Raw genomic sequence first — 230686 nt, forward strand, 5'->3', positions numbered from 1 at the left:
TATTAAAACCATATAATTGTTTAATGTGTGTTTGTCGTTTCTTTACATAATATTTCAGCTCATGATATAATGCTTTTGATTTTAATAAATATGACCAGTGTTCTAATCGTTCATAAAATTTCATATATGTAGTATCATCTCCTTTGTTATATACTATATATGGTAGTTGTGTGTTTATCTAACCACTATATATTGTGTTGATAACGGCATGAAATCCGTCTTTCCTTGACTTTTTGAGTCTCCAAAACGCCCTATTTATGGGCATTTCAGAAATCCTCTACTGTATTATTCTCTCTATCGAAGATAATTCTTTAAGAAATATTCAAAATACTCTCTGATAAACAGTCCTGAATATTGATTGTTTGGCATAAACATAATTGGAATATTATATTTAAACCAAAAGCTGTGTATTGATGCAATGAAAGATTTCCGATTATATTTTGTATCATAATTTCCTGTTGCAATATCTTCATAAGAAGCATTTTCAATTAACAGAACTTTTGTTTTAGGTGCAAGACATAATTCTTTTTCAAATCTATCACGCTCTTTTGTCAGATTACCACTTATCTCTTCAAGACTTGCTTTTCTCTCAATGACACATGAATTTGTAAAATACAAATCACGAAGTATTCCAAGTTTTTCATTAGCTGGGATCATGAATGAATAATCACCATAGCTTAAAGCTTTCTTTTTATATTTAATTTCTTTTCTATCAAAATAATCCGTAATGTGAGAATTGATTTTTTCTCTTGTATCAACAAGAATTACAATAGAAGATATTAGTTCTTCCATTTCCTTATCTGTGTACTTATATTTGTTAAATATCGTCTTCGTCCTCCTCAATATCGTTTTTTATTACAAATTTACTCAACCAAAATTCAAATTTATCAGGTACTTCTTTATAAATTTTCTTACCTGTAACTGGATTTATTTCACCAGTTGGTTCTTTTTTATTCTTTTTTTCAAGGGAAATAATATATAGAATAGTACCTAAATCAAATGGATTTCGGTTATACTGACTTGTCCACATTTTTACTTCTCGTGTTTTACCACTATAGATTTCAAAAAGATGGACATTTACAATAGATTTTTTAATATCAAGTTCAGAAACATAATATAGACGTTTACTTACTTTAGAATCCGAGTCACTGACAATACCAAGAACTTCTCTTTGATTATCAAGTCTTTCCTTTAAAGTTAATTCTCTATAAGGAATTTTAGAAATCAATTCTTTAATAATTTGTTCAGAGTCAAGTTTATTAAATTGTTTGGCTGTCTCATTTCCATGTTTTATAAGTATATCAAATGGAATATTATTCTTTTCAGCTTTATCTTTGGAGATCTGCTTTGCACCATTTAACAAATCATATAATCTTGCAATCTCAAGTAAAGTATTTACATCACCATATTTCTTAAAATAATTGATTCTAATAAGTTTATTTACAATAGTCTTATTAATTGAATTTGAAAATAGTGCAGTTAATACATCAGTAAATGTTTTATACTTCGACTGTCCTAATTCATAAAGAGTATCAACAACCCCTTCACCAAAGCCTTTTACACTTGACAAATTTGGATATATTAATTTATTCTCTTCATTAATTGTCACTTTTCTATTATCTGCACCAAATTCATAATCGCCTAGTTTATATCCCCAAAATTTAATTGCTTCTTTAACAAGAGCGTCTATCTTATCCTTTTTATTCTTTTCCTGATAATGATTGATTGCTACTTCATAAAATGTTTTAGTATGATGTGCTTTAAACCATGCTTGATAGGCAGAATCTCCACCCATTGAATAGGCATGTGGAGAATTAAATGCGTATGATCCAGAAGACTCTATTACATTCCAAACATTATTAAAATTATCTGTCTTGCCGATTTCTGCTTTCCAACCTTCTATTAATCGTTCCTGTAATTCTTTTAACATTTCAGGATGTAATTTATATTTCTTTTTTGAAATATTTTTAATAACTCCATATGTTTCAGCCATTTTCAATTCCAAGAATGACAATACTTTCATAATAGATTCCTGATAAATCATGAAATGTGCAGTATCAAATAATAAATCATCAATCTTTTTTTCGCCTGTAGTATATGGTTCACGATTCAAGAATGTACTAAGTAATGACGCAAAGCCTGGTCGAATTGCTGCAATGAAACTGCTTAACTCTGCTAGATTTTGCGGTTTATACTTCTTCACTCGATTAGTGGTCGCTTCTTTCTCACACTGATTGACACAACATGTAATACCATTTGCATAAATATCCCATGTTTTTTTATCACCATCAATCATATGTCTTAGTTCATCAAATGTCGGAACTTCCATGCCAATGCTATGGAAGAATTTATATGTAAGATAAACACTATCTACAATAAGAAAATCCTCTTTTACATATCCGAATTCATCAAGATAACCACCTTCAATAGCTGCACATACTGTTCTTTTGCCAGTTGATTCAGACACGGCACTTATCAGCCCTACTTCTCTTCGTATATCACCATCAAAAATAAAATGTCCACAAGCATGTACTTTTAAGTTAATAGTAATACCTTGATATTCATTACTTTGTTTGAATAAAGAGATATATTCTTCTGGTATGTAATCTTCAACATGAATATCCTCTTTTTCATCATCATCGGCATATTTCAAAGCTTTGTTATATTCATCAAGATATTTTGAAATCTGATTGGCATCTTCAGGTTTAACATCATTTGCACCTGCGTATAACTGCCATGCTGCTTTTTCTTTTAATTTTTCTATTGCCATCAAAGGATAACAACCATGTTCACCAAGTAATTTCCTTGCTGCTTTAACAAATGGTTCTTGTGTGGCAACATTTAGGTCAATCCTTTATACCCTCGGTTTCCCGATATTTATTAGGGGAGTAGACTATACCATAATCGTTGATATCATCTCGGATTCCCATTGGTAGTCGTTGCAAGCTTCCCATATTCTTTATGAACTTAGGGCTATCTCTCAGGATTATCCAATCCTTATTATTGTTACCATACCACTTTGATTAGAAGTGCCACATTTCGATTTCTCTAATGCTTGGTAAATAAGGCTTTAGAACTTCCCCTGATATTCTGGGTTTTCTATATATATCACTATATATAGCGACTTTATAACAATACATATTTAACATCATTAACTAAAAATTCTTTTTGTTTTAAAAATTCATCTAATTCTCTCGTTGTTATTTTCAACAAAGGATATAATATTTTTTTCATTTCATATTTAAGATAAAATTTTTTATTTGTCAAATCAGCATAAATTTTCTTGCCTTTATAACATTCACATAAATATTCAAATTGATGTTCTTGTAAATATTTATATATTTCTTCATTATATAACGTAAAATGATAATTATTTGCAACATTTGCTTTATCTTTTAGACATCTACTTATTGAAGATTGATTTTTACAACCACACGCCTTACATGTGTCCTTGATTGTATTATAAATTTGCAAATTTTCTACACAAATTATCTTCTTAGAATTTGGATTATTTTCATTTAAATATAAACCTTTTTTCTTAGCTGATAAATTTTTCTTCATCTCATTTGTTCATCTATGACCATAATTAGGATTATTTTTACCAGATACTATTTTGCTTATCTTTTTCTTATATTCATCACTGGGCGTCCAATTTTTAATTCCACTTCCACCCTTTGTTAAATTAAAACCATTCTTGTATGTATCTAATTTTGTTATCCAATATATTTCTTTATCATCTAAGTCTTTTTGATTGCATTGTTCCAATATATAAAATTTAAAATTATCCAATCCATACTTATTATAACTGCGTTGTAAATATTTATTATCATGTTCATTTCTTTTTAGTTCATTAATATGATGCCTCCATCGGTCTTCTATGTTTACACTTTGACCAATGTATTTTTTATTATTTATTATATTTTCTATACAATATATTCCTGTAATTTACAATCTCCTTTCTTTGATGTATATAATATGTATTGTTTTTATTGCTAATCGGGCATCTGACCTGCTAACACACGTTCCTTAGTTAAGAATCTTTCAGGATAAATTGGAATATCAGCATTGAATCTATCAACGGTTGTTAATCCTAAAAGTTTATTTGTAATGAATGAAGCCGCACTACCTCTTGATGTAGTTGTTAAAATACCACCTTCATTTTGGATTGCATCATCTACAATAGCTTTACTTGTCAAGAAATAATCAACAACCCCAGCTTCCATAACTTGTTTTGCTTCATATCTAATTCCATCTGCTTTTTCTTTAGACTTTTCCTTTTCTTTAGCATATGCTTTATTTAAAGTATTTTTGTAGATTTTACATTTTTCTTTATATGTTTTATTCTTATAAACACTGGGAATCTTAAATTTTCTATCAAGAACAATTTCTTCACATTCTGTCACAAAAACATTTGTATTCATAATTGCTCTATATATTTCTTCTCTGTTTAAAACACCTTGTTCTTCAAATCTTTTAATTACTGTTTGAGTGTCAGGATAATCAAGATACCATCCTTCCTCGTCAGGATAATTAATATTCTTATATTTAAGAATCTGATCACGCTTGATTGAATTCTCATCTTTTACATAATGACTATCAAGACCACAAATAATCTGGATATTATGCTCTTTTGCAATTCTTAATATCTTTTTATTCAATTCCTTTTGTTTGTCTGTATTATGATACTGCACTTCTAAAAAGAAATTGTCACCAAAATATTTATGTACTTTTAACCATATATCTTCTGCATTCTCATAATTCCATCCAGCAACACAAGCAGATGTTACAATCACGTTATCTTTAGGAATATTAAATAGTAACTCCAAATCAATACGTGGCTTATAATAATATCCGTCTATATTAGCCATTGATAAAGCAAAATTAATATCTCCACGACCTTCAGCATTTTTAGCTGCAATAATCATATGGCAATTTGCTCTATCTTTCTCTTTCCTATCTTTTACCCAATAAACTTCAGAAGAATGAATATATTTCAGATGTTCACTCTCTGCGACCTTATATACTTGAAACTGATTGCCTTGCGAACCATGTTCACCAGAATATAAACATTTTGCACCAAATTCATGAATTCTTTCTGCATATGCATTAATAGATTCAGCACAATCTGGTGTAGATGTATTACTAAAATCTTTATGACAATGATAGTTTTCAAGATATAGATTCTTTTCATATTCTTCTGGTGAATATGGAAATTTAAATGTAAGAGTAGGAATTATTTTTTTTATTAATTCAATGTCCGAAATATCAAGCCACCTCCTTAATCTCATCACACACTGCTTTTAGAACAAATTTTCTACCCAGAAAGCCACTATCAAGAGTACATACAACCTCTAATTCATCGTTCATCATGCTATGATCTTCCATTTCATCAAATGAACCATCAAAATTCCACTTAATAATCTGTAAATAATCATTTGGTTTTACAACCAAGTGTTTATAATCACTCATTTGTCCAATTTCATATTCATTTATTCCATTGATAAACACCTTTACTGGTTTGAAATTTGTTCCAGATATTCTATCTATCTTCTTTATATTCTCCACAAGCTTACGAGTAATATCAGAAACATCTAATCGAATATCAACATCCACTGAAACATCAGTATTTAATTCTGGAAGAGTTTCTTCTATATATAATGCAAATCTATCTATATCAGATTTTTCAATTGTGATTCCTGCCGCAAGTTCATGACCATCACATTTTGCTAAACCACTCTCATTACATATTTTTCTAAAGTCATCCACTCCTACAGCCCTCATAGAACCAGAGTAATTTTCTCCTGTATCTTTCAATACAAGGATTGGTTTTTGATACTTTTCTAGTAATTTGTTACCCAACAAACCACTGATACCATATGGAGTATCTATATATGTAATAATTATTTTTTTATCTGACTGTGAGTTGCATTGTTCCAATACATCTGGTAACAATCTATCAACTTCAATATTCTGATCTTCCTTACATTTTTTTAATTCCTTTACATAAGCCAATACTTTCTTATTTTCATCTTCCAAAAAAGCTTTCATTGCCACATCATTCTTACCCATACGGTTGCTGGCATTTACAATCGGAGCAATACTAAAAGCAATAGCTGTACTATTAAATTCAAATCCCCCAACTATCTTTTTAACTGCTGGATTATATATTTTCTCCAATCCCTTAGAGACAATATATCTATTCTCCATAACAGTCATATCCATCATATCTCCAACGATTCCACAAGCTGCTAAATCAATAAGTTCATCTGCATAATCTGTAATATATTGTTCATCAAGATATTTGCAAAACTTCCATACAACACCTGCTCCCGGTAATTGTGGATTCTCATAATTCCTTTGTGAAGATACTAAAATTGAAACTTCATCATATGATTCATTCTCTTTAATTGCATGATGATCAAGGATAATTGTGTCTATTCCCATTTCTTTAAGTTTTCTATATTGAGAGACATCTTTATCCAAGCTATCTACAATAATCAATAAATCAATTCCATTGAACTGATCTAAATCTTGTCCTATCAAACCATGCATTTTACCTTCATCTATATAAGTCTTAATGTTTGTAGTAAAATGCCTTAGATATCTTGTCATTTCTGTTCCAGAAGTAATACCGTCTAAATCGGTATCAAACAAAATTCCTATACATTCATTGTTTGTAATTGCAAAGTCTACTCTTTGATATGCTTCATCTATACGAAATAATGAATCTAATGGTAATAAATCTTCTTCTGTTGGATTTAAAAAATGTTCAACATTTTCGATCCCTCTTTGATTAAGAATCGTATCAAATACTTCATCTTCATACATCCCACGACAATCGTTTAATATTTTATAATTCGTCTTCGTCATCCTCATCTCCAATCATTGTTATCTCATTTTGCAAAATATTTTCTAACCATTCTTTCCCTAAATCAGATGGCGAAACTTTATTCTCATATCCTCGACCGAAGTAACTCCAATATCCAAGTTCAACTTCTGTAAACCTGGAATAATTTTTGACCATATCAATATTTCTCATAATATTTTCAAGTCCATATCCTACATCATGTAGGAAGATTATTCGTTTGGGATTTAATTCGAGAAGCATTTTGACTTGTTGAATAGAAATAGATCCGCTTCCAAGAGATACGCAATTTCTTATTCCGTATGAATAGCACTGCATACAACTCTTCTCAGCCTCAAAGATATAGATAGTATTATCTACTAAAAATTCATAATTCTGAGAATATCCAAATAATGTTTGGCTCATGCTACAAGGAACAGCATAAAAATATTTCATTTCACCATCAGGAACATCATAATTGAATCGTTCCTTAACACCCATTAACTGTCCAAATTGATTTCTTATGGGAATAACAATTCCTTGTGATTCTACATCATACTTTATTTTAAAAAATTTTTGTGAAAGAAGCGATATATTATCAGCAAGAAACCTTATATTCCCACAATTAACATAGCAATCTAAGATGGAATCATCATATGTATTGACTTTATTAGTTCTTCGCTTTCTAATCTTTTCATAAAATCCTCCAAAAATTCCTTTGTTATCAAAGAAATCATAATAATCTGTAATCCCTAATGCATGTCTTACTTCATTAAGTACATCTATAAATTCAACTTTTCTTTGCTCAATAATATACGAAAAAATATCTTTTCTTATATTTCTCGCATAATCAATGGTATACAAATACTCGTTGTTTTCGAGATTGATTACTATACTTTTCTTTGATGACTTCTCATCTCGTCCAAAAGATATATATTTAGGACGAATTACTATGTTACAATAGCCAAAATGTTCTAATACATCTTTAAGCTTATCTGGGTGATTTATCAGTTCTTTCTTAATATCTGCTAACATATATCACTCCAAAAGTTATTATTTTATTTCTCCATGTCGGGGTCTACACTGGCAAGTCTCTCTGAAAATGCAATGGTCGCCTGAAAACTTCAAAAGATAAGCAACACCTGTATCACTGGAATTGTTGCCATTTCTTGTTTTCTCAACAAAAACCATACGCCATACGGCATTAGGATCAGGTTTATACTCTTCTTCTATCCATTTATCATTGACCTTTTTTAGTCGAAATGGACGACAATAGAATTTACTCTTTTCATCCAATTCCTCTGCGTATACAGTTCTCATGAGGAATAGATTTTCCAATATTTCTTTAATCTGTTTAGCATTACTCAAACAGCTTGCATCCAAAAATAACTTTCCTTTCATATACTCTGCTAACTGCACAGAAGCAAGCATAATCAGATTGTATTTCTTTGCTAATTTATCTAATTCACGACTGTCTCTTACGAGAGATAAGTCTTGCCTTGCAGATGAAAAATCTCCTTCTTGTATCTTAAATGTGTCATATAATACAGTGTCATATCCATATCTCAATACATTTTCACGAATTTTTTTCTTTACAACTCGCATATCAGCATCATTGATAGAAATAAATTTAACTCTACCCTTATAATTCTCTCTCCAAAATTTCTGTACATCTGTCAATTGCTCTCTACTTTCGGCATTAATATCACCAGATGCCATTTTCTTCTTTGTGAGTTTAAAATATCTATTACGTTTTCCAAGCAACCAAACCATGAATTTAATCTTGAATTTTTTGATATTCTCCTCATTGGAGATAATAAGAATTTTTCGATCATAATGCAGAAGTGCCATAAGAATTGTAATCCACCAAGTAGATTTACCTGCACTTGAAAATCCACCCATCATTGTAAGTGTTCCTTCAAGTAATCCCATAATCTGTCGTGATAAAAACGGGAAACAATTCATCTCTTCACCATTCTTATCATAGCCAGCAATATCAAACGGTACACCATTTTCTTCGCCATCTTTACAAGACTCTATGAATTCATCATCAAAATCAATTTCTTCCTCTTCAAGTATTTTACTGCTATAACCAGTTCCATAACTAGATATACGAGCTTCATACCAATCTGTTACTTCTTCAGCAGTCATCTTTCTAAACAATTTCAAAGGTATTACCTTTTTATCTCCCACAGTTATTTCCTGCAAAAGATTAAAACCATCCTTATACATATTCAACATAATATTTTCTCTATAAAGAATATCTATATATGTATCAAAATTCTGAGTATTAATAATATCAATTTGGTGTTGAATTGTATCCCAACCACCTCTATCCTCAAATTTCTCAATAACTTCTTCATTCATATTTGATAAGATGGTTATCTCATCTAAGGAATAAAACCCTTTCTTTCTCAGATTTTTTAACAATGAAAAATAAAAAAGACCATCTGCTGTAATAAAATCTTTTTGTTCAAATGTTGTATCATCAAGCAGAAGCATATCCTTGAAAAAACAACTGATAACATTACCTTCATACTCAATTCTACCTTTTAATAATTGAGCAGGATATTTTTCTTTTACACCTGTAATAAATTCACTTATGTTAATCACCTACGCTTTCTTCAATTTCAGATAAACTTCTACGTTTATTTCTTCTCTTATAATTCATAATTGGCATATCAACTTCAACTTCTCTCGGTTTTTCAGACTCTTTCATTTTAAAGTCAGTCAAATTATTTTTAAGTATTGCAGCGAAATACCGAATTTTTGCATATTCACTTACAAAATCCTTTTCAAGAACCCTTGTTATATACTCTTTATTCTCTGTTAGATATGCCAAAATATGTTCATAAGAATACACATCTAATAAAAGATTTATCTCTTTGAACAAAGCGGAATTTAAAACTTTATATCCAAATATCTGATTAATACATTCGTATGTATTATCTTTTACTTCCTTTTCGTGCAATACTTTCTGATATTCAGCTTCATTGCAATAGTAGGTGTTTTTGCCACCTACTACCACTTTGAATGCTTCATTTCTATCTACTTTAGTACCACACAGTCTGCATTTAACCAGCATGTGTTACTCCTTTTAGTTCATCATGTCGTAGATTCTCTTTAATCCGTCCTCATCGACATCATTAAGCTTGCCATACTCAGCAATTACATTCTTAACAGATGCCTTTAGTTCTGCATCTTTGCACTCCTTGTACATCTTACGAATAACAGCATCTAAATCATCTGGATATGCAGAAGTTTCTGTTGTCTCTTCGATTGTATCCTCTACGGGTGTGTCGATATCATCAATATCGTCTTCCTCAATAGGATCAGGTTCAGCAACCTTTTCTTCCTTAACTGGTGTTGCCTTCTTAGATGTAGGCTTCTTGGTGGAAACAGAATCGACACGACCATTCTTTAATGCAGTCTCAATTGTATCAATAAATGTCTGTCCCATATTTAACTGGTCAAATGGGATATATTCAGGGATTGATAAATCCTTTAATCTACCACCAGCTTCAACAATTTCATTGCCACGGAAATATAATCTACGCTCTGTTTCTTTTACATAACGTTTTGTGCTATCACCTTCGCCTTTTTCCTCGATCTCTCTATCAATTAATCCAGTTGCAATAATATCAAAACAATCAGCAACTGCACTCTCATAATCCGCAATAAGAGATGAACCCAATCTCTGAAATCCCTCTTCGTCAAGAGATGCTTTATCTTTTACTGTCTTTAATTTTGTGTGACCAATCATCCAAGGCATAATTCCTGCATTATATAAGTCATTAAGAAACTTTTTAACTAACTTTGCACACTCTTTTTCGCCATTTGTATATCCACCATAAGCAGCCTTGATTGATTTAATCTTCTTTCCATTCTCAAGAATAGATAATCTAATTACCTCTGATTCTGCAATACCAAAAAACTCTTCTGCACTATCGAAACATACCATCTCAACATCATGCTCTTTACCCTTTTCTTTGATAAGCCAATCCTTTACTTCAACTAAATCTTTCCATGTATTTGCATGTGTTGTAAAAATATTATCAATCATATTAGTACCGTGCTCCATACCACAAGATACTAACAATCCTTTTTCTGGATTTCCAAATTTGGCATTAATCATATCTGCCCATAAACTTGTCTTACCAAACTTACGAACTCCCATAATAAATCCTGTAATCTTATTGATCTCTGTTGCCGATCTCTGTAATGTTGGTTTGTTCATTAATATAATTCCTCCATATTTCTATTTGTTATTATCGAGAGAGGGCAAAATGCCCTCATCTCTTTTAAAGTTCATCATCGTCATCTTCAAAAAGGTCTTCTGTTCCTTCTGGAAGCTCCTCTTCAAGTGGCTTAATTACCATATCATCTTCTGTATATACCGTGTCCTGTCTGCCCTTAGTGAATCCCTTTGCTGGCTTTAAGAACTGATACTCTCTAATTCTTTCACCATATACACTTCCACCAAGTTCTGCACGAATATCGTCCATAGTAATAAGACCACACTCTAAGTCATCCTTCTGTTCATCAGTAAGCATGTCCTCTGTAATCTCTGTCTTCTGAGCACCATTAAGCATATTAACGACTGCACCATATTCCTTGAACGTATCATCATCGACAATAAATTTATGCTTGATTGACTCTGCTCTCTTCTTAGCCTTTTCATCAGCATCATCTGAAGGAACTGGAATTGTAATTGTAACTGGCACAGCAATATTGCCCTTACGATTATTGTCATATTCCATCATGTATCCATTCACATAATACTTACCCTTCTCTTCTACACTCATATCATCTAAACTCTCTGAGTTAAATAAGATATTAATTGTAGCTGTTGAACTCTCTTCTGCATCGTCTGCTGCGAGATAAATACGATTAGGAACATATGATTCATAAACTCTCTGATTCTTGTCTGAATACTGATACTCACCATTTCCACGAATGAAGAACTTCTTATCAGAACACTTTCCACTATCAATAACTTTCTTAATAAAGTCGATGAAATCCCATTCTGAAATAAATTCATGTCTCCTTTTGTTACTCTTTTCAAGCTCCGCATTTACATCTGCTTCATTCTCAAGACCAATCTCTTTTAACTCTTCATCAGTAAGGTTTGTTCCTTCCTTAACCTTTTCAGCAGCCTTTTCAAGTTTATATCTACGACCTGGCTTTTCAAGATCAAAGATAAACTTCTTGAACTCTGCAACTTCTGCTAACTTTGATGATGTAAGTCTCTCCTTAAATGGAATCTTTAATGATTCACCTTTAATCTTATTGCCATTTTCATCTACACCACTCTTAGAAAATGTGTACACATCACCATGACCATCTGCAAAAGCACCTGATGTAACAGTCATCATGTGTCTGTTGTCTCCGCAAGCTACATTAAACATTAACTGCTTGCGTACCCATCCAGAATCAAACTGCTTTTCCTGATAAGGATGGAACTTTTCACTCTCCTTACCGATACTTAACTTTCCTGTCATTTCAAAATTCATTAAATGAATCCTCCTTATATGTAATAAAATTTAATAAATAACTTATATATAAACGCCCTTCTCAGGACGGAACATGGAAGTAAATCTATATGAAAATTTATCCATAAACAGTGATTTTTGAGCGTACAAACCCAAGGGTATGCTGTTTTCCACCCATATTTATATTCTCTATTCAGTTGTTCATATTTGGAAATTTTGAACTGAATCGTTCAAGAATTATTTACTAGATTTTATATTTGCAATTTTATATAATATCTTATTTAGATGTATAAATTTACTCTTCCGAAAAATTTTTATAATATAATATATAATCGCAAATAGCATTGATAAATATCCAAGTATAGTTAGAATAAAATAACCCATTTTAACATCACCTGTGAAATAATCTTCATCGTATTCGGTATTTTTCATATCATCAATAACAAATAAGGAAGCTACTATTAACCCAAATATGAGCCACGATAAAAATAATAATCCTGCATATAAAAACATCATATTTATTTCTCACCTCCAACTATATATTCTCTGTTTTAATCACAATACACATAATTGCAGCTATTGGATTCAATATTTTCTAAGTCAATAATCATTTCGCCATCTTCATGACATCTATCAATTTCAATATTAGAAATTTTAATAGAAGTGTCTGTCATTTCTATAATATTTCCTATGTAGTGGTCATGATGATTTGTAACTTTATTGAATAACGTAAATGCAATATCTTCACCAACTCTAAAGCTTTTCTTATTATCTGTTACTAATGTTCTTACTGTTTTAATGTTGTATTTCATAATCTATCTCCTTAAGAAATGTCAGATTCCTTCGACTCTATTTCTTCACTGTTACATTGAAAACTGACCTTAAAATACAGATAATCAACCAAATACCAGTTGCAATAGACCATTTAAATGTTAAACCAAAGCACATTGTAATAAGTTTGATTATTCCACATGTAACAATCCAACTAAGTCCATAGCATACAGCTAAAATTGTAATGACAATAACTGCTGTTACTCCACCTTTTGCTAATTTTTCTTTTAAATTACTCATATGTATATTCTCCTTTACGCTTCAAAATTGAACTCATCAGACGAAATTTTGTTGTTAATAATCTTCTGATAAATGTCTACATACATCTCATCTTTATCTCTGTTATAAGCAACTTCTGCATATTTGTTACCCATTGGCTGTCCCCAAATAGTACACTTCTTATAACCCAACTCATGTGCAAACCACACAAGATCTAACTGGTCAATATTGATGTTTTCACTCAATGTCTGAATCACTGCATTCTTTGCAGCTTTTTCAAATTCGTAACTTGTCATTTATAATTACCTCCACTTTAATAATCTTCACAAGAAATCGAAAATTCATCGGCTTTTTTAAATATTATTAGCCGTTTGTAATGGTATATTCACGACTACTGGATGTGAACCTGCATCCACTATCCCATTGGCAAAAGCCTTTGGGAATACCTTCTTCATTATCTGATAACTTCCATTTACGTCTGCATTAATATATTCTCCTTTCTCGCTCTGAAATAACCCTCTATGAATTCGTCTATCTTTATTGTAATTTTTCTCAATTGGCTCTTCACCATCAAGAAAAGATGTACCACTTGTATAACTTTCATTTGTTCTAATGAACTTAATTCCTTCATTCTCGCATTTATATTCAAGTCTTTGTACAATACTTAAATATGGAATAGATACAAATTTCTGATTGACTCTTTTACCCATATCAGTTTCTTGTTTCCATCCTGAGTTATAACCACAAACCAATGTGTCAATATCATTACACTTGCAAAAATCTACTACCATCTTTGTTGATTTCTGAATATAGTCATCTACTTGATTATTTCTTTTAGTTGTAAATCTTTGCATCTCATTTGACCAATCGCTATCATTTCTCAGCTTTAATGCCGATCTTATTTCTGAAATCTTCTTATTATAATACTGATTGATTGACTTCAATGGTTTTCCATTTATTATAATTGGATTTACACCACAGTTTGTTGTGATGGTCATCAAATTATCGACACCTAAGTCAATTGCAGCAATACTCTTTGAATCTATATCCTTTGTTTCAGGAACTTCTATTTGGTAAACTACTTCCATAATATATTCATTACCTTTTGGGACAAATCGAAGCTGTACTAATTTAGAATCATTTGGAATTTTTGTTCTGAAAATATTATTCATGATTTTAAGAGGTGTCCAACTAAAGTAAATATATCCATCAACAATTTTGAATTTGATATTATCTAATCCAAGTTCAAATCGCCCATCTTCTTTAGGAAGATACTTCGGTAACTTCGGTCTGCCAAGATATTTAGATGGATTCTTTGAATAGTCCTTAATAGCTGCGAAGAACGACTTCCAGTTCTTATCTAATTTTCTCAAAGTAGCTTGTCCTACATTGCTTCCAATACATTTATAACAATCAGATTCTTTACATAATTGAAATAATTCATTGTATTGAATCCAACGAGCATCCTCAACTAATCCTTGTTCTTTTTGTTTTGAAGTTTCTATAAATTCCTGCCGAATTATGTAATTTCCATAATTATATAAGTTTTTAGATTTCCAACATAAATCATCTATAATTTTGAACAGTTTATCGTCTTTATTATTTTTCTTACTTTTCTTTATTCGATGTTGTTCTACTCTATTTACTTTCTTCATAAGTTCTCCTTAAATTAACATGGTTCTAAAATATATATATAATTCTCCTTCTTCTATCTGAGGTTTATTACCATATAAATTAACATAGTTCTAAAACAGATTATTTAATCCCCTTCAACTGTGCTTTGAGGTTTATTACCTTGTAAATTAACATGATTCTAAAACCTCAAATATGTATTCGTAATTTACTTGGTATTCTTGAAGTTCTAAGTTCAATGGGCGAAACCCACACCCACTATCCAATTGATTTCACTTTTGGAATACTTGTTATAGGATAAACTGGCTTGAATTAGCCAAATAGATTTGTTAAAATAGAACAAATATAGTTTATCCTATATTTTATTCTCCGTAGAGCAGATTGTTAGGTCGCCAAACTTGTGCAATCTGTTCTACTGTTTTTATATTCTCTACTTTTCAGAAGATTTCTTTAAATCTGTTAATGCATCATCTAAATCCTTAACTGTCTGAATAGCTTCCTTCATACTATTCATACCAGCAATAGCACTTGAAAAAGCCTTAATACTTTCAAATTCCATCTCTGAAATAGTTTTTAAAACATCAACTAATTTCATATCACCAATTCCAGATACCTTTGCTGCATTTTCGATTGTCTCTTCTTCATTTACAAGTAAATCAATAAACTGTCTTACCTTATTATTCTCCATTTCTTCAATCTCCTTTATATGTTCTTTTATTTTTTGTTTCCCTACATGACTTGGATAGCCAGAGTACGAAAGTGCTTGATTTATCCACCATAATGTCTGTTCATCTACATCATCATATTTCTTCATCTCTTCGACTAAATTTCCGATATATCACACCTCATTTCTACAGTCAAATATCTTCCAAGGAAACCGATATTTCTTGTCCATTTTGTTACTATATATAGTAGTTTTAATTTATATAACCACTATATATAGCGTACTATTTTTTGACTTTTCTATATATTGTTATTCTCTTATTCCCAATCGTAAGCAATGTAATATCCTTCATCAGATAAATGTTTGAACCATTCAAATCTACTTCTCATATCAATATTATCAACTTCCTTATTACTCAAAATTTTTTCACAATATTTTGACATGTCGATTGGTTCAATGAGTTTTAATTTATAATCCTTTGAGTCGATCCATTCCTCGTTTGGTAATTTAGGGAACGGAACACCAATCGTCTTTTCAAACAATTCTCTTACCAAACTTACATTATAATAAGAATGAGATGTAGAATCGCAGTCGATATATTTAATTGAGTATTCATCATAATAACAATGTCCAAACGCCTGATATGTTTCACCAGAATCTAATATTTTATAATCTTTAAACCATCTAAATCCTAAGCCCATAAGTTGCCTCCTGTTCTTATGTTCTCTTCCAAAATTTCCACAAGAAACGAATCATTCCTGTTAAGTTATTCTCTATTTAATCACTCACTGCATCATAAATCTTTCCAACTTCATATTGATAATCTTCTACTTTTGTCCTTCTGTAATAATCACAATAACAGTGACCATCAGTATCTATTACATATTCAATACCTTTTGTCTTAATTGAGGTGTCTAAAACACCATGTAGGAAAAATACTCTCATTTTATCTTTTCTGCGAAGTCTACACCAATGAGAATCCGTTGTGTTTTCATAATCTATAACATCAAATTTATCAGTCTCACTCATAGACTCTGTTAAATAGTAATCAAACACATCAGAATCATTCCAGAAAACATCGCATCTAAATCTTACTGCAATAAACCCTACATCTTTCGCCCAATCAATAAAGAAGTCTCTCCACTTTATAAAGTTTGGAACTTTCTTAAATATGACTGCACAAGCGGATACTGTAATTCTAATATCGTTAAGCTGCTGAACCATATCCTTATAATCAATTCCGTTGAAACAAAATCCAAGTATTTCTTCTCTTCTTAATGGTCGCCAATCGTGAATTGAAATATTTACATAATCAACAACATCTTCCATATACGGTATTACTTCCTTTAGATGAGTACCATTTGTTGTCATAGTTACTCTAAGAACCTTTGATTTAATATTGAACTCTTTCAATTTGATAAACACTTTTGATAAATATTCAGGATCTAAAGTTGGTTCGCCACCAGTTATATCAACTGATATAGGATTTTTATCACCTATTCTGGTTATAATATCATCAAGTGATTCAATGAAATTATCTAAAAACTGTTGTTTGTTACATGACATATCTTTGTCTTTATTGTAACAAAACGGACATTTCGCATTACAACCACCTGGAATCACAAGTTTAACTGTTATCACCTTGTTATAATCTTTTCGTTCTATATATTTCACTTCATCACCTCACAGATATTTATTCTCTCAATCCATCTAATACTCTCATCAAAACGTGTCTTGTAAGATTCTTAACATCGCCACTGTAAAATCCACATTCTATATCACAAGCCTTTAGAACTTCATCAAGTGTTTTATTCTTCTCTTCACTCAGTAACCTCTTACAGTTCTCATATTGAATATCATTTGTCTCATGAGCATTTCTAAGATTACTTTCTAAGCAGCGAATAATATCAATCAGTTTATCTTTTGTCATAGATTTTAATGTGCTATCTGAATATATTTTTCTTCCATCGCCTATCGCCATATACTTATTCTCCTACTCTTTTGCAATTCCAATGCCATTCACTTTAAAGCTAGTTACCTTACCATCCTTAATTTCAACGCTTTCTTCTGTGCCACCATGCCAAATAAGACCAACGCCTGTGACATACATACCATCTTCGTCTTCAATCAATTCAACTTCTTGTGCTACTCCAATAGGAAGAAACTTACCATCGCTACATGGTATCTCAATCGGAATATTCTTTACATTTTTATAAGCATTTCTAATTGCTTCTTTGGAATATATCACACCGTTCAAATCAGGCTTATCAACTGGAATTGGAATTTTAAATGTTACTTTTATATTCTCTGTTCTCATATCACACCTCCAACCTATCCAAAAGAAAGAAAAATTTCATTCTTTATATGTTGTCTGTTTCTAACCACCTAACAATTGGCTCAGATGTGCTACCTTTCTCCCACACGAACCACGCATGACACATTGTAGTTGCCCACTTCTTCCCAGTTTTTGGATCTTTCTCTAATCCACTATTCCAAGTCGCCATTCTATTCCTAAACACATATATGTACTTAGGTGGATATTTTTCAAATAATTCTTTTCTTTTTACACCCTCAAGAAATTGAATTTTAAGAAACATTGCCATCTGACCATTATCTGTTAATAAATCCATTCCTTTTTCTACAAATTCTTTTGCAAGTGAATATGGTGGATTGGTTATGATGCCTTCATATTTTTTATCTGTTTCATATGTAAGAAAATCAGCAACAATTGTGTTAGGATATCCTCTATCAACTAAATCAAGTCCTGTAATTTCTCTTTTATTCTTATAAAATTCATTTATTGCATTGGCGATATGACCACCACCTACACACGGCTCTAATATTGTCTGTGCAAAAAAATCATATTTTGAAAGCAGCATTTTTACTGCTTCAGGATTTGTCGCATAGTAGTCATTTTCTACTCTTTCATTCTCTGGATTACCACCAGCTAATTTAGCACCTGCTAATACTTTTTTCTCCATTTTGTGTTACCAGAAAGCTCATATGATTTACAGTAGCTACACTTTACATCCTTTCTGATATTCTATTATTTACTGGGATTCCCATAGCCGAATGGCTTAGATATATTTAACTGTTACATAACATTATTCTCTCTTAAAACAAATCACATCCTGATTGTTTAAAACTTTCTACTTGTTTATTCCATTTTTCTTCATCCATGTTATACATTTTCATAAGACACTTCTTACAGTAAAATTTACTGATATCTCTTCCATGATATTTTAAATTCATACCAATAACATCCTTTGCTTTGATTCGCTTCAATTTACCAGATTGAGACTTGCATCCATTATCACAATATTTGTTAAAATACTGCGCAGCAATTTTCTCATCCAAATTACTATACTTGGCATACTCTTCAATAACCTCTTTTGTTGGTTCGTTTCTAAACACACCACCATTCCAAGCTTGATTGATATATTCATCTACTGTGCAATTCATAACTAACCATTTTGAATTACTTATAAAGTCTTCTCTTAAAATATTCTCCCAACGATTTCTCATTGTTGGATACCAATATTTATCAAGAATCCACGTTGATTTGGTGTAGTAGGGGCATGATACGGCACAGCCAACCCTTGAATATCCTTTTTTATACTTTGAATTTATTTTAATGCTTTTCCATATTGTATATAACCAGACATCCATTTCGTCCCATTTTCTTATTGGTAGTATTCCCTGCCAACATGTATTTCCCCATTCAGCTTCGTTTACCCATTCATCTTGATATCCGCTTCTAGTATTAGATTCTTCGTTTCGCATACCCATCCACATTAAATATGGTTTGTTATGGTCTAAACGCCTAACCATTTCACCTACTTTGAAGATTCTACAACAACCACGAGAAATTCTATTAAATATAATATTTTGTTCTTTAATATATTGGTAAAATCCCTTCTCAGGATTCATAATCTCACAATTAGGAAAAGTCTTAACCATTCTGTATGTATCAGCACAGTCAAGCGATGTATTATTAAATATTGCTTTTGTTTCTGGATATAATTTTCTGACTAGATGACAGGTAAGCATTGAATCCTTACCCATAGAAACAGGAATTATTGAAGTATATGTATTAAACTTCTCTGCTTTTTCTTTGATTAGTTCTAATGAATCAGCTTCAAGCTGCGTTAGATGTTCTTTCTGTAATTCGATTAAATCTTTCCAACTTGCTAAATCTACATCTGCTATATTGTCGTAGGATTTCAATTTGGTGCAATCCAATCTTTCATTGGAAATTTTGAACAAATAATAACATAAATGGTAGTTGCAAATGCCATAAAATCAAAGAAAGGTAAGGATAATCCTAGGTAAAAGGTTATGTACATAACACTCAGGTATATGAGTGAACCCAATTTACAACGAGTATCTTAAATTCTTGCGAGATACAACCAAACAGCCATTTGAAGATCTGAAAGAAGGCTACTTTTGGCTTGATAAATCCATTATTAAAGGATTTGATAAGCAAGGAAATGAACATAAATTCTATCGAGTGAAGATTGAAAATTCGCTTGAAAGATTGGATTCTTGTGTTTTTAACCTTTAATGTTTAAACAAAATGATTAATATCCAATTTTTTTACTTTGTAAATTGCTTTTAAACGAAATAAATATGATGGATTCCTGCTCAGAAAATCTTTCACTTCGTCTTCTGTATTAAAATCATATTTTACATTGTCCCAACTATCAGTATCAGCAGATTCTCCTAACCCATTATATTTATGTCCAATTACAATATAATTCCTATAATCATCCATGTTTTTACCTCCAATTTATTATTCTTCACTTACAATCTCATAAATAATATCATCGTGATATTTACCATTCTTATCTTTAATCGAATCTTTTAAAACATGTTTCGTTCCATTATGTCTCTCGATAAAGCTATCATATCCTCTACAAGCAGGATTGCCACCAACAGCTCTCCATTCAACTCTATGTAATGTTTTAATTAGTTCTTCTAATTTATCGAATACATCCTTACCAACCAGAACATTCCCCCTGTCAAATGAGAACAACCCAAAGTTATACGCTTTAGACGCATACCAATCAACGGAATATCCTAAGTAGCCAATGAGTTTTTCACTTTTGTCAATTATTGCATATTGGAATTGACTCTCATTTGGACATTCTGCAATTTCAGGACTCCAATTGCACATGCAGCCAGTTTCATACATCATATCTGTTGTATAATAATATTTTTGAAATTCTTTCTTGATCTGTTCTTTATATAAAATTGCAGGTATTAACACTTAATCACCTCTTTTCAATAATCCAAGGATATGTTGCTTCTTGTGAAGTTACTTATAATTCATTCTTCTCTCAACTTCCTTATCATTTTCTTCATCATTAAAATATTTATAGGCAAGTGTCATAGGATAATTTGAATCTTTTGCTCTATCCCACATCATAAATTCGCACCAGTTCGGCTCTTTATATTCTTCTTTATTATCATTACACCAACTTGGATTTTCAAATAATCCATCGAAAACGCTTTTCCAAGAATATTTCTTCCTCTGAATATTTCTATCTTTGATAACAGTTGACTTATCATATCCTTTGATTTCTACAAGAATATCTTCACAGCCTACTCTTTTACAAAGTCGTACAAACCATTTCATAAATTCTCTGTAAGTCTGTTCAAATTCTCTGTCTCTTAAAGCTGCGTTTACAACAAGGATATATTCGTCCTGTGTTTGTAACCATCCTCTACTACGACTCTTACATCCGTATCTATCTACTAAATTGTTTGTCACTTCGCCGAATTCATCGCATGAACATGAACTGTTATAACCATTTTTCTGAATGATATATGTATTCATGTCACCTTCAGAACCTGTTACTCTTGGCAGATGATTTAGCACTGTTTCAAGAATATATCTCTTCTCAGGCTGTGTTCTACCCATAGGACGAACTATTATTGTACCGTTGATATAAGTCCAATACGACATTTTTTCTTACCTCCTTGTTTTTATATTCTCTCTTTGTAACCAAATGAAACCTGAAATTACTTGCTGTTGCAAAGTTCAACTTTATAGTCATCCTTTACATCAATAGTTACTTCTCTCTGAAATTTTCCTTCCTTATTATAAAGGGATAAATAATACCTGTTGCCACGTTGCTCTAAAACAACATCCTCATTCTCGAATAGTTCAACTCGTTTCTGTTTCTGTACTGATTTATTCTCTTGTTTATCTAAAAACATTTTTACAACATCTAAAGATACAGGATATATTTCTTCAAGAATACATGAAATGTCGTTATCTAATTTGTCATTAATCGTATGTTTATCAACCGCTCTAATAACATCGTCTTCAAATAATAATCTATTTGCCACTTTAATATTCTCCTTTCCACTCATCCAACTCATAGAAGTCATCTATCTGGTAATCCAACTTTCTAACTTGTTTTCTCAGCTCATAATCTTCTTTCTTACTATCTGTTGTCTGGCACTTCTTCCATAATTCATCACGCTGCTTAGTTAATTCTTTATATTTATCAGACACATCAATCTCTTTTACAACTGAAATTCCAATCTTCTCTCCACAGTGAGGGCAGAACCGAATAGGATAATTGTCAGTCTGTTCCCATTCATCTTCGTATGATGTAATAACTTCTGTATGAGAAGTACAGAAATGAGGAATAGGAATACCTTCATCTTTATATTCTCCACCAATGTCGTTTATATCTTCACCTGTAAATACAATAGCTTTATCATTCTGAATTTCATCACAACAATATGTAAATGGTTTGTACTTGTATGAATGAGTATCATTAAATTTCAATTTGATTAATTCTATCTTCATTTCTTTATTCTCCTAACAAAATTCATTCCACCAATCAAAAATTTTATGGATATACTGATAACCATTATGCAACTCACCTTTATATCTGCGTATTTTCCTATTAGATAACTGTTTCAAATATTTGCTTTTCTTACCACGATACAATCTTTGATAATATGGCTTTGGATTTTTAACATAACCAACACCCTTAATCCATATTTCATCCACATATCTAACAGGCGTTGGATAATAACCACCAACAGTTTCATATAAATATTTGAGATGATTTTGATGTTTTAAATATCTCTCACGTTTATTTATCCTCTTTTTCTTAGAATGATTCTTATAATTTTTTTCGTCTTGTTCATACCAATCACTGCAATGACCAAAAGAATAAACTTTGCCACCAACTTTATCGCACCAAATACAATTTTCAATATCTTCTTTATCAATATATGATTTATATTTTTCAAAGTCTTCACACCCATAAGGGCAATCTCTACATCTCATCAAATTACCTCTTGTATTTTATTCTCCTAATTCCCTACCGCACCAAGGACAATACAAAATATATATTTTCTGATGAACAAATCCATCATCATACTCATCCCATTCAGATGTTTCAATATCCAAATAATGTTCATTTGTTAATGGATCTACACATATTTGACTGTCAGGTGAGTCATGATTACAACGGTTACACATACAGTTACCTCGCTTTATCACATTCATTGAAATCTAAAAGCATCTTATACTTATATTCCCCAAATTTTTCTTTCCAACGCTGCCTTGCTTTATCAGTATCCCAACCAAAAGGCATCATATGATAGTTGATAAGAAAACATATGTCACCAATATCTTCATAAAATATACCTGATAGATTCTCTAAAATTAAATAGGAACCGATTGCATGATGTTCATGGTAATGAGCTATGCCATTCTCATCAAATGTTTGACAATACATTTTTCCAAAATCGTGTAATAATGCAGCTATATTATATTTTGCTGGATAGCATTTACTACTAAATAACTCATATGTATGAAATGAGTGATTATATAAATTCATAGTATGATGAGGGTTTTTCTGATCAAACCCTTCCATCATAGAAAACATTTCTCCAAGAGTTAAACGATTCTCTTTATGAAATACATTTATCTGAATCTCATCAAATTTTTCTTCGTAAAATGGGATCTGAAATCTTCTAATCTGTTTATTCAATACTTCATTAGGAACAGGATGCTCACGATTTTTATTATCAATCTTACACTGTTCAAATGGCTTTGGAATAATTACACAAACCTTATGTACTTCAAGACCATTCACTTTCATCATAATTGCTCTACGAGATTTCATAGTCAGATTAGTTGCATCAGCAATCACATTCTTTTTATTCTCTAAATTCTTGCGAATTCTATCGTGAAAAATCTTAAACACTTCTTCGTTATGTTCTTGATCTTCGTAATTACCAGTTAATTCTTCACGAATTGCATCTGATGATACAATTATTGTATTTGAATTCTCATTGGCAATCTGAGTGGCAATAGTTGATTTGCCACTACCACTCAAACCACACATAATCCATAGTGTAGGTTTATTCATAAATAACTCCTATCCGTTATGCTTTAATAAATACTCACGACTTACATTTTTAAAACTCTGCTGCCCATCAATACTGCGATATACAAATCCCTCTCTCTTAACCTTTGGATTTAATTCACTATATCCATCAGCTTCAAGTTTCATCTCTTCCATAGTCTTAGGTAGCTCATAAGCCGTATCAATAATTGGCACACTTGTTAATCCATGACTCTTACAGAAAGCAGCCATTTCTACAGTTCCAAGTCTTGTACCATCAATAATCAGATTGAATACAAATAACTTATTCTCCGTAAATTTATATGGATTGCCCTGAACCGAGCCAACGCCTTCACCTTGTAACACAACTCTGTTATAGTTATTTTCTGTTGCAAACTGTGTAAGAATTTTTTCAATGTCATATTTATCAGCCAATTCCCAATAAATATTTGACTCATGATAACAAGCCTGTTCTCTATCAGCTTGTCTTACATTTCTACTGCATACAATAAAATCAAATTTGTTCTTGCCCTTCTTTAATCTATCAACTGCAAATGTACAGCTTGTGCCATCGCATTTCTCAGTCTTAATCCACTTTTCGGTACTCTGAAGATAAAATGGTGCATTCTCAATTCTCGTCTCATCTGTTTTGACAATCCAATCTGGGAACTTCTTTGGATTATCTTTCTTGCGACCAAACAATAAAAACATAATCTTACGACCAATGCTATATCTCATAATCCTTCTTACAATTGGGTTAGCGAATAACTTTGGTCTACGCTTTGCCATTGACTTATATTTAGCATTTGGATCAACCTTATTGGTCTTTCTTGCAGTATCCTCTTCAGAAGCATATGTAATCTTCAAAGCTTCTGTAACATCATCACCAATATTTCTATCATGTAATTCTGGGAAAAGTGATAATGGTAAGGCTAATCCCTGGCTAATTACCTTGAACTTGCCAAGTTTCATAGTCTTAACTTTGAATTTCTTATTTGCCAAAAATGCAAACCTCTCATCTGTTTCGGGACACTTGCTATCAATTTCAATATAAACAGCCATATCTCCTACATTAAACTCACCCTTCTTAGCGATACAAACCCATCCTAAAACTCCAATGAGTTCAATATTATCAGCTCCTTCAATCGGTCTAATCCACTCAATCTTTTCTACATGTGCTAATGCTCTTTCTGCCATTTCAGTACCTCTCTTTCTATTTTCTATGTATTTATTCTCTCTTTATCGTTCAAAAATTCGAAGGAAATGCTTCTTTCTAAGATTGTTTATTACTGGCTTTTTTCAAAAAATTTCCATATCATCAACATCTTTATCAGTAAGTTTTTTTAGTTTTTCATAACATTTTTCTGTCATCATAAGTGTATTATTCACTAGCAGTATTTTCGTGTTATCTGGTACAATTTTCATGCCGTATCTTTTCAACCACTTCTTATTAATACGTTTTTTCTTATGGTTTCTTCTTTGAACATCTTTAGTGATATACTCAGTTATGAGGATTTTATAACCTAACCCTTCGATTGTTTGTATATTCATTTATTCTCCCATCTGATTTATAATACTTTTCTACATAACTTCCAAATGGTATTCTTCAACATATTTTCTTCTCTTCCAAAACTTCCACCAAGGAAATTTTACATATTTTATTTCTACAACTCGAAATATCTTATCATCATTTTTATCTCTATCTAACCTTAAAGCAGGTGAACCAAACATTGCTTCGGCTAATTCGTTAATAGAAATATGTTCTCCAAGTTTGTATTCCTGTTTGTGTGGTTGTAGAGGATAATAAGAAATCACGTCATGCTGTTGTAATTCATATGATCTCATACTATTGTTCTCCATTCTTCACTACATCAAATTTAATTGGTAACATAGCTGTAAATCTACTCTTCATCCAAGGTTTTTCTTTTGTTGCAAATTCATCACCAAATTCTTCTGCTAATACAAAATCTCCGACAGTATAGATGATAGAATATCCGGTTAAATCTTTTGGAATCTCCTTATTTACATTACAGGCTTTAAGATGAACCATTTTATCTATGCACTCACCCATTAAATCTTGAAAGAATACAAACGTTCCATCACAATTGCAACGCTGCATTGTAAAATATTCAAAATCTGCATTTGGATTACGCTTGATAATTACATTAAAATAAGGTTTGTCGCCTTTAAGATAAGGAATATCTACTAAAATTGTTCCATCTTTGGCGCAAGTAACAACCGTAAATAACTCTCGTATATCCTGTTCAATCATGGATTCATATTTATTATTCTCCATACCATTGCACTGACCTGATGCAATTCGTTCTTTTACAAATTCTAATGATTTACCCATTGCTATTCTCCTGTTTCTACTCGATCTTCATTCAACAAACCAAATTTTCGTAAATAATACTGTTTGGTTTTATCATCAACTCTACAATAAAAATTATGTCTTCCTGATTTCTGTAGAGATAATGTGTTTATATTAAGTTCTGCGTCCATAATAATCAGCAATTCATTTAATGTAATATCATAACAATGAAATGTCTCGCCTATCAGAAGCTTATAGTATTTTTTCTCTAATTTTGTTATTTTTCTCACCTACTTTCATGACCGCAAGAAACGTGGTTTTACTTAGTTTTATTTTTTAAAACATCATCAATTTGTTTCATTAGAAACTTCTTTGTAGTTGCGTGATAATCAGCGCATCCTGTTTGCATATCAACAGCTTCCCACCATACACAATGATCAGGTTCATGATAACCAAAATTACTAATTTTGTACCCTTTATACTCGTAGATACCTTTTGATATTTTTGTTGCTCCCATGCTTAATCCTCCAAACAACTTTTAAATGAAACCAAAATTTCTTGTTAGTTTTTATCCAAGTAAACTATATTATCTACATTATAATGAAATCCACCTATCTCTCCGTTAAAACTACCTTTGACATACCATACATAAGGACTGATACCTTCATTCATTTTATCTGCAAGTTCATCAGCTTTTCTTTGATGTTCATCGGCTTCATTTTGCATAGATAATTTTTGAGAATCCCATATAAGATTTGGAATTGTATCTACACACTTTCTATACATTTCAGACTCTTTTATATATTCTCTTATCACTTTTGTCATTTTGGGAATATTGTCTTTTAATATCGGCTCATTGCTAAGTTCATATGGATATAGGATTAAAACTCTCTTGTCCATATATTCTGTAGATATTAACTCCTGTACACAAAACTGTGGTTTTACCAAATTGTCACCTCCCAGATATTTATTCTCTTATTTCAAACAACTTTTCTACTGCTTTAACTCGTTTTGTATTGTCAATTGTTCTTTTGACTTCCTGTTGCCAAATACATTCCCATTCTGAAGGAGCTTCATGCTCACTGACTAAGACAATATTCCTTTCACTCATCTTCTCAGCCCAATTCCAAAATCTGTCATAATCAAAGTTCTTACTTGATCCATATTGTTTTGTATTTTTGTATGGAATATCACAGTAAAACAAGCAGTCAATTCTATCAGAATATAACTCTTCATAATCTCCACATTGGAACTGAATATCCTGCAATCGTGGAATCTGTTCTAACAAATTCCTTTTAGCTTCATCGTAGTAATTTCTTTCAGTATCAGCTTTTGTATGAACAATACCTGCATATCCACCATCAAAGAAGCGTCCATTATAACTCGCAAGAAAGCCAACTGCTCCAATATACCAATCAGGATATGTATTTAATTTCTTGTTAAAGCACTCTCTTACATCTGAGTAATGTTCTTTTGTAATAAATTCTGGGAGATTTTGAATCTGATTTAGATTTTTGAACATTTCGATAAGATACTTATGATTATCAGATGCGATTTTTATGTCACACTGAACTTTGTCGATTACATTACAACCACCACAAAATGGCTCTATATATGTTTTGATATTATAATCTCGCAATCTTTCTTGAATAATTGGTAAAATGTTATCAACTATACGAGATTTTGAACCCATATATTTCATAAATTACTTGGAGTAAGGAATTCCTTCTTGTGTACACGAACCTCGTCTCCTTTCATTATTATTGCTTATCAAAAAATATTACCTAACAATTCCATTTTCTTTTCTTTTGAAAACTTCGTCATATTCAAAAAGTTAATCATTTTTTCTGGATTATCTAATGATTTTACATATTTTTTTTGATATTCTTCTGGCATTCGTAATATATATTTAGTACCACCATACTTGTCTACTAGGGTTAAATATAAATTATTCAGTACCTTTTTATCTGTCACCAATTCAATATGGTTAATAAGAAAATCAGTAATTATTGGACGTTGTGGAGCTTTCAAATTACTTACAATTGTCTGTAAAACATCTGGACTCAGTTCCTGATAATGGCATATTTTTGAAAAGTATACTCCGTTACCATCTTTATTTATTTCTTCTGCTATTTTTACAGCATACTTCTGTGAATTCAATAAAGGATTTCTTAATACAAACTGCCAAGGAATTTCGTCATAACATGAAAAATACTTTGTATCAAAAGGGTGTGCAGCCATAGAATAAGTCCAAAACCTCAAATTATTCTCATATGTTTCACCGTTACAATTATAATGTGCATACATTGTGTCAAAAAATTTATCTAATAACCTTTCATCCCATTCGTGAGGAAGAACAATGCTTTCTAACTCATCGGGTATTTTAACACCTGCAAAACGCAATAGTGAAATAACATCTTTTCGATTGTTATAGAAATTTACATAGATTGACCAAAATAAAGGTACATCATATGTATTCTCATCAAATGTCTTTACAAATAACGATTCAATCAATTTGTAAACATTTTCTTCTGAAATCTGATTTGTAATAATCTGTGTTACTTTGTCATTTTCAACAACTACTTTATTTTTCTTCTGTAGTTCATCATTCTTTTCTAATAACTTTTTAATCTCTTTTCTCAACTCTCTATTTTCACTACTTAGTCGTTTAATCTCGTTTGATGTGTCAGACTGGGCGGATTCAATGAGATAATTCTTCAGCTCTTCAAATTTTTCATTAAATTCTGTATCGTTCTGCAAATCTCTCGCTCCTTTCAATGTATTATTCTCTTAATTATTGTGATTTTTGAGCGACTTGCTCTTAGATTTTCCTATGAAACTTCGGTTTACTTTTGTTTATGATTATCTTAAGTATTCTGTTGGAGACGAACCAATTACTAACGATCCTAATCCCCATTGATTACAACATACACAATAACTCATAAATTCTTGTACCATATCATTGGTAATAATATAAAAATCATTCGTCTCTATCGCTTTGTCTAAAATCCAAAAACATACTTCATAAATTGATTTTGTAATATCCCCATATTTAAATTGTTTATCATATCTGAATGTGAGACTTATATTTTTATAAACAGAACCAAAAGCTCCATCATCAACTCTAAACGGAATAGAATAAATCATCTTAATTTCAGATAAAGGTTGTTCTTTTATGTCTGAAATTTTATTCTGAACCATTTCTCTAATACCATTTTTAGGAATAATTACTTGTCCCCACGAAAATTCAACCTTATCTCGACCTTTATTGAACGGATAATTATCTTTTCTTTCAAATTCATGATTAAAACTCAAAAATTTTAATATATCTTGAAACGAATAATATTTTAATTCTTTATCCATTTTATTTTCTCCTTTATTAATTCAAAATCTTACTCAACTTCTTCACAACTTCTTCGCACAATCTATACAAATAAGTTTTCTCAAATTCTATTTTAAAATTGCCAACAGCCTGTCTATATTGCTGACGTAATTTGTTGTCTATCATGTTATTCGCCGTCATATAATTTAACTGTTCCATCTGAATTATAGATAGGTGTAATTCCAAATCGATAATCTGATCTTTTTACAAAATACATAACTTTAGTATTCTTATCATAGAGAACTTCAGTGCGTTCATCATCTTTATAATCACCTTTATAGATTGTTACTAAATCTATATATTTATTTCCAATATCACTATTTTCAGGTTCGATGTCACCTTTAGTACATCCAGTCATTCCAAAACACAATGTTAATCCTAATACAACCGCTAAAATTTTCTTCTTCATATGATTTATTCACCCAACTCTTTCAATGCATTAACAAGTTCTGCAAGTCTTGGATTTTCAGGATGCTCCTTTGCCATCTTTTCATATAAAGCAATATTATTCATCTTTTCAATCTCAGACTTTAGCTCCTTCTCAATAGAAGCTTTCTGCTTTGCAATTTCTTTCTGACGATTTTCCTCATCAATTCTTGCATTGTATGCGTTCATATTAACTACGCCAACAACCTGAGCTGTCACACCTTTACCATATTCTTCGACTGCCTTAATTTCTTTTAAAATTCCAAGAACTCTATTGTCTTTTCCTCTCGCATTTACAATCAGATATAATGGATGATTGGTATCATACTTAACAATTTCATTAATATCTTCATCATATAAAGCAAATCCATAATCCTTCTTGTTGTAATCATCTACCAAATTTACAATCGCCACTTTATTAAATCCTGTCATTTTATTATCCTCACTTTCATCTCTAACAATATCTAATTCACTTCTCTTGAACCAATATAATCCATTGGAACTTGCTGCATTGTACATTCCATCAATCTGAACCGCTATTGATCCACTTGTAGTTTTAATAACTTGTCCATATAAACCAATAATATTTTCTTCTCTGTATTTTCTTTTATCAGTATATGTAACTTTTACTCGTTGATTTTGATATTCTTCATAATCGTATATCTTGCTCATCGCATCACCTCCTGCTAATATATTCTCCAAAGGAAATCTATGATTCATTAGTTTTCTACATTTTTTAACACATGCCATAATTTATTAGTCGTGTCGTTTTCATCGTCATCGACCACCACAAACCCTTTATTTTCAAGGGTTTCAACGACCTCTTTTGCGTCTTTTCCATAATATGCCTTAATTTCAGCTATTTTCTTTAATTTTGCCATTTTTACCTCTTTTCTAACCCAATGAAATTCCGCTTTCATGCGAACTTCATGTTATGTTATTCTCTACTCAACCTTCTTCTCAACCACAACAATTGTGTCATTGTGCCAACCGCCATGAGGAACAAGTAAAATCTCCTGAATCTCAAAGCCGTACTTTTTACCAATGCCACCGCTATTCCAACTGCAAGTGATTACAATACCATCTTTTTTAACAATTCTTCCTATTTGTTCTTTCTGCTTTGACCAATAGGAAGCCTGTGTTGTCTGCATATTTACTGTCTGTCCAAGATTTTTGTAACATTCGCTTACCTGTCGTGGCGAGTATGGTGGATCGTACAACACGGTATCTACTGAGTTATCATCGAATATCTTTAAGAAATCCAGTGCGTCCATATGATAATCAGTATCATACTGTGTGTCTAAATCATTCGTTACTGTTGCCAGCTTATTACTATTTGCAAATGGATCAACAATCTTACCTATTGCATATTTCTCAATCAGTTCCTTGATTGGTTTAATTGAAAATGTGTTACTATTTGGCATCTGCCAGACTCTATTTATTATCATTATGTATTAGGAGTAAACGCTGCGTTTTCGGTATACCAAACCTCTTACTCCTTTATGTATTTTGTTGTAAAATCACTCGAAAATAGGCACGTCTGCCTAATCGGATGAAAAAAATATTTCATTACTTTACTTTTTTGTTTTGGGAACACTTAAACGATTGTTCAAGCTAAGAAAATTTTCTATACCATATTATTCTCTGTTATTATTTATAGATTTTTGGAAGTTTCTTAAATGCTATTACATCTGTTCTGAAACAAACATTATCCTTATAAATCCTTTTATCTTCTAAACGTGTTTCATTATTATACCCATAAACTTTATATGTATTATAGACATCTAATCGCCTATTGTCTTTCCATTGTTTCATCTTTTCATCCCAAAACAAATCCATAACATAAGCCTGATTTGGATCTTTACCATATCTGATTGAACAAATATACCAACCACGCTTTTTAGGATTATTCTTTGGGTACGGTTTCCACATATTGAACATTCTCTCACCTCTTCTATACTATATTGTTCTCTTATCAACACTTGTATTCTTTGAGTAAATCACCATATGACTTATTTGGTGTTATAACAAGATTCATATAATCTACGTTACCACTATTCAATTCTTTCTGAATAGCGTGATAAATATGATACATTACTGTTTCTTTGTCTATTCTATCTTCATCTAACAAAAGATTAATTGTAAAACTATTCTGCTTTATGATTCTCACCCCCCTACATATTATATATGATCAGCATATCTTCCAGTTTTGAAATCTCGTCTTTTAAAGATTCAATTCTGATTCTAACCAATTTGTTAAATCCCTCTACAGCTTCTTCGTATGTATCAGCAAAGAATCTCGCATATATAGTTACACCATTCTTTTTTAAATCTTTGCCATTTGCTTTATATTCATAGAAATGTTTATCTTCTTTGATTTTACCCTTCACAGGTTTGCATTTAAGATTTAATGCTCTTTCATCTTCTTGATAAGCAAAAGCCCAAATATCTTTATTGTAATGAGACTCATCAATATTTTGTAAGTTATCAAAAACACTATTTCTATTACAATAAATATTTGCACAATATATCATTTTCCACACCTCGCTTTGTTTGAGAATTTGGCTGATTAGCCGTGAATAGAATTGCTTCTATATTAGATTATTCTCTACTTTAAACTTCTTTAATTCATCTTGAATCATATTCTGTATATCTTCTTTATCAAAAGATATATTTGCTACTGGAATAACATTTGCATTTGGATTAACTTCACCAATAATAGTTTCATCAAATGCTTTTATAAACATTTCAGCTATTTCCTTTTCATAATTGCCACACAATCCATTACAGGTTATATCTGCAATTACTCTTGAAAAGAAATCTTTGAATTTATCGTCTATAAAATCTCGTTCATATTCTCTTGGTATATCAATCGTTAATTTCACCATTTCACCTCACTTATCTTCTTTCCAATCAACCATAATAAATGATAAAAATCCCAAACATGGCTCTATTAATAAAATTTTCCATAATTTAACTGGTTCAGGAAAAATAAAATTCATTAATAAATTTAATGTCATAAGCCATATTAAAAATCTTATTGTAGATTTATACATGCTATTCTCCTCTTACTTATTCAAAACAATCAGAATGTTACTTAGATATAAAGCATAGAAGACTAAATACCCACCACCTGCCAAGAATAATAATTTGAACACAAAGTTGACAACATTCTTTTTCGTCCATGTTATCCCAACAATAAGGTTAAAAATTCCCATAATTAATAAAATAATGTTTAAAATATTCATATTTCACCTCCAAAATTCCTGAAGAAATGTGCGTTTCTTTCTAATGTAAAATATATACCATATATAGTATATATCGCTTATTTTTAATACTATATATGGTATATTTGTAACAATTACTCACTTAATTCTGCAAGTGCCTTATCCAAATCCTCATCAGACATATTTTCAAGTGCTGCATCCTGTCTCTTAGCCTTGATTTCAAGCAATCTCTGTCTCATCTCAGCATTTTTCTTAGCATCTTCTCTCTTCTTTTTCTCATCCAGCTTCACGCCAACAATATACTTAACAATTTCAATCTTGTTAGAAATCTCCTCGTCTTCCTTTGACTTAGTATTCAGAAGACTCTCTTCCTCAGACTTCTTTACTTCCGCATTGAGTGTCTTAAACACTGAGTCCAGATTTGTGAGAGATAAATCCCACAAATCAATTACATTAATCATCCCTCTGAATGGGAACTGATAGTTTGCTCTTGTTGCATTAATAAATAATTCGTTGTTTGTCATAATAATAATCTCCTTTTCTAATTAAAACTTAATCTTCATTACACGCTCTGTTGCGCCCTTAACCTTAACAACTAAATCTGCTCTCTTTGTCATAGAGAATCCAATTCCTGAAAGCTGATCATCAGTATCTTCTACATGACACTTAGCACCTAAAGCCTCAAATACTCTCTTGTGCTTCATTAAATCATTGTCAAGGAACTCAAGGTAGAATCCATTAGGTTCTTCGCTATTTACACAATCCTTCAAGAAGAAGAATAAATGTCTATGACCAATTCCATCCTGCTCGTCAAAATAGTTTGGACTGTAACTAATTACTGATACAGGAACAAACTGATTTGTATTTACACCCCAAATCTCACGACTTGAAATAGATGAACTTCCAGACAGCTTTTCCTTAATTGAGAAGTTTCCATCCTTATCAAGTGTAACTTCTGCCACCTGAACATTACCAGAAACAGGACTATTGTATTCAAACGCAAAAATCTCACCATTGAATTCAATTTCTGCCTTAAATCCTTTACTTCCTCTTGCTGCATACTGATTAACAAAAAACTTATAAACACCTGGCTTCATATGAGACATATCTGCCCATGTAATATTTTCCACAGAAGGTTTTCCTGCCATCTGCTCCATAGGATGTGTAATATCAATATCTAACTGACCGCCACATCTTGACATACTAGGTTTTCTACAATTTCTGAAATAAATCTCGTTTCCATCAGGTTCTTTGCAATGTGCATCAAGGTCACTGTTGTCATTTTGTCCCTCATTCCACATGATTGAAAATCTGAGTACACCGTCAACATTACCGCCAGCAGCTTTTACATTCTGCTTCATATCAGAGTCAGTAATATTTCCTGAATAAGCCCAAGATAATCCATTGTTCCACTTGAACATTGTCTTAGCGTCTGGATTAACAGGTGCAATCATAGAAACAAAGTTCTTCTCATGTTTATTCTCTACAAAAGCTTCAATCTCTTTTGCGGTTGGAAGTACCTTATCAATGAAATCCTGTGCTGAAATCTCCTCAACCTTAGAAAACTTCTTAGGACTTACAGCAACATCTTTTTCCATCTGACCAAAAATATCATCTGCACCAACCATTCTTCTTGCAGCACTCTTGTTTGAGAACAGTACATTGTTTACAGTAATATCGTTCAGATTAGCAAATCTTCTCTGTAATGAATCCATATATCCAAGTTCTGTAATAGTCTTCTTTGCATCCTCAAGCATCTTCTTTGTAAAAATAGCCTTTGGTCTTTTATAGTTGCTCGGTGCTGTAATCTGCTCATACTTTTTAACTGCTGTGTCAAGATCCATATCCTCACTTACATTAATAAGAAGTGTTCCAATAGAATGATTTCTAATTCTACCGATAGCCATACCTGCTGTTGCCGACTTCTCCCAAGCATATAAATCCTTTTCAGTATCAGAAGTCAGCTTATCGTATTCCTTCTTATACTTCTTGAACTCTGTTAGTACACCTTTCCACTCTTCACCCTTGTAAAGTGTATTTGAATTGATAAGTTCAAGAATTGTATCAAGTGCTTCCATAGTAATCTCATCAAGAGAACGCTTAAATACATTTCTTGTGTCTCTGAACTGTCCTTTAACTTCCTCATTAGAACGACTACTTCTATTTACAAACTTACTTGGAAGTTCTAAGAAGAAATGATCCCACTGATGAGATTTTCCATTGATTTCCTCAAAGTTAAAATCTGTACCAATCTTAGGGAACTTAGTTGTATAAATATCTGTAACTGTATGAGCTTTTACAAAAGCGTCAAGTGCATCGCACACTGGCTGATATGTTGTATCGCCAAGATTCAGTTCCCAAATCGTATGAATCTGGTTATCCTTGATAGTGACAGCAGAACCAATATTCTTAATAAACTGTCTACAACAACTACAATCATGTTCTCTACGCTCTCTGAAAATCTCATTTGTACCAGCAGGGAAGCTATCAAGATATGTATTCCATAATTCATCCTTATCTACATTTACCTCAAATAAATGTGTTGCCTCTTTCTGCATTTCATCGAAGTGCTTCTGTAAAGCCTTCTTAAATTTCATAAATCCATCCATGTTTTGTACCTCTTCTTTCTTATGTTTATTTTTGTTAATTGTTTCTACTGGTCAACAACCCACAACCTAAAGCTTGATGGGCTTGTAGCTCGATACGACTTCATTATTACATTTAAGGGTGCAACAATTTATTCGTAAGCATAAGCTACCTACCAGGACATGAGCTTGCCCCTAAAATTCTTTTTCCCTCTGTTAATATGTTCTTTGCAGCATTAATATCCCTATCATGGGCTGTGCCACATTCTAAACATGTCCATTCTCTAATCCATAATGGCTTCTTGCCTGTAACACATCCGCAACATGAACAAATCTGTGAACTAGGAAACCATCTATCAATTTTTTGAACAGTACGTCCCTTATCTAATGCCTTATATTCCAACATATTCACAAATTCAATCCAACCAACATCAGAAATACTCAATGCTAAATGATGATTTTTCATAAGACCTTTTACATTTAAATCTTCTAAAGCTATAACTTGGTTCTCGTTTGTAAGCTTATAAGAAATTTTATGTAAATAGTCTTTTCGCTGATTAGCGATATGCTGATGCAACTTGGCAATTTTTATTTTCTGACGATTATAATTTTTACTTCCTCGTTTCATTTTGCTTAGTTTTCTTTGCTCTCGTTTGAGTTTTGGTAACTCATTTCGTAAAGACTGTAATACTGGAAATTTCTCACCATCAGAGCAGATTGCTAAATCTTTTAATCCTAAATCAATGCCTACTTCCTTATTTATTGGTTCTAATTTTTTTAATAATTCTTCATCTTTCCATAAAATAGCAATATAAAACTCACCAGTCGGTGTCATAGAAATAGTACATGATTTTGCAATCCCACTTTTATGACGATGATTGATAATTTTCACACGTCCTAATTTCGTAATTTTAATATCATTTTCTGTAACTGGATAACCAGAAGTTTGCATTGTTTTATAACTATTTTTAGGATACTTTTTACTCTTGTATTTCGGATATCCAAAGTTCTTTTCTTTGAAAAACTTAGAAAACGCTGATTGTAAATCCATTTGTGTAAAACATAATGCAGTAGCATCTACTTCTTTCAACCATAAAAACTCTTTCTTATAAAAAGCAGGAGTATTAATTTTGCCTTTTTTATTCTTTTCGTAATATTTAATATTATCATGCAAAGCTTGATTCCAATACCATCTACAGCATCCAAAAGTTTTTATTATGAGTTGTTTTTGTTCATCAGTAGGATAACATCTTATTTTGTATGCTTTAATAATTTCTCACCTCCTAATAGTATTTTCTTTTCCACAATTCTACCCATCGGCTAAAGTTAATGGGATATCTGACTAATTTATTAAGATGTGTTGCCATTACACCACATATGAATTAACAGCCCTAGCAGGACTCGAACCTGCAAATCGTGGGATCAAAACCCACTGCCTTACCGTTTGGCGATAGAGCTAGATAGTGTTTTAAGTGTTATCGCCTCACATTTATTTTAAACAGAAATTGTACCCACAAAGATGAGATAAAAGAATCGCCAGAACCGACTATGTATAAGAATTTCAGATGTTTTCCAATTTCTGTTGTCTACTTTATTATTCTCTTTTTCTCTTTTAATTTATTAATTCGTAAGAATATTCAATACAATAATATTTATTTTTTTCTATAGAAACAGAAGGTTGGCTAATTATTGCTCCAAATTTATTAAATCAAAATGTATATAGACCAAATTATTAGTACGATGAAAAGTAAACACATTTCTCCTAGAAAAATAACTGAACAAATTTTTGAAATATCATCATCCTCATTAAAAACACCTATGACAATTCCTATTTGTACAAATAAAGGAATTGATATTATAATTGCCTTAATTAATCTAATCCAATCCATCCATTCCACCATCCTTTACAATATCAATTGCAACCGAAATACCATTAGCATATCCTTTTGCCTCTTCCCATTGTATCGTAGAACCACAAGAACATCTTTTCTTTTCTTCTGCCAACTTTTCCTCTGTTTTTAACTGTTTAATAACCTTATCCACGTCATAATCTGCCGGTCTTGATTTTAAAAATTTAATAAGATTATTAATACTGACTAATTTATCTTTCTCTCGTCCCTTGTTCCATTCAAGGATACTTATTAATTCATCTGCGTCTATTAATCTCATTTATAAATCACTCCAATCTAATTTCTGCCCACAGTAATGGCAATAGTCAGGCTTGTTACCATAAGGGTCTAATACACTGCCTTTCTGACAACTTGAACACATATAATCTCCACAATCATCAAATTGTAATGGATGTACAAACACTGGTTTCATTGAAATCTGCTTTTCAAGTGCTGATATTGCCATGCTATGGGATGTTAAACATTTACATGTATATACTTCATCATCTGTATATTTTTTAAGAAATTTTACTGCTTCTTTGATTTCCATATTATCCTCCTTAATTCAATACCAATGTTACATCATCTAACAACAAAACCTTTTCATCAGGGCTAAAACGAGCTTTAGTTCCTGCATAGTCTTCACTAAGAAACACAGCATTAAATTCATCTGCTATGCTAGTTGTCTTACCATTTTCACTGTAAAAATTTTCAGTCTTCATATAATAAAATCTTGCATCATTAGTAAAAATATCTCCAATTACTAAATCACTAAATTTTCTAGTATCATTTCTATTATCTTCAATCTTCATTTTTCTCGCTCCTTTCTGCTAGTTTTGCATATTTCCAAGATATAATATCATTTCTTACAGAATTGTTTTTGCTCGCCGACCAGGATGTTCTTCCGTCACAAAACGACCATACGACACCATCTGCAAATTTAGCAAAATATCTATTCATCCATCCTTCATCTTCATCATCTCTAACCAAAATCGGTGTATCAACCTTGACTTTCGACCAGTCAACTTTTGGCTCTTTATATTCTGAGAATAGCCACTTTAAGGCTCTATCAGAACAAAGATAATCAGACTGGTTAAAAAATAAACATTCACGACACTTTGTATTCCCGTCACATCTTTGTAAGTGCCCCTGTGCTAGTGCTAACTTATTAAGGTTTATGACACCTAATTCCATTAATTTATCTTTGTATTTCTCAATATTTAACATATTATAATCCTCCTATTATTTCTCCAATCTATATTCCACAATTCTGTGTTCGTTCTGTCCCATACGACACATTTTCTTATAAGCAGCTTCTTTATCTTGATAAGCACCACCATGAGAATTGAACGTTATTTCACCTGTATTTATATTCTCTATCGCATACAATACTTCCGGTCTATTAACTCTTGCTAACTGTTCTGTTTTAATTTTATGTATGATTTTTGCCGTTTCATTTATTGCCTCAACCAAGTCTTGCATAGTTTTTTTTAAAATTACTATTATCCATTTATAACCACTCCTTTCTGCAACAAATAATTAGTGAACCGCAACCAAGCTAAAGACTTGCTTGCTTCCTAATCAATATCTCTAATGAGACAAGTTTACTTAGGCTATCTCGACAGTTCCTGCCGTTCTCATTCTCAAACCTTCATTGAGAATATTTATTGCTGCATTTATATCTCTTTCATGATGTATACCACAAATAGGGCAAGTCCATTCTCTTATAGATAATGCTTTTTTACCATCTTTGTGTCCACAATTAGAACATATCTGACTTGATGGATACCAAGTATCAATCTTAATAACTTCTCGACCATACCATTCAGCCTTATATTCCAACTGTCTTACAAATTCACTCCATGATACATCTGCTATTGATTTTGCTAATTTGTGATTACTCATCATATTTTTTACACGAAGATCTTCAAGTACAATCGTTTGATTTTCACGAATAATTCTTGTAGATAACTTATGTAAAAAATCTTTTCTCTGATTAGCAATCTTTTCATGTTGTTTTGCAACTTTTATTCTACATTTCTCTCTGTTGTTACTTCCCTTTTTACAACGAGATAAATCCTTTTGCAACTTTCTTAATTTCTTTTCAGACTTTCTAAGATATTTAGGATTTTCTATCATTTCTCCATCAGAAGTAATACAGAATTCTTTAATTCCAAGATCAATACCTATTTCATTATTACTAATAGGTAATTTTCCCTTCTCGTCTTGATTTACTAAAACAGAAACATAATATTTACCTGAAGGATTTTGAGAAACTGTAACAGATTTAATCAACCCTTCAAAATCTCTATGTTTCTTAACTCTAACTAAGCCAATCTTAGGAAGTTTAATATACCTGTCAGATACATAAATATTTCCACCTTGATTATTAGTAGTATAAGAGTGGTTATGATTTTTCTTACTCTTGAATTTTGGAAATCCTGCCTCTGGTCTTTTGAAGAAATTGTTATATGCTGTTTGTAAATTCATCTGTGCATTCGCTAACGCAAGTGAATCTACTTCTTTCAACCACTCAAATTCTTTTTTATATTGAGCAGGTGTATTATTAAGTTTCTTTTTGGTTTCTTTATAATATTCAATCTTATCTGAAAGCATACGATTATAGATGAATCGTACACATCCAAAGCATTTAGTAAAATATTCTTTTTGCTCTTTGTTAGGGTATAATCTATATTTATATGCTACTAATATCTATAATCACTTCCTTTCGTTTATACATTCTCTGTTATTATTCCTTTTATTTTTCGCATTCATCCACTAGGCTGAAGACCTAGTGGATTTCTGCTATAAACTTTTTAAAGTCATTCTTCATATAGGCAAAATTAATCTTTTGACTAGGACTGAAATTTGATTTTCCATTCTGGTAATCCTTAATCCAATTCACAAATTCTTCGTCTTTGTTTTCTCTTACCGCAAATCCCATAAGTCCGATTAATGCATTTTTACAGTTTATGTAGACAGGACTATCTATCCTAACGCAATCGTCAACCATGTCAGAATATAACTCGACATCTTCTGAATCAATTTCTGACGATACAGTTTCTTTACAGAACTCCAAAACTTGTTTATTTGGGTCATTTTTTACGTCTAACGGTGCATTTTCGTCATCAGATTCCAAATTATTTCCTAATGAAACAGCAGTTTCATTGTCTTCTTCTAAACTATTATTCTCCATTTCTGTTTCCATTTTTTCAAAATGTAAATATTTCTTCATTAAACATGTAATATGATTAATTTTACATTCAAGCACTGATTTGTCTTTTGTGTGCTTATTTACATCTAAATCATTCCATGTTGTTCCGTCGACTTCTATTTCTTTCATATTTGATACAAATTCATTTAAAAATTCACCAAATTTAGAATCTTCTAAACCATATTTTGTAAACTTATCAAAAACAACCATCCAAACTGCCATATCTTTCGATACGAATAAGTCTGAAATTTCCTTGTTATCAATCTTGTCCGAATATGGAGCAATGCGTTTAAAGTATTCTTCAATCTTCTTAAATTCATCTATTGACGAATTGTTATTTAAAAAGTCACACATTTTTTTAGGATCTTTTTTCCATTCATCTAAATAAAATACCGCCATAACAGACTCGCTAATAACTCTTTCCCAGATTCCTTTGTGCTTTTCGTTTTCTGTAAGTGCTGTTCCATCTTTAAGAAATATACTTGAGTCTTTAATTCTCTTAATTTCATTTGCAAATTTTCCGATATATGTAAGGGCTTTCTGTGATGGATTCATAGCAACATGACTGTTCATTATACTTACCAATGAAGAAGTTTCTTCTGAAGTACAGTCTTGATATATAGTTGTCATCAATGGGCATTTGTTAAATTGTCTTTTTAATTCATCAGGAAGATCATCATATGTTTTCTTTCTTAGATCAAATTCAACAGTTTCCCAAACTATATCTCCATTTTCATCACGAATAATTTTCCCGTTTTCATCAACTTTCTTCTTATTATAAGTAACGAATGGATTACGAATAAGAGTTGTGATTTTATATCCGCTATATTTAAATCTTCTAAGTGCTTCTGTTCTGTGTCCACCATCGACAACATATGTAATTGTTATTCCTGATTTATCTTCTTCTGCGAGAATTAAATTAGGAATACATATTTTTTGCGAGACTGCACTGTAAATTAAATTATTGACGCTTTCATTTGTCCAGCAGAAATCTCTTTGAACTGCCTGATCTGTTTTAATGGTTTCATTCTGTGCATCATCGATATACTGTCCTATCGTTGTTGGTTCTGTTCTAAATCCGTTCATATTATTTATCTCCTTATAAGTGATCTAATGATTCTTAAATTCTTTTCATCCATAATTGCTTTATGATTATCTTTATACATAGTTTCGTTTATATGCAACATTTCCTGTATTTCCTTTGGTAAGTATCCTTCACTTAAATATGTAAGTATTATTCTTTGAATCCTAGAGAGACGTGATAAGTATTCTTTCATTTCTTTACTATACTCTTCTTTAAAGACTTCTTCTTCTAAACTATAAGAAGAACTTATCCGCTCAAACATACTCAAACACTCTTCTGTTGGTGCATCGAGAGAAAAATCCGGAATAAATACTATATTTCCATTTTCATCTTCTATCATATTACTTCTGCATTTACGATTTTTATCACGAATATATGTTGCATATAATCTTCTGCTTAAAATATTGTAAAAAAACGTATTAAAAGATGCTCCTTTTGCATTATTTTCATCGTACTTCTCAACAGCTTTGTATAATAATAATTGTGCCAAACTAAAAATATCGTCATGGTCTTTTTCACTAATTCCACCCGTTCTGATTATAATTGGATAGCACACCATCTTTAATTTTTTCATATTATTATTACAATAGTCATAAATAATTTCCATTTGTTTCTCATTTAACTTTGTCATCTCATCACTCCTATCCTAGAAATCAAATAATTCTTTTAATACTCTTGGTTCATAAAAACGCTTGTCCATTCCTGCCACACATCTGTTGATCTCATCAGTAGCGGTTTCGGATATTTTCTTGCTAAGAATAATATTCAGAACACTCAATTCGTTCTTTATGCTTCTTCTTATTATTCTCCGTTCTTTTAACATTTTATATACCTTGTATCCTTGTGCAGCATTTAAGTTGCAAAACTCTATGTAATGAAGTAAATCGCAAATTTCCTTGTCGATGTTACTTAACTTTTGATTTAATTCTTCTTTCCTACGTAATGCATCGCTTGCCAATCCATTTAGATCAGAAATTTTGTCTAACCAACATTGGATATTTTCTGAAACCAAAACCTTTTCTGTATCTTTTAGTTCCTTGTCTGTTGCCGGTTTGATTTCCTTTGGCACTTCCTCACTCGTTTTTTCCACATAAAAAACTCCTCTTAACGCCTTCGCCAATGAACATTTTTGTATATTTTCAGCCTGTTTTTTACTAAAAATGTCCGCAAAAGACTCACATGAAGTAGGAACATACTTTCCATTCCTGTCCTTCATGATCCATCGAGTTCCGTCTGTAATGACATAGTTTGCCATCGAAACACCTCTTTCTTATTTAATTTTTTAAAATTTTTTGATAAATTTTGCAGAATTGCTAACGATTGCCAAGTCAAAATCTCACCTTTAACTTGACATTTTTGAATTAATATGTAATATTGGGGTTAGCAACGTACTGCGTTTAACGTATTTACGTTGTGTTTTATGTAATTTAGATAGGGTCTGTATTAGGTACTGCCAATACCTTTTACATCAAGACTCTATCTTTTTTTTGTATAATAAGATAATAGAACGTCCGTTCGATATTGTCAATGGTAAATTTTACCTTTTATTTTACAAGTCCAATAATAAGGACTTGTTCATTTAATTTGACCGAAAAAGTATCGTATTCAATGTTCCAACTGGCTTGTAATTAATCGGATCGACCTGTCTTGTTGTAAAACATCTCAACTGTGCAGCAAAATCATCACAAACCTTTGCAATTGTCTCTGCTTCCTGTAACAATTCTGAACATTCACAGAATTTTTTTTTAGTGAAACCAATATTGCAATCTTCCTGTTCAAGATATTGTCTAGATACAAGAACGATTGCGTCCTTTTTAACAACTTTTTTTGCTTCTTCGAGTGTCATTGCTACATAATCCATAATTATTATTCCTCCAAATCTCCAAAATTAGCATAGTATACTCTTTTTATATTTCTTTTATCTTCTATTGAAGATATGTACCCTAATTTCTTAATTATTCTCTCTTCTGAAACTTGTCTTAAACATTCTCCAAGTACCATACTATTAACTTTCAAGCCTTTTTCTACATCTTTTTCGAAAAGAAGATGTGTCGGTTGATCTAAGTGTTTAATTTTAGATGTTAATGGTGCTACTAATGTCGTTCCACTAAAATAATTTCCAATATCGTTTTGCAAAATAATTGCTGGTCGTTTTCCACCTTGCTCTCCGGCGAATTGTACTTTTCCAAAATCAACAAGCACTATATCGAATCTTTTATAATTGCCTTTCATTTCACATCCTCCTTTCTTATTTGTCTGTTTCTATATTCCACATTATATATCTTTTTATATTATATGTCAACATATATTATTGAAAAATACATTATTTTTTTGTATTATATATGTAAATAATATATAAGGAGATTTAAAATGTACAAACTCAAAGTAAGGGAACTATTAGAACAACAAGATAAAACGCCTTATTGGTTATCCAAACAAACAGGTATAGCCCCTAATAACATATTAAAGATCTGCAATGGGGAAACTGTTAATATTCGACTTGATACTATCAATAAACTTTGTGATGCTTTGAATTGTAAACCAGGAGACTTATTTACATTTGAAAAAGACGATACTAAATAAGTATCGTCTTTTACTACTACCCATATATAAATGATGTTCTTTTTTTGTTTGCTCTAATTCTTTCGTCTTCCAGACAAGCATATCTTTCAGTTATTCTTAAATCCGAATGAGCAAACATTGTCGATATATCTACAAGGGCTTGTGCTTTATCATCCGAATTTTTAATGTACTGATTAGCCATTGTTTTTCTAAGTCCATGTGTTCCAATTTTCTGTGGAATACCAGCTTCCTTCCTTGTTTTTTCCATTATTTCATACCAACTTTTTTCACCTATTTTAGAGCCTTTCTGACTTGTAAAAATATAATCATTTAGTTCCTGTGGTTTAACCATTCTATTACACCATTTCAACCAATCAACGAGTGCTTGAACAGAATCATCATTCCAATATAATTCTATATGTTTATGAGTTCTTTTTGTTTTTTCTGGAACATACTCTACTTTATTTTTAAAATTCCAATTTATATCAAAAATGTCAGACCATTTAAGGTTACAAAAATCTCCACCACGCAGCCCAATATCAATAGCGAATACAAACATTGTTAAATTTCTTCTTGCTATTGTCTCCTTTTTTATTGATGTTGCACTCTCCACCTTATTTTTAAATATATTATACACTCGCATTATTTCTTCACGATCTTTTAAACACCACATTTTTGTTGATCTTCCTATATTATCAACTTTTTTAACCCTGTTTATCGGAAATTGTACAACCTTTGATTCTATATTTCCCATTTTATTAAAATCTACTGCCAACACAATATCAACCTACCTTTCTATCATTATTATTCTCCATTGAATAATACATTTTCCTCATTTCTTTTGCTTTGTTCATTACTTCGTCAAAAGAATCGCAAAATCTTATTTCCACACACTTACAAATCTTTCCACACGAAAGACAATACAAATCTTTGATATGAAATTTTTCACGTTGGGATTTCCTTTGTATTCCTTGTGCTAACTTATTTTCCTGCAAGCAAGACAAACAAATGAATCTCGATTGCCTTTTAGGATTTCCATTTTTATATCTACTCAAATTTTACCACCTACTTTCTTATACTAAAAAAGAAGTGAAACAATCTTCACTTCTTTAATGTTTATTACTGTGTACAAAATTGCTGTTTTATTTATTTTAATTGACGTTATTGCAAAGCAACTCTTTCACTTAACGAAGTCATTCCTGCGAGACATTCTTGTTTTTTGTTTCTTTATGTACTCTTTAATATATCTCATATCATCAACATTGCATTTAATTATTCTCATTTGCTTTCACCTTTTCTATACATTCTGAATCGAACCAATACCAACCAAATTGACTATGTTTATTGTATTTTCCATCAATAATAATTCCAACACTATTTCCTGATATAGCTGCAATTTTCCCTTCTAAGCCAACTAATTCAGGATATTCACTTTCGGAAGATAATTGTCTTTTAGGTAAACAAATGATTTTTATTTTTCCTGGATAAATAAATTGTTCTATTTTTCTTTTCATATTTTCTCCTTTTCATATAATGAAATCGTCAATTCATGGTATTTTTAAATACCTTTACATTACGCTCTCAGCATAGCCAAGTTAATAATTGTTGGGTGTGAACCTGCACCCTCTATTCCTTTGCTAAACGCATCAGGAATTACCTTCTTTAATATTTGATATGCTCCATTTACATCTGCATTTATCTTCTTTCCGCAATCTGCAATGAATAATCCTCTATGAACTCTGCGTTCCTTATTATAATTCTCTTTTACAGGATCTTCATTATCAAGAAATGATGTTCCAGAAGTACATGCTTCCTCATTTTCTATAAATCTAATTCCATTATTCTCACATTTATATGCAAGCATCTGGATAAATAGTTCATAAGGAATATAAGTAAAATTCTGCATACCTTGTTTCTTTTGTTTCCATTCATCGTTGTGTCCTACAATCAATGTGTCAATTTCATATAAGACACACCAATCAACTACATACTTACTTATACAATGCATCTGATATTTAATCATTTCATATCGCTTGTCTGTAAGTTTCTGTAACTTGTTCGACCAATCTTTTCCGTTGACTTTCTTCAACTCTGACTGAATATTTGCTTTCTGTTTATTGTAAAACCGATTAATTGACTTAATAACTCCACCTTTAACAGCTATTGGATTTTCACCAATGTTGTTTACCATAGTTATGAAATTATCAACTCCAATATCAATGGCAGCTACTCTTTCAGAAGTTTCTGAAATGTCTGGCACTTCGATTTCATAGACGATTTCCATTACATACTTTTTACATCTAGGAATGAATCTGCATTGTAATATTCTTTCTTGTGCATTTGTCTTAAACATATTGTTGTATGGTTTAAATGGCTTCCATGCAAAATATACATATCCATCTTTCAATTTCACTTTGTTGCTATCAAGAGATAGTAAGAATCTTCCGTCTTTATCTTTATATTTTGGAATCTTTGGTCTACCTAAATATTTACTAGGATTTTTCTTCCAATCCTTAATTGCCTTGAAAAATGCTTTCCAATTTTTATCAAGTATCCTTAAAGTTCCTTGACCTGTATTATTTCCAATATCTTTGTATGGCTCTGACTCTTTTACAAGTTGAAATAATTGATTATATTTAATCCAGTTTCCATTATTTATAAATTCTTGACGAATAATATAATTCGCATAGTTGTATAAATTCTTTGACTTGAAACACATTTCATCAACAAATTTATAAAAATCAGTTCCATACTTTATATTATGCTGTTCACATCTTGTTATTTTCGTATCATATCATCTCCTTTCCATAGAAATTATATTGATAACGTTCTATAGAGTTATTCTCTCTTCTGACCGCACATTATCAAGAGCTTCGCATCTCCTTCACGGTAACTGTTCAAGGCAGTCAACCCTTTATTCAGTTGTCAATGTTCAACTGTAATAGGAATTTTCGAGTTGACTAACTCTTAAAAGATGATATAATAGAAATTAGTCAAACTCTGTGTTTGGCGGCTATGTAAAGTGGTGAATGTCTTTGGTCGGATGCTCACCACTTTTTTAGTTGTCTTTCTTTTTCTCCATATATTCCAGGATAGCTCGTCTTACTATTGCATTCATTTCACAACATTCTTTCTCAGCTTCCTTTTGAAGAAACTCTTTGATTTCGGGAGTTAGACCGACAACCAATTTTTCTGAAAATCTTTTCGGTCTTGCCATTCACAAATCCTCCTTACATTTTCCATTATACTCAACATTATTCATTTGTCAATACTTTTTTGGTAGTTTTTAATATCAATTAAATATCAAAAACCAAGTAAATCATTCTTTCATTATATCCTTAGTCCTTCGGTAATAAATCTCCTAAAGCATCCTTCCATTCTCCAAACTTCATACTTTACTGTACTTTTATCTTGATATTCAACATAAGCTACATTAGTTTCAAATCCTTCTATATCAATTAAATTTACATATCCAATTTGCAAATAATGTTCATCTTTTGGATCAATGCAAATAAGTACGTCTCCTTCATTCATAAAATCACCTCCAAAGGAAAGTTAAAGTTCATTAGCTTTCTGTAGTTGCAATATCAATTCTAACTCTGCAATTTCCGTTTTTAATTTCTTCATATTCAATAATGCATTAATAGCGTTATCTTCATAATTTGATTGCTCAATATTTTTCATATCAATTCTAAAATATTCTTGTTGATTTCCCAAATCTCGCTTCTTTGCAGCTAATCGCTGTTCCAATACGTCATTCATATTATTCACTCCTTCCACATGAAAACTTGGTTTCTTGTCACTTTAATATTCTCTGTTTTAATAAGTAATGGTGCTATAATTTATACAGCACCATTATCTTCTAAAAATTTTCTATACATATTTTCAATTCTATTCAAATCATCTTTGTGCAAATCACCGATTTTGAATATAAAGCTATCTTTTGTAAGTAGCGTTACTTTTGATACTCTCGCAGTTGAAGCCAATCTCAAACTCGCTTCTTCCCAATAGATAATAGGAGTATCATAAGGATCTTCTTTTCTTACCTTATGCTTTGTTATCTTGACAGATAATACACCAAGTAAATTTTCATCAAGTACCACAACAGGTCTATTCAGTATTCTACTTGGATCTTCTTCTAATGGAAATTCAACAAACCATACTTCTCCTTTGTTCATTATTCAATACCTCTTTCTTTTTTCATTTGCTCAAACATATCATCCCATTCTGATTCAGTTGCCCAATCGCCAACAGAAGATATTGTCGCTTTCCCTTCTTTATTGTAATTTGTATTTTTCATTGCTAACTGATATGATTTCAAGCCATATATTCCCGTATTCATATCAGGATGAAATGGTAAAGCCTGTTCTCTTACGGCTTGTTTAGCAGCCATTATAAAGAAAGTAGTCATGTCCATTCCAAGATTAGACATCAGCTCCTGTAATTGTGCTTTCAGTGCTTCATCAATTCTCATTGTTACATTTGTATTTGCCATATATATCACTCCTTTCTTTAATATTATTATATTCTCCGTTTTTATCACTGTCAATACATTGTTATAACATTGTACATAAAGCTATTATTTTTAATAAAATAATTCTTTAACAATTTTGCAAGTTTCAATATCCTGTGCATACCAATGACCATTTAACTGAATTATTCTGTATTTTAATCCCATTCAATCTATCTCCTTTTCTATAAAAGGTTAATCTGTTTCCTCTATTCTACCTTCCAAATCATAAATAACTTCCTGTAACGTTTGCATTCTTACAATAAGCATATTATTAGCATTAGGTGCGTCATCACCATTATCAATGATACATTTCTCACATCTTTTAATTTCCTTTTCCAATTCACTAATATATTCTCTTATCATACCTTGCACACCAACCAAATCTGGTTGATTTTCGTATTTATATAACTTTTCCAATGGTATCTGCATAGCATCATTTGCCTCAAAATTAGCTTCAACATACGCATACATTTCTCTTGGCTTTGAAGCAAAATCCCCTAAATTCCATTGTATTTTCTTTACTATTTTTTCCATTATATCACCTCAATATTATATTCTCCATCATGTCAGAAACGGAACTGCCTTACGACAATTCCATTCCAAATGAATCTATTATTTCATATACAAAAGGAAGCATTGCTGCTCCCTGTTATTTTAAAATTTCGTTTTCTTTTTCATATAATGTTAATAACATTGTTGCCGTCATTCTTCGCATTTTTTCTGTAGAAGTTAATTTGAATTCGTGTTCCGGATCATTTTTATCCACAAAATTATAATCCTTGTAGATTGTGACTCCTTGTAATTCTTCTGTTACAACTTCAACAATCATATCTCCACCAAATTCTGCAATGTCCTGTTTTAATTCTTCAATTAAGCACGCACAATCGTAACTTACATTGATTCCTTCATCGTTAATGAATCCCATTCTTTATCTCCCTTAATATTTATATTTTCCATTTTCGTCAAAATCATCACATTCAATTTCAATGCGTTCGTCCTCGCCTTCTCTTTCAAAATTTTGATAATAAGCATTTCCTTTTTGTTCAGAAATCAAAAGCCATAACTCTTCGTCAGTTAAGTCTGGTTTACTATCAATAAATTTTTGAATTTTTTCGTAATCCACATCTCCATCTTCATTCTGAAATTCTATGTCCCTTTCTGTTTTATTATATTTTTCGAGAATGGTGTGTTCATACACATCGTAATCATAACTATCAATAATTTCTTCATTCATAAGCAAATTGAATAATTCATAAAAACTATTTGCTTTATATTTACGTTTCCAAATTCCATTAGTTGATTTGCCACTCCAATATATCGTACTCATAATTTTCCTCCTAAATTTCTAATTCAAATTGTTTAATAACTTCATCAAGTGTTTTATAACCTTGCCAATCTTTTCCTCTGGTTATCACATTAACCGTTGTATACTTGCAACCTTTATGTCTTGCATCTAACTCTGTAGTTAATGTTATCCAATTTCCTGTGTTTCTAGTTTTTTCTTCCAACGCTTTCTTTACTTTTTCAAATTTTGTCATATTAATCTACCTTCTTTCTTAATTATTTTTTATCTTTATCACCTTTTTTTATAAAATACTCACCACGAATATATTTACGTTTAGCATAATCATTGCCATACTTGTTTATATCAAGAAATTGCTGATTTATATCAAATTCTGTATCTTCCGGCTGCTCCGGTTCATGTAGCCAAAAATAAATCTCCTCGATATGTCCCATAACGTAGCCTACTCCAATACCTAATATTATTGTTATAATCTCTGCCATTCTTTTATTCCTCCTAAAATTTTTTATTTAATTATACTGCCCAATAAGTCCTATAAAAAGGACTTAATACTCATATTTGAAGCATATTTTAATTTATTTTATTATATCATTAAAGTTATATTAAATCTACTCACAATCCATTTTAACCTCCTCTCTAAATATGACTTTCAACTCAATTTTTTCTCCCAATATTCATTTGCTTCCTTTGAGCCTCTAATATATAGCGCCACTTGTTTGCCTTTCTGAAAACACTTAGGACAAAGTTTCCCATGATAAGGCATCTCATCATCAATGGAATACATTCTGTTTCCACAATCAGTGAAAAAGAATGTTCCATGTCCGTTCTCTTCTGGTAAAACTCTATGTGTTTTTATATTTTAGTAATACGGTTCATATCCAGATTCCATACTTCCCCGCTTACGTTCAATCGCATAACTTTCACCTTCACCAATATATTTACCATCTCTGAAAATATAATTTGCATTTTCTCTAATCCAAGGATATTCTGGATTGTCTTTGTTCTCTTCCAGACATTCCTGCCAGATTTTTTCAAAATCTTTTCTGCACTGACGTTTGCTTTTTCTTTCAGATGCTACCAACTGATTTCCTGGATAATAATATCCACCTTCAGCCGGTTCATATATTGGATATTCCTCATAATGACTTATGTATCTCATAGTAAACACCTACCTTTCACTTGAATTTTCCGATTCATTAGTTTTCTTTAATCCAATTCTTTACATATTCAACAGCCTTATCTTTTTCAAAAGTTCCATGACTATGACCATCTGTATAACACTCTTCTTCAAAAATGCATTCGGCAACGATTGAATCAAGCTCATGTGCATTTTCTCTTGCGGTATTATATTTATTTAACATATCATCATAACTTTCGTAATAAGAAGATATTGCCATTTCTATTTCATCATCACTATAATCATTTAAGTCAACCAAACCTGAGCAAACGACATAATCATTTTCTGAATCATTTGGACATGTATCAATCCAAAGTGCTTGAATAAATTTATATCTTCTTTCTCCTAATGGTTTACACCACTGCAAATCGTCTGTTTTGTACCATTCGTTTGACATATAATCGACCTCCATTCTGTCAAGAAATCCTCATTTCATTCTATTCGGCAGGACATTCAAAACAACAAATGTTAGCCTCTTCATAAGTTAATGTAAATATCATATCCCTTTCTCCGTCTGTATTTTTTAATACAATATAGTCTTCTTTTACATCGATAATTTTGCAGGTTTCCCCATCCATGCATACTAAACCGCTTGTGGTGTACAAATCGTAATATCCAACATCTCCGTTTTCATTATTTTCTGTATTAATCCATCCACATTCAGTACCAAAATTGCTTTCGTATAATGTTTTAATGCTTACAGTTACTTCTTCGCCTGTTATATATCCAATCTTGCAGTTGCAAATTTCGCTATAATCAAAGCAAGTTCCTGTGTATGATTCAAAGAAGTTATCACATAATCTTTTGATTCTTACATTGTAGTGTTCTCCCTTATAATCAAAATCAACACGCATATTTTCTAAAAATTCCTTATTTCCATCTGTTAATATTTTTCTTAAATACATAATAATTCCTCCATTCTTCCAAAGAAACTCTTGTTTACTCTTCTTTTTCTTCAACATCATAAGTACAATCAATTCCGTTGTTATCAAGCCCTGCACTAACTGCTCTTTCTACATCTTCTACTGATGAGTTATCATATATTTCAATAGTTACTGTAATTGTTTTCATATCTTATCACTCCTTTCTTATAATTTTATCTTTTCATAATTGGGAATCATCTGAATAAATTCATCATCAAATTCGCTTAATCCACCACTTGCAAATACATATTTTGCTACATCTGGAACAAATATCATAAGATTATCAGGATATTTTCTTTCATCCTTAATTGCAAAATATCCTCTTTCTTTTACATCATCGTCTTCAAAGTAATAACCAAAAATCATTTCTATTAAATTTTTCATTGATGTTTCTGGTTCGTATTTCTGTTCTCGGATCCATGCAGCCATATAATCGTAATCACACCATTTTTCTTTTGGGTATTTACTATAATCTTTTTCTTCCGTCCATTCACCTGTCCACTGATTTACCATATTAATCACTCCTTTCTCTTCAAGAAACAGTTCTTTCAACTGGGTTTAAATTTCTACAAATACACAATATTGTTTATTATCATTCATATATCTTTTTAAATCCTTTTCTGTTCCATTTCCTGCTTTAAATGCATTTTTAATTCTTTCTTTTGTCCATTTCATAAAATATCCATCTTTAATCGCTTTTTCTCTTGATTCTTTTGTATCTCCACCATATACTTCATTTAATATTTTCTTGCTTATTTCACATATCATTATCAATCACCTCATTTTAATCTTCATAAAAACTACGTTTCGCTTGCATTAATTCACCATATCTCGCTTCTGATAATATCTGCCATCTACCTAAACTATGATCCGATCTCACATTCTTTGTGAATTTTCTAACGTCATCCCAAAATGTTTCCATATTGTGCAATGTATTCAATTTCTTAATTTTTGCATAATCTGCATTTTCCATAACATAACTTTCTAACATATCCCTCAACCTCACTTTCTATGCTATCTGCCTTGCTATGTCTTCAATGTTTCCATCCATTACAATCACAGCATCTTTGTTGTCAGGATGTTTATCCATAAAATCTCTCAATCCTTCAAACTGCTTGTTGTCTGCGTTTTCAATCATCTGCCTTACATCTTTATTGTGCAGCTTAATCAGATAAACCTTTTCATAATACTGTTTGAATAACAGATTTTTCTTTTCACAATACTGCTTAATCAAATCAATCTGTTTCTGTTCTTCTTCTCTGATTGCTTCAACTCTCGCCTTCTCATTGGCTTCTGCCTGTTCTTTTCGCTTACGATTTCCAATCAGATGATTAAATAATGAGTTTGTTTCACACAGATCCTTAATAACTGCATTGTCAATGTCATATGTATCAGGATTATCTTTATCAATCCACCATAAAAAATTATCAATCGTCCTATTGAAATTCTCTTCAAAGATACATCTGTTACCAAGATTTCTGTTGTAGATTTCCTCTCCGTTTCGCTCAATCCGTAATGATGTATATACATTTTCATCCGGTTTATTATTATAGATAGTCCATTCATATCTATCCTGTCTGCCATATACGGTTAATCCATATGCACTGTATAACTGTTTCTTTTCATTCTTTAAATATAAAAGTCCCATTCTGTTCTCCTTTCCAATAAATAAGACAGACACACTTGTTTACATCTGCCTTTATATTCTCCAATTTACCATTCATCTTCGTCCCAATATTCATCGTCATATTCATCATTGCTCCAACCCTGATAAGGATCACTTAATGATGGGGAAACATCTTTATATTCCATTTTTTTTGTGGTTATTTTAATTGGATATTTTAAAGTTGTGTTATCTTCATCGTAACAAGCCATTATAATTCCAAGATAACGGAGTTCACAATCAATTTCTTTTCCTTCGTAATATGCCTGTAAATTTTCAATATCCTTTTCGCATGTGTTACATTTCCATTTCCCTTCTTTAATTTTGTTGATAATCTCCGGTATAATTTCCTTGTTCCATTCAGGAATCAGATTATATACATCATATTCTCCGAAATCTCCATAGCCATCATAACAACTTTCATAGATTGCTTTTCCATATTTCTCCTGAAATGGTTTTGGTACAAGTAAATATGTCTCTGCATATACATTATCTAATAACTGTTTATTTGTATCTGAATAAATCCAACTAAATTGTCCCATATTATCACCTTTTACCTTTCTAAAATTTCACTGTAAATTACAATTTCCTGCTAATCTTCTAATATCCAATTACCAACTTTATTTCCGTTGATATCCATTATGTAACCAGCTTGATATCCGTATTCAAGTTTTTCTTCAATCTCTTTTAAATTTCGTCTTAACTCATATGCACTTCTATCAAGCTCGCCATCTTCATCTCTATAAGCTGCTCCACCTGTTTTAATCTCAATTTTCAACATAACACTCGACCTTCCTTTCAATTCTAAATCTCGTATTTTCTGGATGTATTTCATAAATCAATTTACACCAATTTTCATCCTTAATACATTCACTCAAATACTTGTTATCAGGCGTAAAATAATATGCCTTATGACCTTCCTTTGGTGAATCCTCTGTTGTATCTTTCCATTTTGTAATAATCACCATTTCATACTTTTTATTTCCGTCATATAAAGTACCAGCTAAATGAGCTGTATATAATTTGTATTTACTCATATCAATTACCAATCCTTTCTCTCCATTTCTTAATTCTTACGGGATAATTCACATTCTCTTTGTATGTTTTTAACTGCACTTTTGCATCTGCTCTGTCTTCACAATTACATTCAATATTCCATCCATAACCACAATTTCCTTCGATTGCGTAGCAATCTTTTGTTCTTCTCTTATATGCCATTATCGTAATCCCTCCTCTGTATATTCTGCATAACTAATATGCCATCCTTCGTCTTTATGTCTCTCTAACAACTGCTTTAATTCATCATCCGAATATCCAGCTTTCCAACCTACAATATATCCATTCTTATCTCTTATACATAATTCCACATCTTTTTTCATATCAATATTCCTCCTCATAAAATTTAATTGTTCTTTCCTTTTCAGCTTCATATTTCGCTTTATCAGTAAACAATGTGAGATAAATATCTCCCTCTGTATATGTAAACACTGCCATCTGTTCATCTGAATAAGCATAAGAACTATATCCGTCTACCTGAACTAAATCGAATTTGCATTTCTTTGCAAACTGGTAACTTAAATCGGACATCCAATGTCCACCTAACATGTAATTACCATTTCTATCTTCTGTCTCTTCCATGAAGTTTACATTTGCAATCCGTTTTGTATCTTCATTTAGTGAATATGCGGATAAATCTAAGTCTGCAATTTCATATTCGCTTTCTACTTTCTTCACTCCAAGTTTTCCAATTAATTCAAAATATTCATTTCTCGGAACATATTTCATACTAATCAACCTGCCTTTCTAATCTCTCCAACTTCTTGTTACTGTGTCATATAAAGCTCCGTTTGCATCCTGGTATTCATCGTCTTCTGAATATGTGAATACATAGCATTTATGACCATTAATATTTTTTGTTTTTCTTTCACCATATAAGATTGCATATCTTTCTCTGAAACCTGCACTATCACACATTTCTCTCATTTCTTCATCTCTCTTTGGATTTCCGCAAGCTGCTTGCACACATCCGTATAACCATCCATTCAGATAATCAATATTATAACAATACTGTCTCCATGAATCTGAATCATCAGTGAATACATAGAAGCTCTCTCCATCGTCTCCTCTTGTAATCCGTGGCTTGCCAAAGTTTGCAATAAATGCCTGTAAATTGTCTTTAACAATTTCCATTTCGTTTTTTGTAAAATCATACATAATCATTTCCTCCTTGTAATAAAATAGGCAGCTAGGTATTTATTCTCCTAACTGCCTTTGCGTTTGCGTTATTTTTGTTTAGTTACTAAATTGAATTAATTCAAGATATTTTCTCTGTAGTTTTTCATTTGTAACTGTTCTGCCTGTCCGTGTTTCAAGTATATAATTCTTTTTATTTGATATACTTACATCAAATAACCTGTCCCCATTATTAAAATAATAGGTTTTCCCTTGAGTTCTAACAACTTTTAATCCATATTTCAAATAGTCATTATAATTATCTGCGTCAGCTTTATCTGTAAAATAGATTACTTTATTCTTATCTTTTACTTCATACATTTATATCATCGCTCCTTCCAAAGAAATCTTAGTTTCAATTGTCGTCTCCATCTTCGATTAATTCTTCGCATTCAGGACAACACAAGCATTTCTCTTTTTCGTTAAATGCTAAGTCAACTATCCCAAAATTTGTGTCCCATCTATATCCACAAGCGGGACATTCTGATGTGTTTTCATCTATTATAATTTTGTAACCCATATTTGCCTCCAATCTTCTAAAGAAATGCGAATTTTATTACCAATTCATCACAGTACAACATTCTTCTGTTTTTAATCCGTTTTCTTTACAAAATCCCTCTGCTTCTTCCCACGCAGTAAAAGATATAACGTTTGGTTCTTCATCTTCTGTATCATTCCATGTTACATATACCATTTTTATACCTACCTTTCTAATCTAATGAAACACGCATTTATTTAGTTATATTCTGGTAGTGTTTGCAATTCTTACACTCGCTACATTCACACCTAATTCCCTTATCTGCATTTATTTTGTAAATACATTCAGGTTCTTTATCTAATGGCATTTTATACCTCCATTTCCCTTATTATAAGTGACTCTTGTATCAAAATGATATTCTTTTAATTTTGTTTCATCTAATTTCAATACACCGTAAGCAATCATATCGTTTAATTCATCCATTCTGATAAAACACCCGTTAGAATTGTTTTCAGATACATTAAAATCTGAAGGATACATTCTATCCATAATTATTACCTCCTTATAAAATATCCATTTTATGATATTGTCTCCCTCCTTTTACTTAATAAATGCTAAAATGTTATCTTTTTTCCTGCCATATAACCGGCAAGGTGTCTCATGTGCTTCTGCATTCTTAATGTCGATTAGTTCAACAGTTTCGATCCAATGCGGATACCTTCTATTACCCTGATTATACGACACCTTTAAAGCTAAATATAAGGGTTTACCGGGCTTCCGCTCTCTTGCTTTTCTAATTCCTTCTATAACATTTTTTTCCTTTGCTTCCTGTAAAATTCTACAATGTGAATATGGAATATTTTCCACTGATTTTTCCGCCATCTGATTAATTTTTTTATAATCTTTTAATGTTATTGTTTTCATTTTAAAACCTCCTACCATCTCAATATCTCTTCTTTCCGTTGTATCTGTATAAGTCTTTGAAAATCATTTTCACCCATCAAACAAGCTGCTTTATGTCCCAGTTTTACAATCACAAATAACTTTCCATGTCTATAATAGCGATTAATAACTTTGATTTTATTCATTTTTACCTCCTCTTAACTTTTCTATTGTTTGATTTAACTTTCCAATGCCACAAATATATTTTTTACCTTCCATAAAAATAGCATAGTGATCAGATTCTCTTTTTACTTCCATGTTTTCATTAATGTATATATGCATTGATTCCACCTCCTTATTTTTCCTTAACGCTTATAATTACATCATCTGTTATATTGTTTTTTGTTCCGTTGTCGTGTATTTTTAATATGTATGTTTTACCCTTTTTAAATTTTCCACTATATCCCCATGCGTTCCCATCCTCCGTATAAAAGGTATTTATTCCTTTTATTTTTCCAGCATATATGGCTTTTTCTGTGCGTTCTGTTACATATTTGTAATAATTTCCTTCTGTTTTTATGTCGCTTTGAATTGCGTAAGTTGTGTTTTGAATATTTAAAAATTTTCCAATACATAGAATTAATAAAGCAGTGGCGGCGATCATTCCTGCTGTCGCCGCCCTATTTACTAATTGATGTTTACGCTCTCTAACTGTCATTTTTCTACCTCCTGACTCCTGAATTTTTTTATAAATTATATTTATTAAGTGATAAATTTCCGTTTTTACAATATTCATTCATTAATTTAATCGCATCTAACTCATATAATTGTGTTGTATATATGCAAGTTACTAAAAAGTTTTTTATAGTTTTTGCCGTTATGTCATTGATTAAATTATATTTTTTTAAAATTTTATCCATCTTTTTTTCTGCTTGTATTGCATTCATGTTTTTACCTCCTTTTATAAAATTCATTCAATGCTTCATTTATCCATATAGATTTTACCTGCTGAAATTCTGAACCGTAAATAAAGTCTAAAGCGTCACAAAATGCTTCATATTGTGCCAATTCGGTACTATCAAAAATGCTTTTTTGGAAAGAATTATATTTTGAACAATTCAAATGCAATTCTTTAAAATATTCTTTACATTCATTTAATTTTTTCATTTTTCTACCTCCAATTTTCAAAAAATAAAAAGCAACCTATAAAATTTATAGATTGCTTTATAAAGTGTTATTTAGTTGTTTTATTAATTAAATGAAATACATTTCCCCATTGATCTCTAAAGCGATGGCATCCTGCTTTAACTCTTCCTTAAGTTCTGTACAAAGATCTATCACTTTATCGATTCCGTTTTGTAAGTCGTTCTCGTTACAATATGCGAAAACTGTTGTACTTTTTTCTTTAACTAATCCGGCTGTCGGTGACTTCCAATAGCCGAGTGTGGTCGTTGCTGTTGCTCCACCGAATAGATCAGACATTAGAGACGCTACACGGTCAACGTATGGAGTATTGTCTATTTCTTCATTAATATTGATGGTTGCCGGAACGATAACAGTTACCTTGCTGCTAAGTTTAAATAAATTCTGAAGTTTTGAGTTTTTAATCATTGCTTGATCCTCCTAAATTGTTTTTATTATATAATTTTATTAGTTATTTATGCAAGCGATTTATTAGCATTTTTCAAGGGATATGACTAATTTTTATATTGATATGTTTAATCTTTGCGATCCCTTCCATACAGTCAGGATATACCAGATATAAAAACGTCTCACGTTTGTTACTTTTATAAATCGTTTGCATCTTATAATTAATAAAATTTGTTTAGTGCCATTAATTAGCTGTATTCTTATGGGGTTGTATCTTATACTCTACCCGATGGACAGCTTGCCATGCCTATATTTTGATAACGGAGGTAGTTAGGCATCCTCCAAGCTATTAGGTTATCATTGTGCATAAAAGGCAAGTTGTAATTGAATACCACGGCTTGACCGCTTGCCTGATATATTATTCTCTCTTAGTGCTGTGTTAGCTTGCCGTTTAGATACTTGTATTCAACACTGTTGATTGAGAATAAAACATAATCAATTGAGCTGTTAGAATCTGCCTCTAAAAGAGTGATACTTTTAAGAGTTGGCTCAAATCCATAGTTCTTTTTCATTTCATTTTTAACAAATTTTTTAATATCGTTTTTTGTCATAGTGACGACCTCCTTTTATTGACACCTTGCAGCTTGTTTTTATAGAACAGCCGTTCGTTTTGGTGTGTTTCCCTTTCTTTATCTTATATAAGTATTATACTATACTTATATTGAAATATCAATACTTTTATTGATAAAATAGTATACAAAGATCAATACTTTTACCATTATATTTTTGTGCATATTGACATATTAAAAATAGTATTGTATAATCAATATTAATTTTATATAAGAGGAGTAAAAGCAATATGAGATATAATGGTGATATAATGGAGATCATGAAAAAGATTGAACATATTAAAATTGACGAAAATATAACGAATAAAGATATTTCAGAAAAGACCGGAAAGAGCAAGCAAACTGTAAGCAATTTATTAAATGGGCAATCTAAAAACATAACCTTAGACACCTTAAAAAACTTAAGCGATGCTGTGGGCTATGATCTTATTATTGATTTTAAGAAAAAATAAACAAATGGATCATATAAACATGATTAGATCAGATCATAGATAAAAATAAATTAATAATGACCTGCTGCGATTGTGAGCTAAGTTATGTTAATAAGTTTATAAGCCGGCTTAAAGTTAAGCGGAAAAAATGTTAATAACTATGTTAATAACTATGTTGTGAAAAATGTTAATAATGTTAATAACTTTTGTTGCAAATGCAACGCTTGTATATCGAACTTTATATTGATTCACTACACCCCAGATCGCCATGGATCACCTAAAGACATTTACTTATATTACATAGTATTAAAAACTACATTTCATAGTTTTATCTTTTATAAAATCGGTAAAAATAACATAAGTACCGATTTTTATATTTTTTTACTTAAAAACAAAGGTTTGTATTCTGGTTTTGTTTATTTTTTTGATTATGTCCGGGGGGGTGGGTTTACATTTTAAAAACCGACACAATCCCGGAAAAATCGCTTATCTGTTCCACTCACACATAACTCAAATTTTTCATCGTCATTTTGCACAAAATTTCTACCACCAACTTCGACAACTACTTCGATAATTCCATAGTATTTTTCAAAAACTTCATATAAATACCCATTTTTTCATATTATGCAATTTGCACAAAACCTATCATAAAAATTTTGTATGTTCAGGGAATACGTAAAATTCCTTTAAAAATAAACAATTTATCGAACAACGTTAAATTTATTTCAAAAGCCAAATCAAAAATCAACAACATTTCCTCTTCTGTCTTTTAAAATTACAAATATTTAAAGCTAAAATTAGATTCAAACCATATGTTCCATCGAACCATTATGCAAAACCACTAATAATAATCACGTCCAATTATGCAAAAATTACTCCAATTTCGCATAGAGATTTTTTTAAAAACGCCACATCTATCCACAAAGCAAAAATAACCTATTTTTTCACTTTTTAACCTTAATCAATAAAATACTCACTCGATTCATAAAAATCAAAATTAGGCACCATTTTTTACGTCACAAATATATTCCTACCAAATTATCTTTGTGTATGTTTCACAAATATATTTTATAATTAGATTTATTTTTGTATATTATGTACAATTCCATTCACTTTGCGTAATACAACATCAAAAATAAAAGAAAAAAGAGAATAATTATATAAACAAAATAAATTTAAGGAGGTTCTTTTAAATGGACTATAGTGAAACATTTACTTATGTGGACAAAAATGATAGTATTGGAATAAATGATAAGGAGGTTAATAATTATATGGATATTTACGATTACATGTATTGGGAAGATTATAATGCTCAAATACAAGCACTTGCTGAAAAGGCTTTACCTGAAAAATGGAGTTTTGAAGATAAAGAAGACAACTCAATATTAAAAAATTATTTAAAAGACACGTTTAATAAATTACAAGATGAAGGAAAAGTTATTGAAACAGATACATATTGTGTATTTAATACCGGATTATTTTCACATTATTATGTTCCTATTTATGTTTATGGTGAGCTAAATAAAAATACAACAGAAAATGCTGCTAGATGGTACTTTAAAGGATTTAAAGATGAATACGAATTAGGAAACATGGACATAGAAAGTGATTTTCCTGAAAGAGCAGATTATTTTTCTAATCCTGATAGATTAGTATTCAATTGGCATTACAAAATAAATATTAATTATAAACATATTCTTGATGATTTAAATACATCTCAGCGTTTACCGGATTCAATTAAAAATAGTGACACTCCATTAGAGACATTAAGTGGAGTTATAACCAAAGCAATTCAGAAAGTAACTGCAAATTATAAATTAGCTGTTCCACATTATTATCAAAATAAAATACAGCTTCTTATTCCATTATATTTTGGTAAAAATAAAAATCCTAGTATCGCATTAGTTTTAAATTTAATGAAAAATGGATATTATCAAGCAACTACTTGTTTATCAATGGAAATGGCATATATGGATGCAAGGTTAATAGCAAAACCAGAATCCAATTGGTTAATAGTTGAAAATATAATTGAAACAGAGTGATAAAAGCAAATAAGTTTAAGTAAAATAGAAAGACAGGTTGATAATTCAGTCTGTCTTTTTCTTTGCCAAAAAATATTAACAAATAGAGAATATATAAATATAAGAATAAAACTATGTAAAACAAAAGGAGAAAATCTTATGAGTTTAAAATTAATCACAACGGAAACATTCAATAATTTACCATGTAACTTCTACAGAAATACAAATGATGACATACTTCTTACAAGAGAACAAATTGGGCAAGCATTGGAATATGCTAATCCACAGAAAGCAATTGATAATATTCACTCTAAACATAGAGATAGGCTAAATGAATTATCAGTTACCACCAAACTAAGGGCTACTGACGGAAAATGTTATAACACAATGCTTTATACAGAGCGAGGAATAATGGAAATATGCCGTTGGTCTCGACAAAGAAACGCTAACCTCTTCATGGATTGGGTATGGGATATTGTGGAAAATTATAGACACAATAACTTTAATACAACTCCAAATATGCAACCATTAGTAGATAACTTGACTACTCTCACTTCTACTTTGTTGCAAATGCAACAAGATATAAACATATTAAAAGAAGAATCTACAAAGAAAGCAATTCCTGAGAAGAAATATTCACGTTGGAAAACAAAAATATTTGAAAAACTAAGAGTTTTAATGGATTTCGTAAATAGTAACTCTAATGAAGAATTAAAATTATCAGATATTATTCATTTAGTAATACAAGAAACAGAAGATACATATGACATTGAAGTTAATGATTATGTACAAATGTATAAACAGGAATTTGGATTGGAAACAAATCCTTATGCAATAGATGTTATTAATTATTATAAAGATATAAAAGATATGTTTGATTGTACTCTTCTATCATTAATGAATAGATTTAATCTTCAGGTAGAACCAAATCAAAAAAGAGAAAATATATTTGATGTATTAGCAGCAAATATATAACTATTGATGAAATGGATGGAGAATAATATAAATGAAAAATAAAACAACTTATTGAATCAACCAACAACAATCAATTAAAAAATTAAAGAGTAAATGGGCGTTAGACCATTTACGAAGTTATTATACTTTTTTATATATTTATGCTTTTTTATATTACTCTTTATGCTTTTATACTATATACCTACTTTTTGGGAAAATTTTCACACAGAATTATATACCCCTTTGGGAAAATTTTCACACAAACTTAATGATAGCACTAAATTTTTGGGAAAATTTTCACATAGAATTTTTAATGAAAGGAGCGATTGAAATAGACACTTATATTTACTTATCTGAAAAAGATAAACAAATAACCTCTGTTGGCTTTTCTAAAAAAGAAATTAAAAACCACAAAGGTATTTCAGGTCTTAAATATTATCTCATTATTTTATATTTAAGAAAACATGTGCAAACATTTGGACAAATTACACTCACACTCAATGATTTATTACAGGAATTTGGTTATTCTACAAAGACAAATAATAAATCTATTTATTCTGATTTTAGAGAAATCATTAAAACTGAAATTATAAATAAAGGATATGCAAGTTGTAATAAAGATATATTTATTATTAAACCAAATGATTTATTCCATCTTCAAATGTCTTATGAAAACAATATTTTCTTCACAGAAGATAATTTTGTGCAGATTACTATTTTTGAATATGAAAATATTTGTTCCATTTCATCTAAAATAAATAAATCTGTTTTATTAGGCATTTATCTTTATATAAAACAGTTTATTATGGACTATTCAGGAGATATTACACCTGCTAAAATTTCTTTTCCGTCAAAATTGCAAATTGCAAAAGGACTAGATATTTCAGTTCAAACTGTCGAAAGCGGATTACTTGTATTGGAATCCAATAAATTAATTTATATACGTAGAGATATGTTTGTTGAGAACAAAAAAGAAGAAGGTATATATGTTCCTACACGAAATGTATATGCTCTTGATCCAAAAGAACTGGAAGGTAAATCTGTATTAATTGAATTAGAAAGAATATATGGAAAGAGAATATATAATAAGGAAGATGTACCTGGTGAAATAAGATATTTAACAAAGTCGAAAGGAGAATAGGATTGAACTTTACAAGTGGTAGACATTTAGCAAATTACATATTAAAAATTTTTAAAAATAACGAGATAAATATTCCTGATGAATGTGTTGAAGACATTAAAGATTTATCAAAAATATTTACATATATAGAAAATCTTCCAAAAAATGTCAAGAATATTCTTGACCTATCAAATGAATATTACAATTGGATTGTATTATCACAAAACGGAAAATATCAAGATTTATCTTCTATTTCCAAGGAAGGAAATGCAAATATTACAAAATTTACTAATAATCCTTCGATTATTTCTTTTAATGAGGTATTTGAATCATTTGGATTGAATATGTCGTATGATTCATATTATTTACATCAAAAACCTAAACAAGATGATATTTATTACCCACATCATTTTAAGATATTGGAAGGTACTCACAAAATGGCAAAATGGAATATTACATTTTATGATAAACCAATAATTCCTAAAGAAGAAAATTTTGGATGTTATTTCATCTATGATAATAATGATCAGCTAGTTTATATTGGCAAAAGCAACATTCATCTTCTTGAACGTGCTTGCGAGTCTGCGAGAGAAAGAACAAATGGTAACTTTTCAAGAATAGAATTATATCCGATGAAAACACAAGCTGATACAAATATATATGAATTATATTATATTGCACAATATGATCCAAAATACAATTCTGATTGTCGTTGCTTAGATAAACCTTCATTTATACTTCCAAAACAATTTCCAAAATATTCAGTTAATAGAGTTGGCACAGAAACATTTAATGTTGAACAAATATCTGTAAATCCAAAATATATTCCAGTTGAGGAATATTGGGAGAATCCACAAAAATATTATCTACAACTTGGTGAAAAAATTAATATGGAACATTTTTATCAATTTCATTCTCAGAATAAATATGGATTTATAAATGTTGAAGAATTTAGAAAACGTGTCACCGAGTTGCAAAATCAAGGTTATTTAACTTATGTATATAAGGATATAGGAAATTGTTTTAGACAATTCTCAAATTCTCAACCAAGCAGAGAATAATAATATGTAATCATCTACTACTTCTACAATCTCATCATCTTCACTTCGAAAAAAATTTACAAAAAATAAAAATTAAATATAGAAAGGAAATTAAAAAACTTGAAAAGACTTGAAAATAATAGACATAACAATTTTGGAGGAATTATTGATATAAACGATTTCTCAACAAATACACCAAACAAAAAGAGAATAAATAATCAGATAGAAGCTGAATTACTTCAGAATGTTTTATTGAAAAAGAAAAAAGAAAAAGAAATGGAGGAAAAATATAAACAAATGACACTTGAAGAATTAAAAGAAATGAGAATTATTTCAAATACTAACGGAAGACCCTCTTCTAATCTTACTAATGACAAATGGCAAAAAGAATTTAATGTAAGAAAGCTGTTTATTAAGCCTTATCCTGCCAATATTAAAAAATTAACAGGAAAATATTCCAAGGAATCTGGAATGTGGAACGAAGAAACACAAGGTACGTATTGTGGTTGTACTAATTGGCAATCTTATTGTTCATTTATTAATGATATATTATCAAATATTCGAAGTGGACAAGTTGACTATTGTTATTACATATATCAAATCGAAGAACTTCTTAAATTTCATTATAACAATTTAAAGACAAAATATTGTGACGGTTATTGGAAAGTGTGGTTAGAAAAGTAATATGTGTGAAATATGTCATCAAATACCGTGCGTACCGGGTTGTCCCAACTATGAACGACCACATAAAACTAGTAACCGCTGCCATTTTTGTAATGATTATATCTGCGTTGGCGATGATTATGTTGTTAATTGGCTTGGAATGACAGCCCATTATCAATGTATGTCTACCACCAAAGATGAACTTGAATGGTTGGGTTATGAAGTTAAAACTATGGATGAATAATGTGTCGTTTTTGAAAAATGTAGAAAGGAATTAATCATGTATTGTTTTCAAAAGAAAGATGGAACTATTAAGAAACGTTATAAAGAAACTTTAAAATATATCACTACTTCAAGAATTAGACATAGTAAGATTACTTGTGGAAATACTGAAGAAGTTGTCGATGAATATGATTGTTATGCCACTATTCCAAAGAAATTTACAGAATCCAGTAAAACATCTGTTATTAAAAAGATCAATGAAATTTGTATGGAATTTAGTTGTCAATATAAAATTTGGTACAGTCACGATGATATTCAAATTGAATTTAACGGTGATAATGTTGAATTCATGTTAAATAAAATAAAAAAATACTTATAAAAGCATAACATAAAAGGAGGATATATGGCTGGTATTAGCGTACCTCAATACGAAATTTTTAAAATTGGAACAAATAAATTAAAATATTCTAATTGGGATTTACAGATTACAGAAAAGGAAGCCTTTAAATATCAAGAATTAATTTCATTGTTTCAAGGAAGACATTTCTTGATTATGGCAAATAAAATATTACATAAGAATATAAATGAAATAGATTTTTCAAAAATTTTTATTCAAATCGTAATAGATAGAAAAACAGATTTTACAAGAGCAACTGGTAAAAAAGGTATAACTGTTAATGGAATAAACTATAGACGTTTTGTTGGAACAACAGGAGGATTGAAAAATAATACTCTTCTCTTTTGTAATTCACAATATATAGACAAGTTAAATGAACTATGTGAATGTAAAAGAAACCCAAAAGTAAAATTAGTGCCAGCAAAATATGAAGCATACAAAGCATTAACATGTTCAGCTTCACAACCAATTTGTGATCCGCATGGGATTTTAGTTGTAAAAGATTGTATTACACAATATTTTGCAGATGTTATATCACTTGACGATAGCGATGGTTCAAAAGAACCAACAAGAGAATTTATTAAAAATAAACCTCTTGAAAATAATGTATCAGACGGTTTTAATCTTTGTACTATTCAATATATGCAGCGGGTAACTGAATCGTTAGGTCTTGATTATATTCCTGGTGGTGTATGTTTAAGAAATGCATGGCTCAAAGGAATGCTCTATCCGTTTCCTATTTATGAATTTATTGAAAAATATAATAATGGAAATTATATGATTGAAGATATTTGGGGTAATATTCAAGATATTCGTCAATGTGAGATGATTATTACAGAATCTTCTCTCAAATTATGGGGGGCGTATGATAACATTGAGCAATATGTGAATGCATATAAGGAATGTGGATACGGATTTTCCGTAACAAAAATTTCACCACATGTTCTTGAGGAACAGAGAGAATTGAATTACCAGTATCTTCAGTCGTATGAATTTACAGATGAAGATATTGAGGAGTTGTGTGCGCCAACGATCAAATATCTAAAAGATGCGATGTGTGGTGACTACTCTTCTACTATTAAGTTTCTTGGAATCAATGAAAACACAGATGTAAATTCATGGCAACATGCTTTATATACAAGTGAATATATGTTAGGAGATCCATATGTAATAGATTCAGTACATAGATACATCAAAAAGAAAATGAATGATGCAAAAATCGGCAAATTATTTGTAAACGGTAATTATCAGATCGCAAGTGGTGATCCATTTGCTCTTATGCAATCTATTTGTGGATTGAAAGTTACTGGTTTATTAAAAGCAAATGAGTGTTATTCTAAATTCTGGATTGATAAAAATGAGGAAGAAATTGTTCTTTTTAGAAGTCCAATGACAAGTCACAATAATATTCGCATGTGTAGTGTTAATAACTCAGAAGAATGCCAATATTGGTATCAATACATGAACACTATAATGATTATAAATGGTTGGGATTCGTTCTGTATGGCTGAGAATGGGGAAGATTGGGACTCGGATCTGAATTTTTCTACTAATAATCCAATTATGAAAAGAAGGTATAGATATTTACCCGCTATTGAATGTGTTCAAAGAAATGCAGAAAAAATTGTTGTTACCGAAGCTGCTGTTAAAAAGACAAATAAAGCAGGTATGGGAAATCAAGTTGGAACAATTACAAACTATGTCACATCTATGATGGAAGTTCAATCTCATTTCAAGAAAAATTCGCCTGAATATAAAGAATTGGAATACAGAATTGAATGTGGTCAGCTCTATCAACAGAATGAATTGGATAAAATCAAGGGAATCATTGCAAAGCCTATGGAAAGCAGTTGGTATAATTTAGGTGCTTGCGGAGAGAATAAATATTTGCAGTCCCTTTGTGCATACAGAAAACCATATTTTATGATTTATGTTTACGATGAGACTAAAAGACAATATAAGCAATATATCAAAGAGAGTAATGCCAAGTGTTATGCTATCTATAAATGCTCTATTAAAGATTTGTATAATAATGACCATCTTACAGAAGATCAAGAAGATTTTCTTTTCTGGTACGAGAGAAAAATGCCAGTTGGTACAGGGAACTGTTCTATGAATCAAATTTGTAAATATGTTGAAAGTCAATTAGATGGTTACAAGTCTCAATTACATAAAGACTCTTCTTTTGACTATAACGTGTTAAAGGTAAAAAGACGTTGCACTGAAGAACATAGACAAGCACTTCGAGAACTCGAACAATATTATTGTGAATGTGTTGCATCTTACAAAAAGAAACAGCATTTGAATGATAAGATGACTGCAAACGAAAATCGGAAATATTTGTGTAATTTTATCAAAGAAAAGGCAAAAATAATTTGTCCAAACGATGATGAGCGTATGAACATTATTCTTGATATTACTTATGGATATAGGGGTAATCGGCAGTTTTGTTGGGACTGCATAGGAGAACTAATTATTAAACGTTTAGAAGAAATGGAGGAAAATTTTGTATATACTGAATGAAAAAAAATATATTAGAGAGGTATTAGCGTCTGGCAACAAACCAGACAATATCTCGAATGGATATCTAATAACACTGATTACCAAATATTATTTTGACAGAGGGAAAAATCCAAACGCGCTAATTGATATAGTCAAGCAAAAGATGCTTGAATTTAATATTGAAGGTTATCAAGAATATAGATATGCCAATAAAATCAAAAAATCATGCACTGAGCTATATGAATCAGAATCAAAGAATCTCTTTAGGGAACTTGAATACGTTCCTATCTATGAAAAAGAATTAAAAGTCGTGGAATCTCTTCCAAATGATCGCCAAAAGAAATTTATGTTTACATTATTTGCTATAGCAAGATATATGAATTGTGAAGGCTGGATAAATAAAAAAGACTCAAAAGGTCTTTCTGAAGTATTTAAACTTGCTAACGTTACTCTCTCATCTGAGAAAAAGAATAAATTACTATATGAATTATATAGCAATGGGTATATTCATTTTGGTAAAAAGGTAAATAATCTTAATATAAGAGTTGATTTAAGCGACACTAATGATGACATCGCTTATAAAATCATTAAATTTGAAAATATTGGAAATCAATATATAGGTAATTTTAAAAAGGGTTATAAGCAATGCAAATGCTGTGGAAAAAAGATAAAAGATACAGGAAATAAAAAAATGTATTGTAAAAAATGTGCGGAAGAAAAACAATTAGAATCTGATAGAAAATATAAAAATAAGACGAGAAATTGATTTTTGTCGATAAATAGAAAACTCCATTTTCCCCTTAAAAACAAGGCTTTTTTGTGCATTTTTTACAAAAAATTCGTTTTTCTTTGAATGGTATATAGTAACATATATACAATTTCAAATACAAAAACGATTGTCTTGGAAGAAACAAACCGACAATCTTTGTATGTCTGTTTTGCTACTTTTCAAGTAGCATTACAGACTAAAATTTATAGATAAAACTTTGCCTATAGGGTATTAATTACATACTTTGTCTTAAGTGACATTAATTCACGCAATTATTCATATTGTGTACTCTTTTCTTGTTGGTGACTGTACTACTGTTCTGGTAGTATGGTTGCCGACTATTCAAAAAAATATCGCAGACGAGTGTAAAGGAAGCATGCGTGGCTCATACTCACGAGGAATACGTTCAATTCGTATGTCTGCAATTCTCCTACTATGTAGGAATGGCTGGTTTCGGGTCATGAGATGTAAATCTCAAAATAAGCGTGGTGACACGTATAAAGTGAGTATATCATGTATATATGCTTGCGACTACGGTTAGTAGTTTGACGGAAAACACATAGGATTTATACCTAATCTTCTATTCAAGGGCGACTGTTGGCGAATATGATTAGGTAGGTGTCATGGAAAAGGCACTGAACATAGAAATATGGGGATGATCCGTGTATAAATGGTGCGAATTCCGCAAGAATTAGTGCTGTTTAAATTGTCATAAAAGCATCTCAAGTCGAAAGATAGGTGTTTTGTGATGAAGTGTTTCGATAGCAAGAAAGACAGGATGGTGATAACTGGGCTGTACTCAAAAGGTACGGATGGTTAAACGTACACCTCATCGTCCATATTTAGGTACATACTTTAATGCTTTGTAAGTCTTGTAGAAGAATTAATATTTTATATACAGCAAAAGTGTGTGCGACTTTAGAGAAACAAACAACTTATTCATCTGCAATATGATGATATATAGCACTCGCAAGGTACTATATAAGAAAGTACAAGTAGACGCAACCGTAAGAGATTCGCATTCTCTGAACCTCGCAAGGGACGATGTATCAAAAGAAAATCTATAATACTCTAAAGTAAGAGTTTACCAATTTTCACAAAATTGGCGTTGTTGCTACCTACTGTCTAATCGACAGTGTGATAAGTTGTGTCCAACCACAATAAATGGTAGCGTAATGAGTCAATATCTCAGCTCATATTAAATAAAAGTCTCGTGTTTTACACGGGATTTTTCATTTTTGGCATATAGAACAATGGTAGTTCAGCGCACTGTTAATGCGAAAGTTGCAGGTTCAAATCCTGCTATGCCAGTTCTCTTCCACTACTTGTGGAAAATATATTATAAAGGATGTGAATTAACATAATTCAGATTAGTAAAAACGAAGCCTTAGAATTAAATTCTATGGGATTTAAATTTGGTGACAGCGAAATGCTTCATAAGTCAAAAACACGTCATCCAAAGTATTATCTTACAGAAAATCCAAGAGCCTTGAGAACTTTAAATAAAATCAGAAAAAACAAAATCGTCAGATAGACGAAATATATAAGGAAAGGTGGTCGAAAACCATCGGAAAGAAATTTTTCTTAGATACAAATGCTATCTTAAAATTAAAAGATAATGCATTTGAAAATCATTTTATTATTAGTTCTGTAACATTAGAAGAACTAGAATCTATTAAAATATCTTCAAAAAAAGACGAAGAAGTCAAATATAGTTCCAGAAAAGTTTTACATTTATTAGACGAAAATACTGATAAATATGATGTAATTATTTATGACAACACAATTGAAAACCACATACTTGCTAACAATATGGAAATTACACCAGATACAAAAATAGTTGGATGTTGTTCTTTTGCCGAAAAAATATATCCAAATGATGAACTAGTTTTTGTTACTAATGATATTGCGTGCAAAATGATTGCAAGTAAGATATTTAATTTATCTGTTGAAAGTATTTCTGAGAATAATACAGATATTTATAAAGGTTATCGTGAAGTAACTTTAAATGAAGAAAAAATGGCTCATTTTTATGAAAACTTAAATGAGAACACGTTAAATTTATTAACAAACGAATATGTCATTCTCAAAGATTTAAACAATAACGTTGTTGATAAATTAAAATGGGATGGAGAAACTTATCAAACAATCAGGTGTAAACCTTATAAATCAAACTCGTTTGGGACGCTTAAACCATTAGACGATATCCAAGCTTTTGCCATGGATTCAATCAACACTAATGATATTACTGTGTTATATGGCAAAGCAGGAAGTGGTAAAACTACTCTTCCACTTAATTATATTATGCAGGAAATTGAAAAAGGCAGATATAAAAAATGTTATATAATTTATTCTTATGAACCATTAAAGGGTGCCAAAACACTTGGGTTTGAAAAGGGCGACCATATTACAAAATTAATTTACTCTGCTTCTATTGGCAACATACTTTCATCTAAATTCGGAGATATTCAGCAAGTTGAATATATGATAGATAGAGATATGTTAGAGATTATTCCTACTGCAAATATACGTGGTTGGGAGTGTCCAGAAAACAGTATTTTACTCTCCACAGAAAGTCAGAACTTAGATGTTTATACTCTCAAAACAATTATTCAGCGTTGCAAGTCTGGTTGTAAACAGATTTATGAAGGGGATGTAATTGAACAGAAAGATACTAATGTTCAAAACATTGGTATGAATCGTTTAATCGAAGTATTTAAAGGACACAAAAGTTTTGGCTGCGTTAAGTTAAAAAATAATTATAGATCAGAACTCAGTGAGTTGGCTGATTTGATGTAACTGTGAACGCACACTCGTGACTTTAGTCATGAGTAAGTGAGCGAAATAGAGAATAATATAATGAGAGGAGGATATTTGTCAATGAAAGTATATTCATCGTATAAAGTAAAAATCAAAAATTACAACAAGATATTTAATGATACAGTAAAGATATATCGTGAAGCAGTATCCTTCTTTATAAATATTTGTGATAAAGAATGGGTCATATTGAAAGACATAAAGAATCTTGAGCGTTGCAGAGAAATTGAGAGATTATCTCTATCTACTAAAAAGAATCCGAATCCAAAATACGATTTCAATGCAATGTTTTATAAGATGCCATCTTATCTAAGGCGCTCCGCTATTAATATAGCTACAGGATGTTATTCTTCTTATTATTCTAATTTTCAGAATTGGGAAGAAAACACAACAGGTAAAAAACCAATCTTACAATTGGACAGAAGTGTTATGCCAGTATTATATAAAGATAATATGTATATTCGTACTGATGAAACTCATGCTCAAATCAAAATCTTTCACAAGAATGATTGGGTTTGGTTGAATGTGGAATTAAAAAATCAGGATGTGAAATACATTCAGAAACATTGTAAATTGAAAAAAGAATATGTTCCAACGTTAAAGAAACAAGGAAAATGTTGGTATCTTGTATTTCCATTTTCAGACGATGCGAAATTTCAAAAAGTAGATATTCAAGATCAGATTATTTGTGCAGTTGATTTAGGATTAAATAATAATGCAACCTGTTCAATAATGCAGAGTGATGGAACTGTCGTTGGAAGAAAATTTATCAATCTTGCAACAGAAAAAGACCATTTATACAAAGCATTAAACAGAATTAAGAAAGCACAACAAAATGGTACAAGAAAATGTCCTACTCTTTGGAAACACGTAAATGATTTAAACACAGATATTAGTCGTAAGGCGGCAAAAGGAATTATAGACTTTGCAGTTCTATACAATGCGGATGTTATTGTATTTGAGTTCTTAGATACACAAGGTAAGAAATCTGGAAAAGGTAAACAAAAACTTGCTTTGTGGCGTAAGAAAGAAATTCAAAGAATCGTGGAACATCATGCTCACATTTTAGGAATAAGAATTAGTAGGATTTGTGCTTGGAACACAAGTAGATTAGCATTTGATGGTTCTGGCAGAGTAGAAAGAGGAACTTATATTCAAAATGGTAAAGAAAAGTATAACTACTCTATCTGTACTTTTCAAAATGGTAAACAATACCATTGTGATTTAAACGCAACTTATAATATTGGAGCAAGATATTTTATAAGAGAACTTTTAAAATCCGACTCAGTGATGAGAAGGTTGCCTAGTCAGACAAAAGATTCTGATTATGGTACGGGAACAACACGCACTTTGTCTACGTTAATTAGACTTAATGCGGATTTATGTGGTATAGCTGCATAATATCTGAGTTAAGAACTGTATAGTAGATAAGTAATCCGATTTCTAAAGAATTGGAAGCACGTCACTTTAGTGGTGTGAGTGCTCACGTAGAGGTAATTGCCTATGAAGAAATATATTTTAGGTTTTGTAACAGGTGTGTGCTTATTGCCAATTTGGGATTCTCTCACAGAACTATTGCAAGTGGCATTGGAAGTACCAAAAGGTAAGTTAAGCAAAAAAGTTATAAAAATAAACAATGAACTTCAAGATATTCAAGAACAGTCTGAGCCGGTTAATACTTGCGCTATTGGTTTTCAGATTCCTGATGAAGAATATTATGAAGATGATGATTTTTAGAGAGTTGTTCTACTCTCTTATTTTAGTTGTGAAAGGATGAAAAGGATGAATTTTACATATAAAAAGACTACAACTACTGCAATGAAAATAGCAGGAATTATAAATACAGACACAATGACAATTGATGTAGATGGTGAAGAAAAGAAACTTTCTACTCTTCTTTCAGATTTTGATGGTGCTGCCATTGAAATTAATGTGAAAGTTAAAGACGAAGAAGAACTTGATGAGCCTATAGAAGAAGAATAGAGAGTTGGTGAGTAATTGTATAATTTCGAAGAAGAATTAGCAAAATATGGACTAACTCAGGAGAAATATGAACAACTATTAAAAGATTGTTCCAATAAAGTTCAACATATAACAGATGATGACTGGTCTGAAATTTGTGCAAGATATGGACTTGAATTTAATCCTGATACAATTCGTAAAGGCTCACAGCCACCACTTATAGGTTCTGCTTTCGTATCAGAATACTACAAATGGAAAGAAAGTTTAAACCAGTCTGAAAATAAAGATGATGAATATTTTGAAAAACTGCGTTTAGAAAAACAGGAAATTCAAAAAGAAAAACGTAAGTTGTATGATGAGCGTCTTGATATTAATCGTAGACTCCGTGAAGAAGCTAGATTGGAAACAACTATTGAAAAAATTGATGATATGCTCAATAGTATTGCTGACAATAGATATATTACATATAATAATAATTTTTCTATTGAACAATCTGATAATGATATGATTGTTTGTTTATCAGACCTACATTTGGGTGCAACATACTATAATTTTGACGGATATTATGATTCGAATATTGCAAAAGAACGACTTAATCAATATCTTGCAGAAATTATTGAAATTCAGAAAACACACAACGCTGAAAATTGTGTTGTGTTATTACTTGGAGATCTCATAAGTGGTAACATCCATTCCACGATTTCTGTTACAAACAAAGAAAACGTAATTGAACAGGTAAAGTTAGCTTGTGAGTATATTTCTGATTTTGTGTATGAACTTGGTAAACATTTTAACAATGTTGAACTTCGTGGAGTTTCAGGTAATCATAGTAGGATTCAAGAGAAAAAGGAAAATGCCCTTTTGGGTGAACGTTTAGATTCACTTATTGTCTGGTTTATTAAATCTATGTTAAAAAACGCAGACAACATTATAGTATATGATGAAAATATTGACGAAACGGTATCCACGTTTATTATAAGAGATAAATTATATTTTGGTGTACATGGAGATTTTGATTCTACAAATAGTACCTCTATTGCTAAATTAGCCCTTTGGGTAAAAATGACACCATATTGTATACTTTGTGGACATAAACACTTTCCTGCTATGACAGATGTATCTGGCATCAAAGTTGTACAGTCCGGTAGTCTTGGAGGCAGTGGAGATGAATATACAAGACAGAAACGTTTAACGGGCAAACCATCACAAACAGTATTGATTGTTAATAATAAAGGGATTAAATGCTGTTATCCTATTGAATTAGATTGAAAGAAAGGTCATCAGTCATCAAGAAAAGATAATCAAAATAACGAGAGTTTGATCACTGTTCAGGATGAAAAATTATAAATTATCTATTCGGTAATTTACGCCAATACTGAGACACATGTTCCCATCTATTAAGACGAAAGCGGTCATAGGCATTGACAAATACGATATAAGGATAAACACACTTATTCATATCTTCATCCCCTTTCTTCAGAATTAATTCTTAGGGAAGGCTGATGACCTAGAATGTGGAGAATCCCACGAATATTATTATACCATTAAACAATATTGCAGTCCACCATTCGGCTTGGTTTGGCTAAGTAAGATACGCAGAGATATACTTAACTGCAATTATATAAAACAGAAACAATTTTGGTTATATGAGGGAGTAGACTCTTTTGAGCTACTACCCTCTTTTTAGTTGATAAAATTATAAAATAAAAATGCTGAAAAAGGCAAAAAAAGATTAAAAGGAGATATAAAATGAATAAAGATATGTTATTAAAAGAAATTGCAAATAGAATTGAAGGTGCAACAAAGTCAGATATTAATGTCGTGTTAGACACTTTTGAAGACGTTATTTTTGATACATTAAAAGCTGATTCAAGTGAAAAAGTTAAATTCGGAAAATTAGGTGCGTTCTCAGTGAAGGCAGTTCCTGCAAAAGACGGTATAAGTGCTATTAATGGTAAGCCTTGGCATACAGATGCCCATAATGAAATCAAGTTTACAATGAGTAAAACAAATAAGAATATCTAGTCTGAAAGGTCGTGAGATTTTGAAGAAAAAGAATAAATATGAAGATATTAAAATGATAGACCTTGATGACAAAGCTGACATTTCTAATATTTATATTGAACATTTATATAATACAGACAAAACTGTTGGATTTGTCGCTAGTAAAGAACTTGCAGAATATGTTTTACAAAATGTCATTAACCTTGATGAAACAAGTGTTAAGGAAATAAATTTTATTGATCTATATGATATTAATGAATATCTTATATCTGTCAATGATGAAGGACACATTGTTGCTACTCCAATTGATGAACTTTATAACGTCTTTGATGATGTTGATATTGTTTACATTGATATGGATGGAGATATTGAACAGGATGTTATTGATTATTGTGTAAATGAAAACAAAGAAGTAATTTTGTTTGGCGAAACAGATGATAAAGACTGTGAATGTTGTGATTATACAAATTGTAAACATACTTCTTCTACTACTAATTATTTTATAAATGATAAAGCTGTTAGTAAAGAAGAATACGAAGATGCTATGGCTGAAATAGATTTAAAATATAAGGAATTTCATGATGAAATGAATAGATGGATAGATTTGTTAAGTTGGTAAGATGTTAAATCTTGAATTTATAGAGAGTGTGTAGTTTACTATGCACTCTTTTGTTTTGGGTATGTAGTTCAGTTGGTTAGAACAACCGGCTTTTAACCGGTAGATCAGGGGTTCGAGTCCCTTTATGCCCATTGATTTGATGTTTCTGTGAATGGAAACAGAGAATATAAATATGTGCTCATAATTGGTGTCATAGCTGATTGTGGGATTTATGGAGAGATAGTTAGGAAGTCATGAGCCTGACGAAAGTGTAACCTCATTCGCACTTCTCTCCTATTTTTATGGAATGAGGGGAAATGAGGAAAATAAATTATGGGAAAAGGAAAATCAACAGAGGAACGTATCAAATATTTTAAAGATATGTTTCCTATTAAATTTAATGACGAAATTACTTTATATTTATTAGATGAAAACGTTGATGTTGTCATTGATAATCAAAATTTACGCAATTATTATTTTAATGTGATTGATAATGATGGATATAAATATAGACAAAACATTCATCATATCCTGTCTTCAAGAAAAAATTATAAATGTCCAGCAAGATTTTTCGCCAACAATCCATATACGTATGAAAACATAAATAATTTCTTTAAAATTAATGATATTGATTTATTTATTAATGGCATAAATCTTCCAATATCAGGATGTGCAAGAGAAAAATTTGATTTTGTAAAAAGTAATGGTGAAATAGTTAGTACCACATGGAATCAAATTCAACATCATACATTCAGATACAAAAAGGATTATGATGAAGCAAAACAAAAGAAATTTGATGATACACATATGACAAAAGATAAGGCTATTCCTATTATATTAAAAAAATCAGAGGAATTAAAAAGACCTTTGTTACAAAGTGATTTTGAAGGTGTTGAAACAACGGATACTTCCATTGGAATTCGTGTAATTTGGCGTATATGGGGAACTTTTACAAATATGATTAAAGATTTAGGACTTCAAGAACATGATGGATATTTCAGACCTAATGATAAAAATTATCATTCACATGATGAAGTAATAAATTCTGTAAAAAGTGTTTGTGATAAAGTAAAGACAGAAGGACGCGCTATTGTAATGTATCCAGATTTTAAAGGATATATTGATATTGAAATATCTACAATTAGAAGACATTGCGAATTAGATGGAACTACTCTTAACAAATTGGTAGAAAAATATGGTTGCAAGCTACAACAAGCAGGAAATGGACTTAACCATACATTTTCCGATGGCGAGCGAATTGTTTCAAAATATGAGTATGATTTTAGCAATTTTCTTAGAACACACGGATTAAACTTTAATGTAGATTATTTTAGAAATATTCCATACAAATCTATAGATAGTTCTTACAGTGGTAAAATGAATTGCGATTATCTTATTATTTTCAATAATAAAAAAGTCTATATAGAACTTGCTGGCATACTTGGAAATAAAGGTCATCAAGAAGCTTATCGAAATAATACCCCAATAAAATCAAAATCAAAAGAATTGTATCGACAGAAATTATACCAAAAGCGTGACATTTTTGAACGAAATGGACTTGATTATTATATTTTATTAAAAGATGAAATGAATGAAGAAACATATAATAATATATTGAATAAATATTTGAAAGAAGTGACTTAGTATTTACTACTATCTCACTTTTTTTGTTTGAAAGGAAGTGAGAAAAATGTCAAGATTTACAGTCTATAATCATATTGTAACAGATGAAAAATATGCAAAAATTAATAAGGATAATATTGATTTGATGGATGATTGGATAGAATATTTGCAATCAATTGATAGAGCACCACAGACGCTCCACGCTTATCGGAACGACTTAAAGGTATTCTTTACATGGAATCTTGAGTTCAATGGGAACAAATTCTTTCCTGATTTAACTAAACGTGAAGTTGCAAAGTTTCAAAATCACGCATTAAATACATGGGGATGGAGTTCAAATAGAATTAGACGAGTAAAGTCAACACTCTCTTCATTATCAAATTATATAAGAGATATTCTTGATGATGAACCTGAATTTGAAAACTACAAACCTATTATTAGAAAAATTGCAAATCCAGCCAAGGAAGTTGTAAGAGAAAAAACAATACTTTCTGATGAACAAGTAGAACTATTGTTAAATACACTTGTTGAAAGGAAAGAATATGAAGCAGCTTGTGCAGTAGCCGTACTTGCCTTTTCTGGAATGAGACATGCAGAGTTATTACAAATGAAAGTTGAATATTTCAATGACGATCATTTTGTCTATGATTCTATGTGGAAAACAGATAAGGTAAGAGCAAAAGGTTTCGGGAAAAATGGTAAGCAAATTAACAAATTTATATTATATAGTGCAAAACCATATTTGGATTTATGGTTAAAAGAACGTGAAAGACTAGGAATTGAAAGTGAATGGTTGTTTGTGACAGTTTCTGTTGATAAAGAAACAAAACAAAGAACATATCATCAGCGAAGAGATGTAAGCTCATGGATTCAAATGATGGAAGATATTTTAGGTGTTGACGCATATTGTCATATGTTTAGACATTATACATGTACACGCTTACATAGATTAAATTTGCCAGCTCACGTAATTCAAGAATTTTTCGCATGGTCTAGTGCAGAAATGCTCAGTATCTACAACGACCTGACTGCCGAAGATGAATTTGGAAAATATTTCGATAGAGATGGTGTAAAAGAAGTTAAACAGGGTTCTTTAACAGACGCATAATTAATATCATTCTTGAAGACACCTCAAGCCCGATGAAGCTTTCGTCTAACATCATTCTTCTACTATCAAACAGAGAATATATAAGTAACACATCTTGACATTTGCTATTCATGTAGCATTGTAAGTCCAATCTTCTATTCTATCGACATCTAGATTCTTTGGTTATTCTCATCCTTCAAAATGAGAAGATGTCCGTGATTGTCTACGTTAATGAGAAACGATAATGAACAAAAATCTTTGGATTTTTACTTGGTGAGGTGCTTGCACCTAGCCTTGATTTTTATGTGGCTGGTGTCCGGTCTGGCAATCTGGAAAGACAGATATGACTCTATAGAAGAATTGGTTAATTCGTCTGACTGTCTATCAGAAGATTATGGGTTCGAGTCTCGTTAGAGTCACTACTATGCGAGAAGTCCTGAAGATGAAAGTCTATTAGTGGGATGCATACAACTTTTAGATGTGAGTAGCTCATCACTACTCTCTCGCTTTATTAAAAATAAGACTGTCAAGCACATCACTTTGACAGTCTTATTCCCAATTTGTTTTTCTAAGACCTTGGTGCAATTTACATGACGACAAACGCCGTACCATCATAGCGTTTATTATCCTTTTATTCCTGATGGTGTCGTGTACACATTTTATGCCTTCACTGCAAATGGATTGATGTGAAATCCTATCTTACCCAAGGCAGTCTCACTTTAGCAGTTGGGATCTGCAATACTATTATTGCCATCGCATTGACTTTTACTCAGAACGGGCATATTCAAAACGGCTTTTAACATAATCACCATTCCTTTCTGCCAATTATGGCAGATATATTATAGTCTGTTTGATTAGCGAAGTCAATGTGATGATTTTACACCTTTAGCTTAATTGGTAGAGCAACGATCTCCAAAATCGTCAGGTCTATGTTCAAATCGTAGAAGGTGTGCTAAGTGAAGTGAATTGCACTTTCATTGGAAATTTAATATTGGAAATTATGAGAAGTCATTTCGTATAAAGTGGCTTCTTTTTATGTTGTGATGGAATAAAAAAGAGAATAAATATATAGCCAACTATGAGAGGATTGTTACTGTTTCGGTTGCAGGTAGTTGGATTATGGAGTGAGAAGCCTTTGACTGATCATCTTAGGTACAGTAGATACTCGCACTACTCTCTCACTCTGTTTTAATTGGTTTTTGCGAGTGGAAAGCGAGAAATGATATGGGAAGAAAATTAACTGACGAAGAATACAAACAAAAATTAAAAGAAACAAATCCTGAGTATGAAAGTCTTGCTCCATATCAAGGAAACAAAATTAAAATACCACATAGACACATTAAATGTGGGTATATTTGGGATGTAAAACCAAATGTATTGGATCAAAACACATATGGATGTCCTTTTTGTTCAGGAAAAGTGAGAAAAGATATTACATATTTTAAAGATGAAGTATATAAACTTGTTGGTGATGAATACGAAGTTATTGGTGATTATGTAAACACTCATACTAAAACTACGTTTAGACATAATGTCTGTGGACATATTTTTGATATGACACCACATAACTTTATTTCTGGTCAAAGATGTAAATATTGTCAACATAGAAGTTATGTAAAAACAACTGAAGAGTTTAAACAGGAACTGTTTGATCTTGTTGAGGAAGAATATATATTAGAAGATGAATATATAAATAATCATACAAAAGTAAATTTTAGACATAAAATTTGTGGTCACTTATGGAACACTACGCCATCTGAAATTTTGAATGGATATAGATGTATTTATTGTTATGGGAATAAAAAACTCACTCAAAATGATTTTGAAGATAAAGTTTATGAACAACGTGGTAATGAATATAGTGTTGTTGGAAAATATATAAACTATTCTACAAAAGTGTCAATGAGACACAACAAATGCGGATGTATTTGGAATGTTATTCCTGGTGCATTCTTTAGTAAAATGTCTGGATGTCCTAAATGCAACCAATCAAAAGGAGAATCAAGGATTGAGACGTATTTGCAGAAAAATAAAATTTCATATATTTCACAGATGAAATATGAAGATTTACGTGGCGATAGAAATATACCATTGTCTTACGATTTTTACTTAGAGGATTTTAATATTCTTATCGAATATCAAGGACAACAACATAAATACTCTGTCGATTGGTTTGGTGGTGAAGAAAAGTTTAAACGCCAACAAGAAATTGACATGATGAAAAAGAATTATGCAGAAGAACATAATATTGAATTATTAGAAATTTGGTATTATGACTTTGACAATATAGAAAACATTTTAGGAAGTCGGCTGTTAAAACAGTCGGCTTAATTTAGTTGTAAATAAAGGAGGTGTGGCTTCGTGCCAAGAACTAAATCTGCTGGTACTAAGCCATTACCAGCGAATAAACAAAAAGGTAAAAAAATATGCTCTTGTTGTTCTAAAGAAAAAAAATTAACTGATTTTTATTTATCATATAGTCCAATGTATTCTTTAGATAAAAGAGTTCCAGTTTGTAAAGATTGTTGCAAATCTTCTATTCTTAATACAGATGGTACGATAAATTATGATAAGCTAAAAGAACTTTTAAGAAGCATAGACAAACCTCTCTATATAGACTTAATTATGTCTTCAGAACAAAGTGTTGCAAAAGAAAACAGTTATTTAGAAGATGAAGAGATTCAATATCATGGAAAGGAAATATTACAAAAATATTTTACTTTAATTGCCATGAGGCAAGATAGAGCAAAATCATATTCAGATTCAGAAAGAGAGGGATTTCTTCATAAAAACAATAATAGAAATTCTGATGAAAAGAATAAGATTTTAAACAAATATGGGTTTTTAATAAAAAATGTAGATAAATCTAAGATTGAACAATATGCTCCTGATTCACAATTATCAGAAACAGTTAGATGGTCAAAAAAAGATAAACAAAATATGAAATACGCTATTTCTATAATTGGTTATGACCCATTTGAAGATGTTGGATTATCCGAGTCTGATAGAAAATATTGTTTTAATATTTTAGCAGGTTATTGTGATACTGATGGGATTGCTGAAGATGGACATAAAATACAGGGAGTAATTGAAATGTCTATGCTATATTGTCAATGTAAAAAGATTACAGAAGCAATGAATATAGAATTATCAAATGATGATGTAGATGACAAAAAGGTGCAAAAACTTTCTTCCTCTAAATCTACTCTCTTATCTTCTATTGCCACAATTGCAAAAGATAATAATATTGCATCAAACTATAACAAAAATTCAAAACAAGGTCAAAGTTCGTTATCATCAAAAATGAAAGAAATGGCTGATAATGGTTTTCAAGAAATACAAGTCAACTTATTTGATATAAAAACATCTGAGGCTTTTAAACAAATTGACAAAATAAGTAATGAGAATATTGCCAATCAGCTTACATTAGATAATAGTGAGTATTCAGAAATTGTAAAAGAACAACGAGAAACATTAAAAGTTCAAGAACAAAAAATTGATGAACTGACTGAAGAAAATAGAAATTTAAAAAATAAAATAATTGACTTAGAGAACAGAAAGAGGTAGATGCTATGGAAATATATATACCAATATCCTCAAAAGAGCTAAGTCAACGAAAAATTGAAGAATATCAAAAAATGTCAAAAATAATAAATTGGGGGCGTTGTAACCCAGTTAGATTTTGTGAAACATTTTTTGGTCTTAAATTGATAGACTATCAGGCTTATTGCTTTATGAGAACATGGGCTGTTCAATATGCTTTATGGGCTGAGTGTCGTGGTGCCGGTAAGGATACCCTTGCGGCAGCATATTTTATGACACGGTTACTTCTTATCCCTGACTATTCATTATATATAAGTAGTAATACATATGCTCAGTCCGTTGAATCATTCAATAAATTGCGTGACATTGCTTTGAAACGTATTCCTTCTTTCGCAAGTGCAACGGACGTATTCGCAAGAGAAGTTGATAAAACTGGTAGCAATAGTGAAACAGGATTTTTACAAGCACCAACTTGCAAGTTTAGACTATATAATAATTCTAAGATGGAAGCATTATCTTCTAATCTGGAAGCCATTAGAGGTAAGCGCGGCGCCGTTTGGCTGAATGAAACGGCGTGGAAAACTGCGGAAGAATTAGCGGTTGTAGAAAATTACGCAAACGTTGACACAAGCTTCTCTACATCTACTGAAAAGGTTCAGTATTACAAACCTCAACAAATGCCACTTCAAATTTTATATACATCTTCTGTCGGAGATGTAACATACCCATTCTTTGATAAATACAAGACATTCTATAAAAAGATGCTCGTTGGGAATAGTAATTATTTTTGTTTTGATATGAATGCTTATGATATTTTATATCACTCTTCTATTGATGGCGAACCAATCAAATCTCATTTGACAGAAGATCAGATTAAAAAAGCAATTGAGGAAGATCCTGATAATGCGGATGTTGAATTATTTAATAAATTCAGAAAAGGTGGCGGTCATAATGCTGTTGTAACTATGGATGAGTTAATTCGGAATTCGTCAAATAGAAAACCTCTATTATACAATGATACTGGAAAGAAAAAGTTTGTTTTCACATATGATCCAGCAAGAAATTTTGATGGAAGTGTTCTTAGTATTTTCGAAGTAATAGATGACAAAGAAGTTGGGTACAAATTAAGATTTGTAAATTGTGTATCAATGGTTGACACAAATTCTAAAAATAAAACTCCTCTTCCAATGCCTGCTCAGTTAGAGATTATTAAAGATTTGATGATTAAGTATAACGGTGAACGTTCTGCTGAATGGGAAAATATCGAATTTTACATTGATGCTGGGTCAGGAGGTGGCGGCATATCCGCAGTTGCAGATCAACTTATGGAAGATTGGGTAGATAAATTTGGTAAAAAACATAGGGGAATTATTGATCCAAACCATAAACAATATGAAACTGCCAGGAAAAAATATACAAATGCTATGCCTATTGTTCATTTAGTAGATCCACAAGGATATAAAAAGATAATGTATGACGCTGTTTCAAAAATGGTTAAATTGAATCTTATTGAATTTGCTAATTATGATAAAAAAGATTATATCTTATTGCCTAATAAAGATGGCAGTTTTGATAAAGTAGATTTAACTCAAGAAGAACAAATTGCTTTGGCAAATATGGAAATTGCTAAATTACAATTATCATATATGTGTAGATACGACACATCTAATGGTGGAGTTACGTATGAATTGGCAAAGGATAAGAAAAATTTTCATGACGATGCAGCTTATACTCTTGCAGAAGGAGCATATGCATTAGCAATTTTAAGACGTGAAGACTTATTGAAGAAACCTAAGAGAGATTCATCTTTTGATCCATCACAATTTGTAATGGCACGTCAACCACAAATTAGAAAAATATAAGGAAAGGTAGGTGGCAAATACGGAAGTAAAAGATTTAACTGAAGAGGAACGTGAAAAAGTAATGACGCAATATACACAACTACTCTTTGCAAACTTGAAAAAAAATATTGTACAAGACTTAATAAATGATCGTAATGAAAGCGTTATTTATAAAAAATACAAAAAAGAAGAAATTGTAAAAATGCTTGAAAGTCCACAGAGAAACGAAGATAAAATTCGTGAACTTAGTAATTTTATATATCTTGTTTCAAGCCATTATCGAAGACTTGTAGACTACTATTCTACTATCCTTCTTTATAACTATTTAGTTGTTCCAATAAAAATTTCTACAAAAAAACCCAATAAAACAAAGTATAAAGAAAGTTATTATTATACTATTAATGAGTGCGAAAAATATAATCTTCGTCACGAATCAACAAAAGCTATTAAAATTGCTATTCGTGATGGAGTGTATTATGGTATTCCTTATGAAACAGAAGATTCATTTTACATTAAACCTTTTGATGCCAAATATGCAAGAATTTCTACTATCGAGGACGGTGCATTTAAATTTTCTGTTGATTTAAATTATTTTAATGGCAAAACATATTTATTGCCTATGTATGGAATTGATTTTCAAATTGCTTATGAAAAATATAAAGGAAATAGAGATAAGGGACTTAAAGGCGATAAAACCAAACGATGGTATGAACCTCCAAACGGCATTTGTATTAAAGTGGACGAATCTGATCCCATTTATTCTCTTCCACTATTCTGTGGATTACTCCTCGACATATTATCTATTGAAGATTATAAAATGCTTCAAAAATCAAAAGCAGAAAATGATAATTATAAAGTATTATCAGCAAAAATGGAAACTGATGAAGATGGTGTTCCGAAAATGGATTTTCCTACTGCTCAAAAATATTATGGGCAGATGGCACAAAACTTACCATTAGGTATAGGTTTGTTGATGAGTCCTTTTGATATGTCAGATTATTCTTTCCAGACTTCTACTGCTTCTGAAAGAAACAATGTTACGGAGTCGATTAATACGTTTTGGCAAGGTGCAGGAACATCGCCTGCATTATTCGGCGGAGGAAATATTTCTTCTTCCGGTGCTATAACGTTGGCAGTTAAACCAGATGAAGCTATTGCTTTTTCATTGTTGCAACAGATAGAAAGATTTTTTAATAAGAAATTAAAATTAATGAATCTTCCTTATTCATTTAAAATACAGTTTTTAAATCAGTCCATTTTTAATTCTGATGAAATCGCAAACAGAATTTCTAAGGCTGCTGATAAAGGTATGCCAGTAAAAATGAAATATAGTTCTGTATTAGGATTATCGCCTAGCGATACTCTTGGTCTTACATATCTAGAAGAGGATATTCTTGAATTGTCTAATAAAGTTTGGAAAAACACTTTGATTTCATCAAATACTCAAAGTGTTTCTAATGACGAAGGTGGTAGACCTACTAATTCTGAACAAGGAAAAACGCTTGACGATACGGGACAACAGACGGTTGATAATGATGGAAATGACAGGTAGGTGGATTTGTGGAATGGAAAATAATTTAATAAAGTTGTTTGATCCATTAAAAGCTAAAATGTTAGCAGATAATGGATTTGAATATATGTTAGAGGACATAGGTGGTAAAAAAGCCTATGTCTTTTGTGTTTCAGAAGAACTTTTGTCCTTTTCTCAGAAGTGCTTTGAAAAGAACAGTTTCTTTTTAGACAACACCTTACGATTCTGAGGAAAGGAGGTAACAACATTTTATGGAAAAGGAAAAAATGTCATTATTATTCAAATCAAAATTTAAATGTTTTGAAAAATTGAATGATAATTTTTTAAAAGCAAAATGCTATGTGCTTGCACTGGGAAAGAATATAAATAGATCACATTTTAGTAAAGAAAATGTAGACAGGGCATATTCATCACTTTTCTATGTTCCTGTAGTCGGACATTTGATGTGCGATGAAAATGGGAATCATTATCTCGGTGGGCATGATGTTAAATTGGACTTAGAAACATTAACTATAAAAAGTGTTTGTGTCCCATTTGGAGTTGCTATTCCATCAGAAGAACCAGTTTATGAAGATGTAACTGAAGAAGATGGAACTGTTTCAACATATTTGGTCAGTGATGTGATTCTTTGGATAGGTAGATATCCAGAATTAGCTGAGGCAATATATGACGAATCAACGTATTTTGGTCAAAGTATGGAAATACTGTATTCAAAATCAGAACCATTAAAAGATGATAATAAATATACAGATATTATTGATTTTTCTTTTGATGCATTATGTCTATTAAACAAATCTGATGATCCTAAATTTAATATTCAACCATGTTTTCCAAGTGCGTCCGTAAAACCTTTAAATTATTCAATTGATAAAGATGAATTTTCACAGCTTATGGAAGAAATGAAATCTCAATTGAATTTTTGTTTGAATAAAAATGACACAGAACAAGGAGGAAAAATTTTGGAAGAAAAAAATGCAATTCTTCAGAAGTATGGAAAGTCTGTTGAGGACTTAGATTTTTCTATTGATGATTTATCAGTTGAAGAGTTTGAGAAAAAGATGGACGAGCTTTTTGGAGAGAAAAATGAACCTGTAGCTTTTTCTGCTACATATAATCAGAAACGAGAGGCATTAAGAAATGCTTTAGATCCAATTATTGTAAAAGATGCAGAGGGAAATTATGTTGAGGAAACACATTTCTACGTGTCCGATTTCGATGATGAATATGTCTATGTAGAGGTAGATCATTGGAACGCAACCGGTGATTACACATGTAAGTATGGTAGAAAATCTTACACATTTGACGAGACAACACTAACTGCTACTATTTCTGATGAATTTGAGGAAATGGTAAAAGTATGGCTCACACTTAATGAAAAAGAAAAACTTGATACTGATAGAGCAAATTACGAATCTATTTCTACTGAATTTGATGCTTACAAATCTGAACACTCATATACCAATTCTGAATATGAGACTCTCAAAGAATTTGAAGAAAAAGTAAATAAAGAAAAACGTAAAGCAGATGAAAATTCTGTATTTGCGGAATATGAAAATGAAATTGGAGATACACCGGAATTTTCTGAGTTAAAAGAAAAGGCAAGTGAATTTTCAATTGAAGAATTAAAAAAGGAATGTTTATGTATCGTTGGTCTTTATGCAAGAGCAAATAAGTCTAACGAAACTAAAGTTGAGAAACCAAAGGAAATTAAATTTTCAGTAGAAACACCATCTAATGACGATGAAAATGAAAAACCTTACGGTGGCTTAATGGAAAAATATCTTAACAAATAAAAGTTTATGAAAGTGAGGAAATTTAATTATGGCAAAAGCAATGATCAGATTAGATAATGTGCAGTTTACTCATGATGGTTCTCTTATAAAGAGTGCTAAATATATGGGAAGTGGTGATACTGCTACTGCAATTGAAAACGCCAATTTTGTTGAAATTGGTGGACTTATGGATGGAGAGAGAGAAATTCATAAGGCTACAACTCCAACAGCAGAAAGTACATATTTTGGTGTTGTTTGTACACCAGAAGTCGAATATGAGGAAAGAGGCTACCACGGTTTAGACACTTTTGAAAATAAAGCCGGTGAACCTATTCGTGTAGGAATTCTTTCTAAGGGTGATATTTTCTCTGTTACTAAAGAAGCTCTTGATACAGTTCCTACTGTTGAGAAGCTTGTTGAATTACAGGCAGGCACAAAAGGCAAGGTTGTAGATACTCCTACTGCCAAATCAACACAGGTTGGTAAGGTAATCGAAGTTGAAGTATCAGGAAGATTTACATGGTATGTAATTGAGGTTCAGTAATTACGACAATTCAAATTTTAAAATATAGAAAGTGAGGAAAATAATATTATGGCAGACGCAAATTTAATAAAATTAGCCGTAGATTCATATAAGGGACATATTGCTGGAAATTATTCTACAGAAGATTCTATGGAAGTATTAAGAAAAGCACTTATAGAAGCCAATGGTGGCTCTACTACATTAGATTTTAGAGCAATTAGAGATGGAAAATGCAATGGTCTTTTCTCTATTGTAGAACAGATTATTAACAAAACTGTTATCGAAGGACTTCCTGAGAGTTGTCCTCTTTTTAATTATGTAGAATGGAGAAACCTTAAAGAAGGAGATTCAAATATTTTTGAACTTCGTGATAATGGTGTATTTGTAGTATCAGATATTGCACAGGGTACACAGGGGCTTCGTAGACAGAGATTGACAGGTGGTGAAGAAATCACTGTTAAAACACAGTTAAAGGGTGTTAAAATTTACGAAGAACTTCGTAGAGTTCTTGCAGGTCGTGTTGATTTCAACGATTTAATTGACAAGGTATCTGAATCTTTTCAGAAGAAGATGAGAAATGATATGTATGATGCTGTTGTAAGTGCATTTGCTGGACTTGCTGCCCCTTATTCAAATGGAACCGCTGGTTCTTTTGACGAAGGAAAACTTACAACTATCATTGATCATGTTGAAGCAGCAACTGGTAAAAAGGCTGTTGTTATTGGTTCTAAGCAGGCTGTAAGAAAGATTACAGGTGTTAAGGGTGCAGATGCTAATACTGCAAAAGAGGAGCTTTTCTCAATGGGATATTATGGACATTTTTATACAACACCTATTATTGTAATGGAAAATGCTCATAAAGTAGGTTCTACTGATTTTATTCTTGGAAATGATCTTTATATTGTAACTGGCGATGACAAGTTTATCAAAGGTGTAATCGAGGGGGATACTCTCATCATTGATGGAAAGGCAATTGATAATGCCGATTTATCACAGGAATATCTTATGGCTGAAGCTTGGGGCTTAAAAGCAGTTATCTCAGAACAGATGGGTATTTATAAATTATCATAATTAATATTAGGAGAAGATACTTGTGGTCTTCTCCTATTTTTGAATAAAAGGAGGTTTTGTTGTGGCTTATACTAAAGAACAACGACAAAAGAAAGAAGCTGAAAAGGAAGCTAAGTTAAAGGCTGAAATTGAGGCTAAGATTCGTGCAGAATATGAAGAAAAATTTAAAATGGAATCTGTTAATAATTCTAAAGTTAACACAGATGATAAAAAGATAGAAAATACAACCAGTGTTGCAAAAAGAATTCAAAAAGCAATAAGAATTCCACTTGATACTATTGTCCCTGTCGTATGCAATACAGTTGGTGGTGCAATATATGTATCTAAAAAAATTATGGGATATCAGATTGAGTGGGATGATATTGGCTCAGTTGAATATATGGAATTAGGAGAACTTGCTTCTATGAGAAACACTGATAGAAGATTTTTTGAAGATAATTGGATTGTATTGGAAGATACCGAAGAATATACGGCTATGCAGTTATATGATTTTTTAAAGGTATCCAAATATTATAAAAATGTTTTTACCCCTGAAAACATAGATGAAATTTTTACTTATTCAAAAGATAAAATAATCAAAACCATTTCTACTCTATCTAAGGGGTTAAAAGAAACTATTGCGGCTAGAGCAAGACAGAAACTTGATGAAGATACATTAGATAAAAATATTATTGATACTCTTGAAACCGCATTAAATATTCAGTTTTCACTTTAAAAAAGGAGAATAAAATGGCGACAACATATAATGAAATATTTGCCTCTTTTAAAGATGATATTACGGATACTGATTTGATATTATTATCAAAAGATTTACAGGACGAGACTTTAGTTTCACTGTTAAATAAAGCTATAACAAAATGTGAAAGAATTTGTGATATAAATATGTCCAGAGATGATGTTGTACAAACTTTTGAGGAAGATATTCCTAATGATGTTATAGATATTATTGTAGAGTGGATGACTGTATTTTGGTTAAAGCCTTATTTGAATAATATGGAAAATTTAAGAAATGCTTTAAATACAAAAGATTTCACCTCCTTTTCTCCTGCTAATTTATTAGAAAAAATTAGTAATAGGTATGAATTAGCTCGTAAGCACGCAAGAAGTTTAACAAACGAGTATTCATTTATTTATGCTGATATGTCGGGGTTGAAAACTTGATTGAAGTTAAATATGGGCTTATACCAAAGGAAAGTTTCTGTAACTATTTTAGATTTCTTATTAACAGAACTTATAAAATACTACCTCTTAAAGAGGAGAATTCAGAAACTTTAAATTCTTATCTCGAAAGTTTTTTGCGTGAACTTATCGGAAATAAAGAGTTGGTTACAGTTCTAATTAATGAGCCTCGTTTTATAACTGTATTAAATACTATTCAGTATCTCATATCAGAGGACTATTCTATAGAAACATGTAAAAGTGAAGTATTCAAATGCATTCACATCTTAGAAGAAATTAACGCCCGTTATTTTAAAGGTGGTGATTGATAAATGGATAGATATGAAGCAAGAATAAAACTTTTTGGTTCTACTCAAAGAGAACGAAATGTTAATAAATTAAAACAATCAATTTGGGCAAAGCTACCTGATAACCCTTCATATAAAAGCGTAAAGATAAACGATAAAGAAAGATTTCTTTGTATTAATACTGGTACTCAACCTTATTATAAAGAATTTGAAACTTTACCAAATGAAGACATTAATATTGGAGACTATGTGGATTTTGCTAATTCTAAATGGATTGTTGTTACATGCGATAGTGATAATGAAATTTATCGTGATGGAAAATTATATCAATGTAATTATTTATTAAAATGGCAAAATGACATTGGAGAAATTATTGAACGTTGGGCTTTTATTGCTAGTGCAAGTAAATATAATGACGGAACTACTGGAAATAATGTTATTACACTTGGTTCTGATCAATTGTCTGTTGTAATACCATTGGACGAAGAATCGTTAAGGTTAAAGAAAAACCAAAGTAGAAAATTCTTTATTGACAATAACAAAACAAATCCAACGACATATGAATTGACTGGTACAGGAAATGTACCCGATACATATGATGGTCATGGTGTAACTTCGTGGATTGTGAAAGAGTGTGAATATACACCAACGACAGACGATTTAAAATATGGTGTCTGTAATTATCATTCTACTCTATCTATATCTGATATTTCAACGGAAGAAATGACTGTTTCAATTGTTGGTTCAGATATTATTAAAATCGGCAAAACAAAAACCTGGACTGTCAAATTTAGAGATAGAAATGGAAATGATTTAGAATATCTTGATTGGAAATGGAATATCAAATCAGATTTTGATATTTCTGAACTTGTCATACAAGAATCGGGGTCGGATATTAAAATAACTACTCAAGATGATGACTCGTTAGTAAATGGGTATTTCTTATTGCAAATTTTAAAAAATGATGAAACTGTAATAACTGAAAAACAAATTAATATTGGGGAGGTGTATTAGTATGTCACAGATATTAAAAGACATTGGAGCTTGTAAATCTGTTATCATTAATTCTCTCCTTGATAATACAGAAATAATGGAATTGATGTTGGGTAAAAATTTCACCGAAACCCAAGTAGATAATATTGTTTATGAGCAGATATTTCCATATTTATATATAGATGAAACACAAATAGAAACAAAATCTTATATATGTTGTGAGGTCAATATTCCTAAAATACCCACTTCTACAATTAAAAATATTTCTATTTGTTTGTGGGCTTTCTGCCATAAAGATATAATGAAATATTCTAAGAAGGGATATAAAGGGTCAAGAGCGGATATTCTTGCTGATATGGTGGAACGTTGTTTAAGAAATTCGAATAAATTTGGTATTGGTAAATTACATTTAGATTCTGTAACTAATATCTACCCTAACAATAAAACATACGGAAGAGAAATGATATTTACTATTCCAGATTTTAAGATAAAGGAGTAACATTATGAGATTAGATTATTTTACTCTTTTATCTCCAACTTCTTTTTATATAGAAAATGTTGGGAACATATTTTCACCTAAATTAAAGGACATTTCTAAAATTGGAATTGATGTTTATAATTTTTATATTTCTCTTCTCCTATTCAATCCTAAAACTTATTTTGGAATTATTGGGAAATTAAAAGAATATGAAGAAAATAATATTGAATTAACCAGTCAAGAAACTTATGAGCTTTTTGTTTCGAGTGAGTATATAGCAACTCTATTGCAAAATGCATTTAATTTCTTTTTTATACAAAATGTAGTGTTCTATCAAGAAGAGAAATGTTTTTTAGTAGCTAAAGATTTAAATGATATAAAAAATACAGTTATAGGTGTTATTAATGTGAGTAATTACCAATATGTTACTGACTTAATATTACAGTTTAATAATATACATAAATCTGAAGAATATGATATGAATAAAATTAAAAGCAAAAAGGCATTAGAGATAGTAAAGAAAATACAAAAAGCAAAAAAGCAAATAAAATCTCAAAAAGAAAATAATGAAAATGTTGATTTGGGAAATATAGTTTCTGTTGTTGCGAATAAGCATCCAAGTATAAATATGACAAATATTTATGATTTGACAATATATCAACTTTGGGATTCTTACATTCGATTAATTAACAACAATATCTATAATATTCAATCAACCAATATGGCTGTATGGGGAAATAAAGACTTTGATATTTCTTCATGGACAAAAAAAATAGATAACTAATTATAAAGACCTATTTATTGGGTCTTTTTTATTTTACATAAAATAAAGGAGGATTTAATATGTCTAATAAAAATATGGCAAATAGAGAAGTTTGTGATCTTATTTTTGTAGATTATTCTACAAAGAAACCTTTTTTAAATTTAGATTTTGCCAATGTTACTACTACTGAACTTACAGGTGAAAATGTATATGCTTATGGTGGAAAGGGACATCCTAAAAGAGTGTCCTTCAGTGGCGAAAAAGGTGGAACTCTTACAGTTGAAACACAGATTCAGACAGTTAAGTTATGGCAGTTAATTACTGGCGGTGAAGTTTCTAAGACTGCAAAGTTTATGACTAGAGAAGAACTTGTTGTTGGTACAGGTGGAACAGAAATAACATTATCTGATACACCTGTTGCTGGTTCAGTTGTCATTTATAAAGCAGATGATGATTGCGGTACAGAGCTTGCTAACTCAGTTGATGCAAAGAAAGCGACTCTTACTCAAGCTCTTACAGAAGGCGATAAAGTAATCGCTTATTACATTAAAGAACTTACGGATAAAGTTGAAAGAATCAATATTAAGTCTACAAGTTTTCCTAAGAATTTCATTGTTTATGGTGATACTATTATGAAGACAGAAGATGATGAGATTCTTCCGATGAAGATGACTGCATATAAATGTGCTCCTCAGAGCAATATTTCTCTTGGTTTCTCAAATAATGGAGACCCACAGACAGTTACAATTACTGCTGATTTAATGGCAGATGAAGATGACAATATGTTAGATCTTGCTCTTATTGAGGAATAATTTTTGAAGAGTGCAACTTGCACTCTTCTTTTACTTGGAGGAATTAAAAAAATGATACAGAAATGCAAAGTTACATATCACAACAAGTTCCTCAATATTATTGTTTTTGAATTTAAGGGAAAAGAAATTCAGATGACATTGGATATTCCTGACGAAACAAAAGTTGTGTATATAAAACATGAAAATGGCAAATATTCTGCTGCATCTGAACAGGAATATAATAACTCTAAAATTTCCACAAAAAATGTTCAGAAGATAGTGAAAGGAAAACCATTGGAAAAATCAGAATAAATATTGTAGTTAGTTTTAATTATTATACCTATAGGGATAGCATTACTACAATATTTGTTTCTTGCTATCCCTATTTTTTACGATTTAAGGTTGGTGATTAAAATTAACAAAATATTTAACTCTTTAGATGAGGTATATGAATGCTATGGAAAAGAAAATATTATACCCATAACTCAATTACCTCAGATAATTTTTTACACATCTAAGTGGCATATTCAACCCAAATGGATACAAGAAAGTGACAAAAATGCTGGTCATTTATGTTGCTTTTTTCATAAGGGCGAAACAAAAAAATGCTACGAAGAATGGACAAAAAATCGTCCAAGCAATGAGGTGAAGTGATGAATATAGATAACATTTCAAAAAAGACACCATTAGAACCATACATAGAGCTTGATGGTGGGTATGCGGTTTGTGTACGTTGTGGTGAAGAAATATCGCCTCGGCAAAAAGTTTGTTCTTGTGGACAAATTCAAGATTGGTCTTGGTTAAATAAAAACAAGGAGGGAAAAAATGAAGAAAATAAATTTAAAGGGAATTACTCCCGAAGCGATTACAAGAATAGTTGTTTTACTTATAGCATTAATCAATGCAGTATTACAGATATTCGGAATTAATACAATTCCTGTTACAAATGATGAAGCATCAGAAATCGTGTCAATTGTATTTTTAATTATAATGACATTGTATAATACATATAAAAACTTCAATGTAACGCCTGCTTCTCAGATTGCCCAGAATATCACCGATTCAATTAAGAATGGCGAATTAGTTGCTGAAGATATTGAAGAAATATTAAAGAAGATTAAAGAAAGCAGGTAATAGTATGAATGGATGCAATAAAGGAACTTACACAGATTAATTATGGTACTTTAATTATTGCCATTTGTACTATTTTATTAGCATTTAAATTTATGTGGACGTTATTTGATTGGTTCATTAAATTGTTAGGTTTGGAAACGAGGTCTATGCGACTAAAACGTGAAGAACATGAATTGTTAATTGCTACGTCTAAAGCACTTAATGAATTAAAAGAAAAAGAATGCGAAGATACTAAACAAGCAATCAAACATGACCAAATGATTAAAAATGATTTGGTAAAATTATCCGAAACTGTTGATAATATTGCCGTCACTCTTAATGAAATGAAAGAAAAAGATAATATTACGGAAGTTAAGAAACTTAAAGAAAAACTTGTAGCTTATTATAATAAATACAAAAATTCAGAAGGATGGACAAAAGTTGAAAAAGATGTCTTTTGGGATTTATTTGATGACTATGAAAAAAGAGGTGGAGACGGATTTATACATTCAATAGTTGAACCCGTTATGCGAGAAATGAAAGAAATTGATTAAGTTTGAAAGAGCGGTTTCTTCGGGAATCGCTTTTTCATTTAATGTATAAAGAGGTGAATGAAAATACAAGAAATAAAATTAGTGATTGATAATTTATCACTTGAAGAATATGAAAAATATTATTTTGAAAAACATCCGAGAGCAAGTAAAAAGCCAATAGATAATCCATATCATCCTACTATAAACCAGTGGATGATAATGAAAAGACCTATGATGAATGCCCTTAAACAAAAATGGAAAGATTTCATACGATGGTTTATTGATAATCAAGGTTATTCTAACCTACACATTGAAAAATGCGAAATGAAATTTATTACATATTATAAGACAAATCGTAGACATGACATAGACAATAGTTGTCCTAAATTTATCTTGGATGGATTTTCAGAAAGCGGATTTATCATTGATGACGATAGTAAACATATAACAAAGATAACAATGGAATGTCATGTAGATAAAGAAAATCCAAGAACAGAAATTGAAGTAATAATACGACAGTAGCAAGTAAGCTAATCACACAAAATAATATTATACTATAACTAATTTTACACGAATGTAAATTTTTCCATTATATAATTCATGTATAAACAATAAGCATATTGAACACATTAAAATTATGGAAAATAAATTATGGTATTATAGAAATAAAAATAATATAACATTACAAGAGCTATCTCGATTAAGTGGAATTTCTGTTGCAGAGTTAAATCGCATCGAGAATGGATACACAAATGATATTATGTTGAGTAACGCCATTACTCTTTCCAAAATTTTACACGTAGATCTTTATGAATTGTTTTGTATTAAATAATGGAAAGGGGTGACAGTATGGGAAACTCGACATTCTTTAAACTTGTATGTGTTGATGAAAATGACGTGTTTGAGTATAAGGTTTTGGAAGATGTAAATAAGGCAACTTTAGATGAAGTTCACATCTTTGTTGAACAAAATATACATAAACACAAAAATGCAAAGTGGTTGTTATTGCCTTGCGAAGTCGCATTAAAAACAAAAAACTAAATAATTAAATTATCTAAAGGAGACTGGTTTTGTGACCAGTCTCTTTTTTGTATTGGAAAGAAAGGAATAAATTTATGATAAAGAAAGTTAAGGAATATTTTGAATATAAGAAAAATTTGAGAACAGTTAAAAGAAACATTGTAAAATTCGGTTCTACTGCTCTTCCATTGGTGAATTTAATAACTAAAAACGCTTTAGATTTGATTAATTTTGCTACAAGAGTTTTAGATGAATGTAACAACCTTAAAGAAGATGAATTGTTAGATAGGTTACAGTCAATTATTAAGGAGTCTACTTCTGTTCTTGCTGATAAATTTGAAACTGATGAAGCAAGATTATTCGAAATTGTAAAATATATTGTTACACTGGATAAAGCCGATATACAGAAAATCATTACTGATGCACAGGTTGAAACATTGAATAAGGACAAGTAGAAAATGTCAATAAAAAATTTAAAAGATTTAAAAAAGGTTTTAGAACCATACTTAGTAAAGGCTTTAGAATTAACACGAGATGATATTTATGATGTTTTTTCAAAAATGCTAAATGATTATTATACTGAACCTGTGTTTAATAATCCCAATGATCCTACTCAACCAGTTGTATATAAAAGAACTGATAAATTAAGAGACTCATTTACGGCAAGCGAGATAATTAAATTTGATGGTATCTATTCTTTTCGTGTGGGATACTGGGACGATTATTTAACTTTTCGATATCCAGGAAATAGCAAATGGAAGAATAATGTTCCTGCTACGGGTCAAGATGTCTTAGAGTGGTTTAATTCTGGCTCGCACGGTGGAACTGTGAAGGGTTCTTTTAATTTTTGGGATATGGGACTTGATTACATACAAACTGAATATGGCGGTATACAAAGAATGTTTATATCCAATTGTAAAAAAGTTGGTCTAAACATACATTAAAAAACTAAATTTTATTAACGCTTCCTTCGAGGCGTTATTTTTGTGTAAAAAATAAAACTTTGAAAGGAGAATAATAAAAATGGATAATAACGAATTTGGTTTGAGACTGATTGCTGAATTAGATGGAACTAAATCTAAACAGCAACTCAATCAAGATATTGAAGCCTTAAAAAAGCAACTTGGGAATATTGAAATTCAAGCAAAACTCGGTAAAAATGTAGTTGCAAATTTAACAAAACAGTTAAATGCTACACAAATTAGTTTACAGAATGTAGATATTGATAAAAATGCCATCAATAGAATGGTGTCTCAGATTAACGGTGCTTTAAATCAAATTAATATAAATATTGGTGGTAATCTGAACAGTGGTGGGAATGTTCAGAATGCACAAAGGACTGGTCAACAAATTGGACAACAGATTCAGAATGGTGTCAACTCTGTTATTCAAAAAGGTGGATTCAATAAAATATTTAAAGATTCTGGAAATGGGCTTAACAATGTTTCTAAAGATGCAGAAAAATATTTTCAAACATTATCAAACACTGTTTCGGTTCAAGAAAAACTTGGTCAAAATAATAATTTAACGAGTTTTATTGTTTCATTAAAAAATGCAGAAGGCGTAACTGAACAACTCAATTATAGGTTACAAACATTAAAAGATAATAATGGAAATATTATAGAACGTTTTTTTGAATATTCTGGTGGTTCAATTAATAACAATGGCGTTATCAAGCAAATTGATATGATAGAATCTAAAGCCGATAGTTTGCAAAGAACACTTGATAAACTAAAAAGTGAATACTCAGATCCTAATACAACAAAACCTATTAAAGATTCTGATCATATATCGCAATTAGAAGCACAGTATCTAAAAGTACAATCTGCTATTGATGGAGTGAGAAATGCAGATAACTCTACACTTTCCTCAATGGTAAACAATGCAAACAATGAAATAAATGCTTTAGAAATAATGGGCAGAGAATTTCAAAATGCTGAAACAACAGCTACGCAATTTAAAAATATTGACATCTCTTCAGGCATTGAACAGGCTTCAAATAGATTTGATAAATTGAAAGCTAATTCGAAAGACATTAAAGAGATGTCCACAACCTTAAAAGATCTTGAAACTTCTTTTGCCGATGTTAATGATAAAGCTTCTCTAGATAAATTTATTAATCAGCTTCGAGTCGGAGAAAGTCAGCTTAGTTCTATAAAAGCAGAACAAAGACAATTTGTTTCTGAAACTTCACGTTTAGCCACATCCGAAGCATGGAAAAAATGGGCAGATAATAATACTAAAGCATTAAAAAAATATGGTGATCAAATAGATAATCTTATTTCCAAAATGAAAAATTTAGATGATCCAATGACAAAAGCTGAGAAAAACAATCTTATTTCACAGTGGAATCAGATGAAAAATAATATCAGAACCGATGGATTACTTGGTATGTCGTCTGTGGATAAAATAAAAAATGCTTGGGAAAAATTTGGTGGTTGGTCTATAGCTACTGGCAGCTTAATGAAAGGCGTTAATGAAATAAGAAAGGCTATTTCAGAATTAAAAGATGTTGACGATATTCTTACGGAAATTAGCAAAACTTCTAACAGAACAAAAGAAGAGTTAAAATCTTTAGGGAATGAATCTTACGATAGAGCAAGTAAATTTGGTCGTACTGCTCCTGATTGGTTAACCGGTGTTCAGGAAATGAATCGAAGTGGGTTTTATGGTGAACAAGGCAATGCGTTAGCAGATACATCTACTCTTGCTCAGTCTGCTGGCGATATGACCGCCGAAGTTGCCAATAATTGGATTTTAGCAACTAATGCTGCTTATAAATATCAAGCACAGACTGAAAAATTAAATGCTGTATTGGATGGAACCAATGAGATCACCAATCGGAACAGCGTAAATATGACAGACATTGCAAATGCGATGACAACGGTTGGTTCAAATGCTGCAAATGCAGGCGTTCAAATTAATGAATTATCAGCTCTTATTGGTACTGCTGTTGCAACTACTAAAAAAGAAGGTAATGAAGTTGGTACTGCTTATAAGTCTATTTTTGTTAATTTACAGAATACTTCTTCTAGTAAAATTCAAGCAACCTTAGAAAAAGCAGGAACTTCAATGACTGAAATTGTGAATGGAGCAGAACAATTACGTTCTCCTATTGCAATTCTTAAAGATTTGGCAAAAACCTATAATGAGTTAGACCAAAAAGATCCATTAAGATCAGAGATAACGAGGAATATTGGTGGTAAACATTATGCTAACATTTTAGGTAGCACTTTAGATGGGTGGAATCAATATGAAAAGATGCTTAAAGATTATTCTGAAGGTTCGGGATCAGCTATGGAGGAAGCTGAGAAGTCAGCCAATAACTGGACAGGATCGCTTAATAAACTGTCTAATAGTTGGACGAAATTAGTATCTAACTTTGCCGATTCTGACGGAATTACAAAAGGAATTCAAGCTTTAGCGTCTTTGACAGATGGAGCAAGTTCTTTTGTCAAAGTAATAGATTCCATTAGCAAAAGCGTTAGTAATTTATTTGGAATTTTAGGAGGAGAGGGTTCTTCTCTTGGTGGAACTATCGGTATTTTTACTGGTTTAATACAAAGTTTAACAGGTCATGGTGAAAATGTACTGCGCCCTTTGTTATAAGATTGAAAATAATGTCTTTCAATTAACGTAGCGAATGCAGACCTTTTGTGTACTTTAAAACACAATAAATCTCGAATAATGCTGGGAATCCCTAAAGCCAACAACCACAATTATCAAGGAAACGAAGATAATACGGTGTTAATAGCAAAACAAATGTTGGATGTCATACCCATGAAAATTGGTTAAAATGACATAGTATGTTAAGTCGTACAGTATGAGTGCTGAAATGTACTCCTCTACTACAATGGGTGGTCTATAGGTAGGTTTAATAACCGAAAGCAGTCGTTGGCTAAGTCGTATATACGATAGTTGTCTTGTAGTGACGCACAAGAATGTCAACGGTTCAGAGACTGGCAAGAGCAGGCAGATTTACAGACTAATGTTCTTCTGCTTGGATATACAGTCCCGATTTGCGAAAGCAAACGTAATGCGTTAAATAATATTATGCTGACTTCTGAAAACAGATAGTATTATTTTAAAATTAAATTAAAAGAAAGGAATTTTAAATATGAAAAAATTTATTTATACATTAAAACAAATATTACCATTAACTTATTATTCAAAGTATAAAGTCCAGAATGGAGTTAAAGAACTCGCAATCTGGACTCAGTGGTTTGGTAAACCATTTAATATTAAGCGATATACTTTAGCCGACTAATGGAATTTAGTCCCATTGCATTTTGGGCATGGTGGCATTGTATCGGTATCATCATCTAATACAATCACCTGTCCACAATTGTCACAAGTATATTGACCTTTACCAGGCTTTTCTCCTGTGTTTGGCATAAGTCCATCCTCCTTTCTTAATCGTACATAATGTTATGGTAATATTATAGCACTATGTTTGTAAGATTAATAGAACAAATCTATGGTTTATAAATATTTTAAATTTTAGTATTGACAATTAACTTACGACATTGTATAATCAAACTTGCAAACGGGAGGTATATAGATGTCAGATGTCAGAGAGGTCTATGTTACTGCTGAAGTTGCTAAAATTTTAGATATTACTCCTGCTTATTTAATACGATTGGCAAAAGGTTTGAATTTATCAAATAGCCAATTTAGAGAAGCAGGAAAACGCAATTATCTTTTTAGTAAAGAATCAGTAGCAATAATCAGAGCTAATTTAAAAAAATAAAACAAACACTCATCGCTCCGACCAAAGAACAAATGAGTGTTTTACATATGAGATTTCTCTCAACTCTTATTCTACTATACTTTCAAAATTTTATCAAATGAATTTTGGAGGAATTAATATGAATGAAGTATTATCAGTTATTCAAGAGACTGAGATTCTTGGAAAGAAAGTGAATTTGTATCGCAGTATTGAAGAACCATTATTTGAAGCGAATGAAGTTGCAAAATGGTTAGATGTAAAAAATGTAAGTCAAATGATAAAACAAGCCGATATTGACGATTCTGAAAAGGCTATATTTTTAAAATATACCCTTGGTGGAAATCAAAATTCTTTGTTTGTTTCAGAAGATGCGATGTATGAAATATTAATGCGTTCTCGAAAGAAAGAAGCAAAGCCTTTTAGAAAAGAAATAAAGAAATATCTTAAGTCTATTCGTCTTACTGGTGCTGCCATTCCTAAAGGACGTGAGCAAGAAATGGTTCAGAAATATTTCCCATCATTCTCGAAGGAAGTTCAAACTGAAATGATTAATGACTTAATTAAACAGAATAACAAATTAAAAGAATTCTATGACGATTTAATAAATACCGAAGGTCTTATGAGTATTAATACCATGGCAAAAGAACTTGCAATTGGAGAATATACATTGTTTGCTTATCTCAGAGGTAAGAAAGTATTTTTCTATGATAAGGATAAGGTAAATGTTCCTTATGAACGTTTTAGAAAAGAAGGAAAATTTGCCGTAAAAGAAACTCCTTGTCACGATGGTAATATTCGTTCTGTGACATTTGCAACAAAAAAGGGATTAGACTATGTTAGAAAACTTCTTCGCAAAGATGGTTACTACACTGCGGAGGTTGTATAAATGGAATACATAAGACTTATAGCATTAAAAGTAGATGATTTCTCTTCTTCTATTTTCTTTGAAAACAATTATAAAATTGATGACAAGGAAATTTTAGATGTAGATAAAAAGTGTTTAGAAAATGATGGGTGTATTTGTGTTGTTTTAAAAATGACGAGTAATATAAAAATCTAATAGTGCATAATAAAAGAGAATGGTTTAAATAATCATTCTCTTTTAGAATTAGCAATGTAAGATTCAAAAAAACAAAGCCCACAGAATTAAATCTATGGACTTTCGTTCTCCCCCTAAATAATTATATAATACTTTGCAAAAATGCGATACAATTTTTCGTCGTATTTTTTCGACTTTTATTGACTTAAAAAATTTAAAAGTTTTTCAAAAAAGCATAGATTTTTTCTCATAATTGTGTATAATATAAGTAAGAAATTAGAAATGATTTCACTTATCTTCTCATTTCTTCGTAAGAAGATGTTTGTCGTAGGATAACGAAACGTTAATTAAAAAAATATCCAATTGGAAGACTGGTTCGTAGAGCCACGAACAGGGTAAACTAAAAAAAGCTCAACGAGAAGATAACATCTACTCCTACTCTTGCTAGTAGGAGTATTTTATTATACGGAGGAGAATATGTTATTTACACGTTTGTCAGAAAAGTTTTATAATGATTATCCATCAGATCAATATCCAGAAATGATGTTAAAAGAAAATCGTCCATATACTCAAGTTATTACAGAGGTGAATGGATTAAAGTTTGCAGTTCCATTGCGTTCAGATATCTCACATCGCACAGATGTATTATGGACAGATAAACAAGCAAAGCATGGACTGGATTTCACAAAAGCAGTATTGATTCTTGATGATGAATATATTTCTGATAAACGTGCATATATAAGAGATAAGGAATATCAACATCTTCTTGGAAAAGAAAGACGTGTTAAAGAAAAGATGGAGAAATGTATTGGCAATTACAAAAAAGCAAAAGAAAATATTGAAGAAGAACATAATGCTGAGTATTGTGGTTTTTCTACACTTCAATATTTTGAGGAATACATATATCCAGATACAAACAAAGACACCAACTAAGGTGTCTTTTTATATTACAGGGTTAATCTCCTGCTCTTTTACTATTCTCATTACTTCTCTATCCAAGTCCATTCTGGTATAGTCTGAACATGTGTTTTATTATTCTTTCCTATTTCATAAAATTGTAGAATATACGTTCTAATAGAAATATGTAATATTCTGTCGTATAATATTTGGTATAAATTACCAAAGGAGGTACTATGGATAAAGATTTAGATATTTCATTATTGGAATTCAAATACTTAGACCTAGTTGCTTGTTATACACATAATACTCAAACAAACAAGGGAATGACCGCAATCGGTCGTTCAAAAATAATAGATGGTCTAATCCAACTTGAAGAAAATATACATCGAATATTAAGACAGTTAAATGCTTATGATGCTTCTTCTATTCTAATTGCAGAAACAAATTGGATGAAACGAAACCATTTTGGTAAATATATGCCAAAGAAAGGTAATAAAAAGAAAGTTGCTTTCGGACAGGTATGCACAATTGATTATGGGAAAAGTTATAAGGGTGAAATCGGGTATGTTCATCCTGGTCTTTGTATAGGAAAAAAGGATGATAAATATTTAATTGTACCAATGACAACAGGTAAGAACTGGAGGGATACTTGTTATCATCCTACGCTTAATCCAAATATGACAAAGGAACATCGTCAATGTTGTACCTCCGAAGGATTTGAAAAAGATGGTGTATTATTGATAAATGATTCAAAGTTTATGTCTGGTGGACGTATTTTAGAATTACATGAAGTAATACCTTCTGAAATTTTAGAAGAGATACAATTGCAGTTATTGTATATTATGTTTCCAGATATTTATAGAATTTTCAATAAAGACAAAAATAAAATTACTCGTCTTGAAAATTCAGCAAGTGATAGAGAACGACAAATTGCAAATTTAAAACTCAAAAATGAAAAATTGTCAAACAGAATTCGTGACCTAGAGTGCGAAATTAATAACATTACATCTTCTACGGAAAATCACGAATAAAACTGTTGACAAAAGCATATGCTTTACATATAATACTAAGTAACGGAACAGGAAGTTCCACGGAACAGTATTATATTTTTACAGAGTCCTGCTTATAAATTGCCGTGCCACTGGGTTAATGGCAGAATTTAAGTGTGAGGCTCACGGAGTTAAAGAGCACTATCATTATGGGATGATAATGCTCTTTTTCAATATAAAAGATTTAGGAGAGTATTACTACTCTCCTTTCCTATTCACCTATAAACATATGTTCTGATAGTATTCTGTCGATTATTGGTATATAACGGTAATATTAAATACTAATGCTTGGGAGGATATTAGTTTTTGAGAGAATTAAAAGATGAAAAATTACGATATAAATTGGATATAATTTATAAAAACATAAAAAAATTAAAAAGATTAGATATTGATAATTATTATTGTGCCAACTTATTAGATTGGTTTAATGAAATTATTTTAAAGAATATTGCAATATTTAAGAGCAAAAATGATATTAATCAAATGGATCAAGAACTTTTTAAAAAAGAAAGACAATATGTTTATTGGATTGATTTCGGTAGAAATATAGGAAGTGAATTTAGAGATTTACATTTTGCGGTTGTAATATTTGAATCAAAATATACAGCTCTAGTGATTCCATTAACATCTAAAAAAGATCATGATCCAACATGGATTGAAGAAAATAAAGAAGCGATTGTTGATTTAGGAATCATAAATGGCTTTCCTGATGAAACAAAAGAATGTTATGCCTGTACTTTTATGATACAATCTGTTAGTAAAAACGCCTTTCACGATATGGAGATAACCAAAAAGGATATTTTGATATTAAACTTTCTAATAATCAAATGAGAAAAATATGTAATAATTTATCTCAAATTGCATATAATAGTATATCAGAAAACATTGTTGACACAAACGAATTGATGTGATATAGTTAAATAGTCAATAAGGACAGTGAATTGATATGTTAGGATTACCATTTTCCTAACGCTATTTGGCATTGAGCCAGTGAATTATATAAAAAGATATTTCTTTTATGAGCAACTATAAACATATAGTTGCTCTTTTTTGTCTAAAAAAAGAGTAGTAATTTCTCACTACTCTTCTATTCTATAGTCGGAACATTTCTTCTACCATTTTGCACCGCAATTTTTACAATGCATAGTCTTTCTAATGTCAGAACTAAATAATCCAAATAATGCACCTCCAACTGCTTTCTTTCCTAAAGAAATTTTTTCTATATTTGATGAACCACAAGTTGGACATTTAGGTATATTATCCTCTTTCTGTTTTTTAAATTGCATCATACGTGATTCAAACTCAATAATATCATTTCGTTTTAAGTCGTCCATTGCTTTTAAAAATACTTTGTTATGGTTGGTTGCGTCTCCTAGAATATTAATTTCTTTTCCTGTCAAAGCAGAATCAATTAATCCTTCCGAATGACAATTTGGGCATATTTGTGTGTCAGCATTAAAAAAAGGTAAAAACCCTGTACGGTCAGTATTTTCATAACAATTTTTACAAAATTTTGGCATAATCAAAAACCTCCAATTTAACTTTAATATATTTGTTGTTATATTATTTTTTATTCTATCTATTATTATAACATTTATCAGAAGTAAATGATAGTCTATTTCTATCTCTAAGGCAGTACGTTGGGATAAAGAAAATGGACTTACCACATGGATAGATTCATTTAAGAATTTAAATATAGAAAATATAAAAGAATTAAAGAATTTGTTTTCCGACAGTAGGTTATTAACCTCTGACGACAATGAGTTAGATGCTCTTTTCGACACAAAAGGGATTACTAAATATCGTCAAAACATAAAAGATTTTCTTACTGATACTAAATACGGAACAAAAGACTTATCAACTTTCAAACAGTATCTTAAAGATAATAACATAGCCTTTTCGGGTTTTTCGAAAGTAGTTAACGCCGGTAAAACAGCAATAAAATCATTTGGTGCTTCTCTCGCTTCTATGGCTGCTATGTGGGCAATTATGGAAGTTGTTTCTTGGGCAGCTACAGCAATTGATAATTACGTTAATCGTGTTAAATATGCAAAAGAAGCCCTTGATGACTTCTCTTCTTCTGTTAAAGACCAAGAGAGTTCATTATCTTCAAATAATCAATGGATTCAACAAAATGGAGATAGGTATGCTAAATTGGCTAAAGGTGTTAATGAATACGGTCATAATATTTCATTAACTAGCGATGAATTTAGTGAATATAGAAATATTACTAAAGAAATTGCCAATATGTTTCCTGAAATGGTATCGGGTTATAACGACCAAAATGACGCTATTATTAAGAATAAAGGTAGCGTTGAAGCATTAACTAAGGCTTATGAAGATCAAAAGAAGGCTTATTATGCTACGATTAGAGGTAAATCAGACGAAACCTTTAGTGACTTTAAAACAGCTACAGAAGACGATTATAAAAAAATAACAGAATTAAGAAACATGATGAAAAATGGTTTTCGCACACCGGGTTATTCAAGTCCTGCTGTTGGCAATGCTCCTTCTGTATGGGACGTATTAGATAATGATACTGTTTATGCTTTACAAGAGGAACAAAGGCAATTAAAGTCTGAAGGAAAAGTTGGCATGTATACTGATTTTTCTCAATTAACTCCGCAACTTCAACAGAAAATTCGTGATGTATTTACTAATCTAAATAACACAATTGATGCCGAATCAGAAAAAGTGCGTCCAATTTTAACTGCGTATTTATATAGTGATACATCTGGTTATGACAAGTTAGATGACGATGCTAAAAATGCTGTTCAATCTTTTATTCAAAATGTAGACAATACATTCTTTGAAAGTTTTGATTCTGATATTGATATGGAAACGTGGATAACAGAAAATGTTATTAATCCATTAAAAGATGGAATTAACAGTGAAGATTTAGCAGTTCGTATACAAACATTATTTTCTTTAAATAAGAAAGATTATGATAGTTATGCCGATTATGTTAAAGCAGTTTTAGATTTAATTAATTCTTTACAAAATCAAACTGGCAAAGATGGGAAAAAGATTTATTCTAAAACCCAAATTGATAATTTAAAAACAAAATTTGGTGTAGGTGATGTTGATTCTGAGGGTAATGTTTCAGGAAACAAACTTATAGAACAAACTCAAAAGAAGTATTCTCAAATCAAAGGGGCTAATGAATATATTAAAACCTTAAATGAAGATGAGTTACGTTATGTTAATAATGTTAAAGGTGAAGTAAAAACACTTGAAGATTTAAAAAATAAAGTTAAATCTTTAAATGCGAAAAACCAAGATACTTCTGATTCCAAAAAGAAATCTTTTAAACAAGCATGGAAAGACCTCGATAATGTAGATAGCAAGTCTGATATGAAGAATACCAAGAAAGACCTTCTTGCCCTTGCACAAGCTGGTAAACTTACAGAAAAAACTTTTAAAAGGACTAAAGGCACTAAGACTTGGTTATCACAAATGGGAATTGATGCGACTACTGCGGTTAAAAAAATCAATAAATTGATTGATGCTTCTAAACAACTTGCAACATTAAAATCTAGTGTAAAGTCTTTACAAACTGCTCTTAATGAAAAGAAAGAGAATGGTGTTGTTGGTGCAGATACTCTTAGTAGTATGGAATCAGAATTTAGTAATCTAAAATCTTGGGACGATTATAGAAATAAACTTGGTTCTACTACTTCTACTATTGAACAATGCCGTGAAGCACAAAATAAATTAGCAACAGAGTATATTAATAGTAATGATTTTTTATCACAGCTTGTCGATACAAATGGAAAAGTTAAAGAATCAACTAAACAATATTATATCGAACAGCTTAAAGAGTTGGGTGTAAAAAATGCTATTGAGGTTGTAGAGGCTCAAATAAAAAAACAAAAACTTGAATTGCTTATAGCTGATGCTAAGTTAGACACATCTTTTAAAACGGAAATTAATAATTTAATAAATGAGGGGATTCAACTTGGCTATAATGAAAATGCTATAAAAAAATATGTTCTCAAAAAGGCTTTGGCTAATAAAAATTCATTAAAAACATCAGATAGTATTAAAAACCTTAAAGCTTTGGCTAAACAGTTGGGTATTACTGGGGAAGCCATGTTGTCGTTTGTAACGTTAGAGGGTTTAAAAAAAACGTATGAAAATATTACGAAATCTGGTAATGCAGACACTCAACACGCTTTGCCTTCTCTTCAAAAACAAATAAGTGCTGAAGAAAAAAATTTAAAAAAACTTATAAAGAAAGATGTTCGCATTACAGATGCAGATATAGGCGATGCTGGTAAATATGGTGGGGTTAATATTGGAAACGGAAAAGGCTCTGGTTCTTCTTCCTCTTCTTCTAACAAGGTATTTGACTGGATTGAAGTTCGTTTAAAACGATTGGAAAATAAAGTTAAGAAAACGGTTGACAATATAAACGATTATGCTTCTAAGAAAACTAAAAACGGATTATTTAAACAGGCGAAAAAACAGTATGATGACTTATTACACGGATATGAAATTGCAGCAAAGAAATACAAGAAAAAACTCGACAGGATTAATCTTTCTTCTGACTTAAAAAAGAAGATTCAGAGCGGTGATTATTCTATCCAGACAATTAAAGAGTCTGCTAAAAAGGGAAAAAGTAAAAAGTCACAAAAATCTGTATTGGACGCAATTGACAGTTATCAGGAGTATTGGGACAAGTATACTGGTGCAAGAGATAATATTATTGAAACTAAGAATAATAAACGTGAGCTTATCAAAAAACAATTAGAGGACGATATTTCTGACTTAGAAGATGATTTAGACCTCTTGCAATATGAGGCAGATAAAACACAGAGTCGAATTGACAAAAACGAGACAAAAGGCTTTATTGCAACCAAGAGTGATTATAAGGAAGAAATCTCTAATTCTAAGAAACAGATTAACAAATGGAATCAGGAGAAAAAGGCATATCAGGCATATCTTAAAGATAATAAGATTGCTTCTTCTTCAGATGAATATCAGGATATTAAGCAGAAAATTCGTGATATTGATAAAAATATATCCGATGCTGAGAAAAACCAGTTAGAATGGAATAAGTCAATATCTGAATTACCATATCAAAGTCTCGAAAAGTTTAAAAATATTCTTGACGCTATTTCTAGTCGCTATGAAAAGATAATCTCATTCTGGGAGTCACAGGGACATACTAAAAACGAATCGCAAATCACAAAACAGATTTCCATCGGTCTTAATGGGTTATCTCAGCTTAAAAAAGAACGTGATGAAAAATGGAGTCAAATTAACAAAACGTTATCAGACAAAGGATTGAATTCTTCTCAGAAGAAGCAGTTTAAGGCTTTGTACGAAGGAATGCGTGAAGGTACTATTACTGTTGACCAATTTTATAAGAGTATCAGCAAACTTGGTATCTCTAAAAAGACTTTTGATTCATGGGATGGACTTCGGGATAAACTTCAAGAAGTTGATGGTCTTGACGGAGATATTCTTGATAAACAGGCAGAAATCGAAAACAATTATGACGATTTGTTGACACCTTGGATTAATTCAATTCAAGATTTAATTGACAAAATTAATGACCTTAATGATGCTCAGTCTAAAGCCGTTGAACTTGAAAAACTTCAACAGGCATTACAGAGTGTTAAACAAAATAAAAAGAATTTAATCTATCACGAGGATTATGCTTTTAATTATGAGGCTGATAATAGTGCAGTTAAGGAAGCACAAGACAATCTTGACGACTATTATAATCAGGAACAACTCGATACGTTAAACAAGATTCTTGATTGGCTAAATGACCACAAAGATGATGTAAACTTCTTTGACGAAAATGGCAAACCTCTGTATAAGACCGTGGATGAAGCAGTTAGAGCTGTAACTAAGGGAATGACTGAGGGAATGTCAGATAGTGTCAAGAAAATGTTTGACAGTCTTACTTTTTCTATTGATAAGAATGGTAAGATTACAGCCAGTGTTCCTAAATATGTAGCCGGTACAAAATATGCCAAGGGTGGAATGTCTATAGTTGGTGAAAAAGGTGCTGAGTTAAGATTACTTAATTCTGGTGACCAGATATTACCACATGATGTTACAGATAACTTGTGGAAATTTGGTGTTAATCCAACAAAAATGATATTAGACAATATTCAAATACCTGATATGAGCAACTTGGTTAAAAATACTGGTGGTGAAGTGGTTAATAATAATGTTTCTATTGGAACAGTTAGTATTCCACATATCAATGACTTATCAAAAGCTAATGATGTATTTAACGCGTTGGCTGGTCTTAGTTCATATGCTCATCAACAAGCAAATAAAAGATAATTAACATAGGCTGTGTTGCAGAAATGTGGCACAGCCTTATTAAAAAGGAGGATTTTAGTGGATTCAAAAGATTTACAGAATGAACTTATTAAGGCAATTAATACCATAATAAGTAACGAAAAACTTAATAAACTTCCCTTTGATAGAACATACTTGACGAGGATAATTAACAAAACACAAACTTCTTCCACTTCCTATAAATATACTGTCATAATTGAAAAAGACAGATATAATATAATTTCTACAGAAAATTATTCAATTGGTAACAAAGTGAGAGTTAGAATCCCACGCAACAATTGGAATGAAATATATATCGAAAGTAAAGCATAGAAAGGCGGTGATTATTATTGAAACCTATAATTAGTGGTACTCTGACCGCTTGGGATGTTGGTATATCAACCTGTACGATTAATTTTAGTTGGAATGGTGGCTTAGTTGCAGGTAATAGGTTGACAATTGTTGAAACCGGGTTATATCATGATACAACTGGAATATCTACAACTTATCATATCATCACTCCCGAAGTTGCTAAAGAACTAGGTCTAAAAAATGGAACAACTTATCACGCAACAATTACAATGATTAATTATGACGGAATTGCAGTAAGTGAAACCAGTCAACAATTCATATTGAAATGTTATGCTACTCCTTTATTTAGGATTAATAACTTATATGATGGAATTATTCTAAATTCATCGAGTTGTACGGTTGCAATAGATTATTCAGGAAATGGAATGGATTTATCAACCTATAAATTCAATTTATATGATTCTTCTGGACTTACGGTGGTTGAAAGCAGCAAAGTCTTCTATTATAACAACGATAATTCTTCTTATACTTTTAGAAATCTTAATGATGGCACTGATTATTATATTGAAGCAATCGGTGAAACTGTGTATGGTATGGAATTAAGAGTTATATATAAAGTATCTGTTCGGACTAATACTGCACCAGTAAAAAATACAGTATCAGCCTTTCCAACAAAGGATGGAAATATTACAATCAATACAACGTGTTTAAGATTGCATACTAAATCATCTGATAATCTGGAATTTATTAATAATGAAGAAGTTAGTCTCCTTAATAATAAATATATTAAGTATTCCTTTTACAATAAATTAGATGACTTTAATGTTGTTACTACATTAAGAAATGTTCAATGTTTCGAAAACATGTTTACCGATATTCTGACGATTGGTAATGATATTGTTTTGTCTACAGAAATGGTTAAAGAATATATTGACTATCCATTGATTTTAGAGAATTTTCAGTGGGTAACTGGTACTTCTGAATGTGTGGAAAGTAGTTCTGGTACATATTATGTTGATACCAATTATTGTATAGCACCACCTAAAATAGCTGTTTCTCGTAAATACGATGGGGACTTTTTAATACTTTGTTACGACAGTGAATATAACAAAGTTAATACACTGATTATAAACGCAATTAACACAGAATACGATACATCTAATTATTCTTTTATTCGTTTTGCTTTTCCCAAAAATAAAGCAGATTCGGACTTAAATGAAAAGATAGTAATTTCATTTAATTATAACGAAAAGACTAATATAGAGCCAAATTTGTTTACTAGAGTGGATTCTGTGTATATCAATGCTGTTGATTCTGCTTCTCTTCGATTTGTTTTACACGATAAGAATAATCATTATACGTGTATTTCTGACCAAACGTATCCGTTGAATTATGACTTTACGACCAAAAAATTTAAAATAGATGAAAATAAGAAATTTAAGATAAATATAAAAAGAAAAGATTCAAACTATTCATTAAGAATTAAAGAAATTTAGAAAGGGGATTTTTATGGCAATTGAATTTATTGAATCTCCTTTTGGAGAAGACATTGATAGTGTAAAACTATCAAATGCTATTTTTGATGAAATCGTGCTTTCAAGTGATTCGGATATTGATTATTTTGACGAATATCCTGATGAATGGACTGACGATATTCAGCTACATTCTACTTTTAATGGTACTATCATTGGAGGAGGCATTGACTTTAAAGAAGGTGATTCTCCACAAGACGCAGCTTTTTTAATAAAAAGACGACTAGTATCGGATATTGCATGGGATGTTGTTGGATATGTGCCGGGGAATGAAATCATTCGAGATAAAAATTTTGTTAAGATTAATTATACGGACAAAACAACTATTCCTAATGAAGAATATGAATATATGGTTGTTCCCATGTTGTATGGAATTGAAACAAGTGGCTCAACAACGGAATATAGTGTTAAATGTACTTTAGACGGATTAGTTATTGAAGATCAAGACATATCTTTTTATACGATACTAGAAGCGAAATTAAGTGGTATTACTCAGAACAGTGGTACTACTGTTGTTAATCCATTTAACAGTAAATATGCTTATGCTTTTAAAGGTGGAGAGAAAAACTATGTTAGTGGCACGGCAACAGGTATGTTTGTGCCGGGAGATATATGTGACTACGATTATAGTACATCAAACAATACAACATGGAGATATAGAAAATACTTACGAGAATGGTTGTGTAATGGAAAACCTAAAATTCTTAAATATTATGACGGACGTAACTTTATTGTAACAGTTAATGGCGAAGTTCAAGAAGATGATTCTGAGCACATTTCTAAGAATATAGTAACATTCAATTGGTCTGAAATTGGCTCATTAGAATCAACAAATGATTTATACGAAAACGGATTTATTAATTATTATTCTTCTGATGATAAGGCTAATCAGTCAGATACGCTCGTTATTAATAAAACCATATTACAAAATTATATTAATGATAGTATTAATAATGTGTACGATGAAATTCTTAGACGTAAATATTAGTGAAAGGAGATTGAGATGAATTACGAAATACAACAGATTGATATTGATATGTTGAAGGCTCGTGTTTCTACTGTTTGGGTTAAATTTGAAATTGCTAATATTTATAATTATGAAAACGGTAAGAAAGTCTTCAACTCTTCTTTCAAACCAATTGCTGATATCAGTGGAGAATTATTAAATGGCTCGTATTCATCTGATTCTACCTCTGATATTCGGAGAACTTTTAGCACAACCTTTTATGCACAAAATGACAATTTTCAAATTGCCAGCAATAAAAATATGTGGCTAAATAAGTTTGTAATTGCTTACATTGGGGTTTTAAACCACTATGTTGAGAATATGAAATTCTATCCATTAGGCGTATATATAATTCAGGATGCGAGTTATAGTTACTCTGCCACTGAAAATACAGTATCGTTCAATTGTGATGATTTGGTTACGATGTTAAATGGTGACAGATCTGGAATAATCCCCGGAGTTCAAGATATGGAAATTAACTGTGTCCCGGCTATCAATGATGTATCAATTACAGAAAACGATTCGCATAAAATTATTAATATCAACATTATTAATAAAGATTATACTCCATTGACAGATAGCGATACTGCTCCATACTTTGATTTGGAAGTTGGATTTAATATACCAAAAGAAAAAATGAAATATATTCAGTCCTATTATGAGGGTTGGAATGTAACAGTATCAATTAATAATTCTAAGTCTTACTTTTTAACAGATTATAAAACACATCAAAAAGTTAAATTTACTGATTTAACATTAGGACAAGATTATACGACTAATTTCTATGGAAATAATTCTTCTTCATATGCCTTCATTTTACTTGGAAAGCCCAATACCATCTCTGGTGCGATGACTAATGTCATTACACAGTTTAGTCCATTCAACTATATAATTGATGATATTGGTGCCGATGTTACTAACGTTGACGGAAGCAATGCTACATATATTCCATATGATTTGACATTTTCTACAGGCGTAACAAATTGGGAAGTTATTTCAAAATTGAGAGATTTGTACTCAGGTTGGGAAGCATTTTTTGATGTTTATGGTAATTTTATTTGTTCTAAAATTCCGACCTGTGAGGATAATGAATGTTTACTTACAGCAGATGTATTTGATAGCATAGTAATTTCAGAAAAGGATACATATGAGTTAAATTCAATCAAAAATGTAGTTGAAGTCTGGGGTAAAAATCAGGAAACCGATAGATATGATGACACCCCTACTTATACTCTCGATTTAATAAACAATAAATGTATCCTTGATTTATCACTATCCTTGTATGCTTGTGATTCAACGGGCAAGCATAATTCTCCATATGTATATACAAATGAATTAATTGGTTTTACTTGTCCCAATATTTCAGATGATGATCGTAGATTAATCAAAACTTATAATATTCCTATATATGTAAGGGTTAATTACAATAAAACTTCTGATGAAAATTTAGATGAGATTTTACTTATTGCAGATGCAACGAATAAAAACAGAACAACAATAGACGAGATTATTAATGGTGTTGGTTATTGTTTTACGCCGAAATATACTCTTGATACTTGTTACGCAATTTTCAATGGGGAATTTCAGGTTCATGCAATTGCTATGATTGTAGACAAAGAGCCTACTGATGAAGAAAAGGAAAATTATAAAAAACATTATAACTGTAACCAAATTAGTTATATATATTCTAGTGGAAACAGAATCTTTTATACTAACGAAGGCGAACAGTATAAAAAATACATAGAACAATCTTCTCCCTATTCGGTCAATGAAGTTGGAGAATTAATTAAGGTATTGTCAGGTGAAGAATATGAAGCTATATATACAACTGATTTAGCTCGACAACGTGCAGAATATGAAGTATGGAAAAGTGCTAGGCTGACCGATTCTATAACAATTAACACAGTATTAATACCTTTCTTATATGAAAATATTAAGGTTCAATACAAATCAATAAGAACAGGTGAAACAGATGAATATATAATAGACAAAGTAAGTCATTCATTTGATTCATATACTACTTCTATTCAAATGCACAAATTCTACTCTGCATACCCAACAATCGTAAAAAATAAATAAGGAGGAAATAAAAAATATGGGTTATCCTATAAGTAATTTAAGAACAGATTTTCAAGACATTAACGCTGATAATTACCAGATAATTAAGACCTATGAAGATAAATTAACATCTGCTATGACAACCGGAGATTTTAGTGAGGTTTCAAATTATGTAAAACAAAATGGTGATGTAATTTTTAAAGTTGTTACCGATGCTAATTGGAAAAGAGACATCACAAATTATGTATTGGATTTAAAAAATTATACAGTTACAACCAAGAATCAGATAATGTTTTGTGACTCTAATATATCAACAGAAGATTTTAAAAAAATAGATGCTATATTAAGAACAAACGATGTTGTTGTATATTTAAAAAATACAGAACCGACAGAAATTGATAAAATAGATGTTAAACAGGAAAACGGTAGTTATTTAACTATTTTTACCAATATGTCTACGAAAAACAACGTGTATTATTATGAGATTTCAGATAATGACATAGCTGAAATTGGTGAAAGTAATAAGTTTAGTTATTATGTATATGGTACGGGTGGTACAGGAAGTATTGTAATTCGTACTAAAACCACGTTCGGTGCTAATTCATATTACTATGAGTTTAATGATATAAATACTGTGGATGAATTAAAAGATGGCGATGTGTTCATAATTAAAACATTAAACACCGGAGATAAAAATATTGGTTTCTTCAAAATTGGAGAGCAGTTTTTTGCAACAAATCATAACGATGTAAATTATATAACTTCAGCAGTTACATCATACAAAACATATATATATGTATATGATTCTAAGGCTTTGTCATTATCTGCAACCTATGGAGATGCAGGTTATATCGTATATGATAGTGATGGAACGGAATTAAGCGTTCTGCCCAATGGGTTTCAAAATATTTCATCTTCTGCAAAAGATGTTGTTTATGCTTATAAAAATATTGTAAATACAGGTGTTGGTGATGATCAGGTTTATTTAATGAGTAAAACTGTAGAGGATACATTGCATGAGATTTTGGGGGATATTCTATTTAAAGTCGGTTCAAAATATACAACATGGAATTCTGCTAATTTAATAGGATATAACAATATTCTAACTGAAAATTCTGATTTTCCAATTCAGTATAAAAAGAAAAACAATTGGCTGTGTATTCGTGGTCAAATCAATATTAATTTAAAAAAAGTATCAACTCAATCTTCTTTGTTCCAATCTGTTAATAGTATGGTTACAAGTAGTGGGTCTTTTAATACATGGTTAAAATTATTTGATTTACCAATTGGTTATAGACCAAGTAAAAATACTCCTACTGTTTGCATGGGAACAGGTAGATCTTGTTATGTTGTATATGTCACTACAGACGGTGGTGTGTATCTTGGGCGTAGACAAGACAACTTATCTGGTGGACAAGTATATAACTTTCCAATAGATTTACAAATACCTCTGGATGTTTAAAAGGAGGAACAAATGAACGAAGATGTTTTAAATTTTTTAACTGATTCTGCTAATTCCATCCGTGAACAATTAGGCGAATCCGAAAAATATTATTTGAAGGATTTTGCCAATTTAATAAAAAAAATCCCAAAAGGAATTATAGTCATAGATGGGAATGAACCTATAAAAAACCGAATTAAAGATAGGGTTTATTTTGTTAGATATAAAGATACCGAAGGATATAGTTATAAATTTGAAGACTATTTAGGTAATGAATTATCTTTATCTTGTGTCAAAAACATATTAACAAAATATAAAGATAATACTCTTTACATTGCAGCTTCTAATTCTAACATATACGAAAAGCGGTATGCTGATTACGTTTGTACCGGAACAAACGATGAAAAAATCATACAGAAAGCTATTGATGAATTATATGCATTGGGTGGTGGTACAGTTAAGTTATCTTCTGGCATATTCAATATTGGAAGTTTTACATTATCATCAGATGGAATATATAGAGCAATAACTCTACCATCAGGTGATAAGAGATATACAATTGACATCGTTGGTCAGAGTCAGATGACGGGCGAAAAAGATAGTTCTTCTATATATGGTACAAGACTTTTTGTTTCACAGGATGCGTTAAATAGTATTGACACATCAAAACAGTATGAAGTAATTTCTGCTCTTCCTTCTACCAATAGTCCAAATAATGTAATTCATTTAACAGAATTTGAAGTTAGGCTTGCTACTAATCAAAAACCTGTTGTGTGTATTGATTTATTTAACTTTGGAAGAGCCAGATTGGATAGAATTAAGTGTATTGCATATACAAACACAAATGCTAGTTTAACTAAAGCAGTTAAAGGCTGTATCGGTATTAGAATGCTTAATGGAAGTAATAACGGACAGGAAAATAACTTTAATTCTTGTGGTTGTTCTGGATTCTATGAAGCTTTTCAGATTGGCGGCGAACACGTTGTTATGAATAACTGTTCGGCAATAAAAAATGTATATGGTTATACTTTCGGCAATTACACATATCAGAGAGCATTTAATCATGCTATTACATTAATTAACTGTTGTGATGAAAGAGACGTGAATCTCCCGTATTTTCATTCAAATACTGGAACACAGCGAATTAATTTAATTGATTTTTGTATTGAAAGATATGCTTCTGCCACTCCTGGTGGGGTGCTAGGTAATCTTGCAAAAGAATCTAAAAATGGAATGTTTAGTGGCGATATTTCATTTACTGTTATGGATGATTCGGCTACTAATGTAGTAAATATTCCATTTTTTGAAAAAGGAAATGGAAAGAATTTTAAGGTAAGAAACTCAATTCATGCATTATCAGGAACAACTAAATTAAGAGAAAGTTATGCAGCTAATCAGGGACAAACATATTATGATACAGATTTAAAATGTTTAATGTATTATCTTAATGATGAATGGGTTAAAATTGCTGGAAATTCTTCAAGTGAAGAAAATGATGAAATATTAGACATTAAATCATTAAATTGTATAAAAGGTGGATTGAGAACGACCGATGGTTCAGAAATTGATTCTAATTATTATGTACGTTCAGAATATATCTCATATGATGATGACTGCTATTACACAATTACGTGTCCTATTGGGAAATGTGTTTATTGCTTTCTTTATGACGAAAATAAAAAATATGTAAGTTATTCGAAGAAGCAGGAAGGTACATATGTATATAGAGTGCCTAGAGGAAGTTATATACGGTTTTTATTTAAGTACACGGATAGCACTTATTCATCAGGAACAATTATTACTTCTCCTTCTGATTTTCTCGCAGATTATATTATCACAAGAACAGAAAAAGAATTAGATATTAATACTAATGATAATATTTATTTCTACGTTGATGGAGATGACGGAAGTCGTGTTCCTTGTGTTCTTAGACTCCCATCTACATATAAATCAAGTGGTAAAGCTACACAGTTGGTAATGTGTGCTCACGGTGCAGGTGGAACTATTGTTCCATCAACAGATACAAATCAGCTAACCACTTGGTTAGGATATGTTGATAATGGATATGCTATATTTGATGTTCATGGTGCTTCTGCTACTATGTCAAAACATTGGGGAAATGAAGAAACCATTCATGTATATTATAGAGCATATAGATACATTGTCGAGAATTATAACATTGATGAAACTATGATAATCAGTGGTAAGTCAATGGGTGGACTAACTGCGATTAACTTTGCGAGTTATTATCCAAATGTGTGTCGTTGTATTGCTGTATTATATCCGGTAACTGATTTATATAATCAGATTAACATCAACAAGGAAATGATTAGTAATGGTAATACTTCAAGTATGTTAAAAGCGTATGGAATAACATCATGGACGGATGAAAACACTTTGCCTGAGAAGATGATTGGTTTTAATCCGCTACATTCTCGTGTGGTTGCAGCTAATAAGATTTTACTAAATATTCCAATCAAAATTTGGCACGGGAATGCAGATACGTATGTTGATTATAACAAAACAGTTGACTTTGTTACTGCAATTAAAAATGCAGGTGGTCATGCAGAGTGTGTTCTTAAAGACGGAATCTATCACGGAAATTACGATAAAAACAAAACACCTTTATCCGAAACTAATGCAACTGGTGTTGTTTATGATAACTATTGGAAAACAGAGGTTGTAGAAAAGGAATTAATACCGTGGGTTGAGAATTTTAAGGGTACGAAGAAAAATACAAATAAAACAATTCGTGTTAATGGTTCAAATGATTTACAACCCACTGCAAATAATAATCATTGGAAAAACAAGAAATGGTATGCTTATGGCACAAGTTTAACAGATATTGACAATGTTGGGCAGTATTGTAAAACAGTTAGAGATTTGAGTGGATTAACATTAACAAACAAAGGTAAATCTGGTGGTGGAATTTGTGCTAACACATTAATTAAAGATGCTGTGATGAACACCACAGATGGAAAGACTTCTGCTGACTTAATCACATTGGAAGTCGGTGCAAACGACACTTCTGCTATTCTTGGAACAATATATGATACAAGCGATAACACATTCTGCGGAGCATTAAATCAATGTATCAGATACCTTCAGAAAAATACAAACGCACAAATAGTTGTTATTTCTTCAACAAATAGTCGTTATAAATCTGGTGATAAAACAGTTGAGTTTACACCTGAAAAAACTTTTGCTAGTGATAATCATACAAAATATGACCAATGGAAAGCTATTAAAGAGGTATGTGCTATTAATAGTGTTCCATACATAGCCATGGGTGAAGAGGCAGGACTGGGATATGCAAGAATGATTGCGTCTGATAAATACAATATTGATAACATACATCATACTGCTCTCGCCGGCAAGAATCTTGGTGAATTTGTATGGAGTAAATTAAAAGATATTCCTTTGTGGTTAAGTGAATTAAGCACTACTACATTAAAGATTACAACTCAGCCGACAGATGTTATAGGGAAAAGTGGTGACTCTATTAGTTATACAGTTGTAGCAACTGGAATAGGTCTTACATATCAATGGCAAGTAAAATCAGATGTTAGTGCTGAGTGGAAAGATACTTCTATAGCAGGTAGCACTCTTTCTACTTTATCATTTACTGTTCCAAATAATTATACTAATAGATACTATAGGTGTGTGATTAGTGACAGTAATGGTAATACCTTAATTTCTAATGCAGTAAAATTGATTTTACATCCACTTAAAATCACAACTCAGCCGACAGATACTTCTGCCGCAATTGGTGATTCTGTTATATTTACAGTTGTTACTGAAGGAAATAATCTTTCATATCAATGGCAAGTAAGTTCATCTAATGGTGCAAAATGGGGTGATACTGCCTTAGATGGAAACAAAACAGCAACATTAACTGTTTCACCTGTTGCAACGGTGCATAATGGAAGATTGTACAGATGTGTTGTTACAGACACATTGTTTGGAGATACGGTTATTTCAAACGCAGCAAAATTCACTGTAATTAATACAAGTCCAATTAAAATCACAAACCAGCCAACAGATGTAGATTCGGCTGTAGGAAACTCTGTTTCATTTAGTGTTATAGCAGAGGGTGATGGCTTAACATATCAGTGGCAATTAAGTAAAGATGGTGGCACAACTTGGGGAAATACTTCTGTAAATGGAAATACAAGTAAATTCATTAATTTTGCTGTTCCAAATGCAGATTATAATGGAAGAATGTTCAGATGTGTAATTACTGATGCAAGTGGAAATACATTAGCATCAAATTCAGCGACACTTACACTTAATGGTGTTCCTGATGTTACGATTACTTCTCAACCACAAGATATTTCAGCTAAGGTTGGTGACACAATAAATATCTCGGTTGTAGCAAAATCAAGTAAGAGTAACAAATTAACATATCAATGGCAGGTATCTAGTACAGGAACAATATGGAGCAATACAACTGTTACAGGATATAATACTTCTGCTCTTAATTTTGCTATTCCTAATGCAAATTACAATGGAAGGCAGTATAGATGCCTTGTAACAGACGGTAATGGTAGTTGGGCATTGTCAGATGCTATGACGCTTACTGTAACTGAATAATTTTGAGGGAGTGGGCTAGTCTCACTCCTTTTATTTTAAGGAGAATGAAAATGAACGAACAATTAATTTTTAGAGCAAATTCTAAAGTCCTTGGTGCTTGCAATCATGTTAGAATTTTTAAGGGCGAAAAGAATGTTGACTATTTAGAGATATTGATTCCACAGACTTATGGTGGAATTAACTTAAGTGAATGTGATTGTGCGTTGACATATATTATGCCTGATGGAAATGAAAATAATCTTTTAATTAACGATTGTTTACAAGATTATTTATATAAAGAATTATTAGTGTATCAAATTAATATAGATGAACGTTTTACTTCTGTTTCTGGCGAAATTATATTATATCTTACATTCACTAATAATTCTAACAATGATAACGATGTTGTTTTAAAAACCTCTACTGCTATTATTCATATAAACGAACATCCATCTGGTAATCACAATACTACAGAAGAACAAAAAGATTTAATTGCTGAGATACTATTAAGAAGCAAAAAAGCTTTAGATACAGCTAAATCTATTGAAGAACGTGCAAACAATGGTGATTTTGACGGAAAACAAGGCGAACAGGGTATTCAAGGTGAAAAAGGGGAAAATGGTGAAAATGGTTATTCTCCCACTGTTTCAATAACGGATATTGAAAATGGACACAAGGTTGTAATTCAAGATAAAGAAGGAGAAAAATCTTTTGATGTCTTTAATGGAAAAATTGGCAAGGATGGTTATACTCCTGTAAAAAATGTCGACTACTTTGATGGAGAAAAAGGTGATACTGGTGCTGATGGTAAATCGGCATTTGAATTATATCAACAAGCTTATCCTGAGTTTACAGGTACATATATTGAATGGCTTGAATCACTTAAAGGTGAGCCGGGAAAACAAGGAGAAAAGGGTTCTGATGGAAAGGATTATGTTTTAACTGAGCAAGATAAGGAAGATATTTCTTTTTTAACAATTGACGATACTCTAGAATCATCGACAAACAAAACTTACTCAATTAATAAAATTAAAAATGAATTAGAGTTTATGTTTGTTACACAAGATGAATTAAATGAAATATTAAATTCTACTTCTCCTATTATGACCCAAGACGAACTTGTTAATAGCTTGGTTGACAATTATGTGAATGGAGGTGGAGCCAATGACTAGTATATGGGAAATAGAATCTTTAGTAAATCTAAAAAATAAGTTAAAAAATATTCTAATCAGCAGAAAAGTTGATGTATCTGATGACGATAATATGTCTACTTTAGTAAATAAAGTTAATGATGTAAGGGATAATGTGGAGTTAGAAGGATTATTAACTGGCAATCTTACTGAATTTAAAAGCGAAAGTTTAACAGAATTAAGAAGTTATGCATTTTGCAGTTGTAGTAAATTGACTAAAATTGATATTCCTAACTGTACAAATATTGCAACTCAGTGTTTTAGTTCAGACTTAAACCTTGAAAAAATAGAAATATTGAAATCAGGGTCGATGAATGGAACAAGTACTTTTTATAATTGTACTATGTTGAAAAAGGTCATATTACCCTTGTTTGTCTCCAGCAGTGCTTCATCAACGTTTCAAAACTGTGGAAAATTAGAGTTAATAGATATTAATACAATAACATTAAGTTTTCAACCTTTTTCTGGTTGCAATAATTTAAAGACATTAATATATCGAAGAACCTCTGGAGTAAATTCAATAAGCTCTATATCATTACTCCCAAGTATTTTCCCAAAATACGGCTATCTTTATGTACCAGAGTCTTTACTTGAATCATATAAAAAAGCAACCAATTGGGTAACGATTGCTGACCGAATAATCAAATTAGAAGGAACAATATATGAGGATATGTATTGGTGCAATAAAGATATGATGTTTATATTGGTTGATTCTATAGAATTTGAAATTCCAAAAGATACTACCGTTCTTCAATATAAGAATACTTATCAGATAGAACATTTATATTCAGATGGAATAGAATTAGCAGATGATAAATTATTACACGATTATATAAGCACTACAATAACAACGGAGGTGGAATGATGATAATTGTTGAAAACAAAATAACCAACGGAAAAGAATTTATTCACACATATTCCGATAAAGGAATGAAAATCAAACGTGAAAATGTTCTATATGACGAAGCGTACGACCCTATAGAATTTTCTGAAGAGAGAATTTATGAAGAAACAGATATAGTAATTGGTGAAGATATTGAAGATGTTTAGTAATAGGTGGTGTTAATTATGAATTTGGAATTAAAAAAAATTATTTCTCAATTGTGGAGTACATGTAAATATACTTTCCCTATCATTAATGATACTGCTAAATCAGATAAAAATGTATATTCATCTAATAAAACAGAAGAAATAATTGAAGAAAAACTAAATAATAGCAATATTTCTATTGAAAGCGTATTTGATGAGGATAGCACAAACGCTGTTGCTAATAATATTCTTTTAAATTTTTTTAAAACTGGTTCACTTAGTATGAAAGAACTTGTTAATGGAGATATTACACTAAATCCCACTTGGGAATTTGGAGCTTTAAATGAAAAGGGAGAAAATAACGATACAAGTACCAGAATAAGAACTAGAGACTATATTGAAATTGATGATAATCCTATTACAATTTCTGCACTAACATCATCAGTTGGATTTGCCTATTGTCTTTATAATTCAAATAAAGAACTTTCAGGTGGTCAAACATCTAAATATCAAACAGATTCTGTAACTATAGAATCAAGTGATACAATAAAATATATAAGAGTATGGTCAAATACAATTAACGTTAATAAAGCCACTGAATTAATTTCAATTGTTAAAAATATTAAAACTGATGAAAAAGTAATTGTTAATAAGAAATTAATGTATAATAAAGAAGAAATTGATAATATGGATATTAGTAGTTATTGGAAGGATAAAACACTTATATTTACAGGCGATAGCATCCCACATGGACAAACAATGCAGGGTAATGTTGATAAGCCTTATCCAAATATTGTTGCAGAAAAATTAGGAATGAAATTAATTAATTATTCCATTGGTGGAAGTACGTTCGCGTGTAAAAAAGATTATGGTGGATGTTTTGCTAATGGAACTGAATTTAATAATGCCACTAAAGACACTTCAAAAATTTATGATATTATAATTGGTCAATCTTATAATACATATAAATATGATAGTGAAAATAATAAATGGATAGCTGCTAAAATTGGAGATTCCAGAACACCTTTAAGTGAAAGAATTAAACTTATGTCAGATGGAGATTTAATTATTTACGCAGGTGGAACAAATGATTTTCAATATAATTGGACTGAAATAGGAACAATGACAGATAGAACGAATAATACATTTTATGGTGCATTACATAATACATGTTTAGCTTTGTTAGAAAAATATAAAGGAAAACAAATAATATTTTGTACTCCTATAAAACGTTGTCAAAGTCCTTATACATCAATAGAAAGTAAAAATAACCATGGTTTAACCCTTAAAGATTATGGAAATATAATTAAAGAAGTTTGTGATTATTATTCAATACCAATAATTGATTTATACAGCATCAGCGGACTCAATCCGCACATCCAAAGCCAATCAAGTTATTTTGATAATTATAAAACCCATCCGTTACAAGAAGGACATAATATTTTAGGAGGTATTATAGCAAGTGCTATTCAAGGGATAAGAAGCATTTAAAATTAAATATTAACTAACTTAGAGAGCAGTCATATACTGCTCTCTTTTATTTTGTAAATGTAAAAAGGAGGAAAAATTAATGGCTAAGAAAAACGCAAAAGATTTAGTAAAGTATGTAAAAACTAAAATCGGAAATCCTTATTTATATGGATTCAAGCAGAATTACAATTGGAATAAGAAATGCACAAATGCTGATTATGACAGGCTTAAAAACGCTTATGGTTCAATGGTTTGGAATTCAGACATAAAATGTGTTGGTAAATATCCGTGTGACTGTTCTGGGCTTATTTCAGCCTTTACAGGTATTATCAGAGGCTCAAGTGAGTATAAGTCTACCGCAACAAAAACGCTACCTATTAAGGATATTACAAAAGCACAGCCGGGTTGTTTGTTATGGAAACAGGGACACATTGGTGTGTTAATTTCAGTTGGTAAGAAATCAGATGGTTCAGACAGTTACTATATTGCTGAAGATGGTTCAGCTTATGGTTGTCAGAAACGCCCTGTATCATGGCAGAAATGGGAATATATATTATGGAGTTGTGATTTAGTATATAATAAGATTACTAGTTCTTCTACTGCTAAACCTACAACATCAAAGACGAACACTAAGGTTGAGTATTATAAAAAGTATACAGGTAAATCACTTAGTTTAACAGAAGCCTTAAATAGTTTGGGTATTAATAATAGTTTTCGTTATAGGGCTAAAATCGCTAAGGCTAATGGTATTAATAGGTTATATTTAGGAACTGTAAAGCAGAATACTAAATTATTCAAATTACTTAAAAAGGGAAAACTTATTAAAGTTAAATAGGATATAAAACAAGGGACACTAGATTAATTTCTGGTGTCCCTATTTTTTACGATTTTTCTGGTTCTACAATTTGATATATGGTATCAGATATTGTAACTTTATGTCCATCTAAAATTCTTTTAATTTGTTCTTGTGTAGCGATACCATATAAACAATTCCAAAAATGTCTTTCATGTTGTCGAATATTATTAATCAAATATATCATACATTCTCCTTACTAAAAGCATTATTTAAAACAATATTGCCATTTTTATTTATTGTATCTGTATAATGATTTGTGTATATCTCAATTGTTGTCTGTAGATTTTTATGTCCTAACCTCTCCTTAATATACATAAAACTAGCTCCATTTTCGTACAATATTGTTCCATGAGTGTGTCTTAAACTATGTGTATCGTACTGAGGAAAATGTAACTGTTTATGAATTATAGAGGACGTATGTTGTGTTGTTCTTGCACTGATATATGAGCCATCTTCTCGTCTACAAATAAAATCAACTTCATAAGGTGACTTTTCTTGAGATACTTTATTCATTGGTAATATATCATCAGTTTTAGCATATGTCATTTTATTTTCACTATAATAACGATTGTAATATTTATCAAAATATTCTCTTGCTTTTAGCTGTTTGTCGCGTTCTTTTTTCAAAGTTTTTAATATCGCTTCATCAAGTTCTATCGTTCTAAAAGAATTATATTTAGGCTTAGAGAAATACCAATATCCATTAGATTTAGATGTGCCATTAGTTTTCTTTTTCTCTTCTTCCGATCTTGTTTCGCCAGCTTCCCATTGAACTTGCCTATTAACTGAGAGTGTTTTATTTTCGAAATCAATGTCTTCCCATACAAGTCCATATATCTCTCCCAGGCGTAATCCTGTATGATAGCCAATCATAATAGGAATATAAGCTGATGAACCTTCTGGGAATCTTTCAAATATTTTTTGCATGACTTCTTGAGGAATATATACATGTTTCTTACTTCTCGTTGCTTTCTTTGGTTGTTTCTTTGTTGGAACTACTAAATTTATTGCAGGTGTTGATATGATATAATGTCTGTCTAAAGCATAAGTAAATGATTTTGTTAATAATCCTTTAACTGAGTTCACTGTATTGATTGAGTAGCCTTCATCATACATTTTGGTAATGAAATCTTGTAATGTATCTTTTGTAATAGTTTTTAGCTTATATGAGCCGATTTCAGGTTTGATATATAATCTAATCTTTTTCTCATATCCTACAAGCGTAGAAGATTTGCAAGTGAGTTTACAGTCTTTCTCTAACCACATATCTAGGAAATCAGCATATGACATATCTGAAGGTTCAACAGCTTGTCCCACATGTTCATATGCTTGCTGTGCTATCTTACCAGCTTCTCTAGCTTCTCTTTTTGTAGCAAAGCCTGATTTAGTCTTCCATTGACGTTTGCCATCTATAGAAGCAACTTCAAACCGATATTCATATACTACTTTACCACTGTTACGAGTTCTTGCTTTAATTAACACATCACCCATAGTTATACTCCTTTCAAGAACGGATGTTCCTTTTATTAGGAGTATAACATACCTCGTCCACATTTTCAATATTGTTTTCTCGTCCACATTTTAAATTTATGTGGACGAGATGTGGACATTTCAATATTATTTTCGTCCACATGCACTTTTATAAAAAATAAGAGAGTCTTCGGATTTCTCCAAAGACTCTCCAAAAGTCTATAAAATCAAGCTTTTTATTTAGAACTTACCAGCCTTTGCAGCTTCTTCAACGGAAACAGCAACAGCAACTGTAGCACCAACCATTGGGTTGTTACCCATTCCGATAAGTCCCATCATTTCAACGTGAGCCGGAACTGATGAAGAACCTGCGAACTGAGCATCTGAATGCATACGTCCTAATGTATCTGTCATACCATATGAAGCAGGACCTGCAGCCATGTTATCCGGATGAAGTGTACGTCCTGTACCACCACCTGATGCTACTGAGAAGTACTTCTTACCCTGTTCGATACATTCTTTCTTGTATGTACCTGCTACAGGATGCTGGAATCTTGTTGGGTTAGTTGAGTTACCTGTAATAGAAACACCAACATTTTCATGATGCATAATTGCAACACCTTCCTGAACATCATCAGCACCATAACATTTAACTGTTGCACGAAGACCTGTTGAATATGGCTTTTCGTATACAATGTTTAATTTTGCTTCTTTATAATCATACTTTGTTTCAACATATGTGAAACCGTTAATTCTTGAAATAATCTGTGCAGCATCTTTTCCAAGACCATTTAAGATAACTCTTAAAGGTTTCTGACGTACTTTGTTAGCCTTTTCAGCGATACCAATAGCACCTTCAGCTGCAGCGAATGATTCGTGTCCTGCAAGGAATGCGAAACATTCTGTTTCTTCTTCAAGTAACATCTTTCCTAAGTTACCATGTCCTAAACCAACTTTTCTATGGTCAGCAACAGAACCCGGAATACAGAAAGCCTGAAGACCTTCACCGATTGCAGCAGCAGCGTCAGCAGCTCTTCTACAACCTTTCTTAATAGCAATAGCTGCACCTACTGTGTAAGCCCAGCATGCATTTTCAAAACAAATTGGCTGAATTTTCTTAACCTGATCATAAACATCTAATCCAGCGTCCTTTGTAATCTTTTCAGCTTCTTCAATAGAAGCAATACCATAACTATTTAAAATAGAATTAATCTTGTCAATTCTTCTTTCATATGATTCAAATAATGCCATTGTTGTTACCTCCTATTCCTTTCTTGGGTCGATAATCTTAACAGCGTCATCAACACGACCGTACTGACCTTTTGATTTTTCCCAAGCTGTTGTAGGATCATCACCTTTTTTGATAAAGTCTGTCATCTTTCCTAAGTTAACAAACTGGTAACCAATAACTTCATTATCAGCATCAAGAGCGATACCTGTTACATAGCCTTCAGCCATTTCAAGATATCTAACACCTTTTGCCTTTGTAGCATACATAGTACCTACCTGTGAACGAAGACCTTTTCCTAAATCTTCAAGTCCGGCACCTACTACAAGACCGTCATCTGAGAAAGCACTCTGTGTTCTACCATATACAATCTGTAAGAATAATTCTCTCATAGCTGTGTTGATAGCATCACAAACTAAGTCAGTATTTAAAGCTTCAAGAATTGTTTTTCCCTGAAGAACTTCAGCTGCCATAGCTGCTGAATGTGTCATACCTGAACATCCGATTGTTTCGATTAATGCTTCTTCAATGATACCTTCTTTAACATTTAATGTAAGCTTACAAGCACCCTGCTGTGGAGCACACCAGCCAACACCATGTGTAAAACCTGAAATATCTTTGATTTCTTTTGAGTAAACCCATTTTCCTTCTTCAGGAATTGGAGCCGGCTCATGTTTTGCGCCCTTAGCTACAGGACACATCATTTCAACTTCTTTTGAATAAATCATTTGAATAAATACTCCTTTCGAAATATGTGATAAAATCGTGGGTCAAAGCTGTCTAATGCCCACACCACTACATATTTTCTCATAAAATGACAAAATAGTCTATACTTTTAATGATTTTTTATCAAAATAATTTCCTATTATTTCTGAGTTTCTCTTGTTTCTTCCAATTTGTATCCCCACAAAGCCTTAATTTGAGTTGCCAATCTGTCATATGTCCACTGTTTTTTGCTTCTTGTAATACAATTTGGATCATTTATCTTGAAACCATTATCGTCATAACCATATATAACTATAAAATGACCACTTAATGTAAAATCACCGGGACCCATTGCACATATAATTAGTCCACCGTTATCTAATTCACTTTCAATACGTTCCTTAGATAGCCCCACCTCATGTATATTTATTCCATATTCTGCCGGAAAAGTTGTCATTAGTTTCCAAGCTGTCCCGATTCCCTCTACATAATATCCGTTTTCTTCACTATATTTCGCCGCTGTAACCGGTGTTACCTTATCATTTCTTGTTAAACTATACACCACCATTGAAACACAGGTTGGTCCACAGCCTGCCAATCCTATATTAGAATCACCGTAGGTCTTATATCCCCACCTTTTATCCCATTGGATAAGTAGTGGAACTTCAGCAGCCCTTTCATTTTTTGACAACTTGGGCTTGCCCTCTGATTCGTAATCAAAATAGTTCGCTATAAATTCCGCCATTTCAGGATTATTTGCCACTTTTTCCAGCAAATCAGTATCATAATTGTCACGATTTTCATATAAATACTTAATATTCTCGTCACTGTCTGAATATTGTTTTAAAAATTTTAATATTTGTGTTCTTGTATATTCCTTTGGAGCACTAATCTTATATTTCTTTTTTGTTTTACTTTTCTTTTCTGCTGTAGTCTCCTCTTTCTTTTCAGTTTCAACCTGTTTAGTAGCGTTTTCTTTAGACTTATGACTTTCATTCTGTTTTGCAATATTTTGAACAATTCCCACTAACAATACAATGCTGATTATTATTCCGCTTATTGTTATGGCAATTTGAATTTTTCTAAGTTTTTTCTGCTCTCTTCTGTAATCTGACTGTTTCATTGTAAATCTCCTGTAAGTTTGATAAAACAGTTATAGTAATTCTGTGTATATTTTTTGTATCAACTATTGCATTTTTTAATCTTAAACATAAAAAGAGTTATTGCTTTAAAAATCAAATTTAATAAATAAAGCAATAACTCATAATTATTACATATTATTTTGCTGTAATATATCCCTTTGCAACTAAAAGTTCTGCTGATAATACAGCTCCTCCTGCGGCACCTCTAAGAGTATTATGTGATAATCCCACAAACTTGTAATCGTATACACTGTCTTCTCTCAAACGTCCTACTGAAATTCCCATTCCATGTTCAAAATTAACGTCTAAAGCTACCTGCGGTCTGTTATCATCCTCTAAGTACTGAATAAACTGCTTTGGTGCACTAGGAAGTTCTAACTTCTGCGGCTCTCCACTAAAGTTTACCATAGCCTCAATTAATTCTTCCTTTGAAGGCTTTTTAGCAAACTTAACAAATACAGCTGCCGTATGTCCGTCTAAAACAGGTACTCTGATACACTGTGTTGTAATAACCGGTGATGTAGCCTTAACAATTTCTCCATCAACAATCTTACCCCAAAGTCTAAGTGGCTCCTGCTCTGATTTTTCTTCTTCACCACCAATGTATGGAATAATGTTTCCCACCATTTCAGGCCAGTCCTTAAATGTTTTGCCGGCACCTGAAATAGCCTGATATGTTGTTGCTACAACTTCTGTAGGCTCAAATTTCTTCCATGCTGTAAGAACAGGTGCATAACTTTGTATTGAACAGTTAGGTTTAACTGCAACAAATCCTTTTGTTGTGCCAAGTCTCTTCTTCTGGAATTCTATTACTTCATAATGTTCAGGATTAATTTCAGGAACTACCATTGGTACATCCGGAGTCCATCTGTGAGCACTGTTGTTTGATACAACAGGTGTTTCTGTTTTTGCATAATCCTCTTCAATTTTCTTGATTTCTTCCTTTGTCATGTCAACAGCACTGAAAACGAAGTCAACTGTTGAAGCAACTGCCTCTACTTCATTAACATTGTGTACAATCATCTTTTTTACACTTTCAGGCATTGGAACTGACATTTTCCATCTGTCCCCAACAGCTTCTTCATATGTCTTTCCTGCTGAACGTGGGCTTGCAGCCAATGTTGTAACTTCAAACCATGGATGATTATCAAGCAATGTGATAAATCTCTGTCCTACCATACCTGTAGCTCCAAGTACGCCTACTTTTAATTTCTTGTCTAATTTCATCATTTCTCTCCTAAAAAATATATTTTAAATTTTATTTAACAAACTTAATAAAGCTCAGACCAGCCATCTCCATTTTTTGAATCAGATTTTTTAGTTTCATCTTCTGTTTTAGAGGTAGTATTCTGCTCATTTTTTTTCTTTTTTTCTTTATTTTCAATGGCTTCATCTGTGAAAATATCATTCATTTCATTGACGTTGCCATTTTTTTTATCATTTTTAGTTTTGTCTGTCTTTTCAGTTGTAACACTATCAGACTTTGCTGTTTCCACAACAACATTTCCCTGTGCATCTGTTACTGTTTCTGACAAAGCTTCAACAGTCTGATCCACGTATGTTGTGGTTTCTTTTGTCACAGCTGATGTGGTTATCTTGTTACTGTCACCTTTATCTTTATTTGATTTTTTTATGCCAAATATAACTGCTACAATGGCAATTACAACTATAACCGCTAACACAATTATTACAATCTTCTTATTTTTCATTTACATCTCCACTCTGCGTTGTCTTTTCACGCTGTTCAATTAAATACCTGTTATAATCATCCCGCGATTTTTTCCAGGTATCTGACATACAGTAAATATTAATGTTTACCATCAAGTAACAAAACATCCATATAATAATTAATCCTGTTATGGAAGCGCCTGCCGTTCTCCTTTTAAATAGTGGAATTGAATCCCGATATTTAAAATCTGATAAGAAAATGGCGGGACTAAAAAATAATATGAAAAAGAAAATATATTTTATGACAAACAACACCACATCCATAGGTTCAAAAGTGTAATACTTTATTTCACCGTAGATTCCGGTAATTATATAAAACGCCATAAAACCATAATATAAAATAGCAAGTATCATCTTATATGAAACACCTGAACGGAAACCAAAAAGTTTTATTCTGTCATCTTTTAGGGAATTTTGTCTGTTGTTTCTTCCCTGCCTGTTTCCTCTTGAATAAATATTGTTGTTTTTTGGTACTTTATAAGGTTTGTATGACATATAAAAGCCTCACTATTAATAAAAAATAAAAGCTCCTGGCGTGACTCGAACACGTGACCTGCTCATTACGAGTGAGCTGCTCTACCAACTGAGCTACAGAAGCGTCTAAACAATGATATTATACATAGTTAAAATATAAATGTAAAGTTTAAAATTACATTTACTTTACATTTTACCACATTATAATAAGTATTTTTCTTTAACATTCTTGATGTGAAGTATTTTGTCTGCTATAATTTTTTTATGATTAGTTTTAAAGTAAATGATATAAATAATTTTATGCAGCATCTTTTAGTTAAGGAGACTTTTGATAATTATTTATTATGCGAAGGACAAATTGATACTTCTAATTCGTTCTCCCTTAACGGACGGATAAATGCGGCTTTTTATGATTCTAATGAACTTGAAGCAAAAATAAATGACTTTGTATATTGGAAGGATATTAAACATATATGCTTTGAAATCATAAAAGGTAAAAAAGTTCCAACTAAAATGAAGCTGGTATTTTCTCTTGCCAAGGAATATCATGGCAAAATTCTAGACGCCTCCGGTATGGATATGGATTTACACCAAATAGGCGGACTGTACATACATATTTTATATGAAAATAATACATTAGAAGTTATAACAGGCACTTCCATTAATGTTTTCACCATGGATAAAACATTAGATCATTATTGGGATAAAATGGTTCTTACCTTTTTTAACAATTATTTTTCCTGTGATGAAAACTAATTTTTTCTAAAATGTTAACAAATAGTAAACTTTTAGCACTCGTTTGAAGCGAGTGCTAATTTTGTATTGACTTTTTATTTTTGTGCGTTAAAATTGACTTTATTGAGAAGGATTACTTCTCTTTTTAGATTTGAAATAAAATATTTTTATATAAGGAGTGATTAATAATGGCAAAAACAGGAAGTTTATCTATTAATAGCGAAAACATATTTCCTATTATTAAGAAATGGCTGTACTCTGACCATGACATTTTTTTCAGAGAATTAGTATCAAACGGATGTGATGCGATTACCAAATTAAAGAAATTGGATATGATGGGTGAAACAGAAATCGCTGATGACGAAGAGCTTAAGGTTCAGGTTATTGTAAATCCTAATGAAAAAACCATCACTTTTATTGATAACGGTATCGGTATGACGGAGGATGAAGTTGATGAATATATTAACCAGATTGCCTTTTCAGGTGCTGAAGCTTTCCTTGAACAGTACAAGGACAAAACATCTGATGACCAGATTATAGGACATTTTGGTTTAGGCTTCTACTCTGCTTTTATGGTTGCCGACAGAGTTACAATTGATACATTATCTTACAAGAAGGATGCTAAGGCTGTATTGTGGGATTGTGAAGACGGAACCGAATTTAACATGAGTGAATCTGACAAAACAACCCGTGGCACAAAGATTACTCTTTACTTAAATGAAGACAGTGTAGAATTTGCCAACATGTACAGAGCCCGTGAAGTTTTGGATAAATATTGCTCATTTATGCCTGTGGAAATATTCTTATCTGACGAAACTGCAGAGCCTGAATATGAAACAATTGACGAATCAGAATTAACAGAAAAAGATACTGTTATTGAACATATTGTAGAGCCGGCTAAAACTGAAGAAAAAGAAAAGGAAGACGGTACTAAGGAGACTGTAGAGGTTGAACCTGAAAAGAAAAAAGTTAAGGTTTTGAAGCGTCCGGTAAGTATCAGTGACACTACTCCTCTTTGGACAAAACATCCAAATGAATGTAGTGATGAAGAATATCGTGCATTTTATCATAAGGTTTTCATGGATTATAAGGAACCTTTATTCTGGATTCATTTAAATATGGATTATCCATTTAATTTGAAAGGTATTTTATACTTCCCTAAGATTAACATGGAATACGAATCCATAGAAGGCACTATTAAACTTTACAACAATCAGGTATTTATCGCCGATAATATTAAAGAGGTGATTCCTGAATTTTTAATGCTTTTAAAGGGTGTTATTGATTGTCCTGATCTTCCACTTAACGTTTCACGTTCTGCTTTGCAAAATGATGGTTTCGTTAAAAAGATTTCAGACTACATTACTAAGAAAGTTGCTGATAAATTATCCGGTATGTGTAAAACCGATAAGGAAAATTATGAGAAATACTGGGATGACATTAGTCCCTTCATTAAATACGGCTGCTTAAAAGACGAGAAATTCTGCGAAAAGATGTCTGACTATGTTCTTTTCAAGAACTTAGATAATAAATATCTTACATTTAAGGAATGCCTTGAAGAAAATAAGGAAAATCATGAAAACACTATTTTCTATACAAACGACCCTGTTCAGCAGAGCCAGTATGTAAATATGTTTAAGGCTCAGGGCATCGATGCAGTTATTTTAAAGGACAGCATTGACCAGCCATTTATTACACAGCTTGAATCAAAGAATGAAGGGGTTAAATTTAAACGTATTGATGATGAATTAAACGATTCATTCACGGAAGAATTAAGTGAAGATGAAGAAAAATCATTAAAAGAAAAGTTAAGCGAAACCTTCAAGAAAGCGTTGGGAAGGGAAATTGATATAAAGGTTCAGAAATTAAAGGATGAAAAGGTATCTTCTATGATTACCGTTTCTGAAGAGACACGCCGTATGCAGGATATGATGAAAATGTATGGTATGTCTAATATGGATCCTTCAATGTTTGGTGGAGCCGGTGAAACTCTTACCCTTAATGCTTCTAACAATCTTGTTAAGTATATTTTGGACAATCCGGAAGGTGAAAACACAGAGCTTATTTGCAAACAGCTTTATGATTTAGCATTAATAAGCCATACACCACTTAATCCTGAAAGCATGACAGCCTTCATTGAACGAAGCAATAAAATTCTTGAAATTTTAACTAAATAATTCAAAGAAACTCCGGTTACCTTTTCTTGTGTAATCGGAGTTTTTTCTTTTTATTTAAGTTCCATTGTTCCAAATATTTCTTCTACTGCCAGGTTGTATTTGTACAAATTCTGGCATTTTCTAACCAACTTGGCACACTTATTTTCATCTTCAAAATTCCATGATACATAATTCCAAAATTCCTTCATTTTGAATAAAAGGTGTTTATCAGCTTTCATTATTTTTTCAAAATCCCGGTACAGCCTGTCATGGTACTGTTTTAACATTTCTTTAGTAAGCTTTTCTTGTCCCTTAATTTCATTTACCAACTGTGGATTTGCAATCAGTCCTCTGCCAATCATTACCGCCTCTACATTGTACTTTTTTGCAAAATTTTCATAATCCATAACTGTTCTAATGTCCCCATTATAGCACAAAGGATTCCTGCTCACCTTGACAGCATAATCAAAAGCCTTCATATCCGGCGTATCCCTATACATTTGCTTTCTAGTTCTGGGATGTATGGTAAGTTCACTAATTGGATATTGGTTATAAACCTCCATAATTTCCGAAAATCCTTCAGCATCATTTACTCCTATCCTTGTTTTTACCGAAATATCCAGTCCACTTTCGTCTGAATCCCTCCAGTTAAATATTTCCTCAAAAAACCTGTCCATGGCATCTGTATCCCTAAGGAATCCCGAACCTTTGTTTTTGGCTACTACCGTACCTGAAGGGCAACCAATATTTATATTAATTTCCTTTGTATAACCCATATCCATAATCTGTTTTGTAGCCTTTATAAAATAATCTGCCCGATTAGTTAAAATCTGAGGAACTAGATTTACCTTACCACTATTGTTTTCCGGCAAAATATCCCTTATTTCTTTTCCCTTTAATTTGTCATTTACACAAGGAGAAATAAAGGGTGCATAGTATTTATCCACTCCACCAAACAAATCTGCAAAAGCATTTCTATATGTAAATCCCGTTACTCCCTCTAAAGGTGCAAAATAAAATTTCATTTCAACTGACCTTTCATTAGTTTTCTAATTATTTCATTGATTCTTAAGCAAGCTATAGTATATCAAAAGAACATTTGAAAAACCAGTGCTTAAATGATATACTTTTATAGTTGTAGGCCTATTAGGTCTTAAATAAACTAAAAATTACGAAATAGCGAGGTATACATATGAAATTATGGGGCGGTCGTTTTACAAAAGAGGAAAATCAGTTAGTTCATAACTTTAATGAATCTCTCTCTTTTGACCAGAAATTTTATGCACAGGATATACGTGGAAGTATTGCTCATGTTAAAATGCTTGGTAAACAAAATATTATTTCCACAGATGAAATGAATCAGATTATCAAAGGATTAGAAGGTATTAAGGAAGATATTGATAATGGTACTCTTCAGTTTTCAAAGGAAAGTGAAGATATTCACAGCTTTGTTGAAGCTAATTTAATAGAACGTATTGGCGACGCCGGCAAAAAGCTTCACACAGGAAGAAGCCGTAATGACCAGGTTGCCTTAGATATGAAATTATACACCAGAGATGAAGTGGTTGAAATTAACGGATTACTTAAGACTCTTCTTTCTTCTCTGTTAAATGTTATTGAAAATAACACAGAAACATATATGCCGGGATTTACTCATCTTCAAAAGGCACAGCCAATTACTCTTGCCCATCATTTTGGTGCATATTTTGAAATGTTTAAACGTGACCGTGACAGACTTGATGATATTTATAAAAGAATGAATTATTGTCCTCTTGGTTCAGGTGCCCTTGCAGGAACTACCTATCCGTTAGACAGAGAATATACTGCGCAGTTACTTGATTTTGACGGACCGACTTTAAACAGTATGGATTCAGTATCAGACAGGGACTACATCATTGAGCTTCTCAGTGCATTGTCTACTATTATGATGCATTTAAGCCGCTTCTGTGAGGAAATCTGCATTTGGAACTCCAATGAATACAGATTTGTAAACATTGACGATTCCTATAGCACAGGTTCAAGTATTATGCCACAGAAGAAAAATCCTGATATTGCGGAGCTTATTCGTGGCAAAACAGGACGTGTATATGGTGCCCTTACTTCTATTCTTACAACAATGAAGGGACTTCCTCTTGCCTATAATAAGGATATGCAGGAAGATAAGGAGCTTACCTTTGATGCCATTGACACTGTAAAGGGCTGTATTGTTTTATTTACAGGAATGATTGACACAATGACTTTCAATAAAGATATTATGGAAGCCAGCACCAAACATGGATTTACTAATGCCACAGATGCTGCTGACTACCTTGTAAATCATGGTGTTCCTTTTAGAGATGCCCACGGAATTGTAGGTCAGTTAGTTCTTTTCTGTGAAGAAAAGAAAATTGCCTTAGACGATATGACTTTAGACGAATATAAGGCAATCAGCCCTGTTTTTGAAGATGATATATACAATGCTATCAGCTTAGAAACATGCGTAAACAAACGAATAACCATCGGTGCTCCGGGACCTGATGCAATGAAAAAGGTAATTAAGGTATATAAAGAATATTTAAACAAATAAATCCGTACACAAAAATCTCCTGTCAGGCTATCCTGTAACAGGAGATTTTTAGTATGTATATTTTTAATCTATACTATTGTTTGATTTGTCCACCTTTTTCTGAATCCAATAAAATATTATGGCAGTCATAATGATTGACCATCCCAGATAAATCCCATTGTTTTCAAAGTGGATGTTCATATATGGAATGTATACTACTTCCCAATCAGTTACCCTTCTGTCAAAGTAATTTGAAACCGAGAAAATGCTTCCAAAAAGTTGAACTGCACCTATTAATAACATCATAAAATTTAATATTTTCCTGTTTTTTACAACCAGTGCCATGACAACAGCAGCTATTAGACCAATCAAAACTGCCATGAAAAAACATTTGTCCCAAATTGCATAATTATCTCCCATAAAATATTTTTCAACATAACTTCTGTCTTTATCTGATATTATGTGTATGCTGTTTTTTAATCTTTCAGCATTATGAAAAATGATACTTGTGGGTATAATATATGCCCATTCCATAACACACACAAACGATACCAGAAACATTCCATTATTTTTAAAAATTTTATCAGTCAGAGAAAATATGAAATAACCTATTACACAACCTAAAATCATAAGAATGGCATTTGGGTTAAGTAAAAACATAATCAATGAACCAAATATTACTCCACAATAACTTGAAAACATTTTTTGTATTGTTACTGTTGAAATTTTGTTCCCCTTTATGCATAAATACAAGCCTCCCAAAATGGATGCCGTTGCTTTAAGTATAAACAACCTCCAAAAAAGAAAAGTTAATATTTCCATAACTCCCTCCATGGATCAATCAAGCCTTAAAAAGGCAATGTTAACCTATATTAATACAAAAAATTATATTTCAAAATTGTATCTTTCTTGTAACATTATCAAATATTTCATACTAAAACAGGCATTACCTTAACGCAAGGTAGCAAGGTAACACCTGTTTCTACATCATATCTATAGTCTAAGTCATTCTAAGGGTTACATATTTTACACGGTTCATACCCCTGTTCTATCACTTCTTCTCTAGAGCCTTTATATTTGCCTTTATTTGCCTCACTCATTTGCTTAACACCTCTACATCCCGGCAAATGGAACTTATGTGTATTCATGTTTAAAATATAATCATACTTTGAATCATCCTGATTTTCATTAGAGGTTTGATTTTTTGATGTTCCACCTTTTGAAGTGTTATTTTTACTGCTTCCATTTTGTGCTGTCTTAATTTTCCCTGAGCCACTGCTTTCCCCTGTGGCATAGTTTATTTTTACATTTGGCTGAGCATTATAGCAAAATACGTTAAAACATATTCCGTCTCCATCATCCTCGACAGAATATCCTTCCATTAAGACACCTCTTGCCACCAGTTCATTTCCAACAAACACAGGAGTAACCCTATACATTACGTGATTTTTGGTTTCTTTTACATAATCTGCCACCATATTTTCAAAAGGAAGCATACCATCAACATTTAAATATCTGGTTCCCGTAATAAGGTTTCTCTCGTTGGCATTTTCTCCTGATAACTGGTATCCGATTAAATGACAGCGGTTGTACAGAGATTTTCCGTCAACAAAATTATATCTAACCGAATGCCAGCCTGTGGGCTTTACCTGACTTATGGAACCTCTCTTTTCACTAGGCATTAAGTCTGTTCCAATAGATGCCTCAGCCACTCCACATCTTCCCAGATAATCAAGCTTTGAATACTTTTCAAAGGACTTTCCCTTTAATTCATTCTTTTTAAAAAATGGCTCGTTATTGTTAATTGCAACATATGGTTTGTTTTTATATTTCGGAACATTTTTATAGCTAAATGACGATTTGCTGCTCTTAGTTGTCCTTTTACTACTTTTATTCTTTTTCGACGATGTGTTTTTGCCACTTTTTTTCTTTGGCTTCTTAGAATCACTTTTAGTGGCACTGTTGCTCTTAGTAACTGCCTGAGTTACCTCTGTATTGTCTGAGTAAGTGGATATATCCTGACTACATCCTGAAAAAAATAAAGCAATAAGTGTTAAATATACCAGTAAACCTTTAAATTTATTCTTCATTTCTCAAATACACCTCTTTAACTATTTTTTCATGGGAATATCCCTTAAATTCCAAAGTAGACGTTAAATGGTAGCCTTCTAAATTGAGGCAATAATCTGACGGATATACTTTGTCCCATCTGTAAACAATTATTTTCTTTATATTTTCTAACTGAACATCTTCATTTTCCACAAAACAAAAGTCATTTTCCAAATATTGCCCTTCAAAATCATCAGTTATAACTATGTTTTCACATTCATTTTCAAATAATTTATGTGAATATTCAGTCATTATTAAATTATTGTTTTTGGTAATAAAGGCTATATCCTTAATTACTTCTCTATCCCGGCTTTGTCTTCTGTTATTAAAATACATACCGTTATTTAAATCCAAACATACAATTAAAACCATAGCAAGTGTTTCCTCCTCGTCTACTTATTTGAAATATGCACGTCTAACTGATTATAAGGTATAACAATGTCTTTTTCATCAAGACCTGTTTTGATATGTTCATTTAAATAGTCATATGCCTGCCAGTAATCCTTTGTTTCCACCCATACTCTTGCCTCTAATGCTATGGCACTGTCATCTAATTTGGTAATTGCCACATCATTAGACCTGTCCTTTAGTGTATATGGGCATTTTGATATAATATCCCGTACAACATTTTTAACATTAGCAAGGTCGCTGTCATAGTGAACTGAAAACTTTACGTCTACACGTCTGCCGTCTTCATTGGAATAATTAATAATAGTATTATTTGCCACTTCACCGTTAGGACATTTTATAATTCTGTTGTCATATTTAACCAATGTTGTATATATAATGTCAATTTTCTTAACAATACCTTCTTCACCACATATTTGTACATAATCCCCTATTATAAATGGTTTTGAAACCAAAATAAGTACGCCACCTGCAAAGTTGGCAAGGCTTCCCTGAAGTGCCAGACCTATGGATAATCCACCTGTTCCTAAAAGGGTAATAAAAGATGTTGTCTGGATGCCGATTTCACCACATATAATGATTAAAACCATAACATAACCCACAACTTTTATTATTGAGTCAATAAATTTTACAACTCCCAAATCCACTGTAGACTTAAGAAGTAATTTTTTAACAAATTTCCGGACAAACTTAATTATAATTTTTCCAATTACAAATATTATAATTGCAACTAGTATGCTAAATCCGAAATTAATAAGCTTGTCCACCATGCTATCTGTAAATTTGGCTAATCTGCTTACATCCTGGCTGATTTTTTCAGCATCTAATTCTTCTACCACATTATCGGCTGCTAATAAAAATTCCATAATACTCTCCATAAAATCAATAATGAGGCTATTATACAACAGCCTCATTATATCAGTAAATTATTAAAAATAAATTATTTAACTATTCTTACCTTAATTACACCTTCAACTGCATTTAATTTTTCAATTAAAGCATCTGTTACAGGGTGGTCTAAATCAATAATTGCATATGCAAAGTCACCTCTTGACTTATCTACCATGTCTGCCACGTTAATATTTTCACCTGCTACTACAGATGTAAGCTGACCAATCATGTTTGGTACATTTTTATGACAAATAGTAATTCTGGCTGTCTTATCACATAAACCAAGAGTTGCTGCAGGATAGTTTACTGAATTTGTAATATTTCCGTTTTCAACGAAATCCATGATTTCATTTACTGCCATTACAGCACAGTTATCTTCTGATTCTTCTGTTGACGCTCCAAGGTGAGGAGTTGCAATTACGCCATCCATATTAGCTGTCTTTGCATTAGGGAAATCTGTAACGTATTTTTTAACCTTGCCTGACTTAAGTGCCTCAGCCATATCATCATCACATACAAGTAAATCTCTTGCAAAGTTAAGAACAACAACGCCATCCTTCATCATGGCAATTGTGTCTTTATTAATCATTTCCTTTGTATCATCAAGAAGAGGTGTGTGAACTGTAATAAAATCACATGTCTTAAAAATTTCTTCTCTTGTATTTACAAGATTAACTGCTCTCTTAAGGCTTAATGCACTTTCAACTGAAAGATAAGGGTCTGTTCCATATACTTCCATTCCCAGTGAAACAGCCATATTTGCTACTAATCTTCCGATTGCTCCAAGACCAATAACACCAAGCTTTTTACCTTTAATTTCATTTCCGGCAAAATTCTTCTTTGCCTTTTCCATTGTCTTGTTAATGTTTTCATCTTCATTGTTATCGCTTACCCACTTGTTGCCTCCGATTATATCTCTTGAAGCAAGAAGCATCCCACAAAGAACTAATTCCTTTACTCCGTTAGCATTTGCTCCAGGTGTGTTAAATACAACAATACCCTTTTCAGCACACTTATCAAGGGGAATATTATTAACTCCTGCACCTGCTCTTGCTACTGCCATAAGGCTTTCCGGTAAATCTAAATCATGCATTGCCGCACTTCTTACCAAAGCTACATCAGCCTGTGCAAAATCATCTGTCATTTCATAATTATCGCTAAATAAATCTGTTCCTAATTTAGAAATAGGATTTAAACAATTTACTTTTGTCATTTCTCTGCTCCTTATTTTATATTATAATCTGCAGCATAACCTAAAAAGCCATGCTGCAATATATTAAATTACATATTCTCTTTTTCAAATTTATCCATAAATTCTACCAAAGCCTTAACACCTTCAATAGGCATAGCATTATAAATACTTGCTCTCATTCCACCTACAGTTCTATGTCCCTTAAGATTTTCAAGTCCTGCAGCCTTAGCTTCTGCAACAAATTTTGCGTCTAATTCTTCGTTTCCTGTTACAAAAGGAACATTCATTAATGAACGGTCTTTTGGAACTACTGTTCCCTTAAATAACTTGCTGTTATCTAAGAAATCATAAAGAATTTTAGCCTTTTCTTCGTTATGCTTCTTCATTGCTTCAAGACCACCCATTTTCTTAATCCACTTAAATACCTTACCACAGATATAAATTCCATAGCAAGGAGGTGTATTGTAAAGTGAGCCTGCATCTGCCTGTGTCTTCCATGCCAGCATAGTTGGTACAGTACTGTCAACTTCCTCAGGAATTAAATCTTCCCTAATAATTGCAATAACAACACCTGCAGGTCCTACGTTCTTCTGAACACCACCATAAATAACGCCATACTTTGTAACATCAACCGGCTCTGAAAGGAAACATGATGATACATCAGCTACTAATGTATGTCCCTTTGTATTTGGTAATTCATGATATTTTGTACCATAAATTGTATTGTTCTCACAAATATAAACGTAATCTACATCATCATCAATATCCAAGTCACTGCAATCAGGAATATATGAGAATGTCTTATCAGCTGATGAAGCAACTCTCTTTACCTCAAGAAATTTTTCAGCCTCTGCAGCTGCTTTCTTTGCCCACTGACCTGTGATAATATATGCTGCCTTACCATTTTTCTTTAAATTCATAGGAACTGCAGCAAACTGCTGTGAAGCTCCTCCCTGAAGGAATAATACCTTATAGTTATCAGGAATATTCATTAAATCTCTAATATCCTGTTCTGCTTCATCAATAATCTGCTGGAACATTTTTGAACGATGGCTCATTTCCATTACGCTCATTCCACATCCCTTGTAATCAAGCATTTCATCTGCTGCTTCTTTCAATACTTCTTCCGGTAATACTGCCGGACCTGCTGAGAAATTATATACTCTGCTCATTTTTTATTTGCCTCCTAATTTATATTATATATTTAACAATCATATCCTCTTGCTGCTAAATCCTCTTCAGAGAATGCCTCACTGATAGCTGTATTAGCAGGAACCATTGGAAATACCTTATCGTCTTCATCTATCTGTGCATCAATTACACAAGGGATGTTTAATTCGATGGCTTCCTTCAATGCCTTTTCAAATTCATCTACAGTTGTTACACGGTAAGCCTTAGCTCCCATACCTTCTGAAATCTTTACGAAATCAACTGCATCATTAAGAACTGTATTAGAATATCTCTTTCCGTAGAATAATGTCTGCCACTGTCTAACCATTCCCAAAACGTGATTGTTAATTACAATCTGAATAATTGGAATGTTATATCTTGTTGCTGTGGCAATTTCGTTCATATTCATTCTAAAGCAACCGTCACCTGCGATATTTACGCAAATCTTGTCTTTGTTGCCCATTTTTGAACCTATACAAGCGCCAACACCATATCCCATGGTACCAAGTCCACCGGATGTAATAAGCTGTCTTGGTCTGCTATATTTATAAAACTGTGCTGCCCACATCTGATGCTGTCCAACATCTGTTGTAATAATAGCATCTCCCTTTGTAATGTTGTACAAAGAATCAATAACTGCCGGACCTGTAAGTTTCGACTTATCTAAATCAAGAGGATATTTTTCTTTCATTTCCTCTATATGCTTCATCCAGTCTTCATGATTCTGTGGAGTAACTAATTTATTGAGTCTTACGAGAACTTCCTTAATGTCACCTATAATGCTGGCATCAGCCTTAATATTTTTATTAATTTCTGACGGATCCACATCAATATGTACAACACTGGCATTATTAGCAAACTTCTTTGCATTACCTGTAACTCTGTCGCTAAATCTCGCTCCAAGAACTAACAGTAAATCACATTCAGTAACACCAAAGTTTGATGTCTTTGTTCCATGCATACCAATCATGCCTGTATATCTCTTATTAGTTCCCTCAATAACACCTTTACCCATAAGTGTGTCACATACAGGTGCGTCAACTAATTGAGCAAATTCTCTTACTTCCTTATCTGCTTCAGATATTACGGCACCACCGCCAACTAAAATAAACGGTTTCTTAGAAGCTGCAATCATTTCTGCAACTGTATTTAAATCATCTTCAGTAATCATATCTGAATATCTCTTTATTTCTTCAGGCTTCTTACTTTCAAAATCAATCTTGTTAGCTGTAACATCCTTTGTAATATCTACAAGTACAGGGCCCGGTCTTCCACTCTTAGCAATTTTAAATGCTTTTCTAAGTGTAGGTGCTAAATCCTCAATTTCCTTTACAATAAAGTTATGCTTTGTAATAGGCATTGTTGCACCAACAATATCTATTTCCTGGAATGAATCCTTTCCAAGACCTGATTTTGCAACGTTAGCTGTAATAGCTACCAGTGGAACAGAATCCATATATGCTGTTGCAATACCTGTAACAAGATTTGTTGCTCCCGGACCTGATGTTGCCATACAAACTCCAACCTTACCTGTTGAACGGGCATATCCGTCAGCAGCATGGGCTGCACCCTGTTCATGGGATACAAGGATGTGATTTATATCATCTGAGTTCTTGTAAAGCTCATCGTAAATATTTAAAATAGTTCCTCCCGGATAACCGAATACTGTATCAACACCCTGTTCTTTAAGACATTCTATAACAATTTGTGAACCATTTAATATCATAGTATTTCCTCTCTTCCGCTTTATTTATTTATCTCTAATGTAGCTCCCTTATTGCCTGATGTAACCATAGAGGCGTATCTTGCTAAATAGCCTGTAGTTACCTTTGGTTCTCTAGGCTGCCATTTTTCTTTTCTCTTTGCCATTTCTTCATCTGAAACATCTACATTAAGTGTCATTTCAGGAATATTTATCTTAATAATATCTCCCTCTTCAACTAATGCTATAGGTCCGCCTACAGCTGCCTCAGGTGATACGTGTCCAATGGAAGCTCCTCTTGAAGCACCTGAAAATCTGCCGTCTGTAATAAGAGCAACTGTCTCACCAAGTCCCATACCTGCAATAGCTGATGTAGGATTTAACATCTCTCTCATACCAGGGCCACCCTTAGGTCCTTCATATCTGATAACAACAACATCACCATCAACAATTTTTCCACCTTTAATTGCTGCAATAGCATCTTCCTCACATTCAAACACTCTTGCCGGTCCTTCATGTACCATCATTGAGTCTGCAACTGCTGAACGTTTAACAACTGAACCATCAGGTGCAAGATTTCCCTTAAGAACTGCAAGACCACCTGTTTTACTATATGGATTGTCTAACGGCCTTATAACCTCAGGGTTCTTATTTACGCAACCCTTAATATTCTCTCCAACAGTCTTTCCTGTAACTGTCATACAATCTTCATGTAATAAACCAAGTTCACTTAACTCATTCATAACTGCGTAAACACCACCGGCTTCGTTAAGGTCTTCCATATATGTAGGACCTGCAGGAGCCAAATGACATAAGTTAGGTGTCTTAGCACTGATTTCATTAGCAAATGAAATATCAAAATCAAATCCTATTTCATGGGCAATTGCCGGAAGATGTAACATACTGTTTGTTGAGCATCCCAGTGCCATATCTACTGTTAATGCATTGAGAATTGCATCTTTTGTCATAATATCTCTTGGTCTGATATCTTTTCTTACCATTTCCATTACAGCCATACCTGCATGTTTTGCAAGTTTAAGTCTCTCAGAATAAACTGCCGGAATGGTTCCATTTCCTTTAAGTCCCATACCCAGTGCTTCTGTTAAGCAGTTCATTGAGTTAGCTGTATACATTCCTGAACATGAACCACATGTAGGACATACCTTTTCCTCAAATTCTCTTACGTCATCAAGAGTCATTTTACCGGCAGCATTAGCACCAACCGCTTCAAACATTGATGAAAGACTTCTCTTCTGACCATGTACATGTCCTGCAAGCATTGGTCCACCTGAAACAAATACTGTTGGGACATTAACTCTGGCAGCTGCCATTAAAAGTCCCGGTACGTTTTTGTCACAGTTAGGAATCATTACCAATGCATCAAACTGATGGGCTTTAGCCATACATTCAGTTGAATCTGCAATTAAATCTCTTGTTACGAGAGAATATTTCATTCCCTCATGTCCCATAGCAATACCATCGCAAACAGCAATAGCCGGGAACATAATTGGAGTACCACCTGCCATGGCAACTCCCATTTTAACTGCCTGTGCTATTTTGTCCAGATTCATATGTCCCGGAACAATTTCATTATATGAACAAACAATACCAACCAAAGGTCTTGAAAGCTCTTCCTCTGTCATACCGAGAGCATTAAACAATGACCTATGTGGTGCCTGCTGTATTCCTTTTTTTACTGAATCACTCTTCATAATAAACCTCCTGAAATTTATATTCTCTTTATGATTTCATTGCCCATTTCCTTACATCCTACCAGTGTCATGCCATCTGACATAATATCAATTGTTCTGATATTATCTTCAAGAACCTTTTCCACTGCCTTTTCCACTGCATCAGCTTCCTCATCCAAATCAAAAGAATATCTAAGCATCATAGCTGCTGAAAGAACTGTAGCTATAGGATTTGCCTTATTCTGTCCTGCTATATCCGGTGCTGCTCCATGACTTGGTTCGTAAAGTCCGAACTTATCCTCTCTAAGACTTGCTGATGATAACATTCCTATGGAACCTGTTATCATACTTGCCTCATCTGATAAAATGTCACCAAACATATTTTCAGTAACTACCACATCAAACTGTGCCGGATTTTTTACCAGCTGCATTGCACAGTTATCTACCAACATATGGGTAAGAGTAACTTCAGGATAATCCTTTGCCACTTCGTTTACGATTTTGTCCCACAATCTTGAACTGTCCAATACATTAGATTTATCAACGCTTATGACATTCTTTCTTCTCTTCATTGCAATGTCAAAAGCTTTTTTAGCAATTCTTCTTATTTCATTTTCGTTATATGTCAAAGTATCTGTTGCCGTAAGAACCCCATCGACTTCCTCTGTTTTTCTTTCGCCAAAATAAAGTCCGCCTGTAAGCTCTCTTACAATAATCATATCAAAGCCTGCATCTGCCACTTCTTCCTTTAACGGACATGCACCCTTCAATTCTTTGTAAAGATAAGCCGGTCTTAAATTAGCAAAAAGATTCAAACCTTTTCTAATTGCAAGAAGTCCTGCCTCCGGTCTTAAATTAGGTGGTAGTTCATACCAACTGTCTTTACCGACGACTCCACCCACGGCACCTAACAATACCGCATCACTTTTCTTTGCTGTCTCAAGTGCATCCTCTGTAAGAGGGACACCATATTTGTCTATAGATATGCCACCCATATCAACTTCCGTGTATTGGAAACTATGTCCAAACTTTTCCCCGACAGCATTAAGAACCTTCTGTGCTTCTGTAACAATTTCCGGTCCGATTCCATCTCCTGGAATTACTGCAACATTAAAATTCATTATGCTTCCTCTTTTCCTTATAGTTTCTAGTGGATATAATTAATTTCTATGTATAATCACTGTATTTAATTTCTAATTATAAAAATCCACATTAACTCATAAATTATAACCCAAATAAACTCATTTTTCAACACATATATCTTAATCAGTTTTATTGATTATTTTTACTGTGAAAAAATCGTATATTTTAGTTAAGTTTTGCCATAAATATATAACTATAAAAAGAAGGAACATCTGAAACCCTGATTCCAGATATTCCTTCCAATATCAAATCTAAAAACCTAGATTATAACCCGCATGTTTAAAATATTATGCTTCTGCTTTTTCCACGTCAACTATTGCTGCCTTCTGCATTGGTATTCTGCAGTTTTTGTTTCCACCAAACTCAACAATAACTGTTTCTTCCTGAACATCAATAATCATTCCGTAGAATCCGCTTGTGGTTAAAACACTATCACCGATTTCAACACTATCCATTAAAGCTTTCTGCTTTTTTTCCTGTTTCTTCTGTGGTCTGATAGCGATAAAATACATAAATCCAATAATAATTACAACATATGCAATCATTATAAGTATTCCCTGACTTGAGCCTGAACCTGCTGCTACTAAAACTGGCATAAAACCTACCTCCTAATTCTTGTCGTTTTCTTTAAAACCTTCCAGTTTATTATTTTTATACTCACTGTATCTTCCGGCTTTTATAGCCTCTCTGATTTCCTCCATCATTGTATTATAAAAATATAAATTATGCAATACACACAAACGCATTCCCAACATTTCTTTAGCTTTAAGTAAATGTCTGATATATGCTCTTGTATGATATTTACATGCCGGACACTGACATCCTTCCTCTATCGGTCTGTCATCAGTCTCATACTTTGCATTAAACAAATTGAGCTTTCCTGCATTAGTATAAACATGACCATGTCTTCCGTTTCTTGAAGGATATACACAATCGAAAAAGTCAACTCCCCTCTCAACTGCCTCTAATATATTAGCCGGTGTTCCTACACCCATAAGATAAACCGGCTTGTCTCCCGGAAGATATGGAACTACCTTTTCAATAATACGGTACATTTCCGCGTGACTTTCCCCAACTGCCAGACCGCCTATGGCATAACCATCTAAATCAATATCAGAGATGGCTTTTGCATGCTCAATACGGACATCATCATATATCCCCCCTTGGTTGATTCCAAAAAGCATCTGATTTTTGTTTATTGTATCCTCAAGACCGTTTAAACGATTCATTTCCTTTCTGCATCTTTTAAGCCATCTTGCGGTTCGTGCAACTGAATTTTCAATATAGTCTCTTGAAGCCACACTGGAAGGACATTCATCAAATGCCATAGCTATGGTTGATGCAAGATTTGACTGAATCTGCATACTTTCTTCCGGACCCATAAAAATCTTTCTTCCATCTACATGAGAGTTAAAATAAACTCCTTCTTCTTTTATTTTTCTAAGACCAGCCAGAGAAAAAACCTGAAATCCACCTGAGTCTGTAAGTATGGGCTTATCCCAATTCATAAACCTGTGTAAGCCCCCAAGCTGCTTAACTATCTTATCTCCCGGTCTTACATGAAGGTGATAAGTGTTAGATAATTCCACCTGTGTCTTTATTTCCTTTAAATCTTCTGCAGCTACTGCACCTTTTATGGCTCCTGCCGTACCTACGTTCATAAATACAGGAGTTTCAATAGTGCCATGCACCGTTTCGAACCTACCGTACTTTGCTGCCCCATCTTTTGCTAGAACTTTAAACATATTATACCTGCTTTATTATATTATACTCAAAAATGCGTACATCTATATTTTATAACATTATTTTGATATATTTTCAATATGTAAACAAACCAAAAACGTATTTTCCGGTCAAACATCAAGTTGACACCTGTTTGAGGATATTGTTATACTGTTATAGGCGATTTTACGGAAAGGAGACTTGCTATATGGCTGGTTCAACATACGGAAATATTTTCAAAATTACAACATGGGGTGAATCCCACGGCAAGGCATTAGGTGTTGTTGTAGATGGATGTCCTGCGGGACTTGAATTAAACGAAGATGACATACAGAAGTTTTTAAATAGAAGAAAACCCGGTCAGTCAAAATATACAACCCAGCGAAAAGAAGATGATAAGGTTGAAATACTTTCAGGTGTATTTGAAGGAAAAACAACCGGTACACCTATTTCAATGATTGTAAAAAATAAAGACCATCATTCTGCGGATTATAGTGATATTGCTTCATATTACAGACCGGGACATGCAGATTATACATTTGATGCAAAGTACGGATTTAGGGATTATCGTGGTGGTGGACGTTCCTCCGGCCGCGAAACCATCGGACGTGTTGCTGCCGGTGCCATTGCCTCAAAAATTCTTGAGAAGCTTGGCATTGAGATGCTTACATATTCTAAGAGTATTGGCAATGTTGAAATAGATTACAAAAAATTTAACAAAGATGAAATTGAGAAAAATCCTGTTTATATGCCTGATTCAGATGCTGCAAAAGCAGCTGAAAAAATTTTGGGCGAAAAAATGGCTGAAATGGATTCATGTGGTGGAATAATTGAATGTATTGTAAACAATATGCCAGCGGGAATTGGCGAACCTGTATTTGACAAGCTTGATGCTAATATTTCCAAAGCCATTATGTCCATCGGTGCCATTAAAGGCATTGAAATAGGTGACGGTTTTGAAGTTGCCAAAATGTCAGGCTCAACGGATAATGATGGATTCAGCATTGAAAACGGTGTTATTTCCAAGACATCTAATCACGCCGGTGGAATTTTAGGTGGAATGAGTGATGGCTCTTCTATTGTGGTACGTGCAGCAGTTAAACCTACACCATCTATCGCAAGAACACAACAAACCATTAATAAATCCGGTGAAAACATTGATATTAACATAAAAGGCCGTCATGACCCGATTATTGTTCCCCGTGCAGTGGTTGTGGTGGAATCAATGGTTGCCGTTACTCTTGTAGATATGCTTTTTACGGGAATGACTTCTAAGTTAGATAAAATAATAGACTTTTACAAATAAAAACTATTTATACTAGAAATCCTTAGCAAAACCTAATCTTTGCTAAGGATTTTTTCATATATCAGCCCCATTACAAACCATAACGGAGCATAGTCTAACCGAACAACTCCTTTTATATTATATTTCGCACTACTATAATCCCACGGACAATTGTTACTTTTCTTTAACAGGCTTCCTGACACAAATTCCACCAGAAATATTCCTGCTGTATAAACTGCTCCCCTTTCCACCATTGGTTTATTATAAGCTTTAAGTTTTTTACTAATTGGCTTAATCACTGATGCCATACCATATATTGGAAACATCCATATGGATGTCTTTCCTATAAGCTTATAATTTTTTTCTTTAAAACAAGAGGCTGATGTAAAGAGTACCTCAATACACCAGCCTGTTATTCCACATTTTATAAAATCTCTGTTAATTACACTCTTCATATGTGTAATTATTTCCAAAAATATGAATCTTATTCATATAACGGATACTTGTCTGTTAATGTCTTAACCTTTGCCTTAACCTTTTCGCAATTACCTGTTAAATCACTTGCAATATCAGCCATACACTCTGCAATAACATCCATATCCTCTGTAGTTAAGCCTCTTGTAGTTACAGCAGGTGTTCCAATTCTGACACCACTGGTAATACCCGGCTTCTGAGGGTCATTCGGAATGGCATTTTTGTTACATGTAATGTTTGCGGCATCAAGAGCTATTTCAAATTCTTTACCTGTAATATTCTTGCTTCTTAAGTCAACTAACATTAAGTGGTTATCGGTACCACCTGATACAAGGTCAAAACCTCTGTCAGTAAGACCTTTTGCCAATGCCTGGGCATTATCTACAATATTCTTTGCATATACCTTAAATTCAGGAGATAATGCTTCCTTAAGGCAAACTGCCTTTGCAGCTATAACATGCATCAAAGGTCCACCCTGAATACCAGGGAATACTGCTTTGTTTAATTTATGTTCTAAAGCAAACTCTTCACTTGAGAGAATAAGTCCGCCTCTAGGTCCTCTTAATGTCTTATGGGTAGTTGTTGTAGTAACATGCGCATAAGGAATAGGGCTCATATGCTGACCACCTGCCACAAGACCTGCAATGTGTGCCATATCTACCATTAAATATGCTCCCACTTCATCTGCAATCTCTCTGAATTTCTTGAAATCTATCTTTCTTGGATAAGCACTTGCACCTGCCACAATAAGCTTTGGCTTAGCTTCAAGTGCTATTCTTCTTACTTCGTCGTAATCTATAAATCCATTCTCATCTACACCGTATGATACTACGTCAAAATATGTTCCTGACATATTTACAGGTGAACCATGGGTAAGGTGTCCGCCGGCATCAAGACTCATACCCATAACCCTTTCTCCCGGTTTTACCAATGCGAAAAATACAGCCATATTTGCCTGTGCACCTGAATGAGGCTGAACATTGGCGTACGTACATCCAAATAATTTCTTAGCTCTTTCTCTTGCCAATTCTTCCACTACATCAACGTATTCACATCCGCCGTAATATCTCTTTCCCGGATATCCTTCTGCATATTTGTTTGTAAGGTGGCTTCCCATAGCTGCCATTACACCTTTGCTTACAAGATTTTCAGAAGCAATAAGTTCAAGATGTGAACGCTGTCTTCCAAGTTCATCTTCCATTGCTTTAGCAACTTCTGCATCTGCATTTTTAATTTCATCAAATGAAAACATAATAAAACCTCCATATATTTATAATCAAACGACACTTAAGCCGATTTTTTCCCTTATTACTTTACCATAACCTTCTATATTTTTAAACTAATTTTTTAATTTTGTTCTATTTTAATCCGAAAAATAATATTTATTAAGGTAAAACTAAAGGAGGATACTATGTACAAAATTCTTGCATTTGACAACGGTCAGCCGGCTATACTTTACCACAGCGGACATAACGTATATATGTATACGGCAATTAGAGGACATATCCACCCTGAGGGGATTATTTTTAATGACGTAAAAGATGACTTTAGAATTTATGATGGTAATAAAAAATACGCCTTCTATATATCCACCGACAATAAAATAAAAACTGCAACCTTGTCGGGGAATCGTTTTATGGAGTTTTTATCCATTCCTTTAGAAGACAGCAAAAACGGGCGTACTATTGTAAATGTTTCACCTATAATGTGCGAAAATGAACTTTACATATTTTATTGTACTCACAATAACCATAGCAATTTCTGTGATGTTTATTATCTGCTTTGCTCTGCACCAAACCATACATGTCTCATTAAGCGTAACATTAAAAATTATAATGACTTCGATGTGGTAAGCTCTAACAGGAAAACCTATATCATTTTGCAAAATGACTGCTACTACTTAAGTAAAAACGGAACCATTACAACAATTACAAAAAACGGACCTGACAATGTGAATTTAGCTGCTAACGAAACCATTGAACAATTAAAAAATTCATTATCGGAAAAAAGCAGTGAACTAATTAAATGTCAAAAGAAGATTTATGAAAAAAACATGGAAATATCTAATCTTAAATTTACAAAAAAACAGCTTTCCAGACAGTGTGAACAACTAAGCAATTATGTTGGAAAGCTTCAGGATGAATTAAGGAAAATAAAATTTATGTAAATCACACAAAAAAAACTTTAGGCATTTGTATTTTAACATTGTAACTTTTACAAAACTTTTTATAATCATATTGCTGTGTTGTATAATGTGATGTTTTTTCATTATACAGCAGTATTTTATTATTATATTTTATGAGGGGGGGATGCAATGAAGTCAACATTCAAAGCACTATTTCTCGCGCTTACAATGGCATTGTTTGTCCTGCCTGCAGTAAGCGACGGCGTTACTGATAACACTAATATTTTCCAGAAATTGCTTAATAGACTTGGCGATTTAGGCGAAGGTGCCTTATATGTACCAACCTGAAAGTACGTTATAAAGGGAAATCTTACTATTCCAAAGGGTGTAACTTTACTATGTATTACCATTTCTATGCTCTGCAAAAAAGCATACACCGCCCCGGAATGTACAAATTCCAACACAATGTATGCTTTTATAATTTATTATATATATTTTTATTTTTTAATAATTGCAATGTCCAGTTCTTCTAACTGTTTGTCGTCAACTTCCCCCGGTGCGGCAGTCATAAGACATGATGCATCCTTTACCTTAGGGAATGCAATTACCTCACGGATATTATCCTCACCTGACATATGCATAACCAATCTGTCAAGTCCGTATGCAAGTCCTGCGTGTGGAGGAACGCCATACTTGAAAGCATCTAATAAGAAACCAAACTGTTCATGAGCAGCCTCAGGTGTGAAACCTAATGCTTCAAACATCTTTTCCTGAATGTCAGCCTGATGTATTCTCACACTTCCGCCACCTATTTCTGAACCATTTAATACAATATCATATGCTTTAGCACGGACTTTTCCTAATTCGTTGCTGTCAATATACTTAATATCTTCTTCCATAGGCATTGTAAACGGATGATGCATTGCTAAAAATCTGTTTTGCTCATCAGACCACTCAAACTGTGGGAATTCAACAACCCATAAGAAGTTAAATTTGTTCTTATCTATAAGTTCTAACTGTTCACCTAACTCTAATCTAAGTGCTCCTAAAACATTCCATACAACCTTATTTTTATCAGCGGCAAATAACAGCAGATCACCTCTTTCACCATCCATGGCTTTAACAAGATTGTCTAACTCTTCTTCTGTCATAAACTTTGCAAAGGATGACTTATAAGTGCCATCTTCATTAATGCAAAGATATGCCAAACCTTTAGCACCATTTCCTTTTGCCATATCAACAAGCTTGTCTATTTTCTTTCTAGGCATTGCTCCCTGACCTTTAACATTTAAACCTCTAACCGTACCACCGTTTTCTATAGCTCCGGTAAATACTCCAAAACCACAATCTTTTACTACGTCAGTAACGTTTACGATTTCCATTCCAAAACGTGTATCAGGTTTATCTGAACCATATCTGTCCATTGCCTCCTGCCATGTCATTCTTGGAATAGGAAGCTGAACGTCAACGTCAAGTATTTCCTTAAACAAAGCCTGCAACAATCTTTCGTTTACATCAATAACATCGTCAATATCCACAAATGAAAGTTCCATGTCAACCTGTGTAAACTCCGGCTGTCTGTCTGCTCTTAAATCCTCATCTCTGTAGCATCTTGCAATCTGAATATATCTGTCAAATCCTGAACACATTAAAAGCTGTTTATACAGCTGTGGAGACTGTGGCAATGCATAAAATGCTCCGGGATGAATACGGCTTGGGACAAGATAATCTCTTGCGCCTTCCGGTGTACTCTTACATAATGTAGGTGTCTCAATTTCAATAAAGCCTTCATTTGCCATAAATTTTCTTATACATGTAGTTACATCACTTCTTAGCTTAAGATTTCTCTGTAAATGAGGCTTTCTTAAATCCAAATATCTGTATTTAAGTCTTAATTCCTCTCTTGTATTTGAATCCTCTTCTACCGGGAATGGAGGTGTATCTGCCTCAGATAAAATACGCAATGTGTCAACTGTAACTTCAATGTCACCTGTAGCCATTGTCTGATTTATTGCGCCATCACGCTTTCTAACTGTGCCTTCTGCCGCAATAACATATTCACTTCTTAGTTCTTTTGCCTTTTCAAAAACTTCACCGTCATTTTCGTTAAAAACTAACTGTAACAAACCTGAGCGGTCTCTTAAATCTATAAATATAAGACTGCCTAAATTTCTTCTCTTCTGAACCCAGCCCATAACAGTTACTTTTTCACCAATATTTTGGTTGCTGACTTCTGTACATCTGTGACTTCTGTGAAGTCCCTGCATTGATTCTGCCATATTGTATACTCCTCCTCACTATTTAAGTGGATTTTTATAAAATTCTTTAAATTCATTATATCCCTGAGCCATAAGCTGCTCTTTCTGGAACTTTTTATTCTTGTTCATTCTTGTTACGAGAACCTGCTTACCACTCTTTCTTTCTTCCTGGGCATTAGCAATAACATCACAAAGTGCATCGCCGCTTACGCCTTTTTCTATAAGATAAACAACCTTATCATAGTCTTCCGGAATCTTAAATCCCTGTTCCATAAGTAATAAAACAATTCTTTCAAACCCAATTGAAAAACCGCATGCCGGAACATCGTGACCTGTAAATTTACCAACCATCTTGTCATAGCGTCCGCCACCTCCACAGCTTCCTCCAAACTCGGGAATGGCAATTTCAAAAATTGTTCCTGTATAATAAGACATTCCACGTACCAAAGTAGGATCAAACACGATCTCAAAATCAGAAGACTTTGTTGCTCTTACACTTTCAATAATTTCATTCATCCATTCTTTTACGTCATCTCCCATATAATCTCCCAGTTTTTCTGCAAGATAAGCTATAGGGTCTTTTTGTCCTTCGAGTTCCTTAAATAAATCTGTATATTTTTCTACAGCCTCCGGTGAAAATTCATATTTAATTAATTCTTCTTTTACACCTTCAAGACCGATTTTGTCCATTTTATCAAGAATAATGAATACGCTGTCATAAGATTCCTCCGGGAAACCACTATACGCAGCCATAGCCTTTAATATTCTTCTTTCATTTATTCTGATTTGGAAATTTTTAAATTCCAACTTTCCAAGAGTTGTTGTTGTTGCAAGAATAAGTTCTATTTCAGCCAGATTGCTTGGATCACCTAATATATCAATATCGCACTGCATAAACTGACGATATCTTCCCCTTTGAGGTCTGTCTGCTCTCCAGACATTTCCCATTTGAAGTGCCTTAAAGGGTGATGGCAAATCATTAGCATTTTTTGAATAATATCTTACAAGAGGTACTGTTAAATCATATCTTAATCCATTATCAACTAAATCCATCTCTTCCTTAGCTGTTTCAAGATTTAATTTTTCTCCTCTTTTTAAAATCTTAAATATAAGTTTCTCGTTTTCACCACCCTGCTTGCTTGTGAGATTTGAAATATTCTCAACACATGGTGTTTCAATTTGTGTAAATCCAAAAGCTTTATATGTATCCTTAATTACATTCTGTACATAATTTCTAATTTTCATTTCTTCAGGAAGAATATCTTTCATTCCTGTAACGGGTTTCTTACTTAAAGCCATTTTACCACTCCTTTTAATGTTTTTTCCAACCATACAATTTTACTATTATTAATCCAATTTAACAACCTTTTTTCTTTCAATCATTTCATCAATTCTATCTATATATAAATCTACATTTTTCAATGTATCAATTCTTTTTCCTTCTTTTCTGTCTTTAGACAGCAATTTAGTTACCGCTCCTGCACCGGCAGCCCACACATTCTGATAATCACCCATCATTAAAATGTTGTAAATTCCTTCCTTTCCAACCTTAGAATAACCTACATTTTCCTGATTACCAACCATATTTTTCTGTCTGTACATATAATATGGAACCATTTTCATTTTTCCGGCATATTCTTCCGTTATTTTCATTAACCTGCTACTGTTTTCCATGGTCATGTCGGAATATCTGTCCTTTTCCACATTAAGTCTTGAAGCCCTTTTTAAAGCAAGAGAATGAACTGTAATTCCGTCAGGATTTAGTTTAAGAGCTTCTTCCATGGAGTATTTTACCATTTGGGCGTTTTCTCCCGGCAGTCCCACAATAAAATCCATATTGATGTTATCCATACCGCATTTTCTTGCAATGGCAAATGCTTCTTTTACCTGAGAAACAGTATGCTTTCTACCTATAATTTCCAATGTTTTCTCATTCATGGTTTGAGGGTTTATGGATATTCTGTTTACTCCATGCTTTTTTAGAACCATTATCTTATCTTCAGTTATACTGTCAGGTCTTCCTGCCTCCACTGTAAATTCAACTACCGTGGAAAAATCAAAATTATCCTTCAAGGCATTTATAAGCCTGTCTAACTGATTTGGTTCAAGGGTAGTGGGAGTTCCTCCACCGATATATACCGTATTTAGTTCCCTGTTTTTTAGCTTTATTCCAAGATATTTAATTTCCTTTATAACTGCATCTAAGTATAAATCAACTTTTTTTCTGTATTTTTCTATTGGAAATGAGGTAAATGAGCAATACAAACAGGTTGTAGGACAAAAGGGTATCCCTACATACAAACTAAATCCATGTTTATAATTTATTTTTGACAAAATCTGTCGCTCTCTGCCAGCTATATCCATTGCCAGATTTAACTTCTCATCAGATATCAAATATGTTTCTTTCATATAAGACATAATTTCTTTCCGGCTAATGTCTTCTTCCAGCATCATCTCCGGAATCTTAGATGGCCTTATCCCTGTAAGTGTTCCCCAGGGAAGTTTCTCTTTCGTATCTGCACTTAACAGATTATATAACAGTTTCTTTAATATATTCTTAGTTTCTCTTCTGTCTGAAAAATCACAAAACATTTCACCTTCTACAGGCTCTTTTTCCTTACTCCACACCGAAATACATATCTTGTTTTTTTCATATTTTACAGATATTTTCCGGTATGAATTTTCAACCCTATCATTAATTTTAAAGGGATGACCGGTATAAAATGCCTGTACAAGTGATTGTACGTCATATTCAAACTGTGCCGGTTCTATTTGTATATCAATCATTAATAGTACACCTTTTCGCTGTCAATATTTGTTATGTTCATATGTCCCGGATATACCTCTGTCTCTCCCGGTAAAACCAGAAGTTTGTTTTTAATGGACTTAATTATATCAGATTCACTTCCTCCCGGGAAATCCGTTCTTCCTCTGCTTGCCTGAAACAAGGTATCTCCGCTAAATAAAACCTGCTCCTCTTCAATATAAAAGCATCCGCTTCCCGGAGTATGCCCAGGAGTAAGAACATATTGTATATCAAATCCCGCTACCTGAAAGTTTTCACCATCTTCTAAAAACTTATCTCCATTAACTTTTACAGGTTCTCCAAACATAGACGACAGATTCATTCTGCTGTCTGTAAGGACTTTTTCCTCTTTTGCCCCTACAATCACAGGAATATTATATCTTTCCTTCAGTTGATTTACGGCTCCGATATGATCAAAGTGTCCATGGGTAAGCAATATTGCCTTTGGAATCATTTCCAGTCTGCTTACATTAACTGATATTTTCAGTTCGTCATCTCCCGGATCCACAATAAATCCCTCTTTTGTATCCTTATTCATACAAATATAGCAATTTGTGTAGCACTCGCTTACAGTAACACTTCTAATCATTATCTTAGCCATATCAAATCTCCTAATCTTTTATTAACTGCTTGTTCTTTCAATGTCAATTATACTGTCAATGGTTCTTATTTTTGCAATAAGACTATTTAATTCATCTGTACCCTGAATGGCAAAAGTCATTGAAATAGTGGCAATGTCGGACTTACTTGTTCTACTGTTAATACTGTTTACGTCAATATTTCTCTCTGTAAATATCTTTGACAGGTCAGTAAGTATTCCCACACGGTTATGGGCATATATAACGATTTCCGTCATATACTTTCCATCCTGCTCTGATTCGTCAGCAGCCCAGCTTGCCTCTATAAGCCTTCCTCGTTCAATATCCGGAAGATTTATAATATTTACACAATCGGTTCTGTGTATAGAAACACCTCTTCCTCTGGTGACAAATCCCACAATTTCATCTCCCGGAACCGGACTACAGCATTTTGAAAATCTTACAGCCACATCATTCATTCCCTCAACAATAATGCCGCTTTTTGATGAATTATGTTTCGTTCCCTGCTTGTTTCCATTAGCTTCATTTAAAACATCTTCATCTGTAATTTCAATTTTATGGTCTTTATTGTATTCGTCTAAAAGCTTGTTTACAATCTGACCTTCCTTTAATCCTCCATGACCTATAGATGCCACTAGCGAATCCCATTCCTTGTAGCTATACTTAAGCCTTACCTTATCCATATATTCAGGCTTAAATATTTCTGACATTACTATGCCTTTAGACTTACAATACTTTTCTATAAGTTCACGACCTTTAACAATATTTTCCTCTTTATTTTGCTGTTTAAACCACTGGTTTATTTTGTTCTTTGCCTGAGTGCTTTTAACAATTTTTAACCAGTCCATACTAGGGCCCGTGGAATTATTAGAGGTTACAACTTCTACACGGTCACCGTTTTGTATTTTATAATCAATGTTTACCATTTTTCCGTTAACACGGGCACCTACCATCTTGTTTCCTACGGCACTATGAATACTGTAGGCAAAATCAATTGGCGTAGAGCCGTTTGGAAGATTTTTAACATCTCCATTAGGTGTAAAACAGTAAACTCTCTCTGAGAACATATTAAGGTCATCTTTAAGTAAATTTAAAAATTCCTTGTTATCTGACAAATCTCTCTGCCATTCAAGAATCTGCCTTAACCAGCTAATCTTCTGTTCCTCATTATCTCCCTCACCTGTGATATTTTCTTTATATTTCCAGTGAGCAGCAATACCATATTCAGCGGTTTTATGCATTTCGTATGTTCTAATCTGAATTTCAAAAGGCTGTCCGTTAGGTCCGATAAGGGTAGTATGTAAGGACTGATACATATTCTGCTTTGGCATGGCAATATAGTCCTTAAATCTTCCCGGAACCGGTGTATATTTCTCATGAATAATACCTAATGCACCATAACATTCCATAACGCTGTCTACAATAATTCTAACAGCAAATACATCGTATATCTGGTCTAATGTTTTATGCTGCATTGTCATTTTCTTGTAAATACTGAAATAATGCTTAACACGTCCGTCAATAGTAGCCTTAATTCCTGCTTTTTCTATATATCCTGCAACTTCAGCAATGAGATTACTCATAAATTCTTCTCTATGCTCAAGTCTTTCATGGACACCTTCAACTAATTCCTTATATTTTTCAGGTTCAAGATATCTTAAGGCAAGGTCATCTAATTCTATTTTAATTTTAGAAATACCAAGTCTATCTGCGATTGGAGCATAAATATCCATTGTCTCCCTTGATTTTTCTTTTTGCTTTTCCGGTGTCATATATTGCAAGGTACGCATATTGTGAAGCCGATCAGCTAATTTTATTAAAATAACTCTGATATCCTTTGCCATGGCAAGAAACATTTTCCTTAAGTTTTCAGCCTGTTCCTCTACCTTGTCAGTATCATAATCCAATCTGGTAAGTTTGGTTACTCCATCTACTAAATCTGTTACTTCCTCACCAAATTCCTTTATCATTATTTCCCTTGTGGCAGATGTATCTTCCATAACATCATGTAAAAGACCTGCCATTATGGATTCCTTGTCCAATTCCAGGTCTGCCAAAATAAGGGCAGTATGAAGAGGATGTATGATATAAGGCTCTCCGGATTTACGTTTCTGGTCACCGTGGAAATTTTTGGCAAAATTATACGCCTTCTCTATCATATGCAACTCATCTGCCGACGGATGATAATGTTTAATTTTGTCTATAAGTCTCCCGTATAATTCCTCAGGGGTTGCCTGTTCTTCTTCTTTTGGAATTACACCGTGATTTTCGATTTTTACATTGTTCATATTATTTCCCTTCATATGCTACAACTGAATCTACTCTATATCCTTCTAATTTCTCTCTACCTTTTAATCCTGCTAATTCCATAAGGAATACGCAACCAACTACAACTCCACCAAGTCTTTCTACTAAATCAATAGCTGCTTTTACTGTTCCGCCTGTGGCAATCAAATCATCAGTTATAACAACTCTCTGTCCCGGTTTAATGGCATCTACGTGAATTTCAATTTCAGCTGTACCATATTCCAAATCATATTCTTCTGAAATAGTTTCACAAGGCAGTTTACCTTTCTTTCTAACCAAAACAAAGCCTTTATTTAAAGCATACGCAATAGGTGTACCCAAAGCAAAGCCTCTGGCCTCTAAACCTACAACCACATCAAAATCCAGGTCTTTTACCTTATCTATCATGGAATCAATAGCTATCTTAAGCCCGTTAGGATCCTTCATTACTGTTGTAACGTCTCTGAAAATAATACCCGGTTCCGGAAAATCAGGTATGCTTCTAATGTACTTTTCTACCTCATGCATTTTATCTTCTCCTTCTTGCTATATAATTATTTATTTTATAGTTGTCATAATTATATATTACCACAACCCTTTTAACAAAATCTATCTATTATTATTTGTAAATTTATCCTTCCATTATACTCATTTATTTCCGGATAGTATGTTGCCATAATTTCCAAATTATTCTTTTGACCCTGAAGGGCCTTATTTACCTCTTCCTCACCGAATTTTTCAGACAAAAATGCCATAAAATCAACGGCACTGTTAAACTTAACTGCAGTCATTCTGTAATGATTTTGATTTTCTACAACCATTTTTATTACATTTCCTGATTTTCCCAGTATTTGCAAACTGATAATCTTTAGATTTTTTTCTGCAAAAACCGGCTTTTCATTGCCTTTTCCATAGGGCTTAATAACCTCTAACTGATTTACGAAATCCATTGTAATATATTCCAAAGGCAGGGCAATGTCAATCCACACCTTTAAATATAAATCTTCTTCCGTTAAATTACAATTTTCATTTAACATTTTTCTAAATAAATCTATATTTTTTTCTTCTAAAGATATTCCCGCTGCCATTTTATGACCACCAAACTTCGTCAGCAAACTTTTTACCTTTGTAAGTTCTGAATACATATCGTATTCCTCAATAGAACGACCTGATCCTTTAACTCCCTGTTCAGCATCTGTTAGGACAAACGTAGGCTTATTATACTTTTCTCTTACCCTTCCTGCAATAATTCCTGCAATGCTTTCATGACAGTCTTTAAGGTATAAAACCAATACTTTGTCATCCATATCCTGTGCCATTTCAATTGCTGTCATGGCTCCTTCATTAGTCATATCCTTACGTTCAGCATTTAATTCCACCAGTTCTTTTGCCAAAACTTCCGCCTTTTGAGTATCTATGCAATCTAATAACTCCGTGGCACGTTTTGCCGTGTCTAATCTTCCACTGGCATTTAGGCAAGGGCCTATAACAAAACCAAACTGATAAGATGAAAGATTATTTTTATCTAACTTACAGGCATTTATTAAAGCATTTATACCAATATCATTACAGTCTTTTAGTTTTTTAATGCCCTGTTTTACTATAATTCTGTTTTCTCCCTTTAAATCCACTACGTCACATACAGTTGCAATAGCAGCGTAAGGAAGTAACTTATATAATTCGTTTTTGCCTATGCCTTCTGTTTCAAACAATGCCGATATAAGCTGATATGCAACCATTGCTCCACACAGCTCTTTAAATGGATAGGGGCAGTCTGCCTGTTTGTGATTTACCACTGCATCTGCATTAGGAACAATATATTCTCTTTTCCCATCAGTTTCTTCAAAAGGTACCTCGTGATGGTCAGTAATAATAATATTCATTCCAAGAGATTTGGCATATTCCACCTGATTATAAGCCGAAATACCGTTATCACATGTTAAAATAGTATCAATACCGCTATCATAGGCATTTTTAATTAGTTTTTCATTTATACCATAGCCATCTTCTATTCTGCGGGGAACTACAAGGTCTATATTTGCCCCTAGCTTTTTTAATGACCTAAGTAAAATATATCCGGAAGTTATTCCATCCACATCATAATCGCATATTATTCTTATTTTACTTTCATGACTGATTTTTATTCTTAGTATATCAACAGCCTTATCCATATCTTTAAAAAGCCATGGAGAACTTATTTTTTCCAAATCGTCATTTAAATAATTATAGATGTCCTCGTCACATATTACATCTCTGTTTCTAATTATCCTTGCAATTACCGGACTGATATGAAATTTTTCAGAAATATGATTAAAATCTGCCCTTTTTGTCTGTAAAAACCATTTCTCTTTCATAATAATTATGCCTTGTTCCTAAATAGTATTGTAAAAAGAAAAACGGCACCACCATTTAGATGGTACCGTTAAATACTTCTTAATTATTTTTCTTTGTCGTACTGTTTACCTTTTAATACATACCATAATGCACCTGTAACAAATACTGATGAATAAGCACCGGCTACGATACCTACCATTAATGGTGTTGTAAACTCTTTAATTGATGAAACACCCATAACGAATATCATAAATACAGCAACAAATGTAGTTAATGATGTGTAGATACTTCTTGTAAGTGTTTCTGTGATACTTCTGTCAATAAGACCAATCATTGTTTCATCACGCTTCATAACAGCCTTATTTTCTCTAATTCTGTCAAAGATAACAATCGTAGCATTTATTGAGTAACCTACTATTGTAAGAAGGCAGGCAATAAATGTTGTTCCAACTGTAAGTCTTGACAATGAATAGAAACCAACAACTATAAGTACATCATGAACTAATGCTATAACAGCTGCTAAAGCAAACTGAATATTCTTAAATCTTAACCAGATGTAAATCAACATACAAATTGTAGCAAGAGCTGTAGCAACAACGGCATCTCTTCTCATTTCAGCACTGATTGTATCTGAAATTTCTGTATCATTAAAGTTCTGCTCGTCATCCTTTGCCTGATACTTGTCAATCAAAAGCTTCTTAAATTCGTCCATTTCATCTGATGACATTTTCTTTGTCTTAATAGAGTATAAGCCCTTTGTACCTGTATCCTTCTGAGCCTGTACATCTGATGTATTTAATGTTTTCTGTATTTCAGGTTTAATTGTATCGTTGAATTCATCGATAGTGTAATCCTTATCAAACTGAACGCTTATAGATGTACCACCCTTAAATTCAATACTATAGTTAAATGCTTCATTTCCTGTTGCCACATTGTAAACAATTGAGCCTAAGCCAATAACAATAACAACTATTGAAATTGTAAACCAAACTTTTCTCTTTTCAACAAACTTGATAACATTCTTTGCTCTTTCCTTGCCATAAAATCCCGGTTTCTGGAATCCCATGTAATATAACATCCATACAATTCCTCTTGAAACAACAAGGGATGTAAATAACTGAATGAAGATACCTATTGCAAGTGTCATGGCAAAGCCCTGAACTGTTCCTGAACCTCTCCAAAGAAGAACTAATGCTGCAATAAGTGTTGTAACGTTACCGTCAACGATAGCTGATGTTGCTTTCTTAAATCCAATAGTGATTGCATTCTTAACTGACTTGCCGGCTGCAATTTCCTCTCTGATACGGGCATAAATAATAACGTTAGCATCAACTGCCATACCGATATTAAGAATAATACCTGCAATACCCGGAAGAGTAAGTGTAAGGTCAAATCCGTTAAGTGCAAGAAGCATTAATTCAACATATGATAATAATGCGAAACCTGCAGCAAGACCAGGCACTCTATATACGAAAAGTAAGAATAATACAATAATAACAAACGCTATCATACCTGCCTGAACACTCTTTGATAAAGCATCTCTACCAAGCTGTGCACTCTGAACATTATGACTTAATTCATCCAATGAAAGATCAAGTGAACCAATCTTAATATTATCTGCAAGTGTCTGTGCTTCCTCTAATGTAAAGTTACCTGTGATTTGAGCCTGTCCACCGGTAATTGACTGATTAATTTTCGGGTCACTAAGAACCTCATTGTCATAAATAATGTATGACTGCTGTCCAACATTCTGAGATGTCATTTCACCAAAAATTTTTGTTCCTGCTGTATTAAACTGTAGGTCTACAGCATTCTCTGCTTTTCCTGTCTTTTCATTAGTTGTTGCCTGACCTTTAGCATCTGAAACACTGTCACCTGTAAGCCATACCTTATAATATCCGTCATACTGTCCACCTGTTGTGTTCTTTAACTGGATATATTCCTTGTTTTTAAGTTGCTCATCTGTAGGTGTTGAATCAGCCTTTGTACAGAAATAAAGTGAACCCGGCTTACCTAATTCTTCAAGAACCTTGTCCGCATCATATGCACCCGGGATTTCAACTGTAATTCTATCATCACCCTGCTTATAAGCTGTAGCTTCTGTACTAAATGTATGAATTCTCTTCTCTAATTTTCCTCTTGTAGCTTCAAGAGAATCACTGTTTAACTTATCACGGTCATCTTTCGATACCTGATATGTAATGCTTACACCGCCTTTAAGATCAAGACCCTGTGTAATATACTTAGCCTGTCCGTGATCCCCTACGCCAAACAGAATCACATAACCGGCAAAAGCCATTACTGCAAGTGAAAGTATAAAAAATACAATCCCTTTAGTTTTGTTCATTTTAATTTTCATCTTTTAACCTCTTTCTTATCAGTCAGCGTCGGCTAACGCTGCTTTTATCATTATTGAGCATTCCACCCTTTTTCTCTGCATTTCACATCCGATATCATAAGCATCATTAATTGTGCCATGAAAATTATATGAGTTTGCAGCACAACCGCCACTGCAGTAAAATCTTGCAAAGCAGTTTTTACATTTTTCTTTTGAATACACATTACAGTCTCCGAACGTGGAAACAATATCTTTACGGACAATTCCATCATTTACATTTCCCATAAGAAAATCTTCGTTTCCAACAAACTGATGGCATGGGTAAAAATCTCCCCATGGTGTAACTGCAAGATATTCAGTTCCTGAACCACATCCTGATAAGCGCTTATACACGCATGGTCCCTGATTTAAATCAATCATAAAGTGGAAGAAATTAAAGCCTCTGCCTTCCTTCTCACGCTTTATGTATTCAAGTGCAAGTTTATCGTACTCTTCCATTATTGTCGGTAAATCCTCTTCCCTAATGGAATACGGATCTTCTTCCGGGCCAACAACAGGCTCAATTGACATCTGTTTAAATCCTAAATCAGCAAAATGTTTTACATCTTCAGAAAAATCAAGATTATCTCTTGTAAATGTACCTCTTATATAATAATTGGTCTGATTACGGCTTTCTGCAAGCTTTTTGAATTTTGGAACAATAAGGTCGTAACTTCCTTTTCCGTTTCTAAATGGTCTCATTCTGTCGTTGACTTCCTTACGACCATCAAGACTAATTACTACATTAGACATTTCCTTATTCAAATACTCCATAATCTCGTCGTTAAGAAGTACACCATTAGTGGTAAGGGTAAATCTGAATTTCTTGTTGTATGGCTTTTCTAACGAACGTCCATATTCAACTAGCTGCTTTACAACCTCCCAGTTCATTAATGGTTCACCACCAAAGAAGTCTACTTCAAGGTTTACTCTATTGCCTGAATTTTTAACAAGAAAATCCAGGGCTTTCTTTCCAACCTCGAAGCTCATAAGTTCTCTTCTTCCATGATACTCACCCTCCTCAGCAAAACAATACTTGCATGCCAGGTTACAATCATGGGCTATATGCAGGCACAAAGCCTTAACCACGGTCTGACGGTTCTCCTTAAACTTTTCAACAAACGGCTGATATATGTCTTCGGTAAACAGTTGTCCATCTTTTTTTAATTCTTCTATTTCGTCAATTGCCTCTAAAATATCGGACTCATTATACTTATCTTTCAGTTTATCAACAATTTCAGAAGAAGAAATATCTTCAAACAACTCTATAGCATCATATGTAACGTCATCAACCACATGCACTGCGCCACTGTTAACGTCCATTACAATGTTATATCCATTGCTTTTATACTGATGAATCACTGTGACTTCCTCCCTTTTTAACGCATTATAACAGAGTCGAAAATTCGGCTCTGTTATAAAATAATGCCATATAAAATTTTATTTGTTTTCGCAAGTCTGGTTTCCTACTGTACAAGAAGTCTTGCAAGCAGACTGACATGATGTCTGACATTCACCGCATCCGCCTTTTTTCATTGTGTCCTTTAATGTTTTTGCATTTAATGTCTTAATATGTTTCATGGTAATCCTCCAAATCTATTTTGTGCTTATTTATGTAAAGCTGCACAAGTCTTAGGTTATTATATCACAATATGGTATTTTTTCAAACGTTTTCTTTATTGTATCAAAATCCTGTTAAAATCGTTTAAAATCATTCCCCTATTATCCTATCCCCCCTTTAACTAAGCATTCCTCCTATTGTTCCTGCCACCACGGAAACAATACATCCTGAAAAGAGTCCTACACTTCCTGATGAGACGCTTCCTTTTGAAATTAGTGCTGTGAGAAAAATTATTGCAAAATAAATCAGTCCGGCTAATGCTCCCCACACAAATTTTCTGCTTTCCATAACCTTTCCCACTATCACCCCACCACAAAATGACGCAATTCCATAAATTATCAACACCATTATTTTTATTGTTGCCACAGAAGGTGAAATTTTAAGAACCACAAAAGCAATTAGTGCCAACAATACTGTACTTATAATCATTTGTATCAATGTTTCCTTTAAAAATATCACTGCAACTTTTTTCATAATTTATTTACCGGTAATACCAGCCTTTCCTAACGTTTATATAATAATTTATATTATGAAAGCGTATAATTTATTACGGTTTGTTGACTTTAAATTATCTATATTGTACAATCGACTCTAACAGGCTTTTGCCTGAAATATTTTTTGTAAGGAGATTTATATGGGACCCAGTGACATAGCTCTGCTATGCATATTATTTGTTTTATTGTTATTCTCGGCGTTTTTTTCATCAGCCGAAACTGCTCTTACTACATTTAATAAAGTAAGATTGAGAATGCTCGTTGATGACGGAAATAAGAAAGCTATTGTACTTGATAAGGTACTTAGCAATTCCAGAAAGATGCTTAGCACTGTTTTGATAGGTAACAATATTGTTAATATTGCTGCTTCTTCTCTTACAACAGTTTTAGCCCAGCATATTTTTGATGTAAACATAGTTGTCAGCGTTTGCGTAGGCGTACTTACACTTGTCATCATTATTTTTGGTGAAATTATTCCCAAAACGGTAGCAACTCTTCATGCTGAGTCAATTGCATTATCTTATGCAAAGCCAATTAAATTTTTTATGTTTATTTTAACTCCGGTTATTTTTGTGCTGAATCTGTTTTCCAGCTTTCTGTTAAAAATATTCAGAGTTAACGTAAATTTAAATTCAGCAGCTATTACTGAAGATGAATTAAGAACCATTGTGGGGGTTAGTCAGGAAGAGGGTATTATCGAAGATGATGAGTACGATATGATTAACAACGTTTTTGATTTCGGAGACACATGTGCTAAAGACATTATGATTCCTAAGGTTGATATAACCATGGTTCCTATTGATGTTTCATACGATGAACTTTTATCTGTTATTAAGTCAGATAAATTTACCCGTATACCTGTTTATAAAGATGATACAGATAATATTGTGGGAATTATCAACATTAAAGATATGCTTATAAATGAAGTAAACCGTGTAAATTTTGATGTTAATAAATTAATGCGTGAACCTTATTATACTCACGAAAAAGAAGAGCTTAATGACCTTCTTATAGAAATGAGAAATAATGAGCCCGGAATGTGTATTGTTTTAGATGAATATGGTCAGGCTGAGGGCCTTATTACATTAGAAGATATTGTGGAAGAAATCATAGGTGATATCCACGATGAGTTCGACCAGGCTGAGGAGCTTGCTGTCAGACAAATTGGTGAACATGAATACATTGTTGAAGGCTCAATTAATTTAGATGATTTCAATGACGAATTGGGTACTAATATAGATTCAGAAGATTATGAATCTCTCGGTGGACTTATTATTGAACACTTAGACCGCCTACCAAACAAAGGTGACAGTGTGAAAATTGATAACTGCAAACTTACAGTTATCAAAATGGATGATAAACGAATTGATTTGGTTAAGGTCAAAATTGACCATGAAGATGACACTCCATCTGATGAGGTTAATTCAGAATCTGACAAATAGTTTTGTGGGATATATATAAACGCCCCGTAAGGTATCGATAAATAAATACGAAACATTCCCGTAGATTGTATTATGTATGATATAATTTACGGGATTTTTTATTTCAATATTTTTAGTAATTTTTGGATTTTAATAATTCTTTTATTCTTTTTTTGAATTTATGTGATGCGAGCAGTTGGATTTTAATTTTTATTATATCCATATTCTAGTCATCCCTATTCCAGTCATTTCCATATCTCACCATCTCATCTGCTTCTTAAATATAACTATCAAAAAAGCAGAACTTCAATGTTTTCTTTCGACATAAAGTTCTGCTTATACTTTAATACGATATTTTATAACTGCGAGTATCTCCATTTTCTTCCAATATCAACCCCTATATTAAAGCAATACGCTGTAGATATCATAAACAACATCATTAAGCCTATTCCAAATAATATGCCCGTAATCAAGCGCTTAGTGTTATTACTTTCATACTTTGTTTTTGCCTGTATCAAACCATCTGTTACAAGTGGAATTAATAAAACAAAAAACACCCATATAGGTAAATTTTTCAAAAAGAAATATCCTATAGGAGTTACTATAATTCCTATAAGTTCACCTGTACACCTTGCGCATATTGGAAACTGTTTTCCATGAAAGAAAAATGAACGTTCAGGTCTTTGATGGCATCCAAATATGATGGGTAGCCATTTACATAACCATCTTTTCATGCCACATTCCTAAAATCCTGTAACACTTGATGAAGCACCATACATTCCTGCTCCTACGCCTGCTACAATCACTATAATGTAGAATAATATTGAAATACCTACGCTAACTAAAGCACCAATTCCTGCGGCTTTAGCTGTTTTTGGCTTGGTGTCCTTCCACACAAGGAATAAAATCAAACCTGCTAAAGGAATACAACATCCCAGTAGCCCCCAGCCTATTCCTCCATTATCAGATACATATGGTGTGCCATAATCATTATTATGCGTGTTCTTTGTATCTCCTCCACAATATGGGCATTCAACTGCATTGTCATTAATTTCTTTTCCACAATGGTTACAATACATTTTTTCGTCCTCCTATCCTTTGTTATTAAATATATTACCGTTTGATTATAACAATTCATTTATGTAATTTCAATACAAATGGCACATTTTGTCATTTTTCTGCCTTAAGCACAAAAAATCCCACAAAATGTAGTATGTTTGCACAAACCAACATTTGTGGGATAAAATCCATATTAATTAAAATTTCAATATAAATCACAAGCTCTTAAATTTACAGTTTTTCCCAAAGTTTGCCCTGCTTTTCTTCACAGTATTGGCAACTGTATAAACCATTCTTTTTGTCTGTTAGTACAAAAACATGGTCTAACTCCTGCTCAATAGATGTAATGCATCTTGGGTTTTTGCAATGTAATACATTAACAATCTTCTTTGGTAGCTTAAGATCTCTTTTTTCCACTAATTTACCGTCAGTGATAATATCAACTGTGATATTATGATCAATAAATCCTAATATATCAAAATCCACAATATCTAAGGGACCTTCTACTTTAATTATGTCTTTAACTCCCATTTTTTTACTTCTGGCATTTTTAATAATAGCAACCTGGCAATCTAATTTTTCCAAATTAAGATAATGATATATAGCCATTGCCCTTCCTGCCTGAATATGGTCTAAAACAAAGCCATTTGTTATTTCATCTATATTTAGCATATTATACTTCCACCTCCAACAATGTCAAAATAAGTGCCATTCTCACATACACACCAAACTGTGCCTGCTTAAAGTACACAGCCCTTGGATCATCATCTACTTCAACAGCAATTTCATTAACTCTTGGCAGTGGATGCAAAATCAGCATATCATCTTTTGCTGATTTTAGTTTCTTTTTGTCCAAAATAAAGCTATCTTTAAGTCTTATATAATCCTCTTCATTAAAGAATCTTTCCCTTTGAACCCTTGTCATATAAAGCAAATCAAGCCCACCAATTACATCTTCAAGTCTTGACACCTCTTCATACTGAGCTCCTGCTTCTTTTATATTTTCAATGATATATCCCGGAACCTTAAGCTCCGCCGGTGAAATAAGGACAAATTTTACATTATCATATCTAAGCAATGCGTTAATAAGCGAATGCACTGTTCTTCCAAATTTCAAGTCACCACACAATCCAATTGTAATATTATCAAGTCTACCCTTAAGGGTTCTTATTGTCATTAAATCCGTCAAAGTCTGGGTAGGATGCTGATGTCCTCCATCCCCTGCGTTAATAACAGGAATACCTGATTTTTTAGCTGCAACTAAGGCTGCACCTTCCTTCGGGTGTCTCATGGCACATATGTCTGCATAACATGATATAATTCGTATGGTGTCTGAAACGCTCTCCCCTTTAGATGCGGAGCTTGATGATGCCTCGGAAAATCCCAAAACACTTCCGCCTAAATTAAGCATAGCTGCCTCAAAGCTTAGTCTTGTTCTTGTGCTAGGCTCATAAAAAAGAGTGGCAAGTTTCTTTCCTTTGCAACACTCTTTGTATTTTTGAGGATTCTTTTCAATATCGCCGGCTAAATTTAATAACTTATCCAACTCTTCTACAGTAAAATCCAATGGACTAATTAAATGTCTCATTTCACCCTCCATTCATATGTATTTTTTGCTAATAAGATAATACATTATTGAGGTGTAATATTCAAGGGTATTTACTTATTTTTTTTCACTATTTATTTAATATTTTTGAATTTATAAATATTACATTTTCCGGTAATCTGGTATACTATTATAAACAAATAATTTTTATGGCAGTGTTTTTCCTTAATTGCTTAGTGATAACGGAAAATCGCGCCACATTACAGATAGGAGCAAATTTATGACACCACAATATTATAAAGAATTGGAAAAATATTTAAGTTGCGTTAAGACAAAGATAGATTTTAAGCCTGATGTTGCAATTGTTTTAGGCTCAGGTCTTAACAAACTGGCAAAAAAAATCAATGTAAAGGAAACTATTAGTTACTCAGATATTGACGGATTTCCCATAAGCACCAATAAAATGCACGCAGGAGCTTTTATTTTCGGATATTTAGGTGACGTTCCGGTAGTCGCTATGAACGGAAGAATCCACTACTATGAAGGTTATTCCATGAATCAGGTTGTTTCACCTATTCGTCTTATGAAACTAATGGGTGCAAAAAAGCTTATTCTATCTAACGCCGCCGGTGGAATTAGCGACAACTTAAATGTAGGGGATTTAATGATGATTACAGACCATATTTCATCTTTTGTACCATCTCCTTTAATTGGACCTAACATAGATGAACTCGGCACCCGTTTCCCTGATATGACCAGCGTATATGACAGTGAAATATGCAAAAAAATAAAAAACATAGCAAAGGAAAACAATATTGACTTAAAAGCAGGTGCATATCTCCAGACAACCGGACCTAACTACGAAACACCGGCTGAAATTAATATGTACAAACTTCTCGGAGCTGACGCTGTTGGTATGAGTACCGTATGTGAAGCCATTGCCGCCGTTCATTGCGGATTTAAAGTATGTGGAATAAGCTGTATCACCAACAAAGCTGCAGGAATAACCGGAGAGCCTTTAAGTGATGAAGAAGTGGGCGTTGCTGCCTCTAAAGCATCTGATAAGTTTTGTCTTTTAATTGAAGAACTGGTAAAAAGAATATAAAAAAATGCGAGCAAGACTGTAAGCCGGGTTATGTCTTGGATAATCATCTATCTAGACTTATTGTTGCCAACAAGTTCAAGCAACCTACCCGAAAGCTGGCGGGCCACCATATGCTTTCTGCTCGGTCTTGCTTCGGATGGGGTTTACATTGACCTTTGATGTTACCACCAAAGCGGTAGTCTCTTACACTGCCATTTCATCCTTACCTAAAAAGGCGGTTTTATTTCTGTTGCACTTTCCTGGGAGTCACCTCCACCGGCCGTTAGCCGGCATCCTGCCCTGCGAAGCCCGGACTTTCCTCTCCTGCGTCCTTTCGGCAATAGCAGCAGCGATTATCTGTCTTACTCACAATTATTTAAACTAACATAAACTTATTAAATTTTCAAGTATATAAGTTTCGATTTTTCATACTTCCACCTTTTCCTGCAAAATTTCACCTGCACTATACCGGGAATATACTTCCACCAACAAACTCCCTAAGTAAAGAATTTTTAGGAATATTTTCCTTTGGCACTGCCAAAACATAATCTAAAAACTTAAGAAGTCGCTTCGCCTCAAAATACTGCTCTGAATCCTTTGGTACGCTAAATAATGCCGGTTCTGCATATGTTTTTATAACTGACAACTCATAAACCATGGCAGAATTATATATGGCATCTGCACTTTCCTGATATGGGAAAATATTTTTTTCTTCTCCCCTTCTAACCCTCTTCCACATTTCAATGGTTCCTTCTGCTGAAGTTCCACGGGTTCTTACATCCCTTACAATTCGTCTCAATAATCTCCAGTCTGATGTGGCAATTCTATTATGCTCATCGACATTAAGCGGTGTCAGGGCACTTACATAAATTTTGTATTTTTTGTCACTTGGAAGGCTGTATGAAACTGCATCGTTAAGGCAATGTATTCCCTCAATTATCAGCACATCATCTTCCCCTAACTGAAGATATTTGCCATCAAAAACTCTTTTCCCCACAACAAAGTCAAAATCCGGTAATTCTACCCTTTTACCTGCCAAAAGCTGTGTCATCTGTTCATTGAAAAATTCAATATCTACAGCCTCTACCACCTCGTAGTCTAACTTTCCATCTTCATCTACAGGCGTATCCTCTCTATTGACAAAATAGCTATCCATTGGTATCGGATGAGGTTTTAATCCCTGAGCTATGAGCTGAACTGCAAGCCGGTGAGAAAATGAGGTTTTACCTGATGATGAAGGACCTGCAATCATAATAACCTTTACATCTTTTCGCTTAGCTATGTCCGATGCAATATCGGCGATTTTCTTTTCCTGAATTGCTTCCTGCACCAGCATAATATTATTAATTTCACCACTGGTAATTTTATCGTTTATCTGACCGATAGTTGAAACCCCCAGCATCTTTGCCCACGAAGTAGTTTCCTTAAGCGTATTGTAAACCTTATTCTGGGGCTTAAATTCCGGAACTTCCTTTGGATTTTCTTTTGTTGGAAGTTGCAATACAAAACCTTCATCATAAGGAATCAAATCAAAGTATTTAAGACATCCTGTAGAATATGCCATATATCCATAGAAATAGTCCTCAAAGCCTTCCATTTTGTAAACATTTACAGTTGAAGCTCTCCTGTACTTAAGAAGATGTTCCTTATCCTTCATGCCGTATCTTCCAAACTTTTCAATGGCCTTAGTCACTGATACAACCTCTTTTGTAATTAAAATATCACGTTTTACAAGAGCATTCATTTCTTCTTTAACCTGTTTAACAAATGCATTGTCTACTTTAATGCCTCCACCCACTGCACAGTAATAGCCTTTGCTTACAGAATGTTCAACAGATATTTTTCCTACATTTGACCTTCCTGCCACCTTATAAAATGCCTTTAGCATCATAAAAGTAACACTTCTTTTGTAACATTCGCTGCCAATGTGACTGGCTGTTGTTATAAATTTTATTATACAGTTTTCCGTTAAAACATTAGACAGCTCACTTAATTTGCCGTTACACACAGCTAAAATTATGTCATTTTCGTAAAACTTTTTAAAATCCTTTGCTATTTCATAAATTGTTGTTCCATCTTCATATTCATATGATACATTTCCTATGTTTACACTAATCATATATCCTGTACGCCTCCCTGTTTAAATAAATTATATTTTCAACTTCCTGCATATTATCACTTTTATTTGCTTTCATTTTTTCAAAGATCTCTGCAAATTTTAAATATTCTTTTTCTAAATACCCTTTTAAAACCAAATCTTTATTGTCTAATAGTATTTTTCCATATTTCAACTCCACATCACTATACATATGGAGTTTTTCGTCATTTTTTAATGCTTTTATAATCGTGTAATATTTTCCACTGTCTATCAGCATTTTTTCATCAATTATTTCCCAGTTATTTTCAAGGAGATACTTTCTTACTAAGTCAACCCTTCTGTGGGGAGACAAAACCAGTTCATTTATGCCTTTTATGTTTTTTCCACGACTTAATATATCTACAATCAAATCTCCACCCATTCCGGAAATAATTGCCCCGTCTACCATATTGTCCTTTAGTTTTTCCATTCCATTTGACTGGATAGTTTCTATCTTGTCGCTAAGACCATGAATCGCAATATTTTTGTCTGCTATTTTTAGAGGACCTTCATTAATATCCATGGCATAAACCTTACTGCAAATAGAATTTTCTACTAAATATATAGGCACATACCCATGGTCTGTACCTATATCTGCGACTTTTTTTCCTTTAGTAACCATACCGGCCACTGCTTTTAATCTTTCTGAAATCATATATTAACCACTCATCTAATTTAATGAAACATGTATTTTCTGTAACATGCTCTGTTCTTTTATTATCTGTTGTAACTGGGCAATATCCGATGCCTCAGCCGCCTTTTTGTCAAGACTCTCTTTTTTGATTTTTAAAACTGCATCATTTATAGCCTTTTCCTGCTCTGCAAAATCTAAATTAGCTCTTATAGGTGACACGAAAAGTTCTGCCACCATTTTATGTTCAGCTTCATCAGTAAAATAATTCATAATTTTGGCAGGATTTGCCTCACCATTTTCCATTTGCTCCCAAAAAAGTGAAGCAACCTTTCTGTAGAAATCGTCTATAAAATCCTCAGGGGAAATAACCTTTGCCACCTTGTTAAACCAATCCGTTCTGTCTAGAACCGAAGCTAAAAGTATTCTTTGAGCCTGCATAGAAGCATCTTCTTTTTTTTGTTTTTTCTCCTGATAATCTTCGTAGGTTTCCTTTTCTTCCTTACCTACATAAGTAAGTCCGGTCTTTTTTACCAGCTTGGCGAGACCATCCTTTGGTATTTTAAAAATCTCACACACAGATTCGATATAATTTTCCCTTTCAATTTCATCGTTAAAATCAAGAATCATTTCAGCAACCTTTTTATGAAATGCTGTTTTTTCCTGCGGGTCAGACATATTGTATTTTTTTTGTTCCATGGCAACCTGAAAAATAAAATAATTTGTGGCATTTTTTATTCTCTCTTCATATGCCTCTTTTCCCATTGCCTTAATAAATTCATCAGGGTCCTTATAAGGTTTCATGGATAAAACCTTAATTGACAGTCCCACATCCCTTAAATAAGGGATTGCCCTGAGAGCCGCCTTTATTCCTGCCTCATCACTGTCAAAAGTAAGAACAACCTCTTTAACATATCTTTTAATTAAAGATGCATGCCTTGATGTAAATGCCGTTCCAAGAGCTGCCACTGCGTTATTAAAGCCTGCCTGATGAAGGCTTATAACATCCATATATCCCTCGCAAATAAGCATATAATCCTTTCTGGAGCTTCTGGCAACATTTAATCCATAAAGATTACGGCTTTTGTCAAAAACCTTTGTTTCCGGGGAATTTAAGTATTTAGGCTTACCATCTCCCATTACACGGCCTCCAAAGGCTATGACTCTGTTATTAGCATCCATTATGGGAAACATAACACGATTCCAGAATTTGTCATTTACCCCACGTTTTTCGTCGTAGGTAAACAATCCTGTCTCTTTTAATTCTGAATCATTATAACCCTTGTTTTTTAAGTATTTGTAAAGGTTATCACTATATTTATCAGAATATCCCAGACCAAATCTTAATATAGTTTCATCAGATAACTTTCTCCCTGAAAGATAGTTATATGCCAGTTTTCCTCTTTCTGACTTTAACAGATAGTGATAATATTTGGCGGCTTCTGTATTTATTTCAATAATTTTTGTTTTTAAATCCTTTTCCTGCTTAGCTTCTTTTGAATATTCCATCTTTGGCAACTCAATGCCTGCCCTGTCAGCCAGCACCTCCATTGCCTCAATAAATGTATAATTTTCATATTTCATCAAAAAAGATATTACGTTGCCCCCTTCGCCACATCCAAAGCAGTAATACATCTGTTTATGGGGTGATACGGAAAAAGATGGTGACTTTTCATTGTGAAAAGGACAAAGTCCAAAATAGGAACTGCCTTTTTTCTGTAATTTAACGTAATCCCCTATCACATCAACTATGTCATTTTCCGTTCTTACCTGTTCTATAATATCCTCTGAGTAAAACACTTTATCCTCCTAAATGCCTTATCACATATTCCATGATTTCGGCACAAATATTTTTTCAAATACGGCAACTGAATACTGGTCGCTCATTCCTGCAATATAATCACAAACCACCTGTTCCGGATTTTCTCCCTGCTCATTAATCAGATAAATAAATTCCTGTGGCAGCCTATCAGTATTGTGAAGAAAATAATCAAACATGATTTTAAGCATCTCCGTAGCTTTGGTTTCCTCACTTTTTGCCCTTGGATTAGTATACACGCTTTTAAACATATAACTTCTAAGTCCCATCATGGCATCGTGTACCTGCTTTGACATTAAGATATCGTCTTTTTCATAGCTGTTTTCCACTATGTCGTGAACTAATTTATCCAATCTCTTCTTAGTAGTATCTCCTAATATTTCCCTGTAAACCGGCGGAATATCTTCTTCACTTATTATTTTTCCTCTTACAGCATCATCAATGTCATGATTAATATAAGCTATTTTATCAGACAATCTCACAACCTTTCCCTCAAGAGTTGAAGGATTTCCATTGGTTCTATGATTTACAATTCCGTCTCTTACCTCTTTTGTAAGATTTAACCCTCTTCCGTTGTTTTCTAATATTTCCACAACACGTATGCTTTGAAGATAATGTTTAAATCCTAAACTACACACTTCATTAAGAGTTCTTTCTCCTGCATGGCCAAAAGGGGTATGACCCAAATCATGTCCCAAAGCAATAGCCTCCGTTAAATCTTCATTTAAATCAAGAGATTTAGCTATGGTTCTTGCTATCTGGGATACTTCTAACGTATGGGTCAGACGGGTTCTGTAATGATCACCCATAGGCGACAAAAAAACCTGCGTCTTATGTTTCAATCTTCTAAAAGCTTTGCAATGAATGATTCTGTCTCTGTCCCTTTGATACACTGTTCTTATATCACAAGGTTCCTCATACCTGTCCCTTCCCTTGCTTTCACAACTTAATGCTGCATAGGGACTTAGTGTCTTTTTTTCCAATTCTTCATTTTTCTGTCTGATATTCATAATCTACCTCCGAAAAATGCTCATATCCGGTACCAATACGCATCTACCAATACGCATCTACCAATATACATTTTAGTATACAACACATTTTATTATTAATAAAGAGTTGAAAATTTAATGAGAAATAGCGTTGCATGGAAAAGTTTGAATTTTTGATGGATGTAAAATCGATGAGTTATATCTGTTTAGAAGAAAATTTTTATTCTATTGTTTTTAGGATATGTTTTTATTATTTTGGGGCTTTTGTGGGGATTTTTAAGTTTTTTTTAAAAAAGTGTTGACACTCCCTTGGCATTATGGTATTATTTTTCTTGCGTTTGAAACGTATGCGGAAGTGTCGGAACTGGCAGACGAGCAAGACTAAGGATCTTGTAAGCATTGCGCTTGTGTGGGTTCAAGTCCCATCTTCCGCATTTTGTTTTTCAAAATGGAAGTCTTTGAGACTTCCATTTTATGTATATAAACAAATATCAATTATGCAGTTGTGGCGGAATTGGCATACGCGCATGATTCAGGTTCATGTCCGGGTTAACTGGGTGTGGGTTCAAGTCCCATCAACTGCATCAAAAATCCTTAAAAGTTGTAGTGTCATACTACTGCTTTTAAGGATTTTTTGTTTGTTAAAAGCTATTCTCCAGCCCAATAGCCTATACTTACCTCCGAAACGCCGACAATGCCTGCCCAAAGATACAAAAAAAAAGCTGTTATGCCGGTACCTTCAGTAACCAACACAACAGCTCTTATCTCTTATTTATTCACTTGTTTTATCTGTACCCGCTTCTCCTAAAGTGGTTTCTTCTGCCTCTTTTCCTGTGGTTGTTTCCTCTACCGTTGTAGTTTCTTCTTCCTTCATGTCATCAACAGTCTTAGAAAAAGCCGTTACTAAATCAGATGATATAACATATACATTGTCATCGCCCTTTACCATCATATAATATTTGGTTGAATCATACGGGTTTGCGCTTCCAATGTATATAATATACTCTTTTCCATCCTTGTCTGTAACCTTGATTGTATTTGTAGCAGCGGCCAACTCATCTTCTGACTTTATGAAGCCATAATCTTCTTCACTGCTCACATTATCAATTTTATCCTCTGCGTCTATTTCTGCCAGTTTTGAAAGCATTTCGGACTCAATGGTACTCTTTTTAAGTTTCACGTCTTCCTGGCCTGAAATTTGCCATTTTCCGTCATTTTTCTTAATTTCCAAGGTACTGTTACTTAACACATAAGAAAAATTCTTTACATCCTTGTAGTCATCTAACTGAAAAGCAACTATTTTGCCTGCTTCTTCTTCCTTTTTTTCTTTCTTGTCAAAGTGACTGCTCATAACAAAATATCCAACAATGCAGACAACTAAAACAGCCACAATGACGCCAAACTGAATAAACTGTTTTTTCATTAATATCTTCTCCTTCTAACCCATACTGCTATTCCTGCTAATAACACAATAATAGGTACCACAATTGCAATCAGTACTCCGAACAATCTTGTGCCTGACTCTGTAACTGTAAGTGTAGCCGGAGTCATGCTTTTAGCCGGTACGGATATTGTTTCAACATCCGTTTTAATATATTCTTTTAACGCATTATTTACAATCTGTGTGTTTGAGCTTTGTACCTTATTATCTACAGTATCCGCAAGAGAATATACTGAACCGAATACCAACAGATTCGATGTGACAGATGTAGTTGTTTCACTATTAGATGAATCTTCATTTGTTGTTTCTTCGCTTGTTTCAGCTTCACTGTTTGTCTCTTTGTTTCCTGTTGTTGCTTCCTCTGACTTGCTACTCTTGTCACCTGATGTTTTCTTAGTTATTGTTTTTGAGGCAGAAACAACTGTATCAAAAGGTCCTGCCACATCACCTTTTTCCTTCTCATAAGATGTAGCATTAGATGGATTTGTCTTTAATACGGAATTGTCAGAAGTTGATGCTAATGCAGTGTATGAAGCACTTGTATCATCACTTTCTGCCTGCTTTAATCCCATAGTATATGGTGTAAATATATAACTTGTAAGTCCTGATGCATAACCTGTAGAACCTTCAGCAAATCCATAGAATGGGCCATACTGGGTTGCATAACGTGAACTGTCGTTTTCTGCCACAAGACCATCATAAACCTTAACATTATATTCCTCTAAAATAGAATAGAAATTAGGCTTATCAACACCAACACTGGCTTTTGCCTCTAATGCGGCGATTACATTTCCACCTTCCTTAATGTAGTTCTTTATTACATCAGCTTCATCCTTTGAGTAATCTGTTTCAGGTCCTAGCAAAAGAACTGCTGAACACTCATCAGTAGAAATTGACGATTTGCTTAACAAGTTAATTTCTTCAATTTCACAGTTATACTTTGAAATTATATCCTTCAAATTCTCCATTGTACCAAAATTATTAGAATCTGATACTATTTCGTTATGACCTGTAACCTGATAGATTTTATAGGTAGAATTTGAACGTACATAAGAAATCGCACTATCTAACTGTCCTTCACAGTCATAGGTTGTAGATGCAGATGCACCTGAATAATAATATGCTGAATTATCTGTAACATAAATGTTATTGTAATCAACAACCTTTGATTTTTTATTTGATGCGTTGTATACAATAATACTTCCGGCTGTTGGTGCAGTATCGGTGTATGTTTTGTAGAAATTAGGGTATCTGTTTGTATCCTTATATTCTACTTTTATGTGTTTTGATGCTGTTTCGTATCTTGCTAATGTCTTTTTAATTGTAGAATCCGCTTCTGACTTAGAAGCCATAACATATAAGGTAATATCCTTATCAAGTCCCTTTAGCATTTTCTTTGTATCACTTGAAATAGAGAAAAGGGATGTAGATGTCATATCCGCTGTTGCCCATGCTTCTTTAGATGTTATGGTACCTGCAATAAGGTTTACAAAAACAACCAATGCAACTACAACAGCTATAAAACCTGTACTGAAAATTCCCGTTCCAATAAATTTCTTTGATACATTCCATCTTCTCTTCTGAATTGACTGGCATGTAAGAAACAAAAATACAGCTGTTAAAGATATGTAGTACACAACATTTGACAGAGTAATTACACCATTTAAGAAATCCTGCATAGGTGAATATAAATCAAAACATCCAAGAATTTTTGTGAGAATATTTCCATCTGACGAAATCATGGATGTAAGAGAACCCATTAAGTAGCCAAGAAGTAAAACTACAATACTTAATATTGCAGATATTACCTGACTTTCTGTTAATGATGAAATAAACATGCCAATGGCAATAAATGCAATTCCGTAAAGGAATAATCCGAAAATATTAGTATATGCTGTCTTAAAAGGCATATTTCCGAATTTTGACAAAATCACCGGGTATAAACACATTATAAGAACCGGTATGGCAAAAATCGTTGTTAGTGCCATAAATTTTCCCATTACAATTTTTCCAACTGAAACAGGTGCAGTAAGAATTAACTGGTCAGTTTTGAGCCTTCTTTCATCTGCTATTATTTTCATTGTAAGAATAGGAACTGTAAATACCAGAATAAAGAGACTCTGGTATACCGGATACATACTTGTCAATCCATTTTGTAAATTATAGTATACAAAAAATATACCTGCTACTAATGTTGTAACCGCAATAAACAAACATGCGATAACTGATGTAAAATAAGATTTTAACTCTCTTTTATATATTGCAATCATTACTTATTTTCCTCCTTGTGGGATATTTCATTTAACGCTTCAACTTCCTTGTCGATATCCTCCTGAAGCTCCTTTTTAGCTTTGCTTTTACCTATTCTGCGCTTTTTCTTTTCCGGAGCTGCATAATCCTTCGTCAATTCAATAAATAAGTCCTCAAGAGTCTTATGCTTAAAGTCCATCTTTAAAATAGGTAATCTGCTATTTGCACATGCATAAAAGATTTTCTCACGTACATCATTTTCCCTGTCACTTATAATTGTAAGGTTAACATTATCTGACTTATCAGATTTTGTCATTTCATATTTTCCTACATCTGATACAGTTCCCATCATAGCTGTAACTGCATCCTTGTTTCCTTTAATCTCCATTTCAAGAACATTTTTTCCTGCCATCTGGTCAACTAATTCCTTTTCGCTGCCGGCAGCTACCAGACATCCTCTGGAAATAATATATATGTAATCACAAACCTCACTAATCTCTGATAAAATATGAGAGCTTAATATAACAGTATGTTTTTTTCCTAACTGCTTTATAAGCTGTCTGATTTCAATTATCTGTTTTGGATCAAGACCAACTGTTGGTTCATCCAAAATAATTACTTCCGGCATACCAATTAGTGCCTGAGCAATTCCCACTCTTTGCTTATAACCTTTTGACAGATTTCTAATCAGCCTGTTTTCCACCTGATCAGTCTTTGTCATATTTAAGGCATCCTCTATATTCTTTTCTCTTTTGCATTTAGGTATCTTCTTAAGTTCTGCCACAAATTTCAAATATTCTCTTACAGTCATGTCCTGATAAAGAGGTGGCATTTCTGGAAGGTAGCCTACACACTTTTTTGCCTGTTCCGGTTCCTTAAAAATATCACGTCCGTCAATTTTTACCGTTCCGGAGGTTGCCCCTATGTAACCGGTTATAATATTCATTGTAGTAGATTTTCCTGCTCCATTTGGTCCTAAAAACCCGTATACCCGTCCCTTTTCAATTTTTAAATTCAAGTTATCCACGGCTAAGTTATCGCCGTATTTTTTCACAAGATTTTCAATTTCAATAACGCTCATTAATATGCCTCCTACTATTTTAAACCTCATTGATAAATATTATATTTTTATAATGTGTTTTAAATTAGTAAAATTTGTGTTTTAAATTAGTTTATTTTGTGTTTAATTTGTGACCAATGTTACATAAAATAATTTTACTATAATAAAAAAAGACCTAAAGTGACCATTAATCACTTTAAGCCTTTTTATTAATTAGAATATATAATTAAAAAATATATTATGCTAATTTTTCTTTAGCTGTTTCAACTAACTTTGCAAATCCTTCTGCATCATTAACTGCCATTTCAGCTAACATCTTTCTGTTCATTTCAACGCCTGCTAACTTAAGTCCATACATAAACTTGCTGTATGAAAGTCCGTTAATTCTTGCAGCAGCATTAATTCTTGCAATCCATAACTGTCTGAACTGTCTCTTCTTCTGCTTTCTTCCTGCATATGCACTTGTCAAAGCTCTCATAACTGACTGCTTTGCTACTCTATACTGTTTTGATCTAGCTCCTCTGTAACCTTTAGCGAGCTTTAATATTCTATTATGTTTCTTTTTAGCGTTCATTCCGCCTTTAATTCTTGCCATTTCTATTTCCTCCTACACTAGATTAAAATGCACTGTTCCAATTCACCTTCTAATCTGAAATAATTACAGATAAGGTAAAATTTTCTTCATGTTCTTTACGTTTGTAGCATCAGCTGTAGTTGCTTTTCTAAGATTTCTCTTTCTCTTAGCTGATTTTTTAGTTAAAATATGTGATTTGTAAGCTTTATTTCTTTTAAGCTTTCCTGTACCTGTCTTTTTGAAACGTTTTGCAGCTGCTCTGCTTGTCTTAATTTTTGGCATGTCTTATTCCTCCTTAATAATCATCTAAAGCTTAACGCTTTTTTTCTAAAAACATTGTCATGTTTCTGCCTTCTAATTTTGCCGCTTTGCTAACCTGCGCAATGTCTTCTAACATTTTTGCAAAGTCATCCAAAACATGTGCACTACTACTAATATGAGCCATCTCTCTTCCTCTAAAACGAAGAGTAACCTTTACCTTATCGCCTTTTTCAATAAACTTTCTGGCATTATTTGCCTTAGTTTTTAAATCATTGATTTCAACGTTAGGTGAAAGTCTGATTTCCTTTGTTTCAACAACATGTTGTTTCTTCTTGGCTTCTTTCTCTCTCTTCTGCTGTTCATAACGAAACTTACCATAATCCATTATTTTACATACAGGTGGCTGAGCCTTTGGAGCAATCTTTATTAAATCAAGTTCAGCTTCGTCTGCTAACTTCTGTGCATCTCTTGCAGACATAACGCCTAACTGCTCTCCATTTGTTCCAATAACACGAACTTCTTTATCTCTAATCTGTCCGTTAATCATTAATTCGCTAATAGTATTGCACCTCCAAATTATTTTTCATTTTCAAAACAAAAAAGTGGATAATCCAAACAGATTATCCACTAAAATACAAAAGAAGTGATAAATAAAAATCATTACCACATATAAACCTCGACTCGCCTAATGCGTCTGGGTGAGGGTGGATACCCTGCTTGATTTCACAACATTAGTATACTACCATTATCACTTTTAAATGTCAAGAGTTTATATATATTTTATTTTATTAAATTTTCCGTAACATACGTTCATCACCAAAGGTAATGCTTAGCATGTACATTCAAAGCTTCCACATTCTGTCTGGCTCTGATGTGTTGCACCATTTCCATCAATGGTAATCTGGGATGCATGACATTTACAGTTATCATTAAATGTGCATCTTACTGCATCGCATCTTACATCAACTGATCCTTCAGGTCCACAGTCACACTTAGAAGAAAAGTTACCTCCCGCTTCCCTAAAATCACCACAGTAGGTTGCATCTGTAACTGTTGCATCTGTGCCTCCTACTTTAATGCCATCTCTACAGCACATTGACTCCTTGTTATAGTAACAATTTTTAACAGTACAATTTAACTTTGTCATAATAACCTCCACAATATTAATTTCGGTAAAAACCGATACTAATATTGTGGATTTTTTATTATTAATTATTCAAAACTATTTGCTTTCTTCCATCTCAACTTTTCTGATTTCTTTAGTATCAATTTCCTTACAAATCTGCTCAATAAAAGTATCTAAACTCTTAACACCCTCATCTCCTGCAAATCTGCTTCTAACTGATACAGTACCATCTGCTTCTTCCTGCTGTCCAACCACAAGCATATATGGAAGTTTATCAAGTCTTGCTTCACGAATCTTATATCCGATTTTTTCAGAACGTGAATCAACTGTAACATCAATGTGTCTTGCCTTTAATGCTTTTGCTACAGACTGAGCGTATTCCTCATATTTTTCTGAAATAGGAAGAACTCTAACCTGTTCAGGACAAAGCCATGTTGGGAACTTTCCGGCATATTTTTCAATAAGCCATGCCAATGTTCTTTCATAACATCCGATAGAAGTTCTATGAATAATGTAAGGTCTGACCTTATCACCTTTTTCATCAATATAGTACATATCAAACTGTTCAGCTAACAATGCATCCCACTGTATTGTAATCATTGTATCTTCCTTGCCGTATACATTCTTTGCATTAATATCAACCTTTGGTCCGTAGAATGCAGCTTCTCCCACGTCTTCTACAAAAGGAATATTAAGTTCTGTTAAAACATCTCTGATATCCTGTTCTGTTTCGTTCCAAACTTCCGGTTCACCAATATACTTATCCTTATTTTCAGGATCCCATTTTGAAAGATGATATGTTACATCCTCCTCTAATCCTAATGTCTGGAGACAATACTGAGCAAGGGCTATACAATTCTTAAATTCCTGTACCATCTGATCCGGACGAACAATTAAATGTCCTTCTGAAATAGTAAACTGACGAACTCTTGTAAGTCCGTGCATTTCACCTGAATCTTCATTTCTAAACAATGTAGATGTTTCACCGTATCTGCAAGGAAGGTCTCTGTAGCTCTTCTGACTTGCCTTATATACATAATACTGGAACGGACATGTCATAGGACGAAGGGCAAAAACTTCTTTATCATTCTCTTCATCTCCTAAAACAAACATGCCCTCTTTATAATGATCCCAATGTCCTGAAATACGATATAAATCTGATTTCGCCATAAGTGGTGTCTTTGTACGAACATATCCCCACTCGTTATCCTCTAAATCCTCAATCCATCTCTGGAGCTTCTGAACCATTTTTTCTCCCTTAGGCATTAAAAGAGGAAGTCCCTGTCCAATTACATCAACAGTTGTAAATAATTCCATTTCACGACCTAACTTATTGTGATCACGGTTCTTAGCATCTTCTAACTTTTCAAGATAGCTGTTAAGTTCATCCTTGCTGTCAAAGGCTGTTCCATAAATTCTCTGAAGTCTTGCCTTATTTGCATCACCTCTCCAATATGCCATAGATGATGAAGTAAGCTTAAATGCCTTAATTCCCTTTGTAGACATAAGGTGTGGTCCTGCACATAAATCAACAAATTCACCCTGACTATAGAATGAAATAACCGAATCTTCTGGTAAATCCTTAATAAGTTCTACCTTATATGGTTCATTTCTATCTTCCATGTATTTAATTGCATCTTCACGGGGAAGTGTAAATCTCTCAAGTTTAGCACCTTTTTTAATGATTTTTTTCATTTCGGCTTCAATCTTGTCTAAATCTTCCCTTGAAAATGGTTCACTGTCAAAATCATAATAAAATCCATCATCAATTGATGGTCCAATGGCAAGTTTTGCATCAGGATATAAATTCTTTACAGCTTCTGCTAACACATGTGATGTTGTATGTCTGTAAGCTGCCTTTCCAGCTTCATCCTTAAATGTAAGAATATTCAATGTACAATCCTTGTCAATAGTTGTTCTTAAATCAACAACTTCTCCGTCAACTTCTCCTGCGCAGGCTGCTCTTCCTAATCCTCCTGCAATGTCATAAGCAATATCATTAACTGTCATTGCCTCTGCATATTCTTTTACTGAGCCGTCTTTTAAAGTAATTTTCATTTTCCTGGTCTCCTTATCCATTTATTTTTTGAAACATAAATAGGTAATAAAAAAAGCCCCTGTTTATGTTTCCATAAACAGGGACGTAATATACGCGGTTCCACCCTGATTGCCAAATAAATTGGCCCCTCATTACGATTATAACGGAATCACCGTGCTTGATTAGAGCCACTCAGAGGTAGTCTTCAATTACCCTTCTGTAAGACACTTCCAACCATGGTGCCTCTCTCTGTTACCCTCCGGATAACCTACTGTCCTCGTCATCGTTTTAACAATTTTCATTATAACACCTTAACCGATGTTGTCAACCTGAATAATCTAAAAAATAATGCCATTTTTTCATTATTTTTCTTTTTTAATATACTAACTATTTAGTATAAAATTCCTGAGCAAAATACGTTTCTACACATGTAGTATTCCACTGATTTACATATTCTTTTGTATAGCTGCTTATACCAATATATGTAAAATCCCTGCTTAACATATTCTGTCTGTGCCCTTTAGAAGCATAAAGATTCTTGTATGCCATATTCACAATCTTCGCCCTTTTACTTGCCGCATCAAGATTGTATGACAGATTTTCGCCAATGGCACTTCCAATTTTAAATCCCACATCTCCGTATGCTGTCTTATAAGCTGACCCATTAGGTCTTGTGTGAGCAAATATCTTGGCAGCTTCCTTTGCACGTATATCAGCCACCTTTGTAACTTCACTTTTTAAAAGTAACGGCTTTACCTTTGTCTTAACTCTGTCTTTATTAACAAGGCTAAGCATTATGTAAATATTCCTCTGATTATAAACCTGATCTATATTGCTATAATTAGTTACCGTAACCGGACATTTAAACGTTTTACCACCACACTTTGCCATAACTGTACAACTACCTACTGCCTTTGCTGTTATTACTCCATTACTAACAGTTGCAATATTTTCATTATTTGAACTCCATGTAATACTTCCACTACTATTTAATAGTTCTAATGTAAAGGTTCCATTCTGTGTATATGAAATTACAGATTTTTCATCTTTATATGTTACACCATAAAGATTTATATGAACTTCCGAAACGCTAAATGTTGTGTCTTTATATTCAACCACTTTAACTACCTTTTTAGGTATCTTTTTAACTTTAACACTACATTTTAACTTTTTACCACCAACCTTGGCAGTAACTGTTGCTTTTCCAGCTTTCTTACCGTAAACTACCCCCTTATTGCTTACCTTTGCAACTTTTTTATTTGAACTGTACCACTTTGCTTTCTTCTTTGTTCCTGCGACTTTCAGTTTTATTGAATAACCTTCCGTCATGGTTATCCATGAATAATTCAATCTTGCTTTAGCCTGCACTACACTAACATTACCGAAACAAATGAAAGCAAATGACATAATCCATATCATAAGCATTAAGATAGTTTTCGCACCCCTCTTGTTATAACTAAAAACACTCTTTTTCATATTTTTCCTCTTTTCGATGTAAACCTGTGCAGACATCAATAAAGCAAAAAAATTAGTCTATCCAATCATTTCTTCTAGACTAACTTTAGCATTTTGTATTGTTTTTGTAAACAAATCCTTATTGTTTTTTATTTTTTTATTGATAATTAAAATGCACTTTCGATGGTGCAAATTAGCATTATAGAAAGTGCATCTTTAAAAATACATTATTTTATTTTGTAATTGTAGCTTATTTTTGCATTATCAAATACATATTGCTGTGCCTTGTCTAACAAAACAGCTTCTTTCATTTCATCTTTGGTGTAAAGTTTCTTCATTTCCTCTACACTGTCAAGATTAACTTCCTCATATTCATTCTCATACATTTCTTCAATTTCATCATCTGAAGCTTCAAGTCCCAAATCCTTAACCAACTGCCACATAACGAGTTCTGACTTTACATTATAAGTATACTCTTCATCTAACTTTTCATCTGTATACTGATACTGTTTCTTATATTCCTCAACAGATATGCCTTCATCTTTAGCCTCAGCCTCTATATGTCCGTCAAGCTCTGCTACAATATCATTATACAAATCAGCCGGATATCCACTCATAGTTGCATTATCTACAACCTTCTTCCACAAACGTTCTTTAAGATTTGATTCTATAATGTACTGCTTTTCCCATTCATAAAGTTCTTTAGCAGTTGTAACACCATATAAATCTTCTAAATTTTCCTTAACCCACTTATCAGTAACCTTATTAACAACTAATTCAGATACATCTCTTACCTTAATTTCCAATTTAACTTTTTTACCTGAATAATCCTCAACAGAACCTGCTAATTCCTTTGCTTCATCGCCACTTACTTCTAAGGATAGCTTTTGTCCTGCCTTTGTTCCAATAAGCTTGTCATATACCTTTTTATCCGCAGCATCATCATTTTTACCAATATAAAAAGATGCTTCTTTCATAGATAAATCGTCAACTTTTTTATTGTCTATATACGCTACAATATCCACATCTACCTGATCTGTTTCCTTTGCAGCTCTGTCAACCACATCATATTCGTTAGTTTCATCAGCAAGATTTTCGTCCCATTCTTCCTGCGAAATTTCATCCTCTATGCCTTTTACCTGACCTAACTTTATGTATTCTCCCGTATTATAGCCGACTTCCTTATTAATATCACTCTTTGGTTTAATAACCTTCGCCCAGTAAACTACACCGGCAAATACAGCTAATATAACCACAATGATAATAGGAACAATAAGCTTCGCCGGACTTATTTTCTTTTTATCCGTTTTTGCATTGTTCTCAATGCTGTCATTAACATTATTAATATTGTTTTCTTCCACTACATTATCTCCTTTTGGTATTTTATTAAATTAATTCTTTGTATAAAAAATACAAAGGATCCTTATCCTAAAAGACCCTTTGTATTCTATCATATATTATTAAATTAATACACCTTTTTCATATTTTTTTCACATTAAACTTCTGTAGTGTAGTTTGGTGCTTCCTTTGTAATATGAATATCATGTGGATGACTTTCCTTAAGGGATGCAGCTGAAATCTTAACGAATTTGCCTGTTTCCTTAAGTGTCTCAATATCCTTAGCTCCACAATATCCCATACCTGAACGTAAACCACCCATAAGCTGGAATACAGTATCTTCAAGGCTTCCCTTGTATGCAACTCGTCCTTCAACGCCTTCAGGGACTAACTTCTTCGCATTTGTCTGGAAATATCTGTCCTTGCTACCATTTTCCATAGCAGCAATACTTCCCATGCCTCTGTATACCTTATATTTACGTCCTTGGAATAATTCAAAATCTCCAGGTGCTTCATCACATCCTGCAAACATTGAACCCATCATACATACGCTACCACCTGCAGCAATAGCCTTAACAATATCACCTGAGAACTTAATACCACCGTCTGCAATAATAGGAACACCATATTCCTTCGCTACCTCGTAGCAGTCCATAATAGCTGTAACCTGTGGTACACCAATACCTGCAACAACTCGTGTTGTACAGATAGAACCAGGTCCGATGCCAACCTTAACTGCATCTGCTCCTGCTTCAATTAAATCTCTTGTAGCAGCTCCTGTAGCAACATTTCCTGCTATTACCTGAAGGTCCGGATATTCTGCCTTAATCATCTTTAATGTCTTAAAGATATTAGCTGAATGTCCATGAGCTGAATCAATAACAATAGCGTCAACCTTTGCTTCTACCAAAGCTTTAACTCTTTCCATTACATTAGCTGTGATACCTACAGCAGCACCACATAAAAGTCTGCCCTGCTCATCCTTAGCTGAAAGAGGATACTTAATCTGCTTTTCAATATCCTTAATTGTAATAAGACCTTTAAGATTAAAATCATCATCTACAATTGGAAGTTTTTCCTTTCTTGACTTAGCTAAAATAGCTTTTGCCTCTTCAAGAGTAACTCCTTCCTTTGCAGTAATAAGCCCGTCTGATGTCATAGACTCTTTAATTAATTTATTTTCATCAGTTTCAAATTTCAAGTCACGGTTAGTAATAATTCCAACTAACTTTCTTCCCACAACAATAGGAACACCTGAAATTCTGAATTTTGCCATTAAATCATTGGCGTCTTTTAATGTGTGCTCCGGTGTTAAATAGAATGGATCTGTTATAACACCATTCTCAGAACGCTTAACCTTGTCAACTTCATCAGCCTGCTGTTCAATAGTCATGTTCTTGTGGATGATTCCAATACCACCCTGTCTCGCCATAGCAATAGCCATTCTATATTCTGTAACTGTGTCCATTCCTGCACTCATCATAGGAATATTCAATTTGATTTTTTTAGTAAGATGTGTAGTAAGGTCTACCATGTTAGGTGTCACCTCTGAATACTGAGGTACTAATAACACATCATCAAATGTAATTCCTTCACCAATAATTTTACCCACTGATTTTTCCTCCTAATAGTTTAATATGAATTTATTGTTGAAAATACTAACACCGGAAAACCACTTTGTCAACGACAAAATGGTTTCCTAAAAAATTTATTTTTTTACGATACTCGGCTTAACATGATACATAGCATCTAATACTTTTTCGTTTGGTTCAAATATAACCTGCTTACGTCCATCTGAATCATTAACAATCATAGAATAGAGATTAGCGTTTCTGCACCTTGTTGAATAATCTTTCGTAATCGTATTATTAATTTTGCTCACAACTTCATCAGACATTGAAGGAGCTACAATTTCAGCATTTTTAATATCATAGCATGCAATTGTCTTTCTCTTTCTCTGACCCATAATCTTGTCAATGGATAACTCGCCATTTAAAAAAGAATACTCGTATTCCACGCTGGTATATCCCCAAATAATGTATGTTACATAAATAAGCAATGCTGTGATGGTAAGTCCTAATGCACCAATAATCAGCATACTAAATATACCTGCAAGTACAAAAATAATAGCAATCGCTCTCATTAAAATACCGGAAATACTTATTTTTTTCTTTACAATCTGTTCCACAAATACTTCGTCCATATTTTCCTCCGTAATCTCACCGCTGTTTATTCAACTGATGCTATATAATAGTAAACCGGCTGTCCACCTGAATATACTTCAACTTCTAAATCAGGTAATTCTTCGGAAAGCTTGGATGCCAAAGTTTGTGCTTCATCTTCCGTGACACCTTCACCATAGTAAATACTTACGATTTCAGAATCTTCATCCTGCATTTTCTTAATCATATCAACAGTTGTTGCTGTAATATCATCACCAACTGACAGGATTCCTTCATCGCCGATACCCATGATATTTCCTTCTCTGATTTCTTTATCATCAATAACCGTGTCTCTTACGGCATATGTGATTTCACCTGTTTTAACATAAGACATACTGTCAGTCATGGCTTCTTTATTGTCTTCTGCTGAATTATCCTCAACAAAACCTATCATTGCTGAAATTCCCTGAGGAATAGTCTTTGAAGGAATAACTATAACATTCTTATCCTCCACAAGGCTTTCAGCCTGATTTGCAGCAAGAATAATGTTTTTGTTATTTGGTAAAACAAAAATTGTTTCTGCATTGACCTTTTCTACAGCATTTAAAATATCTTCCGTGCTAGGGTTCATAGTCTGTCCACCGGAAATAATGTAATCAACATTTAATCCCTTAAAGATTTCATCTAAACCTTCTCCTACTGATACTGCAATAAAGCCATATTTCTTCTTTGGTTCATCTGTCTTTTTCTTTTCTTCTTCTGCCTTCTGCTGTTCAGCAAGCTTCTCGGCATTCTTAATAAGTCTCTCGTGATGTTCCTCACGCATATTATCAATTTTCATTCTTGATAATGAACCATATGTCAAAGCTCTGGTAAAGGCTTCACCAGGCTGGTTTGTATGAACATGTACCTTTACAATCTCATCATCAGCCACAAGAACAATTGAATCACCAATCGACTCTAAAAATTCCTTGAAGGACTTTTCAGTTTCATCAGACATAGGCTTATCTAAATTAATGATAAACTCTGTACAATATCCAAACTTGATATCTGCCTCTTCCATAGGTATATCGTCTTTATTAATGCCTGATGGCGCAGATACCTCATCAAGAGTATAATCAACTTCTTTGCCAAGGAATGCATCATATGCCCCCTTTAACACTGTCATAAGACCCTGTCCGCCTGAATCAACTACTCCTGCCTGTTTCAAAACCGGTAACATTTCAGGTGTCTGGCTTAAAACATAATCACCATGCTTTATAATTTCATCAATAACAACTGCCAAGTCATCAGTTTCACCCAGCATTTCACATGCCTTATCAGCCATGCCTTTAGCTACTGTAAGAATAGTTCCTTCCTTAGGCTTCATAACTGCCTTGTAAGCTGTCTCAACCGCCTTAACGCATGCTCTTGAAAGTACCTCGGTGTTAATTTCTTCGTACTTCTTAATTTCTCTGGTAAATCCTCTGAAAAGCTGTGACAATATAACTCCTGAGTTACCTCTTGCACCTCTAAGTGAACCTGTAGAAATTGCCTTCGCCATATTCTCCATGGTAGGCTCTGTAATTCCACCAACTTCCTTTGCTGCTGACATAATAGTCAAAGTCATATTAGTTCCGGTATCTCCGTCTGGAACCGGAAAAACATTTAGCTCATTAATCCATTCCTTTTTTGCTTCAAGGTTCTTGGCACCGGCTATAAACATCTTCTGCAAAGTCTTTGCATCAATAACTTTAATTTCCAAATTTTTATCCTCCTGAGGGTAAGACGTAATTAGTCTATTGTTCTTACACCTTCAACATATATATTAACTTTCTTTACCTTCATTCCGGTAAATTCTTCTATCTTATATTTCACGCTGGATATAATATTATCAGCTATAGTTGCAATATTAACACCATATGCAACTATAATGTGAAAATCTATTGTAATTTCATTATTTTCATCAATAGCAACATTAATTCCCTTAGTGGAACTGTCTTTCTTTAATAGTCTTACAAGACCATCCTTAACGCTTACCATAGCCATTCCTACTATACCGAAACACTCGTATGCTGTTTCACCGGCATATTTTGCAATAACTTCAGGGCTTATAAGTATCTGTCCTAAATCCGTGTTCATTTTTCCTTTCATATATTACCTCCGTAAATAGTAGTATCATTTAATTTATTCTATACAATATTGCAATTCAATATTGTTGTTTCCGTAACTTAAATTATTATACTATCTTTAACATGAAAATGAAAGCCATTTTTATAGAAAGCTACAGCAACACAATCTTTTGTAATGCATTCCTATACAAAGAAAGAGCAGACATAAAGACTCAATCTCTTATCCGCTCCTTCTTCTATTTATGCATAGTTTAAAATCTATACTACGCTCTTTCTACTTTTCCTGATTTTAAACAAGATGTGCAAACATACATTTTCTTTGCTCCGCCTTCAGTCTTAACTTTAACAGACTTTACGTTTGATTTCCACATTTTGTTTGAACGTCTGTGTGAATGGCTCACAGCGTTACCAAAATGAGCACCTTTACCGCAAATACTACATTTAGCCATAATCGCACCTCCCTTTGTAAAAATTAGGTCAAACTACTTCATTGACCTGACACAAAGGACATTTTATCAAAACCAGATACAAATTGCAAGTATTTTCTAAAAAAAGTTTTGCAACGAGAATTAGAATCCACTTGCAATCCTCACATCACAGTTTTTTATTTACATCTTACATTTATTGTATTACATATATTTTGTTGTTAGGCTGTTTTAAACTATATACATTTTTGTATTCTTACGTAACTATCATATGATGCATATTGTATTGTTACGCTTTTAATATAACTATAATTTTTGAAAAGACAACTCTTTTGATAGCATAGTTTGAAAAAATATGTGAAGAGGTACTTTAAGAGTATAGTTTGAATGTTCTTCATGAAGATTTTTATACTATCATCTAGTTTGATAAAGAAAATACAAAAAAAATAATAGCTAATAAAGCTATAGAGGGTCCGACAATGCCAGCCCCTCTAAAACTTCAATTACTCTAAAGTAATCCTTATAATAAATATGTTAATTAAAATTCAGTGTTTTCCAACTTAAGAAATCATCAGATATAGTTTGACCCCAATGAGCATCAGTAATCTGTACATTACCAACAGTTGCATTACCCCCTTCAACATTAACATTGGTGTACCACACATCACTAATAGTATTTCCCGATACATCATGCCAGTTATGTGTCCAACTTAAATCACTTCTGTTTACTGCATATGCTTCAATATCAATATCATTTCCATCTCCACCATTATCAGTTCCCTTTGCCTTATGATCAACATATACTCCATCATACGCTATATGGTAAATAGGTATATTATCACCATTATGAATAGTTGCAACTCCCTTATGGAATCTATGAACAACATCAATGTTTTTAAACAAGACATTATAAATCTTTGCATCTTCATTTTTATATCCGGCTTCGCACCTACTACTGCCGGCACCACCCATATCCGTTTCATATCCGATTTCCAAACACTGTGCTATGTCATTCCATACAGTACAATCTTCAACTCTAATGTCATGAGCATTAATATTATCATAATTCTTTACAACTATAGAGTCATCAGATGATCTTACAAAACATCCATCTAAAAATACGTTATACGATGACTGTATAGTAATTCCATCACCATTAGATCTTGCTGATACCACATTTACGTCTTTAAATAATACATTATTGCTGTTTCTTATATTTACAGCCCATCCTGTAGGGTCAAGAATTGAAATACCAATAACCTGAACATTGCTACTTCCTAATTCTGTTCCACCTTTTCCGTTATTCTTTGGTGTATTTCCATCATAATAAACCGGTTCATATCCAACACTTACCGGATTTCTTCTGTTATTGCCTCCCCAAGGGCCCCAGTTATTTTGGGTAATTATTCCTCTTCCTATTATCTTAGAATTATTCATACAATGAACATATCCGTTTAAGACAGCTCCACCTTCAATCCAAAGAATTTTACCTTCCGGTACAACAAGGTCATCTGTTTTCTCATATGAGCTAATAGTTTTCCAAACATTATCCGGTTTATTAAGAATATCCTGTGCAAAAAGCATTATGCTGTTTGCACCTTTATAACTACCGTTAAATTCAATGCTATACTGTCCCTGCTGCCCTTCCTTCATATTGATGGTTATATATGTCGCTCCATCCTTAGTTTCCTGTGCAGCTGATAATCCCTTTCTTGTTGGTCTTATTGTTACAGAATTTATATCTGTGCGATTAACCTTTATTCGTACACTGGCATCTCCTTTATAATCAAATATTGCCACATTACCAAATGTCACCGGATTATTATTTGCGTATGTTCCTATTCTCTTATCTTCTTCATAAACTCTTGTTTTAAATACCCCAACACTTTCATCATTAACGGTCATTGAAACATCACCTGATGCATCAAATGTCTGTGGTACTCCATATGCCTGAACCTCTGATGTTGTAGCCTCAGTTGTTACCTGAATGGTTGCACCGTCACCTACAGCACTTCCTCTTACGGCCTTTACTGTGTAACTTGCAGTATCTCCAACATTGAATGTTCCGGTATATGTATATGAGCAATCTGTTGTCGTTCCTATTAACTCACTACCTTTATAAACATTATATGATGTTGCATTGTCAGCTGCATTCCATGATAAGCTTACCTTTGTCTCATTGCTCTTAGTACATGTAAGCCCTGTAACAACTCCCGGTTTAACATCTGCTGCTTCAACACTTACATTATCAGCAGCGTCTGTTGTGCCTTCTTCTAAAACATATGGAACTGTAATTTTAATTGTTTTAGTATTATTATTTTCATTAACTTCTGCAATTTTATTGTTATCATCATCTATAGTTCCAACTATTGTGTTGTCACCTTTCGCAGCCTTCCACAAGTATCCTTTAAAGTCTCCACTTGTTCCAATAAATGTTCCTGATTCATTATAACTTGTACCACCACAAGTCTTAAATTCGTGAGTTTCACCAGCTCCGATTGAAGCATGACAACTATCATCCCATGTTGTTCCACCATTAGCATATGTACTTCCATTTACGCTAAATGAAACACCACATTTTACATTTGACGGAGATGCACTATCACCGGCATTAACCCCTATTGCAATAAATTGAATTAAATCTCCCTCATTAATCGTTCCATTTGTAACACCTGTGGTTTTATTATAATATCCTATATCTGTAATAAGTAAATCTACACCACCTGTCACGGACGTATAACTAGTATTGTATTTTCTTTTAACATATATGCTCTTGGTTTTATCGCTACCATCCATGCTTGATTTTACGGAATGCTTACCAAATGTGGCTGTCCAATTACTTTCTATCTTAACGTATCCACCTACAGGAATATTCTGAGACAAAGTAATTGTCTGGAATGATGAACCATCTATAGCCATATTAACTGTGTACTTTGTTCCTGCCGGTATTACTACATTACCTGTGTTCTGAACTAAGGTTACAAATGTAATTACATCTCCCTCATATATTTCACTTGGGAATCCGCCTAAAGCCACTACCTTAGCTTCCATGTTTTCAGTAGATGCTGCAGCTATCGTAATGCTAACCTGGCCTGTAACCGAACTATTATCGTCTATTTTAATAGACGCATCTGCTGTAAAAACACCTGCCTCTGTAGGCTTCCATTCATTCACTGTCACCGAGCCTGTCTCTCCTGCAGGGATTGTGATAGTTCCCTTTAGTGTCTGATTGCCAATCTTCACAGCAACATGCTTATTCATAACCATCTGGTCACCTTCATTTTTAGCTGTTACTGTAATCTTTACAGTATCTCCTACCTTTGGATTTTCAGGAGAATATATTATTCCCGTAATTTTAACATGATCAGATATTGGTTTCGTAGTCGGAGCTTCAGTTGTAGTTTCCGGTGTAGTCGGTGCTACTGTTGTTGTCTCCGGTTCCGCTGTTTCCGGCTCTGTAACAGGTTCTGCACTATTTACGTCTCTTTGAGATGTACGGTTATTATTGGATGTATTTCCATCGTTTATATCAGCAATGGCCGTAACTAAACATTTGCCACTATATGAACCACTTACTGTGTATTCAACCCTTGCTGTTTTTCCTGCGCCTAAACCTGCCGCAATCTTTTCAGTTCCTATGCTTTCCCTATTAACATAAAATGACATATTAAAGTCACTTCCAACACTTGCTGCTCCCACATTTTTGTAGTCAGCATATACCTTTGTAGCGCCATCTTTCTGATAAATGCCAACTTTAGTTATAACAACATCATAATCGACAGCAGCCTTTACTGAATAATCGGTTACCAAATTCAAATTCATAACCATAGTAAAAGCCATAAGTAAGCTAAGTATTTTTCTTATCTTCCCTTTCATCATTTGTTTCTCCCTTCACTATTTATTTATCAATTCTGCGTTTAACGTTTAACGAACCATATACTGAAATTGTATTATTTTATTGGCATAATGTCAAATACAACTTAACGTTTATACTGTTGTAAAATCGTTTTTTTCAAACTTTAATCACACAAAACTTCCTTAGCAATATCTGCGCTCATTTTTGCATCCTTTGCATAGTAATCTGCCCCTATCTGCATAGCATAATCTGCTGTTAAAACAGCACCGCCTACCATAACCTTGCATTCTACATTATTTTCACGTAAAAGCTTAATGGTTTCTTCCATTGAGCCAAGGGTTGTTGTCATAAGAGCTGACAAACCTACCAGATGAACATCATTTTCTATAGCTGAATTAACTATAGCCATAGGGTCTACATCACGGCCTAAATCAATAACATCAAAGCCATAATTTTCCAGTATAACCTTAACAATATTTTTCCCAATATCATGTATGTCACCCTTTACTGTAGCTACTATTATTTTACCCTTACTTTCAGATACCTCACCGTTATTTGCCAGATAATACTTGATTTCCTCGAAGCATTCCTTAGCCACATCTGCCGCCAAAATAAGCTGTGGAAGGAATATTGTGCCTTTTTCAAATTTATCTCCCACCACATCCAGTGCCGGAATAAGCATTTCGTTAATTATCACCATGGCATCTGTGTTGTTTAACAAATCCTTAGTTATACTTCTTCCGTCATTTTTCATTCCTGTTTCCATTGCATGAAGAAGCATATCTGCCTCTTTGCTTCCAAGAGATACTGCTCCTGCACTTTTTACCGTTTTTGTTTCTGTAGCATCTTTTTTAACAGCTACCTCTATGGGATTATTGTTAGAATACTCTATAAAATCCATTGCATTTTCATCTATTGCCGCTAATACCTTATATGTTTTAACAGCCCACACCATAGATGAAACATTAGGATTAATAATAGGTAAATCCAAACCACTGTGAAGTGCCATTGTAAGAAATGTTTTATTTACAATTTCCCTGTTAGGAAGTCCAAAGGAAATATTTGATACTCCAAGAACTGTTTTAAGTCCCAATTTATTTTTTACAATATTAAGTGCCTTAAGAGTTTCCTGAGCAGCCTTCTGTTCAGCAGAAACCGTAAGAGTAAGGCAGTCAATTATAATATTTTCTTTTCTGATTCCGTATTCCATTGCCCTGTTCATAATTTTTTCGGCAATTTTTACTCTTCCTTCTGCACTATCCGGTATGCCGTTTTCGTCTAATGTAAGACCAATAACAGCAGCACCGTATTTGGCAACTACAGGAAGTATTTTATCAAGAACTGCATCCTCTCCATTAACGGAATTGACTATAGGCTTCCCATTGTACACACGAAGAGCCGCCTCTAAAACTTCCGACTTGGTGGAGTCTATCTGCAATGGCACGTCTACAATTGACTGAAGAGCTTTAATGGTTTTAATCATCATTTCTCTTTCGTCAATTTGAGGCAGACCAACATTTACATCTAATATATCTGCTCCCCCTTCTATCTGTTCTATAGCCTGTCCTAAAATATAATCCATGTCATTTTCAATAAGCGCCTGCTTAAAGCGTTTCTTTCCTGTTGGATTAATTCTTTCCCCAACAATTCTAGGCTGATTTACTACAACGGTTTTAAGAGGTGAACATACAGCCATTTCTCCACTGTAATCATTTTTCTTAAAATCGCCGTTTTTCTTTGATTCTTCAAGCATTTCCTTTAATCTTGCAACATATTCCGGAGTTGTACCACAGCATCCACCCATAACCTTTGCACCAAACTTAAGCATTTCCTTACAGATAGTTGCAAATTCATCTGCCGATACATTGTATGTATTAGTGACCGGGTCAGGCAATCCTGCATTAGCCTTTACCACAATAGGAAGGTATGTCCACTTGGATATTTCCTCAACTATAGGAAGCAAGTCTTTTGGTCCTAATGAACAGTTGACACCTAATGCATCTACCCCAAGTCCCTGCAATGTGAGACACATGGCAGATACGGAACATCCCGTAAATGTACGCTTATTTTCTTCAAATGTCATTGTAGTCATTACAGGAAGGCTAGAATTTTCCTTTGCGGCAAGAACGGCAGCCTTTGTTTCTAGCAAATCAGTCATTGTTTCTATTACAATAACATCTGCTCCCTCAGCAGCTACCACTTCTTCCTTAAAAATATCATATGCCTCTTCAAAAGTAAGGCTTCCTGTAGGTTCAAGAAGTTGACCTATAGGACCTAAATCAAGGGCAACTAATGTATCTGTACCTTTTGCTGCTTCCTTTGCATTTTTAATTGCAGCACTAATTAATTCCTTTACGGAATAACCGGTATTTTCCATTTTGTATCTGTTAGCACCAAATGTGTTGGCATATACTATATCAGCACCTGCTTCAATATAGCTTTTATGAATATCCACAATCCACTCCGGCTTTAATATATTCAGGGTTTCAGGAACTGTTCCCACTTCCATACCTTTCTTTTGAAGCATTGTTCCCATTGCTCCATCTAAAAGTACATAATCTCTCTCAAAAATACTATTACCTGCCACAGCTTTTTCCTTCCTTTCTAAATTGACATTTTTCTCTAAAATTACATGTATCACAGCTCTTTTGACTGGAAACCTTAAGATTGTGTCCTAAACCTATAACGCAGGTTACGGACTTAGTAGGAGTAAGCATCATACTGCTGTTTACACAAACCCCCACACGCTTTGAGGCATCTAAAATTTCCAGAAACTTTTTCTGACCCTCTAGAGGAAAATCATCATATCCCAATCCAAATCTCCATGTATGCTCATAGTCCTTAAAATCCTTTAATATAACCTCCTCCGCCTTATCACATACTTGTTCAATAACGGCAGAAGCCAGACTATCTGTTATGATTGCCTCCGTCATACCTGTAATCTGTTTTTTTCTAATTAGCAAATCAACATTTCCCGACAAGGTTGCACACATAAACACCACTTTTTCGCAGTTTTCAAGATGATTAGCAATTGCCTTACCCTCTAATTTAAACTCACTGTTAGGTATCTGACCGTCAACCAAATCAAACACCTTATATGTAAACTTAGGCTCCATAGCCTCTTTTAATTGTTTTGCACACAACAAAAGAAGCTCTTTTGTTGTGTCATCGGGAATCTGATTCCCATATCCCATATATCTAAGAGCTTCATCGAAATTAATGTCTTCAATTATAACGTTTCTGTTATTATTTACCATAATGCCAACCTGTTTATCTATTAGTTTTTTATGATACTTTCAACACTTTTTGTTATTTTTCCTGCAATATAAGGATCATTCATAGTGTAAATGTGAATACCCTCAACACCATTGGCTACTAAATCAATTATCTGGTCAATGGCATATGAAATACCTGCATCTCTCATGGCTTCCGGATTATCACCAAAACGCTGTAACACCTTTGAAAGCTTTGCCGGGATACTTGCACCACACATGGAAACCATTCTTTCTATCTGTTTCTTGTTGGTTACAGGCATTATTCCTGCCTCAATAGGAACATCAATCCCTGCTATTCTTACTTTCTCAATAAAGTCATAAAAAGCATTGTTATCAAAGAATAACTGAGAAATAAGATGGTCTGTACCTGCGTCAATCTTTTTCTTAAGATTTTTTATGTCAGCAATCATGCTTTCTGCTTCCTGATGTACCTCCGGATAGCATCCTCCTGAAACATTAAAGCCCATATTTTTTGACATAATATACTCAGTAAGTTCTGATGCATACCTAAAATCATGCTTTAATTCAAAATTAGGATTAACATCTCCTCTTAAAGCAAGAATGTTGTCTATTCCTTTTTCCTTTAATTCTTCAAGTATACTGTCAATGTCTTCCTTTGTGTTATAAAGACATGTTAAATGAGCAATAGTTTCAATACCGTATTCGTTCTTTATTTTAGAACACAGGTCTACCGTTGTTGCATTTGCAACACCTACTCCTCTGGCACCATAAGTTACACTAATAAAATCAGGATTTAACTGTTTCAATTCCTCAAGTGTCTTATAAATTGTTTCTACACCACTTTCCTTCTTTGGTGGAAAAACCTCAAAGGAAAATACTGTTTTTTTCTTAAATAAATCTGCTATATTCACTTATTTCTCCTTATCAGGGTTTGCAGCAAAACAAATTAAAACCTGCTATAAGGCATATAATTATTATGCAAACCACAAAAAATGTACTTTCTATTAATAACGATAATGTCATTCCCACTGCTAACCAGAATAAAGCAAAACCACATAACTTATGCATCTTTTTTCCTATCCTTATTGCTTATGATATATTTTATGCATTTATTGCGTTTTTTTACCACCAAATCAGGATTTTGCCCTATCTTTCGGTAATAATTTATTAATCGTTTATATTCTCATCTTCATCATAATCGTCATCATTTTTTGATGTAAACTTATTTACAATATCAGGCACCATATCAATAATTCTTGAAATTCCATCATTGTCTTTTACGCTAATAAGCTTTGATGAACCATCTTTAATAATAAGAACGGCACTAGGAGTAATTTTTCCTCCTACACCTCCTGTCCCGTTGTCACCCTTTGAAAAAGTACCGATTCCCATTCCAAAAGATACATCTGCCATTGGTAAAATAATGGTTTCACCTACCACTATAGGTTCTCCTACCACAGACTTTGTAGTAATAAACTGTTCCATTGCCTTTAATAAGTCATCTGTACTTTTTTTATTATCTGCCATATGCTGCCTCCTTTAGCTTAATTTTCTTATTACACTTCTAAGTTTCTTGTTCCAATATAATCTTAAGATATAATATCCGGCAATGCCCACCGTAACTGTACCTTTCGCCTTGATGTTGCCTTCCATTACCTTATTTTCAAAATCAGCGTTTATTCTAAAATGCTTTGGATTAATGTTAAACATACCAAATATCACGGCAATGTATCCAATGGCTTTTCCTGTTTCATCGGGATACTCAAATCCGATTTTTAAATTGCCTCTGACTTTTTTAGGTCGTATATGTTTTAATATCTTTAAAACATATTTTTTTGCAAATCTGTATGCCTCTTTTGTTCTGTTTGCAGTAAGAATTTTCTTGTATCTTGCCACCTTTTTCTTTAAATTATCTAAATTTTGAAAACCTTCTTTTATTCTATTGTATATATCCTTTATTTTATCTTTAATTTTCGTAATTATTTCAGATATTTTAATTTTTTTCTTAGTTTTGTCCTTAGGCTTTTTTAAAGTTGCATCTTTCTGTTTTTCAGATACATCTTCTTCCTGTATATTTATATTAATAATATCGGGCTTGTCTTTATTATCTGCATTCCCCTGCCTGCCTTCCGTTTTTACCGGAGTTTGCAATTCATCCTTACTTACGGTGTTCTCAGCAGTTTCCTTCTTTACATTATACTTAAAATCATCTTCTGATTTTTTTGAATGCTTTTCTTTTTCAGAATACCTTTTTACAGGAATTCCTAAAATTCTTAAACAATATTTTTTCCCGGTATTATTTATTACAAATCCAAAATGTACTATACCAAACAGCCAGAACGCCTTAACTGTAGCATTATATGACTTTTCATTTAAATCAGCCTTTGCCCTGTAACTAATGGGAAATAGCAATATAAGAAAGGCAAGAGTAAGTAGAACCAACAATACTATACCTATTATTTTTAAAATCAAAAACAAAATATGTACCATAGGCTATGCTTCCCCTGCTTCCATTTTGCTCATTATATATTTCTTAACTTTAACTTCTCCCGTATCATTAAGGCAATCCATTATAATCAGCTGTATCATATCCATTGCCTCTTCCATGCCTTCAGTTATTCCCACAACTACCATGTCTGAATCCCGATACCACTTCTGATTTAAAATATTTGACGGGTATATTTCCAATGTATCGTAGTCATTTTGTGGCAAAGTGATAACGTACTTATTTAATTGAGGTTTTCCATTTTTTATTTTTCTTATAACCTGTCTTTTTTTATCCAAAAGATTATATCCTACATATAAATCTTCGTACCATCTCATATACCACTCCTGCTACAACCTTAAAGCTAAGCCTGCATTATACCATTTAAAATTTCTATACACGCCAGCTTTTCAGCCTTATCGTTACATGTTACTAGTGTATTGTAAATAAAATCCTGAAGTTCACTTATATTATTAAAGAATATTGGAAGTTCAGATATTGCAGCGGACAAAACCGCTCTGTTTACTGCCTTTTCGTTATCCTTAAATAACTTAGCGTACTCATCACATAACTCCTTTTTCTTAGTTTCAATGTAATCTTCATCAGCAACAGAATTATCCGGTTCTTTCTCCATCTCCACAAACATACTGTCAGAATTTAATTTTGGAAGTCTATACACAACCTCATAAACCTCGTCAAGCTGTAGCTGAGAAATGGTTTCCGAAAAACTCTCCTTTATCTGGTCTGTTATATCATAAGAAGCAAGCAACGGATAAATCTTTTCCTGCTCCCCTTCTAACATAACAAACATATCCTCTATTTCTTCTAATGTTTTCGGACTGAATTTGTTCATAAATAAAAGGTTGGTATCCTTTATTATTTCCACGCAGCCTTTTACTATATTGTCATTTACGCAAAACTCATTGGTATACAGCACTAAAAGCAAATCGTTAAGAATCTCCTGTATCATCATTGCCCCGTCCATCTGTTCATCAATATATGCGGCAATTTCTGAAAGAACATCCTTTGCCTCTTCGTACTGCTCATTTGTAATTTCCTTAAAGTGTATGTCCTTTAACTGTTTAAAGGCTTCTGCCAAATATGGATAGCTTTCCTCCATGGATGCTGTTTTTTCAAGCATTGAGGAACTTTTTATCATATACAGAAAATCATCCACGCTATCTTTTGTACTTCCATTGTATATAGACAAACCGTTTGAAAGCATATCATAAAACTTACTTTTAGTTAGTTTTAAAGGAAGCTGACCTACAACATCTTTTATTTTGCTATTGACCATCATGTTATCTTCATCTTCAAGTATATACTGCATAAGTTTTCTTGTATAATTTTCATCAGAATAGCCATCAGGAAGCTCATCATCCCTAAACCTGTATTCAACACGGTTAATAGCATGCTCGTATATATTATACATATCCACATAACAGGTAACATCTTTTACTTTTCCAATGATTTCATCTCTGATTTCATTTAACGTATCAATGTCTTCCGTCACGTTTTCGTTGTTATCTTTGGTGCATTTTTCTATGATACAGTTTACTTTTTTTAAATAAGAATCATAATCTGCATCCATTATTCCGTCGCTTTCCTGTTTCACAACGTAATAAGTATAATAATTCATGGCAAGTCTTATAAAGGCATATTTATTATTTATTTCCATAAATTTACCATAATATTCCTTAAGACCGCTTTCTACGTTTCTGTTTTTTAATAAATCTCCAACTATCTTCTTCATAAAAGCCTGCTCTTTACTATTTTTATTTCATAATATCGCAGAAATCAAAGGTTGCAAAGTAATCTTTAGGTGTTTCTGCTCTTCTGATCATTTCAACACTGCCGTCTTCCTTTAACAGCAATTCAGCTGAACGTAATCTGCCGTTGTAATTATACCCCATAGCAAATCCGTGAGCCCCTGTGTCGTGGATGTATATATAATCTCCCATATCAATTTTTGGAAGTTTTCTGTCCACTGCAAATTTATCGTTATTTTCACAAAGCGAACCTACAACATCATATACATGGTCGCATGGTGCATCTTCTTTTCCTAAAACCGTTACATGGTGATATGCCCCATACATTGCCGGTCTCATAAGGTTTGCAGCACATGCATCTACCCCAATATATTCCTTGTAGATATGCTTTTCGTGAATTGCCTTTGTTACCAAAGCACCATATGGTCCCATCATAAAACGTCCCATTTCAGTGTATATTGCCACATCATCCATACCTTCCGGTGTAAGGATTTCTTCATATACTTTTCTGACACCTTCTCCAATAGCCATAATATCATTTGGCTTCTGATCCGGCTTATATGGTATACCAACGCCACCTGAAAGGTTAATAAACTTAATATTTGCTCCTGTTTCTTTTTTAAGAGTAACTGCCAACTCAAATATTGTTTTGGCAAGCATTGGATAATATTCATTTGTTACTGTATTACTGGCTAAAAATGCATGAATACCAAAATTCTTTACACCCTTTGCCTTTAAAATCTTAAATGCCTCTGTAATCTGGTCTAAGGTCATTCCATATTTTGACTCTCCCGGATTATCCATAATGCCGTTGCATACTTCAAAAACTCCACCCGGATTGAATCTGCAGCTTACAGTTTCCGGAATACCACATTCCTTTTCCATAAAATCTATCATTGTTATATCATCTAAATTAATAATTCCCCCAAGGCTGTTGCAGTAAGCAAATTCCCCTTCCGGTGTTTCATTAGATGAAAACATGATTTCGTCATTTCTAAGTCCTAACTTGTCTGCTATCATTAATTCTGTATATGATGAGCAGTCAACTCCACAGCCAACTTCTGCTAACTTCTTTATGATAAAAGGATTAGGGGTTGCCTTTACTGCAAAATACTCTCTAAAGCCCTTATTCCATGAAAAAGCCTCATATACTTTCTTTGCATTGTCGACAAATCCTTTTTCGTCATAAATATGAAATGGTGTAGGATATTTTTTTACAATTTCCTGTACCTGTTCAAGTGTAATAAATGGTTTTTTAGTCATTTTCAGTCCTCCTGGTATCTTTTTTTGTGTTTATTTATCTGCCATAAATATCGCATAAGTATCTTAATCTTTCGATTTTATCATGGCTAAATTGTCCATTTAACATTCTCCATCTCCAATTTGTCCCCATAGATGACGGCAGATTCATTCTGCCAATATGACCTACCTTAAGTACGTCCTGCATCTGGAATATAACAAGATTTGCGACACTTTCATATGCTGTTTTAAAAACTTTGTCAACTAAATCTTCTATACTTCCGTTTCTGCATTCCATATATTCCCTTATGTAGCCTAATTCCCAGTGCTGCATTCCTGAAAAATACCCAACCAAAGTATCATTGTCATGGGTTCCTCCATATGCCACAACATTTGGAATCCAGTTATAAGGAAGATGGTCATTTTTTCTATCTCCGTCAAAGGCAAATTCCAGTACCTTCATTCCCGGATACCCTGACTTTTCCAGCACTTCCACAACCTCAGGCATTTTAACGCCTAAGTCTTCTGCAATTATGCTTTTACCGTTAATGGATTCATCGATTGCCTTAATTAAATCCATTCCCGGTCCCTTACACCACTTACCGTTTCTTGCGTCATTATCCTCAGCAGGAATGGCATAATACTTAACCGTTCCTATAAAATGGTCAATACGGATAACATCATAAAGATTTGCTGAATGTTCCATTCTCTTTCGCCACCAGCTAAAGTCATCTTTTTTGATTTTATCCCAGTCATAAAGAGGATTTCCCCATCTTTGACCTGTCTCAGAAAAAGCATCAGGTGGAACCCCTGCCACTTTCTTTGGTTCTAAATCTTCGTCTAACTGGAATACTTCCGGATTCTGCCACACATCAGCAGAATCCATTGCCACATAAATAGGGATATCTCCAATAATTTCAATTCCCTTTTCGTTGGCATATTCTTTTAACTTATTCCACTGCTTATAAAACATAAACTGAATAAATCTGTAGTAATCTATTTCTTCAGCTAATTCCTCTTTATATAGCTGTAAAGCCTTTTCTTTTCTGAATTTAATATCATCATCCCAGCTTTGCCATGCCATGTAATTGAATTTCTTTTTACATGCACAATATAGACAATATCCATCAAGCCAGAACTCATTTTCTTCTAAGAAGTCCTGATATTCCTCTGTTCCCAAATGCTTGCTGTTATGATATGCCTCTTTTAAAACAGTAAATCTTGAATTATACATCATTCCATAATCTACATACTGTTCTTCCATATTCCATCTGAAACTTTCAACGTATTCTCTTGTTAAAAGTTCCTCTTCAATAAGCATATCAAGATCGATAAAATAAGGATTTCCGGCAAATGCCGAAAACGATGCATAAGGACTGTCCCCATAGCTTGTAGGACCAAGAGGCAATACCTGCCAGTATTTCTGTCTTGCCATTACAAGATTATCCACAAATTCGTATGCACTTTTTCCAAAGGTTCCTATACCGTACGGTGACGGTAAACTGCTAACCGGCATTAAAATTCCGGCGCTTCTACTAAAATTTTCCTGCATTTTATTCCTTCCCTTTATTTATGTTCGTGAGTAAAAAGATGATCCTGACAATATTCCTTATTTCCACTGCACTTTGAACAATATCTAAAAGTAAGATTAGGGTCATCTAACTCTGTTCTTCCACATATATAGCACTTATGAAGTGCTCCATTTTCATGCTTTACAGGTCTTGCCTGACGTACCGACTGCCTGTATTCATGTCTTCTTTTTACCTGTTTAGGATTAAACCTGCTTTTATTTCGTGTTCTTAACCAGTAAATCAAGAAGTTAAGAAGTGATACAACAATTAGTACCGTAATAACTATTGCCACAACTGTTGTATTATTCTTAAATGCATCAAAAATATCAACTAAAAGAAAGGCTCCATATAAATACCCCATCCATTTAATCTTTATTGGGATAATAAAATACAATAGCAACTGCTCCTCCGGATATGTTGCCGCAAATGCCAGAAAAATTGACATATTAACATAATAAGTGCTTACGCAGCTTCCAAACACTGCTCCAAAATAGTAGGTATAATCTGATATTCCATAAGCTGTCATTTCACTAAACGCAGATGTTGGAAGTATGCCAAAATATACCACTCCCATTAAAATTCCATATAATACCAAAGCACCTAATATGGTAAATATAAATCCCGAAAAAATAAATACATTGTATCTGTAAGTTCCCCATGCTCTTTCTAACCCCTGACCTAACTGGTAATACAGTAAAAGCATGATAATTGTAAATATGGAAAGCTGTTCCGGTGGCATTAAAATCCATGTGAATATTCTCCACACCTGTCCCCTGAATATCCAGTAGGGATTAAATGCCAGAAATGCCGATATTTCCGGGCTTATTATCTGTAACATATACCCGATGATATAGGCCACAATCAAATATACTGACAAATTTTTTATTGCATATTTTCCATATTTTCTCTCAAAATTTGATGCCATATAAAATGCTCCTGTCTAATATGTTAATCTTTTCTATAATCCAAATTACAGTATAAATTCTACACCTGTGTTTGTCAAACTACTTTATACTTTGTATTAATATATTTTATACATTTCACCAAAAATTCATTATTTATACTCACCCACATAATATAGTTTAGTTGTTTTTTTCATGTATTTATATTATAATAGGAAGTCGTTTTGAGAATTATTTTCAATATTTTAGACTATTTATGTCTTATTTAGGCATTTTTATATGAATTAATTGGAGGATTAAATGGATAATAATTATTACACTCTGGGTATTGATATTGGCTCTACTACAGTTAAAATTGCCATATTAGACCAGAATAAAAATATGGTGTTTTCAGATTATGAAAGACATTATGCTAATATTCAGGAAACCCTTGCTTCACTGTTAAAGAAAGCACAGTCACAATTAGGAAATGTGGAACTTGCCCCTATGATTACAGGCTCCGGTGGTCTTGCTTTGTCTAACCATCTTAAGGTTCCATTTGTTCAGGAGGTTGTGGCAGTTGCTTCTGCCCTTGAGGATTATGCACCTCAAACTGATGTTGCCATTGAGTTAGGTGGCGAGGATGCCAAAATTATATATTTCACTAATGGTATTGAGCAGCGAATGAATGGTATCTGTGCCGGTGGTACAGGTTCTTTTATTGACCAGATGGCTTCTCTTTTACAAACTGATGCCTCAGGTTTAAATGAATACGCAAAAAATTATCAGGCTATATATCCTATTGCTGCAAGATGTGGTGTTTTTGCCAAAACAGATATTCAGCCTCTTATTAACGAAGGTGCCACAAAGGAAGACCTGGCAGCTTCTATTTTTCAGGCCGTTGTTAATCAGACTATTTCCGGTCTTGCATGCGGAAAACCAATTAGAGGAACCGTTGCATTTTTAGGTGGTCCATTACATTTCCTGCCGGAGCTTAGAAATGCATTTATCAGAACTCTGAAACTTGATGATGAACATATTGTGGCACCACAGCATTCGCATCTTTTTGCTGCTACAGGTGCTGCCCTTAATCACAATCCAAATGTAAGAATTAATATTTCTGATTTGTATGAGCAGCTTTCAAAGGGTGTCCGGATGTCTATGGAGATCAAGCGTTTAGACCCTCTTTTTAACAACGAAAATGAATACAATAAATTTATAGAAAGACATAATAAAGCTACTGTAAAGAAAGGTAACCTTGCTACATATACAGGCAATTGTTACTTAGGAATCGATTCAGGTTCTACTACAACCAAAGCTGCCTTAGTCGGTGAAGATGGTACTTTACTGTACTCATATTACAGTGGCAACAATGGAAATCCTTTGGCAACCATTATTGAGGCAGTAAAAGATATTTATAAAAGTCTTCCTGCCGATGCTAAGATTGTCCGCTCATGTTCTACAGGTTATGGTGAGGCTTTAATTAAGGCTGCACTGCTTTTAGATGAAGGTGAGGTTGAAACTGTTGCCCATTATTATGCTGCGGCATTTTTTGAGCCACAGGTTGACTGCATTTTAGATATTGGCGGTCAGGATATGAAATGTATCAAAATAAAGAATAATTCTGTTGACAGCGTTCAGTTAAATGAAGCCTGCTCATCAGGCTGCGGTTCTTTCATTGAAACCTTTGCCAAGTCATTAAATTACAGTGTACAGGATTTTGCAAAGGAAGCCTTGTTTGCTTCTAATCCTACTGATTTGGGAACGAGATGTACCGTATTTATGAATTCAAATGTTAAGCAGGCCCAAAAGGAAGGTGCCAGTGTTGCCGATATTTCAGCAGGGCTTGCTTATTCCGTAATAAAAAATGCCTTGTATAAGGTTATTAAAATTACTGATGCTAAAGACCTGGGACGTAAAATCGTAGTTCAGGGTGGTACTTTCTACAATAATGCCGTCCTTAGAGCTTTTGAGAAGGTTGCTGACTGTAAGGCTATCAGACCTGATATTGCAGGTATTATGGGTGCTTTCGGTGCTGCCCTTATTGCAAGAGAACGTTACAAAGGTGAAGAAACAACCATGCTCAATTTGTCACAGCTTGAAGCTTTTTCTTATGAAACTTCCATGACGAGATGTAAAGGTTGTACCAATTCATGTCTTTTAACAATTAATAAGTTTTCCGACGGTCGTCGTTTCATAAGTGGTAACAGATGTGAAAAGGGTATCGGCGGTCAGAAAAACAAGGAAAACATTCCTAACCTTTTTGAATATAAGATGCACAGAATATTTGATTACGAACCTCTTGATGCTGACAAGGCTCCACGGGGTGTAGTTGGTATTCCACGTGTTTTAAATATGTATGAGAATTTTCCATTTTGGGCAACATTCTTCAAAAATTTAGGATTTAGTGTTATGCTTTCACCTGTTTCATCCCATAAGATTTATGAAATGGGAATTGAATCCATTCCTAGTGAATCAGAGTGTTATCCGGCGAAACTTGCTCATGGTCATATTGCATGGTTGCTTCAAAACGGAGCTAAATTTATTTTCTATCCTTGTATTCCGTACGAGAGAAATGAAACTCCTGATGCCAACAATCATTACAATTGTCCAATTGTTACATCCTATGCAGAAAATATAAAAAATAATGTTGAGGAATTAAATGACCCTGACATTAATTTTATGAATCCTTTTATGGCACTGACTAATGAGGATACCATCACTTCACGATTAGTTGAGGAATTTACCAAGGCATTTGGCATTAGTGAGGCAGATATTAAGAATGCTGCTCATCTGGCATGGGAAGAATTACTTGCTTCTAGATCTGATATGGCTAAAAAGGGTGAAGAAACATTAAAGTATATGGAAGAAACAGGCAAACGTGGCATTGTTCTTGCCGGTCGTCCATATCACATCGACCCGGAAATCAACCATGGTATTCCTGAAATGATTAATTCCTATGGCCTTGCAGTTTTAACTGAGGATTCCATTTCACATTTAGCTGATGTGGAAAGACCTTTAATCGTATCTGACCAGTGGATGTATCATTCAAGACTTTACAAAGCTGCCAACTATGTTAAGACCCGTGATGATTTGGATTTAGTTCAGCTTAACAGTTTCGGATGTGGTCTTGATGCTGTAACTACTGACTGTGTCAGTGACATATTGACTAAGTCAGGAAAAATATATACTGTTTTAAAAATTGACGAAGTAAACAATCTAGGTGCTGCAAGAATCAGAATCCGTTCTCTTCTTGCTGCTATAAGAGTTCGCAATGAAAATCATTTTGAGAGAACAATTCAGCCTTCATCAATTAACAAGGTTGAATTTACAAAGCAGATGTATGATGACAAATATACTATTCTTTGTCCTCAGATGAGTCCTATTCACTTCAAAATGCTTGAATCCGCCCTTAATTCATGTGGATACAATTTTGAAGTAATGCCAAGTAACAAGTCCTGTATTGATGTAGGACTTAAATATGTTAATAATGATGCCTGCTATCCTTCACTTATTGTTGTTGGACAGATTATGGAAGCGTTGCTTTCAGGTAAATATGATTTGAATAAGACAGCGGTTATTATCACCCAGACCGGTGGTGGCTGTCGTGCTACAAACTATATTGGTTTCATTAGGCGTGCATTGGAAAAAGCCGGCATGGGGCATATTCCTGTTTTGTCCTTAAGCTTTACGGGAATTGAAACTAACAGTGGCTTTAAGATTACTCCTCTCTTTGCCGTAAAAGCAGTTGAAGCTGCCATGTATGGTGATTTGTTTATGAGAGTTGTATATCGCACCCGTCCATATGAAGTAAACGCAGGTGAAACTGACGCCCTTCATAAAAAATGGGAATATAAATTATGTAAAGAATTATCCGATAAACATTTTGGCATTCTTCGTTTCCGCAAGAATATGAAGAAAATTGTTGAGGAATTTGATGCCATACCTGTCATGGATATCAAAAAGCCAAGAGTTGGTATTGTAGGTGAAATTTTAGTTAAGTTCTCTCCTACTGCCAACAATGATTTGGTTAACTTACTTGAAGCTGAAGGTGCTGAGGCTGTTATGCCTGACCTTGTGGATTTCTTCCTTTACGGATTTAGAAATGCTACATTTAAGTATGAAAAGTTAGGCTTTAGCAAAAAATCTGTTTACATTAATAATTTAGGTATTAAAGCTCTTGAATGGATGAGAGGCTCTGCCAAGAAGGCGCTTATTAAGAGTAAGCATTTCACTCCTACTTCTGATATTTGGGAAATGAGTGAAATGGCAGAAAAGGTTGTTTCCATTGGTAACCAAACCGGTGAAGGTTGGTTCCTGACAGGTGAAATGCTTCACCTTATTCATGATGGTGTACCTAATATTATTTGTACCCAGCCATTTGCCTGCCTGCCAAACCATATTGTAGGTAAAGGTGTTATTAAAAAGCTTCGAGCCATGAATCCTGATGCTAATATTGTAGCTGTGGATTATGACCCTGGTGCCAGCGAAGTAAACCAGCTTAACCGAATCAAGTTAATGCTTGCTACAGCTAACAAGCGCTTAAAAAACCAGGAAGAAATGGAAAAAGGCAAAGTTAAGTAAGTTCCGGTAGGAATGTTTTTTGGGTGAGCACGATTTTGTGAATATATGTTTGATGTTTTTAATCTTATAGCTGTGGATTTTGATGTTTTTTAAATTTTTTGGCTGTGGAATTAGTGATTTCTCTGCAACATTCTAGCGCAAATTGTCTCTTTTTCGGCTTGTAACAAAGCAAATCGCATAAAAAAGCAGATTTTTCTATTACACATAGAACAATCTGCTTTTTACTTATAATTATATTTATTTATAACTAACTTCTCTACAATTTTGTATTTCCAATACTCAAACTCATTATTTTCATAATTAATATATCATTCCCTATATATTCTCAATCTGCCAGTCTATCGGCTCCACCCCATTGGCTACCAAAAATTCATTTGCCTTGCTAAAGTGTTTGCATCCAAAGAATCCACGATATGCAGACAACGGACTTGGATGTGGTGCTTCTAAAATTAAATGCTTAGGATTGGTAAGCATTGCCTTCTTACGTCTTGCAGGTGTTCCCCACAGAAAATATACAATAGGTCTGTCCTGTGCATTTACAGCCTGTATAACTGCATCTGTAAACATTTCCCAGCCATGTCCCTGATGGGAATTTGCCTGATGTGCCCTGACAGTTAAAACAGTGTTTAACAGCAAAACACCCTGGTCAGCCCATTTTTTTAAATATCCGTTATTAGGGATATAACATCCCAAGTCATCATGCAATTCCTTATAAATATTTACAAGTGATGGAGGAATGTCATTTCCCGGCAATACTGAAAAAGACAAACCATGGGCCTGATTAACATTATGATACGGATCCTGCCCCAACAGTAAAACTTTCACATCCTTAAGTGGTGTGAAATGAAATGCGTTAAAAATATCATCCGCCGGTGGGTATACTATTGTCTTACTATATTCGTCCCTTACGAAATTATATAAATCTTTATAATATGGCTTTCTAAATTCCGTAGATAAGGGTTCTACCCAGTCATTAGTAATCATTCCCATATTTCTATCTCCTTATATCTAATTTCAAAACAATTTTTCCATTTTCATGTCAGATTTCCGGAATTTTAATGCTTATCTTTGTATCTGACCAAAACAATTTTTAATACCTATTTTTCCAAAATTTCGTTAATAAACAATCTGTCATTAAAAACCTGTACTGCCCTTTTATCTATTTCCAATTCAAAATGTTTTGAAGTAAGCATTTCCCCATCCACATTAAATGTGTAAGGTTCCTCACAATCTACCGTAATCTTTGAATCTTTATATTTCTTAATAGCCTTGTCATTTTCATGTTTTCCCCGGATTAATTTTAAAAGCACAGGCAATATTTTAATCTTAGACATTTTTTCCACAACATAAATATCAAACATTCCATCATCTAATATGGCATGAGGAGCAATTCTAAAACCTCCGCCATAATATTGTCCGTTGCACACAGCAAAAATAGTGCAATAATTACTTACCGTTGTTTCACCCATTGATATCGTAAGTTTCTTAAATTTGTACTTAAAATAAGTGTATACAAGACTTACATTATATCTCTGACTTACCGGAACCCACTTTTTATTCCGAATTACTGACACATTATTTGCCACATCTGCATCCAGTCCCACACATGCTAAATTGATAAAATAATGGCTGTTAATTTTGCCTAAATCAATGTAATGAATTCCTGACTCAAAATTTCTTAATGTCTTATCAAAATCATTTCCACTACCTGTAGGTATATTCCCAAGAATTTTATTTTTTGAGCCTACAATACCGTTTAAAACCTCGTTAAGACTTCCGTCACCACCAACTGAAAAAATTACACACTCTTCGTCAGGAATCTGAGATGCCATTTTCTTTGCCTCGCCTTTCCTTGATGTGTATATAATTTCATAAGGAATTTCCCTTACAATACAGGCTTCCCTTATGTTTTTTTCAATTCGGCTCTTATCTATTTTTCCACTTTTAGGATTAATAATAAAATAATACTTCATGATTTTTCTGCTGTATAACCTAAAATTATCAGATTCTCACAGACACTCCTTTTTCATCAAGATAATGCTTCAAATCCATTATTTCCAATTCCTTATAATGAAACAGCGATGCTGCCAATGCTGCATCTGCATGACCTGTAGTAAGAGCATCATAAAAGTGCTCCTTACTTCCGGCACCACCTGATGCAATAACCGGAATAGAAACATTATCTGCAATAATTTTTGTCAGTTCAATATCATAACCTTTTTTTACTCCATCACAGTCCATACTTGTTAGGAGAATTTCCCCTGCACCTAAACGGTCTGCTTTCATCGCCCATTCCACGGCGTCCATTCCCATATCAACACGACCACCGTTTTTGTATATATTCCAACCTGAGCCGTCTTCTCTTCTTTTGGCATCAATTGCCACCACCACACACTGACTGCCAAACTTATCTGCCGCCTCGCTTATAAGATTAGGATTCATAATGGCTGATGAGTTAATAGAGATTTTGTCTGCGCCTTCCCTTAATAAAGCCTTAAAATCATCAACTGTTCTTATTCCTCCACCAACTGTAAAAGGAATAAAAACCTGCTCAGCAACCTTTCTAACCATGTCCACAACTGTTTTTCTATGGTCACTTGAAGCTGTAATATCTAAAAAAACCAGTTCGTCAGCTCCTGCCTTATTGTACGCCTTTGCCACCTCCACGGGGTCTCCGGCATCTCTTAAATTAACAAAATTTGTTCCCTTAACCACCCTGTTGTTATTTACATCCAGACATGGAATAATTCTTTTTGTATGCATATCATTCTCCAATCCGTACTAAAGTTTTGCAAAATTTGATAAAATCTTAAGACCTACGTCTCCGCTTTTTTCAGGATGAAACTGGCAGGCGAAAACATTGTCCTTTTCAACTGATGCATGAATATGGGTAACATATTCCGTACTTGCCTTAACCATTTCCTCATCCCTTGCCTTTAGATAATAAGAATGAACAAAATAAACATATGCATTTTCTGCAACACCGTCAAATAATCTTCCATTATTTGTAAGCTCCAGTGAATTCCAGCCAATATGTGGAATCTTATATCCCGGCTTATCCGGTATTCTTAAAATATTTCCCGGTAAAATTCCCAAGCCACTGACTCCCGGTGTTTCATCACTACTTTCAAATAATAACTGTAGCCCTAAACAAATCCCTAAAAATGGTATTTTTTTATCTACCACATCATATATGGTATTTACCAGATTATAATCCTTAAGTTTATTCATTGCATCACCGAAAGCTCCTACTCCCGGCAAAACCACTTTATCAGCGGATAAAATTTCATCGCGATCTCTTGAGAGAACTGTTTCTTCACCTAAATACTGAAATGCCTTTTCAACACTTCGTATATTTCCAGCATCGTAGTCTAGTATCGCTATCATATGTCTAACCTATTTTCCTTCCTTTGGATTAATCCTGCTGTCTAATTCAAACCAAAATTCCACACCGTCTGCGTAATTGTTTACACCGCATCCCATGCCATGCCTGTCCATAATTGCCTTAACAATGGACAAACCAATTCCGTTTCCACCGTAAGCCCTCGTTCTTGCTTTATCCACCTTGTAAAATTTAATCCAGATATTTTCAAGTTCACTTTCCGGTATCTGTTTTCCTGAATTAAACACCGATACTCTTACTATACCATTTTTTTCGGTAATTTCCACATTAATTATTTTCTTAGCATCAACATGATTTATGGCATTACTTAAATAATTGGTTATAACCTCCTCAATTTGGAACTCATCAGCCCACACGCTTACAGGTTCCCTATGTCTGAAAGTAATATTTACGCCCTTTTGCTGTGCCTTAATTCCTATTGAATTAATAACACCTTCAATAACTGACACAATATCAAATCTCTCCAGATTAACCTGAGTTCCACCAAATTCCAACTGATTAAGAGTAAGCAGGTTTTTAACCATTTTGTTCATTTTAGCTGCTTCATCTACAATTACATCACAATAATACTGAACATCCTCCGGATTGTCACTTATGCCTTCCTGAAGACCTTCCGCATATCCCTGAATCAGTGCTATAGGAGTTTTTAGTTCGTGGGAAACATTTGAAATAAACTCTTTTCTCATTTCATCCACTTCCTCTTTTTTGGCAATGTCCTTTTTCAATTCAATATTAGCTGATTTAAGTTCAGTAATTGTCTCTTCAAGCTTTTCGGACATTTCATTTATACTTTCTCCCAAAACACCCAGTTCATCTTTATAATGTCCCTGATATTTAACGTTAAAATCCAGCTTTGACATTCTTTTTGAAATATCCGCAAGGCTTAAAAGTGCCTTTGTGTACCGGTTCATAAAGAATAAAATCACAATGGTTGTAATTAAAATTACAACAACCCCAAGAATTAAATAAAACTGATTAGTTATGGCAACACTTTCCTTAAAGTTTTCAACAGACATCCTTATAACTGCAAAGTTTCCATTATCTAAAACGGAATATAACTCGTAATGCTTGTCTGATGTTACATCATCAACCATATATTGAAGTGTATAATCCTTCTTAGACTCTATAACGGTACCTTTATTGCCATTAATATTTTTTCCATAAACAAGGCTTGCCCATCTGTCTGCCAGATTTTTTCCCGGTCCATAGGAATATACCGACTGACCTGAAACATCCACAATTATCAGAGTTGCTCCGTCTGTTTCGCATATACTGTTAAGCTTGCTACTGTTTTTTGAATCCTCAAGGTCCGGATCTTTAGCCACAATTTCCTGTAATGTTTTATATACTTCCTTTATGGCAGCCTGTTTTTTATTTGTATAAAATTTTTCCATGAAAACGGTGCTGAATACTCCAATGCTTCCTACGGAAATTGTCATTATTACAATAATCAGCGCCGTGATTTTGTATCTGATTGAATGTTTCATTAATTAACCTCAAACTTATATCCCATACCCCAAATAGTATGTATGTATTTTCCACAGTCGCCTAATTTGCTCCTTAATTTTTTTACATGGGTATCTATAGTTCTGGCATCCCCAAAATAATCATAATTCCATACATTATTCAAGATATTTTCCCTTGACAATGCAAGACCTTTATTCTTCACAAAATAAGTTAAAAGTTCAAATTCCTTGAAACTTAATTCAACAATTTCACCCTTTACCTTAACTATATGGGCAGCTTTGTTTATTTCAATATCCCCTGCCTGCTCAATCTCTCCCTGGTCAATATTGTTGGTTCTTCTTAATATGGCATCAACCCTTGCAACCAAAATTCTCGGGCTGAAAGGTTTTGAAATATACTCATCAACTCCCAACTCGAATCCAAGAAGTTCATCACTTTCCTCACTTTTTGCCGTGAGCATAATAATAGGAACCTTTGACAATTTTCTAATCTCCCTGCATACTTCCCAGCCATCCATTTTAGGCATCATTACATCAAGAATAATCAAATCAAAATCATTGTTTTTGATAAATAAATTAATGGCTTCTTCTCCGTCTGCCGCCTCAACTACCTTATACTGCTTTCTTGTTAAAAAGTCATTAACAAGCTTTCTCATTCTTTCTTCATCATCTACAACAAGAATTTTCAACTGTTCCATAGCGTACCTCCATATCTTTTACATTTTATCAGTTATCCTGTGATATTACAATTTTATATTTATATTAAATAACAAATATGTGTAAAAAAAATGAATTCCTGTATCTTATCATTGTGGTATGATTTAAAGATTTTTGTTTAAAATATTTCTAACATTTTTCCAATCAATTCCTGCATATTTTAATTGATGAAGTATTGTGCTTCCACCTCCACCATCTACCAAAAAATATTCATTATCTTTATGCAATATAAAACAAGTATTATAACACTCTGTAACAAGTGCATTTCCGATACCTAGCATTGTAATATTCATAGATTTTTTCCTTAATGTAGCGCCCCTCCATCGGTCAACGGTAATTGGTCGTAAACATCCTAAAAAAGGACTTTGTTCATTTTGTTTTCTACTCCAATTCTACTTTACTGTGTCAAAAACGGCATAAGATAAAACGGTTTCAGCAATAATTTTTCCTCTTTTCCAACATCTTTCTGTGACAACAAATATATGTTATGCACATTTTTTGAAAACTTCCTGTTAAACTCATTAATTGATTCATGTTTTCCCGAACCGGAAGACTTTACTTCAAAGGCATTTATTTTACTACCTTCCGAAATCAGAAAATCTACTTCATAATAATGTGTGCTTCCGGCTTTTTCCCATGTGTGATAATAGAGTTCTCTTCCTGATGCCGTAATCATTTGAGCAACAAGATTTTCATAAAGATATCCAAAATTTGCAGGTAATTTATCTGAAAGTAATTTTGCATATACATCATTTTCCGTTACCGGTCTGTCAATAAACATTAACGTCACAAATAATCCCGTATCTGAAAGATACAGTTTATAACTATCAAAATCCTTTGTGTCTGCCAGGCTGACTCTTGGATCCGTCGAATTATAACATGGCAAGACAGTTTTTGAGTCAATCAGCTCATATATCAATTCATCTGCCCTGGTATTATTTTTCTTTCCTATAGCAGTTGTGATTCTGTATTTACGCAAATCTTTTGCTAATTGAGCCGGAATCGAATGATATAACGCTGATATTCTTCCGGATGAATCAATCTTTTTAAAATCCTCTTCATAAAGAGATATTATCTGTCGTTTCACCATATCAATTTCTGAAAAGTTTTTCCCTTCTATATATGCTTCCACCGCCTGCGGCATACCTCCTACAGCCATATATACTCTTAAGTCCCTCATTAATTTGCGATTTGTTGCCTGTCCAATAGCTGAATTCATATGATAAATTTGCCGTAAAAGTTCATAATTATTTCCGGCTGCCATGCAAAATTCTTCATAATCCATTGGGTAAACCTGTATTTTCATTTCCTCTGATGGAACAAGAATATCTTTTACATTTTTCTTTATTGAAATTAAAGAACCTGTTTCCAAATAACTATATCTTCCATCAGATACAAGATGCTTTATTGCCTGTCTGGCTTTCGGAAAAAGTTGAACCTCGTCCAAAATAATCAATGATTCATGTTCATATAAAGTTATTCCTGTTTCCGCCTGTAATCTTAGAAAAAACATATTCAGATTTCCTATGTCATTAAAACAATCCCTTATGTTATCTGTTGTTTTTGAAAAATCGATTAAAATATATGACTTATATTCATTCTGCGCAAAATGTTCTGCAATTGTTGACTTTCCAACTCGTCTTGCACCTTCCAGTAAAACTGCATATTTTTCCGAATATTTATCTTTCCAGTCCAACAATTTTCTATACACTTTTCTTTCAAAATACATCACATACCTCCTAAGCTTAACTATATTAAATCATGAAATATGCATTTCTTCAAGATTGTTTTTCCTTATTTTGTGCTTTTCTTCAAGATTATTTATCTTGATTTTGTTCCTTTCTTCAAAATTATGTGCTAAAATTCGTTATTTTCTTTGCAACGACATAATTTTATACTATTCTTCCGGTATATACCAATACGAATGAAAACCACTAAGAAATGTTAATGCATTTTTTGGCATTTGTGTAATGGCAAAATAAATATTACAAAAATCGCCTGCTCCCATTGAAATGGAAAGCACGCCTAACCATGCGAAAAATGACATTTCCGGATTTATAATGAATATCAACAATGGCAGGAAACCAAATATAAGGGTGGGAAATAAACTCATCCAAATAAATTGACCTTTAGTGCAATCTTCTGTGCTTATAACAAACAGTATCCCCCTTTTTATATTTGTATACATCAAAACATCCCCCTTCATCCATATGGCATGTAAAAACTCATGAGGCACTAACACAAGTAACGATGCTATTATTCCCCAAAAATTATATTCTGCTCCTGAAAGAAAAATAAAAATTAAACCAACTATGAATATTCCACATGCAATTCCATTGGCGATAATTGCAAACTTATTTATATCAGGTTCTTTAAATTGAACTGCACCTTCTTGAACCCGCGTAGGCAAGCTATTATCATCCTTATATTCTCCCATAAACTTAAATGATTTCATTATCTAAACCTCCATCAGCTTAAAATCAGAAATTTACCCCGTCGGCACTTTTCCGTCATCCTTTGATAAATTCATATTCATCATACCATAAAAATAACGGCACTGTATATCACTTCCGCAACATACGATGCCGTTATTTTTCTTTGATACACCAAACAAAACATATTTCTGTGTATGATAATATCATATACAGAGTTCGACTTGCTCAGTTTTAGCGTGGCAGACGCATTAAAAGGCAAACTCTGTTCCCAGGTGCCTGCGTGCTTCATAAGGATTCCTCTCACCTTCGGTGTGTTGCCCCTACTTAATACAAATAACGTTTTTGAAAATATGCAACACAAAATACAACCAAAAATTAAAAAATCCCCTTTAAATAAGGGGATATAAGAGTGGACTAGATGGGAGTCGAACCCATGTCCAAAAACCCTTCCATCGTTCTTCTACTATCATAGCTGATTATTTGACATTCCCTCTGACTGACGAAAAACAGCATCCTTCAGTCTTCAGTAGCTTCATGTTACTCCCACATACTCAAAGCTTTGTATATAGGGTTCCCTACAAGTGTCGATGCCTGAATCTAAGCCGTAGGCCTCTTAGATCAGACAGCTGCAACTAGGCAGCGTATGCTAAATTATCTTCAGCGTTTAATTTTAATTTGTGATTTGACGCATCACCTGCGGATAGCTTCACCAACTTCCAAATCCCTGTCGAAACCAGTACTAGCCCTTAATTTAATTGTATGAGTATACTAAACCAAAATATTAAAAATGTCAATGGCATATTTGCATCTCTTACTACATATAATACTTGTGGAAATGTTTCATCCTATACTTTGGAGGTAATAAATGTTTAATTTCAAAAAAATCACACTTTTAAAATTTACCATTTTAGGGATTATATTTACGGTAATTACCGGAACCTTATTGCATTTTGTATATGACCTGTCTAACGAAAATCCTGTAGTGGGACTTTTTGCCCCAATTAATGAAAGCGTGTGGGAGCATTTAAAGCTACTTTTTTATCCTGCAACCTTATGGATTATCATAGGTTATAGGAAATTTGGCAAAAACAATTGTAATTACCTTTTTCCTGCCTTTTTAGGAGTGGTATCGGGACTTATTACAATTCCGGTACTTTTCTACCTTTACACATTTATTCTAAAAAAAGATATTTTAGTTTTGGATATTCTGATTTTCATAATAGGTGTAATTGTGTGTTTTTCAGTATTCTATTTTGCTCAAAAAAATTATAACTTCTGCTTTATATCAAATAAAAAAGTAATCCTTTTGTGGGAGATTGTGTTTATACTTTTTGTACTTTTTACAGTATACCCACCGGCTCTCCCACTATTTAAGGATTACTCTTAATTATTTGTCTTTTCTTGATATAAACCAGTATGCCACACCTGTCATACATCCGCCTAAGATATTACCTAAAGTTACAGGCAACAGATTTCCTACGAAAAATCTGTACCATGTAAGGGATGATACATCCACACCACAGTTACCGTACTTCATGTTGGCAAATATTCCACCACTAATATATCCCATATTTGCAACGCTATGCTCAAAGCCGCAGACTACAAACACAAAAATCGGGAAATAAAGGGCTGCAATCTTTCCACCTGCTGTTTCTGCCATAAGTGTCATCATAACTGCCACACAAACTAAAACATTACATAAGATACCTCTTGTAAATGCATCGGAAGACCCAAGGGATGCCTTAGTAACGGCAATGTTAATAACTCTTGTAGTCATGGCATTATCAAAGGATGAATATACATGACCTATGGTTATAATTCCTGTAACCAGCATTGAACCTAAAAGGTTTCCAATATAAACTACCACCCAGTTTTTTATCATGGATAAAAAGCTTATCCTTTTGTCTAACAAAGATATAACCAAAAGGTTGTTACCTGTAAAAAGCTCCGAATTGTTTAACACCACCATGGCAAGTCCTGCCGGGAATACCAGTGCCATAAGCATTCTTGCTATAGAATGGTTGTCAACGGTTGCAGCTACAATAGATGAAGCTGTTCCTGCCAATGAAATAAACATACCTGCCATAATTGATAAAACAAGCATTCTTCCTATAGGCATATTAACCTTGTTTATGCCACTTTCTGAGTATTTTATAGTCGCATCTTTTGCTGTAATCATAATTTCCTCCTGATGTTCATTAATAAATAATATTGCCGAACCTTTTTCATTTTAATTGACCACAGCATATTATATATTTTATATAAGATTAATTCAATTGTTTCTGGTCCCTTTTTTGCACTTTTTTAAGAGTAATATAGAAAATCACCCCATTATCAGTATTTTCAAAACCATACTCTGCATTATGCAGCTTTGCAATGCTTTTTACTAAGTACAATCCCAGTCCGCTTCCCTTTTGTCCATTTAAAGTTTCATTTGCATCTCCACTATAGAAAATATCCCATATTTTGTCTTTATATGATTCATCTATATGTTTTCCCATATTTTCCACTTCAACACGAACTGTTTCATTTAAGTCTAAAACCCTTACCGTAACCTGTGATTTTTCATCACTATGTTTTATTGCATTAGATACATAATTTGATACTGCCTGCTTTAAAAGTTTTCCATTTATTTGTGCATAAGTATCAATATCGTATTCTTCTCTCAAAACAATATGATTTGAGTCAAACAGCTTTTTATATTCACCGCATATTTTCCTTACCACATCACTGACATTTTCATTTTCCACTGTGAGATTTTCATTTTCATATTGAACTGAAAAAATAGAAATCATGTCATTTATCATCTGGGACATATTTTCTGTCTCCTCAATAATTGACTTACAATATTCTTCTCTTTTCTCTTCATCATTTAAATACTGTATCATCTCCACCTGAGTAGAAATAATGGCAAGAGGTGTTTTCATTTCGTGGGAAACATTGTTTACAAACTGCTTCTGAATATTTTCCGCCTGCTCTTTTCTAGCAATTTCCTCCTCAAGAATTTCTATCTGATTTCGTATCTGAATAACCATAGTATTAATACTCTCTGCCAAGCCCGAAAGTTCCTTAAATTCCTGATTTTCATCTATTTTTACATTGTAACCGTTTTTAACAGCCAGTCTTGTATTTAGTTCAATCTGCTTTATCGGTTTACTAATACGGTTAGCAATAATCATTGATACAATCATTCCTATTGCAGCGGCAATTAAAACTACAATGGTAAAGAATATTGCATAATATGAAAAGAGTATATTCTTTGTTGTTTTTATTTCATATATGTAGACATAATATTTATGGTTTCCCTGTTTTATTATGCCTCTTCCTTTTATACGTCTTTTGCAATTAACAGTTTTAAATTCATCTTCATCAAATCTGTTAACCTTATCAATAATTCCCCCTTTAATTTTTGCCTTTGCACTTCTTCCATCTATTACTGCGCCTTTTCCCTTACCGTTAGCTGATACATAAATCTGCCTGAAATTTTCATCTGCAATAACAAATCTAAGTTTTTGCTCCTCAAAATTTACGATTTTAGAATCTCCATCTTTTAGTTTTTCTAAATCCTTCTCATGCAATCTGTTAAATGCCTGATTCATCAGTTTCATTTTGCTGTGATAGTAATATCCCTGTGCTCCTGATAAAAACAGAATCAAAAGCACACTTAAAACCACCACAAGCATCATTCCCTGAAACAGTACCATTTTCCCCTTAATTGATTTAATCATTATTCCACCTCAAATATATATCCAACACCATAAATTGATTTTATATAACTTTGGCAATCGCCTAATTTTATTCTAATCTGCTTAATTATTGTATCAACGGTTCTATAGGTGCCATCGTATTCTTCACCCCAGACCGCATTTAAAATCTGTTCTCTTGTTAAAGTAACTTTTTGATTCTTAAGCATAAAACGCAAAACATCAAACTCCTTAGGAGTTGTTACAAAATACTTACCATTTACATATGCCTTTCTTGCAGCACAATCTAACTTAATGGCTCCTGCCTCTAATTCATCCACTATTGTTTCAGGTTTCGTTACTCTTTTTAATACAGCCTCGATTCTTGCTTTTAATAAAACCAGCATGAAAGGCTTTTTGATGTAATCATCAACACCGTTTCCAAAACTTTTTATCTGTTCATAATCTCCTGATTTGGCAGTCATCATTATAACCGGAACTTCAGACAATTCACGTATTTTCTTTAACACATATTGTCCGTCAAATACAGGTAGCATTATATCCAATAACACTAAATCAATTTTCTTAATGTTTTCTTCAAAAACTTTTATTGCACATTCTCCGTCTTTTGCCTCTAATATTTCGTAATCATAAATTTTTAGGAAATCCGCAACTGTCATTCTTAATTTGTCTTCATCCTCAACAATTAATATTGTTTTCTTATCCATCTCGTACTCCTATTGATTTATTTTATTAATATATGAACAGGCAGCTAAAGCCGCAACAGCTCCATCTGATGCTGCTGTTGTAAGCTGTCTTACCTGTTTTGTTCTGCAATCTCCTGCCACAAATACGCCTTCCGTATTTGTAGTACATGTTTCATCCGCCTTTATATAACCTTTACCATCTAATTCTACCATATCTGAAAATTTTTCATTGTCAGGCATTTGTCCAATTGCTATAAACGCTCCCTGAACCTTTATTTCAGATAATGTATTCTTTTTAACATTTAATATTTCCAGTCCTTCTACTGATTGCTCTCCTTTTATTGACTTTACAACACTGTCAAAAACAAATTTCACATTGCCTTTTTCTTTTAAAATATCTGTCAGTCCCTTTTCCCCCCTAAATTCATTTCGTCTATGAACAACATAGACCAAATTACAATAATCAGACAAAAACAATGCATCCTCTAATGCCGTGTTTCCTCCACCTACAACTGCCACATCTTTTCCTCTGAAAAATGCCCCGTCACAGGTTGCACAATAAGAAACACCTGCACCGGTTAGTTTATCTTCGTTATTAACTTCTAAGGGTCTGTTTTTAGCCCCGGTAGCTATAATCACGGTTTTTCCCTGATACTTAGTCTTATTAGTTACCACTACTTTATAACCGGAATTATTCTGAATTTTAATAACTTCTTCAAACTTAAATTCAGCGCCTAATTCTCTTGTCTGATTATAAAGATTATTTGCAAAAATAAATCCGGACACCTTTGATATTCCCGGATAATTTTCAACCTCCGGAGTATTTATTATTTGTCCGCCATAATTTTTTTCCTCAATTATTAAAACTGTTTTCCCGGCACGTCTTGCATATATTCCTGCCGTCATTCCGGCAGTACCTGCGCCAATTACAATAACATCATACATAATCCTGTCCTTAATCTAGAAATTTTATCAAATAACTTTGATATAAAAAAGTCGTTTCCCACGAAATTCATTACACCATAAATTTTATCATAAAAAAACGGATGTGTATATTATTCTATATATACCCATCCGTTTTAAACTATAATTATTTATTAATAAGTTCTAATAACTCTTCCTTAGATATGAGTCCAATAGATTTCTGTGCTTCCTCACCATTTTCAAATACTATTAATGTTGGAATTGACATTACATTATATCTCAAAGCAATTTCCGGCTGTGTGTCAACGTTGAGTTTGCCTATGATTATATCATCTCTCTCTTCTGCAACTTCGTCAACAATTGGTCCCATCATCTGACATGGTCCGCACCATTCTGCCCAAAAATCTACTAAAACAGGCTTATCTGCCTTTAAAACTGTCTGCTCAAAATTATCCTTTGTTATTTCAACTACTGCCATAATGTATCTCCTTTCGTCTCATCACTTTTAGTATATCCACTTTTTTTAATACAATTTATCCCTAATATATTTTACTTTTCATTCCTTCCCTTATATAATACCATTTTATACAGCTGTATTAAAGCTGTTGGTGCAAAAGCCAGTGCAATGGCAAATACCAGATTTCTTACTCCTATATTTGCAATATCAAA

At 32.8% G+C, this 230686-nt stretch carries 256 protein-coding genes, 8 tRNA genes, 2 other RNA genes, 1 pseudogene and 1 other annotated feature (2 of these 268 only partly in view); of the genes and pseudogenes, 77 read left to right on the plus strand and 190 right to left on the minus strand.

The features are described from left to right. The 64 genes from H8S00_RS04705 to H8S00_RS05020 all read right to left on the minus strand — a co-directional run. Positions 1 to 124, minus strand: the beginning of a protein-coding gene (locus H8S00_RS04705; RefSeq protein WP_186840072.1) for a hypothetical protein. Its footprint begins 263 nt before the window's first position; 124 of the gene's 387 nt are visible here — the first part of the coding sequence; its start codon is at positions 122 to 124; the stop codon falls past the left edge of the window. A 170-nt stretch (positions 125 to 294) separates the two neighbouring features. Then, on the minus strand, positions 295 to 792 hold the full coding sequence (locus tag H8S00_RS04710) for an ERCC4 domain-containing protein (RefSeq protein WP_186840073.1): 498 nt from the start codon (positions 790 to 792) through the stop codon (positions 295 to 297). Between the two features lie 25 nt (positions 793 to 817). Next, complete coding sequence (locus H8S00_RS04715) at positions 818 to 2851, minus strand: hypothetical protein (protein WP_366459514.1); 2034 nt, start codon at positions 2849 to 2851, stop codon at positions 818 to 820. A gap of 275 nt (positions 2852 to 3126) precedes the next feature. Further along, positions 3127 to 3561, minus strand: a complete 435-nt coding sequence (locus H8S00_RS04720; RefSeq protein ID WP_186840075.1) for a hypothetical protein — start codon at positions 3559 to 3561, stop codon at positions 3127 to 3129. A gap of 9 nt (positions 3562 to 3570) precedes the next feature. Beyond that, entirely contained in the window at positions 3571 to 3945 is a 375-nt protein-coding gene (locus H8S00_RS04725; protein WP_186840279.1) for a GIY-YIG nuclease family protein, read from the minus strand. A gap of 47 nt (positions 3946 to 3992) precedes the next feature. Continuing rightward, entirely contained in the window at positions 3993 to 5288 is a 1296-nt protein-coding gene (locus tag H8S00_RS04730) for a PHP domain-containing protein (RefSeq protein WP_186840076.1), read from the minus strand. Beyond that, on the minus strand, positions 5266 to 6828 hold the full coding sequence (locus H8S00_RS04735; RefSeq protein ID WP_186840077.1) for a DHH family phosphoesterase: 1563 nt from the start codon (positions 6826 to 6828) through the stop codon (positions 5266 to 5268). Before H8S00_RS04735 ends, H8S00_RS04730 begins: the two co-directional genes overlap by 23 nt. A gap of 22 nt (positions 6829 to 6850) precedes the next feature. Beyond that, positions 6851 to 7879 carry a hypothetical protein gene (locus H8S00_RS04740; RefSeq protein ID WP_186840078.1) on the minus strand — a complete coding sequence of 343 codons (1029 nt, stop codon included), beginning with the start codon at positions 7877 to 7879 and terminating at the stop codon, positions 6851 to 6853. Positions 7880 to 7897: 18 nt separating this feature from the next. Then, the gene (locus tag H8S00_RS14050) at positions 7898 to 9457 is read right to left on the minus strand and encodes a DnaB-like helicase C-terminal domain-containing protein (RefSeq protein ID WP_186840079.1); all 1560 of its coding nucleotides are present in this window, start codon (positions 9455 to 9457) and stop codon (positions 7898 to 7900) included. Continuing rightward, positions 9450 to 9929 (minus strand): hypothetical protein, encoded by a 480-nt coding sequence (locus H8S00_RS04750; RefSeq protein WP_186840080.1) that lies wholly within the window; start codon positions 9927 to 9929, stop codon positions 9450 to 9452. Before H8S00_RS04750 ends, H8S00_RS14050 begins: the two co-directional genes overlap by 8 nt. A 12-nt stretch (positions 9930 to 9941) precedes the next feature. Further along, entirely contained in the window at positions 9942 to 11081 is a 1140-nt protein-coding gene (locus tag H8S00_RS04755) for an AAA family ATPase (RefSeq protein ID WP_186840081.1), read from the minus strand. 64 nt (positions 11082 to 11145) lie between these two features. Next, entirely contained in the window at positions 11146 to 12357 is a 1212-nt protein-coding gene (locus H8S00_RS04760) for a hypothetical protein (RefSeq protein ID WP_186840082.1), read from the minus strand. 530 nt (positions 12358 to 12887) lie between these two features. Continuing rightward, entirely contained in the window at positions 12888 to 13148 is a 261-nt protein-coding gene (locus tag H8S00_RS04765; RefSeq protein WP_186840083.1) for a hypothetical protein, read from the minus strand. Between the two features lie 37 nt (positions 13149 to 13185). Further along, the gene (locus H8S00_RS04770; RefSeq protein WP_186840288.1) at positions 13186 to 13407 is read right to left on the minus strand and encodes a hypothetical protein; all 222 of its coding nucleotides are present in this window, start codon (positions 13405 to 13407) and stop codon (positions 13186 to 13188) included. 14 nt (positions 13408 to 13421) lie between these two features. Beyond that, a complete protein-coding gene (locus tag H8S00_RS04775) occupies positions 13422 to 13682 on the minus strand; it encodes a DUF6275 family protein (RefSeq protein WP_186840084.1) in 261 nt (86 codons plus the stop codon). Between the two features lie 57 nt (positions 13683 to 13739). Continuing rightward, positions 13740 to 15041, minus strand: a complete 1302-nt coding sequence (locus H8S00_RS04780; protein ID WP_186840085.1) for an RNA-guided endonuclease InsQ/TnpB family protein — start codon at positions 15039 to 15041, stop codon at positions 13740 to 13742. A 407-nt stretch (positions 15042 to 15448) separates the two neighbouring features. Next, positions 15449 to 15706 (minus strand): hypothetical protein, encoded by a 258-nt coding sequence (locus tag H8S00_RS04785; protein ID WP_186840086.1) that lies wholly within the window; start codon positions 15704 to 15706, stop codon positions 15449 to 15451. A gap of 293 nt (positions 15707 to 15999) precedes the next feature. Further along, entirely contained in the window at positions 16000 to 16383 is a 384-nt protein-coding gene (locus H8S00_RS04790; protein WP_186840087.1) for a hypothetical protein, read from the minus strand. A gap of 76 nt (positions 16384 to 16459) precedes the next feature. Further along, entirely contained in the window at positions 16460 to 17356 is an 897-nt protein-coding gene (locus H8S00_RS04795) for a radical SAM protein (protein WP_186840088.1), read from the minus strand. A gap of 19 nt (positions 17357 to 17375) precedes the next feature. Beyond that, positions 17376 to 17663 (minus strand): hypothetical protein, encoded by a 288-nt coding sequence (locus H8S00_RS04800; protein ID WP_186840089.1) that lies wholly within the window; start codon positions 17661 to 17663, stop codon positions 17376 to 17378. A 12-nt stretch (positions 17664 to 17675) separates the two neighbouring features. Next, positions 17676 to 17999: a hypothetical protein gene (locus H8S00_RS04805; RefSeq protein WP_186840090.1), complete on the minus strand. Its 324-nt coding sequence runs from the start codon at positions 17997 to 17999 to the stop codon at positions 17676 to 17678. Positions 18000 to 18042: 43 nt separating this feature from the next. Then, positions 18043 to 18663, minus strand: coding sequence for a TRM11 family methyltransferase (locus H8S00_RS04810; protein ID WP_186840091.1), 621 nt, complete (start codon positions 18661 to 18663; stop codon positions 18043 to 18045). Positions 18664 to 18796: 133 nt separating this feature from the next. Continuing rightward, the gene (locus H8S00_RS04815) at positions 18797 to 19909 is read right to left on the minus strand and encodes a phosphoadenosine phosphosulfate reductase family protein (RefSeq protein WP_186840092.1); all 1113 of its coding nucleotides are present in this window, start codon (positions 19907 to 19909) and stop codon (positions 18797 to 18799) included. Between the two features lie 340 nt (positions 19910 to 20249). Further along, positions 20250 to 20456 carry a hypothetical protein gene (locus tag H8S00_RS04820; RefSeq protein WP_186840093.1) on the minus strand — a complete coding sequence of 69 codons (207 nt, stop codon included), beginning with the start codon at positions 20454 to 20456 and terminating at the stop codon, positions 20250 to 20252. Between the two features lie 18 nt (positions 20457 to 20474). Continuing rightward, on the minus strand, positions 20475 to 20951 hold the full coding sequence (locus H8S00_RS04825; protein ID WP_186840094.1) for a GNAT family N-acetyltransferase: 477 nt from the start codon (positions 20949 to 20951) through the stop codon (positions 20475 to 20477). Between the two features lie 48 nt (positions 20952 to 20999). Next, positions 21000 to 21650, minus strand: a complete 651-nt coding sequence (locus H8S00_RS04830; protein WP_186840095.1) for a hypothetical protein — start codon at positions 21648 to 21650, stop codon at positions 21000 to 21002. 56 nt (positions 21651 to 21706) lie between these two features. Further along, a complete protein-coding gene (locus tag H8S00_RS04835; RefSeq protein WP_186840096.1) occupies positions 21707 to 22036 on the minus strand; it encodes a hypothetical protein in 330 nt (109 codons plus the stop codon). Between the two features lies 1 nt (position 22037). Beyond that, entirely contained in the window at positions 22038 to 22505 is a 468-nt protein-coding gene (locus H8S00_RS04840) for a hypothetical protein (protein WP_186840097.1), read from the minus strand. Between the two features lie 12 nt (positions 22506 to 22517). Continuing rightward, the gene (locus tag H8S00_RS04845; RefSeq protein ID WP_186840098.1) at positions 22518 to 22994 is read right to left on the minus strand and encodes a hypothetical protein; all 477 of its coding nucleotides are present in this window, start codon (positions 22992 to 22994) and stop codon (positions 22518 to 22520) included. 18 nt (positions 22995 to 23012) lie between these two features. Beyond that, the gene (locus H8S00_RS04850; RefSeq protein WP_186840099.1) at positions 23013 to 23189 is read right to left on the minus strand and encodes a hypothetical protein; all 177 of its coding nucleotides are present in this window, start codon (positions 23187 to 23189) and stop codon (positions 23013 to 23015) included. 4 nt (positions 23190 to 23193) lie between these two features. Beyond that, entirely contained in the window at positions 23194 to 24084 is an 891-nt protein-coding gene (locus tag H8S00_RS04855; protein ID WP_186840100.1) for an AAA family ATPase, read from the minus strand. Positions 24085 to 24093: 9 nt separating this feature from the next. Then, a complete protein-coding gene (locus tag H8S00_RS04860; protein WP_186840101.1) occupies positions 24094 to 25257 on the minus strand; it encodes an RNA ligase family protein in 1164 nt (387 codons plus the stop codon). A gap of 102 nt (positions 25258 to 25359) precedes the next feature. Then, positions 25360 to 25611 (minus strand): hypothetical protein, encoded by a 252-nt coding sequence (locus tag H8S00_RS04865; RefSeq protein WP_186840102.1) that lies wholly within the window; start codon positions 25609 to 25611, stop codon positions 25360 to 25362. A 30-nt stretch (positions 25612 to 25641) separates the two neighbouring features. Continuing rightward, entirely contained in the window at positions 25642 to 25905 is a 264-nt protein-coding gene (locus H8S00_RS04870) for a hypothetical protein (RefSeq protein WP_186840103.1), read from the minus strand. Position 25906: 1 nt separating this feature from the next. Next, a complete protein-coding gene (locus H8S00_RS04875) occupies positions 25907 to 26413 on the minus strand; it encodes a hypothetical protein (RefSeq protein ID WP_186840104.1) in 507 nt (168 codons plus the stop codon). 2 nt (positions 26414 to 26415) lie between these two features. Beyond that, positions 26416 to 26661 carry a hypothetical protein gene (locus tag H8S00_RS04880; RefSeq protein WP_186840105.1) on the minus strand — a complete coding sequence of 82 codons (246 nt, stop codon included), beginning with the start codon at positions 26659 to 26661 and terminating at the stop codon, positions 26416 to 26418. Positions 26662 to 26690: 29 nt separating this feature from the next. Next, positions 26691 to 26888, minus strand: coding sequence for a hypothetical protein (locus H8S00_RS04885; protein ID WP_186840106.1), 198 nt, complete (start codon positions 26886 to 26888; stop codon positions 26691 to 26693). A gap of 44 nt (positions 26889 to 26932) precedes the next feature. Continuing rightward, positions 26933 to 27319 carry a hypothetical protein gene (locus H8S00_RS04890; RefSeq protein ID WP_186840107.1) on the minus strand — a complete coding sequence of 129 codons (387 nt, stop codon included), beginning with the start codon at positions 27317 to 27319 and terminating at the stop codon, positions 26933 to 26935. A gap of 19 nt (positions 27320 to 27338) precedes the next feature. Further along, on the minus strand, positions 27339 to 28064 hold the full coding sequence (locus H8S00_RS04895) for a DNA adenine methylase (protein WP_186840108.1): 726 nt from the start codon (positions 28062 to 28064) through the stop codon (positions 27339 to 27341). Between the two features lie 77 nt (positions 28065 to 28141). Continuing rightward, complete coding sequence (locus tag H8S00_RS04900; RefSeq protein ID WP_186840109.1) at positions 28142 to 29149, minus strand: DUF445 domain-containing protein; 1008 nt, start codon at positions 29147 to 29149, stop codon at positions 28142 to 28144. 84 nt (positions 29150 to 29233) lie between these two features. Then, entirely contained in the window at positions 29234 to 29734 is a 501-nt protein-coding gene (locus tag H8S00_RS04905; RefSeq protein ID WP_186840110.1) for a hypothetical protein, read from the minus strand. Between the two features lie 146 nt (positions 29735 to 29880). Beyond that, complete coding sequence (locus H8S00_RS04910) at positions 29881 to 30162, minus strand: DUF6440 family protein (protein WP_186840111.1); 282 nt, start codon at positions 30160 to 30162, stop codon at positions 29881 to 29883. 5 nt (positions 30163 to 30167) lie between these two features. Further along, positions 30168 to 30851 (minus strand): hypothetical protein, encoded by a 684-nt coding sequence (locus H8S00_RS04915; RefSeq protein ID WP_186840112.1) that lies wholly within the window; start codon positions 30849 to 30851, stop codon positions 30168 to 30170. A 47-nt stretch (positions 30852 to 30898) separates the two neighbouring features. Beyond that, positions 30899 to 31099 (minus strand): hypothetical protein, encoded by a 201-nt coding sequence (locus H8S00_RS04920; protein WP_186840289.1) that lies wholly within the window; start codon positions 31097 to 31099, stop codon positions 30899 to 30901. Positions 31100 to 31123: 24 nt separating this feature from the next. Further along, entirely contained in the window at positions 31124 to 31627 is a 504-nt protein-coding gene (locus H8S00_RS04925) for a class I SAM-dependent methyltransferase (protein WP_186840113.1), read from the minus strand. 202 nt (positions 31628 to 31829) lie between these two features. Then, positions 31830 to 32120: a hypothetical protein gene (locus tag H8S00_RS04930; RefSeq protein WP_186840114.1), complete on the minus strand. Its 291-nt coding sequence runs from the start codon at positions 32118 to 32120 to the stop codon at positions 31830 to 31832. Between the two features lie 34 nt (positions 32121 to 32154). Beyond that, positions 32155 to 32349 carry a hypothetical protein gene (locus H8S00_RS04935; RefSeq protein WP_186840115.1) on the minus strand — a complete coding sequence of 65 codons (195 nt, stop codon included), beginning with the start codon at positions 32347 to 32349 and terminating at the stop codon, positions 32155 to 32157. Between the two features lie 4 nt (positions 32350 to 32353). Further along, on the minus strand, positions 32354 to 32713 hold the full coding sequence (locus tag H8S00_RS04940) for a hypothetical protein (protein ID WP_186840116.1): 360 nt from the start codon (positions 32711 to 32713) through the stop codon (positions 32354 to 32356). A 57-nt stretch (positions 32714 to 32770) separates the two neighbouring features. Continuing rightward, positions 32771 to 33067, minus strand: coding sequence for a hypothetical protein (locus H8S00_RS04945; protein WP_186840117.1), 297 nt, complete (start codon positions 33065 to 33067; stop codon positions 32771 to 32773). 473 nt (positions 33068 to 33540) lie between these two features. Continuing rightward, on the minus strand, positions 33541 to 33930 hold the full coding sequence (locus tag H8S00_RS04950) for a hypothetical protein (protein ID WP_186840118.1): 390 nt from the start codon (positions 33928 to 33930) through the stop codon (positions 33541 to 33543). 21 nt (positions 33931 to 33951) lie between these two features. Further along, positions 33952 to 36015, minus strand: a complete 2064-nt coding sequence (locus tag H8S00_RS04955) for a hypothetical protein (protein WP_186840119.1) — start codon at positions 36013 to 36015, stop codon at positions 33952 to 33954. 145 nt (positions 36016 to 36160) lie between these two features. Further along, complete coding sequence (locus H8S00_RS04960) at positions 36161 to 37264, minus strand: RNA-guided endonuclease TnpB family protein (RefSeq protein ID WP_186840280.1); 1104 nt, start codon at positions 37262 to 37264, stop codon at positions 36161 to 36163. Between the two features lie 113 nt (positions 37265 to 37377). Next, positions 37378 to 37449: transfer RNA gene (locus H8S00_RS04965), tRNA-Gln, on the minus strand. Between the two features lie 417 nt (positions 37450 to 37866). Further along, the gene (locus H8S00_RS04970) at positions 37867 to 38160 is read right to left on the minus strand and encodes a hypothetical protein (protein WP_186840120.1); all 294 of its coding nucleotides are present in this window, start codon (positions 38158 to 38160) and stop codon (positions 37867 to 37869) included. Further along, a complete protein-coding gene (locus H8S00_RS04975) occupies positions 38161 to 38430 on the minus strand; it encodes a hypothetical protein (protein WP_186840121.1) in 270 nt (89 codons plus the stop codon). A gap of 10 nt (positions 38431 to 38440) precedes the next feature. Then, positions 38441 to 38692, minus strand: coding sequence for a hypothetical protein (locus tag H8S00_RS04980; RefSeq protein WP_186840122.1), 252 nt, complete (start codon positions 38690 to 38692; stop codon positions 38441 to 38443). Next, complete coding sequence (locus H8S00_RS04985; protein WP_186840123.1) at positions 38682 to 39107, minus strand: hypothetical protein; 426 nt, start codon at positions 39105 to 39107, stop codon at positions 38682 to 38684. The genes H8S00_RS04980 and H8S00_RS04985 overlap by 11 nt, the downstream gene beginning before the upstream one ends. 15 nt (positions 39108 to 39122) lie before the next feature. Beyond that, complete coding sequence (locus H8S00_RS04990; RefSeq protein ID WP_186840124.1) at positions 39123 to 39362, minus strand: hypothetical protein; 240 nt, start codon at positions 39360 to 39362, stop codon at positions 39123 to 39125. A 126-nt stretch (positions 39363 to 39488) separates the two neighbouring features. Next, on the minus strand, positions 39489 to 40592 hold the full coding sequence (gene tnpB / locus H8S00_RS04995) for an IS200/IS605 family element RNA-guided endonuclease TnpB (protein ID WP_186840281.1): 1104 nt from the start codon (positions 40590 to 40592) through the stop codon (positions 39489 to 39491). Between the two features lie 79 nt (positions 40593 to 40671). After that, positions 40672 to 42180: a hypothetical protein gene (locus H8S00_RS05000; RefSeq protein ID WP_186840125.1), complete on the minus strand. Its 1509-nt coding sequence runs from the start codon at positions 42178 to 42180 to the stop codon at positions 40672 to 40674. A 5-nt stretch (positions 42181 to 42185) separates the two neighbouring features. Further along, positions 42186 to 42809, minus strand: a complete 624-nt coding sequence (locus tag H8S00_RS05005) for an RNA polymerase sigma factor (RefSeq protein ID WP_186840126.1) — start codon at positions 42807 to 42809, stop codon at positions 42186 to 42188. 15 nt (positions 42810 to 42824) lie between these two features. Beyond that, positions 42825 to 43433, minus strand: coding sequence for a hypothetical protein (locus H8S00_RS05010; protein ID WP_186840127.1), 609 nt, complete (start codon positions 43431 to 43433; stop codon positions 42825 to 42827). Positions 43434 to 43757: 324 nt separating this feature from the next. Continuing rightward, positions 43758 to 44039, minus strand: a complete 282-nt coding sequence (locus H8S00_RS05015) for a hypothetical protein (protein ID WP_186840128.1) — start codon at positions 44037 to 44039, stop codon at positions 43758 to 43760. A gap of 5 nt (positions 44040 to 44044) precedes the next feature. Further along, entirely contained in the window at positions 44045 to 44410 is a 366-nt protein-coding gene (locus H8S00_RS05020; protein ID WP_186840129.1) for a type II toxin-antitoxin system PemK/MazF family toxin, read from the minus strand. A gap of 138 nt (positions 44411 to 44548) precedes the next feature. Between H8S00_RS05020 and H8S00_RS05025 the strand changes: the two genes are divergently transcribed. After that, a complete protein-coding gene (locus tag H8S00_RS05025) occupies positions 44549 to 44761 on the plus strand; it encodes a helix-turn-helix domain-containing protein (RefSeq protein ID WP_186840130.1) in 213 nt (70 codons plus the stop codon). Between the two features lie 16 nt (positions 44762 to 44777). Here the strand turns inward: H8S00_RS05025 and H8S00_RS05030 are convergent, their stop codons facing one another. The 40 genes from H8S00_RS05030 to H8S00_RS05220 all read right to left on the minus strand — a co-directional run bounded on the left by H8S00_RS05030 (position 44778) and on the right by H8S00_RS05220 (position 60112). Beyond that, on the minus strand, positions 44778 to 45515 hold the full coding sequence (locus H8S00_RS05030; protein ID WP_186840131.1) for a tyrosine-type recombinase/integrase: 738 nt from the start codon (positions 45513 to 45515) through the stop codon (positions 44778 to 44780). A gap of 493 nt (positions 45516 to 46008) precedes the next feature. After that, the gene (locus H8S00_RS05035; protein ID WP_186840132.1) at positions 46009 to 46254 is read right to left on the minus strand and encodes a hypothetical protein; all 246 of its coding nucleotides are present in this window, start codon (positions 46252 to 46254) and stop codon (positions 46009 to 46011) included. Positions 46255 to 46313: 59 nt separating this feature from the next. After that, positions 46314 to 47459, minus strand: a complete 1146-nt coding sequence (locus tag H8S00_RS05040; RefSeq protein ID WP_207721405.1) for an RNA-guided endonuclease InsQ/TnpB family protein — start codon at positions 47457 to 47459, stop codon at positions 46314 to 46316. A 339-nt stretch (positions 47460 to 47798) separates the two neighbouring features. Further along, on the minus strand, positions 47799 to 47957 hold the full coding sequence (locus H8S00_RS05045) for a DNA-binding protein (protein ID WP_186840133.1): 159 nt from the start codon (positions 47955 to 47957) through the stop codon (positions 47799 to 47801). Between the two features lie 113 nt (positions 47958 to 48070). Next, a complete protein-coding gene (locus tag H8S00_RS05050) occupies positions 48071 to 48274 on the minus strand; it encodes a hypothetical protein (RefSeq protein WP_186840134.1) in 204 nt (67 codons plus the stop codon). Between the two features lie 21 nt (positions 48275 to 48295). Next, entirely contained in the window at positions 48296 to 48502 is a 207-nt protein-coding gene (locus tag H8S00_RS05055) for a hypothetical protein (protein ID WP_186840135.1), read from the minus strand. A gap of 80 nt (positions 48503 to 48582) precedes the next feature. Next, positions 48583 to 48918: a type II toxin-antitoxin system PemK/MazF family toxin gene (locus H8S00_RS05060; protein WP_186840136.1), complete on the minus strand. Its 336-nt coding sequence runs from the start codon at positions 48916 to 48918 to the stop codon at positions 48583 to 48585. Further along, positions 48918 to 49235, minus strand: a complete 318-nt coding sequence (locus tag H8S00_RS05065; protein ID WP_186840137.1) for a type II toxin-antitoxin system RelB/DinJ family antitoxin — start codon at positions 49233 to 49235, stop codon at positions 48918 to 48920. The genes H8S00_RS05060 and H8S00_RS05065 overlap by 1 nt, the downstream gene beginning before the upstream one ends. A 210-nt stretch (positions 49236 to 49445) precedes the next feature. Beyond that, positions 49446 to 49787 (minus strand): hypothetical protein, encoded by a 342-nt coding sequence (locus tag H8S00_RS05070; RefSeq protein ID WP_186840138.1) that lies wholly within the window; start codon positions 49785 to 49787, stop codon positions 49446 to 49448. Positions 49788 to 49902: 115 nt separating this feature from the next. Next, positions 49903 to 50178: a hypothetical protein gene (locus tag H8S00_RS05075; protein ID WP_186840139.1), complete on the minus strand. Its 276-nt coding sequence runs from the start codon at positions 50176 to 50178 to the stop codon at positions 49903 to 49905. Between the two features lie 12 nt (positions 50179 to 50190). Further along, complete coding sequence (locus H8S00_RS05080; RefSeq protein ID WP_186840140.1) at positions 50191 to 50580, minus strand: hypothetical protein; 390 nt, start codon at positions 50578 to 50580, stop codon at positions 50191 to 50193. Between the two features lie 10 nt (positions 50581 to 50590). Beyond that, positions 50591 to 50791, minus strand: a complete 201-nt coding sequence (locus tag H8S00_RS05085; protein ID WP_186840141.1) for a hypothetical protein — start codon at positions 50789 to 50791, stop codon at positions 50591 to 50593. A 22-nt stretch (positions 50792 to 50813) separates the two neighbouring features. Then, positions 50814 to 51038, minus strand: coding sequence for a hypothetical protein (locus H8S00_RS05090; RefSeq protein ID WP_186840142.1), 225 nt, complete (start codon positions 51036 to 51038; stop codon positions 50814 to 50816). A 377-nt stretch (positions 51039 to 51415) separates the two neighbouring features. Further along, positions 51416 to 51715 (minus strand): hypothetical protein, encoded by a 300-nt coding sequence (locus H8S00_RS05095; RefSeq protein ID WP_186840143.1) that lies wholly within the window; start codon positions 51713 to 51715, stop codon positions 51416 to 51418. A 37-nt stretch (positions 51716 to 51752) separates the two neighbouring features. Next, complete coding sequence (locus tag H8S00_RS05100; protein WP_186840144.1) at positions 51753 to 52130, minus strand: hypothetical protein; 378 nt, start codon at positions 52128 to 52130, stop codon at positions 51753 to 51755. 40 nt (positions 52131 to 52170) lie between these two features. Next, entirely contained in the window at positions 52171 to 52638 is a 468-nt protein-coding gene (locus H8S00_RS05105; RefSeq protein WP_186840145.1) for a hypothetical protein, read from the minus strand. Positions 52639 to 52672: 34 nt separating this feature from the next. Then, the gene (locus tag H8S00_RS13945) at positions 52673 to 52804 is read right to left on the minus strand and encodes a hypothetical protein (protein WP_279287348.1); all 132 of its coding nucleotides are present in this window, start codon (positions 52802 to 52804) and stop codon (positions 52673 to 52675) included. A 17-nt stretch (positions 52805 to 52821) separates the two neighbouring features. Beyond that, positions 52822 to 53169, minus strand: coding sequence for a hypothetical protein (locus tag H8S00_RS05110; RefSeq protein WP_186840146.1), 348 nt, complete (start codon positions 53167 to 53169; stop codon positions 52822 to 52824). 45 nt (positions 53170 to 53214) lie between these two features. After that, positions 53215 to 53424: a hypothetical protein gene (locus H8S00_RS05115; RefSeq protein WP_186840147.1), complete on the minus strand. Its 210-nt coding sequence runs from the start codon at positions 53422 to 53424 to the stop codon at positions 53215 to 53217. A 16-nt stretch (positions 53425 to 53440) separates the two neighbouring features. Next, a complete protein-coding gene (locus H8S00_RS05120; protein WP_186840148.1) occupies positions 53441 to 53647 on the minus strand; it encodes a hypothetical protein in 207 nt (68 codons plus the stop codon). 18 nt (positions 53648 to 53665) lie between these two features. Then, complete coding sequence (locus H8S00_RS05125; RefSeq protein ID WP_186840149.1) at positions 53666 to 54304, minus strand: hypothetical protein; 639 nt, start codon at positions 54302 to 54304, stop codon at positions 53666 to 53668. Between the two features lie 65 nt (positions 54305 to 54369). Continuing rightward, entirely contained in the window at positions 54370 to 54861 is a 492-nt protein-coding gene (locus H8S00_RS05130; protein ID WP_186840150.1) for a hypothetical protein, read from the minus strand. Positions 54862 to 54911: 50 nt separating this feature from the next. Then, positions 54912 to 55100, minus strand: coding sequence for a hypothetical protein (locus tag H8S00_RS05135; RefSeq protein ID WP_186840151.1), 189 nt, complete (start codon positions 55098 to 55100; stop codon positions 54912 to 54914). After that, on the minus strand, positions 55087 to 55356 hold the full coding sequence (locus H8S00_RS05140; RefSeq protein WP_186840152.1) for a hypothetical protein: 270 nt from the start codon (positions 55354 to 55356) through the stop codon (positions 55087 to 55089). The genes H8S00_RS05135 and H8S00_RS05140 overlap by 14 nt, the downstream gene beginning before the upstream one ends. Before the next feature lies 1 nt (position 55357). Further along, on the minus strand, positions 55358 to 55537 hold the full coding sequence (locus H8S00_RS05145; RefSeq protein ID WP_186840153.1) for a hypothetical protein: 180 nt from the start codon (positions 55535 to 55537) through the stop codon (positions 55358 to 55360). Then, a complete protein-coding gene (locus H8S00_RS05150; protein WP_186840154.1) occupies positions 55537 to 55698 on the minus strand; it encodes a hypothetical protein in 162 nt (53 codons plus the stop codon). Before H8S00_RS05150 ends, H8S00_RS05145 begins: the two co-directional genes overlap by 1 nt. 1 nt (position 55699) lies before the next feature. After that, on the minus strand, positions 55700 to 56104 hold the full coding sequence (locus H8S00_RS05155) for a hypothetical protein (protein WP_186840155.1): 405 nt from the start codon (positions 56102 to 56104) through the stop codon (positions 55700 to 55702). Between the two features lie 18 nt (positions 56105 to 56122). Next, positions 56123 to 56533, minus strand: coding sequence for a hypothetical protein (locus H8S00_RS05160; protein ID WP_186840156.1), 411 nt, complete (start codon positions 56531 to 56533; stop codon positions 56123 to 56125). Positions 56534 to 56611: 78 nt separating this feature from the next. Continuing rightward, positions 56612 to 56872: a hypothetical protein gene (locus H8S00_RS05165; protein ID WP_186840157.1), complete on the minus strand. Its 261-nt coding sequence runs from the start codon at positions 56870 to 56872 to the stop codon at positions 56612 to 56614. 34 nt (positions 56873 to 56906) lie between these two features. After that, a complete protein-coding gene (locus tag H8S00_RS05170; RefSeq protein ID WP_186840158.1) occupies positions 56907 to 57071 on the minus strand; it encodes a hypothetical protein in 165 nt (54 codons plus the stop codon). A 36-nt stretch (positions 57072 to 57107) separates the two neighbouring features. Beyond that, entirely contained in the window at positions 57108 to 57245 is a 138-nt protein-coding gene (locus H8S00_RS05175; RefSeq protein ID WP_186840159.1) for a hypothetical protein, read from the minus strand. A 141-nt stretch (positions 57246 to 57386) separates the two neighbouring features. After that, positions 57387 to 57578, minus strand: coding sequence for a hypothetical protein (locus H8S00_RS05180; RefSeq protein ID WP_186840160.1), 192 nt, complete (start codon positions 57576 to 57578; stop codon positions 57387 to 57389). 51 nt (positions 57579 to 57629) lie between these two features. Beyond that, the gene (locus H8S00_RS05185) at positions 57630 to 57953 is read right to left on the minus strand and encodes a hypothetical protein (RefSeq protein ID WP_186840161.1); all 324 of its coding nucleotides are present in this window, start codon (positions 57951 to 57953) and stop codon (positions 57630 to 57632) included. Between the two features lie 11 nt (positions 57954 to 57964). Beyond that, the gene (locus H8S00_RS05190; RefSeq protein ID WP_186840162.1) at positions 57965 to 58117 is read right to left on the minus strand and encodes a hypothetical protein; all 153 of its coding nucleotides are present in this window, start codon (positions 58115 to 58117) and stop codon (positions 57965 to 57967) included. Then, entirely contained in the window at positions 58110 to 58253 is a 144-nt protein-coding gene (locus H8S00_RS05195; protein ID WP_186840163.1) for a hypothetical protein, read from the minus strand. Before H8S00_RS05195 ends, H8S00_RS05190 begins: the two co-directional genes overlap by 8 nt. Positions 58254 to 58266: 13 nt before the next feature. Further along, positions 58267 to 58629 carry a hypothetical protein gene (locus tag H8S00_RS05200; protein WP_186840164.1) on the minus strand — a complete coding sequence of 121 codons (363 nt, stop codon included), beginning with the start codon at positions 58627 to 58629 and terminating at the stop codon, positions 58267 to 58269. A 28-nt stretch (positions 58630 to 58657) separates the two neighbouring features. Next, positions 58658 to 58858 (minus strand): hypothetical protein, encoded by a 201-nt coding sequence (locus tag H8S00_RS05205; RefSeq protein ID WP_186840165.1) that lies wholly within the window; start codon positions 58856 to 58858, stop codon positions 58658 to 58660. 4 nt (positions 58859 to 58862) lie between these two features. Next, on the minus strand, positions 58863 to 59078 hold the full coding sequence (locus H8S00_RS05210; RefSeq protein ID WP_186840166.1) for a hypothetical protein: 216 nt from the start codon (positions 59076 to 59078) through the stop codon (positions 58863 to 58865). Between the two features lie 87 nt (positions 59079 to 59165). Further along, on the minus strand, positions 59166 to 59522 hold the full coding sequence (locus H8S00_RS05215) for a hypothetical protein (RefSeq protein ID WP_186840167.1): 357 nt from the start codon (positions 59520 to 59522) through the stop codon (positions 59166 to 59168). A gap of 407 nt (positions 59523 to 59929) precedes the next feature. Continuing rightward, on the minus strand, positions 59930 to 60112 hold the full coding sequence (locus tag H8S00_RS05220) for a hypothetical protein (RefSeq protein ID WP_186840168.1): 183 nt from the start codon (positions 60110 to 60112) through the stop codon (positions 59930 to 59932). A gap of 248 nt (positions 60113 to 60360) precedes the next feature. Here H8S00_RS05220 and H8S00_RS05225 point away from each other — a divergent pair, with 248 nt between their 5' ends. The 46 genes from H8S00_RS05225 (at position 60361) to H8S00_RS05445 (ending at position 101387) form a co-directional block, all read left to right on the plus strand. Then, positions 60361 to 60582, plus strand: a complete 222-nt coding sequence (locus H8S00_RS05225) for a helix-turn-helix domain-containing protein (RefSeq protein ID WP_186840169.1) — start codon at positions 60361 to 60363, stop codon at positions 60580 to 60582. 1172 nt (positions 60583 to 61754) lie between these two features. Further along, complete coding sequence (locus H8S00_RS05230; RefSeq protein WP_186840170.1) at positions 61755 to 62603, plus strand: DUF3825 domain-containing protein; 849 nt, start codon at positions 61755 to 61757, stop codon at positions 62601 to 62603. Positions 62604 to 62741: 138 nt separating this feature from the next. Then, positions 62742 to 63557, plus strand: coding sequence for a BRO family protein (locus H8S00_RS05235; protein WP_186840171.1), 816 nt, complete (start codon positions 62742 to 62744; stop codon positions 63555 to 63557). Between the two features lie 292 nt (positions 63558 to 63849). After that, positions 63850 to 64677: a hypothetical protein gene (locus tag H8S00_RS05240; protein ID WP_186840172.1), complete on the plus strand. Its 828-nt coding sequence runs from the start codon at positions 63850 to 63852 to the stop codon at positions 64675 to 64677. A 2-nt stretch (positions 64678 to 64679) separates the two neighbouring features. Next, on the plus strand, positions 64680 to 65717 hold the full coding sequence (locus H8S00_RS05245) for a hypothetical protein (protein WP_186840173.1): 1038 nt from the start codon (positions 64680 to 64682) through the stop codon (positions 65715 to 65717). A 99-nt stretch (positions 65718 to 65816) separates the two neighbouring features. Next, on the plus strand, positions 65817 to 66380 hold the full coding sequence (locus H8S00_RS05250) for a hypothetical protein (RefSeq protein ID WP_186840174.1): 564 nt from the start codon (positions 65817 to 65819) through the stop codon (positions 66378 to 66380). 259 nt (positions 66381 to 66639) lie between these two features. Beyond that, on the plus strand, positions 66640 to 66960 hold the full coding sequence (locus tag H8S00_RS05255) for a hypothetical protein (RefSeq protein ID WP_186840175.1): 321 nt from the start codon (positions 66640 to 66642) through the stop codon (positions 66958 to 66960). 24 nt (positions 66961 to 66984) lie between these two features. Continuing rightward, on the plus strand, positions 66985 to 69501 hold the full coding sequence (locus H8S00_RS05260; RefSeq protein WP_186840176.1) for a hypothetical protein: 2517 nt from the start codon (positions 66985 to 66987) through the stop codon (positions 69499 to 69501). After that, positions 69485 to 70246 (plus strand): hypothetical protein, encoded by a 762-nt coding sequence (locus H8S00_RS05265; RefSeq protein WP_186840177.1) that lies wholly within the window; start codon positions 69485 to 69487, stop codon positions 70244 to 70246. Before H8S00_RS05260 ends, H8S00_RS05265 begins: the two co-directional genes overlap by 17 nt. Before the next feature lie 1242 nt (positions 70247 to 71488). Further along, a tRNA-Asn gene (locus tag H8S00_RS05270) sits at positions 71489 to 71560 on the plus strand. Between the two features lie 91 nt (positions 71561 to 71651). Then, complete coding sequence (locus H8S00_RS13950; protein ID WP_279287349.1) at positions 71652 to 71783, plus strand: hypothetical protein; 132 nt, start codon at positions 71652 to 71654, stop codon at positions 71781 to 71783. A 32-nt stretch (positions 71784 to 71815) separates the two neighbouring features. Beyond that, on the plus strand, positions 71816 to 73048 hold the full coding sequence (locus H8S00_RS14055) for a PhoH family protein (protein WP_366459518.1): 1233 nt from the start codon (positions 71816 to 71818) through the stop codon (positions 73046 to 73048). Positions 73049 to 73129: 81 nt separating this feature from the next. Further along, positions 73130 to 74467 carry a transposase gene (locus H8S00_RS05280; RefSeq protein ID WP_186840179.1) on the plus strand — a complete coding sequence of 446 codons (1338 nt, stop codon included), beginning with the start codon at positions 73130 to 73132 and terminating at the stop codon, positions 74465 to 74467. A gap of 102 nt (positions 74468 to 74569) precedes the next feature. Then, a complete protein-coding gene (locus tag H8S00_RS05285; protein ID WP_186840180.1) occupies positions 74570 to 74803 on the plus strand; it encodes a hypothetical protein in 234 nt (77 codons plus the stop codon). A 45-nt stretch (positions 74804 to 74848) separates the two neighbouring features. Then, complete coding sequence (locus H8S00_RS05290) at positions 74849 to 75049, plus strand: hypothetical protein (protein ID WP_186840181.1); 201 nt, start codon at positions 74849 to 74851, stop codon at positions 75047 to 75049. 15 nt (positions 75050 to 75064) lie between these two features. After that, entirely contained in the window at positions 75065 to 76297 is a 1233-nt protein-coding gene (locus tag H8S00_RS05295; RefSeq protein WP_186840182.1) for a metallophosphoesterase, read from the plus strand. A gap of 480 nt (positions 76298 to 76777) precedes the next feature. After that, on the plus strand, positions 76778 to 77053 hold the full coding sequence (locus H8S00_RS05300; protein WP_186840183.1) for an HU family DNA-binding protein: 276 nt from the start codon (positions 76778 to 76780) through the stop codon (positions 77051 to 77053). 19 nt (positions 77054 to 77072) lie between these two features. Continuing rightward, entirely contained in the window at positions 77073 to 77651 is a 579-nt protein-coding gene (locus H8S00_RS05305) for a hypothetical protein (protein ID WP_186840184.1), read from the plus strand. 57 nt (positions 77652 to 77708) lie between these two features. Next, positions 77709 to 77782: transfer RNA gene (locus H8S00_RS05310), tRNA-Lys, on the plus strand. Positions 77783 to 77963: 181 nt separating this feature from the next. Further along, positions 77964 to 79274 (plus strand): hypothetical protein, encoded by a 1311-nt coding sequence (locus tag H8S00_RS05315; protein ID WP_186840185.1) that lies wholly within the window; start codon positions 77964 to 77966, stop codon positions 79272 to 79274. A gap of 46 nt (positions 79275 to 79320) precedes the next feature. Beyond that, positions 79321 to 80361 carry a tyrosine-type recombinase/integrase gene (locus tag H8S00_RS05320; protein WP_186840186.1) on the plus strand — a complete coding sequence of 347 codons (1041 nt, stop codon included), beginning with the start codon at positions 79321 to 79323 and terminating at the stop codon, positions 80359 to 80361. Positions 80362 to 80685: 324 nt separating this feature from the next. Next, positions 80686 to 80759, plus strand: a tRNA-Asp gene (locus H8S00_RS05325). Positions 80760 to 81219: 460 nt separating this feature from the next. Then, a tRNA-Trp gene (locus H8S00_RS05330) sits at positions 81220 to 81292 on the plus strand. A gap of 272 nt (positions 81293 to 81564) precedes the next feature. Then, entirely contained in the window at positions 81565 to 82671 is a 1107-nt protein-coding gene (locus tag H8S00_RS05335) for a PDDEXK family nuclease (protein WP_186840187.1), read from the plus strand. A 30-nt stretch (positions 82672 to 82701) separates the two neighbouring features. Further along, entirely contained in the window at positions 82702 to 83907 is a 1206-nt protein-coding gene (locus tag H8S00_RS05340) for a YonG family phage-derived protein (protein ID WP_186840188.1), read from the plus strand. A gap of 5 nt (positions 83908 to 83912) precedes the next feature. Next, a complete protein-coding gene (locus tag H8S00_RS05345; RefSeq protein ID WP_186840189.1) occupies positions 83913 to 85745 on the plus strand; it encodes a terminase in 1833 nt (610 codons plus the stop codon). A 10-nt stretch (positions 85746 to 85755) separates the two neighbouring features. Continuing rightward, positions 85756 to 87276 (plus strand): hypothetical protein, encoded by a 1521-nt coding sequence (locus H8S00_RS05350; protein WP_186840190.1) that lies wholly within the window; start codon positions 85756 to 85758, stop codon positions 87274 to 87276. Between the two features lie 13 nt (positions 87277 to 87289). Then, the gene (locus H8S00_RS05355; protein ID WP_186840191.1) at positions 87290 to 87484 is read left to right on the plus strand and encodes a hypothetical protein; all 195 of its coding nucleotides are present in this window, start codon (positions 87290 to 87292) and stop codon (positions 87482 to 87484) included. A gap of 22 nt (positions 87485 to 87506) precedes the next feature. Beyond that, the gene (locus tag H8S00_RS05360) at positions 87507 to 89048 is read left to right on the plus strand and encodes a hypothetical protein (RefSeq protein WP_186840192.1); all 1542 of its coding nucleotides are present in this window, start codon (positions 87507 to 87509) and stop codon (positions 89046 to 89048) included. 28 nt (positions 89049 to 89076) lie between these two features. Then, positions 89077 to 89571 carry a hypothetical protein gene (locus H8S00_RS05365; protein WP_186840193.1) on the plus strand — a complete coding sequence of 165 codons (495 nt, stop codon included), beginning with the start codon at positions 89077 to 89079 and terminating at the stop codon, positions 89569 to 89571. A gap of 48 nt (positions 89572 to 89619) precedes the next feature. Next, positions 89620 to 90621, plus strand: a complete 1002-nt coding sequence (locus H8S00_RS05370) for a YonB family capsid-like protein (RefSeq protein ID WP_186840194.1) — start codon at positions 89620 to 89622, stop codon at positions 90619 to 90621. A gap of 61 nt (positions 90622 to 90682) precedes the next feature. After that, the gene (locus H8S00_RS05375; RefSeq protein ID WP_186840195.1) at positions 90683 to 91336 is read left to right on the plus strand and encodes a hypothetical protein; all 654 of its coding nucleotides are present in this window, start codon (positions 90683 to 90685) and stop codon (positions 91334 to 91336) included. Positions 91337 to 91350: 14 nt separating this feature from the next. Further along, the gene (locus H8S00_RS05380) at positions 91351 to 91782 is read left to right on the plus strand and encodes a hypothetical protein (protein WP_186840196.1); all 432 of its coding nucleotides are present in this window, start codon (positions 91351 to 91353) and stop codon (positions 91780 to 91782) included. A 329-nt stretch (positions 91783 to 92111) separates the two neighbouring features. After that, positions 92112 to 93101: a hypothetical protein gene (locus H8S00_RS05385; protein ID WP_186840197.1), complete on the plus strand. Its 990-nt coding sequence runs from the start codon at positions 92112 to 92114 to the stop codon at positions 93099 to 93101. Position 93102: 1 nt separating this feature from the next. Further along, complete coding sequence (locus H8S00_RS05390; protein ID WP_186840198.1) at positions 93103 to 93579, plus strand: YomW family phage-derived protein; 477 nt, start codon at positions 93103 to 93105, stop codon at positions 93577 to 93579. Positions 93580 to 93583: 4 nt separating this feature from the next. Then, positions 93584 to 94342 (plus strand): hypothetical protein, encoded by a 759-nt coding sequence (locus tag H8S00_RS05395; RefSeq protein WP_186840199.1) that lies wholly within the window; start codon positions 93584 to 93586, stop codon positions 94340 to 94342. Positions 94343 to 94401: 59 nt separating this feature from the next. Beyond that, positions 94402 to 95133 carry a YomU family phage tail tube protein gene (locus H8S00_RS05400; protein WP_186840200.1) on the plus strand — a complete coding sequence of 244 codons (732 nt, stop codon included), beginning with the start codon at positions 94402 to 94404 and terminating at the stop codon, positions 95131 to 95133. A 51-nt stretch (positions 95134 to 95184) separates the two neighbouring features. Next, positions 95185 to 95424 carry a hypothetical protein gene (locus tag H8S00_RS05405; protein ID WP_186840201.1) on the plus strand — a complete coding sequence of 80 codons (240 nt, stop codon included), beginning with the start codon at positions 95185 to 95187 and terminating at the stop codon, positions 95422 to 95424. Between the two features lie 513 nt (positions 95425 to 95937). After that, positions 95938 to 96246 (plus strand): phage holin, encoded by a 309-nt coding sequence (locus H8S00_RS05410; protein WP_186840202.1) that lies wholly within the window; start codon positions 95938 to 95940, stop codon positions 96244 to 96246. Between the two features lie 8 nt (positions 96247 to 96254). Next, entirely contained in the window at positions 96255 to 96779 is a 525-nt protein-coding gene (locus tag H8S00_RS05415; RefSeq protein ID WP_186840203.1) for a hypothetical protein, read from the plus strand. Positions 96780 to 96836: 57 nt separating this feature from the next. Then, positions 96837 to 97280, plus strand: a complete 444-nt coding sequence (locus H8S00_RS05420; RefSeq protein WP_186840204.1) for a RusA family crossover junction endodeoxyribonuclease — start codon at positions 96837 to 96839, stop codon at positions 97278 to 97280. A gap of 115 nt (positions 97281 to 97395) precedes the next feature. Then, on the plus strand, positions 97396 to 97590 hold the full coding sequence (locus H8S00_RS14060; protein ID WP_186840205.1) for a helix-turn-helix domain-containing protein: 195 nt from the start codon (positions 97396 to 97398) through the stop codon (positions 97588 to 97590). Positions 97591 to 97607: 17 nt separating this feature from the next. Beyond that, on the plus strand, positions 97608 to 97799 hold the full coding sequence (locus H8S00_RS05430) for a hypothetical protein (protein ID WP_186840206.1): 192 nt from the start codon (positions 97608 to 97610) through the stop codon (positions 97797 to 97799). A 74-nt stretch (positions 97800 to 97873) separates the two neighbouring features. Next, positions 97874 to 98233 carry a hypothetical protein gene (locus tag H8S00_RS05435; protein ID WP_186840207.1) on the plus strand — a complete coding sequence of 120 codons (360 nt, stop codon included), beginning with the start codon at positions 97874 to 97876 and terminating at the stop codon, positions 98231 to 98233. A 3-nt stretch (positions 98234 to 98236) separates the two neighbouring features. Beyond that, complete coding sequence (locus H8S00_RS05440) at positions 98237 to 98722, plus strand: hypothetical protein (protein WP_186840208.1); 486 nt, start codon at positions 98237 to 98239, stop codon at positions 98720 to 98722. 79 nt (positions 98723 to 98801) lie between these two features. After that, a complete protein-coding gene (locus H8S00_RS05445; protein WP_186840209.1) occupies positions 98802 to 101387 on the plus strand; it encodes a phage tail tape measure protein in 2586 nt (861 codons plus the stop codon). 654 nt (positions 101388 to 102041) lie between these two features. Here H8S00_RS05445 and H8S00_RS05450 read toward each other — a convergent pair. Next, positions 102042 to 102173, minus strand: a complete 132-nt coding sequence (locus H8S00_RS05450; protein WP_186840210.1) for a zinc ribbon-containing protein — start codon at positions 102171 to 102173, stop codon at positions 102042 to 102044. Positions 102174 to 102339: 166 nt separating this feature from the next. Between H8S00_RS05450 and H8S00_RS05455 the strand changes: the two genes are divergently transcribed. The 6 genes from H8S00_RS05455 (at position 102340) to H8S00_RS05480 (ending at position 106326) form a co-directional block, all read left to right on the plus strand. Beyond that, positions 102340 to 102528 carry an AraC family transcriptional regulator gene (locus tag H8S00_RS05455; protein ID WP_186840211.1) on the plus strand — a complete coding sequence of 63 codons (189 nt, stop codon included), beginning with the start codon at positions 102340 to 102342 and terminating at the stop codon, positions 102526 to 102528. A gap of 118 nt (positions 102529 to 102646) precedes the next feature. Beyond that, the gene (locus H8S00_RS05460; RefSeq protein ID WP_186840212.1) at positions 102647 to 103393 is read left to right on the plus strand and encodes a phage antirepressor; all 747 of its coding nucleotides are present in this window, start codon (positions 102647 to 102649) and stop codon (positions 103391 to 103393) included. Then, complete coding sequence (locus tag H8S00_RS05465; protein ID WP_186840213.1) at positions 103394 to 103567, plus strand: hypothetical protein; 174 nt, start codon at positions 103394 to 103396, stop codon at positions 103565 to 103567. It begins immediately after the preceding gene. A 456-nt stretch (positions 103568 to 104023) separates the two neighbouring features. Next, entirely contained in the window at positions 104024 to 104479 is a 456-nt protein-coding gene (gene tenpIN / locus H8S00_RS05470) for a type III toxin-antitoxin system TenpIN family toxin (protein ID WP_186840214.1), read from the plus strand. A gap of 200 nt (positions 104480 to 104679) precedes the next feature. After that, entirely contained in the window at positions 104680 to 105477 is a 798-nt protein-coding gene (locus H8S00_RS05475) for a hypothetical protein (RefSeq protein WP_186840215.1), read from the plus strand. 324 nt (positions 105478 to 105801) lie between these two features. Next, positions 105802 to 106326 carry a type II toxin-antitoxin system PemK/MazF family toxin gene (locus tag H8S00_RS05480; protein WP_186840216.1) on the plus strand — a complete coding sequence of 175 codons (525 nt, stop codon included), beginning with the start codon at positions 105802 to 105804 and terminating at the stop codon, positions 106324 to 106326. Between the two features lie 281 nt (positions 106327 to 106607). Here the strand turns inward: H8S00_RS05480 and H8S00_RS13820 are convergent, their stop codons facing one another. Next, positions 106608 to 107015: a hypothetical protein gene (locus H8S00_RS13820; RefSeq protein ID WP_243169557.1), complete on the minus strand. Its 408-nt coding sequence runs from the start codon at positions 107013 to 107015 to the stop codon at positions 106608 to 106610. Between the two features lie 202 nt (positions 107016 to 107217). Between H8S00_RS13820 and H8S00_RS05490 the strand changes: the two genes are divergently transcribed. The 12 genes from H8S00_RS05490 to H8S00_RS05545 all read left to right on the plus strand — a co-directional run bounded on the left by H8S00_RS05490 (position 107218) and on the right by H8S00_RS05545 (position 127243). Then, positions 107218 to 111801: a hypothetical protein gene (locus H8S00_RS05490; protein WP_186840217.1), complete on the plus strand. Its 4584-nt coding sequence runs from the start codon at positions 107218 to 107220 to the stop codon at positions 111799 to 111801. 57 nt (positions 111802 to 111858) lie between these two features. Further along, entirely contained in the window at positions 111859 to 112131 is a 273-nt protein-coding gene (locus H8S00_RS05495) for a hypothetical protein (RefSeq protein WP_186840218.1), read from the plus strand. Positions 112132 to 112148: 17 nt separating this feature from the next. Then, positions 112149 to 113606 carry a hypothetical protein gene (locus tag H8S00_RS05500; RefSeq protein WP_186840219.1) on the plus strand — a complete coding sequence of 486 codons (1458 nt, stop codon included), beginning with the start codon at positions 112149 to 112151 and terminating at the stop codon, positions 113604 to 113606. 13 nt (positions 113607 to 113619) lie between these two features. Then, on the plus strand, positions 113620 to 114630 hold the full coding sequence (locus H8S00_RS05505; RefSeq protein WP_186840220.1) for a hypothetical protein: 1011 nt from the start codon (positions 113620 to 113622) through the stop codon (positions 114628 to 114630). A gap of 15 nt (positions 114631 to 114645) precedes the next feature. Further along, positions 114646 to 116727, plus strand: coding sequence for a DUF5048 domain-containing protein (locus tag H8S00_RS05510; protein WP_186840221.1), 2082 nt, complete (start codon positions 114646 to 114648; stop codon positions 116725 to 116727). 16 nt (positions 116728 to 116743) lie between these two features. Continuing rightward, entirely contained in the window at positions 116744 to 118168 is a 1425-nt protein-coding gene (locus H8S00_RS05515; RefSeq protein ID WP_186840222.1) for a hypothetical protein, read from the plus strand. A 12-nt stretch (positions 118169 to 118180) separates the two neighbouring features. Beyond that, on the plus strand, positions 118181 to 122740 hold the full coding sequence (locus tag H8S00_RS05520; RefSeq protein ID WP_186840223.1) for an SGNH/GDSL hydrolase family protein: 4560 nt from the start codon (positions 118181 to 118183) through the stop codon (positions 122738 to 122740). Positions 122741 to 122790: 50 nt separating this feature from the next. Next, positions 122791 to 123891 carry a hypothetical protein gene (locus H8S00_RS05525; protein ID WP_186840224.1) on the plus strand — a complete coding sequence of 367 codons (1101 nt, stop codon included), beginning with the start codon at positions 122791 to 122793 and terminating at the stop codon, positions 123889 to 123891. Next, positions 123884 to 124774 carry a leucine-rich repeat domain-containing protein gene (locus tag H8S00_RS05530; RefSeq protein ID WP_186840225.1) on the plus strand — a complete coding sequence of 297 codons (891 nt, stop codon included), beginning with the start codon at positions 123884 to 123886 and terminating at the stop codon, positions 124772 to 124774. Before H8S00_RS05525 ends, H8S00_RS05530 begins: the two co-directional genes overlap by 8 nt. After that, a complete protein-coding gene (locus H8S00_RS05535; RefSeq protein ID WP_186840226.1) occupies positions 124771 to 124959 on the plus strand; it encodes a hypothetical protein in 189 nt (62 codons plus the stop codon). The genes H8S00_RS05530 and H8S00_RS05535 overlap by 4 nt, the downstream gene beginning before the upstream one ends. A gap of 18 nt (positions 124960 to 124977) precedes the next feature. Next, a complete protein-coding gene (locus H8S00_RS05540; RefSeq protein ID WP_186840227.1) occupies positions 124978 to 126429 on the plus strand; it encodes an SGNH/GDSL hydrolase family protein in 1452 nt (483 codons plus the stop codon). Between the two features lie 79 nt (positions 126430 to 126508). Further along, positions 126509 to 127243 carry a hypothetical protein gene (locus tag H8S00_RS05545; protein ID WP_186840228.1) on the plus strand — a complete coding sequence of 245 codons (735 nt, stop codon included), beginning with the start codon at positions 126509 to 126511 and terminating at the stop codon, positions 127241 to 127243. A 201-nt stretch (positions 127244 to 127444) separates the two neighbouring features. Here the strand turns inward: H8S00_RS05545 and H8S00_RS05550 are convergent, their stop codons facing one another. The 8 genes from H8S00_RS05550 to H8S00_RS05585 all read right to left on the minus strand — a co-directional run bounded on the left by H8S00_RS05550 (position 127445) and on the right by H8S00_RS05585 (position 134135). Continuing rightward, entirely contained in the window at positions 127445 to 128755 is a 1311-nt protein-coding gene (locus H8S00_RS05550; RefSeq protein ID WP_186840229.1) for a tyrosine-type recombinase/integrase, read from the minus strand. A 219-nt stretch (positions 128756 to 128974) separates the two neighbouring features. Next, positions 128975 to 129985: a GGGtGRT protein gene (locus H8S00_RS05555; protein WP_186840230.1), complete on the minus strand. Its 1011-nt coding sequence runs from the start codon at positions 129983 to 129985 to the stop codon at positions 128975 to 128977. A 12-nt stretch (positions 129986 to 129997) separates the two neighbouring features. Continuing rightward, entirely contained in the window at positions 129998 to 130690 is a 693-nt protein-coding gene (locus tag H8S00_RS05560) for an iron-sulfur cluster assembly scaffold protein (protein WP_021952912.1), read from the minus strand. A 137-nt stretch (positions 130691 to 130827) separates the two neighbouring features. Next, on the minus strand, positions 130828 to 131790 hold the full coding sequence (locus H8S00_RS05565) for a C39 family peptidase (protein ID WP_021952911.1): 963 nt from the start codon (positions 131788 to 131790) through the stop codon (positions 130828 to 130830). Positions 131791 to 131944: 154 nt separating this feature from the next. Beyond that, entirely contained in the window at positions 131945 to 133039 is a 1095-nt protein-coding gene (gene asd, locus H8S00_RS05570; RefSeq protein WP_186840231.1) for an aspartate-semialdehyde dehydrogenase, read from the minus strand. Between the two features lie 41 nt (positions 133040 to 133080). Then, positions 133081 to 133518, minus strand: a complete 438-nt coding sequence (locus H8S00_RS05575) for a hypothetical protein (protein WP_186840232.1) — start codon at positions 133516 to 133518, stop codon at positions 133081 to 133083. Then, positions 133508 to 134032 (minus strand): hypothetical protein, encoded by a 525-nt coding sequence (locus tag H8S00_RS05580; RefSeq protein ID WP_186840233.1) that lies wholly within the window; start codon positions 134030 to 134032, stop codon positions 133508 to 133510. The genes H8S00_RS05575 and H8S00_RS05580 overlap by 11 nt, the downstream gene beginning before the upstream one ends. Before the next feature lie 30 nt (positions 134033 to 134062). Next, a tRNA-Thr gene (locus H8S00_RS05585) sits at positions 134063 to 134135 on the minus strand. Between the two features lie 140 nt (positions 134136 to 134275). Here H8S00_RS05585 and H8S00_RS05590 point away from each other — a divergent pair. Then, entirely contained in the window at positions 134276 to 134767 is a 492-nt protein-coding gene (locus H8S00_RS05590; RefSeq protein WP_021952907.1) for a DUF5721 family protein, read from the plus strand. 167 nt (positions 134768 to 134934) lie between these two features. After that, a complete protein-coding gene (gene htpG / locus H8S00_RS05595) occupies positions 134935 to 136923 on the plus strand; it encodes a molecular chaperone HtpG (RefSeq protein WP_021952906.1) in 1989 nt (662 codons plus the stop codon). A gap of 50 nt (positions 136924 to 136973) precedes the next feature. Here the strand turns inward: htpG and H8S00_RS05600 are convergent, their stop codons facing one another. Next, on the minus strand, positions 136974 to 137927 hold the full coding sequence (locus tag H8S00_RS05600; protein ID WP_186840234.1) for a tRNA dihydrouridine synthase: 954 nt from the start codon (positions 137925 to 137927) through the stop codon (positions 136974 to 136976). Between the two features lie 167 nt (positions 137928 to 138094). Here H8S00_RS05600 and argH point away from each other — a divergent pair, with 167 nt between their 5' ends. Continuing rightward, positions 138095 to 139468 carry an argininosuccinate lyase gene (gene argH / locus H8S00_RS05605; RefSeq protein WP_186840235.1) on the plus strand — a complete coding sequence of 458 codons (1374 nt, stop codon included), beginning with the start codon at positions 138095 to 138097 and terminating at the stop codon, positions 139466 to 139468. 63 nt (positions 139469 to 139531) lie between these two features. Here argH and H8S00_RS05610 read toward each other — a convergent pair whose 3' ends face one another. The 11 genes from H8S00_RS05610 to tgt form a co-directional block, all read right to left on the minus strand. Continuing rightward, positions 139532 to 140269 carry a hypothetical protein gene (locus H8S00_RS05610; protein ID WP_186840236.1) on the minus strand — a complete coding sequence of 246 codons (738 nt, stop codon included), beginning with the start codon at positions 140267 to 140269 and terminating at the stop codon, positions 139532 to 139534. A gap of 188 nt (positions 140270 to 140457) precedes the next feature. Next, positions 140458 to 141537: a DNA/RNA non-specific endonuclease gene (locus H8S00_RS05615; protein WP_186840237.1), complete on the minus strand. Its 1080-nt coding sequence runs from the start codon at positions 141535 to 141537 to the stop codon at positions 140458 to 140460. Next, positions 141527 to 141928 (minus strand): hypothetical protein, encoded by a 402-nt coding sequence (locus H8S00_RS05620; protein ID WP_021952899.1) that lies wholly within the window; start codon positions 141926 to 141928, stop codon positions 141527 to 141529. The genes H8S00_RS05615 and H8S00_RS05620 overlap by 11 nt, the downstream gene beginning before the upstream one ends. A 20-nt stretch (positions 141929 to 141948) precedes the next feature. Further along, positions 141949 to 142830 (minus strand): mechanosensitive ion channel family protein, encoded by an 882-nt coding sequence (locus tag H8S00_RS05625; RefSeq protein ID WP_186840238.1) that lies wholly within the window; start codon positions 142828 to 142830, stop codon positions 141949 to 141951. Between the two features lie 74 nt (positions 142831 to 142904). Next, positions 142905 to 144068, minus strand: coding sequence for a phosphoglycerate dehydrogenase (locus tag H8S00_RS05630; RefSeq protein WP_186840239.1), 1164 nt, complete (start codon positions 144066 to 144068; stop codon positions 142905 to 142907). 68 nt (positions 144069 to 144136) lie between these two features. Further along, complete coding sequence (serC, locus tag H8S00_RS05635; RefSeq protein WP_021952896.1) at positions 144137 to 145219, minus strand: 3-phosphoserine/phosphohydroxythreonine transaminase; 1083 nt, start codon at positions 145217 to 145219, stop codon at positions 144137 to 144139. A 32-nt stretch (positions 145220 to 145251) separates the two neighbouring features. Further along, the gene (gene ilvB, locus H8S00_RS05640) at positions 145252 to 146943 is read right to left on the minus strand and encodes a biosynthetic-type acetolactate synthase large subunit (protein ID WP_021952895.1); all 1692 of its coding nucleotides are present in this window, start codon (positions 146941 to 146943) and stop codon (positions 145252 to 145254) included. Between the two features lie 20 nt (positions 146944 to 146963). Then, on the minus strand, positions 146964 to 148631 hold the full coding sequence (gene ilvD / locus H8S00_RS05645; RefSeq protein ID WP_021952894.1) for a dihydroxy-acid dehydratase: 1668 nt from the start codon (positions 148629 to 148631) through the stop codon (positions 146964 to 146966). 17 nt (positions 148632 to 148648) lie between these two features. Continuing rightward, on the minus strand, positions 148649 to 149731 hold the full coding sequence (gene leuB, locus H8S00_RS05650) for a 3-isopropylmalate dehydrogenase (RefSeq protein WP_186840240.1): 1083 nt from the start codon (positions 149729 to 149731) through the stop codon (positions 148649 to 148651). A gap of 309 nt (positions 149732 to 150040) precedes the next feature. Then, a complete protein-coding gene (yajC, locus tag H8S00_RS05655; protein ID WP_021952892.1) occupies positions 150041 to 150349 on the minus strand; it encodes a preprotein translocase subunit YajC in 309 nt (102 codons plus the stop codon). Positions 150350 to 150361: 12 nt separating this feature from the next. Next, positions 150362 to 151498, minus strand: a complete 1137-nt coding sequence (gene tgt / locus H8S00_RS05660; protein WP_118588537.1) for a tRNA guanosine(34) transglycosylase Tgt — start codon at positions 151496 to 151498, stop codon at positions 150362 to 150364. A 185-nt stretch (positions 151499 to 151683) separates the two neighbouring features. Between tgt and aroC the strand changes: the two genes are divergently transcribed. Further along, the gene (aroC, locus tag H8S00_RS05665) at positions 151684 to 152781 is read left to right on the plus strand and encodes a chorismate synthase (RefSeq protein WP_021952890.1); all 1098 of its coding nucleotides are present in this window, start codon (positions 151684 to 151686) and stop codon (positions 152779 to 152781) included. A gap of 32 nt (positions 152782 to 152813) precedes the next feature. On the opposite strand, the gene H8S00_RS05670 is transcribed toward aroC, so the two are convergent. After that, a complete protein-coding gene (locus H8S00_RS05670; RefSeq protein WP_021952889.1) occupies positions 152814 to 153215 on the minus strand; it encodes a putative ABC transporter permease in 402 nt (133 codons plus the stop codon). Between the two features lie 29 nt (positions 153216 to 153244). Next, on the minus strand, positions 153245 to 154486 hold the full coding sequence (gene glyA / locus H8S00_RS05675; protein ID WP_186840241.1) for a serine hydroxymethyltransferase: 1242 nt from the start codon (positions 154484 to 154486) through the stop codon (positions 153245 to 153247). Between the two features lie 159 nt (positions 154487 to 154645). On the opposite strand from glyA, the gene H8S00_RS05680 reads away from it, so the two are divergent. Next, entirely contained in the window at positions 154646 to 155401 is a 756-nt protein-coding gene (locus tag H8S00_RS05680) for a hypothetical protein (RefSeq protein WP_186840242.1), read from the plus strand. A 147-nt stretch (positions 155402 to 155548) separates the two neighbouring features. Beyond that, positions 155549 to 155707, plus strand: a complete 159-nt coding sequence (locus H8S00_RS05685; protein WP_186840243.1) for a hypothetical protein — start codon at positions 155549 to 155551, stop codon at positions 155705 to 155707. A 149-nt stretch (positions 155708 to 155856) separates the two neighbouring features. On the opposite strand, the gene aspS is transcribed toward H8S00_RS05685, so the two are convergent. The 11 genes from aspS to H8S00_RS05740 all read right to left on the minus strand — a co-directional run bounded on the left by aspS (position 155857) and on the right by H8S00_RS05740 (position 170114). Next, the gene (gene aspS / locus H8S00_RS05690) at positions 155857 to 157638 is read right to left on the minus strand and encodes an aspartate--tRNA ligase (protein WP_186840244.1); all 1782 of its coding nucleotides are present in this window, start codon (positions 157636 to 157638) and stop codon (positions 155857 to 155859) included. A gap of 18 nt (positions 157639 to 157656) precedes the next feature. Further along, a complete protein-coding gene (hisS, locus tag H8S00_RS05695; RefSeq protein WP_186840245.1) occupies positions 157657 to 158916 on the minus strand; it encodes a histidine--tRNA ligase in 1260 nt (419 codons plus the stop codon). A 48-nt stretch (positions 158917 to 158964) separates the two neighbouring features. Then, positions 158965 to 160404 carry a coproporphyrinogen dehydrogenase HemZ gene (gene hemZ / locus H8S00_RS05700; RefSeq protein WP_186840246.1) on the minus strand — a complete coding sequence of 480 codons (1440 nt, stop codon included), beginning with the start codon at positions 160402 to 160404 and terminating at the stop codon, positions 158965 to 158967. Further along, entirely contained in the window at positions 160404 to 161024 is a 621-nt protein-coding gene (locus H8S00_RS05705) for an MBL fold metallo-hydrolase (RefSeq protein ID WP_118588528.1), read from the minus strand. The genes hemZ and H8S00_RS05705 overlap by 1 nt, the downstream gene beginning before the upstream one ends. A 21-nt stretch (positions 161025 to 161045) precedes the next feature. Next, on the minus strand, positions 161046 to 163310 hold the full coding sequence (locus tag H8S00_RS05710; protein ID WP_021952880.1) for a RelA/SpoT family protein: 2265 nt from the start codon (positions 163308 to 163310) through the stop codon (positions 161046 to 161048). Between the two features lies 1 nt (position 163311). After that, entirely contained in the window at positions 163312 to 163836 is a 525-nt protein-coding gene (locus tag H8S00_RS05715; RefSeq protein WP_118588526.1) for an adenine phosphoribosyltransferase, read from the minus strand. Between the two features lie 71 nt (positions 163837 to 163907). After that, the gene (gene recJ, locus H8S00_RS05720; protein ID WP_186840248.1) at positions 163908 to 165662 is read right to left on the minus strand and encodes a single-stranded-DNA-specific exonuclease RecJ; all 1755 of its coding nucleotides are present in this window, start codon (positions 165660 to 165662) and stop codon (positions 163908 to 163910) included. 83 nt (positions 165663 to 165745) lie between these two features. Beyond that, the gene (gene secD / locus H8S00_RS05725; protein ID WP_243169558.1) at positions 165746 to 168001 is read right to left on the minus strand and encodes a protein translocase subunit SecD; all 2256 of its coding nucleotides are present in this window, start codon (positions 167999 to 168001) and stop codon (positions 165746 to 165748) included. Between the two features lie 18 nt (positions 168002 to 168019). Continuing rightward, a complete protein-coding gene (gene scfB / locus H8S00_RS05730) occupies positions 168020 to 169381 on the minus strand; it encodes a thioether cross-link-forming SCIFF peptide maturase (protein ID WP_021952876.1) in 1362 nt (453 codons plus the stop codon). Positions 169382 to 169459: 78 nt separating this feature from the next. Next, on the minus strand, positions 169460 to 169600 hold the full coding sequence (gene scfA, locus H8S00_RS05735) for a six-cysteine ranthipeptide SCIFF (RefSeq protein ID WP_021952875.1): 141 nt from the start codon (positions 169598 to 169600) through the stop codon (positions 169460 to 169462). A 157-nt stretch (positions 169601 to 169757) separates the two neighbouring features. After that, positions 169758 to 170114, minus strand: a complete 357-nt coding sequence (locus H8S00_RS05740) for a TIGR04086 family membrane protein (protein ID WP_118588524.1) — start codon at positions 170112 to 170114, stop codon at positions 169758 to 169760. 160 nt (positions 170115 to 170274) lie between these two features. Between H8S00_RS05740 and H8S00_RS05745 the strand changes: the two genes are divergently transcribed. Next, on the plus strand, positions 170275 to 171576 hold the full coding sequence (locus H8S00_RS05745; RefSeq protein WP_118588523.1) for an HlyC/CorC family transporter: 1302 nt from the start codon (positions 170275 to 170277) through the stop codon (positions 171574 to 171576). A gap of 335 nt (positions 171577 to 171911) precedes the next feature. On the opposite strand, the gene H8S00_RS05750 is transcribed toward H8S00_RS05745, so the two are convergent. The 4 genes from H8S00_RS05750 to pyrB form a co-directional block, all read right to left on the minus strand. Continuing rightward, complete coding sequence (locus tag H8S00_RS05750; RefSeq protein WP_118588522.1) at positions 171912 to 172289, minus strand: DUF2085 domain-containing protein; 378 nt, start codon at positions 172287 to 172289, stop codon at positions 171912 to 171914. Positions 172290 to 172298: 9 nt separating this feature from the next. Continuing rightward, positions 172299 to 172634, minus strand: coding sequence for a zinc ribbon domain-containing protein (locus tag H8S00_RS05755; RefSeq protein ID WP_118588521.1), 336 nt, complete (start codon positions 172632 to 172634; stop codon positions 172299 to 172301). 211 nt (positions 172635 to 172845) lie between these two features. Beyond that, a complete protein-coding gene (locus H8S00_RS05760) occupies positions 172846 to 173286 on the minus strand; it encodes an aspartate carbamoyltransferase regulatory subunit (protein ID WP_021952871.1) in 441 nt (146 codons plus the stop codon). Position 173287: 1 nt separating this feature from the next. Further along, the gene (gene pyrB, locus H8S00_RS05765; RefSeq protein ID WP_118588520.1) at positions 173288 to 174202 is read right to left on the minus strand and encodes an aspartate carbamoyltransferase; all 915 of its coding nucleotides are present in this window, start codon (positions 174200 to 174202) and stop codon (positions 173288 to 173290) included. Positions 174203 to 174440: 238 nt separating this feature from the next. Between pyrB and H8S00_RS05770 the strand changes: the two genes are divergently transcribed. Next, positions 174441 to 175265: a purine-nucleoside phosphorylase gene (locus tag H8S00_RS05770; protein ID WP_186840249.1), complete on the plus strand. Its 825-nt coding sequence runs from the start codon at positions 174441 to 174443 to the stop codon at positions 175263 to 175265. 3 nt (positions 175266 to 175268) lie between these two features. Here the strand turns inward: H8S00_RS05770 and rnpB are convergent. The 5 genes from rnpB to H8S00_RS05795 all read right to left on the minus strand — a co-directional run bounded on the left by rnpB (position 175269) and on the right by H8S00_RS05795 (position 180841). After that, positions 175269 to 175613: RNase P RNA component class A (rnpB, locus tag H8S00_RS05775), an RNA gene on the minus strand. A gap of 94 nt (positions 175614 to 175707) precedes the next feature. Further along, positions 175708 to 177363: a nucleoside kinase gene (locus H8S00_RS05780; RefSeq protein ID WP_186840250.1), complete on the minus strand. Its 1656-nt coding sequence runs from the start codon at positions 177361 to 177363 to the stop codon at positions 175708 to 175710. Continuing rightward, a complete protein-coding gene (locus tag H8S00_RS05785) occupies positions 177356 to 178036 on the minus strand; it encodes a tRNA (adenine(22)-N(1))-methyltransferase (RefSeq protein WP_186840251.1) in 681 nt (226 codons plus the stop codon). The genes H8S00_RS05780 and H8S00_RS05785 overlap by 8 nt, the downstream gene beginning before the upstream one ends. A gap of 15 nt (positions 178037 to 178051) precedes the next feature. Further along, on the minus strand, positions 178052 to 179812 hold the full coding sequence (gene dnaG, locus H8S00_RS05790) for a DNA primase (protein WP_186840252.1): 1761 nt from the start codon (positions 179810 to 179812) through the stop codon (positions 178052 to 178054). Between the two features lie 21 nt (positions 179813 to 179833). Then, positions 179834 to 180841: a deoxyguanosinetriphosphate triphosphohydrolase gene (locus tag H8S00_RS05795; RefSeq protein WP_186840253.1), complete on the minus strand. Its 1008-nt coding sequence runs from the start codon at positions 180839 to 180841 to the stop codon at positions 179834 to 179836. A gap of 328 nt (positions 180842 to 181169) precedes the next feature. On the opposite strand from H8S00_RS05795, the gene H8S00_RS05800 reads away from it, so the two are divergent. Both H8S00_RS05800 and H8S00_RS05805 read left to right on the plus strand, forming a co-directional pair. After that, positions 181170 to 181254, plus strand: a tRNA-Leu gene (locus H8S00_RS05800). 65 nt (positions 181255 to 181319) lie between these two features. After that, positions 181320 to 181404, plus strand: a tRNA-Leu gene (locus tag H8S00_RS05805). Between the two features lie 188 nt (positions 181405 to 181592). On the opposite strand, the gene H8S00_RS05810 is transcribed toward H8S00_RS05805, so the two are convergent. From H8S00_RS05810 to H8S00_RS05935, 26 genes are all read right to left on the minus strand, one after another. Beyond that, positions 181593 to 182243: a DUF4340 domain-containing protein gene (locus H8S00_RS05810; RefSeq protein WP_186840254.1), complete on the minus strand. Its 651-nt coding sequence runs from the start codon at positions 182241 to 182243 to the stop codon at positions 181593 to 181595. Then, positions 182243 to 184531, minus strand: a complete 2289-nt coding sequence (locus H8S00_RS05815) for an ABC transporter permease (RefSeq protein ID WP_186840255.1) — start codon at positions 184529 to 184531, stop codon at positions 182243 to 182245. The genes H8S00_RS05810 and H8S00_RS05815 overlap by 1 nt, the downstream gene beginning before the upstream one ends. Next, positions 184531 to 185592 carry an ABC transporter ATP-binding protein gene (locus tag H8S00_RS05820; RefSeq protein WP_186840256.1) on the minus strand — a complete coding sequence of 354 codons (1062 nt, stop codon included), beginning with the start codon at positions 185590 to 185592 and terminating at the stop codon, positions 184531 to 184533. Before H8S00_RS05820 ends, H8S00_RS05815 begins: the two co-directional genes overlap by 1 nt. A 217-nt stretch (positions 185593 to 185809) precedes the next feature. Further along, on the minus strand, positions 185810 to 186166 hold the full coding sequence (rplT, locus tag H8S00_RS05825) for a 50S ribosomal protein L20 (protein WP_118588511.1): 357 nt from the start codon (positions 186164 to 186166) through the stop codon (positions 185810 to 185812). Positions 186167 to 186229: 63 nt separating this feature from the next. Beyond that, entirely contained in the window at positions 186230 to 186427 is a 198-nt protein-coding gene (rpmI, locus tag H8S00_RS05830) for a 50S ribosomal protein L35 (RefSeq protein WP_021952859.1), read from the minus strand. A 31-nt stretch (positions 186428 to 186458) separates the two neighbouring features. Next, positions 186459 to 186953, minus strand: a complete 495-nt coding sequence (infC, locus tag H8S00_RS05835; protein ID WP_021952858.1) for a translation initiation factor IF-3 — start codon at positions 186951 to 186953, stop codon at positions 186459 to 186461. 282 nt (positions 186954 to 187235) lie between these two features. Beyond that, positions 187236 to 187553 carry a DUF1540 domain-containing protein gene (locus H8S00_RS05840; protein ID WP_186840257.1) on the minus strand — a complete coding sequence of 106 codons (318 nt, stop codon included), beginning with the start codon at positions 187551 to 187553 and terminating at the stop codon, positions 187236 to 187238. A gap of 75 nt (positions 187554 to 187628) precedes the next feature. Continuing rightward, positions 187629 to 189590 carry a threonine--tRNA ligase gene (thrS, locus tag H8S00_RS05845; RefSeq protein WP_186840258.1) on the minus strand — a complete coding sequence of 654 codons (1962 nt, stop codon included), beginning with the start codon at positions 189588 to 189590 and terminating at the stop codon, positions 187629 to 187631. A gap of 76 nt (positions 189591 to 189666) precedes the next feature. After that, positions 189667 to 189863: a binding site (T-box leader), on the minus strand. Positions 189864 to 189957: 94 nt separating this feature from the next. Further along, on the minus strand, positions 189958 to 191046 hold the full coding sequence (locus H8S00_RS05850) for an Ig-like domain-containing protein (RefSeq protein WP_186840259.1): 1089 nt from the start codon (positions 191044 to 191046) through the stop codon (positions 189958 to 189960). Positions 191047 to 191252: 206 nt separating this feature from the next. Further along, the gene (locus H8S00_RS05855; RefSeq protein WP_186840260.1) at positions 191253 to 192386 is read right to left on the minus strand and encodes a trigger factor; all 1134 of its coding nucleotides are present in this window, start codon (positions 192384 to 192386) and stop codon (positions 191253 to 191255) included. A gap of 134 nt (positions 192387 to 192520) precedes the next feature. Further along, complete coding sequence (gene guaB, locus H8S00_RS05860) at positions 192521 to 193975, minus strand: IMP dehydrogenase (protein ID WP_021952853.1); 1455 nt, start codon at positions 193973 to 193975, stop codon at positions 192521 to 192523. A 96-nt stretch (positions 193976 to 194071) separates the two neighbouring features. Continuing rightward, positions 194072 to 194566, minus strand: coding sequence for a DUF6106 family protein (locus H8S00_RS05865; RefSeq protein WP_021952852.1), 495 nt, complete (start codon positions 194564 to 194566; stop codon positions 194072 to 194074). A gap of 26 nt (positions 194567 to 194592) precedes the next feature. Continuing rightward, on the minus strand, positions 194593 to 196269 hold the full coding sequence (locus H8S00_RS05870; RefSeq protein WP_118588507.1) for a DAK2 domain-containing protein: 1677 nt from the start codon (positions 196267 to 196269) through the stop codon (positions 194593 to 194595). Between the two features lie 29 nt (positions 196270 to 196298). Then, positions 196299 to 196658 (minus strand): Asp23/Gls24 family envelope stress response protein, encoded by a 360-nt coding sequence (locus H8S00_RS05875; protein ID WP_186840261.1) that lies wholly within the window; start codon positions 196656 to 196658, stop codon positions 196299 to 196301. Between the two features lie 241 nt (positions 196659 to 196899). After that, a complete protein-coding gene (gene rpmB, locus H8S00_RS05880) occupies positions 196900 to 197085 on the minus strand; it encodes a 50S ribosomal protein L28 (protein WP_021952849.1) in 186 nt (61 codons plus the stop codon). 510 nt (positions 197086 to 197595) lie between these two features. Continuing rightward, positions 197596 to 200940: a glycoside hydrolase family protein gene (locus H8S00_RS05885; RefSeq protein ID WP_186840262.1), complete on the minus strand. Its 3345-nt coding sequence runs from the start codon at positions 200938 to 200940 to the stop codon at positions 197596 to 197598. Positions 200941 to 201080: 140 nt separating this feature from the next. Further along, positions 201081 to 203504 carry a homocysteine S-methyltransferase family protein gene (locus H8S00_RS05890; RefSeq protein WP_366459484.1) on the minus strand — a complete coding sequence of 808 codons (2424 nt, stop codon included), beginning with the start codon at positions 203502 to 203504 and terminating at the stop codon, positions 201081 to 201083. Further along, positions 203494 to 204174, minus strand: a complete 681-nt coding sequence (locus tag H8S00_RS05895; RefSeq protein WP_021952846.1) for a PALP domain-containing protein — start codon at positions 204172 to 204174, stop codon at positions 203494 to 203496. The genes H8S00_RS05890 and H8S00_RS05895 overlap by 11 nt, the downstream gene beginning before the upstream one ends. 20 nt (positions 204175 to 204194) lie before the next feature. Continuing rightward, positions 204195 to 205064: a methylenetetrahydrofolate reductase [NAD(P)H] gene (metF, locus tag H8S00_RS05900; protein WP_186840263.1), complete on the minus strand. Its 870-nt coding sequence runs from the start codon at positions 205062 to 205064 to the stop codon at positions 204195 to 204197. 256 nt (positions 205065 to 205320) lie between these two features. Then, positions 205321 to 205680: a GerW family sporulation protein gene (locus H8S00_RS05905; RefSeq protein ID WP_021952844.1), complete on the minus strand. Its 360-nt coding sequence runs from the start codon at positions 205678 to 205680 to the stop codon at positions 205321 to 205323. A 12-nt stretch (positions 205681 to 205692) separates the two neighbouring features. Further along, on the minus strand, positions 205693 to 206625 hold the full coding sequence (locus tag H8S00_RS05910; protein ID WP_186840264.1) for a hypothetical protein: 933 nt from the start codon (positions 206623 to 206625) through the stop codon (positions 205693 to 205695). A 21-nt stretch (positions 206626 to 206646) separates the two neighbouring features. Next, positions 206647 to 206976: a hypothetical protein gene (locus tag H8S00_RS05915; protein WP_118588502.1), complete on the minus strand. Its 330-nt coding sequence runs from the start codon at positions 206974 to 206976 to the stop codon at positions 206647 to 206649. Between the two features lie 26 nt (positions 206977 to 207002). Continuing rightward, positions 207003 to 208391 (minus strand): hypothetical protein, encoded by a 1389-nt coding sequence (locus H8S00_RS05920; RefSeq protein ID WP_186840265.1) that lies wholly within the window; start codon positions 208389 to 208391, stop codon positions 207003 to 207005. 22 nt (positions 208392 to 208413) lie between these two features. Next, a complete protein-coding gene (locus H8S00_RS05925; RefSeq protein ID WP_021952840.1) occupies positions 208414 to 209670 on the minus strand; it encodes a diaminopimelate decarboxylase in 1257 nt (418 codons plus the stop codon). Positions 209671 to 209704: 34 nt separating this feature from the next. Continuing rightward, complete coding sequence (gene malQ / locus H8S00_RS05930; RefSeq protein WP_186840266.1) at positions 209705 to 211198, minus strand: 4-alpha-glucanotransferase; 1494 nt, start codon at positions 211196 to 211198, stop codon at positions 209705 to 209707. Between the two features lie 14 nt (positions 211199 to 211212). Continuing rightward, positions 211213 to 212142, minus strand: coding sequence for a DUF1751 domain-containing protein (locus H8S00_RS05935; protein ID WP_186840267.1), 930 nt, complete (start codon positions 212140 to 212142; stop codon positions 211213 to 211215). A 277-nt stretch (positions 212143 to 212419) separates the two neighbouring features. Here H8S00_RS05935 and H8S00_RS05940 point away from each other — a divergent pair, with 277 nt between their 5' ends. Further along, a complete protein-coding gene (locus H8S00_RS05940; protein WP_186840268.1) occupies positions 212420 to 216682 on the plus strand; it encodes a 2-hydroxyacyl-CoA dehydratase in 4263 nt (1420 codons plus the stop codon). A 315-nt stretch (positions 216683 to 216997) separates the two neighbouring features. On the opposite strand, the gene ung is transcribed toward H8S00_RS05940, so the two are convergent. The 10 genes and pseudogenes from ung to ssrA all read right to left on the minus strand — a co-directional run bounded on the left by ung (position 216998) and on the right by ssrA (position 225449). Further along, positions 216998 to 217672 carry a uracil-DNA glycosylase gene (ung, locus tag H8S00_RS05945; protein WP_118588497.1) on the minus strand — a complete coding sequence of 225 codons (675 nt, stop codon included), beginning with the start codon at positions 217670 to 217672 and terminating at the stop codon, positions 216998 to 217000. Positions 217673 to 217779: 107 nt separating this feature from the next. Beyond that, positions 217780 to 218655, minus strand: coding sequence for a diacylglycerol/lipid kinase family protein (locus H8S00_RS05950; protein ID WP_021953202.1), 876 nt, complete (start codon positions 218653 to 218655; stop codon positions 217780 to 217782). Between the two features lie 28 nt (positions 218656 to 218683). Then, positions 218684 to 219445 carry an imidazole glycerol phosphate synthase subunit HisF gene (gene hisF / locus H8S00_RS05955; protein WP_118588496.1) on the minus strand — a complete coding sequence of 254 codons (762 nt, stop codon included), beginning with the start codon at positions 219443 to 219445 and terminating at the stop codon, positions 218684 to 218686. 18 nt (positions 219446 to 219463) lie between these two features. Further along, on the minus strand, positions 219464 to 220069 hold the full coding sequence (gene hisH, locus H8S00_RS05960) for an imidazole glycerol phosphate synthase subunit HisH (RefSeq protein ID WP_021953204.1): 606 nt from the start codon (positions 220067 to 220069) through the stop codon (positions 219464 to 219466). 9 nt (positions 220070 to 220078) lie between these two features. Beyond that, a complete protein-coding gene (locus H8S00_RS05965; RefSeq protein ID WP_186840269.1) occupies positions 220079 to 221572 on the minus strand; it encodes a sensor histidine kinase in 1494 nt (497 codons plus the stop codon). After that, entirely contained in the window at positions 221572 to 222249 is a 678-nt protein-coding gene (locus tag H8S00_RS05970; RefSeq protein ID WP_021953206.1) for a response regulator transcription factor, read from the minus strand. The genes H8S00_RS05965 and H8S00_RS05970 overlap by 1 nt, the downstream gene beginning before the upstream one ends. Before the next feature lie 141 nt (positions 222250 to 222390). Then, positions 222391 to 222561: pseudogene (locus tag H8S00_RS05975) on the minus strand (MBL fold metallo-hydrolase); the annotation flags it as partial. A 104-nt stretch (positions 222562 to 222665) separates the two neighbouring features. Next, a complete protein-coding gene (locus H8S00_RS05980; RefSeq protein WP_118588495.1) occupies positions 222666 to 223997 on the minus strand; it encodes an ATP-binding protein in 1332 nt (443 codons plus the stop codon). A 168-nt stretch (positions 223998 to 224165) separates the two neighbouring features. Continuing rightward, positions 224166 to 224705 carry a DUF3267 domain-containing protein gene (locus H8S00_RS05985; RefSeq protein ID WP_186840270.1) on the minus strand — a complete coding sequence of 180 codons (540 nt, stop codon included), beginning with the start codon at positions 224703 to 224705 and terminating at the stop codon, positions 224166 to 224168. 405 nt (positions 224706 to 225110) lie between these two features. Next, positions 225111 to 225449: a transfer-messenger RNA gene (gene ssrA, locus H8S00_RS05990) on the minus strand. A gap of 119 nt (positions 225450 to 225568) precedes the next feature. Here ssrA and H8S00_RS14065 point away from each other — a divergent pair. Further along, a complete protein-coding gene (locus H8S00_RS14065; RefSeq protein WP_366459490.1) occupies positions 225569 to 226090 on the plus strand; it encodes a DUF6512 family protein in 522 nt (173 codons plus the stop codon). On the opposite strand, the gene H8S00_RS05995 is transcribed toward H8S00_RS14065, so the two are convergent. The 6 genes from H8S00_RS05995 to H8S00_RS06020 all read right to left on the minus strand — a co-directional run. Then, positions 226091 to 226882, minus strand: a complete 792-nt coding sequence (locus H8S00_RS05995; RefSeq protein ID WP_186840271.1) for a formate/nitrite transporter family protein — start codon at positions 226880 to 226882, stop codon at positions 226091 to 226093. 88 nt (positions 226883 to 226970) lie between these two features. Then, positions 226971 to 228431: a sensor histidine kinase gene (locus H8S00_RS06000; protein WP_186840272.1), complete on the minus strand. Its 1461-nt coding sequence runs from the start codon at positions 228429 to 228431 to the stop codon at positions 226971 to 226973. Then, a complete protein-coding gene (locus tag H8S00_RS06005) occupies positions 228431 to 229114 on the minus strand; it encodes a response regulator transcription factor (RefSeq protein ID WP_118588490.1) in 684 nt (227 codons plus the stop codon). Before H8S00_RS06005 ends, H8S00_RS06000 begins: the two co-directional genes overlap by 1 nt. Before the next feature lie 9 nt (positions 229115 to 229123). After that, positions 229124 to 230038, minus strand: coding sequence for a thioredoxin-disulfide reductase (trxB, locus tag H8S00_RS06010; RefSeq protein ID WP_186840273.1), 915 nt, complete (start codon positions 230036 to 230038; stop codon positions 229124 to 229126). Positions 230039 to 230183: 145 nt separating this feature from the next. Beyond that, positions 230184 to 230495, minus strand: coding sequence for a thioredoxin (trxA, locus tag H8S00_RS06015; protein ID WP_186840274.1), 312 nt, complete (start codon positions 230493 to 230495; stop codon positions 230184 to 230186). A gap of 71 nt (positions 230496 to 230566) precedes the next feature. Next, positions 230567 to 230686, minus strand: the final stretch of a protein-coding gene (locus H8S00_RS06020; protein WP_118588487.1) for a cation-translocating P-type ATPase. 2502 nt of this gene lie beyond the right edge of the window; 120 of the gene's 2622 nt are visible here — the last part of the coding sequence; its start codon lies off the right edge, out of view; it ends in the stop codon at positions 230567 to 230569.

It is taken from the genome of Eubacterium segne (assembly GCF_014287775.1).
GTDB classification, from domain to species: domain Bacteria; phylum Bacillota; class Clostridia; order Lachnospirales; family Lachnospiraceae; genus Eubacterium_G; species Eubacterium_G segne.

Coding starts and splice junctions, on each gene's coding strand:
- H8S00_RS04710 (WP_186840073.1), bottom strand. CDS start 792: ATGGAAGAACTAATATCTTCTATTGTAATTCTTGTTGATACAAGAGAA.
- H8S00_RS04720 (WP_186840075.1), bottom strand. CDS start 3,561: ATGAAGAAAAATTTATCAGCTAAGAAAAAAGGTTTATATTTAAATGAA.
- H8S00_RS04730 (WP_186840076.1), bottom strand. CDS start 5,288: ATGAGATTAAGGAGGTGGCTTGATATTTCGGACATTGAATTAATAAAA.
- H8S00_RS04735 (WP_186840077.1), bottom strand. CDS start 6,828: ATGTATGAAGATGAAGTATTTGATACGATTCTTAATCAAAGAGGGATC.
- H8S00_RS04740 (WP_186840078.1), bottom strand. CDS start 7,879: ATGTTAGCAGATATTAAGAAAGAACTGATAAATCACCCAGATAAGCTT.
- H8S00_RS04750 (WP_186840080.1), bottom strand. CDS start 9,929: ATGCTGGTTAAATGCAGACTGTGTGGTACTAAAGTAGATAGAAATGAA.
- H8S00_RS04755 (WP_186840081.1), bottom strand. CDS start 11,081: ATGAACAAACCAACATTACAGAGATCGGCAACAGAGATCAATAAGATT.
- H8S00_RS04760 (WP_186840082.1), bottom strand. CDS start 12,357: ATGAATTTTGAAATGACAGGAAAGTTAAGTATCGGTAAGGAGAGTGAA.
- H8S00_RS04765 (WP_186840083.1), bottom strand. CDS start 13,148: ATGAAATACAACATTAAAACAGTAAGAACATTAGTAACAGATAATAAG.
- H8S00_RS04770 (WP_186840288.1), bottom strand. CDS start 13,407: ATGAGTAATTTAAAAGAAAAATTAGCAAAAGGTGGAGTAACAGCAGTT.
- H8S00_RS04775 (WP_186840084.1), bottom strand. CDS start 13,682: ATGACAAGTTACGAATTTGAAAAAGCTGCAAAGAATGCAGTGATTCAG.
- H8S00_RS04780 (WP_186840085.1), bottom strand. CDS start 15,041: ATGAAGAAAGTAAATAGAGTAGAACAACATCGAATAAAGAAAAGTAAG.
- H8S00_RS04785 (WP_186840086.1), bottom strand. CDS start 15,706: ATGGAGAATAATAAGGTAAGACAGTTTATTGATTTACTTGTAAATGAA.
- H8S00_RS04790 (WP_186840087.1), bottom strand. CDS start 16,383: ATGGGCTTAGGATTTAGATGGTTTAAAGATTATAAAATATTAGATTCT.
- H8S00_RS04800 (WP_186840089.1), bottom strand. CDS start 17,663: ATGGCGATAGGCGATGGAAGAAAAATATATTCAGATAGCACATTAAAA.
- H8S00_RS04805 (WP_186840090.1), bottom strand. CDS start 17,999: ATGAGAACAGAGAATATAAAAGTAACATTTAAAATTCCAATTCCAGTT.
- H8S00_RS04810 (WP_186840091.1), bottom strand. CDS start 18,663: ATGGAGAAAAAAGTATTAGCAGGTGCTAAATTAGCTGGTGGTAATCCA.
- H8S00_RS04820 (WP_186840093.1), bottom strand. CDS start 20,456: ATGGATGATTATAGGAATTATATTGTAATTGGACATAAATATAATGGG.
- H8S00_RS04830 (WP_186840095.1), bottom strand. CDS start 21,650: ATGTCGTATTGGACTTATATCAACGGTACAATAATAGTTCGTCCTATG.
- H8S00_RS04840 (WP_186840097.1), bottom strand. CDS start 22,505: ATGAAGATAGAATTAATCAAATTGAAATTTAATGATACTCATTCATAC.
- H8S00_RS04845 (WP_186840098.1), bottom strand. CDS start 22,994: ATGAGATGTAGAGATTGCCCTTATGGGTGTGAAGACTTTGAAAAATAT.
- H8S00_RS04850 (WP_186840099.1), bottom strand. CDS start 23,189: ATGTGTAACCGTTGTAATCATGACTCACCTGACAGTCAAATATGTGTA.
- H8S00_RS04855 (WP_186840100.1), bottom strand. CDS start 24,084: ATGAATAAACCTACACTATGGATTATGTGTGGTTTGAGTGGTAGTGGC.
- H8S00_RS04860 (WP_186840101.1), bottom strand. CDS start 25,257: ATGGCAGAAAGAGCATTAGCACATGTAGAAAAGATTGAGTGGATTAGA.
- H8S00_RS04865 (WP_186840102.1), bottom strand. CDS start 25,611: ATGAATATACAAACAATCGAAGGGTTAGGTTATAAAATCCTCATAACT.
- H8S00_RS04870 (WP_186840103.1), bottom strand. CDS start 25,905: ATGAGATCATATGAATTACAACAGCATGACGTGATTTCTTATTATCCT.
- H8S00_RS04875 (WP_186840104.1), bottom strand. CDS start 26,413: ATGGGTAAATCATTAGAATTTGTAAAAGAACGAATTGCATCAGGTCAG.
- H8S00_RS04885 (WP_186840106.1), bottom strand. CDS start 26,888: ATGGGAGCAACAAAAATATCAAAAGGTATCTACGAGTATAAAGGGTAC.
- H8S00_RS04895 (WP_186840108.1), bottom strand. CDS start 28,064: ATGGGTTCAAAATCTCGTATAGTTGATAACATTTTACCAATTATTCAA.
- H8S00_RS04905 (WP_186840110.1), bottom strand. CDS start 29,734: ATGGATAAAGAATTAAAATATTATTCGTTTCAAGATATATTAAAATTT.
- H8S00_RS04910 (WP_186840111.1), bottom strand. CDS start 30,162: ATGAAGAAGAAAATTTTAGCGGTTGTATTAGGATTAACATTGTGTTTT.
- H8S00_RS04915 (WP_186840112.1), bottom strand. CDS start 30,851: ATGAGCAAGATATACGATTATGAAGAATATCAAAATCAACGAGTAAAA.
- H8S00_RS04920 (WP_186840289.1), bottom strand. CDS start 31,099: ATGAAAGCGGAATTTCATTGGGTTAGAAAAGAGGTAAAAATGGCAAAA.
- H8S00_RS04925 (WP_186840113.1), bottom strand. CDS start 31,627: ATGATAATAAATAGAGTCTGGCAGATGCCAAATAGTAACACATTTTCA.
- H8S00_RS04930 (WP_186840114.1), bottom strand. CDS start 32,120: ATGTTCAATATGTGGAAACCGTACCCAAAGAATAATCCTAAAAAGCGT.
- H8S00_RS04940 (WP_186840116.1), bottom strand. CDS start 32,713: ATGATATATTGTGCAAATATTTATTGTAATAGAAATAGTGTTTTTGAT.
- H8S00_RS04945 (WP_186840117.1), bottom strand. CDS start 33,067: ATGGTGAAATTAACGATTGATATACCAAGAGAATATGAACGAGATTTT.
- H8S00_RS04950 (WP_186840118.1), bottom strand. CDS start 33,930: ATGACAAACAACGAATTATTTATTAATGCAACAAGAGCAAACTATCAG.
- H8S00_RS04955 (WP_186840119.1), bottom strand. CDS start 36,015: ATGGATGGATTTATGAAATTTAAGAAGGCTTTACAGAAGCACTTCGAT.
- H8S00_RS04970 (WP_186840120.1), bottom strand. CDS start 38,160: ATGAGATTAATAGACGCAGATGAATTAATAAGTATCCTTGAATGGAAC.
- H8S00_RS04975 (WP_186840121.1), bottom strand. CDS start 38,430: ATGGAAATCAAAGAAGCAGTAAAATTTCTTAAAAAATATACAGATGAT.
- H8S00_RS04980 (WP_186840122.1), bottom strand. CDS start 38,692: ATGAAGATTGAAGATAATAGAAATGATACTAGAAAATTTAGTGATTTA.
- H8S00_RS04985 (WP_186840123.1), bottom strand. CDS start 39,107: ATGTTAAATATTGAGAAATACAAAGATAAATTAATGGAATTAGGTGTC.
- H8S00_RS04990 (WP_186840124.1), bottom strand. CDS start 39,362: ATGCAAGACTTGGTTGAGGCAATAAATGAAACGGCAAAAATCATACAT.
- H8S00_RS05000 (WP_186840125.1), bottom strand. CDS start 42,180: ATGAACGGATTTAGAACAGAACCAACAACGATAGGACAGTATATCGAT.
- H8S00_RS05005 (WP_186840126.1), bottom strand. CDS start 42,809: ATGACAAAGTTAAATGAGAAACAAATGGAAATTATTTATGACTATTGT.
- H8S00_RS05010 (WP_186840127.1), bottom strand. CDS start 43,433: ATGGCAAACTATGTCATTACAGACGGAACTCGATGGATCATGAAGGAC.
- H8S00_RS05015 (WP_186840128.1), bottom strand. CDS start 44,039: ATGGATTATGTAGCAATGACACTCGAAGAAGCAAAAAAAGTTGTTAAA.
- H8S00_RS05020 (WP_186840129.1), bottom strand. CDS start 44,410: ATGAAAGGCAATTATAAAAGATTCGATATAGTGCTTGTTGATTTTGGA.
- H8S00_RS05025 (WP_186840130.1), top strand. CDS start 44,549: ATGTACAAACTCAAAGTAAGGGAACTATTAGAACAACAAGATAAAACG.
- H8S00_RS05035 (WP_186840132.1), bottom strand. CDS start 46,254: ATGAAAAGAAAAATAGAACAATTTATTTATCCAGGAAAAATAAAAATC.
- H8S00_RS05040 (WP_207721405.1), bottom strand. CDS start 47,459: ATGTGTTTCAAGTCAAAGAATTTATACAACTATGCGAATTATATTATT.
- H8S00_RS05045 (WP_186840133.1), bottom strand. CDS start 47,957: ATGGCAAGACCGAAAAGATTTTCAGAAAAATTGGTTGTCGGTCTAACT.
- H8S00_RS05050 (WP_186840134.1), bottom strand. CDS start 48,274: ATGAATGAAGGAGACGTACTTATTTGCATTGATCCAAAAGATGAACAT.
- H8S00_RS05055 (WP_186840135.1), bottom strand. CDS start 48,502: ATGAATGACGTATTGGAACAGCGATTAGCTGCAAAGAAGCGAGATTTG.
- H8S00_RS05060 (WP_186840136.1), bottom strand. CDS start 48,918: ATGAACAAAGGAGAAGTATGGTTTGTTGAATTTCCATTAGAAGAAGAT.
- H8S00_RS05065 (WP_186840137.1), bottom strand. CDS start 49,235: ATGGCAAATACAAATGTAACAATGAGAATTGATGAAGCACTGAAAGCA.
- H8S00_RS05070 (WP_186840138.1), bottom strand. CDS start 49,787: ATGGAAAAAATAGTAAAGAAAATACAATGGAATTTAGGGGATTTTGCT.
- H8S00_RS05075 (WP_186840139.1), bottom strand. CDS start 50,178: ATGGGATTCATTAACGATGAAGGAATCAATGTAAGTTACGATTGTGCG.
- H8S00_RS05080 (WP_186840140.1), bottom strand. CDS start 50,580: ATGAGTACGATATATTGGAGTGGCAAATCAACTAATGGAATTTGGAAA.
- H8S00_RS05085 (WP_186840141.1), bottom strand. CDS start 50,791: ATGACAAAATTTGAAAAAGTAAAGAAAGCGTTGGAAGAAAAAACTAGA.
- H8S00_RS05090 (WP_186840142.1), bottom strand. CDS start 51,038: ATGGCAGAGATTATAACAATAATATTAGGTATTGGAGTAGGCTACGTT.
- H8S00_RS05095 (WP_186840143.1), bottom strand. CDS start 51,715: ATGAGATACATAAGTCATTATGAGGAATATCCAATATATGAACCGGCT.
- H8S00_RS05100 (WP_186840144.1), bottom strand. CDS start 52,130: ATGTCAAACGAATGGTACAAAACAGACGATTTGCAGTGGTGTAAACCA.
- H8S00_RS05105 (WP_186840145.1), bottom strand. CDS start 52,638: ATGTATTTAAGAAAAATATTAACAGATGGAAATAAGGAATTTTTAGAA.
- H8S00_RS13945 (WP_279287348.1), bottom strand. CDS start 52,804: ATGAAAACAATTACAGTAACTATTGAAATATATGATAACTCATCAGTA.
- H8S00_RS05110 (WP_186840146.1), bottom strand. CDS start 53,169: ATGGTAAATCAGTGGACAGGTGAATGGACGGAAGAAAAAGATTATAGT.
- H8S00_RS05115 (WP_186840147.1), bottom strand. CDS start 53,424: ATGATATGTGAAATAAGCAAGAAAATATTAAATGAAGTATATGGTGGA.
- H8S00_RS05120 (WP_186840148.1), bottom strand. CDS start 53,647: ATGTTAGAAAGTTATGTTATGGAAAATGCAGATTATGCAAAAATTAAG.
- H8S00_RS05125 (WP_186840149.1), bottom strand. CDS start 54,304: ATGGGACTTTTATATTTAAAGAATGAAAAGAAACAGTTATACAGTGCA.
- H8S00_RS05130 (WP_186840150.1), bottom strand. CDS start 54,861: ATGGGACAATTTAGTTGGATTTATTCAGATACAAATAAACAGTTATTA.
- H8S00_RS05135 (WP_186840151.1), bottom strand. CDS start 55,100: ATGTTGAAAATTGAGATTAAAACAGGTGGAGCAGCTTATAGAGATGAA.
- H8S00_RS05140 (WP_186840152.1), bottom strand. CDS start 55,356: ATGAGTAAATACAAATTATATACAGCTCATTTAGCTGGTACTTTATAT.
- H8S00_RS05145 (WP_186840153.1), bottom strand. CDS start 55,537: ATGGCATATAAGAGAAGAACAAAAGATTGCTACGCAATCGAAGGAAAT.
- H8S00_RS05150 (WP_186840154.1), bottom strand. CDS start 55,698: ATGAAAAAAGATGTGGAATTATGTATAAGAGATAAGAATGGATATATT.
- H8S00_RS05155 (WP_186840155.1), bottom strand. CDS start 56,104: ATGAAATATGTTCCGAGAAATGAATATTTTGAATTAATTGGAAAACTT.
- H8S00_RS05160 (WP_186840156.1), bottom strand. CDS start 56,533: ATGTATGATTTTACAAAAAACGAAATGGAAATTGTTAAAGACAATTTA.
- H8S00_RS05165 (WP_186840157.1), bottom strand. CDS start 56,872: ATGTATGAAGTAAAAGATAAGAATAAAGTAATCTATTTTACAGATAAA.
- H8S00_RS05170 (WP_186840158.1), bottom strand. CDS start 57,071: ATGGGTTACAAAATTATAATAGATGAAAACACATCAGAATGTCCCGCT.
- H8S00_RS05175 (WP_186840159.1), bottom strand. CDS start 57,245: ATGGTATATGTAACATGGAATGATACAGAAGATGAAGAACCAAACGTT.
- H8S00_RS05180 (WP_186840160.1), bottom strand. CDS start 57,578: ATGGATAGAATGTATCCTTCAGATTTTAATGTATCTGAAAACAATTCT.
- H8S00_RS05185 (WP_186840161.1), bottom strand. CDS start 57,953: ATGAAAACAATAACATTAAAAGATTATAAAAAAATTAATCAGATGGCG.
- H8S00_RS05190 (WP_186840162.1), bottom strand. CDS start 58,117: ATGAATAAAATCAAAGTTATTAATCGCTATTATAGACATGGAAAGTTA.
- H8S00_RS05195 (WP_186840163.1), bottom strand. CDS start 58,253: ATGCATATATACATTAATGAAAACATGGAAGTAAAAAGAGAATCTGAT.
- H8S00_RS05200 (WP_186840164.1), bottom strand. CDS start 58,629: ATGACAGTTAGAGAGCGTAAACATCAATTAGTAAATAGGGCGGCGACA.
- H8S00_RS05205 (WP_186840165.1), bottom strand. CDS start 58,858: ATGAATGCAATACAAGCAGAAAAAAAGATGGATAAAATTTTAAAAAAA.
- H8S00_RS05210 (WP_186840166.1), bottom strand. CDS start 59,078: ATGAAAAAATTAAATGAATGTAAAGAATATTTTAAAGAATTGCATTTG.
- H8S00_RS05215 (WP_186840167.1), bottom strand. CDS start 59,522: ATGATTAAAAACTCAAAACTTCAGAATTTATTTAAACTTAGCAGCAAG.
- H8S00_RS05220 (WP_186840168.1), bottom strand. CDS start 60,112: ATGACAAAAAACGATATTAAAAAATTTGTTAAAAATGAAATGAAAAAG.
- H8S00_RS05225 (WP_186840169.1), top strand. CDS start 60,361: ATGAGATATAATGGTGATATAATGGAGATCATGAAAAAGATTGAACAT.
- H8S00_RS05230 (WP_186840170.1), top strand. CDS start 61,755: ATGGACTATAGTGAAACATTTACTTATGTGGACAAAAATGATAGTATT.
- H8S00_RS05235 (WP_186840171.1), top strand. CDS start 62,742: ATGAGTTTAAAATTAATCACAACGGAAACATTCAATAATTTACCATGT.
- H8S00_RS05240 (WP_186840172.1), top strand. CDS start 63,850: ATGAAAGGAGCGATTGAAATAGACACTTATATTTACTTATCTGAAAAA.
- H8S00_RS05255 (WP_186840175.1), top strand. CDS start 66,640: ATGTATTGTTTTCAAAAGAAAGATGGAACTATTAAGAAACGTTATAAA.
- H8S00_RS05260 (WP_186840176.1), top strand. CDS start 66,985: ATGGCTGGTATTAGCGTACCTCAATACGAAATTTTTAAAATTGGAACA.
- H8S00_RS13950 (WP_279287349.1), top strand. CDS start 71,652: ATGGGATTTAAATTTGGTGACAGCGAAATGCTTCATAAGTCAAAAACA.
- H8S00_RS05280 (WP_186840179.1), top strand. CDS start 73,130: ATGAAAGTATATTCATCGTATAAAGTAAAAATCAAAAATTACAACAAG.
- H8S00_RS05285 (WP_186840180.1), top strand. CDS start 74,570: ATGAAGAAATATATTTTAGGTTTTGTAACAGGTGTGTGCTTATTGCCA.
- H8S00_RS05290 (WP_186840181.1), top strand. CDS start 74,849: ATGAATTTTACATATAAAAAGACTACAACTACTGCAATGAAAATAGCA.
- H8S00_RS05300 (WP_186840183.1), top strand. CDS start 76,778: ATGAATAAAGATATGTTATTAAAAGAAATTGCAAATAGAATTGAAGGT.
- H8S00_RS05315 (WP_186840185.1), top strand. CDS start 77,964: ATGGGAAAAGGAAAATCAACAGAGGAACGTATCAAATATTTTAAAGAT.
- H8S00_RS05320 (WP_186840186.1), top strand. CDS start 79,321: ATGTCAAGATTTACAGTCTATAATCATATTGTAACAGATGAAAAATAT.
- H8S00_RS05335 (WP_186840187.1), top strand. CDS start 81,565: ATGGGAAGAAAATTAACTGACGAAGAATACAAACAAAAATTAAAAGAA.
- H8S00_RS05345 (WP_186840189.1), top strand. CDS start 83,913: ATGGAAATATATATACCAATATCCTCAAAAGAGCTAAGTCAACGAAAA.
- H8S00_RS05355 (WP_186840191.1), top strand. CDS start 87,290: ATGGAAAATAATTTAATAAAGTTGTTTGATCCATTAAAAGCTAAAATG.
- H8S00_RS05360 (WP_186840192.1), top strand. CDS start 87,507: ATGGAAAAGGAAAAAATGTCATTATTATTCAAATCAAAATTTAAATGT.
- H8S00_RS05365 (WP_186840193.1), top strand. CDS start 89,077: ATGGCAAAAGCAATGATCAGATTAGATAATGTGCAGTTTACTCATGAT.
- H8S00_RS05370 (WP_186840194.1), top strand. CDS start 89,620: ATGGCAGACGCAAATTTAATAAAATTAGCCGTAGATTCATATAAGGGA.
- H8S00_RS05380 (WP_186840196.1), top strand. CDS start 91,351: ATGGCGACAACATATAATGAAATATTTGCCTCTTTTAAAGATGATATT.
- H8S00_RS05385 (WP_186840197.1), top strand. CDS start 92,112: ATGGATAGATATGAAGCAAGAATAAAACTTTTTGGTTCTACTCAAAGA.
- H8S00_RS05390 (WP_186840198.1), top strand. CDS start 93,103: ATGTCACAGATATTAAAAGACATTGGAGCTTGTAAATCTGTTATCATT.
- H8S00_RS05395 (WP_186840199.1), top strand. CDS start 93,584: ATGAGATTAGATTATTTTACTCTTTTATCTCCAACTTCTTTTTATATA.
- H8S00_RS05400 (WP_186840200.1), top strand. CDS start 94,402: ATGTCTAATAAAAATATGGCAAATAGAGAAGTTTGTGATCTTATTTTT.
- H8S00_RS05405 (WP_186840201.1), top strand. CDS start 95,185: ATGATACAGAAATGCAAAGTTACATATCACAACAAGTTCCTCAATATT.
- H8S00_RS05410 (WP_186840202.1), top strand. CDS start 95,938: ATGAAGAAAATAAATTTAAAGGGAATTACTCCCGAAGCGATTACAAGA.
- H8S00_RS05415 (WP_186840203.1), top strand. CDS start 96,255: ATGGATGCAATAAAGGAACTTACACAGATTAATTATGGTACTTTAATT.
- H8S00_RS05420 (WP_186840204.1), top strand. CDS start 96,837: ATGAAAATACAAGAAATAAAATTAGTGATTGATAATTTATCACTTGAA.
- H8S00_RS14060 (WP_186840205.1), top strand. CDS start 97,396: ATGGAAAATAAATTATGGTATTATAGAAATAAAAATAATATAACATTA.
- H8S00_RS05430 (WP_186840206.1), top strand. CDS start 97,608: ATGGGAAACTCGACATTCTTTAAACTTGTATGTGTTGATGAAAATGAC.
- H8S00_RS05435 (WP_186840207.1), top strand. CDS start 97,874: ATGATAAAGAAAGTTAAGGAATATTTTGAATATAAGAAAAATTTGAGA.
- H8S00_RS05440 (WP_186840208.1), top strand. CDS start 98,237: ATGTCAATAAAAAATTTAAAAGATTTAAAAAAGGTTTTAGAACCATAC.
- H8S00_RS05445 (WP_186840209.1), top strand. CDS start 98,802: ATGGATAATAACGAATTTGGTTTGAGACTGATTGCTGAATTAGATGGA.
- H8S00_RS05450 (WP_186840210.1), bottom strand. CDS start 102,173: ATGCCAAACACAGGAGAAAAGCCTGGTAAAGGTCAATATACTTGTGAC.
- H8S00_RS05455 (WP_186840211.1), top strand. CDS start 102,340: ATGTCAGATGTCAGAGAGGTCTATGTTACTGCTGAAGTTGCTAAAATT.
- H8S00_RS05460 (WP_186840212.1), top strand. CDS start 102,647: ATGAATGAAGTATTATCAGTTATTCAAGAGACTGAGATTCTTGGAAAG.
- H8S00_RS05465 (WP_186840213.1), top strand. CDS start 103,394: ATGGAATACATAAGACTTATAGCATTAAAAGTAGATGATTTCTCTTCT.
- tenpIN (WP_186840214.1), top strand. CDS start 104,024: ATGTTATTTACACGTTTGTCAGAAAAGTTTTATAATGATTATCCATCA.
- H8S00_RS05475 (WP_186840215.1), top strand. CDS start 104,680: ATGGATAAAGATTTAGATATTTCATTATTGGAATTCAAATACTTAGAC.
- H8S00_RS13820 (WP_243169557.1), bottom strand. CDS start 107,015: ATGCCAAAATTTTGTAAAAATTGTTATGAAAATACTGACCGTACAGGG.
- H8S00_RS05505 (WP_186840220.1), top strand. CDS start 113,620: ATGGCAATTGAATTTATTGAATCTCCTTTTGGAGAAGACATTGATAGT.
- H8S00_RS05510 (WP_186840221.1), top strand. CDS start 114,646: ATGAATTACGAAATACAACAGATTGATATTGATATGTTGAAGGCTCGT.
- H8S00_RS05515 (WP_186840222.1), top strand. CDS start 116,744: ATGGGTTATCCTATAAGTAATTTAAGAACAGATTTTCAAGACATTAAC.
- H8S00_RS05520 (WP_186840223.1), top strand. CDS start 118,181: ATGAACGAAGATGTTTTAAATTTTTTAACTGATTCTGCTAATTCCATC.
- H8S00_RS05525 (WP_186840224.1), top strand. CDS start 122,791: ATGAACGAACAATTAATTTTTAGAGCAAATTCTAAAGTCCTTGGTGCT.
- H8S00_RS05530 (WP_186840225.1), top strand. CDS start 123,884: ATGACTAGTATATGGGAAATAGAATCTTTAGTAAATCTAAAAAATAAG.
- H8S00_RS05535 (WP_186840226.1), top strand. CDS start 124,771: ATGATGATAATTGTTGAAAACAAAATAACCAACGGAAAAGAATTTATT.
- H8S00_RS05540 (WP_186840227.1), top strand. CDS start 124,978: ATGAATTTGGAATTAAAAAAAATTATTTCTCAATTGTGGAGTACATGT.
- H8S00_RS05545 (WP_186840228.1), top strand. CDS start 126,509: ATGGCTAAGAAAAACGCAAAAGATTTAGTAAAGTATGTAAAAACTAAA.
- H8S00_RS05550 (WP_186840229.1), bottom strand. CDS start 128,755: ATGGGTGATGTGTTAATTAAAGCAAGAACTCGTAACAGTGGTAAAGTA.
- H8S00_RS05555 (WP_186840230.1), bottom strand. CDS start 129,985: ATGGCATTATTTGAATCATATGAAAGAAGAATTGACAAGATTAATTCT.
- H8S00_RS05560 (WP_021952912.1), bottom strand. CDS start 130,690: ATGATTTATTCAAAAGAAGTTGAAATGATGTGTCCTGTAGCTAAGGGC.
- H8S00_RS05565 (WP_021952911.1), bottom strand. CDS start 131,790: ATGAAACAGTCAGATTACAGAAGAGAGCAGAAAAAACTTAGAAAAATT.
- asd (WP_186840231.1), bottom strand. CDS start 133,039: ATGATGAAATTAGACAAGAAATTAAAAGTAGGCGTACTTGGAGCTACA.
- H8S00_RS05575 (WP_186840232.1), bottom strand. CDS start 133,518: ATGAAAAATAAGAAGATTGTAATAATTGTGTTAGCGGTTATAGTTGTA.
- H8S00_RS05580 (WP_186840233.1), bottom strand. CDS start 134,032: ATGTCATACAAACCTTATAAAGTACCAAAAAACAACAATATTTATTCA.
- H8S00_RS05590 (WP_021952907.1), top strand. CDS start 134,276: ATGATTAGTTTTAAAGTAAATGATATAAATAATTTTATGCAGCATCTT.
- htpG (WP_021952906.1), top strand. CDS start 134,935: ATGGCAAAAACAGGAAGTTTATCTATTAATAGCGAAAACATATTTCCT.
- H8S00_RS05600 (WP_186840234.1), bottom strand. CDS start 137,927: ATGAAATTTTATTTTGCACCTTTAGAGGGAGTAACGGGATTTACATAT.
- argH (WP_186840235.1), top strand. CDS start 138,095: ATGAAATTATGGGGCGGTCGTTTTACAAAAGAGGAAAATCAGTTAGTT.
- H8S00_RS05610 (WP_186840236.1), bottom strand. CDS start 140,269: ATGGAAATATTAACTTTTCTTTTTTGGAGGTTGTTTATACTTAAAGCA.
- H8S00_RS05615 (WP_186840237.1), bottom strand. CDS start 141,537: ATGAAGAATAAATTTAAAGGTTTACTGGTATATTTAACACTTATTGCT.
- H8S00_RS05620 (WP_021952899.1), bottom strand. CDS start 141,928: ATGGTTTTAATTGTATGTTTGGATTTAAATAACGGTATGTATTTTAAT.
- H8S00_RS05625 (WP_186840238.1), bottom strand. CDS start 142,830: ATGGAATTTTTATTAGCAGCCGATAATGTGGTAGAAGAATTAGATGCT.
- H8S00_RS05630 (WP_186840239.1), bottom strand. CDS start 144,068: ATGACAAAAGTAAATTGTTTAAATCCTATTTCTAAATTAGGAACAGAT.
- serC (WP_021952896.1), bottom strand. CDS start 145,219: ATGAGCAGAGTATATAATTTCTCAGCAGGTCCGGCAGTATTACCGGAA.
- ilvB (WP_021952895.1), bottom strand. CDS start 146,943: ATGATATTAAATGGTTCACAAATTGTTATAGAATGTCTTAAAGAACAG.
- ilvD (WP_021952894.1), bottom strand. CDS start 148,631: ATGAAGAGTGATTCAGTAAAAAAAGGAATACAGCAGGCACCACATAGG.
- leuB (WP_186840240.1), bottom strand. CDS start 149,731: ATGAATTTTAATGTTGCAGTAATTCCAGGAGATGGAATCGGACCGGAA.
- yajC (WP_021952892.1), bottom strand. CDS start 150,349: ATGCCAGTTTTAGTAGCAGCAGGTTCAGGCTCAAGTCAGGGAATACTT.
- tgt (WP_118588537.1), bottom strand. CDS start 151,498: ATGTTTAAAGTTCTAGCAAAAGATGGGGCAGCAAAGTACGGTAGGTTC.
- aroC (WP_021952890.1), top strand. CDS start 151,684: ATGGCTGGTTCAACATACGGAAATATTTTCAAAATTACAACATGGGGT.
- H8S00_RS05670 (WP_021952889.1), bottom strand. CDS start 153,215: ATGAAGAGTGTAATTAACAGAGATTTTATAAAATGTGGAATAACAGGC.
- glyA (WP_186840241.1), bottom strand. CDS start 154,486: ATGTTTTCATTTGATGAAATTAAAAATGCAGATGCAGAAGTTGCTAAA.
- H8S00_RS05680 (WP_186840242.1), top strand. CDS start 154,646: ATGTACAAAATTCTTGCATTTGACAACGGTCAGCCGGCTATACTTTAC.
- H8S00_RS05685 (WP_186840243.1), top strand. CDS start 155,549: ATGAAGTCAACATTCAAAGCACTATTTCTCGCGCTTACAATGGCATTG.
- aspS (WP_186840244.1), bottom strand. CDS start 157,638: ATGGCAGAATCAATGCAGGGACTTCACAGAAGTCACAGATGTACAGAA.
- hisS (WP_186840245.1), bottom strand. CDS start 158,916: ATGGCTTTAAGTAAGAAACCCGTTACAGGAATGAAAGATATTCTTCCT.
- hemZ (WP_186840246.1), bottom strand. CDS start 160,404: ATGATTGATATACAAATAGAACCGGCACAGTTTGAATATGACGTACAA.
- H8S00_RS05705 (WP_118588528.1), bottom strand. CDS start 161,024: ATGGCTAAGATAATGATTAGAAGTGTTACTGTAAGCGAGTGCTACACA.
- H8S00_RS05710 (WP_021952880.1), bottom strand. CDS start 163,310: ATGAACAATGTAAAAATCGAAAATCACGGTGTAATTCCAAAAGAAGAA.
- H8S00_RS05715 (WP_118588526.1), bottom strand. CDS start 163,836: ATGCATGAGGTAGAAAAGTACATTAGAAGCATACCTGATTTTCCGGAA.
- recJ (WP_186840248.1), bottom strand. CDS start 165,662: ATGAAAGAGAAATGGTTTTTACAGACAAAAAGGGCAGATTTTAATCAT.
- secD (WP_243169558.1), bottom strand. CDS start 168,001: ATGAAAATTAAAATGAACAAAACTAAAGGGATTGTATTTTTTATACTT.
- scfA (WP_021952875.1), bottom strand. CDS start 169,600: ATGAAACATATTAAGACATTAAATGCAAAAACATTAAAGGACACAATG.
- H8S00_RS05740 (WP_118588524.1), bottom strand. CDS start 170,114: ATGAAAAAAGTTGCAGTGATATTTTTAAAGGAAACATTGATACAAATG.
- H8S00_RS05745 (WP_118588523.1), top strand. CDS start 170,275: ATGGGACCCAGTGACATAGCTCTGCTATGCATATTATTTGTTTTATTG.
- H8S00_RS05750 (WP_118588522.1), bottom strand. CDS start 172,289: ATGAAAAGATGGTTATGTAAATGGCTACCCATCATATTTGGATGCCAT.
- H8S00_RS05755 (WP_118588521.1), bottom strand. CDS start 172,634: ATGTATTGTAACCATTGTGGAAAAGAAATTAATGACAATGCAGTTGAA.
- H8S00_RS05760 (WP_021952871.1), bottom strand. CDS start 173,286: ATGCTAAATATAGATGAAATAACAAATGGCTTTGTTTTAGACCATATT.
- pyrB (WP_118588520.1), bottom strand. CDS start 174,202: ATGAGACATTTAATTAGTCCATTGGATTTTACTGTAGAAGAGTTGGAT.
- H8S00_RS05770 (WP_186840249.1), top strand. CDS start 174,441: ATGACACCACAATATTATAAAGAATTGGAAAAATATTTAAGTTGCGTT.
- H8S00_RS05780 (WP_186840250.1), bottom strand. CDS start 177,363: ATGATTAGTGTAAACATAGGAAATGTATCATATGAATATGAAGATGGA.
- H8S00_RS05785 (WP_186840251.1), bottom strand. CDS start 178,036: ATGATTTCAGAAAGATTAAAAGCAGTGGCCGGTATGGTTACTAAAGGA.
- H8S00_RS05795 (WP_186840253.1), bottom strand. CDS start 180,841: ATGAATATCAGACAGAAAAATGAAGAATTGGAAAAAAAGACACTAAGT.
- H8S00_RS05810 (WP_186840254.1), bottom strand. CDS start 182,243: ATGAAAAAACAGTTTATTCAGTTTGGCGTCATTGTGGCTGTTTTAGTT.
- H8S00_RS05815 (WP_186840255.1), bottom strand. CDS start 184,531: ATGATTGCAATATATAAAAGAGAGTTAAAATCTTATTTTACATCAGTT.
- H8S00_RS05820 (WP_186840256.1), bottom strand. CDS start 185,592: ATGAGCGTTATTGAAATTGAAAATCTTGTGAAAAAATACGGCGATAAC.
- rplT (WP_118588511.1), bottom strand. CDS start 186,166: ATGGCAAGAATTAAAGGCGGAATGAACGCTAAAAAGAAACATAATAGA.
- rpmI (WP_021952859.1), bottom strand. CDS start 186,427: ATGCCAAAAATTAAGACAAGCAGAGCAGCTGCAAAACGTTTCAAAAAG.
- infC (WP_021952858.1), bottom strand. CDS start 186,953: ATGATTAACGGACAGATTAGAGATAAAGAAGTTCGTGTTATTGGAACA.
- H8S00_RS05840 (WP_186840257.1), bottom strand. CDS start 187,553: ATGACAAAGTTAAATTGTACTGTTAAAAATTGTTACTATAACAAGGAG.
- thrS (WP_186840258.1), bottom strand. CDS start 189,590: ATGAAAATTACTTTAAAAGACGGCTCAGTAAAAGAATATGCAGAGGCA.
- H8S00_RS05850 (WP_186840259.1), bottom strand. CDS start 191,046: ATGAAAAAGAGTGTTTTTAGTTATAACAAGAGGGGTGCGAAAACTATC.
- H8S00_RS05865 (WP_021952852.1), bottom strand. CDS start 194,566: ATGGACGAAGTATTTGTGGAACAGATTGTAAAGAAAAAAATAAGTATT.
- H8S00_RS05875 (WP_186840261.1), bottom strand. CDS start 196,658: ATGAAAGGAAAAATGAACACGGATTTAGGACAGATACTTATAAGCCCT.
- rpmB (WP_021952849.1), bottom strand. CDS start 197,085: ATGGCTAAATGTAGTATTTGCGGTAAAGGTGCTCATTTTGGTAACGCT.
- H8S00_RS05885 (WP_186840262.1), bottom strand. CDS start 200,940: ATGATGAAAGGGAAGATAAGAAAAATACTTAGCTTACTTATGGCTTTT.
- H8S00_RS05895 (WP_021952846.1), bottom strand. CDS start 204,174: ATGGTAAATAATAACAGAAACGTTATAATTGAAGACATTAATTTCGAT.
- H8S00_RS05905 (WP_021952844.1), bottom strand. CDS start 205,680: ATGGCAGATAATAAAAAAAGTACAGATGACTTATTAAAGGCAATGGAA.
- H8S00_RS05915 (WP_118588502.1), bottom strand. CDS start 206,976: ATGAGATGGTACGAAGATTTATATGTAGGATATAATCTTTTGGATAAA.
- H8S00_RS05920 (WP_186840265.1), bottom strand. CDS start 208,391: ATGAAGAAGATAGTTGGAGATTTATTAAAAAACAGAAACGTAGAAAGC.
- H8S00_RS05925 (WP_021952840.1), bottom strand. CDS start 209,670: ATGACTAAAAAACCATTTATTACACTTGAACAGGTACAGGAAATTGTA.
- malQ (WP_186840266.1), bottom strand. CDS start 211,198: ATGCAGGAAAATTTTAGTAGAAGCGCCGGAATTTTAATGCCGGTTAGC.
- H8S00_RS05935 (WP_186840267.1), bottom strand. CDS start 212,142: ATGGCATCAAATTTTGAGAGAAAATATGGAAAATATGCAATAAAAAAT.
- H8S00_RS05940 (WP_186840268.1), top strand. CDS start 212,420: ATGGATAATAATTATTACACTCTGGGTATTGATATTGGCTCTACTACA.
- ung (WP_118588497.1), bottom strand. CDS start 217,672: ATGGGAATGATTACTAATGACTGGGTAGAACCCTTATCTACGGAATTT.
- H8S00_RS05950 (WP_021953202.1), bottom strand. CDS start 218,655: ATGAAGTATTATTTTATTATTAATCCTAAAAGTGGAAAAATAGATAAG.
- hisF (WP_118588496.1), bottom strand. CDS start 219,445: ATGCATACAAAAAGAATTATTCCATGTCTGGATGTAAATAACAACAGG.
- hisH (WP_021953204.1), bottom strand. CDS start 220,069: ATGATAGCGATACTAGACTACGATGCTGGAAATATACGAAGTGTTGAA.
- H8S00_RS05965 (WP_186840269.1), bottom strand. CDS start 221,572: ATGAAACATTCAATCAGATACAAAATCACGGCGCTGATTATTGTAATA.
- H8S00_RS05970 (WP_021953206.1), bottom strand. CDS start 222,249: ATGGAACAGTTGAAAATTCTTGTTGTAGATGATGAAGAAAGAATGAGA.
- H8S00_RS05980 (WP_118588495.1), bottom strand. CDS start 223,997: ATGTATTTTGAAAGAAAAGTGTATAGAAAATTGTTGGACTGGAAAGAT.
- H8S00_RS05985 (WP_186840270.1), bottom strand. CDS start 224,705: ATGGGAGAATATAAGGATGATAATAGCTTGCCTACGCGGGTTCAAGAA.
- H8S00_RS14065 (WP_366459490.1), top strand. CDS start 225,569: ATGTTTAATTTCAAAAAAATCACACTTTTAAAATTTACCATTTTAGGG.
- H8S00_RS05995 (WP_186840271.1), bottom strand. CDS start 226,882: ATGATTACAGCAAAAGATGCGACTATAAAATACTCAGAAAGTGGCATA.
- H8S00_RS06000 (WP_186840272.1), bottom strand. CDS start 228,431: ATGATTAAATCAATTAAGGGGAAAATGGTACTGTTTCAGGGAATGATG.
- H8S00_RS06005 (WP_118588490.1), bottom strand. CDS start 229,114: ATGGATAAGAAAACAATATTAATTGTTGAGGATGAAGACAAATTAAGA.
- trxB (WP_186840273.1), bottom strand. CDS start 230,038: ATGTATGATGTTATTGTAATTGGCGCAGGTACTGCCGGAATGACGGCA.
- trxA (WP_186840274.1), bottom strand. CDS start 230,495: ATGGCAGTAGTTGAAATAACAAAGGATAATTTTGAGCAGACAGTTTTA.